At 37.4% G+C, this 230686-nt stretch carries 187 protein-coding genes, 1 tRNA gene, 1 other RNA gene and 1 CRISPR repeat array (1 of these 190 only partly in view); of the genes, 99 read left to right on the top strand and 90 right to left on the bottom strand.

What is annotated here, in order from left to right:
- Positions 1 to 88 precede the first annotated feature (88 nt).
- Entirely contained in the window at positions 89 to 535 is a 447-nt protein-coding gene (locus DU508_RS16010; protein WP_115403809.1) for a pyridoxamine 5'-phosphate oxidase family protein, read from the bottom strand.
- A 242-nt stretch (positions 536 to 777) separates the two neighbouring features.
- On the bottom strand, positions 778 to 1860 hold the full coding sequence (locus tag DU508_RS16005; RefSeq protein WP_115403808.1) for a fatty acid desaturase family protein: 1083 nt from the start codon (positions 1858 to 1860) through the stop codon (positions 778 to 780).
- Positions 1861 to 2344: 484 nt separating this feature from the next.
- Here DU508_RS16005 and DU508_RS16000 point away from each other — a divergent pair, with 484 nt between their 5' ends.
- Positions 2345 to 3613: an Hsp70 family protein gene (locus DU508_RS16000; RefSeq protein ID WP_115403807.1), complete on the top strand. Its 1269-nt coding sequence runs from the start codon at positions 2345 to 2347 to the stop codon at positions 3611 to 3613.
- Positions 3614 to 3896: 283 nt separating this feature from the next.
- On the opposite strand, the gene DU508_RS15995 is transcribed toward DU508_RS16000, so the two are convergent.
- From DU508_RS15995 to DU508_RS15980, 4 genes are all read right to left on the bottom strand, one after another.
- On the bottom strand, positions 3897 to 4673 hold the full coding sequence (locus tag DU508_RS15995; protein ID WP_115403806.1) for an AraC family transcriptional regulator: 777 nt from the start codon (positions 4671 to 4673) through the stop codon (positions 3897 to 3899).
- Between the two features lie 492 nt (positions 4674 to 5165).
- Positions 5166 to 5363 carry a cold-shock protein gene (locus DU508_RS15990; RefSeq protein ID WP_115403805.1) on the bottom strand — a complete coding sequence of 66 codons (198 nt, stop codon included), beginning with the start codon at positions 5361 to 5363 and terminating at the stop codon, positions 5166 to 5168.
- 9 nt (positions 5364 to 5372) lie between these two features.
- Entirely contained in the window at positions 5373 to 5558 is a 186-nt protein-coding gene (locus DU508_RS15985) for a cold-shock protein (RefSeq protein WP_115403804.1), read from the bottom strand.
- 648 nt (positions 5559 to 6206) lie between these two features.
- Positions 6207 to 6446, bottom strand: coding sequence for a cold shock domain-containing protein (locus DU508_RS15980; RefSeq protein WP_115403803.1), 240 nt, complete (start codon positions 6444 to 6446; stop codon positions 6207 to 6209).
- Positions 6447 to 6679: 233 nt separating this feature from the next.
- On the opposite strand from DU508_RS15980, the gene DU508_RS15975 reads away from it, so the two are divergent.
- Positions 6680 to 7315 carry an HAD family hydrolase gene (locus DU508_RS15975; RefSeq protein ID WP_115403802.1) on the top strand — a complete coding sequence of 212 codons (636 nt, stop codon included), beginning with the start codon at positions 6680 to 6682 and terminating at the stop codon, positions 7313 to 7315.
- Positions 7316 to 7323: 8 nt separating this feature from the next.
- On the top strand, positions 7324 to 7644 hold the full coding sequence (locus DU508_RS15970; RefSeq protein WP_115403801.1) for a DUF962 domain-containing protein: 321 nt from the start codon (positions 7324 to 7326) through the stop codon (positions 7642 to 7644).
- 263 nt (positions 7645 to 7907) lie between these two features.
- On the opposite strand, the gene DU508_RS15965 is transcribed toward DU508_RS15970, so the two are convergent.
- Positions 7908 to 9092, bottom strand: a complete 1185-nt coding sequence (locus tag DU508_RS15965) for a proline dehydrogenase family protein (RefSeq protein WP_115403800.1) — start codon at positions 9090 to 9092, stop codon at positions 7908 to 7910.
- 95 nt (positions 9093 to 9187) lie between these two features.
- Between DU508_RS15965 and DU508_RS15960 the strand changes: the two genes are divergently transcribed.
- The 10 genes from DU508_RS15960 to DU508_RS15915 all read left to right on the top strand — a co-directional run bounded on the left by DU508_RS15960 (position 9188) and on the right by DU508_RS15915 (position 18867).
- Entirely contained in the window at positions 9188 to 9394 is a 207-nt protein-coding gene (locus DU508_RS15960) for an RNA-binding S4 domain-containing protein (protein WP_115403799.1), read from the top strand.
- Positions 9394 to 10452: a 3-dehydroquinate synthase gene (gene aroB, locus DU508_RS15955; RefSeq protein ID WP_115403798.1), complete on the top strand. Its 1059-nt coding sequence runs from the start codon at positions 9394 to 9396 to the stop codon at positions 10450 to 10452. The genes DU508_RS15960 and aroB overlap by 1 nt, the downstream gene beginning before the upstream one ends.
- Position 10453: 1 nt before the next feature.
- Complete coding sequence (locus DU508_RS15950) at positions 10454 to 11425, top strand: sterol desaturase family protein (RefSeq protein WP_115403797.1); 972 nt, start codon at positions 10454 to 10456, stop codon at positions 11423 to 11425.
- 193 nt (positions 11426 to 11618) lie between these two features.
- Positions 11619 to 12020: an endonuclease domain-containing protein gene (locus DU508_RS15945; protein ID WP_115403796.1), complete on the top strand. Its 402-nt coding sequence runs from the start codon at positions 11619 to 11621 to the stop codon at positions 12018 to 12020.
- 411 nt (positions 12021 to 12431) lie between these two features.
- On the top strand, positions 12432 to 13265 hold the full coding sequence (locus DU508_RS15940) for a prephenate dehydratase (RefSeq protein WP_115403795.1): 834 nt from the start codon (positions 12432 to 12434) through the stop codon (positions 13263 to 13265).
- A 165-nt stretch (positions 13266 to 13430) separates the two neighbouring features.
- Complete coding sequence (locus DU508_RS15935; protein ID WP_115403794.1) at positions 13431 to 14570, top strand: chorismate mutase; 1140 nt, start codon at positions 13431 to 13433, stop codon at positions 14568 to 14570.
- 269 nt (positions 14571 to 14839) lie between these two features.
- A complete protein-coding gene (aroA, locus tag DU508_RS15930) occupies positions 14840 to 16129 on the top strand; it encodes a 3-phosphoshikimate 1-carboxyvinyltransferase (protein WP_115403924.1) in 1290 nt (429 codons plus the stop codon).
- A 115-nt stretch (positions 16130 to 16244) separates the two neighbouring features.
- On the top strand, positions 16245 to 17342 hold the full coding sequence (aroC, locus tag DU508_RS15925) for a chorismate synthase (RefSeq protein ID WP_115403793.1): 1098 nt from the start codon (positions 16245 to 16247) through the stop codon (positions 17340 to 17342).
- 52 nt (positions 17343 to 17394) lie between these two features.
- Entirely contained in the window at positions 17395 to 18006 is a 612-nt protein-coding gene (locus DU508_RS15920; RefSeq protein ID WP_115403792.1) for a DUF1684 domain-containing protein, read from the top strand.
- 108 nt (positions 18007 to 18114) lie between these two features.
- Entirely contained in the window at positions 18115 to 18867 is a 753-nt protein-coding gene (locus tag DU508_RS15915) for a LytR/AlgR family response regulator transcription factor (RefSeq protein WP_115403791.1), read from the top strand.
- Positions 18868 to 19183: 316 nt separating this feature from the next.
- On the opposite strand, the gene DU508_RS15910 is transcribed toward DU508_RS15915, so the two are convergent.
- Complete coding sequence (locus tag DU508_RS15910; protein ID WP_147273643.1) at positions 19184 to 21463, bottom strand: tetratricopeptide repeat-containing sensor histidine kinase; 2280 nt, start codon at positions 21461 to 21463, stop codon at positions 19184 to 19186.
- Positions 21464 to 21685: 222 nt separating this feature from the next.
- Complete coding sequence (locus tag DU508_RS15905; RefSeq protein ID WP_115403789.1) at positions 21686 to 24109, bottom strand: alpha-ketoacid dehydrogenase subunit alpha/beta; 2424 nt, start codon at positions 24107 to 24109, stop codon at positions 21686 to 21688.
- 169 nt (positions 24110 to 24278) lie between these two features.
- Here DU508_RS15905 and DU508_RS15900 point away from each other — a divergent pair, with 169 nt between their 5' ends.
- The 3 genes from DU508_RS15900 (at position 24279) to ssrA (ending at position 26423) form a co-directional block, all read left to right on the top strand.
- Positions 24279 to 24677, top strand: coding sequence for a DUF1573 domain-containing protein (locus DU508_RS15900; RefSeq protein ID WP_115403788.1), 399 nt, complete (start codon positions 24279 to 24281; stop codon positions 24675 to 24677).
- A gap of 60 nt (positions 24678 to 24737) precedes the next feature.
- Positions 24738 to 25934, top strand: coding sequence for a pyridoxal phosphate-dependent aminotransferase (locus DU508_RS15895; RefSeq protein ID WP_115403787.1), 1197 nt, complete (start codon positions 24738 to 24740; stop codon positions 25932 to 25934).
- A 123-nt stretch (positions 25935 to 26057) separates the two neighbouring features.
- Positions 26058 to 26423, top strand: a transfer-messenger RNA (tmRNA) gene (ssrA, locus tag DU508_RS15890).
- Positions 26424 to 26492: 69 nt separating this feature from the next.
- Here ssrA and DU508_RS15885 read toward each other — a convergent pair.
- Positions 26493 to 27389 (bottom strand): helix-turn-helix domain-containing protein, encoded by an 897-nt coding sequence (locus DU508_RS15885; RefSeq protein ID WP_115403786.1) that lies wholly within the window; start codon positions 27387 to 27389, stop codon positions 26493 to 26495.
- Between the two features lie 175 nt (positions 27390 to 27564).
- Between DU508_RS15885 and DU508_RS15880 the strand changes: the two genes are divergently transcribed.
- The 4 genes from DU508_RS15880 to DU508_RS15865 all read left to right on the top strand — a co-directional run bounded on the left by DU508_RS15880 (position 27565) and on the right by DU508_RS15865 (position 30540).
- Positions 27565 to 28548, top strand: coding sequence for an aldo/keto reductase (locus tag DU508_RS15880; RefSeq protein WP_115403785.1), 984 nt, complete (start codon positions 27565 to 27567; stop codon positions 28546 to 28548).
- A 123-nt stretch (positions 28549 to 28671) separates the two neighbouring features.
- Positions 28672 to 29472, top strand: a complete 801-nt coding sequence (locus tag DU508_RS15875) for an aldo/keto reductase (protein WP_199562726.1) — start codon at positions 28672 to 28674, stop codon at positions 29470 to 29472.
- 263 nt (positions 29473 to 29735) lie between these two features.
- Positions 29736 to 30071, top strand: a complete 336-nt coding sequence (locus tag DU508_RS15870; protein WP_115403783.1) for an ArsR/SmtB family transcription factor — start codon at positions 29736 to 29738, stop codon at positions 30069 to 30071.
- Complete coding sequence (locus DU508_RS15865; RefSeq protein WP_115403782.1) at positions 30058 to 30540, top strand: SRPBCC family protein; 483 nt, start codon at positions 30058 to 30060, stop codon at positions 30538 to 30540. The genes DU508_RS15870 and DU508_RS15865 overlap by 14 nt, the downstream gene beginning before the upstream one ends.
- Positions 30541 to 30845: 305 nt before the next feature.
- Here DU508_RS15865 and DU508_RS15860 read toward each other — a convergent pair whose 3' ends face one another.
- Positions 30846 to 31151: a hypothetical protein gene (locus tag DU508_RS15860; RefSeq protein WP_115403781.1), complete on the bottom strand. Its 306-nt coding sequence runs from the start codon at positions 31149 to 31151 to the stop codon at positions 30846 to 30848.
- Between the two features lie 316 nt (positions 31152 to 31467).
- On the opposite strand from DU508_RS15860, the gene DU508_RS15855 reads away from it, so the two are divergent.
- Together DU508_RS15855 and DU508_RS15850 are read left to right on the top strand one after the other, a co-directional pair.
- On the top strand, positions 31468 to 33015 hold the full coding sequence (locus tag DU508_RS15855) for a L,D-transpeptidase family protein (RefSeq protein WP_233509652.1): 1548 nt from the start codon (positions 31468 to 31470) through the stop codon (positions 33013 to 33015).
- Between the two features lie 132 nt (positions 33016 to 33147).
- Positions 33148 to 33945: an inorganic diphosphatase gene (locus tag DU508_RS15850; RefSeq protein WP_115403779.1), complete on the top strand. Its 798-nt coding sequence runs from the start codon at positions 33148 to 33150 to the stop codon at positions 33943 to 33945.
- Positions 33946 to 34068: 123 nt separating this feature from the next.
- Here DU508_RS15850 and DU508_RS15845 read toward each other — a convergent pair whose 3' ends face one another.
- Positions 34069 to 34710, bottom strand: a complete 642-nt coding sequence (locus DU508_RS15845) for a hypothetical protein (RefSeq protein ID WP_147273642.1) — start codon at positions 34708 to 34710, stop codon at positions 34069 to 34071.
- Positions 34711 to 35043: 333 nt separating this feature from the next.
- On the opposite strand from DU508_RS15845, the gene DU508_RS15840 reads away from it, so the two are divergent.
- Positions 35044 to 35391, top strand: coding sequence for a hypothetical protein (locus DU508_RS15840; RefSeq protein ID WP_115403777.1), 348 nt, complete (start codon positions 35044 to 35046; stop codon positions 35389 to 35391).
- A 232-nt stretch (positions 35392 to 35623) separates the two neighbouring features.
- On the opposite strand, the gene DU508_RS15835 is transcribed toward DU508_RS15840, so the two are convergent.
- The 5 genes from DU508_RS15835 to DU508_RS15815 all read right to left on the bottom strand — a co-directional run bounded on the left by DU508_RS15835 (position 35624) and on the right by DU508_RS15815 (position 42012).
- Entirely contained in the window at positions 35624 to 36040 is a 417-nt protein-coding gene (locus tag DU508_RS15835) for a luciferase domain-containing protein (RefSeq protein WP_233509651.1), read from the bottom strand.
- The gene (locus DU508_RS15830) at positions 36040 to 36945 is read right to left on the bottom strand and encodes an SRPBCC family protein (RefSeq protein WP_115403775.1); all 906 of its coding nucleotides are present in this window, start codon (positions 36943 to 36945) and stop codon (positions 36040 to 36042) included. Before DU508_RS15830 ends, DU508_RS15835 begins: the two co-directional genes overlap by 1 nt.
- A 146-nt stretch (positions 36946 to 37091) precedes the next feature.
- Positions 37092 to 37979: an SMP-30/gluconolactonase/LRE family protein gene (locus tag DU508_RS15825; RefSeq protein WP_115403774.1), complete on the bottom strand. Its 888-nt coding sequence runs from the start codon at positions 37977 to 37979 to the stop codon at positions 37092 to 37094.
- 552 nt (positions 37980 to 38531) lie between these two features.
- Positions 38532 to 40292: an ABC transporter ATP-binding protein gene (locus tag DU508_RS15820; RefSeq protein ID WP_115403773.1), complete on the bottom strand. Its 1761-nt coding sequence runs from the start codon at positions 40290 to 40292 to the stop codon at positions 38532 to 38534.
- Positions 40276 to 42012 (bottom strand): ABC transporter ATP-binding protein, encoded by a 1737-nt coding sequence (locus DU508_RS15815; protein ID WP_115403772.1) that lies wholly within the window; start codon positions 42010 to 42012, stop codon positions 40276 to 40278. Before DU508_RS15815 ends, DU508_RS15820 begins: the two co-directional genes overlap by 17 nt.
- Before the next feature lie 458 nt (positions 42013 to 42470).
- On the opposite strand from DU508_RS15815, the gene DU508_RS15810 reads away from it, so the two are divergent.
- A complete protein-coding gene (locus tag DU508_RS15810; RefSeq protein WP_115403771.1) occupies positions 42471 to 43313 on the top strand; it encodes a CvfB family protein in 843 nt (280 codons plus the stop codon).
- A 103-nt stretch (positions 43314 to 43416) separates the two neighbouring features.
- On the opposite strand, the gene DU508_RS15805 is transcribed toward DU508_RS15810, so the two are convergent.
- From DU508_RS15805 to DU508_RS15790, 4 genes are all read right to left on the bottom strand, one after another.
- Entirely contained in the window at positions 43417 to 44967 is a 1551-nt protein-coding gene (locus DU508_RS15805; RefSeq protein WP_115403770.1) for a carbohydrate-binding domain-containing protein, read from the bottom strand.
- A gap of 115 nt (positions 44968 to 45082) precedes the next feature.
- Complete coding sequence (locus tag DU508_RS15800) at positions 45083 to 45754, bottom strand: MCP four helix bundle domain-containing protein (RefSeq protein ID WP_115403769.1); 672 nt, start codon at positions 45752 to 45754, stop codon at positions 45083 to 45085.
- 206 nt (positions 45755 to 45960) lie between these two features.
- On the bottom strand, positions 45961 to 47394 hold the full coding sequence (locus DU508_RS15795; protein WP_115403768.1) for an ATP-dependent DNA helicase: 1434 nt from the start codon (positions 47392 to 47394) through the stop codon (positions 45961 to 45963).
- A 342-nt stretch (positions 47395 to 47736) separates the two neighbouring features.
- Positions 47737 to 48876, bottom strand: coding sequence for a putative sensor domain DACNV-containing protein (locus DU508_RS15790; RefSeq protein ID WP_115403767.1), 1140 nt, complete (start codon positions 48874 to 48876; stop codon positions 47737 to 47739).
- A gap of 568 nt (positions 48877 to 49444) precedes the next feature.
- On the opposite strand from DU508_RS15790, the gene DU508_RS15785 reads away from it, so the two are divergent.
- The 5 genes from DU508_RS15785 to DU508_RS15765 all read left to right on the top strand — a co-directional run bounded on the left by DU508_RS15785 (position 49445) and on the right by DU508_RS15765 (position 52767).
- The gene (locus DU508_RS15785) at positions 49445 to 50251 is read left to right on the top strand and encodes a DUF3822 family protein (RefSeq protein ID WP_115403766.1); all 807 of its coding nucleotides are present in this window, start codon (positions 49445 to 49447) and stop codon (positions 50249 to 50251) included.
- A complete protein-coding gene (gene rsmD, locus DU508_RS15780) occupies positions 50242 to 50778 on the top strand; it encodes a 16S rRNA (guanine(966)-N(2))-methyltransferase RsmD (RefSeq protein WP_115403765.1) in 537 nt (178 codons plus the stop codon). Before DU508_RS15785 ends, rsmD begins: the two co-directional genes overlap by 10 nt.
- A 216-nt stretch (positions 50779 to 50994) precedes the next feature.
- Positions 50995 to 51456, top strand: coding sequence for a pantetheine-phosphate adenylyltransferase (coaD, locus tag DU508_RS15775; RefSeq protein ID WP_115403764.1), 462 nt, complete (start codon positions 50995 to 50997; stop codon positions 51454 to 51456).
- A gap of 209 nt (positions 51457 to 51665) precedes the next feature.
- Entirely contained in the window at positions 51666 to 52169 is a 504-nt protein-coding gene (locus tag DU508_RS15770; RefSeq protein WP_115403763.1) for an RNA polymerase sigma factor, read from the top strand.
- Positions 52159 to 52767, top strand: coding sequence for a hypothetical protein (locus DU508_RS15765; protein WP_115403762.1), 609 nt, complete (start codon positions 52159 to 52161; stop codon positions 52765 to 52767). Before DU508_RS15770 ends, DU508_RS15765 begins: the two co-directional genes overlap by 11 nt.
- Before the next feature lie 504 nt (positions 52768 to 53271).
- Here the strand turns inward: DU508_RS15765 and DU508_RS15755 are convergent.
- Positions 53272 to 53883, bottom strand: coding sequence for an NUDIX hydrolase (locus DU508_RS15755; RefSeq protein ID WP_115403760.1), 612 nt, complete (start codon positions 53881 to 53883; stop codon positions 53272 to 53274).
- On the opposite strand from DU508_RS15755, the gene pyrE reads away from it, so the two are divergent.
- From pyrE to DU508_RS15730, 5 genes are all read left to right on the top strand, one after another.
- Positions 53882 to 54547 carry an orotate phosphoribosyltransferase gene (pyrE, locus tag DU508_RS15750; protein ID WP_115403759.1) on the top strand — a complete coding sequence of 222 codons (666 nt, stop codon included), beginning with the start codon at positions 53882 to 53884 and terminating at the stop codon, positions 54545 to 54547. The genes DU508_RS15755 and pyrE overlap by 2 nt on opposite strands.
- 33 nt (positions 54548 to 54580) lie before the next feature.
- Positions 54581 to 54979: an SRPBCC family protein gene (locus DU508_RS15745; protein ID WP_115403758.1), complete on the top strand. Its 399-nt coding sequence runs from the start codon at positions 54581 to 54583 to the stop codon at positions 54977 to 54979.
- A 136-nt stretch (positions 54980 to 55115) separates the two neighbouring features.
- Positions 55116 to 57785 (top strand): alpha-L-rhamnosidase, encoded by a 2670-nt coding sequence (locus tag DU508_RS15740; protein WP_115403757.1) that lies wholly within the window; start codon positions 55116 to 55118, stop codon positions 57783 to 57785.
- A gap of 756 nt (positions 57786 to 58541) precedes the next feature.
- The gene (clpB, locus tag DU508_RS15735) at positions 58542 to 61142 is read left to right on the top strand and encodes an ATP-dependent chaperone ClpB (protein ID WP_115403756.1); all 2601 of its coding nucleotides are present in this window, start codon (positions 58542 to 58544) and stop codon (positions 61140 to 61142) included.
- 150 nt (positions 61143 to 61292) lie between these two features.
- Entirely contained in the window at positions 61293 to 61946 is a 654-nt protein-coding gene (locus DU508_RS15730) for an outer membrane beta-barrel protein (RefSeq protein ID WP_158542189.1), read from the top strand.
- Between the two features lie 56 nt (positions 61947 to 62002).
- Here DU508_RS15730 and DU508_RS15725 read toward each other — a convergent pair whose 3' ends face one another.
- Positions 62003 to 63202 carry an MFS transporter gene (locus DU508_RS15725; RefSeq protein WP_115403754.1) on the bottom strand — a complete coding sequence of 400 codons (1200 nt, stop codon included), beginning with the start codon at positions 63200 to 63202 and terminating at the stop codon, positions 62003 to 62005.
- Between the two features lie 93 nt (positions 63203 to 63295).
- On the opposite strand from DU508_RS15725, the gene DU508_RS15720 reads away from it, so the two are divergent.
- Both DU508_RS15720 and DU508_RS15715 read left to right on the top strand, forming a co-directional pair.
- Positions 63296 to 63853 carry an NADPH-dependent FMN reductase gene (locus DU508_RS15720; RefSeq protein ID WP_115403753.1) on the top strand — a complete coding sequence of 186 codons (558 nt, stop codon included), beginning with the start codon at positions 63296 to 63298 and terminating at the stop codon, positions 63851 to 63853.
- A 668-nt stretch (positions 63854 to 64521) separates the two neighbouring features.
- A complete protein-coding gene (locus DU508_RS15715) occupies positions 64522 to 65124 on the top strand; it encodes an outer membrane beta-barrel protein (protein WP_115403752.1) in 603 nt (200 codons plus the stop codon).
- 100 nt (positions 65125 to 65224) lie between these two features.
- Here DU508_RS15715 and DU508_RS15710 read toward each other — a convergent pair whose 3' ends face one another.
- On the bottom strand, positions 65225 to 66874 hold the full coding sequence (locus DU508_RS15710) for a M28 family metallopeptidase (protein WP_115403751.1): 1650 nt from the start codon (positions 66872 to 66874) through the stop codon (positions 65225 to 65227).
- 237 nt (positions 66875 to 67111) lie between these two features.
- Between DU508_RS15710 and DU508_RS15705 the strand changes: the two genes are divergently transcribed.
- The 6 genes from DU508_RS15705 to DU508_RS15680 all read left to right on the top strand — a co-directional run bounded on the left by DU508_RS15705 (position 67112) and on the right by DU508_RS15680 (position 70486).
- The gene (locus tag DU508_RS15705) at positions 67112 to 67570 is read left to right on the top strand and encodes a MarR family winged helix-turn-helix transcriptional regulator (protein WP_115403750.1); all 459 of its coding nucleotides are present in this window, start codon (positions 67112 to 67114) and stop codon (positions 67568 to 67570) included.
- A gap of 13 nt (positions 67571 to 67583) precedes the next feature.
- Positions 67584 to 68027, top strand: a complete 444-nt coding sequence (arr, locus tag DU508_RS15700; RefSeq protein ID WP_115403749.1) for an NAD(+)--rifampin ADP-ribosyltransferase — start codon at positions 67584 to 67586, stop codon at positions 68025 to 68027.
- A gap of 286 nt (positions 68028 to 68313) precedes the next feature.
- The gene (locus DU508_RS15695; RefSeq protein ID WP_115403748.1) at positions 68314 to 68865 is read left to right on the top strand and encodes a DUF4287 domain-containing protein; all 552 of its coding nucleotides are present in this window, start codon (positions 68314 to 68316) and stop codon (positions 68863 to 68865) included.
- Between the two features lie 52 nt (positions 68866 to 68917).
- Positions 68918 to 69277 (top strand): DUF2200 domain-containing protein, encoded by a 360-nt coding sequence (locus tag DU508_RS15690; RefSeq protein WP_115403747.1) that lies wholly within the window; start codon positions 68918 to 68920, stop codon positions 69275 to 69277.
- A gap of 14 nt (positions 69278 to 69291) precedes the next feature.
- Positions 69292 to 69729: a DUF1801 domain-containing protein gene (locus DU508_RS15685; protein ID WP_115403746.1), complete on the top strand. Its 438-nt coding sequence runs from the start codon at positions 69292 to 69294 to the stop codon at positions 69727 to 69729.
- A 157-nt stretch (positions 69730 to 69886) separates the two neighbouring features.
- The gene (locus DU508_RS15680) at positions 69887 to 70486 is read left to right on the top strand and encodes a DUF6624 domain-containing protein (protein WP_115403745.1); all 600 of its coding nucleotides are present in this window, start codon (positions 69887 to 69889) and stop codon (positions 70484 to 70486) included.
- A 1598-nt stretch (positions 70487 to 72084) separates the two neighbouring features.
- Here the strand turns inward: DU508_RS15680 and DU508_RS15660 are convergent.
- Positions 72085 to 74592, bottom strand: a complete 2508-nt coding sequence (locus tag DU508_RS15660; protein ID WP_115403742.1) for a S9 family peptidase — start codon at positions 74590 to 74592, stop codon at positions 72085 to 72087.
- Between the two features lie 175 nt (positions 74593 to 74767).
- Here DU508_RS15660 and DU508_RS15655 point away from each other — a divergent pair, with 175 nt between their 5' ends.
- The 3 genes from DU508_RS15655 to DU508_RS15645 all read left to right on the top strand — a co-directional run bounded on the left by DU508_RS15655 (position 74768) and on the right by DU508_RS15645 (position 77872).
- Complete coding sequence (locus DU508_RS15655; RefSeq protein ID WP_115403741.1) at positions 74768 to 75643, top strand: polysaccharide deacetylase family protein; 876 nt, start codon at positions 74768 to 74770, stop codon at positions 75641 to 75643.
- Positions 75644 to 75796: 153 nt separating this feature from the next.
- A complete protein-coding gene (locus DU508_RS15650) occupies positions 75797 to 76678 on the top strand; it encodes a polysaccharide deacetylase family protein (protein ID WP_115403740.1) in 882 nt (293 codons plus the stop codon).
- 39 nt (positions 76679 to 76717) lie between these two features.
- The gene (locus tag DU508_RS15645; RefSeq protein WP_115403739.1) at positions 76718 to 77872 is read left to right on the top strand and encodes a DUF3298 and DUF4163 domain-containing protein; all 1155 of its coding nucleotides are present in this window, start codon (positions 76718 to 76720) and stop codon (positions 77870 to 77872) included.
- Positions 77873 to 79029: 1157 nt separating this feature from the next.
- Here the strand turns inward: DU508_RS15645 and DU508_RS15640 are convergent.
- The 3 genes from DU508_RS15640 to DU508_RS15630 all read right to left on the bottom strand — a co-directional run bounded on the left by DU508_RS15640 (position 79030) and on the right by DU508_RS15630 (position 80778).
- Positions 79030 to 79482 (bottom strand): 3-oxoacyl-ACP synthase, encoded by a 453-nt coding sequence (locus DU508_RS15640; protein WP_115403738.1) that lies wholly within the window; start codon positions 79480 to 79482, stop codon positions 79030 to 79032.
- 69 nt (positions 79483 to 79551) lie between these two features.
- Positions 79552 to 80127 (bottom strand): nitroreductase family protein, encoded by a 576-nt coding sequence (locus tag DU508_RS15635; RefSeq protein ID WP_115403737.1) that lies wholly within the window; start codon positions 80125 to 80127, stop codon positions 79552 to 79554.
- 78 nt (positions 80128 to 80205) lie between these two features.
- Positions 80206 to 80778, bottom strand: a complete 573-nt coding sequence (locus DU508_RS15630) for a hypothetical protein (RefSeq protein WP_115403736.1) — start codon at positions 80776 to 80778, stop codon at positions 80206 to 80208.
- 329 nt (positions 80779 to 81107) lie between these two features.
- Here DU508_RS15630 and DU508_RS15625 point away from each other — a divergent pair, with 329 nt between their 5' ends.
- The 6 genes from DU508_RS15625 to DU508_RS15605 all read left to right on the top strand — a co-directional run bounded on the left by DU508_RS15625 (position 81108) and on the right by DU508_RS15605 (position 86490).
- A complete protein-coding gene (locus DU508_RS15625) occupies positions 81108 to 82730 on the top strand; it encodes an ABC-F family ATP-binding cassette domain-containing protein (protein WP_115403735.1) in 1623 nt (540 codons plus the stop codon).
- A gap of 206 nt (positions 82731 to 82936) precedes the next feature.
- A complete protein-coding gene (locus DU508_RS23875) occupies positions 82937 to 83089 on the top strand; it encodes a hypothetical protein (RefSeq protein ID WP_158542188.1) in 153 nt (50 codons plus the stop codon).
- 274 nt (positions 83090 to 83363) lie between these two features.
- On the top strand, positions 83364 to 84065 hold the full coding sequence (locus tag DU508_RS15620; protein ID WP_115403734.1) for a DUF4397 domain-containing protein: 702 nt from the start codon (positions 83364 to 83366) through the stop codon (positions 84063 to 84065).
- A 122-nt stretch (positions 84066 to 84187) separates the two neighbouring features.
- A complete protein-coding gene (locus DU508_RS15615) occupies positions 84188 to 84772 on the top strand; it encodes an RNA polymerase sigma factor (protein WP_115403733.1) in 585 nt (194 codons plus the stop codon).
- Positions 84765 to 85973 carry an outer membrane beta-barrel protein gene (locus tag DU508_RS15610; protein WP_115403732.1) on the top strand — a complete coding sequence of 403 codons (1209 nt, stop codon included), beginning with the start codon at positions 84765 to 84767 and terminating at the stop codon, positions 85971 to 85973. Before DU508_RS15615 ends, DU508_RS15610 begins: the two co-directional genes overlap by 8 nt.
- A gap of 79 nt (positions 85974 to 86052) precedes the next feature.
- Positions 86053 to 86490 (top strand): hypothetical protein, encoded by a 438-nt coding sequence (locus DU508_RS15605; RefSeq protein WP_115403731.1) that lies wholly within the window; start codon positions 86053 to 86055, stop codon positions 86488 to 86490.
- A gap of 315 nt (positions 86491 to 86805) precedes the next feature.
- On the opposite strand, the gene DU508_RS15600 is transcribed toward DU508_RS15605, so the two are convergent.
- Together DU508_RS15600 and DU508_RS15595 are read right to left on the bottom strand one after the other, a co-directional pair.
- On the bottom strand, positions 86806 to 87312 hold the full coding sequence (locus tag DU508_RS15600; protein WP_115403730.1) for an FKBP-type peptidyl-prolyl cis-trans isomerase: 507 nt from the start codon (positions 87310 to 87312) through the stop codon (positions 86806 to 86808).
- Positions 87313 to 87322: 10 nt separating this feature from the next.
- Complete coding sequence (locus DU508_RS15595; protein WP_115403729.1) at positions 87323 to 89344, bottom strand: thioredoxin domain-containing protein; 2022 nt, start codon at positions 89342 to 89344, stop codon at positions 87323 to 87325.
- 271 nt (positions 89345 to 89615) lie between these two features.
- Here DU508_RS15595 and DU508_RS15590 point away from each other — a divergent pair, with 271 nt between their 5' ends.
- On the top strand, positions 89616 to 90713 hold the full coding sequence (locus DU508_RS15590) for a mandelate racemase/muconate lactonizing enzyme family protein (RefSeq protein WP_115403728.1): 1098 nt from the start codon (positions 89616 to 89618) through the stop codon (positions 90711 to 90713).
- A 158-nt stretch (positions 90714 to 90871) separates the two neighbouring features.
- Here the strand turns inward: DU508_RS15590 and DU508_RS15585 are convergent, their stop codons facing one another.
- A complete protein-coding gene (locus DU508_RS15585) occupies positions 90872 to 91720 on the bottom strand; it encodes a glycoside hydrolase family 25 protein (protein WP_115403727.1) in 849 nt (282 codons plus the stop codon).
- A 285-nt stretch (positions 91721 to 92005) separates the two neighbouring features.
- On the opposite strand from DU508_RS15585, the gene cas9 reads away from it, so the two are divergent.
- From cas9 to cas2, 4 genes are read left to right on the top strand one after another with little or no spacing between them, the layout of a single operon-like run.
- Entirely contained in the window at positions 92006 to 95926 is a 3921-nt protein-coding gene (gene cas9 / locus DU508_RS15580) for a type II CRISPR RNA-guided endonuclease Cas9 (protein WP_115403726.1), read from the top strand.
- A 13-nt stretch (positions 95927 to 95939) separates the two neighbouring features.
- The gene (locus DU508_RS15575) at positions 95940 to 96239 is read left to right on the top strand and encodes a hypothetical protein (RefSeq protein ID WP_115403725.1); all 300 of its coding nucleotides are present in this window, start codon (positions 95940 to 95942) and stop codon (positions 96237 to 96239) included.
- Positions 96236 to 97261 carry a type II CRISPR-associated endonuclease Cas1 gene (gene cas1, locus DU508_RS15570; RefSeq protein WP_115403724.1) on the top strand — a complete coding sequence of 342 codons (1026 nt, stop codon included), beginning with the start codon at positions 96236 to 96238 and terminating at the stop codon, positions 97259 to 97261. Before DU508_RS15575 ends, cas1 begins: the two co-directional genes overlap by 4 nt.
- Positions 97262 to 97264: 3 nt before the next feature.
- On the top strand, positions 97265 to 97594 hold the full coding sequence (gene cas2, locus DU508_RS15565) for a CRISPR-associated endonuclease Cas2 (RefSeq protein ID WP_199562725.1): 330 nt from the start codon (positions 97265 to 97267) through the stop codon (positions 97592 to 97594).
- A gap of 123 nt (positions 97595 to 97717) precedes the next feature.
- Positions 97718 to 102316: a CRISPR direct-repeat array (repeat unit 46 nt; unit sequence GTTGTTGTAAATATCAGTAGTTCAAAGAATGAAAGCAAATCACAAC).
- Positions 102317 to 102616: 300 nt separating this feature from the next.
- Here cas2 and DU508_RS15560 read toward each other — a convergent pair.
- From DU508_RS15560 to DU508_RS15545, 4 genes are all read right to left on the bottom strand, one after another.
- Positions 102617 to 103351, bottom strand: a complete 735-nt coding sequence (locus tag DU508_RS15560; protein WP_115403722.1) for a LytR/AlgR family response regulator transcription factor — start codon at positions 103349 to 103351, stop codon at positions 102617 to 102619.
- Entirely contained in the window at positions 103329 to 104231 is a 903-nt protein-coding gene (locus DU508_RS15555; RefSeq protein ID WP_233509650.1) for a sensor histidine kinase, read from the bottom strand. Before DU508_RS15555 ends, DU508_RS15560 begins: the two co-directional genes overlap by 23 nt.
- 148 nt (positions 104232 to 104379) lie before the next feature.
- Positions 104380 to 104727: a DUF4288 domain-containing protein gene (locus tag DU508_RS15550; RefSeq protein ID WP_115403721.1), complete on the bottom strand. Its 348-nt coding sequence runs from the start codon at positions 104725 to 104727 to the stop codon at positions 104380 to 104382.
- A gap of 10 nt (positions 104728 to 104737) precedes the next feature.
- Complete coding sequence (locus tag DU508_RS15545; protein WP_115403720.1) at positions 104738 to 105508, bottom strand: LiaF transmembrane domain-containing protein; 771 nt, start codon at positions 105506 to 105508, stop codon at positions 104738 to 104740.
- A 131-nt stretch (positions 105509 to 105639) separates the two neighbouring features.
- On the opposite strand from DU508_RS15545, the gene DU508_RS15540 reads away from it, so the two are divergent.
- Complete coding sequence (locus DU508_RS15540; protein WP_115403719.1) at positions 105640 to 106512, top strand: ChaN family lipoprotein; 873 nt, start codon at positions 105640 to 105642, stop codon at positions 106510 to 106512.
- Positions 106513 to 106662: 150 nt separating this feature from the next.
- Here DU508_RS15540 and mscL read toward each other — a convergent pair whose 3' ends face one another.
- Positions 106663 to 107052, bottom strand: a complete 390-nt coding sequence (gene mscL / locus DU508_RS15535) for a large-conductance mechanosensitive channel protein MscL (RefSeq protein ID WP_115403718.1) — start codon at positions 107050 to 107052, stop codon at positions 106663 to 106665.
- A gap of 292 nt (positions 107053 to 107344) precedes the next feature.
- On the opposite strand from mscL, the gene rpoN reads away from it, so the two are divergent.
- Positions 107345 to 108817 carry an RNA polymerase factor sigma-54 gene (gene rpoN / locus DU508_RS15530; RefSeq protein WP_115403717.1) on the top strand — a complete coding sequence of 491 codons (1473 nt, stop codon included), beginning with the start codon at positions 107345 to 107347 and terminating at the stop codon, positions 108815 to 108817.
- Positions 108818 to 108860: 43 nt separating this feature from the next.
- Here the strand turns inward: rpoN and DU508_RS15525 are convergent, their stop codons facing one another.
- The 5 genes from DU508_RS15525 to DU508_RS15505 all read right to left on the bottom strand — a co-directional run bounded on the left by DU508_RS15525 (position 108861) and on the right by DU508_RS15505 (position 116528).
- Positions 108861 to 109871 carry a PorP/SprF family type IX secretion system membrane protein gene (locus DU508_RS15525; protein ID WP_115403716.1) on the bottom strand — a complete coding sequence of 337 codons (1011 nt, stop codon included), beginning with the start codon at positions 109869 to 109871 and terminating at the stop codon, positions 108861 to 108863.
- A 2-nt stretch (positions 109872 to 109873) separates the two neighbouring features.
- The gene (locus tag DU508_RS15520; protein ID WP_115403715.1) at positions 109874 to 113365 is read right to left on the bottom strand and encodes a PKD domain-containing protein; all 3492 of its coding nucleotides are present in this window, start codon (positions 113363 to 113365) and stop codon (positions 109874 to 109876) included.
- 320 nt (positions 113366 to 113685) lie between these two features.
- Entirely contained in the window at positions 113686 to 113898 is a 213-nt protein-coding gene (locus tag DU508_RS15515) for a hypothetical protein (RefSeq protein ID WP_115403714.1), read from the bottom strand.
- Positions 113899 to 114691: 793 nt separating this feature from the next.
- On the bottom strand, positions 114692 to 115546 hold the full coding sequence (locus DU508_RS15510) for an HD domain-containing protein (protein ID WP_115403713.1): 855 nt from the start codon (positions 115544 to 115546) through the stop codon (positions 114692 to 114694).
- 625 nt (positions 115547 to 116171) lie between these two features.
- Positions 116172 to 116528 carry a response regulator gene (locus DU508_RS15505; protein WP_115403712.1) on the bottom strand — a complete coding sequence of 119 codons (357 nt, stop codon included), beginning with the start codon at positions 116526 to 116528 and terminating at the stop codon, positions 116172 to 116174.
- 268 nt (positions 116529 to 116796) lie between these two features.
- Here DU508_RS15505 and DU508_RS15500 point away from each other — a divergent pair, with 268 nt between their 5' ends.
- Positions 116797 to 117399 (top strand): GIN domain-containing protein, encoded by a 603-nt coding sequence (locus tag DU508_RS15500; protein ID WP_115403711.1) that lies wholly within the window; start codon positions 116797 to 116799, stop codon positions 117397 to 117399.
- 143 nt (positions 117400 to 117542) lie between these two features.
- On the opposite strand, the gene DU508_RS15495 is transcribed toward DU508_RS15500, so the two are convergent.
- From DU508_RS15495 to DU508_RS15475, 5 genes are all read right to left on the bottom strand, one after another.
- A complete protein-coding gene (locus DU508_RS15495; RefSeq protein WP_147273641.1) occupies positions 117543 to 119957 on the bottom strand; it encodes a GAF domain-containing protein in 2415 nt (804 codons plus the stop codon).
- A 133-nt stretch (positions 119958 to 120090) separates the two neighbouring features.
- Positions 120091 to 123696 (bottom strand): BamA/TamA family outer membrane protein, encoded by a 3606-nt coding sequence (locus DU508_RS15490; protein WP_115403709.1) that lies wholly within the window; start codon positions 123694 to 123696, stop codon positions 120091 to 120093.
- A 39-nt stretch (positions 123697 to 123735) separates the two neighbouring features.
- Positions 123736 to 124638, bottom strand: a complete 903-nt coding sequence (locus DU508_RS15485; protein ID WP_233509649.1) for an SdiA-regulated domain-containing protein — start codon at positions 124636 to 124638, stop codon at positions 123736 to 123738.
- The gene (gene ppk1 / locus DU508_RS15480; RefSeq protein ID WP_115403921.1) at positions 124628 to 126682 is read right to left on the bottom strand and encodes a polyphosphate kinase 1; all 2055 of its coding nucleotides are present in this window, start codon (positions 126680 to 126682) and stop codon (positions 124628 to 124630) included. Before ppk1 ends, DU508_RS15485 begins: the two co-directional genes overlap by 11 nt.
- Positions 126683 to 126690: 8 nt before the next feature.
- Entirely contained in the window at positions 126691 to 127893 is a 1203-nt protein-coding gene (locus tag DU508_RS15475) for a Pycsar system effector family protein (protein WP_115403708.1), read from the bottom strand.
- 371 nt (positions 127894 to 128264) lie between these two features.
- Here DU508_RS15475 and DU508_RS15470 point away from each other — a divergent pair.
- A tRNA-Ile gene (locus tag DU508_RS15470) sits at positions 128265 to 128338 on the top strand.
- A gap of 666 nt (positions 128339 to 129004) precedes the next feature.
- Here DU508_RS15470 and DU508_RS15465 read toward each other — a convergent pair.
- The 5 genes from DU508_RS15465 to DU508_RS15450 all read right to left on the bottom strand — a co-directional run bounded on the left by DU508_RS15465 (position 129005) and on the right by DU508_RS15450 (position 131921).
- On the bottom strand, positions 129005 to 129913 hold the full coding sequence (locus tag DU508_RS15465; RefSeq protein ID WP_115403707.1) for a helix-turn-helix domain-containing protein: 909 nt from the start codon (positions 129911 to 129913) through the stop codon (positions 129005 to 129007).
- A 14-nt stretch (positions 129914 to 129927) separates the two neighbouring features.
- Entirely contained in the window at positions 129928 to 130281 is a 354-nt protein-coding gene (locus DU508_RS15460) for a hypothetical protein (RefSeq protein ID WP_115403706.1), read from the bottom strand.
- On the bottom strand, positions 130278 to 130481 hold the full coding sequence (locus DU508_RS23735; RefSeq protein WP_147273640.1) for a hypothetical protein: 204 nt from the start codon (positions 130479 to 130481) through the stop codon (positions 130278 to 130280). Before DU508_RS23735 ends, DU508_RS15460 begins: the two co-directional genes overlap by 4 nt.
- 6 nt (positions 130482 to 130487) lie before the next feature.
- Positions 130488 to 130922 (bottom strand): DUF2147 domain-containing protein, encoded by a 435-nt coding sequence (locus tag DU508_RS15455; protein ID WP_115403705.1) that lies wholly within the window; start codon positions 130920 to 130922, stop codon positions 130488 to 130490.
- Between the two features lie 84 nt (positions 130923 to 131006).
- A complete protein-coding gene (locus DU508_RS15450) occupies positions 131007 to 131921 on the bottom strand; it encodes an SDR family oxidoreductase (RefSeq protein ID WP_115403704.1) in 915 nt (304 codons plus the stop codon).
- 395 nt (positions 131922 to 132316) lie between these two features.
- Between DU508_RS15450 and DU508_RS15445 the strand changes: the two genes are divergently transcribed.
- The gene (locus tag DU508_RS15445) at positions 132317 to 132526 is read left to right on the top strand and encodes a hypothetical protein (protein WP_115403703.1); all 210 of its coding nucleotides are present in this window, start codon (positions 132317 to 132319) and stop codon (positions 132524 to 132526) included.
- A 297-nt stretch (positions 132527 to 132823) separates the two neighbouring features.
- On the opposite strand, the gene DU508_RS15440 is transcribed toward DU508_RS15445, so the two are convergent.
- Positions 132824 to 133531 (bottom strand): LytR/AlgR family response regulator transcription factor, encoded by a 708-nt coding sequence (locus tag DU508_RS15440; protein ID WP_115403702.1) that lies wholly within the window; start codon positions 133529 to 133531, stop codon positions 132824 to 132826.
- A 19-nt stretch (positions 133532 to 133550) separates the two neighbouring features.
- Entirely contained in the window at positions 133551 to 134612 is a 1062-nt protein-coding gene (locus DU508_RS15435) for a sensor histidine kinase (protein WP_115403701.1), read from the bottom strand.
- A gap of 220 nt (positions 134613 to 134832) precedes the next feature.
- Here DU508_RS15435 and DU508_RS15430 point away from each other — a divergent pair, with 220 nt between their 5' ends.
- The gene (locus DU508_RS15430) at positions 134833 to 135288 is read left to right on the top strand and encodes a hypothetical protein (RefSeq protein ID WP_115403700.1); all 456 of its coding nucleotides are present in this window, start codon (positions 134833 to 134835) and stop codon (positions 135286 to 135288) included.
- A gap of 805 nt (positions 135289 to 136093) precedes the next feature.
- On the opposite strand, the gene DU508_RS15420 is transcribed toward DU508_RS15430, so the two are convergent.
- On the bottom strand, positions 136094 to 138439 hold the full coding sequence (locus tag DU508_RS15420) for a PDZ domain-containing protein (protein WP_115403698.1): 2346 nt from the start codon (positions 138437 to 138439) through the stop codon (positions 136094 to 136096).
- 717 nt (positions 138440 to 139156) lie between these two features.
- Between DU508_RS15420 and DU508_RS15415 the strand changes: the two genes are divergently transcribed.
- On the top strand, positions 139157 to 139444 hold the full coding sequence (locus DU508_RS15415; RefSeq protein WP_115403697.1) for a DUF6922 domain-containing protein: 288 nt from the start codon (positions 139157 to 139159) through the stop codon (positions 139442 to 139444).
- A 445-nt stretch (positions 139445 to 139889) separates the two neighbouring features.
- Positions 139890 to 140126 carry a hypothetical protein gene (locus DU508_RS15410; protein WP_115403696.1) on the top strand — a complete coding sequence of 79 codons (237 nt, stop codon included), beginning with the start codon at positions 139890 to 139892 and terminating at the stop codon, positions 140124 to 140126.
- Between the two features lie 679 nt (positions 140127 to 140805).
- Here DU508_RS15410 and DU508_RS15405 read toward each other — a convergent pair.
- A complete protein-coding gene (locus DU508_RS15405; protein ID WP_233509647.1) occupies positions 140806 to 141507 on the bottom strand; it encodes a LytR/AlgR family response regulator transcription factor in 702 nt (233 codons plus the stop codon).
- The gene (locus DU508_RS15400; protein ID WP_158542187.1) at positions 141504 to 142319 is read right to left on the bottom strand and encodes a sensor histidine kinase; all 816 of its coding nucleotides are present in this window, start codon (positions 142317 to 142319) and stop codon (positions 141504 to 141506) included. Before DU508_RS15400 ends, DU508_RS15405 begins: the two co-directional genes overlap by 4 nt.
- Before the next feature lie 518 nt (positions 142320 to 142837).
- Between DU508_RS15400 and DU508_RS15395 the strand changes: the two genes are divergently transcribed.
- Positions 142838 to 143620 (top strand): CPBP family intramembrane glutamic endopeptidase, encoded by a 783-nt coding sequence (locus DU508_RS15395; protein ID WP_158542186.1) that lies wholly within the window; start codon positions 142838 to 142840, stop codon positions 143618 to 143620.
- Between the two features lie 509 nt (positions 143621 to 144129).
- On the opposite strand, the gene DU508_RS24335 is transcribed toward DU508_RS15395, so the two are convergent.
- The 3 genes from DU508_RS24335 to DU508_RS15380 all read right to left on the bottom strand — a co-directional run bounded on the left by DU508_RS24335 (position 144130) and on the right by DU508_RS15380 (position 147763).
- Positions 144130 to 144432, bottom strand: a complete 303-nt coding sequence (locus DU508_RS24335; protein WP_115403693.1) for a response regulator — start codon at positions 144430 to 144432, stop codon at positions 144130 to 144132.
- Positions 144433 to 144503: 71 nt separating this feature from the next.
- On the bottom strand, positions 144504 to 145274 hold the full coding sequence (locus DU508_RS15385; protein WP_115403692.1) for a phosphatase PAP2 family protein: 771 nt from the start codon (positions 145272 to 145274) through the stop codon (positions 144504 to 144506).
- A 71-nt stretch (positions 145275 to 145345) separates the two neighbouring features.
- Positions 145346 to 147763: an outer membrane beta-barrel family protein gene (locus DU508_RS15380; RefSeq protein WP_115403691.1), complete on the bottom strand. Its 2418-nt coding sequence runs from the start codon at positions 147761 to 147763 to the stop codon at positions 145346 to 145348.
- Between the two features lie 89 nt (positions 147764 to 147852).
- Between DU508_RS15380 and DU508_RS15375 the strand changes: the two genes are divergently transcribed.
- From DU508_RS15375 to DU508_RS24255, 4 genes are all read left to right on the top strand, one after another.
- On the top strand, positions 147853 to 148263 hold the full coding sequence (locus DU508_RS15375) for an EamA family transporter (protein ID WP_262511027.1): 411 nt from the start codon (positions 147853 to 147855) through the stop codon (positions 148261 to 148263).
- A 43-nt stretch (positions 148264 to 148306) separates the two neighbouring features.
- The gene (locus tag DU508_RS15370) at positions 148307 to 148984 is read left to right on the top strand and encodes a response regulator transcription factor (protein ID WP_115403690.1); all 678 of its coding nucleotides are present in this window, start codon (positions 148307 to 148309) and stop codon (positions 148982 to 148984) included.
- Positions 148981 to 150231 (top strand): sensor histidine kinase, encoded by a 1251-nt coding sequence (locus tag DU508_RS15365; protein ID WP_115403689.1) that lies wholly within the window; start codon positions 148981 to 148983, stop codon positions 150229 to 150231. The genes DU508_RS15370 and DU508_RS15365 overlap by 4 nt, the downstream gene beginning before the upstream one ends.
- A 77-nt stretch (positions 150232 to 150308) precedes the next feature.
- Positions 150309 to 150779 carry a phosphatase PAP2 family protein gene (locus DU508_RS24255; protein WP_317047850.1) on the top strand — a complete coding sequence of 157 codons (471 nt, stop codon included), beginning with the start codon at positions 150309 to 150311 and terminating at the stop codon, positions 150777 to 150779.
- Here the strand turns inward: DU508_RS24255 and DU508_RS15355 are convergent.
- The gene (locus tag DU508_RS15355) at positions 150767 to 151378 is read right to left on the bottom strand and encodes an HD domain-containing protein (protein ID WP_158542185.1); all 612 of its coding nucleotides are present in this window, start codon (positions 151376 to 151378) and stop codon (positions 150767 to 150769) included. The genes DU508_RS24255 and DU508_RS15355 overlap by 13 nt on opposite strands.
- A 121-nt stretch (positions 151379 to 151499) precedes the next feature.
- Between DU508_RS15355 and DU508_RS15350 the strand changes: the two genes are divergently transcribed.
- Positions 151500 to 153428, top strand: a complete 1929-nt coding sequence (locus DU508_RS15350; protein ID WP_115403687.1) for an LTA synthase family protein — start codon at positions 151500 to 151502, stop codon at positions 153426 to 153428.
- Between the two features lie 169 nt (positions 153429 to 153597).
- Positions 153598 to 153885 carry a hypothetical protein gene (locus DU508_RS15345; RefSeq protein WP_147273639.1) on the top strand — a complete coding sequence of 96 codons (288 nt, stop codon included), beginning with the start codon at positions 153598 to 153600 and terminating at the stop codon, positions 153883 to 153885.
- Between the two features lie 50 nt (positions 153886 to 153935).
- Here the strand turns inward: DU508_RS15345 and DU508_RS15340 are convergent, their stop codons facing one another.
- A complete protein-coding gene (locus tag DU508_RS15340) occupies positions 153936 to 154958 on the bottom strand; it encodes an LLM class flavin-dependent oxidoreductase (RefSeq protein ID WP_115403685.1) in 1023 nt (340 codons plus the stop codon).
- A 741-nt stretch (positions 154959 to 155699) separates the two neighbouring features.
- On the opposite strand from DU508_RS15340, the gene uvrA reads away from it, so the two are divergent.
- Complete coding sequence (uvrA, locus tag DU508_RS15335) at positions 155700 to 158252, top strand: excinuclease ABC subunit UvrA (RefSeq protein WP_233509646.1); 2553 nt, start codon at positions 155700 to 155702, stop codon at positions 158250 to 158252.
- 34 nt (positions 158253 to 158286) lie between these two features.
- Here uvrA and DU508_RS15330 read toward each other — a convergent pair whose 3' ends face one another.
- Entirely contained in the window at positions 158287 to 158829 is a 543-nt protein-coding gene (locus DU508_RS15330) for an exodeoxyribonuclease III (protein WP_233509645.1), read from the bottom strand.
- On the opposite strand from DU508_RS15330, the gene DU508_RS24415 reads away from it, so the two are divergent.
- Both DU508_RS24415 and DU508_RS23730 read left to right on the top strand, forming a co-directional pair.
- The gene (locus tag DU508_RS24415; RefSeq protein WP_449415924.1) at positions 158767 to 159162 is read left to right on the top strand and encodes a hypothetical protein; all 396 of its coding nucleotides are present in this window, start codon (positions 158767 to 158769) and stop codon (positions 159160 to 159162) included. The two genes, DU508_RS15330 and DU508_RS24415, sit on opposite strands and share 63 nt — an antisense overlap.
- A 25-nt stretch (positions 159163 to 159187) precedes the next feature.
- Positions 159188 to 159541: a hypothetical protein gene (locus DU508_RS23730; RefSeq protein ID WP_147273638.1), complete on the top strand. Its 354-nt coding sequence runs from the start codon at positions 159188 to 159190 to the stop codon at positions 159539 to 159541.
- 320 nt (positions 159542 to 159861) lie between these two features.
- Here DU508_RS23730 and DU508_RS15320 read toward each other — a convergent pair whose 3' ends face one another.
- A complete protein-coding gene (locus tag DU508_RS15320) occupies positions 159862 to 160125 on the bottom strand; it encodes a hypothetical protein (protein WP_115403682.1) in 264 nt (87 codons plus the stop codon).
- A gap of 162 nt (positions 160126 to 160287) precedes the next feature.
- Between DU508_RS15320 and DU508_RS15315 the strand changes: the two genes are divergently transcribed.
- Positions 160288 to 160608, top strand: a complete 321-nt coding sequence (locus DU508_RS15315; protein ID WP_115403681.1) for a cupin domain-containing protein — start codon at positions 160288 to 160290, stop codon at positions 160606 to 160608.
- Positions 160609 to 160672: 64 nt separating this feature from the next.
- Positions 160673 to 160822, top strand: a complete 150-nt coding sequence (locus DU508_RS24330) for a hypothetical protein (protein WP_115403680.1) — start codon at positions 160673 to 160675, stop codon at positions 160820 to 160822.
- Positions 160823 to 161499: 677 nt separating this feature from the next.
- Here DU508_RS24330 and mnmE read toward each other — a convergent pair.
- The 3 genes from mnmE to DU508_RS15295 form a co-directional block, all read right to left on the bottom strand.
- A complete protein-coding gene (gene mnmE / locus DU508_RS15305; RefSeq protein WP_115403679.1) occupies positions 161500 to 162858 on the bottom strand; it encodes a tRNA uridine-5-carboxymethylaminomethyl(34) synthesis GTPase MnmE in 1359 nt (452 codons plus the stop codon).
- Positions 162859 to 163332: 474 nt separating this feature from the next.
- Positions 163333 to 164490 carry a hypothetical protein gene (locus tag DU508_RS15300; RefSeq protein ID WP_199562724.1) on the bottom strand — a complete coding sequence of 386 codons (1158 nt, stop codon included), beginning with the start codon at positions 164488 to 164490 and terminating at the stop codon, positions 163333 to 163335.
- Between the two features lie 243 nt (positions 164491 to 164733).
- Positions 164734 to 165486: a sigma factor-like helix-turn-helix DNA-binding protein gene (locus DU508_RS15295; protein WP_115403678.1), complete on the bottom strand. Its 753-nt coding sequence runs from the start codon at positions 165484 to 165486 to the stop codon at positions 164734 to 164736.
- 648 nt (positions 165487 to 166134) lie between these two features.
- On the opposite strand from DU508_RS15295, the gene DU508_RS15290 reads away from it, so the two are divergent.
- A complete protein-coding gene (locus DU508_RS15290; protein WP_233509643.1) occupies positions 166135 to 166389 on the top strand; it encodes a helix-turn-helix domain-containing protein in 255 nt (84 codons plus the stop codon).
- A gap of 866 nt (positions 166390 to 167255) precedes the next feature.
- Here the strand turns inward: DU508_RS15290 and DU508_RS15285 are convergent.
- The 3 genes from DU508_RS15285 to DU508_RS15275 are packed head-to-tail and all read right to left on the bottom strand — an operon-like array spanning position 167256 to position 172955.
- Entirely contained in the window at positions 167256 to 168689 is a 1434-nt protein-coding gene (locus tag DU508_RS15285) for a TolC family protein (protein ID WP_115403676.1), read from the bottom strand.
- A complete protein-coding gene (locus DU508_RS15280) occupies positions 168682 to 171852 on the bottom strand; it encodes an efflux RND transporter permease subunit (RefSeq protein ID WP_115403675.1) in 3171 nt (1056 codons plus the stop codon). Before DU508_RS15280 ends, DU508_RS15285 begins: the two co-directional genes overlap by 8 nt.
- Positions 171853 to 171872: 20 nt before the next feature.
- Positions 171873 to 172955, bottom strand: coding sequence for an efflux RND transporter periplasmic adaptor subunit (locus DU508_RS15275; protein WP_115403674.1), 1083 nt, complete (start codon positions 172953 to 172955; stop codon positions 171873 to 171875).
- 275 nt (positions 172956 to 173230) lie between these two features.
- Here DU508_RS15275 and DU508_RS15270 point away from each other — a divergent pair, with 275 nt between their 5' ends.
- Positions 173231 to 174355 (top strand): AI-2E family transporter, encoded by a 1125-nt coding sequence (locus tag DU508_RS15270; RefSeq protein WP_115403673.1) that lies wholly within the window; start codon positions 173231 to 173233, stop codon positions 174353 to 174355.
- A gap of 1202 nt (positions 174356 to 175557) precedes the next feature.
- Entirely contained in the window at positions 175558 to 175758 is a 201-nt protein-coding gene (locus tag DU508_RS15260; protein WP_115403671.1) for a YtxH domain-containing protein, read from the top strand.
- Between the two features lie 117 nt (positions 175759 to 175875).
- Here the strand turns inward: DU508_RS15260 and argS are convergent, their stop codons facing one another.
- Positions 175876 to 177648, bottom strand: a complete 1773-nt coding sequence (argS, locus tag DU508_RS15255; protein ID WP_115403670.1) for an arginine--tRNA ligase — start codon at positions 177646 to 177648, stop codon at positions 175876 to 175878.
- Positions 177649 to 177840: 192 nt separating this feature from the next.
- Between argS and DU508_RS15250 the strand changes: the two genes are divergently transcribed.
- The 3 genes from DU508_RS15250 to DU508_RS24120 all read left to right on the top strand — a co-directional run bounded on the left by DU508_RS15250 (position 177841) and on the right by DU508_RS24120 (position 181057).
- On the top strand, positions 177841 to 179292 hold the full coding sequence (locus DU508_RS15250; RefSeq protein ID WP_115403669.1) for an arginine deiminase family protein: 1452 nt from the start codon (positions 177841 to 177843) through the stop codon (positions 179290 to 179292).
- A 117-nt stretch (positions 179293 to 179409) separates the two neighbouring features.
- Positions 179410 to 180324, top strand: a complete 915-nt coding sequence (gene ctlX, locus DU508_RS15245) for a citrulline utilization hydrolase CtlX (protein WP_115403668.1) — start codon at positions 179410 to 179412, stop codon at positions 180322 to 180324.
- Between the two features lie 358 nt (positions 180325 to 180682).
- Entirely contained in the window at positions 180683 to 181057 is a 375-nt protein-coding gene (locus DU508_RS24120) for an alkylphosphonate utilization protein (protein ID WP_233509642.1), read from the top strand.
- Positions 181058 to 181142: 85 nt separating this feature from the next.
- Here DU508_RS24120 and DU508_RS15235 read toward each other — a convergent pair whose 3' ends face one another.
- A complete protein-coding gene (locus DU508_RS15235) occupies positions 181143 to 181376 on the bottom strand; it encodes a hypothetical protein (RefSeq protein ID WP_115403667.1) in 234 nt (77 codons plus the stop codon).
- Positions 181377 to 181579: 203 nt separating this feature from the next.
- On the opposite strand from DU508_RS15235, the gene DU508_RS15230 reads away from it, so the two are divergent.
- The 3 genes from DU508_RS15230 to DU508_RS15220 all read left to right on the top strand — a co-directional run bounded on the left by DU508_RS15230 (position 181580) and on the right by DU508_RS15220 (position 185267).
- The gene (locus DU508_RS15230) at positions 181580 to 181939 is read left to right on the top strand and encodes a hypothetical protein (protein ID WP_115403666.1); all 360 of its coding nucleotides are present in this window, start codon (positions 181580 to 181582) and stop codon (positions 181937 to 181939) included.
- 830 nt (positions 181940 to 182769) lie between these two features.
- Positions 182770 to 184158, top strand: coding sequence for an arginine decarboxylase (locus tag DU508_RS15225; RefSeq protein WP_115403665.1), 1389 nt, complete (start codon positions 182770 to 182772; stop codon positions 184156 to 184158).
- Between the two features lie 209 nt (positions 184159 to 184367).
- Complete coding sequence (locus DU508_RS15220; RefSeq protein WP_115403664.1) at positions 184368 to 185267, top strand: DUF72 domain-containing protein; 900 nt, start codon at positions 184368 to 184370, stop codon at positions 185265 to 185267.
- 56 nt (positions 185268 to 185323) lie between these two features.
- Here the strand turns inward: DU508_RS15220 and DU508_RS15215 are convergent, their stop codons facing one another.
- Complete coding sequence (locus DU508_RS15215; RefSeq protein ID WP_115403663.1) at positions 185324 to 185821, bottom strand: DUF1579 domain-containing protein; 498 nt, start codon at positions 185819 to 185821, stop codon at positions 185324 to 185326.
- Between the two features lie 85 nt (positions 185822 to 185906).
- On the opposite strand from DU508_RS15215, the gene DU508_RS15210 reads away from it, so the two are divergent.
- The 4 genes from DU508_RS15210 to DU508_RS15195 all read left to right on the top strand — a co-directional run bounded on the left by DU508_RS15210 (position 185907) and on the right by DU508_RS15195 (position 191701).
- The gene (locus DU508_RS15210; protein ID WP_233509624.1) at positions 185907 to 186611 is read left to right on the top strand and encodes a 3'-5' exonuclease; all 705 of its coding nucleotides are present in this window, start codon (positions 185907 to 185909) and stop codon (positions 186609 to 186611) included.
- Complete coding sequence (locus tag DU508_RS15205) at positions 186611 to 188314, top strand: ABC transporter ATP-binding protein (RefSeq protein WP_115403661.1); 1704 nt, start codon at positions 186611 to 186613, stop codon at positions 188312 to 188314. The genes DU508_RS15210 and DU508_RS15205 overlap by 1 nt, the downstream gene beginning before the upstream one ends.
- A gap of 235 nt (positions 188315 to 188549) precedes the next feature.
- The gene (gene rnr, locus DU508_RS15200; protein WP_115403660.1) at positions 188550 to 190682 is read left to right on the top strand and encodes a ribonuclease R; all 2133 of its coding nucleotides are present in this window, start codon (positions 188550 to 188552) and stop codon (positions 190680 to 190682) included.
- A gap of 44 nt (positions 190683 to 190726) precedes the next feature.
- A complete protein-coding gene (locus DU508_RS15195; RefSeq protein ID WP_199562723.1) occupies positions 190727 to 191701 on the top strand; it encodes a polyprenyl synthetase family protein in 975 nt (324 codons plus the stop codon).
- Positions 191702 to 191868: 167 nt separating this feature from the next.
- Here DU508_RS15195 and rpmA read toward each other — a convergent pair whose 3' ends face one another.
- Both rpmA and rplU read right to left on the bottom strand, forming a co-directional pair.
- A complete protein-coding gene (gene rpmA, locus DU508_RS15190; RefSeq protein ID WP_115403658.1) occupies positions 191869 to 192279 on the bottom strand; it encodes a 50S ribosomal protein L27 in 411 nt (136 codons plus the stop codon).
- A 51-nt stretch (positions 192280 to 192330) separates the two neighbouring features.
- On the bottom strand, positions 192331 to 192642 hold the full coding sequence (rplU, locus tag DU508_RS15185; RefSeq protein WP_039476071.1) for a 50S ribosomal protein L21: 312 nt from the start codon (positions 192640 to 192642) through the stop codon (positions 192331 to 192333).
- Between the two features lie 426 nt (positions 192643 to 193068).
- Here rplU and DU508_RS15180 point away from each other — a divergent pair, with 426 nt between their 5' ends.
- Positions 193069 to 194028, top strand: a complete 960-nt coding sequence (locus DU508_RS15180; RefSeq protein WP_158542184.1) for a GLPGLI family protein — start codon at positions 193069 to 193071, stop codon at positions 194026 to 194028.
- Positions 194025 to 196688, top strand: coding sequence for a TonB-dependent receptor (locus tag DU508_RS15175; protein WP_115403656.1), 2664 nt, complete (start codon positions 194025 to 194027; stop codon positions 196686 to 196688). Before DU508_RS15180 ends, DU508_RS15175 begins: the two co-directional genes overlap by 4 nt.
- Before the next feature lie 198 nt (positions 196689 to 196886).
- Here DU508_RS15175 and DU508_RS15170 read toward each other — a convergent pair whose 3' ends face one another.
- The 4 genes from DU508_RS15170 to DU508_RS15155 form a co-directional block, all read right to left on the bottom strand.
- The gene (locus tag DU508_RS15170; protein ID WP_115403655.1) at positions 196887 to 198389 is read right to left on the bottom strand and encodes a M56 family metallopeptidase; all 1503 of its coding nucleotides are present in this window, start codon (positions 198387 to 198389) and stop codon (positions 196887 to 196889) included.
- Positions 198390 to 198393: 4 nt separating this feature from the next.
- On the bottom strand, positions 198394 to 198756 hold the full coding sequence (locus DU508_RS15165) for a BlaI/MecI/CopY family transcriptional regulator (protein WP_115403654.1): 363 nt from the start codon (positions 198754 to 198756) through the stop codon (positions 198394 to 198396).
- Positions 198757 to 199330: 574 nt separating this feature from the next.
- The gene (locus DU508_RS15160) at positions 199331 to 199831 is read right to left on the bottom strand and encodes a hypothetical protein (protein WP_115403653.1); all 501 of its coding nucleotides are present in this window, start codon (positions 199829 to 199831) and stop codon (positions 199331 to 199333) included.
- The gene (locus DU508_RS15155; RefSeq protein ID WP_233509618.1) at positions 199828 to 201411 is read right to left on the bottom strand and encodes a dicarboxylate/amino acid:cation symporter; all 1584 of its coding nucleotides are present in this window, start codon (positions 201409 to 201411) and stop codon (positions 199828 to 199830) included. The genes DU508_RS15160 and DU508_RS15155 overlap by 4 nt, the downstream gene beginning before the upstream one ends.
- Positions 201412 to 201534: 123 nt before the next feature.
- Here DU508_RS15155 and DU508_RS15150 point away from each other — a divergent pair, with 123 nt between their 5' ends.
- From DU508_RS15150 to DU508_RS15140, 3 genes are all read left to right on the top strand, one after another.
- Positions 201535 to 202032 (top strand): RNA polymerase sigma factor, encoded by a 498-nt coding sequence (locus DU508_RS15150; protein ID WP_090883846.1) that lies wholly within the window; start codon positions 201535 to 201537, stop codon positions 202030 to 202032.
- Entirely contained in the window at positions 202019 to 202618 is a 600-nt protein-coding gene (locus DU508_RS15145; protein ID WP_115403652.1) for a hypothetical protein, read from the top strand. Before DU508_RS15150 ends, DU508_RS15145 begins: the two co-directional genes overlap by 14 nt.
- A 106-nt stretch (positions 202619 to 202724) precedes the next feature.
- On the top strand, positions 202725 to 203291 hold the full coding sequence (locus DU508_RS15140) for a DUF922 domain-containing protein (protein WP_115403651.1): 567 nt from the start codon (positions 202725 to 202727) through the stop codon (positions 203289 to 203291).
- On the opposite strand, the gene DU508_RS15135 is transcribed toward DU508_RS15140, so the two are convergent.
- The 6 genes from DU508_RS15135 to DU508_RS15110 form a co-directional block, all read right to left on the bottom strand.
- On the bottom strand, positions 203283 to 203654 hold the full coding sequence (locus tag DU508_RS15135; protein WP_115403650.1) for a diacylglycerol kinase family protein: 372 nt from the start codon (positions 203652 to 203654) through the stop codon (positions 203283 to 203285). The genes DU508_RS15140 and DU508_RS15135 overlap by 9 nt on opposite strands.
- Before the next feature lie 389 nt (positions 203655 to 204043).
- Positions 204044 to 204646, bottom strand: coding sequence for a hypothetical protein (locus tag DU508_RS15130; protein WP_115403649.1), 603 nt, complete (start codon positions 204644 to 204646; stop codon positions 204044 to 204046).
- Between the two features lie 61 nt (positions 204647 to 204707).
- A complete protein-coding gene (locus tag DU508_RS15125) occupies positions 204708 to 206618 on the bottom strand; it encodes a beta-N-acetylhexosaminidase (RefSeq protein ID WP_115403648.1) in 1911 nt (636 codons plus the stop codon).
- Between the two features lie 348 nt (positions 206619 to 206966).
- A complete protein-coding gene (gene trxB, locus DU508_RS15120) occupies positions 206967 to 207923 on the bottom strand; it encodes a thioredoxin-disulfide reductase (RefSeq protein ID WP_115403647.1) in 957 nt (318 codons plus the stop codon).
- 146 nt (positions 207924 to 208069) lie between these two features.
- Positions 208070 to 209233 (bottom strand): dipeptidase, encoded by a 1164-nt coding sequence (locus DU508_RS15115; RefSeq protein ID WP_115403646.1) that lies wholly within the window; start codon positions 209231 to 209233, stop codon positions 208070 to 208072.
- 87 nt (positions 209234 to 209320) lie between these two features.
- Complete coding sequence (locus tag DU508_RS15110; RefSeq protein WP_115403645.1) at positions 209321 to 210949, bottom strand: acyl-CoA carboxylase subunit beta; 1629 nt, start codon at positions 210947 to 210949, stop codon at positions 209321 to 209323.
- A 509-nt stretch (positions 210950 to 211458) separates the two neighbouring features.
- Between DU508_RS15110 and DU508_RS15105 the strand changes: the two genes are divergently transcribed.
- A complete protein-coding gene (locus tag DU508_RS15105) occupies positions 211459 to 211902 on the top strand; it encodes a DUF2721 domain-containing protein (protein ID WP_115403644.1) in 444 nt (147 codons plus the stop codon).
- Positions 211903 to 211925: 23 nt separating this feature from the next.
- Here DU508_RS15105 and DU508_RS15100 read toward each other — a convergent pair whose 3' ends face one another.
- The 6 genes from DU508_RS15100 to DU508_RS15075 form a co-directional block, all read right to left on the bottom strand.
- Positions 211926 to 212390 (bottom strand): MaoC family dehydratase, encoded by a 465-nt coding sequence (locus DU508_RS15100; RefSeq protein ID WP_115403643.1) that lies wholly within the window; start codon positions 212388 to 212390, stop codon positions 211926 to 211928.
- 69 nt (positions 212391 to 212459) lie between these two features.
- Positions 212460 to 213053, bottom strand: coding sequence for an LOG family protein (locus tag DU508_RS15095; RefSeq protein WP_115403642.1), 594 nt, complete (start codon positions 213051 to 213053; stop codon positions 212460 to 212462).
- 289 nt (positions 213054 to 213342) lie between these two features.
- Positions 213343 to 215922 (bottom strand): TonB-dependent receptor, encoded by a 2580-nt coding sequence (locus DU508_RS15090; protein ID WP_115403641.1) that lies wholly within the window; start codon positions 215920 to 215922, stop codon positions 213343 to 213345.
- Between the two features lie 621 nt (positions 215923 to 216543).
- Positions 216544 to 218013: an IMP dehydrogenase gene (gene guaB / locus DU508_RS15085; protein ID WP_115403640.1), complete on the bottom strand. Its 1470-nt coding sequence runs from the start codon at positions 218011 to 218013 to the stop codon at positions 216544 to 216546.
- A gap of 348 nt (positions 218014 to 218361) precedes the next feature.
- The gene (locus DU508_RS15080; RefSeq protein ID WP_115403639.1) at positions 218362 to 219633 is read right to left on the bottom strand and encodes a M16 family metallopeptidase; all 1272 of its coding nucleotides are present in this window, start codon (positions 219631 to 219633) and stop codon (positions 218362 to 218364) included.
- Complete coding sequence (locus tag DU508_RS15075) at positions 219626 to 220870, bottom strand: M16 family metallopeptidase (protein WP_115403638.1); 1245 nt, start codon at positions 220868 to 220870, stop codon at positions 219626 to 219628. The genes DU508_RS15080 and DU508_RS15075 overlap by 8 nt, the downstream gene beginning before the upstream one ends.
- Positions 220871 to 221022: 152 nt before the next feature.
- On the opposite strand from DU508_RS15075, the gene DU508_RS15070 reads away from it, so the two are divergent.
- The 4 genes from DU508_RS15070 to DU508_RS15050 all read left to right on the top strand — a co-directional run.
- Positions 221023 to 222147, top strand: coding sequence for a CofH family radical SAM protein (locus DU508_RS15070; RefSeq protein WP_115403637.1), 1125 nt, complete (start codon positions 221023 to 221025; stop codon positions 222145 to 222147).
- A 361-nt stretch (positions 222148 to 222508) separates the two neighbouring features.
- Positions 222509 to 224809: an ATP-dependent helicase gene (locus DU508_RS15065; RefSeq protein ID WP_115403917.1), complete on the top strand. Its 2301-nt coding sequence runs from the start codon at positions 222509 to 222511 to the stop codon at positions 224807 to 224809.
- Positions 224810 to 225999: 1190 nt separating this feature from the next.
- Entirely contained in the window at positions 226000 to 229539 is a 3540-nt protein-coding gene (gene smc / locus DU508_RS15055; RefSeq protein ID WP_115403635.1) for a chromosome segregation protein SMC, read from the top strand.
- 397 nt (positions 229540 to 229936) lie between these two features.
- On the top strand, positions 229937 to 230686 hold the 5' portion of the coding sequence (locus tag DU508_RS15050; protein WP_115403634.1) for a M28 family peptidase. 225 nt of this gene lie beyond the right edge of the window; the window shows 750 of its 975 coding nt (coding positions 1-750); the start codon lies at positions 229937 to 229939; its stop codon lies beyond the right edge, outside the window.

The following is a 230686-nucleotide window of genomic DNA, read 5'->3' as shown; positions in this document are numbered from 1 at the left end:
AGCTTAATCACGAATCTTCACGGGGTTTATTCAAGAAGATTTTACTAACCTTTATCATTTGACATAAATCAGGAACCGAAAATTATGGTTACTGCTCAGATTCATGAGATTCAAAACGGCCACTTCCCTCACTAATCCTGATTCTGTATACGATAAGGTTATCCAGTTTATTTTGATCTATTGCATGAGAAGGAGCTTCTGAAGGCTTGTTGGTTAAAGGCATAATGCGATGGATGAGGCTCTGCATAACCTGTTGACGCTCAGTACCGGAAAGTTCCTCAAATACTCCCCAAACCAATGCACTTTTCCAGTTGAAAGTATCGATAATATCATCGACCTGAAAGCATACTTTTGGGTTTTGCCGCATCATTGTAAGTTTTTTACCCTCGCCAGAATGTGCATATATCGCATTATCTCTATATACATAATTGATTGGAACGATATAGGTTTCATCTTCTGCATGACAACCTAAGCGTCCTATAACCTGTTGTTCCATCAGGTCAATAATCTGTTTTTTGCTTAACTCTCCAATCATGGTTCAATTAATTTAAAGTTCATACAAGGCTATCATTAATAGCCTCTTTCTGATTATTTATACAAAAATCATACAATTCCTTACTCAAAAAGTGACATTGATCACAATCCACAATGAACTTTCACATATTCAATTCCTGGATTAGAGGGAAAATAGTTGAACAGGAGCATTGGCTAACCTACAGATATCAAATACAGTCGTCATTTTCACACTGGTGCGATCCAAATCTTACCTGCTTTATTTTAAAGAACCGGATTGCCCATTTTTTTGAGCATACGGCAATGGGAACGAAGCGCAGTTAAAAAAGTTCGGTTCTCATGATAAGGAATACCAAACTCTAAGGCAGTATTTTTTACAATTACGGATATCCAACCATAATGAACATGGCATATTTTTGGAAATAAATGATGTTCTATTTGCCTGTTCAACCCGCCGAGAAAAAATGCGGCAACAGGACAGTTTGTTGCAAAATTTGCAGTTGTATGCATCTGATGCTCAGCCCAGGCTTCCTCCATATTCCCCGCCTCATTTGGAACAGGAAAAGTTGTTCCTTCTACTACATGAGCCAGTTGAAAAACCAAACCCATAGTTATGCCCTGTGCCAAGTGAAGCAAAACAAATCCTAAAATCACTTGCCACCAAGCCAGATCCATAACAAGGATAGGAAGACCAATAAACAGGAAATAGTACAGAAATTTATAGAAAAACAGATTGAAATATTCAATTTTAGGATGAACATTCTCCCTCGCCCCAATCTGTTGTTGAAAGAATTTCTTAAAGTCTTTCCTGAGCACCCATGATAATGAGGCCAGTCCATATAATGGAAAAGCATACCAGTGTTGAAAACGTTGATGAGGTTTAAGCGTATCTTCGTGGCTAATACGGATCAAACCCGGTGCAATTTCAATATCTTCATCATGACCAGGAATGTTGGTGTAAGTATGATGTACTACATTGTGGGTAATGTTCCACACATAAGGACTTGCTCCTAATAAGTGAAAAATCATTCCCAAAAGCTTGTTAGTGCGCTTGCTCGATGAAAATGATCCATGAATGGCATCGTGACAAACATTAAAACCAATAAAAGCACAAACAATGCCCAAAATCAAAGTCAGTGGTATTAAATAGATTGCGTTTAGGCCTGACAATAAAATAGTAAAATAAAGAATTACAAACAGACAGAGAAATACAGCTGTCTTCAACCACATGAAGGAATTGGCATTGACTTTTAATCCACGAGCCCTCAAATCATCGTTAACTCTTCTACGCAATTCTGCATAAAAATTTATCTCACCTGGAGCTGGAAATTTTGTTTTTACTTTCATATACCCATCCTATCTACCCTATGTACAAGGGCGATACTCCGAGTTCATCAAGTTGTGCCACCATTAATGGGCGGCCTGTAAATATATGAACGTAATATGAGATAGTTTGGATTTAACTATAATTTAATTCTTTAATGTTGCAGAAGCATCAATCAACAGGGCAATTGTTCGTATTGATTAATCAGCATACCATTATCACATTAAACTGATCAGTCAATTCAAATTGAAATTTATCATCTATCGCAATATCAATCATAAAATTTTTCTCCATAATCATATTCGAAATAGAAAAATTTTGCAACCTTTGCGGTTTGGAACATAATCAGCTAAAAGATTCATAAATCTCTGGTTAACGTTCGAGCCAGCTAGGCTAAAGATAAAAACCGATTAACGATCAGTTTTTGATCACGTCGATTCAGAATATAAATGAATCATACCAATCCTGCTTAAAATAAGGATTCCTAAATATTTAAATTCGTTTACTATGAGTAAGTTTCTGTATGGTATCGATTTTGGGACAACCAATTCGGCACTTTCCATTTATGATGAAGAAAAAAAAGAGATTGTGGATACTATATCCATTCCATCTTTAATTTATTTTACTGAAGCCAAAAGCCTCATCGATGGCGAGAGTCATATTGTTGGCGAAAAAGCAATCGATGCTTATTTAAATGATGGGATGAAAGGACGTTTCATTAAATCCATTAAACAGATTTTATCAAGAACCACCTTTACCGAAACCAGAATTCATAATAAAAGATACACTGCTTCTGATCTGGTAACCTTGATTCTTAAAGATTTAAAGACAAAAGCAGATCGTATTATTGGAGAAGATTGTAGTAAAGCGATAATAGGTCGCCCGGTTTTCTTTGACGATGACAATACCCAAAAAGATACATTGGCGCAAACGAGATTAAAAAAAGCAGCTGAAAATGCAGGTTTTACAGATGTTCGTTTTCAATTTGAACCTATTGGAGCCGCTTTTGCATACGAGAAGACCATTACCAGAAAAGAACGTGTTTTAGTGGCCGACTTAGGCGGAGGAACCACTGATTTTACCTATCTGATTCTTGATCCGGAAAAAGTTGGAAGTAAGGACCGTAAGAATGATATGATTGCATCAGGTGGCATTTACATTGGTGGCGATAGTTTGGATTCTGCGTTTATGTGGGATAAGGGCACGCCGTATTTTGGAAAAAACACCACTTATGAAGCCACACCAGGAAAAGTTTTAAATGTTCCGAAATCTCTTTTTGCCAATATTTGCACCTGGGATAAGATGAATTTTTTCAATGGCTTAAAAATTCAAAAAGAGATCGCGAATTATTATTACTATTCAGGAAACGATCCTAAATTTAAAAACCTTATTACCCTGGTTGAGCATAATTTGGGTTATTCTTTATTCAGATCAATTGAAAAAACCAAGATTGAACTTTCTGATCAGACAGTTTCAAATTTCGCTTACTCAAACATGGGAATCGAAATAAATGAAGACATTTCCTTAAATCAATATAATTCTATTATTGAGAAGGATGTGGATAAAATTGAAGCCTATCTTAATCAATTCATGAAAACTTATGAAATTAGACCTGAAGAAATTGATTGTTTGTTTTTAACGGGAGGAACATCGATGGTTTCGGCAATACAAAGTTTGTTTAAGCGTAAATTTCCGCACATTCCATTAAATTCAGGCGATAACTTTAAGAGTGTAGCCAAAGGTTTGGCGTACAGCGGCTATTTGTTTGAAAATTAACTGTATTGTAATTTTAAAGAAAGAGCTGTTGTCTTAAAAGTTATTAACAATTGTGTAGTTATACCCATTCCTAACCCATAGGGGAATATTTTTTTTGTTTTATTACAGATTTTATAATTTAGCGACGCAAAATTAATGCGGCTGATAAAAGTAGGAGCAGTTAACAACACTTTACGCGTATAGCGCTAAGGCAAAATATGTTGTGAGGTGCATAAAACCTGTTTACTAGAAGAAATAAAGTCAAACTGACCAGTATTTCTTTAACAGCTGCATTAATTTTCAATCATCCTAAGTGACTAAACTGAGTTGCAGACATTCCTTTATATCTTCTAAAAGAGGAATTAAAATTAGAAGTTTGTTCGAAACCTAAAATTTTTGCAATCTCATCAACTGAATGATCTGTATGCAGCAATAATTCTTCTGCCTCTCTCATAATCCTATCCTTAATAAGCACTGAAAGGCTTTTTCCTAATACTTTATCTAAAAATATATTGAGCTTTCGCGGACTTATCCCCATCCCGTCTGCGTAGAATTGTATGGCACGTTCTTTTTTATAAAATTGCTCCAATATCGCTCTGAAACGTAAAACCTGTTGTAATTCATCAAGTGATAATGCAGTAAGATAACCATCCAAATTTGCGGTATAACCTAAAAAGAGTGATAAATATTGTGAAAGAAATGGTACATCTCTTTTAGTTTCTATTTCTCTTCGCAATTGTTCAATCAGGCTATATGTTTTTTTCGAGCCATTTTCATCCAAATCTTTGTAAGAAAGCGCTAAAAACAGATTTTTGGCTAACGGATCGAGATGCTGGAGCAGAAATTCAGCATAGAGCACACTACTGAAAGTTAACCAATAGGCAAATTCCACTTCTCCTTCCAACCTGACCAAACCTTCTTCAGGGATGAAAAATATACGTCCATCCAGCAATTCATAATCACCAGAATTCATATGAAGAAAACCCTGTGCCTTCTTAATCACTAAGATTCGCAGAGGATATGTGGCTTGCAGCGCTCTTTCTTTTTTGTAAAATCCCTTTATAACCTCAAGTTGTATCATATAGAATTAGGTTATTGTATATTTTCCGTTCGCATAATTAAAAGTTAATCCTATTATCAAGGTTATTAATTTTGTAAGAATCTGTTATATAAATATGAGTTCCTTATCAAAAAAGAAATTACGTAAAACTTACAAGCTCTAATTTTCCAACTTAACATTTATAGTAACTCCAATACTTACACTGCTCAAAGGTAACTTTACTGCCGCTTTACAGGCAGATTTATTTATAATTTCATCTTTATGCGCTAATATGTTTATGCCAGTTGCTGTTTAAATATATCAAAATTCTTCATTTTCACGCTAATGCTGCACAATTCCGCCTTTATTTGCTCTGCTAATCCACGCTAATTTTATAAGGTATAACATAAATAATTATGTCAATCTTTAATCAGATAATGGTTAAAGCGTCAGTTTTAACCCACGAAGTTAATCACAAAAAAAATGCAAACTAAATAACAGTTTGCATTTTTAATATCTTAATGGGAATACTAATCAGGATTTCAGTACTGTAACTTTTACAGCTTCAACACTGCTATTCGAAACATTGATATCGAAAAGAACAATATTTTTTGTTTCAATTTTATCTATTAATCCCTGAGCTGAAAAAAATAAATCATTCCCACCATTTGATGGCGTTATAAAACCAAATCCTTTTTCGCTGTTGTAATATTTTACAGTCCCTAGTCGCATTTCAAAAACCTATATCAATTTAACATTTACGGCATTTAAACCTTTTTTACCTTGAGCCACCTCAAACTCAACCTGATCCTCCTGATTGATTTTATCAATCAAGCCTGTAACATGCACAAAGATTTCTTCTCCATTTTCAGATTTGATAAACCCAAAGCCTTTAGATTCATTATAAAATTTTACTGTTCCTTGCATTAATTAGATAGTTTATATTTTATAAACATAGCAAAAGAAAAAAAGTTTAACGAACCAAATAGATTTTGATGGGAATTTAATAGATGAATAAATATTTACGGGCGTTTAAATAATTGATTTAAAATTTACCTTTAAATCAATATTTACTTTTAACTGAAATGATCATCTACTCGAACGGCAAATGAGAAAGAGATGGATTTTATATTTTCTTGCTTGAAAAAATTACCCAAAAAACGGTAAAGCCACTAAGTATAAAAATAATCCCCAAAATTAAATTCATTTTATCGTCCATTTTGGTAAGCTACAAAAAAAATAATGACATAGAGATGATTTAACACAAATACAACCGCAGTGTTTAAATTTATTTAACTTTAAAAAATTATTTTATGATTTTTAATCCTTATTTCAGCTAGCCTGACTGGGTTGAGGTTAGTACAATATACACTGGTTTTATTGATAGATTCTCAATATTAACCTCTAAAACCTCGTTTTCTCCTATGATGATCTTTTACAAATGCAATTTTATCTGGAATGAGGTATTGCCTGTTACCATAGAAAGTACATATCAGGGCTTATTAAACGATCAAATTGATCACATGTTAATTTCTAACAGCAATTAGTGTTATCATCGTTAAGAGAATTATCTGTTTATAGCAGATAAATGGATGGTTGGTTTTTTGTTTGGATTCTGGCTTTTGCCACACCCATAATATTTTTTGCCACACGTCCCTTTTTTGTTATAGCAATATCAAACTCAACTGAGCTACCAACATATAAACCTTTAGTTTTACAATCCGATATATCAAAATAAATACTTTGTATTACCAATTCCTGAGAGATTAATCCGAAACCTCTTTGTTTGTTATAAGCTGTAATTACACCAGTCATAATGTTTTTTTAGAGTGTTAATTAAAATAAAACTAGTCAACAGAAATTAAAGTGCTTCATACAGTAGATATGTAGCTGAAATAAATAGATAACGCTCCTTTAATTGTTGATTATTCAAATAGGAAAATACATTGCTTTGTAAAAGGACTCTATAAAATCGAACTTGTGCTTAATCTCACTTATTATTTGTATTCATAAATATTTAAAGATATTTGCATAAAATTTAAAGATTCATGCACAAGATTAAAAACATCATTTTTGATTACGGAAACGTAATTTTCGATATTGATTTCAAAATTGCACAAGCTTCATTCCAAAAGTTAGGTATTACTGATATAGAAAATTTCTTTGCGCACAAAAGTCATAATCAATTATTTGATGATTTTGAAACTGGTGCTATTTCTCCTGCAGAATTTAGAGCAGGAATTAGGAAAGCAGCAAAAAAAACTGAACTCACTGATGCTCAAATTGATGAGGCCTGGAATAGTTTATTAATTGGAACGATACAAGAAAACCATGATTTGCTTTTAAGGGTTAAAGAAAAATACCGGACTTTTTTGTTGAGCAACAATAATGAAATCCATTATGATTGGATAATCAATTACCTTAAAACTACTTTTCAACTTAATAATTACGATGAATATTTTGAGAAAGCCTATTTTTCTCAACACATGAAATTGCGTAAACCAAACATTAATATTTTTGAACAGGTATTAAAGGACAACAATTTAAATCCAGCCGAAACATTGTTTATTGATGACAGTCCGCAGCATATTGAAGGCGCTAAAAAAGTAGGCTTAAATACCTTGCTCATGACAGAGAAGCCAGCACAACTTGAATCATTTTTGAAAGCAAATGGAATTTTGTAATTTTAGTTATGTCAGAGAAAAAGTTTAAATCGCTTAAAGAGTTCTACCCTTTTTACTTATCAGAACACATCAACACCACTTCACGTATTTTACATTTCATTGGCACAGGTTTAGTTTTATTAGCTTTCTTTACAGGTTTTTTATTTCACGATTGGCGGTTTTTTCTTGCCATGCCTCTTTTAGGTTATGGCTTCGCCTGGGTTGGTCACTTTTTTTTCGAAAAGAACAAACCCGCTACTTTTCAATATCCAGGTTATTGTCTGGCCAGTGATTTTATTCTTTTTTATGATTTACTGACTGGTAAACAAAGTTTTGTGGTGAAAAAATAATCTTAAATTTGAACGCTTAATTAAGCACTGATTATAAACAATCATTGCCCTGAATTCATTTCAGGGCCTTAATGGCAAAAAGATGCTGACCATGAAGTAGCTGCAATACTGACTCTCCTTTTAAAATAAATTTACTCCGTACCTTTCCGCTTCGCTACAAATCACATGAGGTCTCGCTAAAAAAACGGCTGGAAATTTTCAACCTTGAACGTCTTAATCCAAAGCTGAAAACCCCAACTGTTAACTGAAAACTGTTAATTGAATTACAGTTTTCTTCTCTTTAATTCTCTTTCAATTAAACCCAACTCCCGCCCTGTTTGTCCGGCAACTGAGGTATTTTCCTGGGCTCTTCTAAATAGATAAGGCATTACTGCTTTAATTGGCCCGTAAGGAACATATTTGGTTACATTGTAATTTGAATCTGCCAGATTGAAACTTAAGTTATCACTCATTCCTAAAAGCTGAGCAAAATAAACATGAGGATGATTATGAGGCACTTTTTTCTCCTCTAAAAGATAAGTTAAAAGGCGACTGCTATCTTCATTGTGCGTTCCACAAACAATGGCAATTTCGTCAATATGATCAACGCAATAACGTAGCGATTCGTTATAGTCTCTATCTGAAGATTCTTTATCTGGCTGAATTGGAGAAGGGTATCCCATCTCAACAGCACGTTTACGTTCTTTCTCCATATAAGCGCCGCGAACCATTTTCACTCCTAAAATAAATCCATCTGCTTTAGCAATTAAGTGATCTGCTTTCATATCAGCCAGTTTATCATGGCGATACATTTGATAAGTATTGTAAACAATAATACGTTCGCGATTGAATTTACGCATCATATCCAAAGCCAGCTCATCAATAGTATCCTGAATCCAGGTTTCTTCGGCATCAATCATAATTGGCACGCCCTTATCAAAAGCGGTTCTGCAAATCATTTCACAGCGCAATTTCACTTTATTAAATTCAGCTTGTTCATCTGTGGTTAATGCTTTTTTTGCATCTAATTTCTCTAACAATGCAAAACGACCAATACCCGTGATTTTGAAAACCGTGATCGGAATATTTGGATCACCATCAGCACGAAGAATGGTACGAATAATTTCCTGACAAGTTTCGTCGAAAACTTTTTCTTCTTCCTCACCTTCAACAGAATAATCTAAAATGGTCCCAACGCCTCCTTTTGCCAGTTGAGCAATGGCTTTATCGCATTCGGCAATGGTTTCACCACCACAAAATTGCTGAAAAATGGTTGCTTTTATAGCGCCTTGAATGGGCAACCCGATGTTTAAAAAAAAATTAGTTATGGGCGGGCCAACCTTTGTAAGGAAGTTACTGCCAATCATTTTAAAAAGCCAATAAGCTTTTTTCAATTCTGCATTGGTTTTTTGACGAAAGGCTACTTCTGTATTATCGAAATTCGGTTGTTTGTTGGGGGATAAATCCATTATTTGATATTTAATAAGTCAGATGGATGCAAAATTATAAAAAGCATTGATTGTAGAAATTAAAAACAACTAAATAATCGTATTTTTGCAGCAAAATGATACAATTCAAATTAGAAGGCGAGTTTATTCCATTAATCCAACTTTTAAAAGCCATTGGCTTGGTTGGTACAGGTGGCGATGCCCAGGCTGCTGTAGTGGATGGCTTAGTAAAATGCAACGGAGAGGTAGAATTTCGAAAACGTTATAAAGTTAGAGTTGGCGATATCATCACTTTTGAACAAGATAAAATCGAAGTAATTTAATGGAAACTTTAACCAGCGCAGGTCATTCGCTTTATTTCGAAAGCAATTTAGAAGCCTTAAAAACACTTTTAGAGAGCAATAAATACAGCAAGGTATTTGTACTTGCTGATGAAAATACCAGTGAAATCTGTTTACCTGTTTTTCAATCGTTAATGGACGATTTTGCTGATTTTGATTTGATTGAAACCGCTGCAGGTGAAGAAAACAAAAACATCGATTTCTGTATCGGCATCTGGAAAACACTTTTGGATTTTGAGGCGGACCGCAAAAGTTTAATGATCAATTTAGGTGGTGGGGTAATTACTGATATGGGTGGTTTTATTGCATCTACATATAAACGGGGAATAGATTTCATAAATGTTCCAACTACCCTGCTTTCACAGGTCGATGCCTCAGTTGGCGGTAAAACTGGCATAGATATCGATAACGTGAAAAACATGGTGGGCACTTTTACCTTGCCTCAAATGGTTTTTATTGAAACTGAATTTTTAAAAACCCTACCTCAACGAGAGCTTTTATCTGGCTTTGCCGAAATGATCAAACATGGATTGATTTACGATAAAGCTTATTACGAAAAATTAAAAACGACTGACTATTTAATGCCATCGGCTGAAGATATTTACCGTTCAGTAGAAATTAAAAATGAGGTAGTAACGATTGACCCTCATGAAAAAAATCTGCGTAAGATTTTAAATTTTGGTCATACTATTGGTCACGCAGTAGAAGGTTATTCACTCGCAAATGATGAAAACCCACTTACTCATGGTGAAGCTATTGCTATTGGTTTTGTATGTGAAGCTGCTCTTTCTATCAAGAACAGCGCTCTTACCAGGGAGGAATTAAAAGATATCAGCGATTATATTTTAGCGTTATATCCTAAATATCACATTAAAAAAGAAAGTTTCGATACGCTTTTGGAATTGATGCAAAGTGATAAAAAGAATGAGGATGGCAACATTTTATTCTCTTTATTAGAAACAACAGGCAAATGCACGTTTAACTGCCGTGTAAGTACTGCCGATATTTTAAGCAGTTTGGAGTATTATAATAGTTTATAAGATGAATTTTTCAAGCGGCGATATTTCTGTTGGTGCGCTATTCGGTTTTGTAATCGTACTAACCATCGTGGAGATGTATTTCAGCTATCAACACGATAAAAAATTATATACAAAAAGAGATACCTGGACAAATATCTATTTAATGACTGCAGCTGTAGTGATTAATTTAGGCATGAAAACGGCTACTTTCTTTTTACTGGATTATTGTTACCAGTTCCGTTTATTCCAAATTCAAAACGTTTGGATTTATTGGATTGTGTTGATTTTAGTTCAGGATTTCCTGTATTGGTTTTTGCATACCGTTGGTCATTATGTGCGCTTTTTCTGGGCAATGCACGTCACTCACCACTCATCAGAGCATTTCAATTTAACCACTGGTTTCCGTTCTACTGTTTTTGAACCACTTTACCGTGTGTTCTTCTATTTGCCACTGGCATTTATGGGTTTCACAGCAATGGACATTCTTTTTGCTTACCTGGTAACGCAGATTTATGGAAACCTGGTTCACACCCAATACAAAATCAAGTTCCCAAAATGGTATGAATATGTTTTCGTGACACCATCACACCACCGTGTTCATCATGCCAGTAACGTACGTTATCTGGATAAAAATATGGGGATGGTATTAATCCTTTGGGATAGATGGTTCGGTACTTTTCAGGAAGAACTACCTGAAGATGAAATCAAATACGGCTTAACCACTCAACCAAAAGATACCGGTCCTGTAAATATCATTTTCCATGAGTTTATCGCTTTAACTGCTGATGTTAAAAAAGCACCAACTTTTATGGATAAAGTAAAATATATCTTTAACCCGCCGGGATGGAGCCACGATGGCAGCACTAAAATTGCTAAAATAATGCAACAAGAATTGCGTGAGGCAGAAGCGTTGGAAAATCAGCGTAAAGATAAAGATAACAACAACGTTAAAGACTTCAACGAGCAACAAAGAGAATTAAGCTCAACGGGATAGGCACATTACCCATGTCCCACGATTTAAATCGTGGGACATGGGGGCAAGTGGCAAAATCATAAATTTCGGTCTGTACTTACAGGCCGTTTTTTATTTATAAAGAAAATTTGAGGGATTTTTTTTGCACTGTGTTATCCCCCTCTTCGAGGGGGCAAGGGGGAGGATTATTGTAAATATTTTTTATTTTAGAATCATGGAAAAAGCTAAGAAAGAAAACCTTTGGCACTATAATAGCAATTTAACAGCATTTGCAAATACAAACAGAAAGAACATGACCAAAGCCGAGGCCTGTATCTGGAAATTTCTTTTAAGCAGCAAACAAATGATGGGTTATTCATTTCGAAGACAAAGACCTATACTAAATTTTATTGCCGATTTCATGTGTAAAGACCTAATGTTAATTATTGAAATTGACGGTTTAACACATCAATGGGAAACAGTAGCTGAAAAAGATATTTTAAGAGAAAAAATACTTTCTGAAATTGGTTTTACTATAATTCGTTTTAGTGATGAGGAAGTTCTGACAGATTTGGAAAATGTAAATCGTTCCATTTGTTTTTATATTGAAGAATTTGAAAAGAGCCACCCCCTTTAATCCCCCGCCAGCGGGGGAAACTGGGTGCATACCGGCAAAATGCAAAAAGAGTTGGATAATATCTTAACGCTGTCAAAGTGCACCACCATCTAATTTTACCAGCTGCAAGACAAACTAGACACACGCCTTTAAAACTATCAAAACCCCTGTTTCATACCTATCTTCAAAACGGTCTAAATCAAGGAAAATTAAATTTTATTAAAATTATTTTCAATTTCTTATTGACAAATTAAATTTTGTTATTACATTTGGCTCATTCAAAAACGAAAATGAAATTATTCAACACATATTACTTTGGTTACTTTTACTTTTTTAGTAAGAGCCGGGGCTAATATGCAAAAAAATATATAACAATATTAAATGTATAAAAAGTCCCGGCAAACAGCCGGGACTTTTTTGTTTTACACAAAAATGGAAACGACAAAACGAGTAGCAATTCAAGGTATCAAAGCATCCTTTCATGAAGAAGCGGCCTACAAATTCTTTGGTAAAAACATCGAAACTGTAGAATGTAATTCATTTAAAGAAACCTGCGATAAACTGGAGAAAAATGAGGCTGATTTTGTGGTAATGGCTATCGAAAACTCAATCGCCGGTAGCTTATTGCCAAACTATACTTTAATTCGCGATTATGGTTTCTCGGTAGTTGGAGAAGTTTACTTACCTATTCAGCTACATTTAATGGCCCTACCGGGTGTAAAATTTGAGGATATCAAAATCGTAACCTCCCACCCCATTGCGATCCGTCAATGTATCGATTTCTTTTATGATTATCCGCACATTAAAATCGTGGAAAGCAATGATACTGCTGCTTGTGCCAAGCGTATTCAGGAAGAAAAGCTAACAGATACTATGGCCATTGCAAACAACTTAGCTGCAGATCTTTATGGTTTAAACATTTTAGAGCGCCGCGTAGAATCCAACAAAAAAAACTATACCCGTTTTCTTATTCTTAAAAAAGACAAAACAGATGAAGGTAAGAAAATCAATAAAGCCTCGATCTGTTTTCAGGTTGGTCACAAAGCAGGCTCGTTGGCAACGGTATTAAACATCTTTGCCGAGCAGGAAGTAAGCTTAACAAAAATACAATCAATGCCGGTGTTAGGGAAAAGAAACGAATATTATTTTTATGTCGATTTAGAATGGCCCAGCACAGAAAAGTATGATAAAGCCGTAAGAAAAGCATTAAAATACACTTCAAATTTTAACATCTTAGGCGAGTATCAAAAGAATGATAAAGTGTAATGTCAGAGGTCCGAAGTCAGATGACGGAAGATGAATAAGCAAAAACAAGGTTGACAACCCAAGTATTAACGTTACAGCATAAACAATAACTTATAACAATTTAATTTATCAAAATATATCTTCTGACTTCCGACTGCGGACGCCAGACTTTTAAACCCCATAATCATGAAACTTAATTTAAACATTCAACCTTTAAACACCTGGTTAAACACAAACAACGAACCATTGTTAATTTCCGGCCCCTGCAGTGCAGAAACCGAAGAACAATTATTAACCACAGCACATTTACTAGCTGCAACTGGTAAGATATCAGTTTTAAGAGCTGGTATCTGGAAGCCACGTACCCGCCCGGGAGAATTTGAGGGTATCGGAAGCATTGGTTTAGAGTGGTTAAAACGTGCTAAAGCAGAAACTGGTTTACCAATAGCTGTTGAGGTTGCAAATGCGAAACATGTTGAAGAGGCTTTGGCCGCAGGTGTTGATATCCTTTGGATTGGCGCACGTTCTACTGTAAACCCATTCACGGTACAGGAAATTGCTGATGCTTTGAAAGGACATGATGTTCCTGTTTTAATTAAAAACCCTGTAAATCCTGATTTACAATTATGGATTGGTGCAATCGAGCGGATCAACGGTGCAGGAATTACTAAGATTGGTGCTATCCACCGTGGTTTTTCTTCTTTTGAGAAAAGCTCTTTCCGCAACGAACCGATGTGGGAACTTGCTATCCAACTAAAAACTTTATGCCCTGAATTGCCAATCATTAACGATCCAAGTCACATTTGTGGTAACCGCGAGTTAATTCCTTATATCTCTCAAAAAGCTTTGGATTTAGATATGCAGGGTTTAATGATCGAATCTCATGTTGATCCTTCTGTTGCATGGACAGATGCTAAACAACAAGTTACACCAGCTGCTTTGGCAGAATTGGTTGACCGCTTAACGGTTCGTGAGCCTGAAGCACCAAACGAAGCTTTTGCAGATAAACTAGCCGATTTACGTAAATCAATTGATAAAATTGATGATATCTTATTGCAAAAATTAGGCGAGCGTATGGCTATCGTTGAAAAAATCGGCGAGTTCAAACGTGATAATCAGGTAACTATTTTACAGGTTAACCGCTGGGATGCCATTATTAAAAAAGGTCATGCATTTGCAAAAGCTCTAAAGTTAGACTTGAACTTTACGGAGAAATTCTTAGAATTAATGCACGGCGAATCTATCCGTAAACAAACTGAAATTATGAATGCTGGTAAGGCTGAGAAAGGAATTGCCGCCGAACAACATAACGAAGTTAAAGCGTAGTTGAGCGAAAAGCTTAAAGCACAAAGACTAAAGCGAAAAGCAAGGCCTAAACGCCACATCATTGCGAGGAACAAAGCAATCTTAATGTGTTAAACATGAAAATTCTTTATGCCTCGCAATAATGATTTATAGAAGAAATGGTGTTGTATTTTACATGCTGTCATTCTGAGCTCAGTCTGCACTGAACCCAAAATGTGGAAGAATCTAGTTTCGACGGACTCAACATGACAGCTTTTAAACAACTCATTAAGCATAAAAAACAGAATAAAATGTCAAAAAATGCCTTAGTTTCTTTTAAAGGAACCAGGAATATTAATACGGAAATTCAATTAACAGGCTCAAAAAGCGAATGCAACAGGGCATTAATTATCAGCGCTTTAAGCAATAAACTGGTTAAAGTAGAAAACTTATCAAATGCCGCCGATACTGTTACACTTGATGGGATCCTTAACAAGTTGGGAGTTGAGAGCAATGAGTTGGGAGAAAACTCAAAACTCAAAACTCAAAACTCAAAACTTGTTGATGTTGGTCCTGCGGGAACGGCCATGCGTTTTCTTTCTGCCTATCTTTCTGCTAAAAACGGAAACTTTCTATTAACCGGAACCGAACGTATGAAACAACGCCCGATTGGGATTTTGGCTGAGGCTTTAAAAACCATTGGTGCAGATATCACTTATACAGAAACAAATGGTTTCCCGCCATTAAATATTATCGGCCCGTTGAATCAAAAAGCTGCTCAGGTTAAAATCAAAGGCGATGTGAGTAGTCAATACATTTCAGCATTACTGATGATTGCACCTATCCTGCCACAAGGCTTAACTTTGGAAATTGAAGGCGAGCTAACTTCTAAGCCGTATGTAGATATGACTTTGGATATGCTGGCAGAAGTTGGCATTGAACATTCCTGGAATGGAAATTCAATTTCGATTAAGCCACAAGCATTTAAGGCAGGAACATTAGTTGTCGAGCCGGATTGGAGCGCAGCATCTTATTGGTATAGCATTGCAGCTTTAGCAGGTGAGGCCGAAATCAGCTTACCGGCCCTGAAAGAAAAAAGCCTGCAAGGAGATAGTCAAATCCAGAAAATCATGAAGATTTTCGGAATTGCAACCAGCAAAAGTGAAACAGGAATTTCAATCAGCAATTTAGGCTTATTATTAGAAACCAACCGGGTTTTAGATTTAAAAACCTGCCCTGATTTGGCACAAACCATTGTGGTTATTGCAGCTGTATTAGGTAAAAACATGTCGTTCACGGGTTTGGAAACTTTAAAAATAAAAGAAACTGACCGAATCAAGGCTTTACAAAATGAGCTCGCAAAAATCGGTGTTACTTTAACTGAAGATAATTTGATTTATACTTTAAATACCGATAAACTTCATTTCCCTGAAAAAATCACCATTGCCACTTACGAGGATCATCGTATGGCCATGGCTTTTGCCCCACTTGCATTATTAATCAATGAAGTAGAAATTGAAGAAATGCAGGTAGTTGAAAAATCTTATCCTTATTTTTGGGAAGATTTGAAAAAAGCAGGATTTGAAGTAAAGGAGATATGAGAATTGAAGCACTAAACGTGAAACTCAAAAAACAAAATGTAAAATCTAATTAGATTTAGATACCGGTTGAGTGAAATCTCAAATCTAATATCTCAAATCTAACATCTAAAATAATATGGCAGGCAACTCATTCGGACAACTATTTCGCATTACCACTTTTGGCGAATCTCACGGCGTAGCTATTGGTGTAATTATTGATGGCTGTCCGGCACAGCTGGATATCGACATGGATTTTATTCAATCAGAATTGGATAAGCGTAAGCCAGGTCAATCGAAAATTACCACACAAAGAAAAGAAAGCGATACGGTTCAAATCTTATCTGGTGTTTTTGAGGGAAAAAGTACAGGAACACCAATTGCTTTATTGATTCCAAACGAAGATCAGCGTTCGAAAGACTATGGCCATAATGTTGATGTTTACCGTCCGAGTCATGCCGATTACGTTTACGATGCAAAATACGGCATTCGCGATCATCGTGGCGGTGGTCGCTCATCAGCTCGTGAAACTGCTGCCCGTGTAGCCGCAGGCGCCATTGCTAAATTATTCTTAAAGCAACAGGGCATTGAAATTTTCGCTCATGTTACCTCAGTTGGTACCATCGAAGCACCTAATTTGGAAAGCAATGATTTGTCTGCTTTACTGAATATCAGAGAAGAAAATATCGTCCGCTGCGCCGATCCTGCTACCGCACATGAAATGATTGAATTTATAGATTCAGTCAGAAAAGACGGCGATACCGTTGGCGGAAAAATTGGTTGTGTGATAAAAGGTTGTCCGGCAGGTTTAGGCGAGCCTGTTTTTGATAAATTACATGCCGATTTAGGTAAAGCAATGTTAAGTATTAATGCTGTGCATGGTTTTGAATACGGATCAGGCTTTGCCGGAAGTGAATGGAGAGGTTCGCAACATAACGATATTCCGCAGCCAAAAGCTGCCGATTCAAAAGTTTTCAAAACAACTACAAACTATGCCGGTGGAATTTTAGGTGGAATTTCCAATGGAATGGATATTACCTTTAAAGTTGCATTCAAGCCGGTGGCAACCATTATGCATAATCAGCAAACAATAAATGCTGCCGGAGAAGCTGCTGAAATTAAAGGCAAAGGTCGCCATGATCCTTGTGTGGTACCCAGAGCAGTTGTAATTGTTGAAGCAATGGCGGCATTGGTATTAGCTGATCAGTTTCTAAGAAATAAAGTGAGTGTTGTATAGCAAAAATCGTCATTACAACAACTCTTAATTATAGTGCAATTAGATAAAAATCATGAAACTTCTTTCTGTATTCTTCCTCTTCATCAGTCTAAATTCTTTTGCTCAAACATACTCCGGGCAAATCGCAAAACATCGTGAAAACTATAAGCAGGATTTCATAAAAGACAGTTATGCTCCTTTAAAGGAAAATGATTTACAAAACCTTCATTTTTATGATGCAGATAGTACTTATAAAGTTTTAGCTGATATTGAAATTTTAAAAAATGAGAAGATTTTCAAAATGCCAACTTACGATGGCACAAGCAAAGAGTTTTACCGTTATGCAAAAATCAAATTCACTTTAAATGGCAAACCTATAACAATGACTTTGTATAAAAGCATTGCGCTGGCCAGTAATCCTGCATATAAGGATTTACTTTTTTTGCCATTTACTGATGAGACCAATAATAAAGAAACCTATGGAGGTGGCCGTTATATTGATTTAAGCTCAAAGGCAATCCTTAACCATAAAATTGAAGTTGATTTTAATAAAGCCTACAATCCCTATTGTGCATACAGTGATGGCTATCGTTGCCCGGTTCCGCCAGAAGAAAATGATTTGCAATTAGAAATAATGGCGGGAGAAAAGCTTTATACAGGAGATAAAAAGCATAAAAATGATTAAAGTAGGTTTGTATTATAATATATACAATTATTGTGGTTTTAATACCTGAATAGATTAAATTTGAAACAAAGCAATTTTAATCCTGTATAATAAGAAATAATTATCCCTATGAAATATACATGCATAATTGTTGATGATAATGAGATTGAGAGAGATGCTCTTGAAATGCACCTTAAAAAAATCCCATCGTTAGATATAATTAAAGTTTGCAAAAGCGGCATTGAAGCCGCCAGTGTGCTCTCTCACACTGATGTTGATCTTGTTTTCTCTGATATTGATATGCCCGAATTATCTGGCATGGCATTATTAAAAAGCACAAAAAACAAACCTTTATTTATCTTTATAACCTCACATAGTGAATATGCTGTAGAAAGTTTTGATTTGGATGCGATCGATTTTATTGTAAAACCAGCTACATTTGAAAGGATTTTAAAATCTGTAAATAAGGCAATAGAGTATCTCGAATTAAAAAAACAAATCAGTAACGAGCCAATCGAAGATGCTGATTTTAAAAAAAACCATGATGATTATTTCTATTTCAGAGAAACCAAAGGAATATCCAAACTGAAATATAATGATGTAATTTACATTGAAAGTATGGGTGATTTTTCTAAGCTATTCACCCGTAACGATAAGCATGTTATTCTGGTTAGCTTAAAAAATCTCGAAAAACAATTACCAGGCGAAATTTTTACCCGTGTTCATAAACAATATATGATCAACATTAATCATATTACCACACTAACCAATCACGAGGTTCATTTAGATTTCAATTTTGTTGTTCCAATCAGTGTAGCCAACAGGCAAGAACTCCTGGAAAACACAATTGATAAGAAAATTTTATCCAGATTTACTAAATAGCTATTAAGGTTTCTTTGCAACCTGTTTTTGTTCATTCTCTAGTATAAAAATACCATAAAACTTAAGAATAAGTTGCGAATAAAAATATTTTTGTGCTAAGCCATTATATTTTCTGGAGAGATGACCGATCATGATTAATTTTAGCTCCAAAACAACGATTAACCGTCAATAAGTTTAGAATTGATTCTGTAAACAATATGTAGATTAAGTGATTTTTAATAGCGGGTGGCAAAAAGGAAAATAATCTACTTAGGCAACATAATGATAAAAATGCTTCCTTTAGCTGCATTTGGTTGAACCTTAATTTTACCATCCATTAAACCAATAAAAGTTCTGCAAGCATTAAGCCTAAGCCGGTTCCCTTTTCTTTATCCGTTCCTAAAGTGCTTACTCCTGCTCCTAAAAAACCAGGTTTATTAAAATGGTTAATTTGTTCGGCAGTTAGTCCAATACCAGTATCTATAATTTTTATAGCAAGGTAACCAGGCATTTCCGATGATTCAATTGAGATCTGGCCACCTTTAGGTGTAAATTTAATTGAGTTGCTGATGAGGTTTCGCATTATAAGCGATAGCATATTTGCATCTGCCTTACAAATTGTATCGGCTGCAATGCTACTTTCCAGTGTAATATTTTTTTGCTCAGCCTGGTCTTTTAATGATTTTACAACCTCTAAAACAACATTATGAATATCAAGAGATTCTAAATATGGATTAAAACCCTGCATCTGGCTTGCTGCCCAATTCAGAAGGTTTTCCATCATTGTAGAGGTATAAGTTAAATTATTTCGTAACGAAGCTGCATACCTGGTTAACTTCTCCTGCTCAATGGCTCCACCTTCCAGAAGTTGAATAAAAGAGATCAATGAGTTCACTGGTGTTCTCATATCATGACTAACGACACTAAAAATGCGGTCTTTAACCCTGCTCAGGTGTTCAAGTTTCCTTTTTTGTGTGCTGATTATTTTGTTTAAACGAGTAGTTTTTCTTTGGTTAAAAAAGATAATTATTGCTGTTAATAAAACAAGTGTTATTGCAACCGAAAGAAATATTTTGACTCTCCAGTCAAACTTAATTTGCTGTTCCTGTTTATTAATTTGTCTATCTCTTAAAGATGTTTCATATTTAGCCCGCAACTTTGCCCTTTCAAACTTACCATTTTGTACTTCCCGCTCTATTTCCAAATCAACTTGTTTTTTCAGGAAGGCAAGCCTTTGCAAGGCTTTTTCATTATCGCTTAATGCCAGTTGTTGTTGTTTTAAAAAAAGTGCCTGTTGTTGTTGCTTTGCTAATAAAACTTGTTTTTGAAGCTCTATATTTGTTATTTTTTGTTTAAACTGATAATCTTTCTCTTTAAATCCGAAATCAATCTGCATTTGCCTGCGGGTAATTTCTTTTTCTTTGTCGGCATTAAAAATCTGGTCTTTAATTAAAATATACTCCTTGTAAAATGCAAGTGCTTTATCATAGTTCTTTAATTCTTCATAAACATCGCTCAATCCTAAAACTGATTTTTTCTTGATTTCCAATAGATTGGCCCTTTTTGCCATATCAAAACAGTTTGCATAGAGTACCAAAGCATTTTCATAATCTTTTTGTTTTTCGTAGAAATTACCTAAAGCATAAAGGCATTCCGCATAAATACTTTTATCATCGCTTGTTTTACTAATTTGAATGGCCTTTTGGTAAGATTTCAGGGCTAAATCATTTTCACCCAATTCATTGTAAACATTCCCTATGCTTTTTTTATTTGTTGAGATCAATTCATTATCCTTCAACATTTCTGCAGTCTTTAGAGATCTTTCAAAATTCTCCAGCGCAAGTTTTAATCTTTGCTGAACGTTTGTGCCCATTTTTATCAGTTCATCACTAGAAGCATTTAAATAAGCAGAACCCATTAAATTATAAACCACGCCAACTCCCCTGCTGTTTTCACCCTCTTTAAGAAAAACTTTAAGAGCCATTTTAAGATAAATCAAAGATTGACTAATCTTTCCAAGATCCTGGTATATACTCGAAATATTAGTATAACAACTGGCCATATCTTGCTCATTTCCCATTTTCTCATAAATAGCGATGGCCTTTTGATTTACTTCTAAAGCTTTTGCATAATCAGGAATGATGGAATATAAAGCACCTAAATTAAGATAGGTACCGGCTACCATGTCTAAATTACGTATCTGATTATATTCTGCCACAGCCTTTAGATAATTTTCTTCTGCTCTTACGTAATCTGTTCTGCCGTGATAAAACAGTCCTCTTCTATAGTAAGCCAGGGCAGAAAACTTTTTTAATTTGAGCTTTTGGGCAAGTTGAATGGTTCGGTCTACATAATCCTCTGTTCTTTCAACATCCTTCATCCTCATGTATTGCCTGTAGATTTCGGTAAGGATTTTGACTTTTATAGAATCGGGCTGATTATATGTTTGATTTTGAAGCAACAAACTATCTAATCTTTCCTGTTGATTTACAGATTGCGCAAAAGAAGGAAAACGGAGTAAAAAAACACCAAAAAAAAGCAAATAGCATAACCATTTCTTTCCGTGATTTTTCTCGGGCAGAAACTGATCTGAACAATATTTAACTCTCCTTCTCAATGATAAGATCTTAAGAAAGTTTAATATTGCAAATAATTAAAGTTGGAATGGAATATCTGAATTGAATTGGGAGCATAAAAAATAGGATTGATTAAACGTTTATTTAGTTGTAATATATTCTTTTTATAACAAAGCTAAACGAATAATCAAATCTTTTATTTAAATGTAGTACAAAAAATACAAAGATATCCCTATTAGATATTGATTTATATCAACATTGAACTAAAATATTTTTGGATATTTTGATGGATTGGCATCGTGCATCATGCCGTATATGGTTTCGATGATATCATCAACTGATGGTTTACTGAAATAATCACCATCAGAACCAAACGGAGGACGATGTGCCTGAGCAGATAGTGTTCTTGGCTGACCATCTAAACTAAAATATCCTTTTTGTTCTTCTAAAACTTTTTGCAGAATATAAGCCGATGCCCCACCTGGAACATCTTCATCAACTACTAAAAGTTTGTTTGTTTTTGCTAATGATGTTGCGCAAACATTTGTAACATCAAAAGGCAAAAGGGTTTGAGGATCAATTACTTCAACAGAAATATCCATTCCTGCCAATTCTTCAGCTGCTTCTTGTACCAATCTTAATGTTGAACCGTAAGAAATGACCGTGATATCAGACCCTACTTCCAAAACCTCAGCTTTACCTAACGGAACAGTAAAATCGCCAACATTATTTGGAAGCTTTTCTTTTAACCGGTAGCCATTCAGGCATTCAATCACAACAGCGGGTTCATCGGCTCTAAAAAGTGTGTTGTACATCCCGGCGGCTTGAGTCATATTTCTCGGCACGCAGAGGTGCATCCCTCTCAAAGAACCTAACAACATACTTATTGGCGATCCTGAATGCCATATTCCTTCTAAACGGTGTCCTCTTGTACGAACAATAACCGGTGCCTTTTGAATTCCTTTGGTTCTGTAAGATAAGGATGCCAGATCATCGCTCAGAACATTTAATGCAAATATCAAATAATCAAGATACTGTATTTCTGCGATTGGCTTTAAACCTCTCATGGCTAATCCGATTCCTTGCCCCATAATGGTCATTTCACGAATTCCGGTGTCGGTAATCCGTAGTTCACCGAATTTTGCCTGTAAACCTGCAAAACCCTGATTTACATCTCCTATATTACCTAAATCTTCACCGAAAGCGACCAATCGCTGATCACGAGCAAAATTTTCATTGAAACAGGCATTCAATACTTCCCTGCCATCAACCATTTTTGACAGATCATCGTATACAGCATCTGTTATTTCAATCATATCCGGGCTTTCCTTACCCTCGGTATGAAGTTTTGAATTATATCTATCGTAATTTAAAGCATTTTGATCCTTATACCATTTTAGCATTTCAGCTCTTTCAGGCGAATCAATTTTGGCTGATAAACGAATGGCCTTACGTGCTGCAGAAAAAACTTCCCTACGCTGAGCATCGGCCGTTGCCGCCAATTGAGCCGAAATTTTAGCCAGTTCTGGCTGGTGCTTTGCTAAACCACTTATTAGGTCTACTACTTGTTTTTGTTCAGGCTTTATGCTATCTAAAAATTCGTTCCATGCTTCTTTTTGCATATCCCTAACGAATGTTTTCGCATTTTTTTCAATTTCAGCAATCTCATCTTCAGTTGCAACTGCAGAGTCAAGCATCCATTCCCGCATCTTTAAAATGCAGTCATAATCATTTTCCCAGGCCAAACGGTCTTTGGATTTGTACCGTTCATGAGAACCGGAAGTAGAATGTCCCTGAGGTTGAGTGAGCTCGGTAACATGAATCAAAACAGGAACATGTTCTTCTCTGCAAATATGTATGGCCTTTTCGTAAACCTCACATAAAGCAGGATAGTCCCAGCCTTTTACTTTATAAATTTCGTAACCTGGATTTTCTGCATCTCTCTGAAAACCTTTTAAAACCTCTGAAATGTCTTCTTTTGTTGTTTGATATTTGGCTGGAACAGAAATGCCATAGGCATCATCCCAAATAGAAATCGCCATAGGTACTTGCAAAACCCCGGCAGCATTGATGGCTTCAAAAAACACGCCTTCTGATGTAGAAGCATTACCAATTGTACCAAATGCTACTTCATTACCATAAACAGAAAAGTGTTTTAGATAATCTAATTCTCTATTGTTTCTGAAAAGTTTTGAAGCATAAGCCAGACCAACCAATCTGGCCATTTGGCCTCCGGTTGGAGAAATATCTGATGAACAATTTTTAATTTGAGTTAAATCATTCCAGCTGCCATCCTCATTAACGGATTTTGTGGCAAAATGACAATTCATTTGCCGGCCACCAGAAAACGGATCTGCCCCATTGGTTGGATTTGCATATAACTGCGCAAAAAATTCTTTAATTGTCGAAATTCCTGTAGCAAATGCAAAAGTTTGATCGCGGTAATAGCCAGAACGCCAATCACCATTTTTGAAAGCTTTGGCCATGGCAATTTGAGGAACTTCTTTACCATCACCGAAAATGCCAAATTTAGCCTTCCCTGTTAACACTTCTCTTCGCCCTAAAACACTTGCTTGTCTGCTTTCGTAGGCTATTTTATAATCATTGATAACGATGGTTTTAAAATCGTCAAAACTTAATTCGGAACTGTCAATAGAGTTGGTTATAAATTTTTCATTCTGCATCATAATCAAATATTGGTTGCGGCAAATATATACAAAATTAAAAGTTTGCCTTTATCTTGAATTGTAAAATTATATATGGATAAGCAAAAATATAATTGGAATAGTTTTTGTTTTAAGCTGAAAAGATTAAATTTGTTTTAATAAATTTCAAAAAATAATTATCAAACATAACATGAAAAAGATCTTAGTATTATTTGCTTTTATTTTGGGTTTTGGTGTTGTTGCAAACGCACAAACGGCTGCAAAACCAGCTGAATTTAAATTCGAAGCAGAAACTCACGATTTCGGCAAAATTGAAATGGGAAAGCCTGTTTCTTTCGATTTTAAATACACTAACGTTGGAGAAGAGCCATTAATTATCACTAAAGCAGAAGCGAGTTGCGGATGTACCGTTCCAAAGTATATCAGCACACCAATCAAAAAAGGCGAAACTGGTGTAATTTCTGTAACTTTTAACGCGGCAGCCGGCCCGTCACCTTTCTCAAAAGCCGTAACCATTACTTCAAATGCAAAAACTCCGGTAAAAGTTCTTTACATTAAAGGAGAAACTGTTGCAGCAAGCTCAAAGTAATATTTCAATTAATAATATTTAAAGTCCCGATTTTCATCGGGACTTTTTTATTTTTGTGCCATGCCAAAAATTTCACAAAAGGGCTTGCAGATGCCTGCATCGCCAATCAGAAAATTAACGCCATTCGCTGATCAAGCAAAGCAAGATGGTAAGAAAGTTTACCATTTAAATATCGGCCAGCCAGATATTGAAACACCTGAAGGAATGTTAAACGCCATAAAAAACATTGATTTTAATGTTTGGGCATACACCCCATCTGAAGGTACACTTGCTTATCGCTTGAAACTAACAGAATATTACAACAAGTTAGGTTACAACATCAAACCAGAAAATATATTGGTAACTGTTGGTGGTTCTGAAGCCATTACCATCGCTATGCAAACTTGTGTAAACGAAGGTGATGAAATTATTATACCAGAGCCTTTTTATGCCAATTACAATGGCTTTGCCTGTATGAGCAATGTTGTTGTAAAACCTATCCTATCCTATATTGAAAATGGTTTTGCTTTACCTCCAATTGCAGAATTTGAGAAACTGATTACTGATAAAACCAAAGCGATTATCATTTGCAACCCTAATAATCCTACCGGATACCTGTATTCTAAAGAAGAGCTGGAAGCATTGAAAACATTATGTATTAAATACGATTTGTTCCTGTTTTCGGATGAGGCCTATCGTGAATTTTGTTATGATGGCAGGGAGTTTATTTCTCCAATGCACCTGGATGGCCTGGATGAAAATGTAGTGATCATGGATACGGTTTCAAAGCGTTACAGTGCCTGCGGTGCCCGTTTAGGTTGTTTAATTACCAAAAATAAAGAAGTTATTGCATCGGGTTTAAAGTTTGCTCAGGCAAGGCTAAGCCCGGGAATGGTTGAACAAATTGCCGGTGCAGCTGCTGTTGATACCCCTGATCTTTACTTTGAAAAAGTAAATACTGAATACACCTTACGTAGAGATACGCTGGTAGGTCGTTTAAATAGTATTGATGGAGTTTTTTGTCCGAATCCTGGAGGTGCATTTTATGTGGTGGCAAAATTCCCGATTGATGATGCCGATAAATTTTGTCAGTGGATGTTGGAAGAATTTAGTCATCACAACCAAACCGTGATGATGGCTCCTGCTACAGGTTTTTACTCTACTCCAGGGTCGGGTAAAAATGAAGTGAGGATGGCTTATGTTTTAAATACGGATGATTTAAATGCATCAATGGACTGTCTGGAAATTGCACTTCAACAATATCCGGGAAGAGTTTAACAGGCATTGCTTGCCCAGATTACAATTGTCAGTTACAAACTGACAATTGTAATCTGGCTTAATATTTGTATATTTGTGCCCTCAATCTGATGGCTTATCACCTTTAGATTGAAAATTAAAACCGGGGCCGTTCTTGGATTTGACGGGGTGGCGAAGGTTATGCTAGCATGCAGTGCGTTGTACGGAGAGCACTTAAAGTGAACGTTCACATTTTAGTTGGCGAAAATACTTACGCCTTAGCTGCTTAGTTTAGAACTAACTAGCTTTTGTCCCTCTAACTGCTGCCTTGTTGGGTTAGAATATGGGGCATCGAAACAACAAAGCTGGCTTCAAGGAGGTACGACTTGAAGTGAGATCAAGTACCTAAGGATTTAAATAAGGTCGGTTTTCAGCCCGTTTATTTCCCTAAAATCAATTGAAAAATAAGCATGTAGAAGGTATAATTTATCTCACAACTGGACAAGGGTTCGACTCCCTTCGGCTCCACTTAAAGGGATTGGTAGAACACCAATCCCTTTATCTTTTCAAAATACATGATAATCAATGAAATGAGTTCATTTAATTCATCATCCGGTAATCATTCGGTGTAACGCCTGCTTTTTGTTTGAATAAACGGGTAAAATGCTGCGGGTATTTAAAGCCCAATTCGTAGGCAATTTCACTTACAGACTTATTCATGTCAAACAGTCTCTCTTTCGCCACATCTATCACTTGTGATTGAATGTATTCCTGAGCAGATTGGCCGGTTTCTTTCTTTACCAGGTCACCAAAATAGTTGGGTGATAAATGTAGTGCTTCGGCGCAATAAGCTACGGAAGGTAAGCCTTCGCTCTGCGGTTTATCGGATGAAAAATAACCTTTTAATAAGTATTCAAACCGTTCCAGGACTCCTTTGTTTGCATTGTCGCGCGTAATGAACTGGCGGTCGTAAAAACGGATGCAATAATTGAGCAGCAACTCGATGTTGGATGCAATCAGTCCTTTGCTGTGCTTGTCTATATTTTGATCCAGTTCGTACTCAATTTTTGAGAAGCAATCAATCACAATACTTCTCTCTTTATCCGACAGGTGAAGCGCTTCATTTACATCATACGAAAAGAAAGAATACTCCTGAATATGTTTGCCTAACGGAGTGCCATTTAACAAGTCGGGATGAAAGAGCAATACCCAGCCTTTCGGAGCAAATAATTCAACATTGGGTTGCACACCTATTACCTGTCCGGGCGCTACAAATATCAGACTTCCTTCCTGGTAGTCATAGTGCCTTCTTCCATAACGCAATTGGCCACTGTTCAGTTCTTTCAGACCCACCGCATACAAACCAAAGTTAAATGACCTGGCGGGCATAGATTGCGCTTTCGAGAGATCAATCACAGCAACCAGAGGATGTTTGGTCGTTACGCCCCGCATGGTATTGTATTGCGCTATACTGCCAATTTTTATAATCTCTTCCATACCTTGTTCTTCTATCGCTACGAATTTACAATTCTTTTATCGCTACAAACTTACAGGTTCTGGCGTGCTCTTTTGCTACTGGCCTTTCCAATCAGTAATATTGGTAAGAGAACCCGTAATCTGTATACAAAACGGCTCGCCTTTTCTTCACAACTTTGCAGTATAAATTTACAAAATGAAAACACGACAATTAGGAAACTCAGGATTAGAAGTGTCTGAACTTGGTTTCGGCTGCATGGGATTAAGCCATGGTTATGGTCCGGCAACAAATGAAAAAGATGCCATTGCACTCATTCAAAAAGCTTACGAATCGGGCATTACTTTCTTTGATACAGCAGAAGCCTATGGACAAGGTGCCAACGAACAGTTGGTAGGAAAAGGATTGCACAGTGTACGTGGTAAAGTAATCATCGCTACTAAGTTTGGTTTTACAAACGGCAAGAATACAGATGGTTTGGATAGCCGTCCGGAACGCATCAGACAGGTAGCAGAAAACTCGCTCCGGCATCTGCAAACCGATTATATCGACTTGTTTTATCAACACCGCGTGGACCCGAATGTGCCTGTTGAAGACGTTGCCGGAACCGTAAAAGATTTGATTGCCGAAGGCAAAGTAAAGCACTTTGGTATGAGTGAAGCCGGCGTGCAAAGTATACGCAGAGCGCATGCCGTACAACCTGTGGCAGCCCTGCAAAGCGAGTACTCCATGTTCTGGCGCGAACCCGAAAAAGAAATCATTCCGTTGCTTGAAGAATTGGGCATTGGCTTCGTTCCGTTTAGCCCGCTGGGCAAAGGATTTTTAACGGGTAAGATGAATGCGGACACCGAATTTGACAAGACCGATTTCAGAAATGTCATTCCCCGTTTTAGCAAAGAAAACCGCGAAGCGAATCAAACAGTTGTAGACCTTGTAACAAAGATTGCAGAAGAACATAACGCAACGCCAGCGCAGATTGCATTGGCATGGCTGCTGGCGCAAAAGCCATGGATTGCACCGATTCCGGGAACCACAAAAATAACTCGCTTGGAAGAAAATATAGGTGGTGCAAACATCACTTTAAGTGATCATGACTTAGCCAATATCATGAAAGCTTTAGACAACATCAGCCTTCAGGGAGAACGCTATCCCGCAAGCATGACAGGTCTGCAAGGCAGGTAAACATTGCCCTGAGATAAAAGGTTAATTTTTACAGAGTTAAGGCTAAAAAAATGTGTCATGACGCTCAATCAAGCTCCAACCCAATCAAGTTATCGTAAAACAGCATACAGATAGATATAATTGATGAACATAACATTAAATAACGGCGTAGAAATGCCGCTGCTTGGTTTTGGCACTTATTTGCTTCGAGATGGTTTAGAGTGTGAGCAGTCTGTACTAAATGCTTTAAATATTGGCTACAGACTGATAGACACAGCTGCGGCATACTATAATGAGGAATCGGTGGGCAGAGCGATTAAAAAAAGTAATGTCAAACGAGAAGAAATCTTTGTGACCACAAAACTTTCGCCAGTGGATCTCGGATATGAAAAAGCAAAGTGCGCTTTTGAAACATCACTAAAGAAATTGGGTCTTGACTATATTGATCTGTACTTGATTCATCTCCCGCAGGGAGACGTAAACTCCTCCTGGACAGCAATGGAAGAATTATATAAAGAAGGTATAGTAAGGGCTATAGGTGTAAGTAATTTCAATATGAATCAGATTCAGAATTTACTTAAGCAGCATAGTGTGATACCAGCAGTCAATCAAGTGGAGACACATCCATTTTCCCAAAAAACAGAAATGCAGAAAGCTTTGAAATCTCAAGGCATCCAGTTGGAATCATGGGCCCCATTTGCTCAGGGGAAAAACAATCTTTTTAATAATGAACTTTTAAAAGCGCTTTCAAACAAATATAATAAGAGCATTGCCCAAGTGGTTTTACGATGGTTAATTCAAAAAGAAGTTGTGGTTATTCCGAAATCAGCAAATATGAAAAGGATAAATGAAAATTTCAATGTATTTGACTTTGAGCTGTCATCCGATGATATGACAACTATCAAATCGCTAGATAAAGGTAGTGGACTAATTTATCATGTTTAAAAAACGTTTGAAAATAGCAGGCAAGGAATAAAACTTCGCAAACTTCATTGTAATTTTCTATCGTGGAAGTTTATTTCTAAACCCAAATTATTGAATTCATTACAAAAAAGTTTAGTTCGAAGCAACAAATATCTTAATAATGGTCAATACCGTCAATAACTAAAGAAAACCGCGAAGCGAATCAAACCATTTTCAAAAAAATCACCTTTTTTCTTGCGCAAGCAAATACTTGCGCTTATATTTGCAATCACTTACTTGCACATATGAAAGCCAGAAGAGATGTATATCAGGCAATAGCCGATCCAACCAGAAGAGCAATTATAAATTTAATTGCTGGTCAACCACAAAATGTAAATTCGATAGCAGAAAAATTTGACACGAGCAGACAAGCCATTTCTTTGCACATTGGGATATTGGTAGAGTGCGGACTGATCACGGTAAAACAATATGGAAGGGATCGCTTTTGTGAAGCAAAGTTAGATCAACTTGATGAAGTAGTGACATGGGTAGAACAATCAAGGAAACATTGGGTTCGAAGTTTTGAAAAATTAGATCAATATTTAACCGAAATAAAAACCAAAGAAGATGGAAAAAAATAAAAAAGACCTGTTAATCACACATTTGTTTGATGCACCACGTGAAATCGTTTTTAGCGCGTGGACAGATCCCGAAAAATTAAAACATTGGTATGCACCAGATGGATGCAGTATCGAATTTAAGTCCATAGAAGTAAAAAAAGGAAGCCAATTTCATTCCGTTATAAACGATCCTGTTCATGGAGATTGCTGGATTAAAGGTATTTATCAGGAAATTATAATTCCCAAAAAATTAGTTTTTTCTATGATTCTATCCAATGAGCATGGAGATATCGTTAGCGCTAATGCTGCCGGAAAATCAGATGAATGGCCGGAAACCATCCTAACTACAGTTACTTTCACTGCCATTGGCAAACAAACTAAGGTTACGCTACACCAAACCGTTGATGAATCAGAAGCTAAAAAAACAGGCGCATATCAAAGCTGGTTCAGTATGTTTGATCGCCTTCAAACAATATTAACGAATAATTAAAGAATGAAAAAATTTAAATTTGCGTGTGTATTATTTATCACTCTATCCACAATCTGCTGCATGAGTTGTGTAAAAAGACAACAAGATAAAAACTCCGGTAAAAATAAAATTACTGTTAAGAAATACAGGGAAGGCTTCTATGCGACTACTATAAGAAATTCAGACGACACTTGGTTTGCAGCGCACCTATTCATGAGATCACACCCAGCGAGATTGTGGTAACCCGAATAATCAAAGTAAGATATACTAATTAACGAATGCCGTTGCCAGCTCTATAAGCCTGCATTGTAGTATGGGATTCAAACTTAATGATGAAACAGCTGCCCCTTTTTTTCATTCAAACAGGCACTTGCATATTTGTTGGCATGAAAAAGATTCCTTTCGGCAAGGACTGAGAATTTTCTGCGTCTCTCAAACTGCTTTCCAGAAATTTCCCACCTGATTACGATTTCCCATTGTCCTTCATCGAGCGATTCAAGGGGAACCTTCAAAATGCCATTTTGCTGAACTTCGAAATCAGCCTGATAAGATTCATCACTAGTTTCTGAATAAGAAGTTATGGTATAAGTACCCTTTGTAGGAGATTGAAAATTAAAGTGAAGATGTTTCATAAAAATCCGATTTGCTGAAATAAAATTAGGTAATCAACTGCAGTTAAAAATGATACGGGTCATGATCAATCTTGATTCTCTGCACAATATGCTTAACAGTAATAATTATTTAAACTAATCCATCTCCAGTATTCAATACTATTTATAATCGATACTCCTTTCGGTTCAACCCATCACATAAGATTCTTTTCTGATTGCCATTTAATGTTTATCTTGTACTGGCCAAAGGCATTTACAACTCTACAATATGTCGCAAAAGTCCCGATCACTGTTATTTTTAATCATTATTACGCTTTGTTGTTGGTTAACAGGCTGTGTGCAGAAAGGTAAAAAAGCACAAAAGAAAAAGCTTTATAACAATGCATCCATAGCTGGTCATTTCAGTTCGCAACTCAGTTCTACTTTTGACAGCACAGCTATTGATTCCTTTTTAAAGAAATTCCCTCTATTTGATCCCTATGAGGCAGAAATTGTAAAATTTTATGATCGGAGAAAATATGCCTATGCATGGTTTGAGCATGATACACTTATTGAACATGCAGGGAACCTTGCCAATCGCATTGCCGGAATGGAAGAAGATGGAATCCATGGGAAGCCGCCATATCTCAGGGAGATGGACTCACTTCTGCACACGCCTCTATCAAAAAACACTCAGGAAATGACGGAGTTGATGTTAACTGCGCAGTATTTTGTGTTTGCCAGGATGGCCTGGGAAGGCATGACAGATGAAGAGAGCCGGGCCAATAGTTGGTTTCTGCCACGCAAACGACTATCCTATAATGGCTACCTGGATAGCATACTGAAATTACCGTTAAAAAACGCTTTATCTACTGAACCTGTTTATCGACAATATGAACTGCTTAAATCCTTTCTCACAAAATACCGCACACTTGAAAAAACAGAATCCTGGTTGCCAGTTAAGTTAAATCGATTTCCACGCTTAGGAGATTCTTCAGAAGCCATCCAGCTCATCCGTCAGCGCCTCATTCTTTTAGGAGATCTCCCTGCAAAAACAGAATCGGCAATATTCGATGAACCATTGGCTGAAGGGTTCAGGAATTTTCAAATCAGGCATGGACTGAAACCAAGCGGCACAATGGATGCACTTACCCTTAACGCACTGAACATACCGTTAAAAGAACGTATTACCCAAATCCTGATCAATATGGAACGGAGCCGTTGGCTTCCTGTTACGCAAGAAGGTGAATACCTTGCAGTAAATATTCCAGAGTTCAAACTTCATGTTTATGATACTGACAGTTTGCTGTGGAGTTGTAATGTGGTAGTCGGAAAAACCATGAATAGAACAACTGTTTTTTATGGAGAACTTGAATCCATTGTGTTCAGCCCTTACTGGAACGTTCCACCTAGTATCGTTAAAAAAGAAATACTCCCGGGAATGAGAAGCCGTTCAAATTTTCTGGAGTCACATCAAATGGAAATTGTAGGGTCAAGCGATGGCCTGCCCATTATCAGGCAGCGACCTGGGAAAAACAATTCTTTGGGGCAGGTAAAGTTCCTTTTCCCCAATTCTCACAATATCTATCTGCATGATACCCCCTCGCGATCCCTTTTCCTTGAACCGGCCAGGGCTTTTAGCCATGGTTGTATCCGGGTAGCGGAGCCCAGGAAGCTGGCAGAATTCTTACTTAAAGACTCTCCACAATGGCCATCAGACAAAATAATCAGCGCAATGCAGGCTGGGAAGGAAATCTATGTTCCACTGAAAAAGAAAACCCCGGTTTACATTGCTTACTTTACTGCTTTTGTAGACCGAAAACATCAATTGAATTTCAGACAGGATATTTATCATCTTGATGATAGACTGGCGGCCATGCTTCTATCAGGAAAGGGAAACTATTGATAAATGGTTCTTGAATCCCGGTATTGAATACTAAAGATGATTTTACATTTAATCAATTACCATAATAACTCTGATTTCTCTTTTGTAAAACTTAGTGCTGTTTTTTTGTGTATTTAGAAAATAATTCCTGCTATGAAAACATGTATACAAGTCGTGATCGAAACGCCAGGAGGCAGTCAGGAGAAATTTGACTATGACCCCGCACAACGTTTATTTATACTGACCAAGATCTTGCCGTCAGGGATGGTTTTCCCTTTTGATTTTGGATTTCTACCCGGAACTGTTGGAGGCGATGGAGATCCACTGGATGTCCTGGTCATCTCCGAATTGCAAACTTTTACCGGCTGCATGGTTGAATGTAGAATAATTGGTGTTATAACAGCAATTCAGACAGAACGAAATGGAGAGAAAATGCGTAATGATCGCTTCCTGGCAATTCCTCAAATCAGCCTGGTTTATTCCAGCGTTAACGAGATCAGGGATTTGCCAAAGGCATTGCTTGAACAGATTGAACAATTTTTTATTAATTATAATGAGCAAGCCGAAAAATCTTTTAAAATACTCGAATATGCAACTGCAAAAACAGCTGCAATACTTATTGAAAAAGGTAGAGAGGAAAATACCATCAAAACACAACTGATACAGCTTTTTTTGCCCTTTCCAAAATCTTCAGCAGCCGAGAAAAAACTTAGTCAATTAGAAACTGTGCTTACTAAAAAGTTTGGAGGAATCAGCATATTTAATCAAACGCCGGTAAGTGGCAAATGGCGCAAGAACGGGAAAACGGAACAGGATGAACTTATCGTATTCGAAGTTATGGCCGCCACATTTGAACTGAACTATTGGAAAACACTTAAAACAAAGCTCGAAAAAGATTTTCATCAGCAGGAAATTCTGCTCCGCTCGCTAGCTATTGGGATGACTGATTAAAAAATAAAAAGGTTGAAACGACTCAAATCAACTGGCTTAATCTTTTTTCACACAAAAAAACTCACATACTTATCATATGCGAGTTTTAAAATCAAATGGATTTTAACCTTTAAAAAGAACAAATTATCTTGCTAATTGTACCAGCGATTGAAAACTTTGTTTTTCAACAGACTTATCGATATTTGGCTGACGCATTTTTGAAATATTCATTTCAACTGTTAATGATGGATTTTGCTTTTTTGTAAAAGCAGAAATATCTCTCACGGTAGCGTTTAATATTTTCAATGCTGAAAAAAACTGCTTATCTAAATATTTAACATCCTGAATATCCATGTTTGGATTTAAATAAGTCAAATTTGATTTCTCAGAATAATAATATTGTACTCTATCCAGAAAAACCAACTTTTTAGTAATTTGGGCTAACACTTCATTCGAAAGGCTTAAGCCTTTGATTCCGATAACCTGGTTATCTCTTACAACGAAATCCAAACCATTGAAAGTAATGATTGCTTCATGATCTCGATTGAAAATATATTCTGCCTTAGGAAGATTGGCCTTAGCACTGGAATTTTTGTTTAAATTCTTAGTGAACTCATATCTGTCGAATAATAATTTCCCCACCAAATCATCTCCATTAATCTGATCAGAAATTTGAGAAGATGTTGTATAATTTGCTGTATGCACGTTCTGCGCAAAAGTAGCGGATATAGATGTAAATGAGAGAGTTACCAAGAACAATAGAGCGATTGACAATGTGGTTTTCATTTCAATTATTTTTTGCCAAAGATAAGAATAGAAATACTAAACAGAAATATTTTGTATGTTTAATATTACAGTTTTCAAGGCTTTTTGGAATATTTGTGTTGATAATAATCAAACTTTGACTTCATCCTTTTCAAATATGAGGTGGTGTATGTTAAGTTTGATAAAAATCCATTCAGATTTTAACTCATTAAATCAAAAAATGACTGCTTTAGCGAATCAGATTCTGGCTAAAGGCATAAATCATCCTTTGAAAAAACACGCTAAATGCTCTGTTAAAAAAATGTTGAAAATATCATCCACTAACTTACTGCGGTTGTATTACTTTTGCGGGCAATGCTGGCTAATTATAAAATACTTTATCGTTTCGAAAATGCTGAAACCCTGATCATGGAAGTTCAGCGCCTCGATCTTCCTGATGACGCTGATATTGCACAAATTTATCACTGGCTTTACTTTGATAAACTTTCTTTATCAATGGTTAAACTATGGTTCCGTTCAATGGATTCTTCAGCAGAAATTGAAGAAAGATATTTTGAACAGGGTTATTTGAAATTTAGTGAAACAGAAGCTACGTTTATTGAAAAATATAACTCTTCTCAACATAAACTTGCGAATGATAGTAAACTGCCTGTAAATGAGGAAATCAATAGGCTTATACAAGATTATTTTAAGCAACCGTAGCTAGTCACGCCAAGGTGTCTTATTCATAACGGGTTTTTACATCGCTATTCAGGGCTGAAAGTTTTCTGAAATTAAAAAGCCCTTCAATCCTGAAAGGGCCTTTTTTAGTTGTCTATCCCTATATAATTAGGAATAACAAAATTATACAATGACTTTAATATTTTTGACGGTTGAATAAACTGAACAAGAAATATATAATTAACCATTCGTGAATAAAATAAGGATTACAATATTATTTCTTATAGCTTTTATAAGCTATAAAAAGTAACGCTATCGCATTTTTCACATCGGCCCGATCTTTAATATATAAACTAATCCACCCAGATTTTTTAAATACATGATGCTCCTTTGCTCTACCATCATCAATTAATTTCTGCTTGATTTTTTTATTGAATAATACATCCAGAATACCATTGCTATGCAAATGACCTAATTCTTTTTGATGGTAGTTAAACTGTGTTCCTCCGAATTTATGCAGGCTAATGCTGGTTCCATTCCATTTAAGCACTTCCTCTTCTATTTCATCGTACCAGGCTAATTTTAAAGGATCAGAAATTAGTGTGTTAAGTTTTAAGATGCTATCATATATCAATGCAAACAAAGGGATTGATTTTAAGAAACTGAGATATTTAACTACTAAATCAAACATTATTTTTCGCTTAATGTCTTAATATGATTCATTACCCTTAAATGAACATTTCTGGTAATGCTTTCTGCCCAGATATCATAATACCAGATCGGGAAAACATGTAATTTATACCAGCTATTGCCTATAAGCGTTGTTGTACCATTTCCATTATCTTTTAACAAAAACTGACCTCTATCAATATCGATATGTCCCATAATCTCCGGATCTTTCGGTTGGTTAACTATATCAAAAGTTAAATTTTTATTGATTTCAAATTGTACAATCTTTTCATCGAAAATATATCCATTACTAAAAATACATTTCCTTCCGGCTCCATTTTTATAATCAGTAACAGTAGTTTGAATTGGGCTTGGCATTCCTATTTGAAACAACCAATAATGATTCGGTTGTTCGATTTTTTCAAAAGCCACAACATTTTTCCAAATTTTTTCCGGAGATGCTTTGATAATAACTTCATCAGATACCATATTCTCATAATGATGCTCTGAAACAGAATCGACAATAAATATTGCCATTAACAAAGAAACAAAACTGACATTGAGCCTTTGATTTCCTCTTTTAAACATCATTTTACCGATAAAAGCTCCTGTGATTACAAAAACGAATATTAGCGGAGAAACAATGATCAAACAAATTGCCCCCTCTCCCAAGAAAAGAAAACTAAGCAGAATTGCGATAAATCCGTTAATGATAGAATTCCAAATTAACGTTTTGCCTGATAGTTTATCATTCTTCCAAAACCAGGCACTCATTATCCCAATTAAAATTGGCAGAATTACAAATTCAGAGAAAACCAATATTCCGCCACTGGAAGCATTGAATAATTTATTTATCCCAATAATAGGAAGTATAACTATGTTTGGAATGATGAACCCTAAAGTTTTTCTGTTTATTAGTGCATTCATAATACGTTGATTTATTTAGCAATAATAAATAAACATATTGAACTTTCAAAATTTACTGAAAATAAAATACAATAATTTCGACCAAATGAAAAGTAAAAATTTTTGATTTTTAAAATTATTATCCTCTTAAACCTGAAACGGACAATTTACTCTACTCCTTTTGCCGTTGTAGGCAATGCATAAAGTGATTTAGATGCTGTGATAAACAGAATATTTTTATTTTTCCCTCCAAAGCAGATATTGCCACACCAATTCTCTGGAACATCTATATGCCCGATTTGCTCTCCATTTGGTTTATAGATATTCACACCCTTACCAGTTACATAAATATTACCGTTGCTATCCAAAGTCATTCCATCAGAGTTTTGATTTAATATAACCTGTCTGTTTGTTAAAGAGGCGTCGGCATTGATTTCATACCGGTAAGTTTTATTGGCATTCATATCGGCTACATACAGAAATTTGCCATCGGGCGTGCCTACAATGCCATTTGGCTTTAATAAATCATCAGCTACAATTACAGCTTTCTTTTTTCCTTTTGGGATATAGTAAACTCTTTGTTGATCAATTTCAGGTGATTTTCTAGCCCAATAATCACGTTGATAATAAGGATCAGTAAAATAAATGCCTCCTTTTGTATCTAACCAAATATCATTGGGGCCATTGACCTTTTTTCCCTCAAAATCTGAAAACAGGATGGTTATTTTTTTATTTTTATCTATAGACCAGATTTGATTATTTTCATCAGCACACACAATAAGATTTCCTTTTTTATCAACGTAAGTACCGTTTGCCCGCCCCGATTGATCCATATATAAACTCAATTTCCCACTGGTATCGTACTTCCAGATTTTATCATTTGGTTGATCGGTAAAAAAAACATTTCCCTGCTGATCAACAGATGCGCCTTCGGTAAATTTAAATTGTGAAGAAATCAGTTTTAAACTATCCTGAACAAAAATGGGAGCGTTACTCTGGGCAAATACAAATAAGGAAAACAGGTTCAAAGCTAAAAACAGAAAATATTTTTTCATGAGACTGATTTTTGGACAGGCAAAGTGGGGATTAATTTTTTGCCATACAAGTAAAAATATTGTGCGGTTATTAAGCTTTAGTGTTTCCCCGCAGATGCAGCTGATTTCGCAGATCAAAAATAAAGTCTGCGTAATTTTCTTAGATCTGTTGGATATTCTTTCTTTAATAACTTAAATTAACGTGAGTTTTGGGCCTTAATCCGTCATTGCGAGGAACGAAGCAATCTTAAAGCGGCAGTTATATAACTATCGATAGTTGTAGGATTTTTCATTGTTAGTTTAAGGCATTCAAACTTGCTTTGCAGGTACTTCGTGCCTCGCAATTGTAAAGGTTTAGTAATTCGGTAACAGAATTAGTTTCGTATGAGCTAATGATAAAATTATGCATATAACATAATGATCTCATCTTAAGTAGAATTATCTGAACAATACCGTTTTTTTGCCACGGAAACACAGATTATCACGGAAATTTAGTGAATGATCTTTCGTGACTTCAGTGCTTCCGTGGCAATTTCCCTGCTTCGACGCCGCAATAACGAGTTCATTAAAGGCTTAACTGGCCCTCTTTCCCTTCAGCAACATATCCAGGGCGTCATTTAGCGTTCCCGCTTTTTGAACCTGGCCTTCATTTACAAAATAGATCTCATCTGCGTTTTCGATGGTATTTAAACGATGGGCAATAATAACCAAAGTGGTTTCTTTTGACAGCTTGTTTAAAATATTGCCCAATAATTGTTCTGTAATGGTATCAATATTTGCAGTAGCCTCATCCAGAATCAACAATTCTGGATTTCGCAAAACGGCTCTCATGAATGCAATTAACTGTTTTTGTCCTAAGCTGATACTGTCAGAACCCGAGGTTACCTGTGTATTTAATCCCTCATCGAAAATGGCCAGAAGCGCATTTAAATTAGCATCTTCAATTATTTTCTTCAGCTCCTGGTCGCTAACATCCTTATACTGACTGTTTCCATAAAGAATATTATCCTTTACCGTTCCGGTAAATAAAAATGGCTCTTGCAAAATGAAACCAATTTTTTGTGTGCGCTCTTCGGCACTAAACGAGCGGATATCCTTGCCATTTAAAAGAACTGTTCCTTTTGTAGCATCGTACAAGCGGGAAATTAAGGATGCAGTGGTGGTTTTTCCGCCCCCGGTAGGGCCAATCAATGCATAAGTTTTCCCTTTATCAAACCGAAGATTAATATTGTGCAGAATTTCTTTTGAATCATCATAAGAAAAATGAACATTTTTAAACTCCAGTAAAGCATCAGATGTTATGGATTGATCTCCCGCAGTTTGCTTTAAATCGCTTTCCAGTAAAAGAATTTGAGATATCCTGTCCCAACTTGCCATTGCCACCTGAAAGCTGGTCCACAAGGCGGCCAGTTGCCTTAAGGGGTTATAAAAATTGGTGGTATAAGAAATATAACTTACTAATAAACCTAAAGAAAAGTTACCGATGGAAATAAGATAAATTCCGAAAAGCAAAACGATTAGTTGCGCTACACTCGAAAGCAAACCATAAACAGGAACAAAAATATTGTTAGCTACACCTGCTCCAATCGCTGTTTTGTAATTCTCTTTATTGGCCTCATCAAAACGTTTCCTAAAATAATCGCGCCGGTTAAAAGCAATAATCACTTTAAAGTTGTTCAGACTTTCCTGAATTTCGGCACTCAATCCGCCTACACTTTTCAGGTTCCTGGCATTCTTTCTTTTTACCCATGGCGATAAGAGCATGGTAAAAAGAACAATAAGCACAGCGGGCGAAAGTGCCGCAGAACCAAGTTCCAAATTAATAGATAACAGGAAAACTCCTGCGCCAATCATCGTTACAATGCTGCCAATAAATTGCATTAATGATTGAGAGAAAAACTGGTTCAGTTTATCGGTATCATTATTTACCCTGGAAATTAAATCTCCTGCTTTATTCTGATTAAAGAACGAAACAGGTAATTCCTGCAACTTATTAAAGATGGCATTTCGTAAAGTATATAACATTCTCTGGCCAACACCGCCCATCAATTTGGTTTGTGTATAACCTGTAAACATGGCCATTAAATACATAACCAAAAGAATTCCAGCAAAAAGCAAAACGCCATGAAATTGCTTTGTTCTGATGTACGTATCGATGGTATATCCAATTAAAAGCGGAGCAAGTAAAAGCAAACCCGAATTGACTAAAATAGTAACCAGAGCCAGCCAAAGATTTTTTCGTTCTGCTGATATCAGCCGAATCAACCTTTTAAGCGCTTTGTAGGTAGATTGCTTTTCCTGCAGTGAGGTTAACTCGTTAAGATTGTAATTCATAATTGCTGGTGCTCTGTTGAGAATTATAAATTTGAACATATTCAGGACTGCTCTTTAACAGTTCCTGATGAGTGCCTTCTGCAATGATTTCACCTTGCATGAGCAAGATTACCTTATCATATTGTTCAACAGATGCTATTTTTTGGGTAACGGATAATAATGTTAAACCTGGATAATTCTTTTGGATATTTTCCAGAATTCGTTTTTCGGTATTGGTATCCACACGGGCCGTAAAATCATCAAGCAATAAAATTTTCGGATTTACCGCTAAAGCCCTGGCCAGCATAATCCGCTGTTTCTGTCCTCCCGAAAGGCTACTGCCACGCTCAGAAACGATGGTGTTCAACTTCTCTGGCAAGGCATCGATAAAATCTTTCAGCTCTGCTGTTTGAATGGCTTTCGCCAAAGATTCATATGTAACAACATCACTGAAAGCAATATTTTCGCGAATACTCATATTGAACATGATACTGTCCTGAAAAACAAACCCAACCTGTTTATAAAAATTATCCTGACTGTAGTTTTCAATTTCTTTTCCATCGAAAAGTACTTTCCCTGTATTTGACTCAATTAATCCCGTTAAAATGTAAAGCAATTGAGTTTTACCCGCAGCTGTTGGACCAATAATCGCTGTTTTTGATCCCGCCTTTGCCGAAAAAGCGATGTTTTTCAAAATGGGTTTTTGACCGATCATTAAAGACACATTTTCTACCTCAACATTGCCGGTAAGCTCATTGGTCAATGTTCCCGGATGTTTAATTTCTGCTGCATTTAACACACTTTCAATCCGTTGATAAGAAGCTGTAGCTTGTGCAATCACATTACTCATAAAGCCAATTACCAGAATAGGAAAAATGATCAATGCCAAATAGCTGCTAAATGCAGTAAACTCTCCCAAAGTCATAGTTTCGGTAATTACAAAGTGACCACCAAGCACTAAAATGGCCAGCCCCGCAAGATTCGCTACAAAAACAATAATTGGGATTAAACCTGCAAACATCCGAAGAATGGATAAGCCTAAATCTCTCGCTTTTGCATTGGCATCAATAAACTTATGATACTCAAGTTGCTGTGAGTTAATTACCCGAATTAAAGCTGAACCCAAAATACTCTCGCTGATTACTTTGTTCAGCCAATCAATAACTTCTCTGCTCTTTTTAAATAATACCCTTACCTTACTTAACACATAGAAAAAGGCACCTCCAATAATTGGAACAATAGCGATCACACAAAGGGCTAGTTTCCAGTTGATCATCAACAACAAAATGCTTGCGCCAACAATTAAAAAGATAGATGATGCAATGGAAACAATGGCCTGAGAAACGAACATTTTTATCGAATCGGCATCAGCTGTAAGGTTGGTTAATAGTTTTGATGGGTTTGCCTGAATCACATAAGCATGACTTTGGCGGGAGATCTGATCAGACAATTTACTCCTTAAATCTTTAGCTACACGTTCTGATGCATAGGTTTGTACAATACTTTGTAAATAAGTAAAAATAAAAACCAATACAATTGCCAGTGCAAATTGAAATAATATAGAATTTAAATTGAAGGTTTTGTTCGTATAAGAATCGATTCCTGATGCAATAATTTTAGGCAGTAATAAATTGATGCCATTGCTCAGTAATGCAAATAAAATCAGCAGAAAAATTAATCCTTTATATGATGCAAGCAAACTAAAAATACTTGGTTTTTTAGCCTCTTTGGGTTTTGCCATGTTGTAAAATGAACTTTTTTGTAAACACCAAATTTACCCATTTATTTGGATAGTTTGCGGTTTAATTTAATTTTTGAAATTGGGAATGATTGACCTGTTTAAGCTAAAGCCTTGAGCGTTTATTGGAAGACAGGCAGTTAAAGCAGTCTGCAATGAATATAGCAAAATGGTTTGTTGTTGCCATTCATTGCCGTTGGTTTCAACCAATATATTTTAGAACATTGCATAAACCCTCGTTCCGAAGCGGGATGGTAGCGATCCTTTTGAGAGTTGACAACTTTTATAGCGTTTTAGAAAGAAAGTTGTCAACTCTTTTTACAAAAAGTTTAGCAAACAGCCTGGCTGAATACACCAATGAAATACTAAAGCACCTTTCCCAATAATTTAAAAATATATTACAAGCAAACATTGCTACCTTTGCAAAACAAAACCATTGAAGAAAATGGTTTACCCATATTATGATTGAAATAGGAAAATACAACGAATTAAGAGTATTAAGTAAAACTGAGGCTGGTTTAAACTTAACTGATGGTGATAAATTAGTTATTTTACCTTACCAGTACGTACCAAAAGGATTAGAGATTGGAGATAATGTAAGCGTATTTGTTTACATACAGAAAGATGGCCGATTAACCGGAACAACACAAAAAGCCTATGCAGAAGTGGGTGATTTTGCTTTTTTAAAAGTGGTTTCTGACGGCGATGACGGTGTTTTTATGGATTTGGGGATAGATAAAGATGTTTATGTACCAACCAGAGAGCAAAAAAGACCTATGCAAAAAGGCTACAAATATGTGGTTTATTTGTATCTGGATGAAAATAACGATCGTTTACTGGCTTCATCAAAATTATATGATTTTGTGGAAGAAGAAGATTTCGATTTTGAAGAGGGCGATGAGGTTAGTTTATTAATTACAGAGGAAACGGATTTAGGTTTTAATGCGATTATAAACAACACTTATATTGGTTTACTATATCACAACGAGGTTTTTGATAATATTCAAATCGGCGACCAACGCAAAGGCTGGATTAAAAAAATCCGTGTGGAAGGTAAAATTGATTTAACTTTACAACCTAGCGGTTATGGGCATATTCTGGATTCGAAGGAGATGATTCTGAAAGAATTGAAAAAGAGTGGCGGTGTGATTGAACTGGGTGACAAAAGCTCTCCCGAAGAGATTTACCATCGCTTTCAGATCAGTAAAAGTGCTTTCAAAAAAACAATTGGCTCGCTTTATAAAGAACGCTTAATTCTACTTTCTGATGATTCAATAAGGCTTCTCGAAAATGACGAAGAATAAAAAGGTTGTTCAAAAAGTCAATCAGTCATTTCTGCGAAAACGCAGGGTCAATTGGAGATGACGACTGAAAAGACTTTTTGAACAGCCTCTCTTCATTTATCTTTTAATTTCTACTGATGCTTCCTCCAGTTTGTGTTAGGATGTTTGTAGTGGTAAATGAAATCCCTTTAGTACCTTTATTATAAGTTCCGGTTAAATATAAACCGTGAAAATCGGTACCATCGGTTATGCTGCCACCAGCGTAAACAGTATAGGTAGTTGATGCTTTAAGCTTAGCACTTGCATAAATTAAAGTTGCATAGTTTTTTGGGGCCAGGAATGTTAATGCTTCAGTTCCATCTGCTGCTTCGATATGGATTATGGTGTTTGCTGTACCACTGCCCATCACTACCGAGCGGATGGTGCTTACACTCGTTGTTGGCCCACTGGTTGCACCTGCAATACCAAGAACAAGTCCGCCAGTAATTTTCAACATTCTGGCATCGCAATCAATACTTGCTTCCGGAGAGTTGGCACCAACAGCCAAGGTCATACCACCTGTAATTGTTAAAGTTCCGTTCGAATCTATTGCATCATTATTGGTGGCATAAGCATAAATTGAGCCTCCGTTAATATAAATAGCAGTTTTAGCATTAATACCATCATCATATGAATTAATAGCTATCGTTCCTTTATTAATGGTCAGCTCACCTTTACTTTCAATACCCTCTCCTTTTGTAGAAGTTACGGTTATTGTTCCACCATTTATGGTAACGTACGGAATAATAGCGGTATCTGTTCCTTCATAAGATGCAGAGATTCCTTTATCAACGGTATCAACAATGATGGTTCCATCATTAATGATAACATAACCCTTATCTGCTTGAATCCCATCACCCGCAGCGGTAATTTTAATGGTCCCTCCATCAATAATAATGGCATCGTTAGTGTGAATTCCATCTGAAATGGCGCCTGTAACTGTAATATTTCCAGAGATTACCCTCACATAATCATCGCTCACGATGGCATGTTTGTAATTTGCTTTTAAATTTAAAGATCCTGTGCCGCTGAAAATCATTTGTCCCTCACTGAATAGAGTTCCTTTCATATCTTCTGTCGAAGTAGCATAATTAGCAGCATCGGTCAAAGTGTTTGTGGTATGATCAGCTAAAACGATAAAAGCTCTTTTTGATGATTGAATATTGATTGCAGGACCATCATTATTAGTAATGGAAGCACCGTTTAAAGTCAGCTTGAATTTCTTATCGCTGTAAACTTTTACTGAACCATTGGTGGTAGTTCCCGATAATTGAAATTCAACTCCTGTAGCTGTTGAAGTAATTACTACATCCCCATTACTTTCCGTTATGGTTACCCCATTGGCAGATAATGGATTTGTTATGGTAATTGTCGTTCCGAAGTTAATGGTTACAATACTCGAAAAAGTTGAGTTTGCCAATAAGTCATCGGCGTCGGCACCAATCTCAGTTGAGCCCTCGGCTGTACCTGTCGTAATACCTGAATTTAAAATAGTAGAAGTTCCACCTGCTGAAGTGGTAGTTCCTGAGGTTGTGGTGTCCTCAGAGGCATCCGTTTTTTTACAGCCACTCCCGAGCATTGCCGCGATGCCAAGTAAAATTATTGCGGTCTGAAGTTTAAATACTTTGTTATACATGGTAATAAGTTTTTCTATCTGATAAGGATATTCAAACTTATTAATGTTGTAATCATATTTTATTAAAGTATCGATATATGGCTATTATCTATCGATAAACAAGCAATTGAAATTTTTAATTCAGGTTAAACTTCTCATTGTGGATTTTTACTGCGTTTGAAGCAGAAATAATAGCAACGATCATGATCCCGATTACAATTGCCAGAATAACCTGTAAAGTAGAATAAACCTTTGTGCCAGAAACAAATATTTTTGAATCTTTAATTAATTCATCTCCTACTTTAGATTGTATTTTTATCAGTGCCGAAAGCTTTTCTAAAGTTTGCGTAGCAGCATTTCGCCCAATGGATTCATAAATTTTTCTTCCTTCCCCTTCAGCCAGGTTAAGCACTTTGTTTTCCACTTCTTCCTGAATGACCAATGCATTTTTAAGATCATTAAGAAAAGTTTTCTCTTGTTTTACCAATAACGTCAATTCATATTTATTAACCACTGAATCGATTTTACGATTATGCCTGTTCAACTGTGAAACAACAATGGGCGCCTGAGCTACATAATTTTTCGCAAAAGTTTCCTGAAGAATGGCATTTTTATGATATAGATTTTCTGCAATGAAATAAAGATCGGTTGCTGGAATTAGCCGATCATTGTACATCGAAATAAATGATTCGTTTATTTTCTGTACACTTTTATCTTCCAAAAAACGAATGAGCAAGGTGCAACACATAATACAGAAAAGTAAGAAAGCTATTTTCAGCTTATTTTTAAGGCTAAATGCGAATTTCATATTATAATTTGGTTAGCGGATTCAAGGTAATAATTTATGATTGTTTGGCCGCAGATTAGCAGATTAATTTTTCTAAGTCTGCATAAAAATTCAGCAACTTAAACCAATCTAAAACATATCAGAAAATATAAACTTAATATTCTTATAATCTAAATGGTAAATTTTAATCTGCCAATCTGCGGCTACTAAATCACTGTAATCAGCCTTTAAAAATAATCAGCCTGTGCGGTTTTTGCGAAAAGCTGTGGGGCAAAATTAACCAGATACAGCTCTTTTTTTGCCCTTGTAACTGCAGTATATAACCAGCGCAGAAAATCCAAATCTATCATTTCCTCTGTTAAATAACCTTGATCTGCAAAAACAGCATCCCATTGTCCGCCTTGTGCTTTATGGCAGGTAACTGCATAAGCAAACTTAATCTGTAATGCATTGTAAAAAGGATCTTGTTTAATGGCAAGCATTCGTTCGCGCTTATTTGTAATGTGTTCATAATCCTCATTTAAACCATCAAAAAGCTTTTTATTTTGTTCATAAGGCAAATTTGCAGATTCCAGGTTTAAGGTATCCAACATTATCTTACAGCTAATTTGCCCTGCCGCAGGAAAATCCATAAACTCTAATGTGGCATCAGCAAAGCGAAAACCATAACGCTCTTCCTCTCCCCTAACCCGAATAACCTTAGCCATATCGCCATTCGCTATAAAAGCAGTTTCTTCATTTTCAGGTAACCAGAAATAATTATTACGTACCACCATAATCTGGTCGCCACCCGTCAATTCCTCTTCCCGATAAAGTAATCTCGCCCTGATTTGCTGATTATAAATGTTTGCAGATTTATTGGAACGACAAACCACTAATGTATTTTCAATACCGAACTTTCGGTAAGCGTATTCCAAACCCTCAACCAAGCGGGCGCCAGCCATATTATAAATATCTTTATAATTTTTGGTCAGAAATTTGGGTAAAGGTTTTTCCGGGTTTTTAGAAATCTGATTCCTGAGCATGGTGGCATTTGCTAAAATCCCCGATTTCTTTTCCTGACGAACAACTTCTTTCAATTCAACAGCAGTAACCGTTAATGCAAATTGATCTTTCAAGTACTGCCCATTCAATGCCGGGCTATCCAAACTCCCAACTGGCGGCAATTGTGCAGTATCGCCAACAAAAAGCAGGAAACAGTTTTTAGTATTATATACAAATTCCAGTAAATCCCTCAAAATGGAAGAGCCCGTTTCATTAAATTCATCAGCAATCATCGACGCCTCATCAATAATAAACAGCGTATTTTCTGATAAATTCGGCGCTATTTGAAACTGCATTTCTGGCGATGCAGCAGAACGTTTCCTGTAAATTCTTTTGTGTATCGTTAACGCTTTTCTATGCGAATATTGACTCATTACTTTTGCTGCCCGGCCAGTTGGCGCCAGCAATTCACTCCTTAAGTTAAACTTTGCCAATACCTTTACCAAAACCGCAACCGAAGTGGTTTTACCCGTTCCAGCATAGCCTTTTAGCACAAAACACCTATATTCATCATCTTGCTGCAAAAACACGGCCATCCGCTCGCAAAAAAGCAACTGCTCTTTAGTCGGTGTATGTTCATAAGCTCGGGCAATAAGCTGGCTTTTATCTGGTATCATTTATTTTGTTTAATTCTGTTTGAGAGACAACTTTCTTTCTAAAGCGCAATTAAAGTTGTCAACTCTGATTTGAAAAGCTTTTACCTCGATTAATTGGAAAGCAACTTCAGTGCTAATCGCTTTCAGCAGTCCGTCTTTCCGCTATATCTTTTAAAAACTCCTGTCATTGCTGAGGCACGAAGCATCTGTTTCATCGGTTGCAGATGCTTTCGTACCTCAGCATGACATTATGAACGAAGTTGCTGCAAATTTAAAAGTATGCCGCTGCAATACGGTTTAGGTGGCAAAGATAGATGCTCTTTTTAAAGCATCCTTCTACCCAAGCAATAAAACAATTTTCAATTACAAAAGTAAGGTTTCAATACGGTGTGCCATAACCATATTTTGCTGTTTGCTCCAGCTAAAAATAGTGAAATGGCCATCTTGCGAAGCAACCAAACCAATAGCCTGCGGTTGATCGTTAACAAATTGTGCTACAGAAAAATGCCTCGTTCCACCTAACTGACCAGGATATAAAATTTTGTCTTCGCCACCAACAATCGGTTCAGAGAAAGCAATTTGTTCTACTGTTGGTTTGCCCTTTGCACGACCAATTTTTGCCCCAAAAGCGATCAAATCAAACTGATCATTAATAATTGTTGCGCCATCAACAGCAGTTAAGCCTGCCAAATGTTCCACTTCACGGCGTAAAGCACCTTGAGAGAAAATCTCTGTTTGATTGCCGCTTTGTTTAGCAAGATTTGATAATCCGCTAAAAGGCGGTTCTATTAAATATTGTATCGGATGGATAATAGATTCTTCCCATTTCTTATCCTCTTTTGGCACAATAAGTAAAGCACCACCTCGCCCATGAGCACGCATGGAAACCGAAAACTGGATTAAAATATTAATGGGATCATTCCAACTGGCCAGCACTGTTAAATCCAGCAATGCTTTTAAAATCGGCGGGCAATCACGGCTTGAACAAGAAGTATCATCAACAATTCTTATCTGTTCACCTTTTAAAACCGCAACGTTAGTGTATTTACCAATGCCATAAATCCGGCGGTGTTTTATCACAATAAGTCCAGGCTCTGAAACATCTACCACAAAACAAAAATTCGGGATATTTAATGTTGTTCCCCAAATATAAAGTTCTCCTTCTTCTTCCCAAACACCCAAATGAATACCTGAACGCTCTATACCCGGCGCAATTTTAGTAAGCATATTAGCATTAAGCACCAGTTTTTTAGCAAACATTAAAGGCTTCGAAGTTTGCGATGGTGGCATAAAAGCAATTGAAATTCGTGGCGAGTGCCCCTCTTCTTTACGTAAGCTGCTCCAAAAAGCTATATCAATTAAGGCCTCAATCGTTTTCCTATCTGGTTGTGTTGCCAAATCAATTTCACCCTGGGCAACGGCATTTTCGTGCAGTTTTATAAAATGTTGCTCAATTTTTGCCGCAACAGTGTTTGCAGCTTTGTAAGTAGGCCTGTAACTCATGTTTCGAATTTAAGCTGAATATTTCAAATTTCAGATAAGCGAAAGGTTTGATTTAGGTAAAAAGATTTAGCTGGCTTTCCCTGCCAGAAATAAAGAGTTATTATCATTAAGAATATACTATAAAATAAATAGGTCACTCGTCATTTCCGTGAAAACGGGAATCGCAACGCGATTATACATGATCTGATCAACCCTTTCATCACAATAAGAGTAATCGATTCATTTTTGAATTAGCGAAAGCTTTAAGATTCCCACCTGCGTGGGAATGACGGCAAATCGAATAAACCTTGCCTAGCCGCAAACTTTTAGCATAGGTTTTTAAATACCCCTAAAACTGTGTTTCCCTCTCTTCAAGGAGAGGGACAGCACAAATTTGCCTACCCACAAACTTTAACAGGGAGAGGTCTGTAAAAATTGCCACAAAATCACTGAGGTCAAAGAAAATTGTTCATTAAACTTCCGTGTCATCCGTGTTTCCGTGGCAAAATTAATCTGTATTTATCCTTTTTATCTTCTTTTGTGAGCTTTGAGTTGCGGTTAATCCTTAAAAAACTCTATTTTTGTTTCAATGAGTAAAAACAGCCTTTTACTAGTCGACCCGAATTTTAAAGCTGATGCATCAGTAAACTGCCATTTATTATTAAAGATAACAAATGATAGTTTTTCTTATGCTGTAGTAGATAAAAATTCTGAGCAGATTAATGTAATTTTTGATAAACAAGGCTGCGAAGATGTAGAATTGGATTTAAAAACGGCTTTCGAAACAGACAGTTATTTATCTCAAAAATATGAAGCTGTAAAAGCTGCTATTCATACCCCAAATTTCATTTTTATTCCTGATGAATGGTTTAATGCCGATGATATCTCTGTTTATTCAAAATATCTGGGCTCAGATGCGAAAATTCATACTAAGCACCATAAAGAATTAGGCTTTAATACTTTATTCTGTTTAGATGAAAAAGTGGAAGAAAAACTGCCGGAAGAAACAATTCTGCATCCACAATCTGCTCCGTTATTAGCTTTATTTACGCATTTAGCAGCCGATGCTTTATTAATTGATTTTACAGCTTCTTCATTTAATGTGATGTTAGTAAAAGATAGAAAAATCAATTTTCAAAATCATTATCAAGCTGAAACCGCTGAAGAATTTAATTACTTTTTGCTATTGATCATTGAGCAGTTAAAATTGAACGATTCCATTCCTGTGTATCTGCAAGGCATTATAAACGAAGATGATGATTACTATAATACGCTACTAAAATACTTCAATAACCTTTATTTTTTTCTACCCGCTGGCAAACAAAACAGTGAATTACTGGCCGATATGCCAAAACATTATTTCAGCGGATTGCTTGCTTTAGATTTATGCGAATAATTGGAGGTAGATTAAAAGGAATCCGTTTGCAACCACCTGCGAATTTACCTGTTCGTCCGACAACGGATATGGCAAAAGAAGCGCTATTTAATATTTTAAACAACAGATTTGACTTCGAAGCTTGTACTGTTTTAGATTTATTTTGTGGAACAGGTAACCTGACTTTCGAATTTGCTTCACGCAATGCAGAATCGATCTTAGCGATTGATATGGATTATGGATGCGTGAATTGGGTTAAAACAACTGCTAAAAAGCACGAATTTAACCAGGTTGAAGTACGCAAAGGCGATGTTTTTAAGTTATTGAAACAGATGACAGGCAGTTACGATCTGATTTTTGCTGATCCGCCGTATAACATGCCTAATATTCCTCAAATTCCTGTTTTGGTTAAGGAACAACAACTCCTTAAACCTGATGGATTATTAGTGGTAGAGCATCAAAGCAATATGAAACTAGATAGTCAGCCAGGTTATTCTGAAACCCGCAAGTACGGGAATTCTTCTTTTAGTTTTTTTGAATACGTTTAAATATTTGCCGCAGATTGGCAGATTATCAAATTATTATTTCAAATAAATTCAATAAAAGAAATCTGCGAATCTGCGGCCACCTTTTTAAGATCCGCCCATATTTGGTTTAATATTTGCCGCAGATTGGCAGATTATCAAATTATTATTTCAAGTAAATTCAATAAAGAAATCTGCGAATCTGCGGCCACCTTTTTGAGATTTGTCTATATTTGAATTATGAAGATAGCGCTATTCCCAGGTTCGTTTGACCCAATCACAATTGCCCACGTAAACATTTTACAACGTGCCACTCCCCTTTTCGATAAAATTGTGATTGGAATTGGATTGAATAGTTCAAAACAAAATTTTCTTACCGCAGAGCAACGTTTACAAATTTTAGAAACTGTTTTTGCAGGTTATCAGAATATAGAAATACAAACCTATGAAGGCTTAACAGTTGATTTCTGCCGAAAAATAAATGCCACTTATATGGTTCGTGGTATCCGCTCTGCTTCTGATTTTGAATACGAAAGAGCAATTGCGCAGATTAACCAAACCATGATGCCTGAAGTAGAAACGATTCTGCTTTTAAGCAAGCCAGAATATTCAGCCATTAGCTCAACAATTGTTCGTGATATATTAAGAAACCATGGCAATGTGAGTCCGTTTGTACCTAAAGAAGCTTTAAGATTTTTGTAGGAGAATCCTAAAACCAAACAATAAGAACGAATCTGTTTTTTTTATTAATCATGTAACGTTTTAAAAAATCGATTACCAATTGAGTAAATAATCAAATTATGAAAACTCAAAAGATAAAAATTTTTAAAATGTCCAGTTATATTTCTCTGATTACTGCTAGCTTTAGTTACAATTAATCCAATTCATTTAGTTTACCTGAAACACCCTAAATGAAAGAAACCGAAGCGATATTTCTCTCCCTGATTAATCAGCATAAAGCGATTATACATAAAGTTTCGAAAATGTATATGGATGATGCCGAAGAACAACGGGACCTCTTTCAGGAAATCGTGATGCAACTCTGGAAAGCCTATCCAACATTTAAAGGAAACAGTAAGTTTTCGACCTGGATGTATCGGGTGGCCTTAAATACAGCTTTAGTTTATTTTAAAAAAGATAGTCGTAAAGTTGATAAAACCCCGCTTAACGAAAACATCGATATCATAGATGTGAACGAAAGTGAATCAAAAGAAGAAAAACTGGCTTACCTGTATAAGGCCGTTCAGGAATTAAATGCAGTAGAAAAAGCACTGATATTTTTATTTCTTGAAAATCAATCTCACAGAGAAATTGCTGAAAATTTAGGAATCAGTGAAGTGAACGTCAGGGTAAAACTCAACAGAACGAAAGAAAAATTACAATTCATTATAAAGAAAAATGGTTATGAATTTTGACAATATAAAAAATGAATGGAATACTACAGATCAGGAAGAAACCAATATTTCTGCAGATATGCTTAGGATCAAACAAGCACATACTCCTATCGATATCATCAGAAAAAAGATGAAGCATGAGTTTTTTTATCAGATTGTAGCACTGATCATCATGGCGCTGTTTCCTTACTTTTTTGGTTTCTCAGCTGAAATGAAATTGGTATATCTGATTTTTTATGCCATAACCTGCGGCTTCACCGCTTATTATTTTTTCAAATTCTACAGGTTTTATAAAAACTCTTACGACATGAGTATAGACACCCGAAAAAGCATTCTTTGGTTTTACTATGAAATGAAATTAAACATAGAGCTTTATAAAGCACTCACTTACATTGTTGCTTTTATCGGCGTAGCCTTCATTGCGGTTTATTTATTTGTAGAAAAAGCTTCGGTTTTCAATAAGATTTTGAGTAAGCTTTCTCCCGTTTATTTATTATTGAATTGTTTTATTTCTATTCTAATTATTGGCGTGATTACCGAATTGTGGGCCTGGTATTATTATGGAAAGTATTTAAAACGAGTTAAAAAAGTAGTTGATGAATTGGATTTTGAAAATTAGATTATGGTCGCCTTTTTGACTGGAACCCAACAGAATGTTTCAATAGTGAAAGCTTTAAGATTATCATCGATAAGCAATCGTGGTTCCCGCCCGATGTCATTTAAGGTAATACGATCGCTGTCAGTCTGAGCCTCTTCATCATCCTCGTTTGAAACGATGACGATGAAGAGGAGTACAATTGAAAATAACGTTATTAACCGAATAATCTCCAGGCGATGGAGCACAACCTTTTAATAATAGCAGTACTCTTTTACAAAAACAATTCAGCAGTAAACCAGGTACAAAGCCTTTAGCTCAGGGATTTACTTCGTAGCTGCTCGCGGTCTTCACTGCGTTCAGAATGACAATTATTTTTTGTTTTTTCCTTACATAATAACATTGGATTCCCGCCTGCGCGGAGAAGACGATAACGCAGACGACCGAGTCCCGATTTACTTCCCTAGTTCTGCGAAAATCTTTTGAATCTGCGGGATAAACTACTTAGTCCTCGCTGAGTCGAGAAGACTACAAAACCCCACCCGCCCTCAACACATCCATAATTGATGGAAAAGTATTTTTCACAACAGGACCAACATGGTTTTTATCCAACCAAACGGCCTCATCAATTCCCTCCTCCTTTTGTGGAACCAACTTCGGTTCGCCTTTAACCCTCATCTTATACCAGTTGGTTTTCTTAATAACCATTTTTGAACCCATGGGGTAAACATGATAGGTTTTGCAAAGCTTTTCCTCTCGTTTGGCGACCTTAATCCCACATTCTTCTTCAACTTCTCTAACGGCAGTTTCTTTCATTTTTTCGCCATCCTCCAGCTTGCCTTTTGGTAAATCCCACTTTTTATTTCTGAAGATGAAGAGATAATTGCCATTAACGCTCTCTACCAGGCCACCAGCTGCCTTTATGATTTCACAGTTCTTTTTAAGCTTTTTAAAAGTTTCCTGAGGATTCTTTGTCAGGAAAATATAGCTTTTTTTAGATCCATTCTTAAGTTTTTTATAAAATGTTTGCAAATCAAAATCCTGAAATTCAAGCTGTTGAATTTTTTCTTTTTGATCTGGCAAAACATCTGATATAAAGAGGGTGTTATCGTTAATATAAATTCTGTAATTTTGGGCCATGTATAATAAAAGTGATATTGAATTAAAGGTAGCGGAATTTTTATTACAAATAAAGGCAATTAAATTACAACCTAATAATCCTTTTACATGGGCATCTGGTTGGAGGTCGCCAATTTATTGCGATAACCGAATTACCCTTTCCCACCCTCAGGTTAGAACTTACATCCGTCAGAAACTTGCACAGGCCATTCAGGAAGAATTTGGTTCAGTTGATGTTATTGCTGGCGTTGCAACGGCCGGAATTCCGCAAGGCGTTTTAGTGGCACAAGAGTTGGGTCTACCTTTTATCTATGTGAGGTCAAAAGCAAAAGAGCACGGTACCGGAAGCCTAATTGAAGGCGAAGTAGTGGAAGGGCAACGTGTTGTCGTGATCGAAGATTTAATCTCTACAGGAAAAAGCAGTTTGCAAGCCGTTGAGGCTTTAAGAGCTGCGGGTTTATCTGTTGCTGGCTTAGCTGCAATATTTACATACGGATTTGAAAAAGCTGATGAAAATTTCTCAGCTGCAAAATGTCGCTATTTAACCTTATCAAATTATGCTTCTTTGATTGATTATGCTGCTGAGCACAGCATTATTGCAAAAAGCGATATGGAGTTACTCAGTAAGTGGCGCTTAAATCCATCTGAATGGGGACAAGGACAAGTCTTGAGTTCAGAATCTTAAGTTCTTAAATACAAAACCTATAAAAAATATATAATGACGATTATTGAAAGCGCAGTAGAAATAAATAAGCCTGTGAATGAGGTTTATGCCTTTCTCTCTAATATGAACAATCATCAACAATTGATGCCAGAAAATATTTACAACTGGGATTCGACAGAAGATGAAGCACGTTTTACGATTCAAAACATGGCAAAATTAGCCATTAAGATTTCCAATCGTATTGAAAATGAAGAATTAACAGCTATCCCTACAGAGAAAGCCCCTTTTGAAGTTGAATTAAAATGGACTGTAACCGATAACGGCAACGGAACTACAACTGCAAAACATATCATTTCAGCCGATTTAAATATGATGATGAAAATGCTGGCATCTGGCCCACTTCAAAAACTGGTTAATCATCAGACAGAAAAACTAAAAGAAATTTTAGGGTAACCACACCAAATTATTTCAACATCCGATTCAATATACAGCGAAGATTTCTCTTCGCTTTTTTTGTGCGTAAAAATTCTGCTGATATTACTCATCTGCATTTTATTTTGATACCTTAGTTTCAATAACCGAAAAAAATATGAGATTCAAGTTTTTAAAAAAATCAGCCTTTCTTTTTTCTCTTTTCCCCATTTCTTTAGCATTTGCTCAACCATCACTCACTGCATTAAAAACCGAATATTTAGTTAATCCAATAGGTTTAGATAGTTCAAAACCACGTTTTACATGGCAAATGAGTGATCCAAGCCAGGGCGCAAAACAAACCGCTTATCGCATTCTGGTTGATACAGATTCCGTCTCTTTAACCAAAGAAAAAGCGAATGCCTGGAATACAGGTTGGCTTAAATCAGATGTGAATTTAGTTACTTATTCGGGCCAATCACTAAAACCTTTTACTAAGTACTATTGGAGACTTGATATTACCAATGATCAGAAAAAAACAGTTAGTAAAATTGCCAGTTTCGAAATGGGCATGATGAATATGGTTAACTGGAAAGGTGCCTGGATTTCGGATAATGAAAACATAAACCTTAAACCTGCACCCTATTTCAGAAATACTTTTACTGCGACAAAAAAAATTAAATCGGCAAGGGCATATATTGCTGCTGCTGGTTTATATGAGTTATCCATTAATGGGAAAAAAGTTGGCAACCACCGCATGGACCCAATGTACACCCGTTTTGATAGAAGAACGCTTTACGTAACTTACGATATAACCAAAGAAATCAACGCTGGTCAGAATGCAATTGGTGTACTTTTGGGCAATGGCTGGTATAATCATCAATCTACAGCGGTTTGGTATTTCGACAGAGCACCTTGGCGCAATCGCCCAACCTTTTGCCTCGATGTAAGAATTACTTATGAGGATGAAACTGTAGAAACCATAAAATCGGGAAAAGATTGGAAAACAGCACTAAGCCCGATTATTTTTAACAGCATTTACACAGCCGAGCATTACGATGCCAGATTGGAAAAACCAGGTTGGAATACCGTAAATTTTGATGATAAAGATTGGAAAGCAGTCATGTTTCGTTCAGCACCATCAAAAAATATCATAGCGCAGGCCTTACATCCCATTCGGAATGTGGAAGAAATATCAACAAAAACGATTAAAAAGATCAATGATACTACCTACCTTTTTGATTTGGGCAGAAACATTTCAGGAGTCAGCAAAATTACTTTAAATGGCCCTTCAGGTACAGTTATTCGCTTAAAACATGGCGAGCGTTTATACGCAAATGGCCGTTTGGATATTTCTAATATTGATGCACATTATCGCCCGACAGACAATACTGATCCTTTTCAAACTGATATTTTGATTTTGAACGGTAAAGGCGAACAAAGTTTTATGCCTCATTTTAACTATAAAGGTTTTCAATATGTGGAAGTAACCACATCTGTTCCTCTTGACTTGAAAAAAGAAAATCTGGTTGGTTATTTTATGCACAGCGATGTTCCTGTGGCTGGCGATGTAAAAACTTCAGAGCCTATTATCAATAAAATTTACTACTCCACTAACAATTCATATTTATCCAATCTTTTTGGTTATCCTACTGATTGTCCGCAAAGAGAGAAAAATGGTTGGACAGGCGATGCACAAATCGCTATTGAAACTGGTTTGTACGGCTTCGATGGGATTACAATTTATGAAAAATGGCTAGCCGATCATCGCGATGAGCAACAACCGAATGGTGTGCTTCCCTCCATTATCCCTACTGATGGTTGGGGCTACGAATGGGGAAATGGCCCCGATTGGACCAGCACAATCGCTATTATTCCCTGGAACATTTATCTGTTTTATGGAGATCAAAAACTCCTGGCTGATTGCTATGACAATATTAAAAAATATGTTAATCATATCGATGAAACTTATCCTACAGGCTTAACCAGCTGGGGCTTGGGCGATTGGATCCCCGTTAAATCTAAATCCCCTGTTGAATTAACCTCTACTTGTTATTATTATGCTGATGTGGTTATTTTAGCTAAAGCAGCCAAAATTTTGGGTAAAGGTGCCGATTTTGAAAAATATACTGCACTGGCGAAAAAGATAAAAGATGCTTTTAACGCCAAGTACTTAGATCGGCAAAAGGGCATTTATGGGTCAGGAATTCAAACCGAGATGAGTGTTCCGCTATACTGGAAAATCGTTCCTGAAGAATCAATTCCACTCGTTGCAGAAAACCTGGCGAAACGCGTTGAGGTCGATAATTTTCATCTGGATGTCGGATTATTAGGTACTAAAGCAATTTTAAATGCTTTAAGTGAAAATGGATATTCAAATATCGCTTACAAGATTGCCACTCAAAAGACTTACCCAAGCTGGGGTTGGTGGATGGAAAATGGAGCGACAACCTTATATGAAAACTGGCCGATAGATGCCAAATCAGATATTTCAATGAACCACATTATGTTTGGCGAAATTGGGGCCTGGTTATATAAATCTCCAGGAGGAATTAAACCCGATGAAAACCAACCTGGATTTAAACATGTGATTTTAGATCCACATATTATGGAGGGTTTAAACGCTTTCGAGGCCAGCCACATTGGACCTTACGGAAAAATTGTGAGTAGTTGGGAACGAACAACCACCGGAATTAAATACACTGTTGTTATTCCACCTAATGCTACGGCCAGTATGAAACTGGCAATTGTACGCGACATGGTTATAAAAGTAAATGGCAAAATAAGCTCAGAGAAAATTGAAATGAGCGCTGGAAAATATGTTATAGAGCATAATTCTATTAAATAGAATTTTGTTGGCGTTAAGCAAAGCTGATTTATTTTGTAATTAATGGCAACGGTTTAATCCAGTTTCCTTTCTAAGAGAATTTACAGTTTGTGGGTAAAAGTACCTGTCGTTCCTGAGGGATAATTGTTTCATAAAAAATCAATATAAATGAAGTTGAGATTCTTCAGGTATTTCCCGCAGATGCCGCTGATTACGCAGATAAATAAAGTCTGCGTAAAAAATAATTGTCATTCTGAGTGCAACGAAAACCGCGAAGCAGCTACAAAGTAAATCCCTGACTTATGGGCATTCTACTTTGGTTTACTGCTAAATTATTATTGTAAAAGAGTAGTGTTATATTAAAAGGTTGTGCTCCATCGCCTGGAGATTCTTCGTTGCACTCAGAATGACAAAACCCAGCGCTATCCTTCTGGGTGCAACGAAGACCGCGAAGCAGCTACGAAGTAAATCTCTAACCTACAGGCATTGTATCTGGTTTACTGCTAACATTTTTTTGTAAAAGAGTAGTGCTGTATTAAAGTTTTGTGTTCCATCGCCTGGAGATTATTCATTAATGATGTTATTTTCAATTGCCCTCATGCTTGCTTCGCAGGTCTTCACTGCGTTCAGAATGACAGCTCCATCAATCAAGACAAATTTTCAGTACAAAACACTAACTATCAGCAATTTAGTCATAAAAAATATTTAATTACCGACAAAATTTCAGATTAAAAAAATCAAATTTGATGTGGCATTTGTTTTGATTAAAAAGAAAATATGAACTTCAACAACTTTACAATAAAAGCCCAGGAAGCAATTCAACAGGCTTCTGAAATAGCCCAAGGTAACCAACAACAGGCTATTGAAACAGCACACCTGCTAAAAGGTTTGCTCACTGTTGATGAAAACGTAGTTTCTTATGTTTTAAAGAAATTAAACGTTAACCTTAATGTATTAAATCAAAATTTGGACACAGAAATTGCAAAGTTCCCTAAAGTGAGCGGAAGCAATGTCTACCTGTCATCGAACGCGAATAGTGTTTTACAAAAAGCACAAACATTTTTAAAAGAATTCAAAGATGAATTTGTTTCTGTAGAGCACCTGTTATTAGGCATCTTAGCGGTTAATGATAGTACCTCGAAATTATTAAAAGAACAAGGCGTTAACGAAAAAGACCTGAAAAAAGCCATTGTGGAGTTACGTGGAGATAGTCGCGTAACTGATCAAAATGCTGAAGCAACTTATCAGGCCTTAAGCAAATATGCCCGTAATTTGAATGAGTATGCAGAAAGTGGAAAGTTAGATCCTGTAATTGGCCGTGATGAAGAAATTCGTCGGGTTATCCAGATTTTATCCCGCAGAACAAAGAACAACCCGATTTTAATCGGAGAACCAGGGGTTGGTAAAACAGCCATTGCAGAAGGAATTGCTTTCAGGATCATTAAAGGTGATGTGCCGGAGAACCTAAAAAGCAAAACAGTTTATTCATTGGATATGGGTGCTTTAATTGCTGGTGCAAAATATAAAGGTGAATTCGAGGAGCGTTTAAAAGCGGTGGTTAAAGAGGTAACACAAAGCGATGGCGATATTATTTTGTTCATCGATGAGATTCATACCCTCGTTGGTGCCGGTGGTGGCGAAGGTGCAATGGATGCAGCAAATATTTTAAAACCTGCTTTAGCCCGTGGAGAGTTAAGAGCTATTGGCGCTACGACTTTAGATGAATATCAAAAATATCTGGAGAAAGATAAAGCGCTCGAACGCCGTTTCCAAAAAGTAATGGTTGAAGAACCTGACACCCAGGACGCCATTTCCATTCTTCGTGGATTGAAAGAACGTTATGAAACACATCACAAAGTAAGGATTAAAGATGAGGCCATTATTGCAGCTGTAGAAATGAGTCAACGCTATATTTCTGATCGTTTCTTGCCAGATAAAGCTATCGATTTAATGGATGAAGCTGCATCTAAACTCCGCATGGAGATGGATAGCGTTCCTGAAAATGTAGATGCACTAGATCGTGAAATCATGCGTTTGGAGATTGAACGTGAAGCAATTAAACGTGAAAAAGATGATAAAAAAGTTCAGGAGCTTACTGAAGAGATTGCTAATCTCTCGGCAGAACGCGATGAATTTAAAGCCAAATGGCAAGGCGAAAAAGATTTGGTTGATGCGGTAAATAATCAGTTAGAGCAAATTGAACATTATAAATTAGAGGCTGAACAGGCCGAACGTGCGGGAGATTATGGCAAGGTGGCCGAAATTCGTTACGGAAAAATCAAAGAAGCTCAGGATAAGGTTGAAAAACTTAAAGCTGATTTAGAAAGCCAGCAAAGTGATAGTCGCATGCTTAAAGAAGAGGTTACCGCTGATGATATTGCAGGTGTAGTTGGCCGTTGGACAGGGATTCCCGTTACAAAACTGATTGCCAGTGAACGTGAGAAATTATTAAATCTCGAAGCTGAATTACATCAACGTGTTGCTGGTCAGGAAGAAGCCATTGAGGCGATTTCAGATGCCATTCGCCGTTCTCGTGCAGGTTTGCAGGATAAACGTAAGCCAATTGGTTCCTTCATTTTCTTAGGTACAACTGGTGTAGGTAAAACAGAATTGGCAAAAGCGTTGGCAGAATTTTTATTTAACGATGAAAATGCTTTAACGCGGATTGATATGAGTGAATATCAGGAACGCCATGCGGTTTCCCGTTTAATTGGAGCGCCTCCCGGATACGTGGGTTATGATGAAGGTGGGCAATTAACTGAAGCAGTACGGCGTAAACCTTATTCAGTTGTATTGCTTGATGAGATTGAAAAAGCACATCCTGATGTATTCAACATTTTATTACAGGTTTTAGATGACGGTCGTTTAACGGATAATAAAGGCAGAACGGTAAATTTCAAAAACACGATCATTATCATGACATCAAATATCGGTGCGCATTTAATTCAGGATAATTTCAAAGATTTAAATGACGAAAACCGTGATGAGGTGATTGCAAAAACCAAAAATGAATTGTTTGAAATATTAAAACAAACCATTCGTCCGGAGTTTTTAAACCGGATAGATGAGCTGATCATGTTCACTCCGTTGAACCGCAGCGAAATCAGAGATATTGTGGCATTGCAATTTAAACATGTGCAGCAAACACTAGCCGAAATGGGAATTGAAATGGAGGCAAGTGACGAAGCGTTGGATTGGCTGGCACAATTAGGTTACGACCCTCAGTTTGGGGCAAGACCTTTAAAAAGGGTAATCCAAAAAAGAATCTTAAATGAGCTGTCGAAAGAGATATTGGCAGGTAAGGTAGATAAAGACAGCAAAATTAAGTTAGATATGTTTGATCATAAATTTGTGTTCTTGAACCAAAAACAGGATTAAACTCATCATTAAAAAATCCCACAGATTAATTTCTGTGGGATTTTTTTTTTGCAAATACTACCCATATAAACGTAACTAACATGATGGTTCATTTTCTTGTTTTTTATTTCGATAATGATTATTATTGATTACACACAAAAACACAATAAAATGAAACCTAAATTAATCGTCATGGCTTTATTATGTGCCATCAGTTGGCGTAGCTATGCACAAACTGAAAAAAGAACCGGCTTTGCGGGCTTAAGCCTAAGCTTTGGCACTTCAAAGCAAAATAATTCAACACCAAGTCTTAATACTTTTACGGCAACGCCTCGCGGTGGTTATTTTTTAGCCAATAATTTGGCTATAGGTTTAGAAATCCCTTTGAATTTATCAAAACTAAGAGGCGAATATTACACTAAGTGGGATGAAAAAGAAGGAAGATATAAAAACGTGAACGGAATAAAAGAATTCAGCTTTGGTTTATCCCCGTTTCTAAGAAAATACATTAATGTTAAAGATCGATTTAAGTTTTTTGCGCAGGCCAATCTACTCCTGCAAATCAACACTTTTAACCGACTGGATGATCAGGGCTACCTCATACGCACCGATGCCAGAGCTAAAGGCTGGGGCGCAAGTTTAACACCTGGTTTCACTTACCTTCTTTCTGATGATTCCAGCATTGATTTTTCATTTCCGATATTGACATTTTTTCATCAGAATTACTATGCTGAAGAGTCTTTGTACAATTTTGACAGAAAGAATAATTTGAGATTGGCCCTCGACAACTTCACTCCTACTTTTACAATTAACTTTCATTTCTAAAAGTTAATTATTCTTAAAGAAGTCAAGTTTTAAAAACTTGACTTCTTTATTTTGCTTTATTTTTTCGTTTCGATATTAGGCAGAAACCCGGTAAGTAAACCAATCAGTGGCAGGAAAGCACAAACATTGAATACATATTCGATGCTGGTTGAATCGGCGAGTTTTCCAAGCAAAGCTGATCCAATCCCTCCCATTCCAAAAGCAAACCCAAAAAATAATCCGGCCACCAATCCTACTTTACCCGGAATCAATTCTTGTGCATACACTAAAATTGCTGAAAAAGCGGATGCCAGAATCATCCCAATAGGTACAATTAAAACACCCACCCAAAACAAATTGGCGTGAGGCAACAATAATGCAAACGGTGCAGTTCCTAAAATAGATGCCCAAATCACATATTTGCGACCAATTTTATCGCCAATTGGTCCGCCAAGTAAAGTTCCGGCAGCAACTGAGAATAAAAAGATGAATAAGTAAATCTGCGAGGTTTGAACGGACACATGGAATTTATTAATCAAATAGAAAGTAAAATAATTGGTTAAACTAGCCATGTAGAAATATTTCGAGAATATTAAAAGCAATAAAATAACCACCGAGAAAACAACTTTATTTCTCGAAAATTGATTGACAACAGTAGCAATAGAAGGCTTTTTACTTCTGGCCAACACAAAGCCTTTGTACCAGTTTCCAACATAAGTTAAAATCATAATGGCCAACAGCGCAATAATAGAAAACCAGATAACGCTGAATTGTCCGTAAGGAACGATAATCCAGGCGGCTAGTAATGGGCCGAGTGAACTTCCTGCATTGCCGCCCAATTGAAAAACAGATTGTGCCAAACCTCGTTTTCCTCCGGATGCTGCGTGTGCCATCCTTGATGCCTCCGGATGGAAGATTGATGAACCGATACCGATCAATGCCACTGAAATCAGCATAGTATAAAAATGTGAAGATTGAGATAAAGTGATTAATCCGGTTAACGTAAAGCCCATTCCAACCGCTAATGAATAGGGTTGTGGTTTTTTATCTGTGTATAACCCCACGAAAGGCTGCAAAAGAGATGCAGCTAATTGAAAAGTCAGCGTGATCAATCCTATTTGTGAAAAGCTTAAACGGTAGTTCGTTTTAATAATCGGATAAATCGCCGGGATTAACGATTGAATGGTATCATTTAATAAATGTGAAAAGCTTAATGCAAATAATATCGGAAATACAGTTTTTTCAATTAATGCTTTAGTGGGGTTCTGCTTGGTCATAAAGATTATAATATGAACAAAAATAGCGATTATAAATTTTTTATTGGCGCTTAAACCAGTCAAACATTTCGACAAGCCCGGGGTTTTATAGTTATGGAAAAGAACAGAAAAATTGTTGGCTTGTGTGGAAGCCTTAGAAAAGGTTCATATAATGCCATGTTACTTAAATTTGCAGGAACTTTAATACCTGAAGATATTGATTTTGAAATTGTTTCTTTTGATGATGTTCCTGTTTATAATGCTGATGATGACACACCTGCTGTTGAAGAAAGGCCAGCAACAGTTGTCAAATTCAGAGATGCTTTAGCAAAAGCAGACGCCTTTGTTATTGCTTCGCCAGAATATAACTATTCCATTCCCGGAGGTTTAAAAAATGCCATTGATTGGGCAAGCAGAGGAAAAGATGCACCTTTAATGCATAAGCCTGTAGCTATGATGGGTGCTACACAAGGTATGTGGGGAACCGTAAGGATGCAAACTGCATTTCTACCCGTTTTTACTTTTTTGAATATGAATCCCGTTTTACAACCTGAGGTTTTAATTGCCCAGGCTCAAAATAAATTTGATGCTGATGGAAAACTGACTGATGAAAAAACAATCAGTTTGATTAAAAGGAAAATAGAGAATCTAATTAATGCATGCAAGGTATAAAATTCTTCGTTGCACTCAGAATGACAAAACCCAATTATCCACTGTCATTATGAACGCAGTGAATAATCCGCAACCGATGAAACACAAACTTTAATGCTTCACTGATTAAATCTGAGCGAAAGGGCAGCCAGTATTTACAGGTCAGAGATTTACTTCGTAGCTGCTTCGCGGTCTTCATTGCACTCAGAATAACAAAACCCAATTATCCACTGTCATTATGAACGCAGTGAATAATCCGAAACCGATGAAACACAAACTTTAATGCTTCACTGATTAAATCTGAGCGAAAGGGCAGCCAGTATTTACAGGTCAGAGATTTACTTCGTAGCTGTTTCGCGGTCTTCGTTGCACTCAGAATAACAAACAAACATTCCTAAAAGATGTCAAACCTACCTGCTAAAACCTGACATTTCTACAAAAAAAGTCAGATTGTCAATTTGTCATCCCTAAAAAATCAATCACTTGATTAATTTTTGGTCACACAAAAATAATATTGATTTAACACCAATTTTATATCTGACTATGAATTAAGTAGTTGATCGAAATCTGATTTTTTGATGACGCTGACAGTGTTTTTTGGCACTGGTATTGACTTTTAGCCAAATATAGTCAGAAATAAAAAAGGTAAAATTGACTATACTTTTTAAAACAAATTAATAATAAAAAAGATGAAAAAACTATTATTATCATTAGTTGCTGTAGCAGGTTTAGTTTATGGTGCACAAGCACAAACTGAAAAAGGAAAATTCATTTTAGGTGGAAATGTGGGCTTCAATTCTACAAAAGTAGAAACTGCAGCAAAATCTGATGTAAGCTTTAGTATTGTTCCAAGTGTAGGTTACTTTGTAGACAACAATTTTGCAATTGGTACTGGTGTTGGTTATACTTACGATAAACAAGTTAGTGAAAACCAATTAAATCAAGCGTTTGTAGTGGCACCTTTCGGTCGTTACTATGTAGGCTTGTCAGATCAGTTCAAATTCTTTGGACAACTATCTGTGCCAATGGCTTTTGGAAACAATAAAGTTGTTGATGCACAGGGTAATGTTGGTGCTAAATTTGCAAGCACAACAAGCATTGGTGTAAACGTTGCTCCAGGATTTGCTTTCTTCCCAACTAAAAGAATTGGTATCGAAGTTTCTGTTAATGGATTAGGTTATAATAACCTTAACGTTAAAAATGAGCTTACTGGTAACGAGGTTTCCGCTAACTCATTCGGCTTAGATGCTAATACTTTCGCTCCAAAATTAGGGGTACAATTTCATTTCTAGAAGTTAGAATAACTTATAAAGCCGCAAATTCGCAGATCTGTCATCCCGACCGTAGTCGGAGGAAAAATCTGCTAATCTGCGGCTTTTTTATAGAATTAACCTATTTCTTTTCTCTAATGGCTTTAAATTCCGAGCCATCTTTCCATTTGGGGTAAATATCCTCATTGCTTAAACGATATCCCATATCAAACAACATCCTAACATCCTCTACAATGCCAGATAAATCCCAGGTTTTAGCGTCAAAATTATCTTGTGGTGAATGATATCTAAACTTAGTAAAGTCTGCCACCTGTTTTAACCCCCACTCCCGTCCGTTTTTCACATTATCAACTCCAGAACCAGTAAATAAAGAAGGTACACCAACCTTAGCTAAATTAAAGTGATCTGAACGGTAGTACAATCCCGAAGATGGAACCGGATCCGGAACAATAATTCTTCCTTGTTTCTTCGCCGATTGCGCAGCGTAATCTTCCAATTCCGACTGGCCAAAACCATAAACTACAATATCCTTAGTTTTCCCCGCAATGCCCATCATATCCATATTGATATTGGCTACTGTTTTATCCAAAGGGAATGTTGGATGTTTAGCGTAATATTCTGACCCCAATAAACCCTGCTCCTCAGCAGTGTATGAAATGAACAGAATCGTTCTTTCCGGTTTTTTTGGTAGTTTTTTAAATGCCGAAGCAATTTCAAATAAAGAAGCGACTCCGGTTGCATTATCAACCGCACCATTGTAAATGGAATCGCCCTGGATTTTTTCTCCGACCCCTAAATGATCCCAATGTGCTGAATAAATAATGGCTTCATCTTTTCGTTTGTTACCCGGAATTTTAGCCAGAACGTTATAGGTAAGTGATTTTTTGATTTTATTTTTTACGATTAATGAAGTTGTCAAATTCAGATCAACCGCTTTAAAATCTTTGCTTCTGGCAGCCGTCATCAAGGCATCACTTTGACCAGCCATTTCAAAAAGTTGCTTTGCTTTATCCAATGATATCCAACCTTCAATTACCGTCCTGTTCATTCCGTTATCTTGCGATTGCAGATTAAGCTTTGATTTCGACCAGCCGCTTCTTACTACACTCCAGGGATAGGCGGCAGGTTCCGTATCATGAATGATTAAAACGCCAGCGGCACCTTGTCTTGATGCTTCCTCAAATTTATACGTCCATCTGCCATAATAAGTCATATTTTTTCCCTTAAATAAGTTAGAATCGGCAAAGCCCGGATCATTGATCATTACCACAACGGTTTTGCCTTTAACATCTAAATCTTTATAATCATTCCAACCATATTCAGGCGCCACAATTCCGTAGCCTGCAAATACCAGCGGCGAATGACTAATACTGACCTGATCTTGTAGCCTTCGCGATCCGGCAACAAAATCTGTTAAATAATCTAAGCTTAAACTCGAAGATTTCCCCTTAATGATCATTTGATCAGCTGGCACCGATTTAACCTCAACCATTGGCACTTCCTGAAAAAAACTTTCTCCGTTACCTGGCTCTAAACCCAACTTTTCAAATTCTGTTTTTAAATAGTTTATGGTTTTGGTTTCACCACTGGTAAACGGTTTTCTTCCTTCCAGGCTATCAGCCGCAATAACCGATAAATAGTTTGTTAAACTCGAGTCGTTTATTGCTTTTATGGCCAAAGAATCAGGACCGGTTGAATCGCTTTCTGATGATTGCCTGCATGAAGAAATGCAGACAGCAAGCACAGCTAAATAGAGTAAGGTTTTATTCATTGGGATAAGTTTTTGGATGGTAATTTAGAAAATTTTACCGATTTAATATTGGATTTGGAGGGCAACTGCACTAAGTAAGCCAAAAAACGCTGATGGTTATCATAAAACACTTCTCCACTCCAAAGCCGGCAGGTAAAAGCAGACCCATAAAATCATCCGATTTTTAATTGACGTTTTTGTAAACTGTCAGGAGAATTATTTTATCTTTGTAACTAAGATATTTAATAAGTAAGACTTATGGATAATAAAGAAGATGTACTTAAACTAAGAAAGTTAAGCCAACAGTATGCCTACACCTCAATTCAATTGCATGAAAGCATTGGTAGAGAAATTGGGATGTCAGGCACTGATCATAAATATCTGGGTTTTTTAATCCAAAAAGGACCAATGACAGCAGGTAAACTTGCTGTGCTCACAGGTTTAACAACAGGCGCAGTTACAGGTTTAATAGACAGATTTGAGGACAAAAACCTTGTTAAAAGACAGCCTGACAAAAATGACAGGAGAAAAATAATCATTGTACCTAACGTTGAGAAAATAATAAAACTGATTACTCCATTTTATAAAGATTTCCAGGAAAATACGGATGAACTTTTTGCATCATTCTCCATCCAGGAATTAAAAATCTTAGAAAGATACTTTCTAAATTCCTTAGAAATAATGAACCGTAAAATTGAAAAAATAAACAAAAAATAATCACAGAAATTCGATGAACACAGTTAATGCAGAAGACAAAACCAAGCCTCATATCCCAACTCCTTTTGTCCAAACATATTTTCACGGAACAAAGGCAGATCTGAAAATTGGCGACTTCGTCCAGATAGGTTTTAAATCCAACTATGAGGACAGAAAACTAAGGCACGTTTATGTAACATCTACGTTAAATGCGGCTGTTTTGGGAGCAGAACTTGCTTCTGGCGTTGGACGGCAAAGAATTTATTTGGTAGAAGCAACCGGCGACATAGAAGATGATCCAAATGTAACGGATAAAAAATTCCCTGGTAATCCAACCATGTCCTACCGTTCAGAACACCCGTTTAAAGTAGTTGGAGAAGTAACCATTTGGCAGGGACGCTCACCCGAACAAATTAAGGCAATAAAAAAAGGACTGGAAAAACTTAAAGAACAAGGCTTGAACGTTATTTTAGATTAAGAAAACAGGTATAAATTTTAAATAAAAAAGAACATTAACGATTTAAATAGCGATAAGTTTGTTCAATTGCCATATCCAATAATCACGTTAATTTTTTAAATTAGTAGAAAAAAGAAGATACGAAGATTATGGTTATAAAATAATGGACGGTTTGCCCCTTATTTAACATAATCAATAAAACCATTCTTAAAAGCTTAAAAACAAAATTCTTTAGCTCTGTTGCAATAACGCTTTATCATGAGTCATCAGAGCAATAAACAAAAATCCGCTAAAATCATATTGAAATATGGACAAAGCAACACAAACAATGATAGACAACCTGCAAAAGAACACAGGTAAAACATTAGAGCAATGGATTGAAATTGTAAAGAAAGAAAATTTTGCAAAGCATGGGGAAATCATGAAATTTCTCAAAGATACGCACGGACTGACACACGGTTTTGCTAACCTGATAGCCCTAAAAGCAAAAGGCTCCGATGCAGATTCAGCAGAAAATCAGGACGACCTGATAACGAAACAATATCAGGGCAAAGAACATTTCAAACCTATTTATGACAAGCTTATTTCCGAGATACAGGATTTCGGAAACGACATTGAAATAGCACCCAAAAACACTTATGTAAGTTTAAGGCGTAAAAAACAGTTTGCAATCTTAAATCCTGCAACAAAAACCCGTTTTGAAATCGGCATTAACCTAAAAGGACAAGAACCTAAAGATAAATTGGAAGCCGAAAAACCAAATGCCATGTGCTCGCACAAAATCAGCCTTGCAGATATAAAAGACATAGACAACGAAATAATTGGATGGATAAAAACGGCTTATGACAATGCAGGGTAATACGACCATAAAAGGACTGCCTTAATTTTAAAAAATTAAAACATAAATTAAGATGAACAATAAAAACCACGAAAGAATTTACAAAATGTCTTTTGCAGGTGTTTATCCGCATTACATTCAAAAAGCGGAGAAAAAAGCTCGCACAAAAGCAGAATTGGATGAAATTATATTTTGGCTGACCGGATATAACAAACAAACACTGCAACAACACATTGACAACAAAACCAATTTTGAAACTTTTTTTGCCCAGGCACCTCAAATCAATCCGAATGTTTCAAAAATTACTGGGGTAATTTGCGGTTATCGTGTAGAAGAAATTGAAGACCCTTTAATACGAAATGTTCGCTATTTAGACAAGTTGGTGGATGAATTGGCAAAAGGCAAAAAAATGGAAAAAATTTTAAGACAGTAATCAAAATTGGAATTATGGCAAAAACCAAGACAACTTACACAGGGGTAGACGTACTGGATTTTATAAATTCATATGTTGACAACGAACAAAAGAAAGCTGACAGTTTTCGCTTGATAGAACTAATGCAGCAATGGTCAGGTTTTGAACCCGAAATGTGGGGACCAACCATTATAGGATTTGGTAACTATCATTACAAATACGCAAGTGGTCATGAAGGCGATGCACCAATTATTGGTTTTTCCCCAAGAAAGGCAGCGTTTTCACTCTACGTTTATTCTGAAACAGAAAGAAGTAAATTATTGATAACCGACCTCGGTAAATTCAAAATGGGCAAAGCCTGCATCTACGTTAAAAAGCTTTCTGACATCAACCTCTCAACCTTACAGGAACTCTGCATAGAATCAATTAAATACATTAGCGAGCATCACGAATGTTCTTGCAGAGTAAAATAACGAACACATTGACAACAGGGAAAGTGTTTTTAAATGACTTTTAGCTTACTCAATTGGCTATAATTTCACACCTTATTTCCAGAAGAATTATTGTCAACAAACAAGGTTATTAGATTCTTTTCGAAACACGATATGCAAGAATAAAAGAACATCAGAAATGGGCTATAAAAGCATTGCAGAAAAAATAATTGCCCTAAAAAGAGCAGACTTAGAATTTAGGGAGAAACTTATCCAAAACGGACAACTTGGCGAAGGGTATAATGAGGAGATGAAGAAGTTGCATAACAGAAATGCCAAGACCTTAAACGACCTGATTGATACAATCGGTTATCCAACAATAGACAAAGTAGGAAAAGAAGCCAGCGAAGCAGCCTGGTTGATAATACAACATTCAATCGAACAACCCCGATTCATGAAAAAGTGTGTTGAATTATTGGAAACTGCTGTTAATGAAAATAAAGCAGACCCAAAAAATTTAGCTTACCTTATTGACAGAATAGCCGTATTTGAAGGGAAACCCCAGCTTTATGGAACTCAATTTGATTGGAACGAAAAAGGAGAGTTGAGTCCAAATCCTTTTGATAACCTAACCAAAGTAAATGAAAGAAGAAAATCCATCAGACTTAACACTCTTGAAGAACAGACAGAAATTATAAGAAGACAGGCCCAAAATGAAAATCAATCACTACCTGTAGATTTTGAAAAAAGAAAACGGGAGATTGAAGAATGGAAAAAAAATGTTGGTTGGACAAAATAAGAACAGCAATAACAACCTTTGGTTGACTGCAAGCCCGATGCCTGGAACCAACGTTAAACTTAATAATAAATCGACTTTTGTACTTCTATTTCCACTAAACTCAGACCGTTCTTGACAAGGTAGAACCAGCAGGCGGAAAAATCATTGCCCCAAAATTTTCAATCCCGGCGGGATTTATTGCGATAATCATTGATACAGAAGGCAACAAAGTCGGGTTACACGCTGAACAATAAAACAAGTATAATACGCACCTTGTGTTAACAAAGTTCCCGTTACGCACTCTCCGGCATAGGAAATAATGAAAGAATAGGAGGCCGTTGAAGCTTATGCAACACCATTCGAATTTGTATGCCATTAAAGTTTTAGATAAACTTTGTTGAGACTACCGTCATTGCGAACTGAGAAAAGATATGTGCGCCGGAGTGAAGCAATCTTTCCAATACTGCAATTGGGATTACAATGGTAAATAGGTTGCTTCGTCGTACCTCCTCGCAATGACGATAATGGGAAAACACAAAACAAAACCACCCCGGCCAACGCACTGCCATCCTTCATACCCCCTCCTTAAAACAAGGAGGGGAAATTTTCCTCGTAGCGCATCAGTACCCCCTATCCGCCTATCGGCACCTTTCCCCTTGAAGGGAAAGGACTCGTAAAAGAACTTATTGATTTTGGTTTTTCGCATGCTGTTCACTGATGAAAAATTGTTGAAACACTCGTCATTGCGAACTGAAGAAAAGGATATGCGAGGTGGCGTGAAGCAATCTTTCTAACTAAGAAATTAAAGGGAATTAACAATTGCAAAATAGATTGCTTCGTCATTTCTTCTCGCAATGACGACTTATAGATGAACCTATAAGAGATGCCTGGTTCTGCGCCCTGTTCTCCGGCATAGGAAATGATGGAAGGATAGGCCGTTGAAACTTGTGCAACTTCGTTCGGATTTGCAGGCACAAAACAGCGGTCAGTCCGATCCTTCATCGGACATCATCCGCTGTTGCCATTAAAGTTTCGGCGAGCATAGCCGACATCAGTTCCAAGCCTTGATTTTTGGCTACCTTTTTATCAAGAAAAAGGTAGGAGCCCTTCCGGCGGCGAGGAAGTTCAAAAAGTCATTTGCAAAATTAGATTGCTTCGTCGTTCCTTCTCGCAATGACGACTTATAGATGAACCTATAAAAGATGCCTGGTTCTGCGCCCTGTTCTCCGGCATAAGAAATGATGGAAGGATAGGCCGTTGAAACTTATGCAAACTCGTTCGAATTTGCAGGCACAAAACAGCGGTCAGTCCGATCCTTCATCGGACATCATCCGCTGTTGCCATTAAAGTTTCGGCGAGCATAGCCGACATCAGTTCCAAGCCTTGATTTTTGGCTACCTTTTTATCAAGAAAAAGGTAGGAGCCCTTCCGGCGGCGAGGAAGCTCCAAAAATCATTGGTAAAATAGGTTCCTCAGCAATGACGGCAAGATGTAAGAACCCTTGAACTCCCTTTACTTGCACCCACTAACACATTCATCATTGACGATCTTATTTAAATAAAATGGCCCGTACAAATACAGGCCATTTATAAAATTCTGGAATAAAGGTAATAGAAAGCCTACTTTCCGGTTTGTTCTATATCTCTGTCCATTTCAATCAAATCCACTTCAGCAGGATCAGAAAAATCGCCTATTAAATATTTATTAAAGTGATCGGCTAATTTCCAGAAAGCATATTCAGTCATATCGCCAAAACCATGGCGCTGGCCAGGAATAATTAAGAAATCGAAACGTTTTCCGGCCTTCATTAAAGCATTTGCTACACGAATGGAATTGGCTGGGTGAACATTGTTATCCACATCGCCATGCATTAACAATAAATGACCTTTTAAGTTCTTTGCCAAATCAGGGTTTTTATCAATGCTATATTTGAATGACGTATCTCCTTTTAATGAAATTACTTCTTTAACTCCATGATGCTTTTCACTCCACCAACGATTGTAAATGCTGTTATCGTGATTACCAGCATTAGACACTGCTGCCTTAAAGAAATTTGGATAAACCAACATGGCAGCAGTTGACATAAAACCACCTCCGGAGTGGCCGGTAATACCCACTTTGTTATCATCAATAAACGAATATTTTGCAGCCAACTGTTCAATAGCTGTTTTCTTATCTGCTAAACCATAATCGCGAAGATTACCGTAACCGTAAGTATGGTACCATTTAGATCGTGATGGGTTCCCACCGCGATTGCCTACTGTAATAACAATATAGCCGAATTGTGCCAAACGTTCCGTACGATCCATACTTTTGCTAAAGGCTTTATTTACTGCCTCTGTTTGCGGACCAGGATAAACATACTCGATGATGGGATATTTTTTATTCGGATCGAAATCAAAGGGCTTGTACATTACACCATATAAATCCGTAATTCCATCATCAGCTTTTACTTTAAACGGCTCTGGAAATTTGTAACCTGCAGCCATTAATAAAGAAAGATCAGTAGATTCCAGCTCCATCACTTTTCTGCCATTTTTATCATACAAAGTAGATTTAGGGGCCGTATTTACCCTCGAATAATTATCAACAAAAAAGGTATTGTTGTCGTTCATGTTCGCAGCATGATCAAAATCTCCGGCATTTAATAATTTCAGGTTTGAACCATCGAAATTAATGCTGTACAAATGCAGATAATATGGATCTTCTTTAGCTTCTCTCCCATTGGCAGTAAAATATAGTACACGGTTTTTCTCATCAATATTAACAATGCTTTCACAGTGGAAAGCACCTTTTGTGATTTGATTTTTAAGCTTCCCGTTTCCATCAAAAAGGTAAAAATGTGCCCAACCATCGCGCTCACTCCAATGAATTAATTCATTTCCATTGTTCACTAAGCCCGGACGATTTACTTCAACATAAGAATTAAATCGTTCATCAATCAATGGTTTAATGGCATTTGTATTAATATCAACGGTACAAATATCTATGCGTTTCAAATCGCGGCTGGTGCGTGAAAAATAGAATTTGGTATCATCCCCAAGCCAGATGGAAGGCCGGAATTCATTATCCCTGTCTTTATTTAAAACAGGTTTACTCCAAACCGAAACACTTTGATCTTTAAAGGCCGAAACATTCAGTTTTTTATAAGATTTTGCCGGAAAATCGAAAAGTAAAACTTCATCCTGAGGTGCTTCTTCCTCCCCTGGCATCTGGTATTTATAAGTTTCCAGCGTTGGGCGACCAGGAGTTACACTGTTGATTACCCACAAATCTTTAACCTTACGGGCATCGGTTCTGTTTAAAACAAAATACCTCGAATTTGGCGACCAAAGCACATAAGCGCCTCTGCGCTTCTTGTTGTTCTTTTCATTTTCAACATTGTTTTCGCCATCTCCATTGCTTCCATAAGAATAGAATTTTACACCATCTTTAGTTAACTGATGCTCTACAATAGTGCTGTCATCTTCATTTTTAACGGCCTTTTTGTAATTTTCTTTATCCATCCAATACAGATTGTAATTACGTGAAAAAACAATTGCAGATGAATCTGGTGCTACCGAACCCCAGCTTGGTTTAGGTTTTGGCTTACTGAAATTAGGAATTTCAGTCAGTTTCGCCGTAGCCAGTTCATATTTAAACGAAAAGATTTTTTTCTGCATTGAATCTGCCGCTTTTTTATCCTTGCGATCTTGCTTCAATTCATCGATGGAACTTTTAATCTCGAAAGAAATACTTTTTTCATCGGCAGCAAATTTTAAATTTTCAATGGGTAAATGCTCTGCATCAAATGGATCTCGAATGGCCAAAGTAATATCTGCAGCCATTTTTGAATTATCAAACATCAATTTCTTGGTTTTAGCAACGGGATCTACCAAATACCAGAATTTGCCTTTCGGATTTTCGAAAGTGTACCAGAAACGATTACTTAATTTTAACCAATGAGGATCTACCGATGTAGAATACACCATTTTCTTCAGTTTATTTGGCGAAAAACGTGCGGCAAGCTGATAATTTGCCTTGGGTTGTGACTGAATGTTTTCGGTTAATGTAAATGTTTTGTTTTGTGCCGCTACAGTTAGGCATAAAAACGGTGCACAAAGAACGAGTTTATAAAGTTTATTCATTAAAATTTGTTTGAGGCGCTAAATTATTTAATTATAGCTGATTATATCTCTTCAAAATTGTAATAAAACGGTTAGTTTGGCTCGTTTTCAAAAAAGCAAATATTTATCAACACAAGTGCATTCGCTATCTGATTAGTTAACAGATTTTATAGTTTTGTAATTAGAATATTATAACATGAAATACAAATTACTTACCATTATAACGGCAGGGATCATACTATTTACCAGCTGTCAATCTAACTCCAAAGCAGAAAGTTCTGTTTCAACAGATTCTACAGAACAAACCAAAGAAAACGAACACACAGGAGATCCTGTTGATGTTTCTAAAATTAAGGTTGCTGATGCAAAAACAATTTTAGCCAGAAAACAAGTGCCTATCCTTTGTTACCATCAGGTACGTAACTGGAAACCCACTGATGGTAAAGTAGGCAAAGATTATATTGTTGAAATTCAGAATTTTAAAGATCAGATGAAAATGTTAGCCGATAGTGGCTATCACACTATTTTACCTGATCAGCTTTATGCTTACTTAAATACCGGTGCAGCATTGCCAAGTAAGCCCATCATGTTAACTTTTGATGATACCGATATGGATCAATTCACCATAGTTCGTCCAACATTGGATAAATTAGGTTTCAAGGCAGTTTATTTCATCATGACGGTTTCTATAGGCAGAAAAGGAAAGTTTGTTGATTATATGACCAAAGAGCAGATTAAACAACTTTCTGATGAAGGAAACATCATCGGTTCGCATACTTACGATCATAAAAACTTTAAAAAATACGCGGGTAAAGATTGGGAAGAGCAATTGGATAAACCAACCAAAAAACTGGAAGAAATTACCGGAAAAAAAATCACAGAATTTGCTTATCCTTTTGGTTTATGGAATGCGGAAGGAATTCCGGAGTTGAAAAAACGTGGTTTCAGAATGGCTTATCAATTATCAACCAAACGCGATGAAAAAGATCCGTTGTTTACCATTCGCAGAATTATTGCAAGTGGTTACTGGAGTCCGAAAACACTAAGCAACAGCATTAAAAACAGCTTTTAAATTACTTAATGGCTGTTTGAGATATAAAATTTTATCGAAATTTATTGTATTGCGTTATTCCCGCAAATGTGGGAATGATGCAATACAATTAAAGATTTGGGCAATAAAACCTTGAAATAAACGCAGTATCTTGATTAAATAATGTTATAAAAATTGAATAAAAATCTCAAACTAACCTTCCATCCCCTCTTATCATTCATAATAATCGGTTTATTTTTACTGGCCTGCGGCAATCAAGAGTCTACACAAAAAGTTGTTGATGAGGTTACACCAGCAGATCTAAAAAAAGATACCATTAAGCAAAAACCCGCCGATGCTAAAACAATTTTAGCCCGTAAGGAAGTACCGGTTTTATGCTATCATCAAATCAGAAATAGTTTGCCAACCGATAGTAAAAGGGCGAATGACGACATTATTTCTCCTGATAAATTCAGAGAACATATTAAAATGCTGGCAGATAGCGGCTATCATACCATTTTGCCCGATCAACTTTACGATTATCTGGTTTATGGTGCAAAACTGCCGGAAAAACCAATTATGATCACATTTGATGATACCGATTTAGATCAGTTTACAGTTGGGGCTTCCACATTGAAAAAGTATGGTTTTAAAGGCGTTTATTTTATCATGACGGTTTCGATTGGCAGAAAGGGACGAATAGGTTATATGACACGTGAAAACATCAAACAACTCTCTGATGAAGGGAATACAATTGCCAGTCACACTTATGACCATAAAAACTTTACGCAGTTTACCGATGAAGATTGGAAGACTCAAATTGATGAACCTACCAAAAAACTGGAAGAAATCACAGGAAAGAAGGTTGAATATTTTGCTTATCCATACGGAGTTTTCAAAGCTTCGAACTTACACAAGTTAAAAGAACATGGTTTTAAGGCCGCTTTTATTCTGTCTACACCCCGAGACGAAAATTATCCGCTTTATACCATTCGCAGAATAATTGACCCGGGAAGATACTCCGCTAAAAACCTTTATTACAGCATAAACAAGAGTTTTAATAAAACAAAACCATAGTTTCATCTGTAAAATACAGTGGGAATTAATTGTGCCGTTATGAAAAATCTTGTCTTCTTACTTTTTGGTTTAGTGATATTATTTGCCTGTAATAATCCCAAAAATAGTGCGAACGATGATACCGGATCAAACTTAAGAACAGAATTACCTGAAAACTTTTATAAAAGACTGGAAGGCACCATTGCCGGAAAACGGGTGGTAATGAACCTGCAAAAAGTTAATGGCGATTATGACGGGAATTATTTTTATGAGGGGTCCTGGCTCAATTTATCAACTGATACCATTATCGGGAAAGACAGCGTAGTGCTATCGGAAAACAGTTTTTACGATTATTATTTTGATAAAGACGCAAAACAAGCTCATTTGCATTTAAAATGGACCGGCAACGGATTTAATGGCAGTTGGGAAAACGGCGATAAAACGAAAAACTTCCCCGTACGGCTGGTGGAGAAATATCCTGCAGGAAGCTATGAATTTTCTGCAGGCTTATATGAAGACTCTACTAAAGCTTTTGCAGATAGAACAAAATCTCCGGTTGCCTCAATTAGTTTTGAATATTTGCAGGCCAGGGCAAGCGATGAAAGTGGCAACTGGTTAAATAATCAGCTAAAACGTATCTCAGGTATCACACCGGGAAACGTAGACCGCGAAATTGGATTTAAGAAGATTGCAGAAGCTTATTTTTCTGACTACAAAAAGGAAATTGCAGAACAGCAAAAATCAGGTCCAGACCGGGGTTTTGAAGAATGGATGAATTATACCAATAATAGTCAGCAATCCATCTCTTACAACGGAAATGGTTTTGTAGTGATCGATTTTTTGGCTGATGCTTATACTGGTGGTGCGCATGGAAATTACAGCAGTACCATGTTTTGTTTGGATGTTCAGCATAAAAAACAGATGATTTTAAGTGATGTGGTAAAAATTGACTCGAACACTTTACAGAAATTGCTGGAAAAGAATCTCAGAAAACAATACAACATTAAGCCTCAGGACGAAATCAACAGCGTTTTATTTGACAATTTCTTAAAACCCAATAAGAATTTTTATTTCAATGATAATGGCCTAGCCTTCATGTATAATCCGTACGAAGTAGCAAGTTATGCCCAAGGCCAAATTGTTGTTTTTATTCCTTTTAATGAGCTGAAAGCTTATTTAGTTCCGGCTTTTGCTGAACGAATTGGAGTGAAATAAGTTCTTGTTCTTTTCCCGCAGATTCTCAGATTGTCGCAGAATTAAGCAATTCGAATAATACACTGGGCACGCTAACTTGTTTCGGCACCCGATCATCAGGTTTCCCGGCTGGTCGGGATTTGTAATCCAGACCCTGGAACCGTGGATTTTAAATCCACAGATATACCACTGTTGCCTTGCTGAACCTGTTTCAGCACTTGATTATCAGGTTCGTGAACCAACAAGACTGACGAAATTATCCCATAACACAGCCTCCCGAAATTTCGTAAGTCGTTTACAAATCCAGTTGGTCGGGATTTGTAATCCAGACCCTGGAACCGTGGATTTTAAATCCACCGATATACACTGTCTAAGCCTTGCTTTAGCACCCTGATTATCAGGCTCGTGAACCAACAAGACTGACGAAATTATCCCATAACACAAGCCTTCAAATTTCGTAAGTCGGTTTACAAAATCCAGTTGGCCGGGATTTGTAATCCAGACCCTGGAACCGTGGATCTTAAATCCACCGATATACACTGTCTAAGCCTTGCTTTAGCACCCTGATTATCAGGTTCGTGAACCAACAAGACTGACGAAATTATCCCATAACACAAGCCTTCAAATTTCGTAAGTCGGTTTACAAAATCCAGTTGGCCGGGATTTGTAATCCAGACCACCGAACCGTGGATTTTAAATCCACAAATATACCACTGTTGCCTTGCTGAACCTGTTTCAGCACCTGATCATCAGGTTCGTGAACCAACGAGACTGACGAAATTATCCCATAACACAAGCCTTCAAATTTCGTAAGTCGGTTTACAAATTCAGCTGGCCGGGATTTGTAATCCAGACCACCGAACCGTGGATTTTAAATCCACAAATATACCACTGTTGCCTTGCTGAACCTGTTTCAGCACCTGATCATCAGGTTCGTGAACCAACGAGACTGACGAAATTATCCCATAACACAAGCCTTCAAATTTCGTAAGTCGGTTTACAAATTCAGCTGGTCGGGATTTGTAATCCCGATTACCGAACCGTGGATTTTAAATCCACAGATATACCACTGTTGCCTTGCTGAACCTGTTTCAGCACTTGATTATCAGGCTCGTGTAAACCATTAAGACTGACGAAATTATCCCATAACACAAGCCTTCAAAATTTCGTAAGTCGGTTTACAAAATCTCCTGCACCAAATATTTATTCCCGTTAAAACTTAACTCATCGCCCACTTTCGCACCCATAAAAAGCTTCCCGATTGGTGCGGCCTGAGAAACAGCAAAAAATTTTTGTCCGTCAACATTCAATTCGCCGGCACTGATGCTGATATAGAAATTACCTTTTGGAGTTAAAACCAGGCTCCCATTTTTAATCGTTTTTGCTACATCAACATTTTCTACCTGTTGTAAGGCAATTTTCTGTTGTCCTGCTTCGTAAAGTAATTTGTTATTCCTGTCCATTTCCTGCTGCATCATTTCGCGGGTGGTTTCATATTTATCGCCGGCACTACTTTTAGTGTCATCGTTTGATGCCTGCCTGGCTTGCTGTAAAGAATATTCAATATTCTCTATTCGGTTTTGAATAAAGTTTAAACAAAGCTGATATAACTGAGATTTTAGGGTAGGCATATTTTGATGGAAAATGAAAGATGAAATTTTTGGTAGCAGACTAAACACTCCAGACTAATGACTCAGAACTCAATCCTCTATCCACTTTACTTTTCCTTCCATTGGAGTGCGGTTTGGTGCCCAGGGTTTTTCATTATGATAGCCCATGTAAAATAAACCGATGCATTTTTCATTTTCAGTTAAGCCCAAAAATTCACCCAAATCATCAATTAACGGTGGCGAACTCCAGTAGGCACCAACTTTTAAACTTTCGGCAGTTAAAGCCATATTTTGAACGGCACAAGATACGGCAGCCAATTCTTCCCATTCCGGTATTTTGCCACTCACAGCCATATTAATAGCAATAATACAATCTGCCTGACTCGTTTTCTCTGCAAAGCTATCATACTTCTTTTGCAAAAATTGTTGTGGAGAAACCTTCTTTTTATATAATTTGCCAAGCTCCTCTCCTAGTTTTGGCAATCCAGCCTTTCTAATCACAGTAAACCGCCAGGGTTGGGTTAGCTTATGCGTTGGGGCGTAATTTGCTGTCTCTAAAATTTGATTGATTACCTCAACAGGAATTTCTTTTTTGATATAACTGGCCGGAAAAATACTACGGCGTTCTTTAATGATTTTAACTATGGTTTCATATGCTGTACTCATTTGGTAAAAGTAGCGAAAAGCCAAAAGACTAAAGCTTAAAGCGAAAAGCAATTTACCAATGCGGAAAAGATTTGACTTTTAGCTAACTGAAAATGATGAACTGCTCACTGATAACTGTTTCCTGATCTGTTTAACTCTTGCAAAAAAAGCAATGCTCTCCTTATCGATAAGAAAATTCATGGTTTGGATCAGTTCATCTTTAATCCATCCATGTTTAGGAATTAAATTGGCCAAAATATTTAAACAATGTGATTTAACAGCAACCGGGATTTTCTCATCAATAAGCCAGGCGAATACAACTTCAACTATTTTATCTGTATCGCAGTCACTGATGATTTCTTTAATTTCAGAAGGAGCATTTTTCCCGGTCATGAAGGCTAGAATTTTAACATAATGCCTTAATGCAGATAAATTGTTTTGTGTGGAAAATCTCTCTAAGAAATAGTGTACATAAGGCAAAAATCTTTCCTGATGATGGGAATATACATTTTCTAAAATCCAGGCTGAACGGAAACCAATCTGCTCATCATGATGAAAACTTAAATCAATTAAATCTTTTACAGAGAATGTTTCATCAGAAGCGATTGCCGCAAGTTTTTCAACTTTGCTTTTGCTAAGGGTTGCTTTTATGGTGTCGAGTAATGGTTGCATAGATAGCCGCAGATTCACAGATTAATAAAGTAAAATTAATGAATAATCTTGTGATGCAGTCTGTCTAATGAGCAATTCAACATAGTCGAAACAGATTGTTTTGTCGGCTGGAGGGTCTCCCCTACAGTGACAACAATTACCCATAAGAGTTGACAACTTTCTTTGCTATTGATTATTGAAGTTGTCAATGCTATAAAAAACAACGGAGACCAGGTCTTTTAGGCCATCAAATTAAACCTGGATTCCAATTATTAATCCTAAACCTTTTAGCTTCTGCCTTTTTACCCTCAACCTTTTTCCGTATCTTTGCGGCTTATTTTATTTACAGTATGATTTCAGTTTCTAATTTATCGTTACGATACGGCAAACGCACATTATTTGAAGATGTTAACCTAAAATTTACCCAGGGCAACTGCTATGGCGTAATCGGGGCTAACGGCGCAGGTAAATCTACTTTCCTGAAAATTTTATCGGGAGAGGTAAATCAAACTTCGGGTAGTGTGGCTTTTACTCCGGGCGAAAGAATGGCGGTTTTAAAGCAAAACCACTATGAATTTGATGAATTTACGGTATTGGAAACAGTAATGATGGGACATAAAGAACTTTATGCCATTATGAAAGAGAAAGATGCCATTTACATGAAAGAAGATTTTTCCGAAAAAGATGGGGAACGTGCCGGAGAGTTGGAAAATCTTTTCGCTGAAATGGATGGCTGGAACATGGAAAGTAATGCTGCCACCTTACTAAGCAATTTAGGTATTACAGAAGATAACCATTATAAATTACTGAAAGAGCTCGATAACACACAAAAAGTACGCGTGTTATTGGCACAGGCATTATTTGGTAATCCTGATATTTTGTTACTGGATGAGCCTACCAATGATTTGGACATCGAAACGATTGCCTGGCTCGAAAACTTCCTGGCTGATTATCAAAACATTGTATTGGTGGTATCTCACGACAGGCACTTTTTAGATGCGGTGTGTACGCACATTGTGGATATCGATTTCGCAAAAATGAGCATCTATACAGGTAACTACTCTTTCTGGTATGAATCTAGTCAGTTAGCGTTAAAGCAACGTAGCGACCAGAACAAGAAAATGGAAGATAAAGTGAAAGAGTTGCAGGAATTTATTCGCAGGTTTAGTGCAAATGCATCGAAATCTAAACAAGCAACTTCACGTAAAAAAGCTTTAGATAAAATTGATATTACCGAGATCAAAGCTTCAAGCCGTAAATATCCTGCAATTATTTTTAATAATACAGGTCGTGAAGCCGGAGACCAGATTTTACAAGTGGAGAATTTAGGTAAAAGCGGAAACGATGGCATTTTATTCGACAAAGTTACTTTTATGGTGAACAAAGGCGATAAAATTGCTGTGCTTTCTCAAAACAGCTTAGCTACTGCCGCATTTTACGATGTGCTAACAGGTCGCGATACTGATCATAAAGGAGAATTTAAATGGGGTGTTACCATCAGTACAGCTGATATTCCTAATGATAATTCTGAATATTTCTCTGGTAAGGATGAAAACCTGGTTGATTGGTTACGTGAATACTCAGGCACAGATGCTGATGAGCAATTTGTACGTAGCTTTTTAGGGCGTATGTTATTCTCGGGAGAAGAAGTTTTGAAAAATGTTAAAGTACTTTCCGGAGGCGAGAAAATGCGTTGCATGTTCTCCAGAATGATGTTGCAACAAGCCAATTTATTAATGTTTGATGAGCCTACCAATCACCTGGATCTGGAATCTATCGAGGCACTAAACAATGGTATGAAAGATTTTAAAGGAACAATTTTATTTACCTCACGAGATCACCAGTTAACAGAAACCGTTGCAAACAGAATTATCGAAATTACACCCAAAGGCACCATTGATAAGTTAATGACTTACGATGAATACATTAACAACCCCGATGTTGCTAAACTTCGTGAGGAAATGTATGCTTAAGATTTAAAGCGCTTCCTTTTTAAAGAGCATTATTGCCTGGCCAATGAAAAATTGGCCAGGCAATGTTATTTTGTATCCGCACTAGGCATAACGGGGATTTGTTTTAGCAAAAGGCATAACACACCAACGTCATTTCCGCGCAGGCGGAAATCTTAAAGCTTTCGCTATAGGGCCTAAAAACAATCATTTTACAACAAGTTTCATACATGAATCGTCATTGCGAGGAGGAACGACGAAGCAATCTACTTACCATTGTAATTCCAATTGCAGCATTGGAAAGATTGCTTCACTCCAGCGCACATACCTTTTCTTCAGTTCGCAATGACGGGAGTCTCAACAAAGTTTATCTTAAACTTTAATGGCATGCAAATCCGAATGGTGTTGCATAAGCTTCAACGGCCTCCTATCCTTCCATCATTTCCTATAACCTAGAATGCGTAACAGGGATTTGTTTTACGCAAGGAGCATAGTACCCTTGTGTCATTTCTATGCAGGTGGAAACCAAGCAAGTGCTTATCGAAGATAAATTAAAAAAATTCCTACCCACTGTAGCGTTTTCATTTCATTAAACGTTTTAGAAGAAAAGTGTTAATGGCCATTAACCAATTTTATTTAAAAAATTGATTTAACTACATGAAAACTAATCTAAAAAACTTTAGTCTGACAACAAAAATTGTACTCTCTCTCCTTACCATAACTACCATATTTTCGGCTTGTAAAAAAGACTGGAATAATGAGCCGATTGAAGCCGCCGGAATTGGATATGTACACGCATCTCCAGGTACTGCCGCTCTTGATTTTGTATTAGACAATCAAAAGATTGGAAGTTTCACGTATACCAATGATCGCGGATATTATGCAGCCTATCCCGGAACAAGATTAGTTGGTGTTGCGAAGAAAGATTCTTTAAAGTATCTTACCAGCGGATCAGCCGTTTTAAAATCAGGATCTTTTTACTCTGTTTTTGTGGTAGATACATTAAAATCCACAAAACTGCTATTGGTTGAAGATGATTTGAAAGCTCCGGATGCAGAAAAAGCAAAAGTTCGTTTCATTAACTTAAGTCCTGGGTCATCCGCTTTGGATTTAGCAGTTGAAGGCAATGCTACAGCCTTATTCACCAGCAAAGCCTTTAAAGAATATACACCATTTACTTCCATTGATCCTGCTGAAAGCTATAATTTTCAGGTTAAGGATGCGGGTTCTGCAACAGTAAAAGCAACGCTTCCCGGAGTTAAAATTGAAAAGGGAAAAATTTATACCATTTGGGCAAAAGGATTAAGCAGTACAACCGACAGCACAAAATTTGGCTTGGCTGTAATGACTAACAAGTAATATCTACCCGTTGAATTTAACACCATTCTGAAATATGGATGGTGTTATTTCTTTAATTTTGCAGAATAAGTTTAATCACTTATCAAAAAACTAATCAAACCTTAAATAGATCCTTTACGGGAGTGATAAAAAAGATACTCAGTTTTGAGGAAATTTTAAAAGGCTGTGTAAAAAATGACAATAGCTGTAAAGAAATGATGTATAAATCATTTTATGGCTATTTAATGGGTATTATTTTAAGGTATACCAAGAACCCCGCTGATAGCGAAGAACTTGTAAATGATAGTTTTATAAAAATATTTAAGCATGTTGGCAATTTTAAACCACCAAAAAATCCGGAAGAATTGCAACGATCATTCAAAGGTTGGATTGCTCAAATTGCATCGCGTACAGCAATAGATAAAATAAGGAGTGCAAAAGCTCAATTCTATGTTGACGACTTAACTGAAGATGAACATCCGGTTACACAAGTATCTATCGCTTCAGAACTTCATGTTAACGATATTTTAAATTTATTAAATCACTTGCCAGATACGCAGAGGTTAGTATTTAACTTATACGAAATTGAGGGTTTCGCTCATGACGAGATTGCTGTAATGTTAAGCATTCCGGAAAGTTCAAGCCGTGTTTACCTGACCAGATCTAAAAACAAGTTACGTACGCTTTATCTAAATACATTGGTTAATTCATATAAAAAAAATGGATAAGGAATTAATTGAGCATATCACATCACAGCTTCAACATCACGAAGAATCTTATTCTGATGGTGCCTGGGAGCGTTTTTCTGCAAAGGAGAATAAACCAAAACGTTTTGTTTACTGGCCTTTGTGGGTTGCGGCTGCTTTAATTTTAGTTTTTGGGGGAGTGTTTTTTTCTTTGAATGAAAAAACCATTAAAAGTGATATGGCTGTAAATAATTCAAAACCAATTACTCAGAAACCCGATGAGGAGAACACTTTATCTTCTACTGAAAACAGCCAACCAAAAGAAAAAAACCAACTAAATTTACCATTGATCAAAGAAAATCAATCCATTCCAGGTATAACTGTTGCCAGCAATCAATCGCAAAAACGTGTTGAACAATACCATTCGTTAGCAGTTCACGAAGTAATTGAAAATGATAACCGCCTTGAAAATTCACTTACCGCTATTAACTTGGCAAGTGCAAACAACAGGAGCTTTGATATTTATAGAGAAAACAAAAAAGAAAAGGTATTTAAAAAACCAACATTTGAAGATATATTGGCTCATGATAGTAAATTCAATGAGTTTAGCAGCGCATCAAAAAGCCAGAAAGATTCTAAATGGGAACCTGGTGTTTATGTGGCACCGGCAATGGGTAATGACAACAAAGTAAATATGAATTATGGTTTCTCATTATCCTATGCCATCGATAAGAAGCTGTCCATTAGTTCAGGGGTTTCGTATGCATCATTAAGTTCCACAGAATCTTTAGATGCCAGCGCCCCACAAACTTTATCAGGCAAGAATTTGGAATCTGTTAATGCTAAAGTTCAGGGAATCAATATCCCATTGGAGCTTAAATACAACATTAGCGATAAACTATATACCGGAGTAGGAATTTCTGCATTGGCTGTACTGAATAATTCTCAGCAAAACACTTATCTGATCAATCAGGTGCAGAGCATGCCTATGGCTTCATCTAGCGGAGCAATGGAACAAAAGAACTTCATCGTGGCAGAAAAAACCAGCGAACCACAGCCAGAATCGGCCATTGATCCTGATAAATACATCGGTTTTTATAATTTCTCCATAGGTTACAAACAAAAAATATCTCCAAAGAAAAATATAGCCATTGAGCCATTTTTAAGATTGCCGATGAAAACCTTCTCTAAAGAAAACTTAAACTTAACCAACGGAGGCTTAAGGTTAAAAATCGATTTTTAGATATTGTTATAAACGAGTTACAATTTCAATTACGCTTGTTTACTATCTTTGCGGGATATATAACCTGAAGGGAACGATAATGAAACAACTGGCATTTTTATTTTTACTTTTTATTGGCTTTGGCGCACAAGCGCAGCATGATCCGAGCGATCAAATGGATTCTCCAAACTGGGATGTAATTGGAAGCATTGGTTTTAAAACGGTTAAGCCAACTGAAAAATATGCAGTTTACAATGCTAACATTAAAAAATTCGAAAATAAGCCTTTTGAATTATCCGGATATATTGTTCCGATAAAAGACGGGATGAAACAAACTAAATTTATGTTATCTACCTTACCCATCAACCAATGTTTTTATTGCGGGAAAAATGGTATCCCAATCATGGTTTTAGTTGAAATGGCCGAGCCGGTTAAATTTACTTACCAACCCATTACGGTAAAAGGTGTTTTAAAACTGAATAATGGGAATACGATGGATAATCCACCAGTACTTTTATCCACATCAAAACTGTTATAAAACAAAGGCTGTCCTAAAAATCCCGTTCAATCCTATTAAGGAAATTCACGTTTTACCTATCGTAAACTCATCTTTAAAACTTTGCATCATACCCAATTTAATAGGGTATCTTAATACGTTTTCAATAGCGAAAGCTTTAAGATCATCTTCGATGGGCACTTATGTGGCAATGACGAAACAAGAATGGTCTGGTCTGAAAAATATTTGTGTCAACACGATAAATTTCACAGGCACGACAGATTGATCTTTTAGGACAGCCTAATTTTGTTTTTATATCAACAGTTTAAAACTGAAAATTTATAACTGTGAACCGACCTAGTGACCTGAATGTCCATCAGCACCATGAGCATGGCCATGAGCCAGTTCATCCTGAGTAGCTTCTCTAACGTTTAAAATTGTTCCGCTAAACAAAAGGTTTTTCCCAGCCATTGGGTGATTTAAATCAACTGATACCGTTTCATCATGAACAGCGGTTACGTTGGCCCTGAACTGGTTACCATTGTTATCCTGTAATGGAATAACATCACTAACATTTGGAACCTCACCACCAGCATCTGTAAACATGCTTTTAGGCAAATCTGCAAAAGCTCCGGGATCAATTTCTCCGTAACCATCAGCAGCCGATAATTCGAAACCATATTCATCGCCGGTTTTTAATCCAGCTAAATGCTCTTCAAATTTAGGCAACATCATGCCAACGCCATATAAAAATACTAAAGGATTTTGCTCGTCTGCTTTCTCAACAAAAACTTGTTGTCCTTCTTCGTTAGTAGTATGCAATTCATAAGTTAATGCAACTACTGAGTTTGGTGAAATATTCATTCAGATTGTTTTAATGTAAATACGCTAATGCTTCCTCAACAGTTTTAACCGGTAACTGGCATACTTTATTTCGGCAAATATAAACTTTTGTTTCATTGCTTTGCTTACCTTTTAACAGTGGCAGGTTACTTTTTGTTCCACCCAATGTAATTTTGTTGGGAATATAATGATTGCTTAACTCCAGTTTAACCACATCAGTTTCTAAACCCACAATGGCTATTTCGTTAATTCCCTGTATCTCATTGAGTAACTGTATGGCCCAGTTGGAATAGGCAGAACCGTATGTTTTTATTTTTGGATAAACCGCAGCAAGCATTGCTGATGCCTTATCGGTGTAATCATCCAAATCAAAAAGCAACCCTAATTTCTTTAAGTTTTGTGCCATGGTTGAATTTGATGCAGGAATAACATTATCCATCACTTCGTGTTTACGGGCAATTAAACTTTCTCCTTCCGCTGAGGTATAGAAAAACATGGGCGAGCCGGCGTCATTGAAATTTGCGATCACCTCATCTGCAAGAGCTTTTGCCTCTGTTAACCATTCTTCATCAAAATCATATTCATATAAAGCAATCAATGCTTCAATTATAAAGGCGTAATCATCTAAAAATGCGGTAATGGATGCCTTTTCATTTTTATAATTACGGTATAATCCGCCACTAGCTGTTTTTAAATTCGTTAAAATAAAACGTGCGGCTGCCGATGCCTTTTCATAGTATTGATGATGATTCAAAACCTGTGCTGTATCGGCTAATGCCTTAATCATCATTCCATTCCAGGCCGTTAAGCATTTATCATCCAAACCTGGTCTGATCCTTTTATTTCTGACCTGAAGCAATTTTACTTTGGCAGCTTTTACAGTTTCATACAAGGTTTCTGCATCAATTCCATACTTTTCTGATAGATCATCATCTGATAAGGTTTTACGTAAAATGTTGGTTTGCTCCTCTTCCCAGTTTCCATCTTCGGTAACCTGATAATATTCGGCCATTAACCGGGCATCATCGCCCAAAATATGGTCAAATTCTTTCTTATCCCAAACATAAAATTTACCTTCTATTCCTTCACTGTCAGCATCTAAAGCAGAATAAAACAAGCCTTCTGCCGAAGTCATTTCGTTAAAAACCCATTCAATGGTCTCCACTGCCGTTTGTTTAAAAGCTTCAAATTTGGTGCATTGATAAGCTTCAATATATAAACTGATCAATTGTGCATTATCATAAAGCATTTTTTCGAAATGGGGCACATGCCATTGATCATCTACAGAATAACGGGCAAAACCACCTCCTATCTGATCGTAAATTCCCCCACGACTCATTTCTTCAAGCGTGTGGCATACTGCAGTAAAAACAGATTCATCATCTCTTAAAAAGCCATAACGCAATAAGAAAACCCAGTTATTGGGCAGTGGAAATTTGGGAGCTCGGTTATATCCACCAAAACCAATGTCGAAATGGCGTTTCCAGGGTTCAATGATTTCTGTTAAATGTTCCTGAGTATAATCTTCTTTTGAAACCGGTGGAATTATTTTTTCACTGTCTTTTATTCCGGCTGTTAATCTTTCGGCATATTGAATGGCTTTACCGGGTTCATTTGCCCACAATCCGGCAACATTTTCCAAAATGTTAATCCAATCGTTTTTTCTGAAGTACGTGCCCCCGTAAATCGGGCGTTGATCGGGCAAACAAATGCAATTCAGAGGCCAGCCTCCGCTGCCGGTCATCAACTGGATAGCATACATATAGATCTGATCAATATCCGGGCGTTCTTCCCGGTCTACTTTTATGCAGATAAAATGCCGGTTCATTACCTCGGCAACCTCGTGGTTTTCAAAACTTTCACGCTCCATCACATGGCACCAATGGCAGGCAGAGTAACCGATACTCACTAAAATGAGTTTATTTTCTGCCTTAGCTTTCTCCAGAGCTTCGGTACCCCATTCGTACCAGTTTACAGGATTGTAAGCATGTTGTAACAGGTATGGCGAAGAGGCGTTAATTAACTTATTGGGTGCTGAATGATGGTTTGACATGAATGCTAAAATATTTCAATTGAACTTGTAAAGCTATTAATTATCTACAAAGCTGTTTCGTTTTAGTTTTTGTTTTTCTACTTTAGTTGAAAATCTACAAGCAATGGAATTGGCCAGAAACATTTATTTAGTGCAATAAAAAAAGATTATCATTAAATCCTGATTGAGCGTATGACAACTGACTGTACTTTTTTTGAAGAACCTCCCGAATTAAACACATCATCCCTAACCCCTCAACCCTAAACCCTCAACCCTAACCGCTAACCCAATCATGAAAATCACTCATACCGAAATATATCGCTTCAGCATTCCGATGGAACCTTTCGTAATCGCTACAGGAACCATGCATTTTGCACAGAATGTGCTGATTAGAATTTATACCGATACCGGAATAAATGGCATTGGCGAATGCTCTGCTTTTCCGATGATTGTTGGCGAAACGCAAGATACCTGCATTGCCATGGCAAAAGATTTTGCAGCTATTTTAAAAGGAAAAAATTCGCTGGAAATTCCGGAACGGATGAACGATTTATTGGGCTACGCAGATCATAACAGCACCATAAAAAGTGCTTTTGATATGGCTTTGTTTGATATTTCAGCAAAACATGCAGGCTTACCGCTGTATAAATTTCTCGGTGGAACCAAAAGAACAATTGAAACTGATATGACCATTGGCATTGATACACCTGGGGGAATGGCGGCTACGGCACTAAAATACAAAGAAAAAGGTTGCAGAATCATTAAAATTAAGCTGGGCAAAAAAGTTCACGATGATATAGAACGGGTAAAACATATTCGTGAAGCTGTAGGAGATGACATGACTTTACGGTTAGATGCCAACCAGGGCTGGAGTTTTGACGATGCATTATTTGCCCTGGGCGAGCTTGAAAAGTATAACATCGAATTTTGTGAGCAACCCATGAGAACCTGGTATGATGATAAACTGCCGGAGCTTAATGTAAATTCTCCTATTAAATTAATGGCTGATGAAAGTTGTTATAACCATCACGACGCCCGGAAACTGATCAACAGTCAATCTACCACCTACCTTAACATCAAATTCTCGAAATCGGGAGGCATTTTAGAAGCACAAAAAATACACGAAGAAGCCTTACAAACCGGTGTAAAATGTATGATTGGGAGTATGCTGGAAAGCAGGATCGCTTTAAGTGCGAACTTACATTTTGCATTGGCCAGTCCAAATGTGGAATTTTTTGATCTGGATACCGCACTATTAGGCCACCTGGTTGATCCGGCCGTTGGCGGTTTAACTTATAATGGATACTTCCTTGATGTGCCCGATGAAATTGGAATCGGTGCTGAAGCAGATGAATTTTTCCTGGAAAAATGTGAAAGCTGGATTATTTAGTTCATTTGTATCATTGGTTCATTAGTAGGCAGGTTTGGGTGCGTAAAGTTCATTGGTGTCATTAGTTCATTAGGTTTATAGCCTTGTACCAATGAACAGATGACCAGTGAACTAATGAACCAATGACTAATGAACCATTGAACTAATGAACATCTGCACTAATGAACAAGCATTCCTGCCAGTGCCGTACTATCGCCGTTAAACGCATTAAAATCTACTACATGGCCAATGCCACTGATTTTCGCTTTATCAGAATGTTGCCAGAATTTCCAGCGGCTTTTATCCATTCTCAATTTGGGTTGATGGTAATGAGCAATCCATAACGGATATTCATCAAAATGATCAGCCAAATAATCTTCATAAAACTTTAATCCCGTGTAAATAATCGGACGAACCTTGGTTTTCATTTCCACAAAATTGAGAAAATCTGCAAGCTCTGCCCGCATTTTTAATGGCGAAACACCGTCCAGGCTCTCAATATCAACAACAGGGGGTAAATCTCCTTTTTCTATGTTTACCACCTGTAAAAAAAACTTAGCTTGTGTTTTCCCCTCTTTTTTTGGCCTGAAAAAGTGGTAAGCGCCGCAAATAATACCAGCTTTTGGTGCTTCTCTCCAATTACGCTGAAAGTAAGGGTCAACCTGTAAAATGCCTTCAGTTGCTTTAATGAAAGCAAAGCGAATATTCACTTCGTCTTCTTTCATTTCTTTCACTTTTTGCCAGTTTATTTTGCCCTGATAATATGAAACATCAATTCCATGTACGGTATATGCCTTCGGAATTTTAATGTTAAAACTTTCGTAAGTGCGATAATTGGGGTCCTGCCCCCAATCTTTTACCCATCGCCAGGTGGCCACGAAATCTTTAAGCACATACCCGTAATATAATGGAGAAAGTAAAATCAATAATAACCCCGCAATAGCAACTTTCCATTGAATCGGTAGCGGTTTAGGTTTCTTTTTACGAACGGTTTTTCGGGTTACCCGTTTTCTTTTGGCTGGCGGCATAAGCTATTTAATGCTGCTAAATTGAGGAAAATATGGAGAAATAAAAAAAGCGAGTTGCCCCGCTTTGAATGTTTTCACAACGGAATAATCCTTATTGTGATTTGCTTTCATGTCAAAGATAGAAATTATTTTAAGATGCAGATTACGGGAAACCGTAATGAATTAAAAATAAATGATTTTAAGTTTGGGTATGGCGTTTAATACTCATGATTAAGAATAATTTTTCTGATTTAACTGAATTAAAAAATTAAATCAGATATTGTTAAAACATTAAAATAATCTCTCATGAAGAAAATATTAGGACTAGATTTGGGAACAAATAGCATTGGTTGGGCATTGATTGAAGTTGATGAAAATAATATACCCATCCGAATTATTGCAATGGGTTCTAGAATAATTCCTTTAGATGCAGATGCTAGAGATCAGTTTCAGAAAGGGCAGGCTATATCTAAAAATAAGGATAGAACTACAGCTAGAACTCAAAGGAAAGGATATGATAGAAAACAATTAAAAAAGTCTGATGATTTTAAATATAGTCTAAAAAAGATTTTAGAAAAACTAAACATCTTCCCTACCGAAGAATTACTGAAATTACCAAGTCTCGATTTATGGAAACTAAGAAGTGATGCTGTTTCTGACATTGAAGATATAACTCCCGAACAATTGGGCAGAATACTCTATATGCTCAATCAGAAAAGAGGGTACAAATCAGCAAGAAGTGAAGCAAATGCAGATAAAAAAGATACAGATTATGTTGCTGAAGTTAAAGGAAGATATACTGAACTTAAAGAACAAAATAAAACTTTAGGACAACACTTTTTTGATGAATTACATCTAGCTCATCAAAACAACACCTATTTTAGAGTAAAAGAAAAAGTCTATCCAAGAGAAGCTTATATTGAAGAATTTGATGCGATTATAAATGCTCAAAAACTTAAACATCCCTTTTTAACTGATGAAATTATCCATACATTAAGGAATGAAATTATTTATTATCAACGTAAGTTAAAATCGCAAAAGGGATTAGTAAGTATCTGTGAATTTGAAGGTTTTGAAACTACTTATTTTGACAAGAAAACCCAACAAGATAAAACCATATTCACAGGACCAAAGGTTGCACCTAGAACGTCTCCGTTATTTCAGCTATGTAAAATTTGGGAAGTAGTAAACAATATCTCCATAAAAACTAAAAATCCTGAAGGCAGTAAATACAAATGGGGCGATAGAATACCTACTATTGAAGAAAAGCAAATAATTGCAAATTATCTTTCGGTAAATGAAAATCTAAGTTTTGCAGAACTACTTAAAATATTAGGACTAAAAAAAGAACAAGTTTATGCTAATAAACAAATCTTAAAAGGCATCCAAGGTAATATTACCTATTCAGCTATTCATAAAATTATAGGAAATAGTGAATATTTAAAATTTGACACTCAAACAATTCCATCAAAACACTCAGCTATTTTAGTTGATAAAAAGACTGGAGAAATTCTAGATGAAAGAGATAGTGTAGAATTATCTTCAGATTTAGAGCAAGAACCATTTTATCAACTTTGGCATACTATCTATTCTATTAAAGAACTAGATGAGTGTAAAAATGCCTTAGTAAAACGCTTTAACTTTGATGAAGAAATTGCAGAAAAACTTTCTAGAATAGATTTTAACAAGCAAGCATTTGGCAACAAATCTAATAAAGCCATGCGAAAAATGTTGCCATATTTGATGTTAGGATACAATCAATCAGATGCTGAAAGTTTTGCTGGTTATAATCGCAGGTTAACCAAAGAAGAAAAATCAAAAAATATTTTAGACGAACGACTGCAACTATTATCAAAAAATAGTTTGCGACAACCAGTTGTAGAGAAAATTCTAAACCAAATGATAAATGTAGTAAATGCAATTATCGAGAAATATGGAAAACCTTACGAAATTAGAGTAGAGCTTGCCAGAGAATTAAAACAAAGCAAAGACGAGCGTGAAGATGCCGATAAGCAGAATGGATTTAATAAAAAACTGAACGAGCTAGTTATGACTAAACTTGCTGAACTAGGTTTACCAACTACCAAACGTTATATCCAAAAGTATAAGTTTATTTTTCCTGCCAAAGATAAAAATTGGAAAGAAGCACAAACTGCTAATCAATGTATTTATTGTGGCGAAACATTTAATCTTGCCGAGGCATTAAGTGGCGATAATTTCGATGTAGACCATATTGTACCCAAAGCATTATTGTTTGACGATTCGCAAACCAACAAAGTGCTGGTACATAGAAACTGTAATTCTACTAAAACTAATCATACAGCTTACGACTATATCTCAAAAAAAGGAAGTGAAGCCTTAAACGATTATGTGACAAGAGTTGATGAATGGTTTAAACGAGGAATAATTTCTTACGGAAAAATGCAACGTTTAAAAGTTTCATTCGAAGAATATCAAGAACGCAAAAAAGTTGGTAAAGAGACCGAAGCTGATAAAAAAATATGGGAAAACTTTATTGATAGACAATTACGTGAAACGGCTTATATTGCTAGAAAAGCAAAAGAAATTTTAGGAAAGATTTGTCATAACGTTACCAGTACAGAAGGAAATGTCACAGCAAAACTTCGGCAACTTTGGGGTTGGGACGATGTATTAATGAATTTACAGTTACCCAAGTATAGAGAAATAGGACAAACACAATTAAAAGAATGGACAAGTGATCGTGGAAATCGTAAACACCAAAAAGAAGAAATTACAAATTGGACTAAACGCGACGATCATCGCCATCATGCAATAGATGCGCTTGTAATTGCCTGTACACAACAAGGATTTATCCAGCGAATAAATACTCTAAGTTCTAGTGAGACAAAGGATGAGATGCAAAAGGAAATTGATAGTGCTAAGAAAAAATATGGCGAAAACTATGATGAAAAGATATTAAGTGAAAAGAATGAAATAATCAAAGGACAAAAAGAAAAAAATAATCAACTTAATATTTATTTGATTTCACAGAGACCAGAAAATTTTACCACAAAATATATTGAACAAGAAGCAGACAAAATACTAGTTTCTTTCAAAGCTGGCAAAAAAGTAGCTACTATAAGCAAGTTTAAAGCTATAGGCAAAAATGAAACCACAGGCGTAATTGTACCAAGAGGTGCTTTACACGAACAGTTTGTTTATGGAAAAATTAAAACTATTGCTAAAGATTTCAAAACAGGTTTATTAATTAAATATCCCATAAAATACTTGTTTGAAAACCCAAGTCTAATTGCCGAACCAACTATTAAAACTAAAGTCGAAGAAAGGCTAAATGATTTCGAGGGAAATATTAAAAAGTCTATTGAGTCTTTAAAAAGGGCTCCTATTTATCTTGATTTAGCTAAAACCATTTTACTTACGTCTTCTCATTGTTATAAAGATGAATTTGTGATTAAATACAAAATTACCGATTTAAAAAAGGACGATGTGAAGTATATTATTGATGAAAAAGTAAAGCACTTAGTACAAGCTAGACTTGATGCTCACAATGGTAAAGAAAAAGAAGCCTTTAAAGATACTCTCTGGTTTAATGAAAATAAAAAAATACCAATTCTTACAGTTAGATGTTTCACTGGACTTTCAGCTGTCGAAGCTATTAAAAAAGACGAAAATGGCAAAGAAATTGGTTTCGCAAAAACAGGGAATAACCATCATATAGCAATTTACAGAAATAGTGAAGGAAAACAGATACAACATTTATGTACTTTTTGGCACGCGGTAGAACGTAAAAAATTTAGAGTTCCTTATATTATAAATAACACTAATAGCCTTTGGAATGATTTACTTGATAAAGATGTACCACAAGCATTTTTAGATAAGCTTCCTGCTGATAATTTGGAGTTGCAATTTAGCATGCAACAAAATGAAATGTTTGTATTAGGGCTATCCAAAGAAGAATTTGATGAAGCCGTACAACAAAATAACAAAGCATTATTGAGTAAAAACCTCTATTTGGTTTGGAGTTTATCTGAAAACAATTATTGGTTTAGACATCATGTAGAAACAAAAAATTCAGATTTAAAAAACATTTCTGGAGTTAAAGAAAGTAAAAGATTGTATAATATAAGAAGTATTGGCGCTTTAAATGAATTGAACCCAATTAAAGTTCGATTAAATCATTTAGGAGAAATTACTAAAATTGGGGAGGGCGGCAAATATAAAGCCTCAGAAGATAATCTATTATGAATAAACACTCGTTATGAATAAACACTCGATTTTCTATCAAACCCAAAATACCATAAAAATTTTTAATTCATTTGAAGAAGCGAAAAAGGATGAGATAGATAATATCATTGATTTTATGACCAAAATAAACCTCGATAAAGCTAATAAAAGAAAAATTATTGCAGAAGTTGATGATTTAAAAATTCCGTTTCTTTATTTGGATGATCTAGCGCTATCTAAATTTAATATTGGACGGATAATAAAGTGTAAAGTGGATATAGAAAGCTTCAGCAAATTCAAAAAAATAGAAAATCTTAAAGTTTCTATAGTATGATCAAAAGAACGCTCCACTTTAGCAATCCAGCTTACCTGAGTTTACAGCAAAACCAGCTCGCTATTGATTTACCACATTTAAAATCATTAGGCGAAAAAGAATCTAAAAAATCGATTCCGATAGAAGATATTGGAATTATTATCTTGGATAACCAACAAATAACCATTACCCATGGTTGCATTGCTGCACTATTAGAAAATAATGCAGCCATTATAACCTGCAATCAGAGTCGCCATCCTACCGGCATGATGCTACCCATTGATGGACATAACACCCAAAGTGAAAGGTTCCGTTATCAAATTGATGCCTCTCAGCCGCTAAAAAAACAACTTTGGCAACAAACCGTTCAGGCTAAAATTTTAAACCAGGCAGCCATTCTTTTTAATCGGGGCATTGCGTGTGAAAACATGGTTCATTGGGCAAAATCTGTACGCTCTGGTGATCCTGATAATTATGAAGGTAGAGCTGCTGCCTATTACTGGAAAAATGTATTCCCTAAAAAATTAGATTTCTTTCGTGGCCGTGACGGTAATCCGCCCAATAATTTACTCAACTATGGTTATGCCATTTTAAGGGCTATCGTTGCCCGAGGCTTAGTTTGCTCTGGCTTACTCCCCACCCTTGGCATTCATCATCGAAATAAATACAATGCCTATTGCCTGGCAGATGATATTATGGAACCTTATCGCCCCTATGTTGATGAAATTGTATTGGGTATTATAGATAGAGGGGAAAACTTTTTAGAATTGGGAACGTCAATTAAAACACAACTTTTAGGTATCGCTACTGTTGATGTTCAATTTGAAAAGAGCAAAAGTCCGTTAATGGTTGGGCTGCAAAGCACAACTTCCTCTTTAGCTAAATGTTATGAAGGAACGATTCGGAGAATTAACTACCCCATCATGAAGAATTTCGAGACGAAAAGGAGCTTTTATAAAAATGATGAGATCATTAATTCTATTACCATAAATGAAATTACTGAGCCTGGCTATAAAAAATCTAATGATGAACTTCCATTCTAATTGATGCGTTTAAATGAATATCGAATTTTGTGGGTATTAGTTTTCTTTGATTTGCCAACTGAAACGAAAAAAGAACGTAGCATAGCTTCTAAATTTCGTAAAGAAATTTTAAAGGATGGCTTTGCGATGTTTCAATTCTCTATTTATTTGAGGCACTGCAGCAGTAGAGAAAATGCCGATGTACATATTAATCGGGTTAAAAGATTATTACCAGAAAAAGGGCATATCGGTATCATGACGGTTACAGATAAGCAATTTGGGATGATGGAATTATTTTACGGAAAGAAAGAAAAAGAATTACCTGATACTCCGCAACAACTCGAATTGTTTTAAAAATAATACCATTACAATAAAAGAAATGATTAGAATAAAAAATCGGATGCAAATACATCCGATTTTTTTTAATTCTAATTTTTGAACTAACCTACTGATGGATAGTTAATTGAACTATGGTATGTTGTTGTAAATATCAGTAGTTCAAAGAATGAAAGCAAATCACAACTAGTCCCATTCATCAAAAACATCTAGTATAGTTGTTGTAAATATCAGTAGTTCAAAGAATGAAAGCAAATCACAACAAATCCCTGTTGCAATTGGCAGCAACCTCAGTTGTTGTAAATATCAGTAGTTCAAAGAATGAAAGCAAATCACAACTCTCCCATGCTCAAACTATCAAGATTGTTTGTTGTTGTAAATATCAGTAGTTCAAAGAATGAAAGCAAATCACAACACACCATTGAAAATACTCGCATGCTGCTTTGTTGTTGTAAATATCAGTAGTTCAAAGAATGAAAGCAAATCACAACAGGAGCTTGGTTATTTCTGAATTCGTTGTAGTTGTTGTAAATATCAGTAGTTCAAAGAATGAAAGCAAATCACAACTACGGTTCTCTTGCCAATCAAAAGGTTTTGGTTGTTGTAAATATCAGTAGTTCAAAGAATGAAAGCAAATCACAACCTAAATAAATAATATTATGGAAAAGCTAAAGTTGTTGTAAATATCAGTAGTTCAAAGAATGAAAGCAAATCACAACACTTTGGCAGGGCATTTAATGGAACCTACAGTTGTTGTAAATATCAGTAGTTCAAAGAATGAAAGCAAATCACAACAAAGTAAACGTTAATGGCGCAAATCTAATTGTTGTTGTAAATATCAGTAGTTCAAAGAATGAAAGCAAATCACAACACTTAGGTACTTTCTCCTCTGGCTTATTTGGTTGTTGTAAATATCAGTAGTTCAAAGAATGAAAGCAAATCACAACGCAAAATTCACAGTAAGGGACGGGGTTCTAGTTGTTGTAAATATCAGTAGTTCAAAGAATGAAAGCAAATCACAACCGGCCGATGATGATCCCATAGTCATTTACGGTTGTTGTAAATATCAGTAGTTCAAAGAATGAAAGCAAATCACAACAAATCTTCAATGTATTCGTCAATATCTTCGTTGTTGTAAATATCAGTAGTTCAAAGAATGAAAGCAAATCACAACTAATTGTTGATGCTAAAGGGGTTTATATTAGTTGTTGTAAATATCAGTAGTTCAAAGAATGAAAGCAAATCACAACTATGCGGCGGTAAGAGGTGGAACGATCAGTGTTGTTGTAAATATCAGTAGTTCAAAGAATGAAAGCAAATCACAACTCAAGAGAAACACCACCACGTTTAGACGTGGTTGTTGTAAATATCAGTAGTTCAAAGAATGAAAGCAAATCACAACTTTATCGAGTTTTTCAATACATTTGTTTAAGTTGTTGTAAATATCAGTAGTTCAAAGAATGAAAGCAAATCACAACAACTTTTAGGGCTGGATGACACAGGTAAAGGTTGTTGTAAATATCAGTAGTTCAAAGAATGAAAGCAAATCACAACCGTTAAAAGGTGTTACTTTTATGTCGTATTGTTGTTGTAAATATCAGTAGTTCAAAGAATGAAAGCAAATCACAGCTTACTATTTATTGGCTAAACGAGTACCTAGGTTGTTGTAAATATCAGTAGTTCAAAGAATGAAAGCAAATCACAACGATGAATGATCAAAGTGCGTCCACATTGATATTGTTGTAAATATCAGTAGTTCAAAGAATGAAAGCAAATCACAACAGTTTGAGGATTGTGTTAATAAAGTGCTGAGTTGTTGTAAATATCAGTAGTTCAAAGAATGAAAGCAAATCACAACTATTGGCTCAACACCGATGCGCGGGTAAAGGTTGTTGTAAATATCAGTAGTTCAAAGAATGAAAGCAAATCACAACAATGAATGGTTTGATTCATTTAGAAACTTGTTGTTGTAAATATCAGTAGTTCAAAGAATGAAAGCAAATCACAACAGCTTTTATCTTCAATCCAGACATCACATCGTTGTTGTAAATATCAGTAGTTCAAAGAATGAAAGCAAATCACAACTTATTTATTACAGAGGTTGATGATGAAGAAGTTGTTGTAAATATCAGTAGTTCAAAGAATGAAAGCAAATCACAACCGAACTTACGATCAGAAATCAGTTTATATGTTGTTGTAAATATCAGTAGTTCAAAGAATGAAAGCAAATCACAACATTATGTGAAGTATTCTGTACTCCTATAGAGTTGTTGTAAATATCAGTAGTTCAAAGAATGAAAGCAAATCACAACTCGGTTTAATTATAGCTGATGAAGCACATTGTTGTTGTAAATATCAGTAGTTCAAAGAATGAAAGCAAATCACAACCTACAGCTATAGAAAATTCATTTTTTTGGTTGTTGTAAATATCAGTAGTTCAAAGAATGAAAGCAAATCACAACCCTGTTACGGCTTTCTCTTCGTACTGCGACGTTGTTGTAAATATCAGTAGTTCAAAGAATGAAAGCAAATCACAACATGGCAACATCATACTTGATATTGATCATGGTTGTTGTAAATATCAGTAGTTCAAAGAATGAAAGCAAATCACAACGGCAGTTCACTACTCATGTGAATGCTTCCTGTTGTTGTAAATATCAGTAGTTCAAAGAATGAAAGCAAATCACAACAGCTTTTATCTTCAATCCAGACATCACATCGTTGTTGTAAATATCAGTAGTTCAAAGAATGAAAGCAAATCACAACACTTTTCTGGTGTAAGTATAGTGTAAACGAGTTGTTGTAAATATCAGTAGTTCAAAGAATGAAAGCAAATCACAACCTTGAGCAGGGGATGGGTAAAGGTTTAAGGGTTGTTGTAAATATCAGTAGTTCAAAGAATGAAAGCAAATCACAACCCCTAACCACTACATCCACATAGCAACCATGTTGTTGTAAATATCAGTAGTTCAAAGAATGAAAGCAAATCACAACTTAGAACTTGCAAACGAATTACTTGCAGAAGTTGTTGTAAATATCAGTAGTTCAAAGAATGAAAGCAAATCACAACTATAAATGATAAAGGCTTTGACAATATTGTGTTGTTGTAAATATCAGTAGTTCAAAGAATGAAAGCAAATCACAACATAATGAATGGGTTATTTCATTAGGAGCTGTTGTTGTAAATATCAGTAGTTCAAAGAATGAAAGCAAATCACAACTTAATCGGCTTCCCGTTGTCATTAGGAATGGTTGTTGTAAATATCAGTAGTTCAAAGAATGAAAGCAAATCACAACCAAACGTCCGTTGTCATTTTTGATTTTCTGTTGTTGTAAATATCAGTAGTTCAAAGAATGAAAGCAAATCACAACGAAAGCATCGCAACCGCATTAGACTTAGAAGTTGTTGTAAATATCAGTAGTTCAAAGAATGAAAGCAAATCACAACCCAACCTGATGTTTTCCGCTGAAAAGGCCAGTTGTTGTAAATATCAGTAGTTCAAAGAATGAAAGCAAATCACAACGATGCATTGATCTACTGTAAAAAAGGCCTGGTTGTTGTAAATATCAGTAGTTCAAAGAATGAAAGCAAATCACAACTCGTCTGAAGGGAAAGGTTCAACGAAAGTTGTTGTTGTAAATATCAGTAGTTCAAAGAATGAAAGCAAATCACAACGGAACTGCCTTAAGGAAATCACGTTTCATTGTTGTTGTAAATATCAGTAGTTCAAAGAATGAAAGCAAATCACAACCTATTCATGCAGATGCCAAATCATCTTTCGGTTGTTGTAAATATCAGTAGTTCAAAGAATGAAAGCAAATCACAACCAAATGACTTACAAGGTTGGTCAATACATTGTTGTTGTAAATATCAGTAGTTCAAAGAATGAAAGCAAATCACAACCAGTGTATGTTTCCAATCACTATTGATAACGTTGTTGTAAATATCAGTAGTTCAAAGAATGAAAGCAAATCACAACACCTTATAGTCATGCTTTCAGAAAAGAGTTGTTGTTGTAAATATCAGTAGTTCAAAGAATGAAAGCAAATCACAACCAGTTTAAATGCCGCAGCGTAATTCATAAGGTTGTTGTAAATATCAGTAGTTCAAAGAATGAAAGCAAATCACAACGCATCGCATGCGAGCTAACAGAAGATCTATGTTGTTGTAAATATCAGTAGTTCAAAGAATGAAAGCAAATCACAACCCTGTTACGGCTTTCTCTTCGTACTGCGACGTTGTTGTAAATATCAGTAGTTCAAAGAATGAAAGCAAATCACAACATGGCAACATCATACTTGATATTGATCATGGTTGTTGTAAATATCAGTAGTTCAAAGAATGAAAGCAAATCACAACGGCAGTTCACTACTCATGTGAATGCTTCCTGTTGTTGTAAATATCAGTAGTTCAAAGAATGAAAGCAAATCACAACAGCTTTTATCTTCAATCCAGACATCACATCGTTGTTGTAAATATCAGTAGTTCAAAGAATGAAAGCAAATCACAACACTTTTCTGGTGTAAGTATAGTGTAAACGAGTTGTTGTAAATATCAGTAGCTCAAAGAATGAAAGCAAATCACAACACTAGGTAATCAACTAAAACAGCGCTGTTGTTGTTGTAAATATCAGTAGTTCAAAGAATGAAAGCAAATCACAACCAGAGCAAAGCGCGGGTGATCGCAGGGTCAAGTTGTTGTAAATATCAGTAGTTCAAAGAATGAAAGCAAATCACAACCACGTAGGTATGTATTCCTAGTGTACTATGCGCCTTGCCTAAAACAAATCCTCGTTACCCATTCGCTGGCATAGGAAATGATACTAAGGAAAGTTAAAATTCAATTAGCATCTTTCAAATACCACAGTTCAAGCAGGGCGAACGGCTCTTAAATTTACCGGAGTTACATAAACCTGGTTGACGTGAAAATTCCTTTTTGCTGAAGAAACATTCATTACCAATTCAACAATCACAAAAAGATTGCAACAAAAAACAGGATGAACAATAATCTCAGCAGTGAATTGCTTTTCAAAAAAAAGATTACAAACCTAAAGCGGCTTTCAGTTTCACATAACCAGTTTTACTTACGGGCAACCAAATATCTGATTTAAGCAACACGACATAACTATCTTTTTCCTTTAACTCGATTTTAGTTACCTGAGCCAGATTAATGATGTAAGAACGGTGAATGCGGATAAACTGGCTTGCATCTAAAGTTTGTTCAAAATAAGCCATGGTTTTGTTTTTATAGAAAGCACCATCAGCAGTGCTTAATTTCACATAATCATCATCAGCTTCCAGGTAATTGATATCGACAGTTGGTATAATCTTAATTACTCCATCTTTTTTAACCACTACTCTATTGTTTTGGGCCGGGCTCAATGCTGCCGCATCCAATACAGCTTCTGTATTTTCGGTTTGATTTAATCTTGTCGGAAGCTTTTTAATGGCGGCATCAAAGCGGCCTTTATCAATAGGTTTAAGTAAATAATCTACTGCATTAACTTCAAATGCTTTAATGGCATACTCATCAAAAGCAGTAGTAAAAATTACAGCAGGTTTATCCTCTACCAGTTCGAGCATTTCAAAACCGCTGATTTTAGGCATTTGAATATCTAAAAAAATGAGATCAGGTTTATGTAAAGTGATGGCTTTTAACCCTTCAAAACCATCACAACATTCAGCAACCACCTCTATTTCAGGATGATTGGAAAGATAAAATTTAACAATATCTCTGGCTAAAGGTTCATCATCAATTAGTATCGTTCTGATCATTTTTTTGTGGAATTTTTAGGGTGGTAATATATAAATTATTTGCCTCAATTTCGGTCTGTAACAAATGCGGGTTGGCAAATAATAAATATAACCTGCGTTTAATGGCACTTAAGCCAAACCCTGTTCCGCCTGCAGCTTTCATTTCCGGATCGAATGGATTTTGAACGCGCAACGCTAAAATATTTCGGTCTACCGTTACATCAATTTTGATGGTAATTGCGGATGAGGTATTGTACAAACCAAACTTAATTGCATTTTCTACAATTGGCTGCAACAAGGTTCCGGGCAAACAAAGGTTTAAGGTATCATCTGCAACATTAACTTCTATGTTTAACCTGTGGCTAAAACGCACTTTTTCTATATCGAGATAGAGTTGAATATACTCCATTTCCTCCTCAACTGAAACCCATAATTCATCATCACGCTTTAACGTTCCCCGAAGAAAAGATGCTAACTTGGTAATCATCACTCCTGCTTCTTTAGGGTTGACCATAGTGAGCGCAAACACCGAATTTAAACTGTTAAACAAGAAATGTGGTTGCAATTGATGACGTAATTTATTCAATTCTGCTTCTTTAGCAAGGTTTTTAGCAGCTGAGAGTCTTTCATGGGTTTCTGATTGTTCTTCCAATCTGTACCATAAAATATTGGCCAATGCACACCATCCTAAACACATGAAAGAAATTAAACCACGAAAGGCAAAAGAAAAATTATAAAAATCTTTGTATTCTTTGTAATCGGCAAATATATAGAGCATTGTGTATTTGGCAGCAAACACAATAACAAATGTTAGCGCCAAAGTAATAATGAGCACATATAAAATACGCTCATTTTTTGGCTGATAATAACCCAGCATATTGCTGATGCCTATACATGCCATAATGAGTAAAAAGTTATTTACAAAGCTATCAGCGAACGAGATTAGCCATGAAAAATTTACAACATAATGTAAACCGACAGCACACAAAAGAAGCCAGGCAATCGCAATTGCGAGTGATGTTTTTTGTATTTGGGGTATGGATAGAGGTCTAGTTGTCAAGGCGTTTTAGATTAGTTAATGATTTATTTCTGTGTTTTAGTTTTGCCAGATAAGTTTTGGATGATTCAGGTTCTATTATTTTAGAATTTACCTCAACTCCATCTGCTGGCTCATCTACCGCCAAAATTCCACCAATAGCAACAAACTTCCATACCACTAAATCGCCTGCACTATTTTTGATTGGTAAATTAAATTTCCCGGCATTTTGTTGTGCTTTTCTAATAGCATTAAAACTATCTGCAGCTTTTATTAAGCGTGTTTGCTCATTAAATTGTGGCGAGTGTTTCCCCTCGCCACTAATCACTTGATAAATAAGATTAATTGCAAACCATTTCATCGCTCAGTTTTTAAAAACTTTTAACCTCAATCCCTCCAAAAAGTACTGTACCATCTAAAACCAATGTTTTCTGCATCTGGTCTATGGGAAGCATATGTCCTCTTTTATCCTCTACACTTCCAAATATTGCAGTAACGTTCGATTTTATTGCCCAGTTTGGTGGAACAATTAATTTAATGCCACCAAAAATAGCAGTCACGTCCAGCGAAACATTTTCTGTAAAATCTGCCTGGGTCATCAGGATATCCGCGCCTCCAAATACAGCGGTAATATCTCCACCTTTAAAATTTTTAGAATAAACGGTTTGATTAGATCCCCCGAATACAGCCGTTACATCAATAACATCGTTATTATTTGCATTTGTATCAGCAGTTTTGAAATTACCGCTGTCCCGCCCCATACCGAACTCGCTTTTCACACTATCTTTAAATGCTTTTTTATCTCTAAAAGATCCTCTTGGCCTTAAAATTAAAAAACCGCCGATGATTACAAGCCCGAAACCAAGTGCATATTTAGATATATCGAAATCAAAACCGATATTATCAATGGTTTGGTAAACGCCTATTAAAATCAGAATCAGCCAACCGACTCCCCTAAAATTACGTCTAAAGCCTATAAATGCACCTAGTGCGATTAAAAATGTCCAGAAACTAAATATCCAGTGTGGGATATCTAAGCCCATATTATCGAGCAAAAATGCCAGTCCGATAATTAATATAATTGAACCGCTCCAAACCCTGCCTGAGTTTTTTACGTGATGATTATCATTGAGATTTTCCATGTGTTGAATGATTTAATAACCAAAAGTATTTATAATACCGGGGTTGACAGATAATAAACCTATAAAAATTAGCCAAAAGGCGGTAAGCGACATCATTTCATCGGTGAAGAATATTTTCTTATTTTGAGCCCATGAAATATTTACTATTTACGATTTGCGCTATCTTCTCAATTAACGCATTGGCTCAGGATGTGAGCCCACATTATAAAATTTACGATGTAAAAAAGCAAAAAAAAATAGTATTGGATGACATCATTTCTGACATGAGAAATGCAGATGTGCTATTTTTTGGAGAAGAACATAATGATTCTATCGGTCATGTTTTAGAAGCCACAATTTTTAAAAAACTTAATGAAAAATTCCCTCAAAAAGCTGCACTAAGTTTGGAAATGTTCCATACCGATACCCAACCCGTTGTTGATGAATATCTGGCAGATTTAATCTCAGAAAAGAACTTCATAAAAGAAGGCAGAGCCTGGTCTAACTATGTTGATTATAAACCGCTGCTTGAATATGCAAAAGCAAATAAACTTAATGTAATTGCCGCAAACGCAGCAACCCGTTATAGCAATGCAGTTACTAAAGGTGGCTTGGAGATCCTGAAAAACTTTCCCAAATCATCATTAAGTATTCTACCCCCACTTCCCATTGATACCGCCACTGGCAGATACGATGAAAAGTTTACTGATTTATTAGGCGGCCACAGTATGGGTGGCATGAAAGTTTATCAAACTCAAAATTTTTGGGATGCAACCATGGCCTGGTCAATTGCGAAGTTTGCAAAAGCCAACAAGGGAATGAAGGTTTTGCAGTTAAACGGTCGTTTCCACAGCGACGAAAAACTGGGCACGCTGGCTAAACTTCAGAAATATGCACCCAATTTGAAGATCTTAAATATATCTGCTTTTAGCAACGAAGATTTTGAAAATCCCGATTGGGAGAAATTCACGAATCTGGGTGATTACGTTATCATTACCGATCCAAAAATTAAAAGAAGTTTTTAAAAAAAGAGATTACCTCACTGATTGAAATCACGTTGTGAAAAAATATTGAGTTCTCTTCAAAAAGATAAAAAAAAGACAATTTTCAATTTGAAAATTGCCTTTTGATTTCACTGGATACAACTTATTACCATAAATATGTATGGTATAATTTTATGCTTTTGCTTTTAATAAATCTCTTATTTCAGTTAAAAGAACTTCTTCTTTTGTAGGTTCAGGTGGAGCAACAACTACTATCACTTCTTTTTTCTTTAAATTGTTAGCAGCTTTGATAATGATAAACAAAACAAATGCAACAATAATAAATGAAATAACCTGAGAAAGAAAGTTACCATACTTGATCGCCGTTCCGGGAATGGTAAGTTTACTTAAATCTTCAAGGCCAGCCGCACTTAATGCCGGGCCAAGTACGGCAGGAGTAATAATATCTTCCACTAAAGAGCTCACAATTTTACCAAAAGCAGCGCCAATGATTACACCGACAGCCAGGTCAAGAACATTGCCCTTAACCGCAAATTCCTTAAATTCTTTTATAAATCCCATAATCTTTAAGTTTTAGTTTGATTTATTTACGAATGTAGCAAACATTAAATTGAATACAAATGTTTAGCAAATAATTTAAAACCGGGCATATAGGCACTGTTTAAATTCACTTAATTTTTATTGATAACTGTCTTATTGACAGCTACTGGAGTACGTGCAGATGTTCCTGATCAGTTTATCCTGACCCATAAAATCTTGATTGAATTTGAACAGTTTCATAAAGCATTTAGATTAATTCAAAAGAATATCTGAAATGAATTGTTTATTTTTGCTCCAATTCTTATAAAAAAATATGCTAAAGCAACACTTACAACAAAAGTTATTACAGAAGTTATCACCACAACAAATACAATTCATAAAATTGTTGCAGGTGCCAACCGTTGCTTTAGATACAAGAATTAAAGAAGAGTTGGAAGATAATCCTGCTTTAGAGGATCCAAGTTTAATGACTCAGGATGAACCTAAAAGCGAATATGACGATTTAAACGATAGTGCTGATGATTTTGAAGGTCCTTCTGAAGATAGCAGCATGGATGAGTTTAATGTAGATGACTATCTGCAGGATGACAACACAAATGATTATAGCACCAATTACAACAATGGCGATGATGATGAAGAGAAAAAAGAAACTCCCATTGCCATAGAAAGTACTTTTTTTGAAAGCTTGCAGGAGCAATTGGATCTCATTCCGCTATCCGATCAGGATTTTATTATTGGAAAGCAAATTATTGGCAGTTTAGATGATGATGGGTATCTACGCCGTCCATTAGGCTCAATGATTGATGATTTGGCCTTCTCTCAAAATGTTATGGTGGAAGAAGAAGATGTTTTGGAAATGCTGAAACTGATTCAAAGCTTTGACCCTCCAGGCATCGGGGCCAGAGACCTTAAAGAGTGCTTGCTCATCCAGCTCAAAAGGAAAGACCCGAATAATCCAATTATAGTAAAAGCAATGAATGTTGTAGAAAACTATTTGGATGAATTTACCAGAAAACATTACGATAAACTGGAAAAAAGCTTAGGCTTAGACAGCGAAGAACTTAAAGAAGTGGTTAATGAAATTTTGCGTTTAAATCCAAAACCGGGTGATGCAAACCAGGTTACCACTAAGCAAATGCAAATTATTCCCGATTTTCATATCAGTAATAATGATGGTGTTTTAATTCTGACACTTAACTCAAAAAACGCACCTGAACTGAAAGTAAGCAGATCTTATCAGGAAATGTTTGAGCATTATGATAAAGCATCATCAAAAGATAAAAAACTTAAGGAAGCTGTTCAATTTGTTAAGCAAAAACTCGACTCTGCAAAATGGTTTATCGATGCGATTAAGCAAAGGCAACAAACCTTGCTTAAAACAATGAATGCCATTATGCATTATCAGTATGAATACTTTTTAACTGCCGATGAGCGCAAAATGCGCCCAATGATTTTAAAGGATATTGCTGATAAAATTGATATGGATATTTCAACCGTATCAAGGGTAGCAAATTCAAAATATGTGCAAACAGAATTTGGCACATTCTTGCTTAAATCTTTCTTCTCTGAGGCTATTCAAACCGAAAATGGAGAGGAAGTATCAAATAAAGAAGTTAAAAAGATTTTAGAAGATTGTATCGGTAAAGAAGATAAACGCAAACCGCTTGCCGATGAAAAGCTAACGGATATCTTAAAAGAAAGAGGTTACAATATTGCCAGAAGAACAGTTGCAAAATACAGAGAGCAAATGAATATTCCTGTAGCCAGATTGAGAAAAGAGCTTTAAACAGTTTTCAGTCAGCAGTTTTCAGTTAACAGTTTTCAGGGCATTACCACATTCTGATATAAGAAGGAACCTTATAAATATTGTTCAATAACAATCCCAATACAATCTCGTGGCTGCCATTACTCACTTGATTGAGATCGGAAGTGGTAAAGTCGTATGAATAAGTCAGGTTAACCATTTTACCGATATTAAAGCCGGCCATTGCTGAAAACGAATCATCTTTACGATAACTTCCACCTAACCACACCTTATCTTTAAACGCTATTTTCATGTTTAAATCTACCGAAACAGGACTTGGTTGAACATATTTAACCATAATGGATGGAATAGCCGCAATTTCATCGTCAAAGAAAAATTTATAACCTGCGGTAGCAAAAACATGTGGAACCTCTTTTCCCTGGTTATAACTATTATCCCCTGAGAAACTTAATTTCTGAGATAAAATCTGCTGAGCAGATATTCCTGCGAACATCCTGGCACCGTATAACCATAAACCTACGCTTAAATCTGGCTTAACCTGATTGGTTAAGGCCCTGCTTAAAGAAGGCTCGTATGGGTTTTCAAAAGTTAGTGCATTAATATCTAACGAAATGCTGGATAAGCCCGCAGCAATTCCAGCAGATAAATTAAAATTATTACTTAACTGCAAATGATAGGCGTAAGTAACATTCGCATCCAATCGCTTAATTGGGCCTGTTTTATCCAAAACTGCAGTTACGCCCATTCCATGATGCGATGGAGATGACATGTAATTCTGCATATAATTCCTGTCCATAGGATTACCTGTTTGCTCAGGAAAAGATGTTAAAGCATTACTCCACAATTGATTATCACCCAATGCCCAGTGTGCCGAAACAAACGATGTTTGAGGGGCATCGGTTATTCCCGACCATTGTTTTCTATAACCGGCTTTGAAATCTATATAATTTTCAATGCCTGAAAGCGCCGGATTTAACAAATATTGGTTAAAAATATATTGTGTATACTGCGGCTTCTGTTGTGAAAAAAGCTTTGTTGAAATAAGAATAGCTAATATAAGGATGTACTTTTTCAATTTTATCTGATTATAGTGAGAGGTCCGGTTACAATTTTTCTTCCATTTCTTGGGTTGATAATATAGTAATAAACGCCCACAGGAAGTGGTTCATTTTGAAAATTACCATCAAATGGAATTTTATATCCATTGCTAAAGAAAACCCGGTTTCCATTTCTGTTGAAAACCTCAACGGTAGCGTTAGGATATGACTCTAAATGCTGTATGATCCAAACATCATTAATATTATCTCCGTTTGGTGTAAAAGCATTTGACGGAATTAAAGCTTGTAAAACTTTTACGGAAACATGTGTTACGGCTTTGCATCCTTCAGGGTTTGTGGTTACAGTTAAAGTGTACTCCATATCTTGATCTGGTGTTGCAATGGGATTTAGAATTTTACTATTGCTCAATCCTGTTGTCGGCGTCCATTCATATGACAATCCATTACCTTCTGCCACCGTGGGAATCTTAATCTCTCCACCAGCCAATATATAAACAACTGGTTCTACATTAACAACCGGCGATTTGTTAACAAATATAGATTTGGTTAAAGAAGTTTTGCACCCGTTGTCAGCTGTAAAAGTATAGGTAATGTTATGCGGCCCTACTCCGGCAATTTTTGGATTAAAGGTCCCGTTAGTCTGCATTCCTTTTCCATCGCTGGTGTAAATACCTCCATCGCCGGCTATTCCCGAAATTTCATGAAACTGTTTAATGATAATACTGCCATCATTTTCACAAACCGGCAAAATTTCATCGGCAGTTAGTATAGCTGATGCTTTTAAGGTAACCGTTTTTGTGATAAAATCAGCACATTTTCCGCCCGAGTAAGCAACAACCTTAATTTGATAATCTCTGGTATATGGTGTTCCAAAGGGGGTATATTCCAAATCTATTTGCTCGGGAATTGGGAAATTAAAGGTTTGAAAACGCTCCGGATGGTTTATGTTATCCTGATAAACCTCAATCTTGGTAATGTTTCCAAAATCTACAGTGGAAGTATTTTTTATAGACACCAATGAATTACTGCAAAAAGAATTATCTGCCAGAATTTCAAAATCTGCTTTTGGAACAGAACCATTCACAGTAAATTGCTGTTTTTTTACATTTACACAGCCATTCGAATTGGTAATGGTTAAGGTAACTTCATAGTGATCGGCCACAGTATAAGTATGTACACCATCCTTTTGATTCGAAATATTTTTAGCCCGTTCTGCAGCTCCTAAGTACTTATCTCCAAAATCCCATTGGTAAGTTAAGCCATCATCAGTACCACTCACGTTAACAGCAGTATTTACAAAAGTGGCAACAGCATCTTTTAAACAAAAATCAGGCATGGTAAAATTTGCTTGTGGTAAATTGGTCACCACAATATCCCATTTTTTTTCAGGACTTACACAATCTTTTTCTGAAGTAGTTACCAGAGTGATGGTATAAGTTCCGGCTTTAGTATAAATATGTTTTGGATTTTGCTCATTTGATACTGCCGTCTGATCGCCAAAATCCCATTTCCATCCTTTTATTGAATGGGCCGAAATCGACTTGCTGATGGTTGATAAATCTTGAATGGCCACTTCAGTATTCACACAGGTTTCTGCAGGTGCTTTGAAGTTCGATTCTGGCAACGGATATATTTCTATTTCCTTTTCAACAGGATCAGAATAGCAGCCTGTACCAGATTTAACTGATAACAGCACCTTATATTTACCTTCTTTTGCAAATTTATGTTTTGGATTCTGATCAGTAGAAGTACTTCCATCTCCAAAATCCCATAGCCAGTTCGTAATAGAAAAATCAGGGGTGTTAGCATTGCTTTTATCGGTAAATATCACTTCCGAATTTGCACAGCTGCTCAATTGAGTTTCAAAATCTGTAGTGGGTAGATTATAAATGTTAAAGACATAATTGGTTGTTATATCCCCTGTGGTACAATTAGACGTGATCGGAACATGCGCCACAACTTCAAGGTGATACTCACCTGTTGTTGTATAAGTTTTGCTTACCGGATAGCGGTAAACATAAATCGTTTGGCCATTCACGTTTTTAATTTCAGGAACCGGATTGTTAACAACTTCCGGATTGCCCCCTTCCAGGGTCCACGTTATTCGGTCAGGCTGGTAAGGCAGATTAACCTTAAAATCCACAGTTTGTCCTATACATCCATTAGGATTCTCTTCATTTCTGATTTCATCAACTACAGTTAAATAATTATTTGATGATAAATTTGTTCCTGCAGAGTAAGAATAGGATTCTGCCTGACCAAAACCATAAGCAATGGCATTAAAACCATCATCGGCAGTTAAAGTTAAACTGGCTGCCGAAACGGGAATCTGAGCATAAGAATAGGAACCATTCCCCACCAGGGTCGACCAGTTTACAGATGGAGCCACCCCATTGATTTTAAAAGTATTAACCTTATTACTTCTGATCAGGATATTGATATATTTATCTACAATAGCTTCCAGATCAGAAGAAAACACAGTGACCGCTTTGATACTAAATTCAACAGGATTTAACATGACCATTTCCGGATCACCTATAATTGCTCCCCCCGTTGCCGATGAACAATTTTGGGTTAAGGAATATTGGGCAACACTAATTAATTTATCGGCTGATACGAATGTTGACTGCGCTAAAAAACCACTTTCATGAAATTGCCCTTTATTTAAAGTAATATAAATACCATTATAATTAACTGTAGTATTATCTTCTTGCGCAAGAATTCTCAAAATATACCTTCTATCCTTAAAAGGAACCACGCCATAATTACGCCCCCAGCTTACCGTTGGATAAAGTTGCTGATATAAAGGATCCTGAGATCCGGTACACCCTCCTATCATTACAACTGATGTTCCTGAAAAAGCAGCAAATCTTTTGCATGATGATTTTGCAGGATCGGTTTCTACATAAACACCGGTTAAGTCGCTGCTGCCAGCCATATACTCATACACATCTCCAGCATTAGCGAGCGTAACAGGAATCACGTTTCCTGCCTTATCATGAATCAAAACACTGGTATTATCTTCTGCCGCAACTATTGCCAGATAATTTTTACCCTCAAAAGATTGGGTATAATTCATTGAATAATAGGTTTGTCCCAGTGTTTCAAAGGGAAGAATTAACGATGCTGCAGACCTTGCCCTGCCATAAATATGAGCATATGCAGAAACCTTTGGTAAACCATCGGTTACTTTGATCCGGATTGCCCGGTTGATAAGATTAGTGTTTGATTCATAATCCTCTATATAAGCAGAAGCTCTGGGAACATCAAATTGAATTGCTGTATTAGCTGGAATTTCTTTTAATTGAGACCATGCTCCACAACTTACCGTTACCTGGGTTTTAAATTTAGATGTAACAAATACTGCAATATTTGCCAAACTGTTCTGAGCAGGAACATGCGTAGGAAAAACAGCCCAAAAATCGGTCCCTTCATTAGAAACATTTTGAGCAAAAGAACGTAATGAAACCGATAAAAATATAATTAAAGCTAATAATCCGGCCCGCTTCATTGCTATTAGCCTAATTGAGAATTGTTGCACATTTTATATCAAAAATAGATATGCAATATACTATTTCTAATATACAAGAAAATATCTTTCACAAAAATTAACAATTAAAAAAGCGCAAAAACTTTATTTCGTGTAATAAAGAAAGAGGTTTGTGTAAAAAAATTTGAATATCTAAAAAGGCAAGTGAATCTATTTATAACTACCATCTATTGGTATTTAACCCATTTAAACGATATAATTGATTTGAACAATCAAATAAAAAGATTCAAAGGCATAAAGCCCGCTTTAATTTAAGATATTATAAATCATTGGTAAAATATTCAGTCATTTATTTCGTCTGACTGATCACCACTTCCAAATTTTTCAGAAAAATCTTTAGCCTTATCATCTGCAAGCGTATCGTTATGATCTTTTGGCTCCAGGTTTTCATCCAAACGATCATTCCAATTGTCAAGCCCTTTGGAGGGATTCATTTTATTCTGCTCAGTGAATGATGCTTTCTGTTTTAGCTGATCTTGTTTTTGATTTTTCATTTTAGATTAATTTAAAATAAAACACCCTCAGTAATGGAAAGTTTTAATCAGTGATTATTAGTCAGCTATATCATAATTTTTTACCTGTTGGTTGGTGTCCCGCCAAACGAAATTAGAGGAGTTTACTGGCTTTTTTAATGTCCGGTGGGACACCAACCGATAGAAGAAAAACAATTGTCCTTTAGATTTGTGCTTCTCTAAAATATATGATTTGAATTTATATTTTAGGATTAAAAGATTACCTAGATCGGTAGCGGCTCATTAAGGATTGTCAAGGTTGAATACCTATAGAATGATATAATCCGCTACCGATTTTTCCCTTAGTGACCAGATAACAATTTTACCTATCGGTTGGTGTCCCACCAACCGAAATCAAAGGAGTTTACTGGTTTTAATTTAAATACCTCCGGTCGGCGGGGCACCATAGAAGAAAACGAATAACTTTAAACCAGCATTGCGCTCAAAGTTCTTGATTTTACTTCAAAGGAGTTTACTGGTTTTAATTTAAATGCCTTCGGTCGGCGGGGCACCATAGAAGAAAAACGAATAACTTTAAACCAGCATTGCGCTCAAAGTTCTTTTACCTATCGGTTGGTGTCCCACCAACCGAAATCAAAGGAGTTTACTGGTTTTAATTTAAATGCCTCCAGTCGGCGGGACACCATAGAAGAAAAACGAATAACTTTAAACCAGCATTGCGCTCAAAGTTCTTGATTTTACTTCAAAGGAGTTTACTGGTTTTAATTTAAATGCCTTCGGTCGGCGGGGCACCATAGAAGAAAAACGAATAACTTTAAACCAGCATTGCGCTCAAAGTTCTTGATTTTACTTTGGGCACGGCTCCATGTCGCATAAATTCTGCGAAACCCCGAAGTTGTTTTATTGATTTTATGGCTTCATAACCAGCATAAGTAGTTCTGATTTTATTCAACAAAAGTGTATCAGTTTTAAACAGATCACTTTCCACAAGCATTCCTTTGTTCAAGAGCTTTTTAATTAGTTCTGCCATTTTTCCATTCGCATATAAATGAAGTGGCAATTTGAACATTTCATTATTCAGTTTTTCAAAAGCATCATTAATCCAGGCAACTTCAATTTCTGCTTTTACGGCAATTTTCCCATCCTTCAAAACTATTGAATTAAGAAATTCCCGGGCACGTTGACGTGAAATAATGCCTCCATAAACTCCATCACGTAAAGTATAGTCAAGTCGATCTGCACAAAGCGAGGGCATAGGTTGCTCTAAAATATCAAATGTTCCATATAAAATCTGGTTTATACTGTAACCATGTTTCAATAAAACATCAGGAATTTCAGATCTACATAAAACTTCAGCAAAAACTTTTTCATGATAATCTTCTTCCAAATAATCAAAAACATAATCGCCTACGTGAGAGAAAGCAGTATGAGAAATATCATGTAATAGACCGGCAATTTGCTCCAACTCCGATCCACCCAATTTCCTGATCAACATCATTACTCCAATGGCATGCTCTAAACGGGAATGGCAAATATCGGGATTGACTAAAAAAATTGCCCCACTTTGATGAATGCCAGCCAACCTTTTTAAAGCATCTGTATTTAAAAGATCAGCAAACAATTGCGAAAACTCCATTTTACCATATAAAAAATCGCTTAACTGGATCATATCTTTGTGTTTTTACTTATTCCATTTACAGAACAATAATACTAATATTTTTAGCATAAAAGAAATTTAAATCTCAACAGATAACTAAATTAATTAGCTGTCAATCGATTAATTTTTTTTTAAAAAACTACTGTATAGTAGGAGGTAAAGAACCAGTTCTTTCAAATGATGCTGATCTTCGCAGAGAGCGATGTTTCATTTAATTCATAGGCATGAAAAAATAACTTAAAGCTAAATGACCTGAGATTTGGCTCTTAAGCCTTTACAGCAACGATTCCGCCAAGCCCCGTCATTGCGAATGAAGAAAAGTGCCTGTGCGGTGGATTGAAGCAATCTGCTGGTATGGGGGGATGTGTTGATGACAGATAGTGCAAATGACAAAACCCCGCACGGACAGATTGCCGCGGTTTTGAAAAAAACCTCGCAGCAATGACGGTAGTTTTACATAATTTGGATGATTAAATAAATGATAACCAGCATGTAACATCCAAAAATCACGCTAAAATATGATTAAGAAATGCCTATCTGGCAATGCATTTAGGATAAGTGGCTGAGTCTATAAAAGGTATATAACCGATAAGACAAGGATAATCATGTACTTTGGTTTCTTGTAAAATTGAAGAAATCAACTGTTTTTCTTGACTACATCAACCATATGATCAATATCAAATGGTTTTTCGATATAATCATCCGCTTTGCAATCTTGTGCTTGTTGAGGCAAATCATTAGATGTAGAGGTTAAAACAGCAGATACATCTTCAGTTTCAGGATCAGATTTCAGTTCTTTAATTACTTCCGATCCTTTCTTTTTTCCTTTAATATGATCATCTACCACAACAACATCTGGTTCGATTTCGTCAATTTTCTCAATCGGTTCTGTGGTTAACGATGCTGTAACCTCAAAACCCTCCTCCTCCAATACTTCGTCCATGATATCTAAGATATCTTTATTATCCTGAACAAGTACAACCTTTTTCTTCATAAAATATATAGGAATATTATTTTCTAAATATAAAAAAAAAGAATAACCTATGCCAAATTCAGATTTTTTTTACAATCAGTAAAAATAAATCAGGTTTTCGTCTTGAATTAATGCCCGTTCGTCGAGTATTACATGTGAGTGGTATAAAAGCGATAAAAGCCTTGCAACGTTTTTCCGGTAGCGGCGTCTTATCTACAAAACAATAACAAAAAAACTTAAACAATTCAATAACAATTAATTAACATTTAATTATTAAATACAAAACATTATGAAAACTTCAATCAAAACCCTAATTGCATCTTCATTAACTGCAATTGTTTTATCTGCAGGCGTATTTTCAACCAGTGTTTCTGCTACAGAAAAAGCACCGGTAAAAGTTTCAACAGTAGGTACTTTTAAAAGAGTTTCTGTAAAAGGAAATGTAGAAGTTACTTTAGTACAAAGGAGTTCAGCAGGCGTTTCTTATGCCGAGGATAATGTTGGAAGTGCTAAAATTATTCAAGATGGTGACAATCTTAAAATTTCATCTTCAGATAAAGGATTAACAAAAGTAGTGGTTTATGTAAAAGACATTTTCAGAATCGAAGCATCAGAAAATGCAATTGTTAAAACCGAAGGTAAACTAACAACTCAATATCTTCAAATCTTTTTAAAAGGAAATGCTCATGCAGATATCAATACCAGCACCGAAGGCTTATATACTGTAATTAAAGATAATGCCGATTTGAAATTAAGCGGATCTACTGATAGCCACACTTTGGTTATGGGCAAAACTCAAAAATTAACTATCGATAAATTTGCAGCTTTGAAAACAAACATCAGTTCAGTTGAAACTGTAGCAGTTGAAAAAGAAATTGCATCGAATAACTAATAGTATAAAAACACACAAATGAAAAAGCTTTCTGATTTAATTCAGAAAGCTTTTTGTTTTTAACATTAACATAACCCAATCAAGTTGGGAATCACGGCCTAAAGAGTCGTTTTGGACAACCTCATACGATCAATGATATTGTTTTAATGTTGGAGCATTTTGGCGATCTCTTTTTCAATTGATTTCAATTCCTTAGGCTTTAACTTTTTTGGAGCATCTTTCTGGTTATCCAGATACTTAACACCAACCCTTAAAGCTTTCAAACCAGAAACACCTTGTAATTCATCCAGTTCAAGCTGCTCTAAATCGTCATTTAAATAACCTTGAACCTGCATGTACTTAATGTATTCCATATATTCTTTGGCTTCATCCGGATTGAAATAAACCATTGAAATTTTATGTGGTTGCGTTAAGCGCTCATCGGTTCCTTTGATCAACACCTTATCAATCCGTTTTTTAACCACTTCATAGCGGATATTGTAAGCACCCTCCACATCAAAACGACGCTCATCATTTCTAAAGCTGATATCAATAGCATTTGAATGAATGAAAATCAACTGAGTGGTTTCCAACGGACGAGGCATTTCATTGATCAGTCCTTTTGATAAACGGGCAATATCAACCATTGAAGTTAATTGCCACAAACGAATATTCTTCAAATACAGCAAATCAAAAGGTCTCTCTGGCGCAATTTCCTGCCCGATATAAATATCATATTCTACCCCATCGGTTCTGAACTTGGCAAAATAACAAGGATACGAAGCCTGGAGATTCGCCTGTGATTTTTCCAAATGCTGACTAACCTCTGTATTGATTAATTGCATGGAAACTTCAAGCTGCCGGCGATTGGCATAAGCAGCACCCGTTTCAGGAACGATCACCTCAAAATATTTGTCAACAATTTCTGCTGTTTCAGGATAGTTTCCTTTAATGATCGAAAGAAATGGATAAACTTCGATCTCTAAAAATTCATTAAGCTGATTTTCTTCATTTGAAGAAGCAAAACTACCAATGCGTTTAATCCAATCCTTACAATTGAAGAGCAATTTATCGGTAAGTTCTAAGGTAACCGTTTTACGAATGGCTTTTAATGCATCAATCAGACTATTCAACAACACCTGCAAATCATCTTTTAATGCCTTATTTCGCTCTGTTGTAGAGTTGCGAATATCTATTGCACCAAATAACGGATACATATGTTTAAAGGTAACCGTTTCAATTTCCTTTACTTTATTGTTGCTGTTTTGGCTTTGAAGAAAATGCCATACAGCTTCATTAAATTTCCATTGAACAGATGGCTGCAAAGCTGTAAACTTATCCATCAAAACCTCATCCATTTTAGCATCAAACTCTTCAATACTATACTGAAAAAGCTGACCAATCAATGGCATGGCTGGGCGTAATCTTGACAATAACTTATCATCAACCAACACTTCCTGGCTTGAATATACTTCCAATACACCTGCTAACTGCATATTGTAATAAACAGGCAGCACGGAATAAGAACAAACACCAGCTTCTTTTAAAACCCTTAAAAACGGATCTTTAGAAATTTGATCATCATTAATAGCACTTACAAAAATTGCCCTGGGATTTTCTTTATATTTATCAACCAATGAATAAAAAACTTCTTCTTCCAGGTTTGATGCTTTTGCCGAATTGATCAGCATGCTTTGTGAAAATTCCTTATTATCAAAAACCAGCTTATTATTTACCGTTAAGAATGGCATTAAACCAAACTCTAAATTTCCATCGCCACTTAAGCTTTTTAACGCCTGAATCACATGAGCATATGCCTCTGTTTGGTAATTATGATTAACCAAAGCATCGCGAATACCATCAATGGAATGTTGAAGAGTAACATCAGTTATAGAAATGATGCTGAAACCTTCAAAATGAAAATCTTTCAAAGGAAGATTGTTCATCAGGTATTCCAGCTCATTATTGTCCTGAAAGCATTGTCCCAGTTCTTCAAAATTAAGTTCAGGTAGTTTACCTTTATGTTTAATATCCACAAACTTGGTGTCAGTTTGGATATTATAGTATTGCGTAAGCTTGGTTTCCTGATTAAGGTGACCATAAATGATCTCGTTTTTGATTACCGAGGTAAAATTGTAAAAGCGATTTAAAATAGTGTTATAGATAAATTTGAGCTGTTTTTTCTCTACAGGCTCGCTATCTTTATTAACCTTGTTTTTAGGATCGTGATCTTTAAAAAATTTATAAAAAGCATTGGTACTAAAAAAAATCTGATCAGGAATTGGTGTGCTCAACGCCCAAAACAAATCATCCTCATCCCCCATTAAAGGTGTAAGAATGGTAAAAATTAATTCTAATGTATCTTTATATTTCGATAATTCTTCTGCGCTTACGCTATTCAGAAGCATATCATCTTTTTCAATTTTTTGAAGTAAAAACCTATAAAATTCAGATTTTACTGATTTTTCTGTTTTCAATCTACCTTTTAAATACTCCACAAGGGGGCGAAAAGATAGTGTAGATTCTACCTGGCAATGTATACACTCGTTTTTATGTATCTGTATTACATTGGTATTCATTGTATATGTTTTGCTATAGTGTAAATTTTTGGGTTATCTGATTAATTACTAATTCATTGCAAAGATATGTAATCGGTAAAGGAACAATCGTCTGTAAAACGTAATACTTCAATTACCTGTAACTTACACAAATTTAGTACCTAAAATTTAACGAGACATATGGATACCACCCATCTGTAGAATGTCCCACTACCAATCGTACAACTGTGAGTGATGCCGGTGCGAAATAAACGCCACCACCCACACCATGATGCCATGTTGTGGAAGCTTCATTTCTTTTCCAAACTCTACCAACATCATAAAAACCTAGTAAGCCAATCTGGCCAGGCAGAACATAGCTTACCAGATCACCAAGCTTAGCCCTCAATTCCAGGTTGTTGTAAAAAATATGCTCTCCTGCAAACCTGAATTGGCGATAACCCAATAGATTTCCCTGACCACCGATATATAATGCCTGATAAAATGCAGGCTTACCGACCGTAACCCCACCTCCAAAACGATCAGCCAGAATGAATTTCTTTCTGCCATCGAGGTTTTTATATAAAGCAATACTCGCGGTAAATTGTCCGAAAGAATTAGAATATTTATTTACACCTTTATAACCAAGCAATTTAAAATCCACAAAACTTCCTAAAGTAGGCAACAAATCATTATCGCGGGTGTTATTGGTAAAATTAACAATTGCACCGGCAAACATTTTTTCATTACGAACTGTCAAACTGTCAGCAGAATGAAGCTGACCTGGGTTTAAGATAAAACGACCTTCATTATCTTCTCCGTTAAATTTGTAATACTGATAAGACGGGCCAACTGAAAAAGTTGATTTTGGTCTGCGCCACCTAATAGCTGCATCAACCTGATAAAGATTAAAACGAGCACGATAATAACGGATGTCATCTCCATGCTCGTCAAAATGAGTATCGTTACCCAAGCCAAAGAAATTTTGGGTATTATTTGGTGCATACGCATCGCCTTTAACTACCAAATCGCCTTTTCCTAATGCTTTTAACCACTCTCCCTTGTAACTAAAACGAAATGCTCTGGTAGAAAACGAATGTAAAAAGGACAGCGTTTGCGCATTTCCCCATGGTTGTTTTCTGAAACCGGGATTGGTTTGTTTGTAAATTAATCCCAATAAAATTCCGTCATCATTATTGTAACCTGCATTTAACAGGTAAGAATTTCGCCGGTATAAATCTTTTGGAATGTAGCTGAAGTTTGAAGTATCGTTAGAGATGATTTTTCTGATTTTATCCTGATCATTGCCTCCATAAGTGGCATTATCGGTTCTGCCATATAATCTAACTAAGCCATTACTATTGGCAAAATCATAATATTTACTGCCTTTGCCACCAATAATGCGAATTTTGATCTTCGAGTTTTTGTTGTTTAAAATTAAACTGTCGTTTCCATTGTGCAGGTAAATACGAAGTTCTTTGGTTGTTTTAGGATCAAAGGTTCTATCGAACAATTTATCTTTAACATTGCCTTCTTTTGAAATTTTATTGATTTTTACATGCAAACCATCATTTTCTGCATCGGTTATTTGGATGTATTCATTCTTGTTTGTCATTTCAATATCCACAATGCGGTTAAAAAAATGATAGTAATCACTCATCAGCTTTGGCAACCTGGCAATCCTGTCACGCAGTTGAGCTAAAAATTCGTCATGATGCAGTGAATAACCTGGTTCTGGAAGTTTACTTAGAGCCTTTTCAAAAACCTCATCGTTATAATTGGCACAGAAATCTTTTACGATTTTGTTAAATTCTTCTTCATCAATATTGGCTGTCCAGCGGCTACTGATTTCCCTTCCCTCCCATAAAAACCAATTAATGTTCTGGATTTCACGCTCATACCCCTGCATCATGGGCAGCAATGATGAAGATTGGCTGTAACGTTGTAAAAAACCATCCGACCTGAAAAAAACCTGGTCACGATCTCTCGGTACCGGAGTATAAATTGAACCCTCTTTGGTTTTGGTTTCTTTCCAACGCCATTGATCTTCATGCCTGTCCCAATCGCCAAGCAATACATCAAGCGACCTTGCTCTTACCCAGGCAGGCCCGTCTAACTTATTATCGTTATCATCGGTTAATTTCTTATCCATTTTAGGAGAACTGTCTGATTCGCCAACAGGCTCTCTTTCTTCAAACAAGCACAAGGTATTGGCAAAGGCAGATTCAAATTCGCCCAGATTATCATCCGGAGAAACCCAGCCAATAATCGGATTGGTATGTGGAATTTTAGCTGCTTTAGCCAATTCAGGCACAACCAAGGCCGAAAATGGATGCTGTGCAGACATATTATCTTTAATAATGTCTTTTGCAAAAGTTGTTCTTAATCCTTCAGGCAACAAAACTTCCGGATATTTTTCTACACTTCTCAATACATATTCTTTGCCATTTTTATCCTCTAACCGTAATGAACGGGATTGATTTCCGCCACCACGCTGCGTCGCTTTTAACCCCCCCATCATCTGAGAAACCCGAAGAACAGGGACTTTAGTTCGCTGTGCATATTCTTTACGGTAATTTTCACCAAAAACAAATCTGTGAAAGCGGCCAACACTATCGTATTCCGGTTTTATACGCACAAAAATACTATCAGCCGTAATCGGTTTATCCCTGTTTCTAACCTTAACGGGAATAGTTTCAAACTTTTTGATATAACTGTAAACTCTTTTAACGCTTGTATCAGAATAGATATAATATTCATAGCGCATATCGTTGTTCATTAACTGATCGGCAATTACATAACCTTGTTGCATTTCATGAAACAATGAAGTTTTTCCTTCTTTATTGGGAGATACTTTTGAGCCCGAGCCACTAACAATTTGAAGTTGCTTTCCTTTGATCAGTTGTAAACCATGTTCATGACCAGCAACATAAGTAACATTCGGATAATCGCCAAAAACGCCCGTTACAGATCTGATGAGATCTTTATAGGCCGGATGGTTTAAATCTTCAGGGCTTAACAAAGTAGATCGCAACAACGGATAAACGGAACCCAACACAGGCATTGGGATATAAAGATTTTTATTTAAGGAGGTTAATGGAAAAATATGGTTTCTTAAATTGAAATACCCGCCATGTGGCCCGTAACTTTGAAACGGATGATGAGAAGCCAGTAAAATCACTTTATCCTTATTTTCTTCCAGCAACTGTTCCATGCGAACCAGAATCTCATCTTTTGTTCTGCAATCGCACTCTCCTGCCCGATTAAATTTATTATAAGGAAAAAGCCACCATTCACTATCATAGGCAATGATGCTCAGTTTATCTGTTAGTTTAATTGCTACAGGATCAGGACAGCCGTTTTCAGGCACAAGCTTCAAAAGCGGATCATTCTGCGCTTTCAAAAAAGCATCCTGTGCTTTAATTTTTGCCAAACCTTTCGGACCCGATTTATCCCAATCGTGATTACCAGGAACAAAATATACTGCGGCGCCCATTTTACGCATGGGCTCAAACTGCGATTGTAATATTTTTTTGGTGTTCTCCTCTTCAAGGCTCCCCGGCAGCCCCATTCCTGTTGGATAAATATTATCGCCTAAATAAACAACGGTGGTCTTTTTAGGGATAACCTGTTTCGCAGCATTTTTCAAATCCTGCATCTGGGCAGGATTCATTTCTCCTGCATCTCCAAAAAGAATAACACGATATTTTACATCATCTTGCGCAAAGGCAATAAGATTAATAAAAAATAAGATTGCTATTAGGGTAAATCTTTTAATCATAGCCGGGCGTTTGTATAAAGATAGATAATTTTCAACTGATTATTTTTTCAGTTTGAACATTAAAATATTACCCGCAGATAGCACACCCCCTTCATTTGAAATATAAAGATTATGATCCCGGTCAAAGGCAATCCCCTCTGGCTGGTTGAAAAAACTTCCTTTTAAGGGATAAGTTGCTTTTATTTTGAAATCAGCATCAGTGATGACCAATAATTTATTCACCGATGAAAGCACATACCATTCACCTGTTGATGGATTTTTAGCTAAAGCAGATGGACGGAATTTCATTTTAGATTCGCCGGTCAGATCAGCAATTTCTTTGTAAGGCAAGCTGAAAGTACCATTTGGTGTAAATTTCCCATTGTCAAATTTAAAGGCAAAAATATCAGTTTGATCTTTCTTATCTTTTTTTACTTCTTTTGTTAAAATGTAAATCATGCCAGTTTTTTCATCGGCAGCCAGGCCTTCATACTCAGCTTTCGGAACCAAATCTTTAGTTCGAATCACATTTTTCACTACTGGAGTATTGATTTCAGAAATCGGAAAAGTGTGCAGTTCTCCATTACTTTTCAAAACAATGATTTGATCATTTATAATCGTTACATCTTCATAATCCCCCTTGCCACCAAATTTGGTAAATTTTGATTTTTTATCGCTTAAACCTAAATGAAATAAATCTCCATCTTCATCCTGAATAGCAAAAACCTCTTTTGGATCGCCATTGTGAAAAACAATTCCAGAAATTTCAAACAGGTTTTGTGGCATATTATATTTAACCGGATTAGCTAAATCATAAGGTAAACCGGCTTTTGTGTCTGTTGTTTGAGCTGTTTTTTCAGCAGGAGATGACTTGTCATCATGCTTTTCATTTACACAGGAAACGCCGATAAAGGCAATAGCAAATAATGCCACTACTGACACTAGTTTTGTTTTATTCTTCATGGGATGAAATTTCATTTTTGTTTTTTAAATATTGGTAGATATCATGTTGAGATGAAACCCGAACCGCTTCTTGTTGAACGGGAACATTGTTCATGTGCTCGTCAATAATAACAGCTTGTACGTTATCCTGTTTTTGAATATTGATGATATCTAAAATTTCTTGTTTTATTTTTTTATCGTAAACAGGAAAGCAAACCTCTATTCTGCGATAAATATTGCGGTTCATCCAATCGGCTGAACCTAAATATACATCTTCCTTTCCAAGATTGTGAAACACAAAAACCCGACCATGCTCCAGGTACCGATCTACAATTCTGGTGACTGTAATATGCTCGCTCATGCCTTTTACTCCTGGAATCAAGCGGCAAATGCTTCGAACAATCATCTCGATTTTAACACCAGCTTCCGATGCCTCATAGAGCTTGTTAATTAAAACCTTCTCCTCAAGATTATTCATTTTTATAGTGATAGAAGCAACTTTACCCTCCTTTGCATGTGCAATTTCCCTATCAATTAATGAAAGAAAAGTTTGCTGAAGATTGAACTGTGCAACCAATAACTGATTAAATTCAATAAAATTGTCGGCTGTTGGCTTCGTTCGCTTTGCAAGAAAAATAAAAAGCAGTTCCACTTCCCTGAGCATTTCTTTATTGGCCGTCATTAAAATATGATCAGTATAAAATGCAGCTGTACTTTCATTGAAATTACCTGTAGCAAATAAGCCTGCATAACGCATTCTGTGCCCCGTTTTTCTTTTTACCAAAGCAACTTTTGCATGAACTTTTAACGCAGTAACACTATAAATGATGTCAACGCCGGCAGCCTTCATTTTTTTAGCCCATTTGATATTATTGGCTTCATCAAAACGGGCTTTAAGCTCTACTAAAACCGTTACTTTTTTGCCGTTTTTTGCAGCGCTGATTAATGCATTAACAATTTTTGAATCGCTGGCTACCCGGTAAAGGGTAACATAAATTTCCTGAACGGTTTCATCAATTGCAGCCTCGTTAAAAAAACGCAAAACACTGTCATAGCTTTGGTAAGGCGTATGTATAATAATGTCGTTTTTATAAATTGCTTCCGTTAAGGTGCCGTTAATAATGCTTGTATTGCATATTTTAGGCCATGTATTATTGGATAGCTGATCAGATTTTACCGGAAAACCGATCAGATCTTTGAGGTTATGGTATTGTCCGCCTTCAATACTATTTGCTTTCTTTAAATTGAAAATTTTCTTTATCAGCTCCAGAACATCGACAGGAATTCCGGGTTGATGCAGAAATCGGGTAGCTAAACCCAAGTCGCGTTTTAAAAGTTGCTTTTCCAGTTGTTCAGATAAATTTCCCGGATACTCATCTTTTAAATCTATTTCGGCATCTCTCGTTATTTTAAAACTAAAGCAACCTGAAACTTCATCGTTGGGAAAAATACGATCCAAATGAAAACGGACTATATCATCTAAGAAAACAACAAAAGTTTCATCAGGAGTTTCTACCTTATAAAATCGTGGCAATTCATTGGATGGAATATTCAGGATGACAGCTTTGGATCCCTCAGGGGCTTTAAGTATAATCAAAAAATACAACTCATTATTGCTGGGAAAGAAATGAGTGTTTTCATTAATATAAATGGGTTGCAAAAATGCTAAAACCTGACTTAAAAAATATTGGCTTATCGGCTTTTGAACTTCAGCCGGGTAATGATGCCCGTAAACCAGATTAATTTTGTTCGCCTTAAGTAACGGAATAATGCTCAATTTCAAAACCTGTCCAAAGCGTTGCTGCTGATCATAAATCAACTCATTTGCTGTTTTTAACAGATCTTCTTCAATCTGAATATCATTGTCTTCACGGTTGCTCAGTTTTTCTAAAGCTAAAAGAACCGGCATGCGCACGCGGTAAAACTCGTCAAGATTGGATGAAAAAATGGAAAGAAACTTAATCCGTTCCAATAACGGAACTGAATCGCGTTCAGCTTCCATCAATATTCTTTCATTGAATTTCAGCCAACTTAAATCTCTGTTGAAAAAGGATGAAGCAATCATTTCGGCCATTAAAGTTTACCGTAAGCAATTACAAAAGCAAAAACTGCAATGATTAAGCCCCACATAAAAATGTTATAGGCCAAGCGAATCAGTTTGTATTTACGTCCTAAAACCACGCCTTGAGAATATACATCGGTAATTAACGTGCCGTAAAGAAAATCCTTGTCGTTCATAACCTTAATCATTCCATCGGTATAACTGGGCAGGCTCATTTTGTAAAAGTTACCAAAAAACAGCAGATTGACTTTCTTGTTATCCATGTCTTCTTTTGTGAATTCTCCCTTGGGTATGGATGGACGGGTGGATAAAATAGAAACCACCACACAGGTTAAACTCACAATAAGCAAAATAAATGTTGGAATAATCAAATTCCCATGATCTTCAAGCCTGCGTAACAGTAAACTCACGATTAAGGAAAGCATAATGGAGTTTACGGTGATTAAAATATGGGCTTTATTATCAGCCATATCGCTCAATCGTTGATTGTTCGCCGATGTGATTCTAAACATGGTTTCAATTCCTTTGTCCGGACGATCGTCTTTGTCTTTTTTCTTTCCTAAATCAATTACGGGCGCAAAATTACGGGGTTCATCAAGTTCTGTATTAATTTCTTCCTGAGCGGTCAGCTTACTTTTTAGCTTACTGATATTTTTTTGCTTCTGATCATTAAGCAGGAGAACGGCATAATCAGTATGGTAGCGGTGTGATTCCATAAACTGGATATCCTTTTTACGCCATTCCAATTTAGTGATGTCTTTTTTATAAATCAGTTCTACCTCCTTATACATGAGCTTTCCTTTTTTACGAAAATCTGGTAAGCCTAAGTGAAATAAATCTGCATCACAAATGATTTTGTCGATTTGATTTTTAGGGTTTTGCGGCATTTTGGTAGCTAAAATGGCGCTTTTAACCTGCTCACGAATTTCTGTTCCAACATTATGCTGTCTTAAAAATTCATCAGCCAATTCAGCACCTTTGGCTTCATGGTCTAAAGCATCTTCAAAATAGCCTGTATCATGAAAATATGCGGCAACGGTTACAGCAAAAAAATCCTGCTCATTTAATTGATAATGATTGGCAATTTGCTGTGTGGCGTTAACAACTTCTTTGGTATGTTCAAAATTATGATAAACCAATCGCGGATCATTATGGGTATGGAAGTAATCGCTTACGTGCTTTTCTACATCTTCCTGCAATTGTTTATAGTCCATGAATGTATTTCTGTTTGAGATAATTTATTATTTTGAGGAAATGCATTTTCTTAAAATACTTTTAAGCCTAAATTGTTTTGGTTTTTTATTGATTATAAAATTACGCTAATTTTTACAAAAACTACGTCGATCTGAATTAACAACAATAATGCCTCGTTTATTTTACAAAACAGTTATGCATTAAAGCGAATAATGAATTGATTTAATACTCACTTTATAAAACATACCGTTTATTAATTGGGTTATTCAAATTGAATAATGAGCTGAAAATGAGCTGATGTTAATTTTTTTTAACTTTTAAAGAAAAAACTTTTTCCAAAATTGAATGCAATTTTGTAACATTGCACTCGCAAAAAACAAATGTTTTTTCGGGGCCTATAGCTCAGTTGGTTAGAGTAGAAGACTCATAATCTTTTGGTCGCTGGTTCGAGCCCAGCTGGGCCCACTAATAAAAATAGCCTTTTTCAATAGAAAAAGGCTATTTTTGTATCAGAAACTCGGTTTTTTCAATCGCAAAGCTTGACACGGCAATCGCTGTTTTAGTCAGGTCTTACATTTATCTTTAAGTCCATTCGGCAAGACAGGAACGCGATCAGCAGGCTAAAGGATATGACCGGAAGCCTTCTATGAAAACTGCGCCCGTTTTCAGCTTACCGCCAGGGAGACCGGGGTCATCAAATTATTGCACAAAGACTGCCACACCAGCGAGATCGCGGCCCGCCTATACATACAGTGACCACCCATATCCAGAACATGACGGTAAAAACAAAAACACAGGGCCGTATGGAACTGCTGCGAAAACTGGAAGCTGGTATTTTTGATGTATAGTAACCCATTTAGATAAAAGTGGCCAAATGAAACCAAAGGCGCACCTTACCGGACTGGCTGAACGAAAACTGTAACCTGAATAATTATAATTATAAAGGCTCATAACTGCCGCTGCTGAAACTCGTCGAGCAACCCCTGCTCTTTGAGCAGGGCCAGCGGGTCGGCGTACCAGGTATAGGTAAAATCTTTCTTTTTGCTTAACGGTTTGCGGCTGTGGCTTTCCTCAGCCGTAGTCTGCTCGTGTGTCTGCTGAAAAAATAAAAAAGAGGGGAAGGGGAAAATTTTAATTAAACGATTGTCTGAACTCTAAAGGGGAAACGTTGGTCTTTGTCTTGAAAAGTTTGCTAAACGATTGTAAATGTTCAAAACCCAATTCATAAGCAATTTCGCTTACGGACAAATCGGTAGTTGATAGTTTTTCTTTGGCTTTTTCAATCAACTTGTCGTGTATGTGTTGCTGTGTGCTTTGTCCTGTCAATGTTTTGAGCAAACTACGCAAATAGGTTGGCGAAACGTTCAAATTGTCTGAAATGTATTGAACTGTCGGCAAACCTTTTGTTACTAAATCATCACTGTTAAAGTAGTCCGAAAGTAGTTTTTCCAATCGGTCAAGGATTTGATGATTAGTGATTTTTCGGGTTATGAATTGACGTTGGTAAAAGCGTTCTGCATAATTCAAAAGCGTTTCAAGATGTGAAATGATAATGTCTTGACTGAATTTATCAATGTTTGCGTGATATTCGTTTTTGATGTTTTCTACAATGCTGTTAATGAGCGTTTCTTCTTTGTCAGAAAGAAACAGGGCTTCGTTTACAGAATAGTCAAAATATTCATACTTCTTCATTTTGTTTGCTAATGATGTTCCCCATAAAAAGTCGGGGTGAATGAACAACATCCAACCTTCCAATTTAGGTGGCACTCCGTTTTGTTCGCCCCGCAAAATCTGCCCAGGCGACAAAAAGGCCATTAAGCCTTCGTCAAAATCGTATTTCTGTTGTCCGTAAAAAAGTTTGTCGCAACCTCGTTTTAATGATATGACATACAAATCAAATAACACGGTATTTATATCTGAATTGTTTTTCAGTCCCGACAAATCAATGATGCCGATAAGTGGATGTTGGGGCTTTGGAAGTCCCATTAAACGATGTATTTCCGTTATGGATTGTAGTCTATATGGTTTTGAATTTGCCATTGCACAAAGTTACTTTAATTTTTAAACGGATATTTAAGCCAAATCATAATCAAAGGCAATGCTAAAAACGGAATTTCTATCAAAGCCATTTTGTAGTTTCCTGCCCGTAATGCCAGAGCCATAATCAAAATGATTGACATTGCGTTCAGTAAGTTGCCCAAGAAAAATGTTTTGGGTATAAGCAATAAAACTCCAACTGTAATGGTCAAAACACCAAAGAACGGAATAAACAATTCGCTTATACCCAACTCACTCAACATTTTTAATGTTTCTGGATTTTTCTTGTAGTTAAAAGTGTCCCAACCGTGTTTGAAACTTAATGCTACCGAAACAATCAGCAACACTAATGAAATTATGTTCTTTATCATTTTACGATATAATTATTAAAAACGTAACCCAATATTATTGCAATCGGAAGACCAATTAAAGCATTTCTTAATGCCTTTTTTGCTTTGTTTGGAAATGGTTTTCTGTGTTTATAATACAGGAAAAATCCGATTGGTGGTAACATTTGTGAAAGCATAGACCAAAGTCTTGACAGTTCGTCTTTGTTGTTGTCGTTTTTCATATTATTTTATTTTACACGAGTCCATTTGTATGTTTTTCCAAGCATTGGAATACCTTTATAACCCCTTGTTTCAAGATTATTTGCATCTTTCAGTACGCCTTTCAGGCTGTAAGTATTTCCGTCATCTACGCTGTATAATTTAGCGTCAATGTATTCGCCATTTTTGTAGGTCAGCCCTGTGATGTGTGTAATGCCTTCTATAGAACGGTTTTTTAATTTCTCGTCAGGATTTTTACTGTCTTTTTTAGGTGTTTTCCCGTCAGTTTCAAACATACTCTTTGACCACAACAATTTAGCCGAATAGGTATTGCCCGATTTATAAAACTCTATTTTATAATCTTCACATTGCCATACACCTACTATTTGGTCTGGCGATAATTTTTGTGCAAAAGTTGCAACCGATACAAGTAGCATTGTAGCTACAAAAAGTAATTTTTTCATTTTTATTTGTTTTTTTAATTCGATATTGAAATTGAGCGCTTTAAATGCTTTATGCTTCCGATAGTAGCTTGAAAAATAGGAGTACTAAAATTCAACTTTAGCCAACTCTTGCGATATCTCCCATAGTCTTAATGAGACATTTACATCCTCAGCTTGTGCAGGTATTTTTGCGACAGATGGAAATCCTCGAGTCTCAATCATTTTGTTTGGTCCATAATACATACCTCCTTTGGCCTCTGGAGATGTGGCTGCATATAATGTTGGCAAGGCTCCTTGTGCAGATGGCTGGAACAAAAACGGAAGAAAAGTTCTCGCCATTCCTGCGGTGCTCCATCGCCCTGCACCAGTAATAAGTAGATTTGTTCGGGAAACACCTGGATGGGCAGCCATACTCACGATACCCCAACCGTGCTTTTCACTTTGTCGCTGAAGTTCTAAAGCAAACATCAGGTTCGCAAGTTTTGCCTGACTGTATGCTTTCCCTGGAGCATACGAAGATTTTGACTGAAGGTCATTAAAATTGATTATTCCTTCACGATTTGCTATACTTGAAACGGTAACAACACGAGCATCTGGTGATTTACGCAATAATGGAAGAAGTCGTGCTGTCAGTGCAAAGTGACCGATATGGTTTGTGCCGAACTGTAACTCAAAGCCATCGGCAGTTTCGAGTCGTTTTGGTGGCGTCATAACGCCAGCGTTATTGATGAGAAGATCGATAGCTTGTCCTTTTGAAATCATTTTCGAAGCGAAGGCTTTGATAGAAGATAGATCAGCAAGGTCTATTTTTTCAAAACTCACTTTTGCCTTCGGGTTAATCTGATGAATCTTAGCAATTGATTCTGCCCCTTTTTGAGGGCTACGCCCCATCATTATCACATTCCATCCTGCTGATGATAATGCTAATGCATCTTCAAATCCAATACCTTCTGTACTGCCAGTTATTACTGCTAAACCCTCGTTTCTTTGAGGGATATTTGATGTTGTCCATTTTTCCATTTCTCTGTCTTTTATTGATGCAAAGTTGCAACGACTTCAAAAAACAGATTTAGCCAAAACGACTTTTGTGTTAGTCAAAAGTGATTTGTCAACGAAAACAGTCAAATTGTTTGAAGTGGTGGGTGGGCTTTGGTTAAATTTTTCCTGCGTGGTCGGCTTTTTTTATTTTTTTTTGTGTCATCTGGTCGGGTGTCTGCCTGTCGGTTGCGGTCGTCCTGCCATTGCCACTAACATCTCTATTTTGGAATGCAGGGCAGGCAATTACGGAGATCGGTAGGAAAACGAAACCATAGCCCTTTCGCCATCACTTTAAAAAATCTCCTGTAATTGAACGTAGTTGCCCACATTTCGAATGTTTCGGCAAGTTTTGTAAATTTGAAAAAAGCATAGGTATTATGATAGTGGAAGATATATTACCCACCGGGAAGTTTACCCAGCCACAATTGGAATTACCTAGGATGTTTTCTAAGCAGTATCCGGAAAAAGTGTGGGTTGAGGTCAAGGATTTACTTTCTAAATATTTTATGGAAAAAGCATCCGGAGAAATGGATAATCTTTTTGATGAAAAAGGATGGGGAGATAATAATCCATGTCTGTCACAATAACCAAAGAAGTTTATTGACTCTAATCTCGATGTAATCAAGAAACGATTAACGGCAAAACATAGAAAAGTAATTGAAAAGCTATCTATACAGATTGGGAAACAATAATTATTGAGCAGTTTTAACAATCAGCAATTAATTCATTATAAACCCATACCCCTCACTTGCCGTTAGAGTAACATTTTCGCATCGTACCCTAAACACGCAATTCAGCGTAGAGTGATTTATTAATCCAACCATATCATTTTGATTTCGGGAGATTTGTCATCTTTCAATGGTTCTTTGCCCCTCTTTCCCCCATCAATGCATCTTCAATACTTTTTCAACATCCTCACGATAACTCCTTCCTATAGGGATCTGATGGTCTTCTATAACTATTCTATTGCGTTCAAGCCTTTTAATAACGGCATTGGCAACCAAAAAAGATTTGTGAACCCTAACAAAAAGGGCTTGTGGAAACATATCCTGCACCATTTTTATCGAGCCTTTGATCACAATTTTTTCCTCCTTTGTATGAATGATGGCATAATCTTTTAACCCCTGTATATGTGTGATCTGTTCAAAATAAAGTTTAATCCTTTTTACACCGCTTTTAACAAAAATAAATCCCGGGGCAGATTCACCAGATTCAAGGCGTGTATCCTGTGTCTTAAGCGTAATAAAATCTCTGACCTTATCCATTGCAGCAGAAAATCTCACAAAGGAAATCGGCTTTAATAAAAAATCAATCACACCGAGCTCAAATCCCTCAAAAGCATAGTTGCGGTATGCAGTTGTAAAAATAGTAAGCGGTGGATCTGGCAATTGTTTCAGAAATTCAATACCTGTAATTTTGGGCATTTCAATATCTAGTAATAATAGATCAACCTTTTGATTTTTAACATGGTGCAGCGCATCTGATGCATTTCTAAACAGTGCTACAGAATGAATATCATCCATTCTTTTTAAGTGCCCCTCAATCACTTCAAGTGCAAGCGGCTCATCATCTATAGCGACAATTTTTAGCATATTCTCAATTTGTTTTGATTTACAGTTTAAGCATCAGTCTGGCCGAAAAGCTATTGTGGTTGTTTTCAAGCACAAGGTTGTGTTTATCGGGATATAGCAGTTCCAGACGTTTTCGTAAATTTTCAAGGCCTATCCCCCCCTTATTTGTGCCAGTAACTGAAGACGGCTTGGCATTCTTTACCATAACTGTCAATGTTGACCCTTCCAGCACAATATCGACAGTTAACCAGCTATTTTCAGTTTGCTTGCTCATCCCATGTTTAAAAGCATTCTCTACCAGAGGCAGCAAAAGTAGTGGGGCAATTTCATGCCCGCTCAACACTCCATTTATATTCAGTTCAATAGCAGCTTTATCACTAAAGCGAAGCCGTTCCAATGAAATATAGTTATTAAGGTATGTAACTTCTTTTTCTAACAAAACTTTTTCATCAACACTATCATACAACATATATTCCATCATTTCTGATAGCTTGAGCACCACATCTGGTGCAAGTTCAGATTTTTTAAGCGTCAGGGCATACAGGTTATTTAATATGTTGAACAAGAAGTGTGGGTTTACTTGGGCACGAAGAAACTCAACCTCTGCGTTCAGTTTTTCTACCATGATCTTTTGGAGGGTAAGCTGCTGCCCATACCAGTCCAGGCTCAATTTAAGCGACAGCATCAACCCCAGATACCATAAGGTGCTAAAAAAATTATAGGATAAAGCCTCCATTAAATGACTGGTGCGCATAGGGCCTACTACGTACCCGTACAGGTAAAAATCAAATAGACTTTGGGCCGCTAAATACACAATCACAGAAATGATAACGGCAATAAAATAGGCCAGGTATCTTTTTTTTAGAAGGTATCTTGGCAGGAAATATTGGAGATTAAGGTATGCGATGATGATGAGGAGCACTATTCGCATTGTTACACATGCTACGAAATAAGGCATGCTGGCTTTATATATGAGGTATTTTTTTTCGAAAATAAAGAATCCTGTGATCAACAGCCAATAAATGCCATGAATTAATACATATTTAATTGAGGCGCTGCGATTTGAAAACGGCAGTTTAATCGGCCTGTTTATGATATCCATTTTCTATCGGTTTAGTGCTAATGGTATATTTCCGCTCAAAAGAAACGAAAAGCATTCAAGTGTCAAAATTATATCGACAAACAGCTTAAAAAATAGATGAATATAAACGGCGAAAAACTGACGTCTATTATTCTGGTTGTTGGTCTACTATTTTTTCACTTTGGTGCATTTAAAGTTACTATTGTGCAGTAACTCTATTATTTCATTTAAAACTTATACTATGCAACAAATTAAATCCAGTCATGCGTTTATTAAGATGTTTACGCTGATTACCTTATGCTTTACCGTATTTGGTTTCACACCAAAATTCGGATTAGACAGTTACGAGATTTCTCTGAACAATAAGCTCGTTTTAAAAGTGGCGGTAAACCAGCCTTTGAGTTCGAGAATACTGCAACTTGCCGGGGCGAAGCAAAGCGACCAATTGCGCATCAATTACACACATTGTACAACAAAGACAGGCGGTACTTCCCGGAGCATTGAATTGAGGGGGAACAAAGGTAATGTGTTAAAGAAGTGGGCATTTGCCGATGGCACTCATTCGAACGAAACCATGACCATCGCCATAAAAGAGCTATTACTACTGCGCAAGGGAAACGCCCATCATGATCTTAGCCTTCATTATGCATCACATGAACTTCCCAAAGGCGAGACACTTGCGTTTCTTAAATATTGAGGTAAGCTTGCCAAAGCTCATGGAGAACTCTGTTAACTAAAGGCCCGAATAATTTTGAACAAAAAGACACATGCCTAAAATTAGCTGTTTTTTTATCTTGTTACTATATTTCTGCCCTGGGGCAAAAGGTAGATAAGATCTGATTCTCTTAAAGCAGACTCTTTAACTAAAAGATTACCTATAAACCTAAATACCATCGTTATCCGAGGTCAAAGGCCAGTCATCGAGCGGCGCATAGACGGGATCGTTTTCAATGTAGAAAGCTTGCCTGCAAATGCCTGGTCCGGATGCCTCGGATATCCTAAGAAAAGTTCCGATGATTAATGTTGACGGAAATGGGGCGATTTCTGTCCTTGGCAGTGCTAACATAAAGGTGCTTATCGATGGCAAACCATTTAAAATGTATGCCTTCTCTATCGCAGATGCTTTAAGGGCAATTAGGCGAGAATATGGTCAAGATAGAGTTATCACAAGCCCTTCGTCCAGATATGATGCACAAGGGACGCATGCTGTGGTGAACAACATTACCAGGAAGATAAGGTTTATCTCATCAATTCGCAATTCATAAAACTGAACCCACATGCTTTTAATCAAAACAGGAAGGGCATCATTTCCTGGTATAGTGCGGTGCTTTTCCCTATCATACCAATTAAAACAATTGTTGCGTTGAGAATGAAAACAACCCATAATTGAAAGCAGCAATTAGCAATCAAGCTTCTTTTCCATGCGAACCAAACTGTGAATGGAGAGAGGGTTACTGGAGTAAGCTTCGCAGCCTGTTATTGGTAGGTCAGAAAACATTGGTTCAATCTTTCAGGGATATATCCAACTGCATTGCATTTTGATTTCTCATGATGTCCACTTTTATCTTTCCCTCCAGACTTATCTCCTGATATATTTTTTGGAGATCGTTAACATTTTTGACTACATTATTATTCAGTCCGATCACCACATCCCCTTTTTTAAATCCATTTTTTTCAGCGATTGATCCGGGTAAGAGTTTGATCAATAATACACCATTGTCATTATGAAGGCCGGCGGCAGAACGTTCTCCCAGGTTTTCAATATTCTTGCAGGTAGCCCCGAGCCATTCGGTCTGATCGGATATAACGTGCTGTTTTTTAACAGCCAATGCATCTATCTGTGGTTTGCTGGCAATTTTTTTCAACCTGGCCGAGGTAACACCAAAATCTGTATCAAAGTTTTTGAATCCTACAGAAAACGCATCAGAATTGATTTTAAGCCTGTAATTTCCATTCTGTTCATCAACAAAACCGGCATCTCCATAATTGCTGTTAACATCATTATTTGCAATGCGGCTATTTTTCAAGGCTTCCTCGCTGAGGAAATAGTTACTGTCAATTTTTGCTCCCCAATTATCCATCAGTATTGGTGCATAAGCAGTTGTAACAATGTTCCTGCTAAACTCATCTCTGCTGTTTTTGAGCCATACATGAGGATGAAAGGTGTTGTTGATGATTATGTTGTTTGTTACAATACGGTTATAACCTTCTCTAAGTTTTAATCCGCCACGCAAACATATATTGTTGTATATCCGGTAATTGCTGCTGCCATCATCCAGGTCAATATCCCAGCCATGGTCACAACGAAATCTGTTGTTTCGGATAATGATGGGATCAATAATATCCAGCAGTTCAATTCCGGGCCTCGCTGCAACAATACTGTCTACAATCTGGCGTTCAGGCCTCCAGTACCTGTCTCGCCCCCAGGAATTAAAAGCACCATGATCTCCTGTTTCAAGCACGGTGTCAAAAACTTCGTTAAATTCTATGATATGCCCTCCCCAGGTACCTTCGCTCACGTTTATGCCCGCACGTGGAACCTGGTATATGGTATTGTGACGCACAAGAATTTTGGACGCCATAGAAATCTGCACACCGGCAGACTGCTTTTCGATGGTTCCGGTATTATGTATAAGGTTCCCGGAAGCGTAACAATCTTGCGGAAAGTTTTTGCCGATCGGCCCGGGCGCCATGTCCATTTTTTCATAAGGAACAAACTCTTCATATCTGAATGCAGGCGAACGTACCGCGGCAGGATCACCCACGAATGCAACTCCGTTGGCGCCGATATCGTGAATATGATTGTCCACTATGTTGACGTTCTTATTGTAGCGGCTCAGAAATACTGCGCTGCCACCAAGTTGATAAAAATTGCAGTCGGTAACGCTAACATCCTCCGTGCCTTCCAGAAATAATGCTCCGCTACGCAGAATGGCCCAGTCACTACGAAGTAGCGGCTCACGAACCTGCATGAAGCTTCTGGAAGTCTCGGTAAAGTCAATTCCCTGAATTTTAATGTGCCGAACTGGTTTTTCCAGGCTTCCACGGATTGAAATAAGTTCAGTGTGTCTGGTTATATAAAATGTGCCCCTCTTCACATCCTGATTTGAGGGAGGGATGAGATAAAGCGTTTTTGTTTTTTTATTATAAAACCACTCTCCGGGCGAATCGAGCTCCTCAAAGATATGCTCTACATACCGGTGCTCTGCATGCATTTTAGCAGGCCGGTTGTTTTGCCAGCCACCTTCATACACCAACAGGCCTGCGGCATCTTTTTTCTTAATCAAATAGTGAAAATCGCCCCATTCTCCCTCATGCAATGCATGGATATATCCTCCCGAAGGATCTGCCCAGGTTTTGATGCGATCTTCAGCCAATGCATCGCCTGCCGTTCCGTTAAACACCCTCGCGGTACTGTCAAAATTTGGATATCGGGCCATGTGCAGTTTTTTGCCGTCTAAATAGAGATCGTCAAAATTTTCTCCCAAATCTATTTTACTGAACAGAATCTTTCCCCTGAACGTTTTCCAGGTTGGGTTTATTTTTTCTGATCCTTTAAGCACGACATGTTCATTTTCACGGGATCTGATGAGAAGGGATGATGCTTTATAATCATCTGAGTGTATACTGATGGTTTTTTCAAGTGGATAAGTTCCTCCGGCAATTTCTATCGTCACCGCCTTGCCCTGTTGCGAAATTGAAACAGCGATCGCTTTTGATAAACTTTTAAAGGGTTGGGTACTTGATCCGGCATTGCGGTCGCTTCCAGAAGCGGAGACATGATAAATTTGTCCGGAAGCATTCTGGAATAATAACGATACGAGGGCAACCAATATCAATTTTTTCATAAAATCAAACCTATTCGAAAATCAATTTAAAAATAACACATCTGTGTTTATAATCCACAAGAAGTTAACATCATCAGATCCGGTTTAAGGTGTTGCTACGGTTGTCTAAACATTAGCCATTCAGAATACCAAATCAATATTCTTATATGTTACTTTTAATACGAAGCAAGTAAATCATTAACATTGGAAAAGAATTGAATGGAATAAGCAAGATATTCAATGATTTTGGCTTATAGCCGCTCTCTGCCAACAAATTAACTCCATTCAGGTTTCACATCAATTTACAGATGCCATAAACATAAATGGTAACATTAAGAAATAGCAAATAGATAAATAACTTATGTCTTTACCTATTTCCGTTGGTATAACTTGATCTTTGCCTTTCTTTTACCAAAACGAAGCCTTAAAGAGGAATACTAAATAGTAACTTGGCATTTTTCTATTTCAATTACAGGAAGTCGTCCTGTCTCTGTCATAGTTGCCAGTCTTCATCAAATCCTGAAATTTCTTATAATCTTTAGTACAGCTTTCGGAATTGGTACCAACTCCACTATACTTGTCAGTAAAGCTATTTGTTTATGACATAAGTCTAAATCTCCAATTAGATTACAAGCAAAATTATAATGATCATTAATGAATTTGTCATTTATTATCTTCATTTGGTATAGATGTTGTAGTTACAAATGCATATTAAATATTATCTTTATATTTGTCATAGTGAAAAGAAGCATTAACATATCGAATATCTTCCCTAACTACCTATTCTGGGATATGGATATGAATAAACTTGACTTTAAAAAAGACAAGGATATTATTATTCCGAGGGCACTTTTTGCAACAAATTCTGATACGTTTGACGAGGATATTTTAAGACTTGAAAAAATTTATGATAAATTAGATATTATTAAAGAATTGAAGTCTACTAAAGAAAAAATTAGCAATCAAGTATGTTCAATGATTGCTGAAAGATATCATATCCCTTCTTTTTCAAGATACAGTTTATGAAACCAGTATCAGAAGTCCTTTTAGAAACTATAAAGGAACTTCAATCATTACCTTCACTACATCTTTCCACTTTGGGTGGAGGAACAAACCTAGCAATTCGTTATTGACATAGAGTTTCTGATGATATTGATTATTTTTCCCTGAAATAATTGGCAAACTAGGATATCAAAAAATTCTTGAAGAAGTCAAGGAATTTTATGGATCAAAAATACTTGGGGATATATGACTGATTACCAGTAGCAAACATGGCAAGCTGACCTATGTTTTCGACCGCAGATGCCAATACTCCGGATGCGGAAAAGAGCTCTTTGGACGCTCTGACAAAAAATACTGTAACGACGAATGCCGCAACCGGGCCAATAGCGTTAAAAGGCGGAGCGATGCCTGGGGAGAAGACAAATGCATCTATGAGATTACCCGAGACCTGAGAAGAAACCGTTCGATCATGAAATCAACAGGTGCTTTTCTGAACGACACCAAGATCGTCACCAGGGGCTGGATGCTGGACAGGGGCTACAATTTTGAATACTACACCAATATTCTGCACACTAAAAAGGGCGATTATTTTTTCTGTTATGAATTTGGGCACATGATCTTAGAGGAAGGAAAAGTGCTGATCGTAATGACGGACCGTTATATTGAATTCAAGACAAGGATACACAGTCATCCTGATGATATGTAAAAGCTAAATTGTGCGGAATATTCCCGTCTTTCAAATTGCCTCGAGAGTTCCCGATTCCTGAACAAAATGTTATTATTTTAGTTTCTCATCATGATGAATCAACCGAATATCCAGATGGAGGGTATCGGAGTAGATATTTCATCAATTACGCACTCTAAACGCTGTTTTTGATGCTCTAAAAGCGGTTTTTTATCTGTCATTTTGATAATTTGACTGAGTTTTGGCTGAGTTTTCAATGTTCAAAATCATCAAAGATCCGCATTAAAAGCTCTTTAAGCTTAATTTTTATTAATTTTCGTATTACCTAATTTACCAAATTTGGCTGAATTTTCTAAAAAACTTTAAAATTATTAGTGGATAATTTTGCATTCTACACCTCTTATATTTCCAAAAATTCTAAAAAATTTCTACTACATCTCTAAAATTTTATGGCTGGGTTTTAGCCGTATTTTTTAGCTTTTTACAAATAAAACATATCGGAGACAAAAAATAACAAAACCACTTCAAAAACCGCCAATGATCTGTTAACTAGATGTTGCGTTTGTGGAGAATAAAACATTTATCATCCACCCCCCTTTAAAGTTGGTTTGGCTGAGTTGTAAATTTAAACTCACATACCACATTGATTTTAATACAATATCTTTTTTTTGAGTAAAATACATTATTGTCAACCAATAAATTACAGTCCTAATTTTTCCATTAAGAGCTGACGATAGTTTGCTCCTATTGGAATTTCTTCCGATCGCAAGGCCAAAGTATTTCCTTTTAACGCCTTTATCTTGGAGAGATTGACCAAATAGGAACGATGAATACGTTGAAATTTATTGGCAGGCAGCATTTCTTCCAACATCTTGAGGTGCATGGATACAAAGTATTTAACTTCGCCACCACAGAAGATCCAACAGAAATCCTTTTCTGCTCGGAGAAAATCAATATCAGCATGGTCGATGCGCACCAACTTCGAATCCTGTTTAATAAAAATGTAATCAGGAGTTTCTGGCATCGGTTGGGGATGAAGTGGTGTTTTTCGATCTATAGCTTTCTGTACGGCCTGATAAAATCGTTCAAATGTGATTGGCTTCAATAGGTAATCTACAGAGTTTAGTTCAAAGCCCTCTACTGCAAAATTGGCAAAGGCTGTGGTAAAAACAACTAGGGGCGGCCTGCGCAATGACCTCAAAAATTCTGTTCCCGTAATGGTTGGCATCTGGATATCCAAGAAAATGAGATCGATGGAAGTTTCGTGCAAAGCTTCATAGGCTTCGGTCGCATTCTTGCATTTCTTAACGAGCAATACTTCTGGGATTCTCCCTATGTACCCTTCGAGCAGGTTTCTTGCAATGGGTTCATCATCAACAATAAGACAATTCAGTTTAATCATAGTTGGATAGTTAAATCTACAGAATAAACACCATCTAACACTGAAGTTTCATACCAATGATTGTCCTTATAATAAAGTTCCAATCTTTTTTTCAGGTTATTGATACCTATACCCCCAACTACATACCCTTTTTGTTCTTCAACTATACCATTCTCAATTGTAAACCTGAATTTTCCCTGCAACACGTCCAAAAAGATATCAATATATGAACCCTCTTCATCACTATTATATTTAAAAGCATTATCGATTAACGGCATTAACAATAAAGGGGCGATGTGATAGTCGTTGTTGTCTAATTGCCATTTAAAATTCACTTTGGTATCGTTCAGCCTCACTTTCTCCAGTTCGATATAATCGTTCATCAGCTTCAGCTCTCTTTCAATTGGCATCAGATCTTCATTAGAATCGTACAGGGTATAACGCAACAATTCAGAAAGTCTTGATACCAATCCTGCCGATTTCTCCTTATCGCCACTGAGAATAAGCCCATATATATTGTTCATGGCATTGAACAGAAAATGTGGATTTAGCTGTGCCTTTAAGAAGCTGAACTCAAGTTGTAGATTGTCCTTGGCCAGTTCCAAGGCTCGGATGTTGCTCCTAAAGGCTTGGATGGCCATTTTAATGCTGAATGGAATACACAGCGCAAACAACAGTAGAATGGGTGTACCCAATCCCAACAGTCTGGTCAGTACTACATTTATGAGTCCGCGGTTTAAATAAGATGCATAGGCCGCATTCTCATGCCTCAATATTCCTTTGCATGCTTCACACATGCCTATAATGAATACTTCCAGATAAGAATCTAGCACGGTATAGCACGCCAATGCTATAAGTAAATAAGTAATCCCGACCGTGTAACGCCTTTTTTGTAATATAGGCAAGATTCCATATACCGCTATATAATAGAATGTGGCTAGAACAATTGTGCCAACCAACGTTAAAAATAGATATACTGTTGTCGGGAAGGATCTATACACATTAAATGAAACATTTGTAAGATAGAGTTTTACCCCGAACAGTACAGTCCAAAAAAGAAGGTGCAGGCTTATCCTGATTGTTGGCTTAGCGTAGATTTTTTTTATGATTTTGGAGGTCTGCATAGATTAAATATCTGCTTTTCCTTACGTTACTACAAATATTAACGACCAACACGCTAAATTTACCAATGAAATCTAGTTACTGGCCAATGAGCGATTTTTCTTTAGGTAACCCTCTTCTTGTTACCTAAAAACATGTGTTTATGTAGATTTTTTCCTATTCTGTCGATTAAAGTTGCTAGCAAATTTATACTTAAGCTATTTGCAGAAAATTCGCAGTTATGAAAAACATGATTATCAACGCCCCAGCATGGATTAAGGTACTTTGCTACTTCCTAATCTTATGGGTGGCTACCCTTATTGCTGGAACAGTTCCTATGCTCAACGATTTTATTTTCTTTTTTACAATTGCCCTACTGATGAGCTGGGCATTTCTCAGATTAGAAAATCGATCTCTTGTTTCGATAGGATTCTGGCCAAAAGACAAAAATACCATTGCAGATTTTTTTGGTGGTCTTGGTATCGGGATAATGATGCTGATTTTTACTTTTATTTTGACCATTTTACTTACCAAGGACAACTGGAAACTGAACACCCATATTAATTTAATTTTTGTCATTATAACTTTTCTGATGTGCCTCTGGTCGGCATTTGTTCAGGAATTTGTTTTTAGGGGGTATCCTTTCCAAGAGCTGCTAAAAAATTATCGTTCATGGGTTGCACAGTTACTGATCGCTATTCCATTTGGATTGATGCACATTAATAAGGGGATGGAGACAAATGATATTATTCTAGTTATGTTGTCCACCGGTGCTGGCTCAGTGCTCTTTGGCCTGGCCTATATTAAAACTAAAAACTTAATGTTTCCGATCGGGATCCATTTGGGATGGAACTATGCACAGGAACTTATTCCACGAACTACAGGTGGCAAAAATTCCGCTTTGGTAATCATCATCGACAGCCATACGACCTATAATATGTTCAATGTATCTTTCCCCTATTTCTTGATCATACTTATAGCCATAATCGCCATCTGGAAAATCAAAAAGCCAACAGGAAAAAATAGCGTTTAATTACGATTCCACTTAAATAAATCAAAATCACATTATTACGTTAACCATATTAGTTCTAATGCAATATTCTCCACTAACTACAAAATAGCGGCCAGTAAGCCTTATTTAAGTAATAGCGATAGCTTTCAAAGTCCAAACTCAGACAAATTTTAAAATAAAAAGCCCATAAATATTTGAAAATCAAATATTTGTCATTTTGGGCAATTGAGCTGAGTTTTGGCAGAGTTTTTTAGTCAATTATTTATAATAAATAAAAAACATCATTTAAACCATTTCAAAGGCGTATTTTTTATCTATAATGTGTAGATTACATTATTGTCCACAAATATATTTTCTGCTAAAACATCAATTTAACTTTAAGATTGGTGGTTTTTTCATCTCTTTCTTAAAAAATCTTCAGATCAATTTTTTCAATAATTTTTAAAAAAAGTTGGCTGAGTTTTTTCTGTACGAAATCAGATGTGTTAATTGATTTGGAAGAATATTTTCTTGGATTAGTATATTAATACCTACTTACCAATTAGTTGTTTCGCCATCGCAGCTATCTCATTAATATCAAACGGCTTCGATATATAATAATCTGCCAGGTAAGTTTCCCTTTCAACTTTCGAAAATGCATTAGATGCGGTCATCATGACTATTTTAATATGCTTAGTGAAGGAGCTTTCTTTAATTGCTTGACAGATATCAAGGCCGTTATCTCCATTTAGGATTACATCCATGAAGATCAACTCTGGCTGGAAGCTTTCAATTACTGAAGCAATATCCCTGGCGATTCCAGCGACTTTACAAGATAGCCTTCGTCTGCAAATAAAAAAGAAAGTACTTCTAAGTTGCCTTGATCATCGTCGACCAGCAGAATTTTTTTCATCTCATTTTGTGCCTATTGTTTGAATGTATATTTAATCGAAAAGCCCAGATGTCCATCGTATGGGGTTGGCAATACTACAAAGCTATCATTTTTCTTAGGCAAAAAAACATTCCTTAAGTACGGATAGACTAAGTAAGCTAATCTGGTCGCTAAGATACCGTAACCAGCACCCATGACTACATCACTGAACCAATGTATATGGTGGTACATGCGCAATACATCGGTAAAGGTGGCAGCACTATATCCAACAATATTAAACCAGACCGACCTTTTACCATATTCCTGACGCATAAATTCGGCAGCCATAAAAGCCATAGCCGTGTGCGACGAGGGAAAAGAACTTGTCCCAGATCTATCTGGGCGCATCCTATAAATGTTGTTTTTCGTAAACGTCACCGCAGAACTGGTTATTGCCATCGAAATGAGTAACATTGCCGAACGGTCGATAAAATGATGCTTTGCCTTTACCCCTATGATATCAAGTCCATAAACTGCGGCAATTGGGCCATATCTTAGGTAATCATCAACTGAACCAGAATAGCCATGCTGACCAATAGTTGAATTATTGATATACCTATCAAGCTGCCTTAAACTACCGCTTCCCAACGAGAGCGTTCCATAACCGAGCAATGCTGCCGGCACAACAAGCTGTCTTAGGAACTTAGGTTTGGCAACCGTCACTTTATTGCTATCAAGGACAGAGGTATCGAGCTGTGCACTAGCCGTGAATATATTTCCAACAATTAAAATAGCGAGCAATAATTTCCTTCTACAAATCCGCATTCCTTATTCGTGATCCTTTAACTGTCACGAAACTAGAAGGGAAATCTGTAGTAAATCTGTCGGAGGAAACGCTAAAACTTATAGCTATAGCCTAACCTGAAAACCTGTGTTTCAAGGTAATCTGTGCTGTTGTAGATAAAACCGTTGCCGATGATACTTCTCTTGGTCTTTAAGGTGCCCAAAATATCTGTCCCATTCAGGAACAGTTCACCTTTTCCTTTCTGTATCTGTTTTTTAACACCCAGATCAACAGAAAACCTGGAGCCTATAGTTCCCTGTGGGATGATATCTTTTGCTAAGTAAACACCTGAAAGTTGGATCTGTGTCTGTCCTTTCAGCTTGAACATGTTGTTGAGCTTAAAATTTCCCGAGGTAATGCTTTCTTCGGCCATATGATAGACCGTTGGAACCGGATATCGATTGGTTATCGTAAATGCATTGATCTTGTTCCTGTAGATGGCCGCACTGGTATTGAAAGAATACCAAGGTGCGAGTTCTTGTTGCAGCACAATCTCGCCTCCAGTCTGATAGCTTCTTCCAGCATTCTGGAAAATATTATAAAGGATGGCATTGCCAGGAACCTGCGTAGCAATCCTTGTAATGGTCGCATCGATCATCTTGTGGTAAAGTGAAGAATAGATATTCCCTTTTGTCCAGTTCAGGCGATAGCCAAGCTCGATGGTATTGGTAAACTGTGGACGCAAGGTAGGATTACCGACCTTTAACAGTTCAGGTTCATCATACTTTGGAAAGATGCGAATATCGACCTCGTTCGGCCGATCTACCCTTCGGTTAAAGAATATCGAAAGTTTGTTGTGCTCATCAATCTTATAGGCGAGCCTAAGATTTGGGAATGGACGGGCATAGTCATAGCCATCGCTCTGATAGGTATTGTGGTTGGGATTTACATCGTACTGCACCTTTACATATTCAAACCTCAAGCCCGCTTCCATTTCAAAATGATTGGTCTCCAGCACGTAATTGGCGTAGGCAGCGGGAATGGTTTCCTTATAATCAGCCCATCCACCAGCATTTACATCAATGGGAGAATTGAGCCCTGGGAAAAACTGCATGTCGGTCGGGATCGTTCTTCTTCTAAATTTCAAGCCCATTTCAATTCTTCCCTGTTTCAACGGTTTGATATAATCCAAATTAAAATCAGCAACATGCTCATCTGATAATAGGGCAAAAGAATCCTCTCCCGTAAAAGTGGGCATGATGTTGGTAAAGAAATATTTTTCGTCTTCCCTATGCCAAGTGTAGCTGAAGCCAAGGTTAAGCGAGTGGCCCGGCTGGGAAAACCTGTGCTGATAGCTGGCAGATCCAGTCACCGTGTATTTAACTTCGTCTTCTAAAAACTGCCACAATCTTAATCGCTGCATACCGCCATTAAAGTAGGGAATATCTCCTTTATCGATAATTTTTTCACGATTAAAATAGCCCGAAACGGTAAGGGAATTCTGTTCATCAGGATTCCAATCTATTCCAGTTTTTACCGTAGTATAATCGGTTGTTCTGTTTCTTTTTACCTGTTGGTTGATAATTGTTCCATCACTATAGCTTCTTGTTGCAAACTCGTTACGATTTAAAGTCTGCGTGTACAGATAATCGCCCTGCAGAAAAGTGTTCAGCTTGTTTTTTCTGTAATTGAGGGATAACGAGGGATTGATCTTCGGTGTGGCCTGAAACTGCGGACGGATGGTTGGCAGGTTTTCCCTCCTTTCCCACAGCGAGCCAAGCCCTGAAGTTAACCCAATCTTTCCGTTAAATCCTTCCTGCTTGTTCTTTTTATAGATGATATTGATGATTCCTGCATTGCCGTTCGCGTCGTATTTTGATGAAGGATTATTAATGATCTCAATCCTTTCGATCGCGGAAGCAGGAATATTGTCCAATCCCGTCTGCGTACCAAAGCCGGTCATCGCATTCTGCTTTCCATCAACCAATACGGCAACCCTATCATTTCCGCGGAGCTGGATCTTGCCATCCTGCAAGGTTACACCCGGGAGGTTCTGCATAGCCTGTAGAACCGAACCGCCAGATTGTGCTACATTGTTGCCCAAGGTAAATGTCTTTTTGTCCATCTTATCCGAAAGCCCATCTGCGTTTGATTGAGCAACAACGTTAACGGTATTCAAGGTCTGTGCATCTTCTGTTAGGATAATTTCTCCCAGATCTAAAAAGGCATTGAGCGAGCCCACTATAATATCCTGGCTTTTCTTCTGATAACCGACAATGGTAAACTCTAGCGAATAGTTGCCAGCTGAAAGGTCGGCAAGCTTAAAACGCCCCAGTGAATCGGTGATCGTTCCCGTAACAAATTTTTGGTCCGCTTTCTGCTTGACCACGATATTTACATATTCGATCGTTGCTTTGTTCTTTGCATCCCTGATAAGTCCGGATACGGTAACTTTTACACTTTGTGCATTTGAAAAGTATGCCGTAAAGATCAATAACAAGAGCAACAAAAATTTCTTCTTAAAAATCATAACGTAAATTTATGGTGTATTATCGAATGTGATAATTTTAATGCATAGTTAACTGTCAATTCTGTTGGAAATTAGAAGTTGAAATCAACATGTGGAAATTTTATGCAATACTTTCGGCCTTTTTGCTGCAGCTATGGCAATCTTGGCCAAAGTCGGCATCAAGGGATCTGTGGAAACCTTGCAACTGCAATAAGGACCATTGTAATTCTTTTATAGCTTGGGGCATCGTGCTGGCAACCGGGGATATCAGGGAGCTGAAGACACTGACCAGAAATAACCTTTTGTTCCCCGGACTCTCTGGAATTGCAACCGGGCTTTCTTGGATCTTCTATTTCAAGGCATTGGAAACGGGCGATTTAGCCCAGGTCGCCCCAATCGATAAGTTAAGCGCTGCCATTGCGCTGGGACTGGCATTCCTGATCCTAAAGGAGCCTATAGAAGCAAAGACCTTGATAGGTGCCCCATTGATCGTTTCGGGCGCCATCGTCATTATCCTTTGACAGTTCTGATTTCCTACAGAATTTAAATGTTACTTTGCAGCTCATGAAGATATTAGTCATAGAAGACGAGGAAGCCTTAAGGGAGAGTATTTTTTCCTATCTGACTGGGGAGGGGAACCTTTGCGAGGTAGCAATGGATTATTGGTCCGGAATCGAAAAAATAAACCTGTATAGTTATGACTGTATCCTGCTTGACCTTACCCTTCCGGGCGGAGATGGGCTTAAGATCCTGGCAGAAATCAAAAAGATGAATAAACAGGAAGGTGTACTGATCATATCTGCTCGCCATTCCCTTGATGATAAGCTCAGCGGCCTCGAAATGGGGGCAGACGATTATCTGGTCAAGCCGTTCCATCTTTCGGAACTTAAGGCGCGGATCATGGCGATCGTAAGGAGGAAGAATTTCAGTGGGAGCAATCTCCTCTCCTTCAATGAAATCAATATCGATATGCTGGCAATGGAAGTCAGGATCGGCGATAAGCTCATCAACTTTACCAAGAAGGAATATGACCTATTGATCTATTTTATCTCCAACCAGGGAAAGGTTATCAGCAAAAATGCCATTGCCGAACATCTGTGGGGCGATGAGATCGATATGTCCGACGATTTTGATTTTATCTATACCCACATCAAAAACCTGAGAAAAAAATTGGTCGAAGCTGGGGCGAAAGATTATATTAGGTCAATGTATGGCGTAGGATATAAACTGGAGAATATATGAAACTGGCACAGCAATATAATAGGGCAAACCTGATCACTTCGTTCATTATTTTGACGATTACCGGGGTCATCTATTATGTCGCCATCCATTTTATACTGACCGGAGACCTTGACAAGGATCTGGTAATCGAAGAAAAGGAGATCGAAGCCTATGTAAAGAATTACGGAAAACTTCCCTCTCCAGGAGATTTTCTGCACCAAAAAGTAACCTATAATAAACTTAATGCTGGAAAGACGATTGAACGCAGTTTTTTCTATGACGATTTTTACAACGAGGCCGGAAAGGAGATCGAACCCGGAAGAAGCCTGGTTACAAGTGTCGCAGTCGATGGCGAAAGCTATCAGGTGACCATCAGTAAATCAAGGGTAGAGTCAGAAGACCTTGTACAGCTTATATTTATGATCACCCTTGCGGTGACCATATTGCTGCTTGTTTCATTGCTGTTGATCAACAGATTTGTCCTACAGCGGATATGGAGCCCATTCTATGCAACGCTCAACATGATGAAGGCCTTCAATCTGACACAAAAAGAGGAGATCAATGCGCAGCCAACCAATATCGATGAGTTTAATGAACTTAACGAATCTGCTGGCGCTATGGCTTCCAGGGTACGTCAGGATTACGGAGAACTCAAAAGTTTTACGGATAATGCATCGCATGAAATGATGACCCCACTTGCCATCATGAACTCAAAGCTGGATTCGCTACTGCAGACCGGGACCTTTTCAGACTCACAGGGAGAAATCCTAAAGGATATCTATCATGCCAACAGGAGGCTGATCAAGCTTAACCAGTCATTATTGCTGCTGGCAAAGATCGAGAACAACCTGATACCAGATATCCAGGACATTGATATGGCAAGGCTCGTAGACGATAAGATTGCCCAGTTCAGTGAACTATTGGATATGGAAGGAATGGCATTATCCTCGGATCTAAAACCATCCGTTGTTCGGATGAGCGGCTATCTGGCAGATATCCTTTTGAACAACCTGTTGGCAAATGCCATCCGTCACAATAATTCCGAGGGGAAGATAGATGTAATACTTGACAACGATCGTCTTCAGATCACCAACACCGGAAAAAGCGGGCAATTGGAACAGCGGCTGTTCGAAAGGTTCTCCAAGTCCGCGTCCTCGGAGGGAACGGGGCTTGGTCTTGCCATCAGCAAACAGATCTGTACCTTGTACGGCTTTTCGATCCACTATGACTATCTTGATGGTAGGCACCGTTTTTCGGTTAATTTCTGAAAAAACCCTATTTCTGATCTCCACTACAGAATTGCTACATAATCTGCAATTAGTTTTATAGCAAAACTTGTAGTACCATGAAAAAAATATTCCATTCGATCGCATTGCCGATGTTTGTTGCCACAACCATCCACGCCCAGAAATTAAATACCAACAAGGTGCGGTCATGGGACTTTCAACTCATTTTGTTAAACGGGGAGTTGGAAGGCTGCGGCCCGATACTTCTGGATCCAATTCCTTTCCCTCTGGCCATACCGCATCGGCTTTTGCAACTGCCGAAATTCCTTTACCAGGAGTTCAGGTACAAATCTCCATGGATCGGATATGCGGGATACTTTGTTGCGGCTGCAACTGGAACGCTAAGGTTATACAACAACAAACATTGGTTTAGTGATGTCGTGGCGGGTGCCGGATCTGGGATTGCCTCGACAAAGCTCGGTTACCTGGCCTATCCCCATCTTAAAAGATTAATCAGCGGAGCTGGCCACCCCCGGCACCTTAGTTTTAGCCCAGATTATCAAAACCATCATTTTGGCTATAGGCTTTGAGCGTTTCCTGCGACCACCATTTTTAGCTGATCGATGTTCCGCTGTTTTCTTTCCTGTAGAACGGTTTTGCCATAAACGGTAAAGTACTGGTGATTGGTAAGCATTTCAAGGTTGAGCGCATTCCATTGTTCATCGGTATAGTGAAGGTTTAAGCAGGTTTCCCATTCCTTGCGTAGCGAAACTTCAAATCCTGGATAATCGTCCCTAGAAAAATGGTAAAAATCGGCATCGCAGAGAACCATTTCCAGTTTATTTTTTGGACGTTGGGGAAATACCGTGGCCAGGATACATGAGGTAATCTTTTCTATCCGCTGTGCATCCAGGCCATTGTCAGCCAGAAAGTCCCGTGCAATGATCACGCTCAGTTGCTCATGTCCCGAATAGCCCCTGGTGTAGCCTGTATCATGGAACCATGCGGCAATTGCAACGAGATCAAGTTCTTCAGTAGACAGGCCAGCATTTAGCCCAATTTCCTCCGCGGCAATCACCACATTTCCAGTATGATATGCGCTATGGAAACTCAGCTGTACACTAAGCTCTTCTGCAAAAAGATCGGTAACGAAACGGCTGGAAAGCTCAACGATATGATTTAAGTCCATAAAATCCATGATGTATACAAGAGTACACCTAGAATCTGTAGCAATATTGAAGTGCCAAAGTTCAGATTCTCTTCAGAATTCAAACCTAGCTTTGGCCGCTGGCCAAAAAAGGTAGACAGTAATGAACAGATTAAAAAAAATAAAGACTCTTTTTCAATACAGGTTTGGTCCGGTATTCTTGGCGGCAATTCTACTTTGTAGTATTTCATTGCTCACCCGGATCTTCCTGCTGGCCTATTCTGCAGCTACTTTCGAATGGTCGAACCTGAATCTTTTTAAGGTATTTCTGATCGGGCTGCTCTACGACCTATCCGCCGCTTCGTACGCCTGCATACCACTTGTCATCTACCTTTGGGTTTTTCCCTCCAGATGGTATACCAGGGGACTGAACAAGGCCCTGCTCTTGACCTATTTTTTTATAGTCGTCCTAACCCTTTTTTTTAATGCGGTATCCGAATTTATATTCTGGGATGAATTTTCCGTCCGCTATAATTTTATTGCCGTAGATTACCTGATCTATACCACCGAGGTCATCGGAAATATTCGCCAATCATATCCCGTTGGAACTGCATTGACCACATTGCTTGTCATCTCTACTGCTACAACCTACTTTTTGCGAAAAACGATTTGGCGTTCAGCCACAATCGCCATGAAGCTTGGTCAAAGAACGAAGCTGGCATTGCTCCTGCTTTTGGCTCCGGTAGCGACCTACTTTCTTGTAGACCATAGATGGAAAAGCTTAAGCGGCAACCAGTTTGTCAACGAGCTTTCCGGTAACGGGATGTATGACTTTGGCTTTGCCTTTTGGCACAACCAATTGGACTATGATACCTTTTACCAGACTATACCGATCGATAAAGCTGTCCAGATCATGAGGAAGGACCTAGGATTTGTTCCCGTAAATGCAAAGGATCGGAACACTACCAGAAAAATCCAATCATCCCTGCCAGAAAACAGGATGAACGTGGTCATGATCAGTGTGGAAAGCTTAAGTGCAGAATTTCTGGGCAGCTATGGGAGTAAGCAGGGGATTACGCCCAACTTGGATACTTTGGCAACACAGGGACTGTTGTTTACCAACCTGTATGCATCCGGAACCCGCACAGTCCGGGGCCTTGAAGCCTTGTCGCTTTGCATTCCGCCAACGCCGGGACAGTCGATCGTAAAAAGGCAGGATAATCGAAACCTGTTCACCTTGGGCAGCGTGTTTAGGGCGAAAGGCTACAACAGCAGGTTCATTTATGGCGGATATGGTTATTTCGATAACATGAACGAGTTTTTTTCACAGAATGGTTATGAGGTTACCGATCGCAATGCGCTTACCGCTAAAGAAATCCATTATGAAAATACTTGGGGGGTGGCAGACGAAGATCTGTTTACCTTATCGTTAAGGGAACTTGACAGGGACTACAAAAACGGCAAACCCCTCTTTGCACAGATCATGACCGTTTCAAACCATAGGCCGTATACCTATCCAGAGGGGCGTATCGACATTCCTTCCCATACGGGAAGGGAGGGGGCAGTGAAATATACAGATTATGCCATTGGCAAATTTATCAGGGAAGCGAAACTGAAACCTTGGTTCAAAAATACCCTGTTTGTTATCGTAGCTGATCATTGTGCATCGAGCGCAGGAAAGGTGGAACTTCCTGTAGACAAATATCATATCCCGATGATCTTCTATTCTCCAGGCCATATAACGTCTGGAAAATTCGAAAAACTTGTTGCACAGATAGACATCGGACCCTCTATATTAGGCTATCTGAACTTCAGCTATGAAAGCAAATTTTTTGGCCATGACGTATTTAAGATGGGCGATGACCAACAAAGATTGTTCATTAGTACTTATCAAAGTTTGGGATACATCAAAAACAACAAGCTTGTTATCCTTGATCCTAACAAAAAGTTAGGCACCTTTGCACCCAACTTTAAAACAGGAAGTTCTAAACCCATTGGATCTGAAAAATGGTTGACGGAAGAAGCAATTGCAAACTACCAACTGGCCTCTTATTTATATTCTGATGGGGGCTATCAGTATATTTCAAAATAAGGATTCACGAAACTGTACATTTCGGCTATATTTCTGTTTGGCTGAGTTAGTCTTATTAATTGACAACTAAATTTCTAACACCTTACTTATTAGGCATTTGATTGCTAGATGTACCTAATGCAATATTCTCTACAACAGCTTAATCAATATATTCCACCGGTAATCCGTTATGAAGGTGCCATTTTTCACTGGCGGCATTATCATGAAGAAAGATACGTCAAAAAAATCTGTCAATGAGAGAATCCTAAGCGACCTGCCCAGTACAATAAGTTCGTTGACCCAGGAAGTCAGCAAAATCAATATACAGTTAGCCCACCTTTTCCAACAATCAAAAAAAATCGACGAAATTTATAGCCTGCATTTTCCAAATGGCGAACTTGAGAAAAACGCCAAGCTCCGTGACAGGTTCCTTGCAGAAATCATCTTGGGAATCCCCAGGAAACGAAAAAAAGGTTAGGCTGCCCTACACCACCACACCGGCCCGAAGATCGATCACAGATATTCGACCTACCTCCACCCCAGCCCTGGCGCAACGTGCTCCAAAATCGCTGAAAGCACATGAACATTATAATCAACCCCCAGGGTATTTGGAATGGTCAAAAGCACGGTATCCGCTTCCTGTATCGCCTCGTCCGCTGCAAGTTCCCTGATTAGCTGATCAGGCTCTGCCGCATAGCCCCTGCCAAACACCGCCCTTTGGGTAGGCTCGATGTAGCCGAAACTGTCCGATCCTTTCCCCTGCTGGCCGAAATACATCCTGTCCCTATCGTTCATCAGTGCAAAGATCGATCGGCTAACCGAAACCCTTGGCTCGCGATCATGCCCGGCTTTTTTCCATGCTTCCTTATACAACCTGATCTGCTCGGCCTGCTGGATATGGAAGGGTTTTCCGTTTTCGTCAAACTTCAGCGTCGAACTCTGCAAATTCATCCCGTTCTCAGCCGCCCATACAGCGGTCGCATTGGAAGCGGCTCCCCACCAGATCCGCTCGCGCAGCCCTTCCGAATGCGGTTCCAATCGAAGCAGCCCCGGCGGATTGGGAAACATCGGATTGGGATTGGGCTGGGCAAAGCCCTCTCCCTTTAACCTTTCCAAAAACTCCATCGCTTTCTCCCTTCCCATATCGGCATCATTCCGTCCTTCCTCAGGCGCATAACCGAAGTGTCTCCAGCCCTCGATCACCTGCTCGGGCGAACCTCGGCTGATCCCCAGCTGCAACCTCCCGCCAGAGATTAGGTCGGCAGCCCCGGCATCCTCTACCATATACAACGGGTTTTCATAGCGCATGTCAATGACACCAGTCCCGATCTCGATCCTGCTGGTCCTTGCCCCAATAGCAGAAAGCAGCGGAAAAGGTGAGGCCAACTGTTTCGCAAAATGGTGCACCCGGAAATAAGCGCCGTCCACTCCGATCTCTTCAGCCGCAACGGCAAGATCGATGGACTGCAACAACGTATCACTTGCAGTCCTTGCCTGATATGAGGGATGGTCGGCCCAGTGGCCGAACGATAAAAATCCTATTTTTTTCATTACCTGATGATGTGATGCGAAGTTAACGATACACACGGCGACTTCAGGTCACCGCCCCGTCAAAACGGACAAAATCTAAAAAAAAAGCGGGAAAAACCCAAAGGCTCTTCCCGCTAATCTAAATTAACGCTCTCGTAACATCAAACGCATGTTGGGCAACATGTTTTACCCAATGAATAAATGTATTGTACTAACCCGCCTGTTCGGTCAGAAATTCAACCAGGTGCTTCCCCAGCGATTCGGCGTTATCGGTACCTCAGCGGTATGGTCGGTAGGCTCCAGGCCATTCTCCCCTACGGTTGACGAATAGGCATTCCCATCGCTCACCTCGGGAAAACTGATATTTACGATATCAAAGACATGGATGACTTCGACCGCAAGGTTGCCCCCAAGCTTTTCGTTGACAAACGCCGGAAAATCTTTTTTAGGATATCGGTCAGCTGCGCTACATCCAGTGGCCGTACATTATTGATAGCTATCATAGTTTTTCCCCTTAACTTCCAATGATGGTTTCCCCAGTTAATCACCCCTTTAAGTATGCCCAAAGCAATTTAGTTTCATTTCACTGTCTTAGTGTCCTGTTTAGACTAAAAAACCTCTCAGAACATATTCCCAAAAAAGACTATTGCCTATTTGTGCCCATCCATAGAAGACCCTTATACTACTTCGGTTAGCGCTTACAACCCTTGGTGGAATCTGGCAAAACCAGGGACCCATTCAGATTGTTCGAAAGATATGCCAATGCAAAAAAAATCATCCAACATTATCATCAAGGGCGCAAGGGAACACAACCTGAAAAACATAGATCTTGAAATCCCAAGGGATAAATTAGTGGTCTTTACCGGGGTATCGGGATCGGGAAAATCTTCGCTCGCCTTTGGCACGCTCTACGCCGAGGCCCAGCGCAGGTACCTGGAATCGGTGTCACTTTATGCAAGGCGGCTTTTCAACCAGATGTCCATTCCCGAGGTGGACAGCATTTCGGGCCTCCCCCCTGCAGTGGCCCTGCAGCAGCGGCGCGGCGGTGCATCTGCGCGCTCGAGCGTGGGCAGCGTAACCACCCTTTCCAACCTGCTCCGGATGCTCTATTCCAGGGCAGGCGATTATCCAAAGGGACAGGGCATCATCTATGCCGAAGGCTTTTCACCAAATACACCGGAAGGTGCCTGTGAAAACTGCCATGGCCTTGGAAAAATATACGAGGTGACCGAAAAGAGCATGGTGCCCGACGACTCGAAGACCATCCGAGAACGCGCGATCGCTTCCTGGCCTACCGCCTGGCAGGGCCAGAACCAGCGGGATATCTTGACGACCATGGGCATCGATGTGGACATCCCATGGAAGGAGCTTCCCAAAAAGGAACGCGACTGGATCCTGTATACCGAAGAGTCGCCCTCGGTCCCCGTCTATCCTGGCTACACCAAAGAGGAGGTGCAGCGGGCCATTAAAGCGAAAAAACAGTTCGACTACATGGGCACCTTTATCGGTGCCAAAAGATATGTACTGCAGACCTTTGCCACCAGCCAGAGCCAGCTGATGAAAAAGCGGGCACTCTCTTTCATGACCGGAAGCGAATGTCCGGTGTGCGGGGGCAAACGGCTGAAGAAGCAGGCCCTATCGGTAAAATTTGAGGGAATGGACATCGCCGAGATCAATAGAAAACCGCTCAAAGAACTTCAGCAGCTCTTTGGCCCTTATGCAAGACCAGTTTCCAAAAAAGATAATCCGAATACCGATCACCTGGAAAAGAAACTGGTTACCCAGCGGATCGCGGCGGACCTTGATGCACGGATCGAGGTGATGCTCGAACTTGGGCTGGGCTATCTCACCCTGGAACGGAGCACCCCAACGCTTTCTCCCGGAGAACTGCAGCGGCTCAGGCTGGCTACCCAGGTCCACTCCAATCTCTTCGGCGTCGTCTATGTGCTGGACGAACCATCGGCAGGCCTTCATCCAGCAGACACCAAAGCGCTGCTCAACATTCTGGACCGGTTAAAACAGGACGGCAACTCGATTTTTGTGGTCGAGCACGAGATCGAAGTGATCCGCCATGCCGACTGGATCGTGGACATCGGCCTAGGCGCGGGCGAAAATGGTGGAAAGGTGATCTACAATGGCCCAGCGGCAAAGATCAGGGACTGCCGAGAGTCCGTCACCGCGGGCTATCTCTATCCCGAAACACAATCTGCCAAAGCAAAAGACAAACCCGAAAGAAAGCCGGAACAATGGCTTGAACTGGAAGGCGTTCACAAGAATAACCTGAAGGACCTTAGCGTAGCCATCCCGATCGGGGCAATGACCAGCGTAACGGGCATTTCCGGATCCGGAAAGAGCAGCCTTGTCTCCCAGGTACTGGTCGAACTGGTCAGCGCCGCCCTTGGACAAAAGCTGGAAGTGACAGCGCCCGAAAGCGGAACGGACCTGCTCGAGCAGCAGGCCCCAGCTAATGCCCGTGGCCAGCTCATCGGAGGGCTCAAGGGCATAAAACGCCTGGTATTGGTCGACCAGAAACCGATCGGCCGGACCCTAAGAAGCAACCTTGCCACCTATACCGATCTTTTTGACCCGGTAAGAAAACTTTTCGCCGGCACGCCAGCCGCCAAGAAAAAACGCTACGATGCCGGGCGCTTTTCCTTCAACGTTGCCAAGGGAAGGTGCGCCAATTGCCAGGGCGAGGGCCAGGTCATGGTAGAGCTCCTGTTCCTGCCCAGCGTGTACACGCCCTGTCCGGTCTGCTCTGGAACGCGCTACAATGCCGACACCCTTCAGGTTACCTACAAGGACAAAAATATTGCCGATGTGCTCGGGCTTACGGTGGACGAGGCCTGTGATTTTTTTGACAAGGAGCTCACCATTTCCAGGGCCCTGGAAACAGTAAAAGAAGTTGGGCTCGGCTATCTCCGGCTGGGCCAATCGGCCACCGAACTCTCTGGCGGGGAGGCGCAGCGGATCAAACTGGCCACCGAGCTCCAGCGCACCCAGAACGGGAGCACCTTGTATATCCTTGACGAACCGACTACCGGGCTTCATCCAAGTGATGTGGAGCGGCTCATGGCCCAGCTCAACCGACTTGTAGATGCAGGCAACACGGTGGTCATGGTTGAACACGACATGCACGTGGTGGCAGGAAGCGATTTCATCATCGATATCGGACCAGGCGCCGGATCAGCGGGAGGAAAAGTGGTGGCCAGGGGAACCCCTGCTGAAATCAGCAACAACAAGAACAGTAGGACCGCCCCCTACCTGAAAGCCTACCTTTCCAGTAAAAGATGGGGCACGGATCCCATTATTTAGAAATTGTTATTAGTTACCGGCCATAGCTGCTTAATTATTCGGTAAGTTCGATCCAGACCGGACAGTGGTCGCTGGATTTTTCCCATCCCCGAACATGTTTGTCAACCCCTCCCAACTCCAGCCTTGCAGCAACAACATCGTTCAAGAGAAAATGGTCCAACCTGAGCCCCGCGTCGCGCCCATATGCATTTCGCAGGTAATCATAAAAGGTATAGACCCGCTCATTTGGATAAAGGGTGCGGAGCGCATCGGTCCACCCTTGCTTCAGCAGCTTGTTATAGGCCGAGCGAGATTCCGGAAAAAAGAGCGCATTGGTTACATATTTCTCGGGCCTATAGGCATCAAGTTCTGTAGGAGTTACATTATAATCTCCAATCAAAAGGACCGGTAGACCAAAAGAGAGCAGTTTCTTGGCATGTGCCGAAAACCGGTTGAACCAGGCCAGCTTGTAATCAAACTTTGGTCCCGGCGCCGGATTGCCATTGGGCAGGTACAGACAGCCGATCACCATCCCATGGACAAAACCTTCGATGTACCTGGAGTGCGTATCATCCGGATCCCCGTCAAGGCCGCGCATGGTCTCCCTTATTTCTTCTTTCGCCAGGATAGCAACGCCGTTTCAGCTTTTCTGTCCATGGAAGATCGAATGGTAACCAGCCTTCAGAAGTTCCCCGGCAGGAAAATCCCTGTCCTGGCACTTGAGCTCTTGCAGGCATACCACGTCCGGGGCAGCCTCTTTGAGCCACTTCAGAAGTACATGCAGCCTGCCATTGATCCCGTTGATATTATAGGAAGCGATCTTCATCCTTACCTAAACCAAAAAAGCCGCACAAAGTTCCAGGACGGCAATTTCCACAATGCGCTGTGGATAGCTCGGGTACCAAAACAAAAGACCTATGCATTATCTTAGCGTTCCAAACCAAAAAAATGCTCCCATGCCCACTTTTGAGTGCCTTTACTTCCTGGACAACTTCTACCTTGCCATCGTCGAGGTCAAGCGCAACGGGCTTGCAGAAAGCGCCACAGCTGCTGAAAAGTTCCACTGGATCAGGTACGACAGGGAAACACGAACGATCGTACCGCTCGCCTTCCGCTCGATGGATTCGGCCGGGGAAGTGGAAGAGCGCTACTTTGAGCAAGGCTATTTAAAGTTCAATGCCGCGATCGGCACCTTTATCGAAAAGTACAATTCCGCCCAACATCCCCTGAACAGGATCAGTTGCAGTGAACTGCCCGAAGAGATTTCGTCGGCCATAACCGATTATCTCTCCCGTTCCGAACCTGCATAAAAAAAACTGTCCCAATCGGGAACGGCGCATATTCAGATCGCGTATCAATCAAATAAGCGCTTATTTGTTGCTCTTGCCGTTATCACTGGGGTATTTTTCGATCACTGTCCGGTCGTACGGTCCCATTGCACGCTTCGCCCAAAAGTTCAGGACCGAATTCTTGTCCTGTTACAGCGACCAGCTGCCCAGAGGCAAAAAAAGAAAGCGGCAAACCATGACATTGCCCGGTTTACCGCTGATCTAAATTAACGCTCTCGCAGGCAAAGTAGCACACCAATCCCAATCCAGCGTCATTGCCCTGTCAAACATCCGTGTCAAACTCAATCCAGCCCGAAAAGATCCGCGTTCCCGTTTACCAAAGATTCCCTGAACTTGATCTTTAGCAGCTCAAATTCGCCAAGCATAGAAAACACCCCAGGTTCTGGCAGGAGGCCTTTCTCCTTACAGATCTTAACGTACCTGTGCAAGATCCATATCCGCCTGCCGATCCGGTACATGCATGCAAATCCCGTCCTTCCGGCAGCAATTTCGGCCTGTCTTTCCAGCAGTTCTACAGCCACCCTCGTTACGATCGTTTCTTTCATCTCCCAAAGCTAAGTGGGCAGCGCAGCAGAAAAAATTAGCTTTTCTTAAGAAACCGAACGAAAAAATCTAACAAAACAAAACCATGAACAGCCCAATAATTTTACAATGGCACGCCGCATCTAAACCTGAATCGTTAATTTTGTCCCATCAATAAAACAGACATGATCGAAATCGAAACATTGCCCGTGAAGGATGTAATACCAGGCTTTCACGGAAGGTTTGTCCATACCCAGCATTCTACTTTGGGATTTTGGGAAGTCGACAAAGGTTCGGCCCTTCCCGTACACAGCCACCTGCACGAACAGATCACCGAAGTGCGAGAAGGAGAATTCGAGCTGACCTTTAACGGGGAATCCAGAATTTATACGCCCGGAATGATCGCTGTCATCCCACCTCACGTGGAACACAGCGGCACCGCACTGACCGATTGCAAACTGCTGGACATCTTCCTGCCTGTAAGGGAAGACTATAGGGGACTATAAAAGACAGGAACATGAAAATAGACCTTACCCATAAAAACGCCCTGGTCGGCGCAGTTCACAGGGCATCGGCCTTGCCATAGCCACCGAGCTGGCCAAGTGTGGAGCAAATGTCACTCTGATGGCCAGGGACGAAGTCCGGCTCAGACAGATCATCGGGGAACTCCCGACCACGCATCCCGGTCAGCACCACCACTACTGGGGATTTCAGGGATAGTAGACACCGGATTTCAATCCAAAGTGTGCACCCGACTTTATTCCCTGGATGCAGGGAAATCTGAATCAATCTGTCCCAAAGATAAATGTTCATCCGAAATTCCAGCTTTAAGTTTTTAAATGCGGATATCTGCTCTGCGAGGTTTCCGGAACAGAATTTTGTTCCCTGATTCTCTGCGAGGCCCATCAGGTATCATACAAAGGCGTCCAGGCTCAAAAACAGCCCAACTAAACCAGATCATACAGAACAATCTACACTTTCTTTTTAAGCGGATTTTAAGGCATCTGCAGCGCATTTTGTTATGGAGTTGACAGAAGTCCGGAAGCCTGAAAACGAAGTTTAAAAACGCTAAAAATCAGCCAACTGCACACTTTAAACGGTAATCAGTGCACATTTTGGAGCGAAACGAGTGGCCATTTTGATCAGGAATAATTCGCCAGTAATTCCGCCCGGTTTTGGATGATTATGTATGAAAGTGTACGTTTTTGTCGAGTTAAGTCGCCCCCTATTTCGGCAATGGGGGACAAACCGTGCCTCGGGGGACAACCATGGGACAAATTTACTCAAAATAACGTGATGAATCCAAATTTTTCACAAAGAAAAAAACCACTTAAATTACTGATTTTAAGTGGTTTATTATGTTTTCTTGTGTGAGTTTTATGCGGCGTTTTGCGTGCCTATTTCCCGATACAAAACTTAGTAAATATATTCTCCAATAAATCATCAGTGGTTACTGTCCCGGTAATTTCACCCAGATAGTGCAATGCCTGTTTAATATCCATCGCTAAGAAATCAGAAGTAACGGGATTATCCACATTATCCAGCACACGTTGCAAAGCATTTTCGGTTTGTTTTAATGCCTCTACATGGCGGATATTCGTGACTAAAGTTTCGTTCGTATTGATATGATGGAGATTAACCTGCTCCAATAATGTTGTTTTGAGCTCGTCGATACCCTGCTTTTCTTTTGCAGCAATGAACACCACATTGAGTTTTTCAAAAGCCTTTCGTTGTTCTGTGGAAATTAAGTCAGCTTTGTTTATGATCACCAGATATGGAATTTCCAATTGCTTCAATCCCCTTACCTGTTCTTCTATTTCTTCAACACTCTGGACTGCATCCGCCATATAAATAATCAACCTGGCTTGTTTCATTTTCTCAAGCGTTCTTTCCACACCCAATGCTTCGATAATGTCAGCCGTATCGCGGATTCCTGCGGTATCGATAAAACGGAAAACTATTCCACCTATGGTCAATTCATCCTCAATGGTGTCGCGGGTCGTTCCGGCGATATCTGAAACAATGGCTCTTTCTTCATTCAAGAGCGCATTTAACAGCGTTGATTTCCCAACATTGGGCTTTCCGGCAATCACGATTGGAACACCATTTTTAATAACATTACCCAGTTCAAAAGAAGAAATTAACCGGCGTAAAATAGGATTGATTTTATTGACCAGGTTTTTAAGCTGATCCCGGTTGGCAAATTCAACATCTTCTTCAGCAAAATCAAGTTCAAGTTCAATCATCGAAGCAAAATGAATCAATTGCTCTCTTAAAGCTTTCAGTTCATTGGCGAAACCACCACGCATTTGTTGCATGGCCACATCATGCGAAGCTTTAGAATTTGATGCGATTAAATCAGCAACGGCTTCCGCCTGACTTAAATCAAAAGCACCGTTTAAAAATGCCCGCAATGTAAATTCGCCCGGCTTTGCAGCTCTTGCACCTTTACTGATCAGCAGATTGATGATTTGCTGAATAATATAATTTGAACCGTGACAAGAAATTTCCACCACGTTTTCTTTGGTATATGATTTTGGCGCCACAAATAATCCCGCCACCACCTCATCAACCAGTTGATCTCCATCTTTGATCAAACCAAAGTGCAACGTATGCGATGCCTGTTGCTCCAGATCCTTTCCGGCAAAAACCGAATTGGTTAAGGTAATAGCCTCAGGACCTGATAAGCGAATCACACCGATCGCACCTGAACCTGATGGAGTTGATAAAGCAATAATGGTATCTTGATTGTTCATGTTCTTTTTTCGAACCGCAAAAATAAGGGTTATTTAAATGGTATATCGTGAGGGAAAGGTAATTTTTTTTACCCAAGAACGTCAAGTCTTTTTAAATTATACTAGCGTAACACTTTTTCTTTCCGCACATCTATCATCCTAAGCCTCTCGGCAGACATCATTTCAAAGAAGGTTTTTTTCCACTGTGGCAATCTGCTTTTTTTAGGCAATAAATACATTCCATAATGGCTTGAGTGTAATCGAAGCAATCTACCTTTTATGCGAGAGCCTTAACGCCAAATCGATTTCAACATATTATACCGGCTTGGGTTGTCGTAAAGCTTTGGTCATTGAATAATTCCCTCTCTTAAAAGGAACTTTTACCTGAAAACACTGCTGGTTCAGATTTGCGATCTCCCCTAATTGATTATAATCCACAGAAGAGTCACAATGCGAGGATTACCAATATTAATACTTGATGCTCACCTCAAAATGTTATTCCACAACAACTGTTATCCCTATTAACCTCGCCTTATACGTGATCTTTTCTTTCAGACTAAAATAACTCCAGTTTTGCAGCAGAAACTCATCTTGCTTTGCTATTTCCTCTTTTTCTTGTTGATTGATCAGAATTAAGGTAGCAGCTCTTTTATTCATACACAAATCAATCAGGCGCTTGCTGTAAAGATGCAATTTGTGGTCAATATACCGTTCTTCCAAACCATTGTAACAATCAGCAGCTTTAATTTTACGCCTGTAACCATGACCACCCCGATTAAAGGTTGAACCTTTTAAAGTCCTCAATCTTGCTGCCTGAATAGCTAAACGCCTATGTAAAAATTCTTCTTTATTTCCAATGATGTATTGTTCATCATCAATTTTGAGGGTAATAGGATAATTAACAGATAACGATGCTTCGGCGATAATCATATCATCCAGTGGCAAATTTTGTTTAGCTACTTCAAAAGTAGCCATCATAAAAATTTTGCCTTTATCCATTGAAATATGGCTGGTGCAAAGTTTAGTCTTCCCTTGTAATACTTCTGCTAATAATTTCCTTTTCTCTTTATCTTTGCCAAGATAGGTACGAAATGGGATTTTAAATAGTGTAAAAGTAAATTCACGATCTTCTGGTTTAAGTACTTTAATGCTACGCCCCTTAAATGGCATTGGTTGCTTGCGTTGGTAATTCCGTAATGATCTTTCACCATTCCTGTATGCTTTAAGCTCTTTATTAAATAACGAACATAACTCATGATTTAAACAACATAAAATATCATTAGGGATTTCACCTTTAAATAACTTCGAGAGTAATCTCATAGACGTATTTAATTTCGATGTATTTAATACACCCCCATCTCCTTTTATTTCATCTTTTAGTTTTAAATGAAAATCCTGTGTGAAATAAAAAAAATCTTTAAGTTGTTCCTGTACAAATAAATGACTGGTTACCATATTTAGTGCCCTAAAGGTAATATAACGCCATCTATATAGCTTTTTTCTGTGAATTTCAATCTCCTCTGCCCGATTACAATTAATAAACAACTGTATTTTACGTGTTAATAACATCGTGTTTTTAGTTTCTGCCATAACAGTGATAAATAATGATGAATGGATTGGAGAATATTGGTTTGTATTAAATATCCCAATCATAATTAACACACGATAAAACCAGATTTAAAATAAACTGGTTAATGATGTATAACTTATACTTCCAGTAAATTTTGTCCCTGTAAAAACTACTACTAAACAGGATTTTTGTTGTATGATTTATACCCCACTAATCTACTCCTCAACATCAAATCTTAGTGCGTACAACATATGGTCGCACCCTACGGCTTTACAAACAGCCTCTAAGCTAAACTATCATCTTTACCAACAGGCAATGACATATTTTTATATACACATCCTGCAGGCTCGTGCATAGGCAAGCTTTACCTGTGGCTCCGCGATATCTAATTTTTTGGCAATCTCCTCAAAGCTATATTGTAATTCATAACGCATTTGCATTACATTTTTTTGTAGTTCATCCAAAGACCCATCAAAAGTGAAACTGTTTTTTCGGCCAGCCTCTTGCAGTTTGTAATCTTCAGTTAAAATGCTTTTGAGCTTCTTCAATAGCACCTCTACCTGTTTAGCCACCACATAATCAGATATTCCCCCTAAATAATACGCCATCCGATCATAACTAAAGTTATATCTGATACAAAGCTGAATTAGCTGTTGCTGAGTTTCAGATAGATTTGGAATGAGTTGTTGTAATTGCGCCCATTGATTCTGATATTCAATATCCTCCTGCCAAATCGGCCCTAAAGGGTCGTCCATTTCTTCATCAGGATTAACCTGTAAGAGGAAATCGGGGTTTTCCAATTCATCGAAACGAAACAAATTGGCATTGAATCTATTTTTCGCAGTGTCGTAATAGGCAAAAATCGCTTGTTTTAATTGTCGCTTCAGAAAAATATAAATATCGTCTTCCATCAATTGATCACGAAGAAGCCATACTCTTAAAAAGGCATCCTGTACCATGCCACTGCCCACTACATCATCCTTCACTGCCCGCTGGCATCGCCAGGCAAACAAATTATAATACCGCTTATAGTATTTGTTAAAAATACAAAGCTGAGCGTTTGAGTGCGTTGTTTCCATTTGAAAAATCGTTTTTTTAGATCATAATATTAATTCACTGCCGGGCTGGGTGTAGTCCTGACCATAGTCGAATGATCGCCACCGCATTAACCCGTGCTTTCCTTCACGTCATTAAGAAGGAGTTTTTCTCCGGCTGTGGCAATCTATCTTTTACACGAGGAACCGCATAGGATTCTTTAACCAGATCGGCATATAGACACCTCGGGTCAAATACCCAGACTGTCCTTGCGGGGAAGCCTTTCACCACCGTGGCAATCTACCACTTACGCGATAATTTCACTTTAACCTTTACCTCCGCTGTCAACCTGAGCCTGTTGAAGGAAAAAACCCTGTCCGCTCCCCAATCATGATCAATTAACCTTAATATTTGATGAAAAACAGGAACGGAACAGAATTCGGCCGCTCTCAAACAGGACTTTTAGGCTTTAATGCATACAAATAATCAAAAGGGCAATCAATGGGATGGGTAACATATTCGGGATGTTTTAAGGATGTGTTGAACGCAAAAGCAAGCACCGCCCTGGGATGAGGCAATAGAATCGTTTGTACCTGTTTTACCTTTTGGTTCATATTCAAATATATAACAATAATTTAAATACCCAGTTATATCAGGGCAAAATATGTTTATAATATTTTTTATTTAGGATTGTGGCTGAGATATCTAAAATAGAGCAATACGTAATTGACAAAGTTCGGGAGTTAAGACTTGAAAAGAAATTTAGTCAAACCAAGTTATCTGTGCATATGGGACTGAGTGAAAAGTTTGTAGGAAACGTAGAAAGCCTCAAAACGCCAGATAAATATAACCTTAACCATCTTAATAAGATAGCAGAGATTCTCGGTTGTTCGATGAAATATTTTTTCCCTGAATCACCATTTAAGATTGAAGAAAATTCAAAATAGAAAGGAAAACAAAGTACAAATCCAACAGCTTATAATTTAGTGCTTAGCCAAAGTATTGAACGTAATGATAAAGAAGTTAAAGAAAATCCCAATCATCTCTGATTAGGATTTATTAATAGACTAAAAATAATTTACTGCCCATTTTTTTATCTTCTATATAAATATTGATTTAGTCTATCAGCTGGTGTCATCACCTGCCGAAAACTCGCTGGTCGAGATTTGTTGTCCCCTGAAAGCAAATTGCCGGATTGGCAAGCATTTTTGCATAATTTGATGCCTCAAAAGTTTGATGCCCTGCGGCATAGAGCAGAAGAATAAATTTTTGTCTATCGGCTGGTGTCATCACCTGCCGAAAACTCGCTGGTCGAGATTTGTTGTCCCCTGAAAGCACATTGCCGGATTGACAAGCATTTTTGCATAATTTGATGCCTCAAAAGTTTGATGCCCTGCGGCATAGAGCAGAAGAATAAATTTTGTCTATCGGCTGGTGTCATCACCTGCCGAAAACTCACTGGTCGAGATTTGTTGTCTCCTGAAAGCAAATTGCCGGATTGACAAGCATTTTTGCATAATTTGATGCCTCAAAAGTTTGATGCCCTGCGGCATAGAGCAGAAGAATAAATTTTGTCTATCGGCTGGTGTCATCACCTGCCGAAAACTCGCTGGTCGAGATTTGTTGTCTCCTGAAAACAAATTGTCGGATTGACAAGCATTTTTACATAATTTGATGCCTCAAAAGTTTGATGCCCTGCGGCATAGAGCAGAAGAACAAATTTCAAAAAATGAAGATGCCCCGAAGTTTCGGTCGGTATGACACCAACCTATAGGAATTGATCGGGGCTTTCTCCATCGCTAAAAACCATTACTTAATTCCAACCACCACCAAGCGCATGATAAATATTGACTACAGCATTTAACTGCTGTTTTTTCGTTTCAATCAGTTCAAGTTTCGATTGCAAAGCATCACGCTGGGTCATTAATACTTCGAAATAATCGGCTCTGGCCGATTTAAACAGATCATTGGAAATATCGATTGATTGCGTTAAAGCAGCAACCTGTTTAACTTTAAGATCATAACTTTTCTGCAAATTACTGATATTGGATAACTGATTGGCCACCTCGATATAACCATTCAGAATACTCCGCTCATAATTATAAACGGCTTGTAATTGTTTGGCATTAGCGGTCAGATATTCTGCTTTTATCGCATTGCGATTAATCAGCGGCCCTGCTAAATCACCTGCCAAAGAATAAATTAACGACGCTGGTGTTCTCAACAAATATGCTGGATTAAAAGCCTGATAACCCAGACTGGCAGAAATACCCAATGATGGATAGAACTGTGCCTTTGCTACCTTAACATCTAATTTTGAGGCGGCCAAATCATATTCTGCTTGCTTAATATCCGGCCGGTTAGCCAACAATTGTGCAGGAATTCCAGCCTGTACAGTTGGCGGAACCAAATTGATAAATGCATTTTTATCTCTGGGAATGGCCTGCGGAAAACGTCCCAATAAAAAGTTGATCTTATTCTCTGTCTCGGTAATGTTCTGCTGAATATCAAATTCCAGACTTTTAGAACTCAAAACCTCTGCTTCAAATTTTCTAACCGCCAATTCGGTAGTTCTTGCCGCTTGTTTCTGAATTTTCATCAATTCAAGTGCATTACTTTGCAGTGCAATGTTCTTTTTAACAATATCAAGCTGATTATCCTGTGCCAGTAGCTCATAGTAGGAATTGGCAATTTCTGCAATCAGATTGGTGATGACAAAATTCCTGCCTTCAACGGTAGAAAGATAACGCGTTACCGCAGCCTTTTTCGCATTGCGAAGTTTATGCCAGATATCGGCTTCCCAGTTGGCTTTTAATCCAAAACTATAATCCGGCAACACTTCAGGAACGCCTCTGCCGGGAGTGATTTCCGTTGAAGCATCGCCAGCACCCGCACTTGTATAGCGGCCAACCTTTTCTATTCCAAGCCCAACACCATATCCAATTGCAGGTAAAAGCTCTCCCTTTTTTGCCCTGATTTCGTTTTTGGCAATTTCAATTTCCTGTAGCGTAATGTTCAGTTCCTGATTGTTTTTTAAAGCAGTATCAATCAGATTAACCAAATTCGGATCAGTAAAAAAATTGCGCCACTGTATCAATCCGGCACTTGCGGTATCCACTGAACTGTTAAAGCTTGTGGGCACACTTTTATTTTCTGCCCGTTGAGCAAAATCCGGCACTTTACAGGCACTATAAATGGTACAAGCAAACGCTAAAACAACGATTTTATATTGATGATTCCTAAACATTATCTTCTATCTCTTCAGTTAACGGATGTTCTTCTTCTATTTTGATCAATTTATGTTTTGCCGCGATCGAACCAAAAATGTAATATAAACCAGGGATGATCACTACCCCGAAAATGGTTCCAAAAAGCATCCCTCCTGCCGCAGCCGATCCAATGGTCCGATTACCAATTTTCCCTGGTCCGGTAGCAATCATTAATGGAATTAAACCTGCGATGAATGCGAACGAAGTCATTAAAATCGGACGGAAACGAACACTTGCCCCTTCCATTGCTGATTTAAGCACTGAAACGCCCTGGCTATGGCGCTGAACCGCAAATTCAACAATCAGCACAGCATTTTTTCCAAGTAAACCGATCAACATGACCATCGCCACCTGGGCGTAAATATTATTTTCCAATCCTAATATTTTCAGGAAGAAAAACGCTCCGAAAATCCCTGCCGGTAAGGATAGAATAACAGAAAGCGGAAGAATAAAACTTTCATACTGGGCCGCCAGAACCAGGTAAACAAATCCTAAACAAATCAGGAAGATGTAAACGGCCTCGTTCCCTCTTGATACCTCATCTTTGGAAATACCTGCCCAATCAATGCCGAAACCCCTTGGCAGTGTTTTCTTTGCCACTTCGGCTATGGCTTTTAGTGCCTCGCCAGAGCTGTAACCAGGTGCGGCTTGTCCGCTGATTTCAGATGCATTATACATGTTATGTCTGGTAATTTCTGATAAGCCATATACTTTTTCCATGCGCATGAACGCAGAGAATGGCACCATTTCATCGCGGTCATTTTTAACAGATAGTTTTAATATATCGCCCGGTAAAGCCCTGTATTGTGGCAATGCTTGTACCATAACCTTGTATTGACGGTCATATTTAATAAAGCTTGTTTCATAATTACTTCCAACAAAAGTAGAAAGTGTGTTCATGGCATTATCAATGGTCACACCTTTTTGCTGTGCAATATCATTATCAATACGCAGCATATATTGTGGAAAGCTGGCACTATAAAAAGTAAATACTGAGGATAGTTCTTTACGTTTGTTTAATTCACGAACAAAGTCTTTACTTACCGTTTCCATCATTTTATAATCGCCGCTGCCTGCTTTATCGAGCAAACGTAGCTCAAAACCTCCCGCGGCGCCATAACCAGGCACTGCCGGTGGCTGGAAAAACTCAATGGTTGCGCCTGGAATCGATTTTGATTTTTGTTCCAGTTCATCAATGATGTCCAGAGCAGAGTTTTTACGATCATGCCAGTCTTTAAGGTTAATTAAACAGGTTCCTGAGTTTGCGCCCGTACCTTCTGTTAAAATTTCATAACCGGCAAGAGAAGAAACCGATTGTACACCCTCAATGGTTTCAGAGATTTTTTGAAGTTTTTCCGAAATATCATTGGTACGCTCCAGCGTAGAACCCGGAGGCGTTTGAATGATCGCATAAACCATCCCCTGATCTTCGTTGGGAATAAAACCAGTGGGTACGCTGCCATTTAAAATCCAGATTCCTCCGCAAAATGCCAATAGCACACCAAAAGTGAGCAACCGGCGGCTAACCACTTTACTTAATACAAGCTCATATCTTCCGGATAGTTTTCCAAATCCACGGTTAAAAGCATCGATAAACCGATCTACAGCGGTTTTCTTTTGATGCTTTCCATGCTGGTTTTTCAGCATGATGGCACATAAGGCCGGCGTGAGCGTGAGCGCAACAATACCAGATAAAATAATGGCTGTTGCCATGGTAATGGAAAATTGTCTGTAGAAAATTCCTACCGGTCCTGACATGAACGTTACCGGGATAAACACCGATGCCATTAAAAAGGTAATGGCAATGATCGCTCCGCTAATCTCTTTCATGGCTTGCTGCGTTGCTTTTAAGGCAGATAAACGCCGGTCATGTTCCATTTTAGCATGTACAGCTTCAATAACCACAATGGCATCATCTACCACTACCCCAATGGCCAGCACCAGCGCAAATAAGGTGATCAGGTTCAGGGTAATTCCAAAGAACGACATAAACACAAATGTTCCGATGAGCGAAACAGGCACCGCAATAGCAGGTATAACCGTCGAACGCCAATCGCCAAGAAAAAGAAACACCACCAATCCCACTAAAATAAAAGCTTCAACCAGGGTGTGAATCACTTTTTCGATGGATGCATCCAAAAATTTCGAGACATCATAACTGATTTCATAATCCATCCCTTTTGGAAAAGAAGTGGCTTTGATCTCGGCCATTTTCGCTTTAACATCTTTAATAACCTGACTGGCATTACTGCCATAAGATTGCTTTAATACAATAGCTGCCGAACCTCTGTTATTAAGGTTTGAATATAAATCGTACATCGAACTTCCAAATTCCACATCAGCCACATCTTTTAAGCGAAGCAATTCTCCATTTGAACTTGCACGCAGTACAATGTTCTCATAACCTTCTTTTGTGCTGAAGCGACCAGGATATTTCAGCACATATTCAAACGCCTGCGATCGTTTACCAGAACTTTCTCCGGTTTTGCCGGGCGAAGCTTCTAAACTTTGCTCATCTAGTGATTTCATCACCTCATCAGCAGAAATTTTATAAGCCTGCATCCGGTCAGGTTTAAGCCAGATCCGCATGGCATATTCACGGTTGCCCAAAATATCTGCAAAGCCGACACCGTCAATCCTTTTTAATTCTGAAAGCAGATTAATATCAGCAAAATTGTAAAGGAAATTTTCTTCCATTTTAGGGTCTTTGCTGTACAGGTTGATATACATGAGCATATTGGATTCCTCACGACTGATTTTTACATCCTCACGAACAACCAGTGGTGGAAGTTTATTGGTGACAGCTGCTACACGATTCTGAACATTTAAAGATGCCTGATTGGGATCTGTGCCCAGGTTGAAAACAACCTGAATGCTTGCTTCACCGTCATTACCTGCATCAGAAGCAATATATTTCATTCCGGGAACACCATTAAGCGCCCGCTCAAGTGGAATAACCACCGATTTGATCAGTAATTCGTTATTTGCCCCGGGATATTCTGCGGTGATATTTACCTTAGGAGGCGAAATGGAAGGGAATTGTGTTACTGGTAAATAAGATACAGCCAACGCACCCAGAAACACAATGATAAGCGATACGACTATAGAAAGGACCGGCCTTTGTATGAACTTGCCAAACATAAAAAATTATAGGAGTTAAATTATTCGGTTTTCAATCTTAATTGTTTGATTACTTCCTGCGGTTGCTGGAACTTATAAGTAATCTTATCATCGTCTTTTACTTTTTGTACACCTTCAAGTAAAATTTTATCACCTGCTGATAATCCACTTCCGATCACATATAAATCCGGCAACTCTCCGGCTACGGTAATGGCTCGTGAATGAACTAAATTGCGTTGATCCACCACGAAAACATAAGTTTTATCCTGAATATCGTAAGTTGCTTTTTGTGGAATAACCAACGCATTTTTTAGTGGTACAACCATCTGAATTTTTCCCGTTTCGCCGTTACGAAGCAGGTTATCTGTATTGGCAAATCTGGCCCTGAAAGCAATGTTTCCAGTTTCGCTGTTAAATTCACTTTCAATCACTTCTACTTTACCTTTTGATTTCAACAGCTCATTATTGGCTAACAGAAGACCAACTTCCTGTTGATTTTTTGACTTTGTTGCAGATTGATAATTCAGGTATTCTGGTTCAGAAACATTGAAATAAGCGAAAACCTGACTATTATCAGATAAGCTGGTTAGCAATGCGCCTTCATCAACAAGGCTACCCAGCTTTAGTGGAATCCGATCTATTGTACCATCAAATGGCGCTCTGATTTCTGTATTCGCCAAATGAAATTTGGCTAGTGAGGTTTCTGCATTTGCCTGTTGCAGTTTAGCCTTGGCCATGGCCAGTTCATTTTTTGAAACCACATTTTTATCAGAAAGCAGTTTTGTATTTTCAAGTTCAATTTCAGCAGCTTTGGTTTCTGCCTGCGCTTTCAGCAATTCAGCTTGTGCCATTTTAGGCATGATCTTGAATAAAACCTGACCAGTATGAACTTGCTGGCCTTCATCAACGTAAATATTTTGTAAATAGCCTTTTTCTTGTGCCCTTACTTCGATATTTCTTACCGACCGGATTTGTGCTACATATTCCTTTGTAAAGGATGTATCAATTACCAATGGAGCGGTTACCGCATAAGTAACCGATTCTTCTTTTTCTTCTTTTTTCTGGGCGCAACCTGTTGCATAGAGCAAAGCAAACAGGCTAAAATACATGACACTTCTGTTCATCGTTTTACTGACTGGTTTATCTGATTTATTTTCTGTTAGTAAGTTTTAGTGGAAAATTCATATATTCAGTAATCAATGATTCGCTATATGAAATAAATTATACCACTTATCTTATTTTTAGTGCGAAATAAGTGGAGAATTATGAAGTTATAATGAAGTTGATTTCATTAAGATGATGCAGGTAACCTTAAATCAGAACATATAACTTAAGTTGGTAATTCAAAACATTTTCTAACCCGCACTGTTTAAATCAAAAACCAGAATAACCATTTATGATGAGCAATATTCCACTAACTGTTAAGCGATCTATAGAACTCCTTGGCCTGATGGCCATTGTAACGATTGTAGTAATAGGTCGTGATATTATTATGCCAATGCTGATGGCATTTTTTATCAGTATTATGTTGCTGCCAGTTTATCGCTTTTTAAGAAAAAAGAAAGTTCCGGAGACCTTAGCTATTATTTTACCGATTTTACTGGTGGCTATTTTTGTTTCCTTAATTGTTTGGTTCTTTTCTAACCAAATAGGCATACTGGTAAAGGATTTTCCACAAATCAAAGCGAACGTTACGCAGCATATCAACTCATTAAGTGACTGGATCAGCCGGATTACACATTATAACGGCGCAGAGCAAAAGGCTTTCATTCAAGGTAAAAGTGACGATTTAATGAATATGGGAACTTCCCTTGCAGGTGGTGCTGCTGTTACTTTAAGCGGCGTATTTGTTTTTATAGGTCTATTACCGATTTATATTTACTTAATGCTGTTCTATAAAGATATTCTTCTGCGATTCATTTTCATGTGGTTTAAAACCGATCATCACCCAAAAGTGAAAGAAGCGATTTATGAAACAGAATCCATTATTAAAAGTTATTTGATCGGTTTGCTCATCCAGATTACTTACATGACGATTTTATTGGGTGGAATATTAATGTTGGTAGGAATTAAACATGCTTTGCTGATTGGCGTTATTTTCGCGATTTTAAACCTCATTCCTTATGTAGGCGCACTGATTGGAAACGTAATTGGTGTTTTATTAACATTAACTTCTTCTCAGGAATTATGGCCTGTTTTAACGGTGTTGGGTGTGATTGCTTTTGTACAATTCTTAGATAATAATATCCTGATGCCGAGAATTGTCGGTTCGAAAGTCAAGATTAATGCTTTGTTTGCCATATTGGGCGTATTTATTGGCGGAAGCATTGCTGGTGTATCCGGTATGTTTCTCGCTTTACCTGTAGTTGCAGTATTAAAAATTATTTTCGACCGTACCGATATGTTTAAACAATGGGGAGTTTTATTGGGCGATGAACGCCCGGCCAGAAGCCCGATGACTTTTCCAATTTTCAGGAAAAAGAAATCCGTACCATTAAAAAGCGGCACGGAAAAGGAAGAGTAAACCGATTTTACTTAATGTGTGTTTTCGATGTTCTATATTGATGATCAATTATTTAATTGCTAAATCATATAAAACTCCCGTCATTGCGAGGCACGAAGCAATCTTAAAGCGGTTAAAGAAATGTCCCGCAGATTTAAGAAGATTCCGCAGATTTTATCTTTATCTGCGCAATCAGCGGCATCTGCGGGAAAATACCTGAATAATCAACACAAAACAAATAAACAACACTGCTTTCCCGTCATTGCGAGGCACGAAGCAATCTTAAAGCGGTGAAAGAAATGTCCCGCAGATTTAAGAAGATTCCGCAGACTTTATCTTTATCTGCGTGATCAGCGGCATCTGCGGCATCTGCGGCATCTGCGGGAAAATACCTGAATAATCAACACAAAACAAATAAACAACACTGCTCTCCCGTCATTGCGAGGCACGAAGCAATCTTAAAGCGGTGAAAGAAATGTCCCGCAGATTTAAGAAGATTCCGCAGATTTTATTTTTATCTGCGTGATCAGCGGCATCTGCGGGAAATACCTGAATAATCCCCAGGCGATGGAACACAAAACTAATAAACAACACTGCTCTCTCGTCATTGCGAGGCACGAAGCAATCTTAAAGCGGTTAAAGAAATAATATCCCGCAGATTTAAGAAAATTACGCAGATTTTATTTTTATCTGCGTGATCAGCGGCATCTGCGGGAAAATACCTGAATAATCCCCAGGCGATGGAACACAAAACTAATAAACAACACTGCTTTCCCGTCATTGCGAGGCACGAAGCAATCTTAAAGCGGTTAAAGAAATGTCCCGCAGATTTAAGAAGATTCCGCAGATTTTATTTTTATCTGCGTGATCAGCGGCATCTGCGGGAAATACCTGAATAATCCCCGGGCGATGGAACACAAAACTAATAAACAACACTGCTTTCCCGTCATTGCGAGGCACGAAGCAATCTTAAAGCGGTTAAAGATATAATTGTCCCGCAGATTTAAGAAAATTACGCAGACTTTATCTTTATCTGCGTGATCAGCGGCATCTGCGGGAAAATACCTGAAAATTATTTTTTGTTTTCTCCTTAACTTAATGACATTGGGCGAGAACCACGCAAGTGCTCATCGAAGACAATCCTAATGCGAAAGCCAAACAACTAATCCAATATTTTAAAACTTTTAATTCTTTTTCATTGTTATTAAAATAAAAAAGAAAAGATGGGACTATTAAAAACAGCAATATTGGGCGCTGCAGTTTATGCAGGCTTCAAATATATCACCAAGAAAGATCCAACTACAGGAAAGTCGATCGTTGATGACCTTAAAGAAAAAGCCCCTGAATGGGTAGACAAAGCAAAGGATTATAAGCGTGAGTTTACACAAAGGGCTGAATACGCAAAAGATGATCTGGGAATTTAGTTATTAGTCATTAGGACGGAATGCAAAAAGCATCGTTGGTTGAATCCAAACGATGCTTTTTTATTAGTTTACCCCTTTATGTTTACACTCAAAACAAACTAAAACAATATCGCAAACCTACATTCTCTCAGGAGAAATAATTCCTAAAATCAACATTCCGGCATTGATTATATCAGCAGTTTTCTTGCAAAGGTTCAAGCGGAATTGCTTGGTTTCTCCCTCTTCCGTTTTAACAATTGGCGGCACTTCATGGTAAAATTTATTGAACAATTTCGCCAGTTCATATAAATAGTTAGCCAAACTTGCCGGACTGTAAGCCTTTGCTGCAATCGCTATCTCGGTTGGGTATTTCGCCAATAGAAGAATCATATCCAATTCTACCGGTAATAATTCTCCTGACTTCGGACTTCCGATTTCAAACTTATATTCAGCTTTACTTAACAACGATTTAATTCTGGCGTGTGTATATTGTATAAACGGCCCCGTGTTTCCTTGAAAATCAATGCTTTCTGCCGGATTAAATAATAAACGTTTCTTAGGTTCAACCTTTAAAAGGAAATATTTCAAAGCACCTAAGCCAATGTTTTTATATAATTCTTCTTTATCTTCTTCAGCAAAATCATTGGTTTTACCCAATTCTTCAGTTTTTTCACGGGCAGTAGAAACCATGCTTTCTATTAATTCGTCAGCATCAACAACAGTTCCCTCTCTACTTTTCATTTTACCGTTTGGCAAATCAACCATACCGTATGATAAATGGTATAAACCTTTTGCCCAGCTTTTGCCCAGCTTTTCCAGGATTAAAAACAATACCTTAAAATGATAGTCCTGCTCATTCCCCACCACATAAATTGATTCATCCATCTGGAAATCATCGTGTTTCATTTCAGCAGTCCCCAAATCCTGCGTAATATAAACTGAAGTGCCATCTGCACGTAAAACCAGTTTTTGATCTAAACCATCAGCAGTTAAATCGATCCAGACTGAACCATCTTCTTTCTTAAAGAAAACGCCTTTGGCCAAACCTTCATCAACTGTATCTTTTCCAAGCAAATAGGTATTACTTTCGTAGTAGAATTTATCAAAATCAACACCTAGGTTTTTATAGGTTACGTTAAAACCTGCATAAACCCATTCATTCATCGTTTTCCAAAGTGAAACCACTTCTTCATCACCAGCTTCCCATTGTTGCAACATGGTTTGAGCCGCTTTGATCAATGGTGCATTTTTCTTCGCTTCTTCTTCAGTTTGCCCCTCCGATTTTAGCGCATCAATTTCCTTTTTGTATTCCTTATCGAAAATCACATAGTATTTTCCAACCAAATGATCACCCTTTAAACCCGAACTTTCAGGGGTTTCTCCATTTCCCCACTTTTGCCAGGCCAGCATCGACTTGCAAATATGAATGCCACGATCATTAACCAAATTTACCTTAATCACATCGTAACCATAAGCTTTAAGCAATTCGGAAACTGAATAACCCAATAAATTATTACGAACATGCCCCAGGTGAAGTGGCTTATTGGTATTTGGCGAAGAATATTCTACCATAACCTTTTTGCCGTTTGATGGATAAATGCCAAAGTCAGGTGCTAAAATTTCATTATTAAATTGATTCAGAAAATAACTTTCAGCAATACTTAAATTCAAAAAGCCTTTAACAACATTAAATCTGGTTACATTTTCAACATGTGCCACCAAATATTCGCCAATCTCACTGGCAGTTTGTTCCGGTGATTTTTTAGAAATCTTGGTAATCGGGAAAACAACAATCGTTACTTGACCTTCAAATTCTTTACGGGTTTCTTGTATATTGATCACACTTTCAGCCACTTCTTCCTTATAAAGTTCAAGAATGGCCTTCTGCGTTTCGGAAATAATAAAATTCATGGCGTAAAAATAATGAAAAAGTCCGAAAGTCGGAGGTCCGAAAGTTGGAGGTTTAATGCCAGATTCAAATGTAAAGTTTATTTGTAGTCAGTTATTTTAATTGCACTTTATATCTTCAGACCGCTGACTTCGGACATCGGACTTTTTCGGACTTCCGAAAAATCTAATAGATTTGCAATAACTAAGTTATTTATGAGCGAGCAAAATCCAAATTTCAAAGTGAGCGTAAATACCGAAATTGGTAGATTACGTAAATTATTAATTCATAGCCCCGATAGCGGATTAGGAAAAGTTGTACCCTCAAAAGCGCAAGACTGGCTTTTCGAAGACATTGTACACTTAGATACCATCCGTAAAGGTGAATATGATTACTACGTTAAACTTTTAATGTATTTCTTAGATCCTGAGAAAATCAAAGGAAAACTCGCCCAAATAGATTCAGAAGAAGGAAATAGAAACTTCTACAAACCAAACCATCCAGATTTCCATAATTCAACTGCTGTAATAGAAATTCAAAATCTATTGAGCGAAATGCTTGAAAATGAATCGATCAGGAAAAAATTAGTGGCTGCTGTTTGTGCGATTGAAGGTTGTACGTATAAGGTACAACTGGAATTGATCAATACAGATCCGAAAGAACTGGCCGAGATTTTTATTTCGGGAACCTTGGCCAACGATATCATGATTTTTGCACCGATCCCGAATTTAATTTTTACCAGAGATGTGGGCATAACCATCAATAACCACATTTTATTGAATAAACCAGCAAAAAAAGCCCGTGTTCGCGAAACGCTTTTAATGCGTTATATTTTCTTTAATCATCCTTTATTTGCCAATTATAGAGATAATGTACTGGAAATTCCTGATGTGACGATGCATTTTTTACGCCCTGGCGATGAACCTGCATTTAGCACTACTTTAGAGGGCGGCGATGTCATGATGGTAAGTCCGAACCATGTGTTAATCGGTTGTAGCGAACGTACATCAGAACATGGTGCAAACGAAGCTATAAAATTGCTGTTTGACAACAATGTGGTAGAAAAGGTAACAGTGGTAAAAATTCCAAGCAAACGCGATTATATGCACTTAGACACGGTTTTTACGCAAGTTAAACGCAATACCTGGGTAATTTTGAATTCCATCGCCCATACGCCGAAATACAATCCTTACGAACCGATTAACTTTTTAAAGGAACCGGAAAAGCTGGAAGCAACAACAGCTATTCAGTTTACAAAAGCGAACCCGAGCGAACCAAAACATTTCGAACACGTTGAGGCTTTATTAAATGATATTAGCCAGAATGATTTGAAAAGCGACGAACCGACAAAAATCATTTATAGCGGAAACAATACTTTTCCTTATGATTCAAGGGAGCAATGGACAGATTCCTGCAATTTGCTGGCAATAAAAGAAGGTGTTGTTTTAGGTTATGACAGAAACGATAAAACTGTTGAGGCTTTTAAAAATGCAGGTTTTAATGTAGTGGATGTTAAAGACCTGATTCAGGATTTAGAAAGTGGAAAAGCTAACGCCGACACCATAACTGACACTTTAATTTTAATGCCGTCAGCAGAATTATCTCGTGCCCGTGGAGGTTTCCATTGCATGAGTTTACCTATTTTAAGAGACGATTTGGTTCATTAGCCATTGTTTATTTGTTCATTGGTTATGTCGCTTAACCTTTGAGCTATTAAGTGAGCAAACGAATGACCCAATTAGTGATGAACTGTTTTACCAATGAACTACTGAACTATTGAACCAATGAACCAAACAACCAATCACATCTTAATGATTCGCCCTGTTGATTTTAAGTTTAACGAGCAAACGGCAGGAAACAATAAATTTCAAGTGGCATCAACTGAAAGTGATGTACAAACCCAGGCTTTAAAAGAGTTTGATGGTTTTGTAGCACTTTTGAGGCAAAATGATGTGGACGTTACTGTTGTTGATGATACTTTACAACCTGAAACACCTGATTCTATTTTCCCAAATAACTGGGTTTCTTTTCATGAAGATGGCTCAGTTTACCTTTACCCCATGTTTTCTGAAAACCGCAGGTTAGAGCGCAGAAAAGAAATATTAGATGGATTGAAAAGTAAATTTGAAATCAATCACGTTAGCGATATAAGCTTTTACGAAATGCAACATGCCTTTTTAGAAGGAACTGGCAGCATGGTTTTAGATCGAACCAATAAGATAGCTTATGCCTGTTTAAGCGTTCGCACTGATGAAGAAGTGTTGAATAATTTCTGTATGCTCACGGGTTATAAGGCAGTTGCTTTCCAGGCAGCAGATCATTCAAATTTTCCAATCTATCACACCAACGTGATGATGTGCATTGGAGATCGCTTTGCCGTGATTTGTTTGGATTCTATTCGCGATCAGCAAGAAAGATTAGCAGTAACCATCAGTTTGAGCAGTACAGGAAAAGAAATCATCGAAATTACTTTAGATCAGATGAATCACTTTGCGGGCAATATGCTTCAGGTTTCAAATAAAAGTGATGAGCGTTTACTGATCATGTCTGAACAGGCCTATTTATCATTAAGGCAGGATCAAATCACTACATTAGAACAATATTGCAGAATTGTTTATGCCCCGCTCTACACCATAGAAAAGAACGGTGGCGGCAGTGCAAGGTGCATGCTTGCGGAAATCCATCTGCCAGAAAAGTAATCAAAAAAAGCCCCATTGTATTCCCTTCCCTGGTTTGTGGCTTACCAACCGTAACAACCTTTTTCTATGGTTGATAAGCTGCCCATCACGGTTATTGTAACTACCTCCCCCAATCCAAATTAATTTAGTAGTTTCGCGAAAAATTTAGAATCAATATGTCTCTAGTACAACAACTACAAACGCGTTCAGGTAATAAATGCGAACTATGTAAAGCAGAAAGCGCTTTAAGCATATATGAAGTCCCGCCAACCAGTAATGCGAGTAGTGATAATAGTATTTAGTTTGCAAAACTTGTTTAGATCAGATTGAAAAAACTGAACAACTTGATACCAACCACTGGAAAATATTGACTGAAACCATGTGGTCTGAATTTCCTGCAGTACAAGTTGTTGCCTGGAGAATGTTGAGTAGATTAAGAAACGAAGGCTGGGCATCAGATAGTTTGGATATCCTCTATCTTGAAGATAAAACTTTAGAGTGGGCTAAAAAAACCGGCGATCATGAGCAAGATGGAACAGTGGAATTCCACCAGGATGTTAATGGCACACGTTTATACGAAGGTGATACCGTTGTTTTAGTTAAAACGCTGGATGTTAAAGGCTCAACACTAAGTGCAAAACTGGGTACTGTAGTGAAAAACATCCGATTAGTACATGATAATACCGGGCAGATTGAAGGTAAAGTTGAAGGACAAACCGTTGTAATTTTAACCAAATACCTGAGGAAGGGGTAATAAATACTGTCATTGCTGAGGCACGAAGCCACCTAAATAGTTAATTATAAGATGGCTTCGTGCCTCAGCAATAACTAAAAATGTGCTACCACACCGGCGGTGCATAAAAATTCTGTAGATTTTCACAATCAAATCCGAATTTAGTAAGCAAAGAAACCGCATCTCCAATTTTATCAACGCTGGAATCTATTCGCAAAATCTTATCACAGTCTGATAAATCTACGCTCCAGCTGGCGCCTGAAAGCAAGTTATTTAAATGGCTTGCAATTCGGTTTAATTCTACTCCCGATTGAATATTGGTTTTGAAGATTGAAATCATAATAAATACTATTTATTGCTATGCAATTTTTAATAAATTTTGTGAAGGTTTCTTATGAAGACGAATGAGCTTCAGAATTACTTTAAAAAAAATAAAAATAATACGCTCGCATATTAAAAATTCAGCTTAGCCTATATAATTTACAGTTCATTGTAGCGTTACAGCAAAAATCTACGTTTCTTAAAAGAACCAATCATCAAAACATGAAATCGAAATTCATCTCAGTTAAAACATTTATTCTCCCAGTTTTTATTATTGCCTTAACTATTTTTTTAAACGCTTGTAAAAAAGACCAGTTAAAAGTTGATCAGGAAAAGGTTTTTCTGGAGGCAGATTTCAAATTCGACTCCTCATTTCCATATAACGGTGGCTGGCAGGTTACCCTAAAACCTAATGGCAAGGCTGACATTCTCCCGGGAGGAGACATTGTTTGGGGTGGAACTTATAAAATAAGTGGTAAAAACTTAACCATAAAATCAGATAACAAAACCTTTAAATTTGAAATTCTATCTGAAACTGAAATTAAGGAAAAAGAATATGGCGTTCTGCTCCGATTAAAATAGATTTTTAAATGTGCATCAGTTAGTTTGTTTCAATCCCATCGGTTAGTGTGTTTCATCTACCGAAATTAAATATTGCGGATTGTTACAATAAGAAAAAATTTGTTCCCGCAGATTAAGAAGATTCACGCAAAAGATATACCTCTAAATCTGCGAGATTAAGCGAAATCTGCGGGAAAATAATCAGATGAAAAGTTTTTACTCTTATCGGTTGGTGTCCCACCCACCGAAATATTGACATTTATTCTATCGGTTGGTGTCCCACCCACCGAAATGTTAGCATTACATCAATAATAACTTTAAATTTAATAACCCCAAATACTGTTCGTTGGTGCGAACACCAACTAATAAGAAAAATTTGTCCCGCAGATTAAGAAGATTCACGCAGAAGATATACCTCCAAATCTGCGAGATTGAGCGAAATCTGCGGGAAAATAATCAGATGAAAAGTTTTTACTCTTATCGGTTGGTGTCCCACCCACCGAAATATTGACATTACTTCAATAATAACTTTATAATTTAATAACCCCCAAATTCTGTTGTTTGGGTGCGGACACTAACCAATAAAAAAATTTGTCCCGCAGATTAAGAAGATTCATGCAGAAGATATACCTCCAAATCTGCGAGATTAAGCGAAATCTGCGGGAAAATAATCAGCTGAAAATTCCTTAAAAAAAAGATAAATTAAACACATTCACTTAATTGGTGTTAAGAAATGTAACGCGGAAATAATCTGTGTAAAACTAAAGCGTTTCCCTACAGTAAAAATATTTTCAATACCGATTAATTCTCGATTTAAAATTACATTTTTGCAAAAATTATTTAATAAGTAAATGCAGAGTTACTCAGAATTTCTCGATCTAAGCGTTGGCTTTCCACAAGAAGGCTTTGATGTATTGGATGATGAATTATATTTTCAGGATTTAAACCTGATGGAAATGATCGAAACTTACGGTACTCCCCTACGTTTCACTTACTTGCCTATGGTAAGTAAGAAAATTCAACAAGCGAAGATTCTTTTCCAGACTGCCATTTTGAAGAACAATTATCGTGGCGATTACAAATATTGCTACTGTACAAAAAGTTCACATTTCCGCCACATTGTAGAAGAGGCATTGAAGAACAATATCCACTTGGAAACTTCTTCGGCTTTTGACATGCCAATGGTTGATGCTTTGGAGAAAAAAGGTCATTTAACCAAGGATACAACTATTATTTGTAACGGCTTTAAAACTTACCAATACAAGCAATATATCATTGATATGTTGCATGATGGCTATAAAAACATCATTCCTGTACTGGATAACAAAGAGGAATTTAACCTTTTTGATGATGAAGTTGATATTGATACACCTTGTAATTTAGGTATCCGCATTGCAGCAGAGGAACAGCCAGATTCGCAGTTCTATACCTCGCGTTTGGGTGTTCGCATGGAAGATGTAATTGATTTTTACAACAATAAAATCGTTCATAATCCAAATTTCCGCGTAAAATTATTGCATTTTTTCATTAACTCTGGTATTACCGATTCTCCATACTACTGGAATGAACTGGAGAAATATGTAACGTTATACTGCAAATTCAAAAAGATCAATCCTGATTTAGATACTTTGGATATTGGTGGTGGCATGCCGTTTAAAGATTCACTGGTTTTTGATTTCGATTACGAATATATGGTAAACGAAATTGTAAAACGGATTAAAGAAATTTGTGCTATTCATGATGTAATGGAACCGGATATCATTACCGAATTTGGAAAATATACGGTTGCTGAAGCATCTGGAATTCTGTATAAAGTTTTAGGCCGGAAACAACAAAACGACCGTGAGCGCTGGTTAATGTTAGATGGTTCTTTCATTACTAATTTACCTGATGTTTGGGCTTTAAACCAAAAATACATCTTATTGCCCATTAACAATTGGGATGCCGAATACGAGCGTGTAAATTTGGGCGGCATAACCTGCGACGGCCAGGATTATTATAACCAGGAAGCGCACATGAACAGTGTTTTCATGCCTAAAACGCGTAAAGTACAATATTTAGGTTTTTTCCATACGGGAGCTTACCAGGAAGTGTTAAGTGGTTATGGTGGCATCCACCATTGTTTATTGCCGAGTCCGAAACATGTTTTAATTCGTAGAAACCGTGATGAAAGTTTCAATTTCGAGGTTTTTGGAGAAGAACAGAATAGTAAGCAGGTATTAAAAATTCTGGGTTATTAGGTTTAACCGCAAAGAACACAAAGTTTTTCGCAAAGAGCGCAGAGTATTACTTGGCTTTTTTTACGCTCGTCATTGCGAGGCACGAAGCAATCTCTGATATAAAAAGATTGCTTCGTGCCTCGCAATGACGTGATGGTGCAAAATATTTTCTTTGTGTTTCTTTGCTAACTTTGCGGTTAATAATTACTTTTCAAAAAATAAAACATCTTATGAAATTCGGCCAAGTAGAAGACCCATCCATTATAAATTTCACACTTCCTACTGATGCTCCGGAAACGGCAGCAATTTTAAAAGCAAATAAACCAAAACAAGCTTTTAAGGCTTACGTAGGTTGTGCCAAGTGGAACAAGGCGGATTTGAAAGGTTTTTATCCGAAAGGAACCAAAGATGAATTAAGTTATTATTCAACACAATTTAATTCCATTGAGCTTAATGCCACTTTTTACGGCATGCCATCAAGCGAGCAAGTCATTACCTGGACGCAAAAAACACCCGCCGATTTTAAGTTCTTCCCTAAACTGACCAATACGATCAGTCACTTTAAAAGATTGATCAATGTAAAAGAACCCGTAGAGCAATATTGCGATGCCATTAGCCATTTTGAAGATAAATTAGGTATGGCTTTTCTGCAATTACATGATAATTTTAAACCTAAGGATTTTGAGCGGCTTAAAATCATGATCAAAGATTTTCCAAAGGTAATTCCGCTGGGTGTTGAGGTAAGAAACGAAGAATGGTTTTCAAACCCGGCAATCGCGAATGAATTCGCAAAATTGTTTGAAGAAAATGGCATTTCAAATATTATTGTTGATACTGCCGGAAGAAGGGATATGCTGCATATGCGATTGACCACACCTACCGCATTTGTAAGATTTGTTGGTGCCAATGAGGATGAAATAGATAAAAAGCGCTTAGATGAGTGGATTGAAAGAATCATAGTGTGGAAAAACCTCGGACTTGAAAACCTATATTTCTTCGTACATCAAAACGTTGAGCTTTCCTCTCCATTGTTCTCAGCTTATTTTATTGAAAAACTAAATAAAGCTGTTGGAACAAATTTAAAAATTCCTGTTATGGGAAATGGCAACACTTTGCCAACGCTGTTTTAACCAGGCTCGTCTGGATTTTGCAATCCAGACGAGCATACATTATCGAGCATACATTATTAAACTCGTTTGTAAATCGTTTCTGTTGCTTTAGCTTCCGCTCCATCAGGCGAAATATTATAAGCCGAAAATACGATTTCTTCATTACTGATAATTTCAAGTTCAGTTCTCCAACCCCAGGGCTGATCTCCATATTCAGGACTACCATATGAACCAGTGATTGCAAAACCATTCGCTGTAGATTCTCCACTTGAAAGCATAATCTGCGTACCCATGTGAAAACTATCAATCCAGCTTGCAGTAAATTTTTGATAAGGAATATCAAAACCAATAATGATTTTGCCTTCAAAAGGCTTACCATCCAAACTCCCCTGATAATCGTAAGAGATAAAACGACCGTCCAGAATAGAAGAAATTACTGCCTCAGATGGAGATTCATCAGCCAGGACATCCTTCTCAAACCAGGTTTTCGTGGTTCCTTTCCAACTCCCTGTTAGATTTTTAATCCTCTGATGAGCACCATCTTCCAGCGATTGCTCAAAATTACTTTTTGCCATAAATCAAACTTATAAAATATAATCTGGTTTAAAAACTGAAGATTGCTAACTGGAAATTAATTTGCTATCTTGTTTGATGCTAAAAATGCTAGATCTAAGTCAGGTAATCGTACTGGATATCGAAACCGTCCCCCAATACCCTTCATTTGATGATGTTCCACCCCACCTGCAACATCTTTGGGAACAAAAAACGCATTTCCAGCGCAAACCAGATCAAAGCGCAGAAGAATTTTATGAAAAAGCCGGAATACTGGCTGAGTTTGGCAAAATCATCTGTATTAGCCTTGGTATTTTCAGTTATCAAAATAAAACTTATTCCCTACGCCTTAAATCATTTGCAGGCCACGATGAGAAGGAAATTCTACAACAATTTTCAGATTTAATAAAAAAACAAAGTCCAACGCTCATGTTTTGTGCACATAATGGCAAAGAGTTCGATTTTCCTTATTTGTGCAGAAGATTGTTGGTTAACGGCCTGGAAATCCCTTCGCAACTTGATTTATCCGGTAAAAAACCGTGGGAAGTCAATCATATAGATACCATGGAAATGTGGAAATTTGGGGATTACAAACATTATACATCTTTAAATTTACTTGCATCAATCCTTAATATTCCTACACCAAAAGATGATATTGACGGCAGTCAGGTCAGGCAGGTTTACTATGAAGAACAAAATCTGGAAAGAATCATTACTTATTGTCAAAAAGATGTGATAACCACTGCTCAGGTATTATTAAAATTTAAAGGAATGAATATAATTTCAGCAGAAAACATTACCATTGTATCCTGATGCTTAACGTTGAAAATTTAAATATCGATTTCTACAATCAGGAGGAAAAAACCTGGTTTAAAGCTGTAAAAAAAATCAGTTTTAATGTAAAAAAAGGAACTGTTTTAGGAATAGTCGGTGAATCAGGTTCCGGTAAATCTGTAACCTCATTTTCCATTATGCGTTTGCACGATGAACGATCTGCAAAAATTACCGGTAATATCGATTTTGAAGATATCAGTCTGTTAAATTTAAGCTCAGGCGAAATTAGAAATTTCAGAGGAAACCAAATCTCCATGATTTTTCAGGAACCGATGACATCCTTAAACCCCGTTTTTACCTGTGGCGAACAGGTTGCCGAAGCTATAATCCTCCATCAAAAAGTGAGCAAAGCAGAGGCAAAAAGGCAAACCATCAACTTGTTCAACGAAGTACAGCTTCCACGACCTGAAAAAATATTTGACAGTTATCCACATCAAATTTCTGGCGGACAAAAACAAAGAGTAATGATTGCAATGGCTTTGAGCTGTAATCCAAAGCTTTTAATCGCCGACGAACCCACAACAGCGTTAGATGTAACGGTTCAAAAAACCATTTTGCAACTCCTTTTAAAACTAAAAGAAGAACGCAACATGGCAATGATTTTCATTTCTCATGATTTAGGCGTGGTCAATGAAATTGCTGATGAGGTTGCGGTAATGTACAAAGGCGAAATTGTAGAGCAGGGAGCTGCAAAATCAATCTTTGAAAATCCTCAGCATCCATACACTAAAGGATTATTGGCTTGTCGCCCATCGCCAAGCCTGCAACTTAAAAAATTACCGGTTGTTGCCGATTTTCTCACAGGAAAAATTGATGATGCAAGCGCACATTTACAAGCATCAAATCAATTAACCGAAACAGAAATCACATCGCGTAGAGAAATGCTTTATGCTCAAAAACCGTTACTGCAAATCAATGATCTTTGCACCTGGTATCCCATTAACAATGGTTTATTTGGCAAAACAACTGACTATGTAAAAGCGGTCGACCAAATTAATTTCAAGGTATTTCCAGGAGAAACTTTAGGTTTGGTAGGCGAATCTGGTTGTGGTAAAACCACTTTGGGCCGAACCATTTTAAGGTTAATTCAACCTACATCAGGCAACATTATTTTTAATGGAAAAGACATTACACACATCAACAGAAATGAGTTAAGAAAGCTACGAAAAGATATCCAAATCATTTTTCAAGATCCTTACGCCTCATTAAATCCGAAGTTAAGCATCGGTCAATCTGTTTTAGAACCTTTGCAAGTTCATGGTCTTTTTAAAAATGATACTGAAAGAAAGCAAAAAGTTTTAGAATTATTAAACAAGGTTGGCTTAAAAAAGGAACATTTTAATCGCTATCCACACGAATTTAGTGGCGGCCAAAGGCAGCGTGTTGTTATTGCCAGGGCTTTAGCACTGGAGCCCAAATTCATTATTTGTGATGAATCTGTTTCTGCCCTGGATGTTTCCGTTCAGGCACAGGTTTTAAATTTAATTAAAGACCTTCAGCGCGAGTTCGGGTTGACTTATATCTTTATTTCCCATGATTTAGCAGTGGTAAAACACATTTCTGATCGGATTTTAGTGATGAATAAAGGAAAAATTGAAGAAGAAGGATTTCCAGAGCAAATTTTTTATTCTCCGAAAGCAGCCTACACTAAAAAGTTAATCGATGCTATTCCAGGAAGTTAACAACCTGAGTTCGATAATTATTTATTGCCTTTAATGCCCCGGTCTGCAACCAACGGGCGGGGTGTCTTAACAATACCATCATCCCGGATAAATATAGCTTGTCGAACTCAGGTTAATAGGCTTCTCAGTACTGCCACGCTCCGATCAACCTCGTGTCAGACATGACACTTTTTACACATTAAAAACAAGCTGTTTTCCATCTTTTCTGTATCTTCGGTAAATTCAGTTTTAGCGTATGGCAAAGAAGAAATCGGCAAATATAAAATTGGTTCTGAATCAATTGGTTAGTGATGTTTTTGAAAAAAACAACAATCAACTTTTAAATTACAAGCAAGTTTCAGCTAAGTTAAATCTGAATGATCAGGAATCAAGAGAAACCATTCTTGAGATATTGAAAGAAGGAAAAGGCACCGGGATTTTTCTGGAACCCGAAAAAGGCAAATTCAAACTCAAAGAACTTCAAAACTTTATTATCGGTACGGTAGATATGACTGCTGATGGTTCAGCTTATATTGTTCCGGAAGATGAATTTGAAAAAGACATATTTGTTGCCCCACGAAAACTGAGAAATGCCTTACATGGCGACACCGTAAAAGCTTATGTTTTTGCAAAGAAAAGTGGCCGGAAAAATGAAGGAGAGGTTGTCGAAATTATCAAAAGAGCTAAATCAGATTTTACAGGAGTAATCAAAATATCTGATCGTTTTGCATTTGTTATTGCCGATGACAAGAAAATGATGCATGATATTTTCGTTCCACTCACTGATATCCATGGCGCAAAAAATGGTCAACGTGTATTAGTCACTTTGTCTGACTGGCCAGAAAGTGCAAAAAACCCAATCGGTATTGTAAAACACGTACTTGGAAATCAAGGCGAGAACAATACTGAAATGAATGCAATTTTAGCGCAATATGGTTTCCCTCTTGAATTTCCTGCACAGGTTGAAAAAGAGGCAAATGCCATTCCTGAAGAAATTCCCACCGAAGAAATTGCTAAACGCAGAGATTTTAGAAACGTACTTACTTTTACCATTGATCCGGCTGATGCCAAGGATTTTGATGATGCCATTTCTTATCAAAAATTACCCAACGGAAACCATGAAATTGGTGTCCACATAGCTGATGTATCACATTATGTAATCCAGGGAACTGAATTAGATAAGGAAGCTTACAGTCGTGCCACTTCAGTTTATTTGGTGGATCGGGTAATTCCGATGTTACCAGAGCGATTAAGTAATGGTGTTTGTTCTCTTCGTCCGCACGAAGATAAATTGTGTTTTGCTGCAGTTTTTGAGCTGGATGAACAGGCAAATATTCAAAATGAGTGGTACGGAAGAACTGTTATTCATTCTGACAGAAGATTTAGCTACGAAGAAGCGCAGGAAGTGATAGAGAACAAAGCTGGAGATCACGCTTCCGAAATCTTAAAATTAAACGAACTTGCTTATATTCTACGCGATCGCAAGTTTAAAAATGGTGCTATCAGTTTCGAAAGCACAGAGGTTAAATTTAAACTGGATGAATCTGGCAAACCAATTGGCGTTTACGTAAAGGAACGTAAAGATGCGCACAAGCTCATTGAAGATTATATGCTCTTGGCTAACCGTAAAGTAGCTGAATTCATCGCAAAGAAAACAAAAGGAAAAGATAAATTAACTTTTGTTTATCGTGTTCACGATTCTCCAAACATGGAGACTTTAAACACTTTTGCCACATTTGCTTCGCGTTTTGGTTATAAAATCAATACTAAATCTGATAAGGAGATTGCAAAATCTTTAAATCATTTAATGGCAGATGTTGAAGGCAAAAAAGAACAGAATATTTTAACTTCATTGGCTATTCGCTCTATGGCCAAGGCAATTTATTCAACCAAGAAAACGAGCCACTATGGTTTGGCTTTCGAGTACTACACGCATTTTACCTCGCCCATTCGCCGTTATCCTGATGTAATGGCACATCGGTTGTTACAAACCTATTTAACGGGCGGTAAATCGGCTGATATGGAATTTTATGAAGTGGCTTGTGTACATTCATCGGCAATGGAAAAACGTGCTGCCGATGCTGAAAGAGCGTCAATTAAATATAAACAAGCTGAGTATTTGGAAGATAATATTGGCACCGAATATAAAGGCATTATTTCTGGCGTTACCGAATGGGGAATGTATGTGGAAATTGAAGAAAACAAATGTGAAGGAATGATTCGTTTGCGTGATATTTCTGATGATTTTTATGTGCTGGATGAAAAAAATTACTGCATTGTAGGCCAAAGAAAAAAGAAAAAATATCAACTCGGTGATGAAGTGATGATCCGTGTAAAAAAAGTCGATCTTTCTAAACGTCAGATTGATTTTACACTTATTCCTGATTAAAAATTAAGACATTTGTGCCCTGAACACAATTGTTTAAGCAAAACATGCATACAACTGAACAACTACAACAAATTCTAGATACAGCAATACAAAATTTAAGGTTCCCGGATCAGCCTAAACAGCTTTATGACCCTATAACTTATATTATTAATCTCGGCGGCAAACGTGTTCGCCCCCTGTTGGTTTTAATGGCGACTGAATTATTCGGTAAAGATGCGCACGACTCCATACACGCTGCAATGGCCATTGAGGTTTTCCACAATTTTACGCTTGTACATGATGATATTATGGATAATGCCCCTTTACGCCGGGGGAAAGCCACTGTTCATGAAAAATGGAGTACCAACACCGCCATTTTAAGTGGTGATGTAATGATGGTTGAAGCGAATAAAAACCTGGCTAAAGTAAATCCGGTTTTCCTGAAAGAAGTGTTGGACACATTCAACGCAACCGCTCAGGGCGTTTGCGAAGGCCAACAGCTGGATATGGAATTCGAAAACCGTGATGATGTAAGCATTGAAGAATACATCAACATGATCAGGCTGAAAACAGCAGTGCTGCTGGGAGGAGCTTTAAAACTGGGTGCTATCATTGCAGGAGCATCAGAAAAAGATGCCGATCTCATCTATCAGTTTGGAGAAAATATTGGCATTGCTTTTCAGTTGCAGGATGACATCCTGGATGTTTACGCAGATCCGGAAAAATTCGGCAAACAAGTTGGTGGCGATATCATTGCCAATAAAAAAACATTCCTGTTGTTAAAAGCATTTGAACTGGCCGAAGGCGATACCCGGGAATCATTGGATACATGGACGAGCTATAAAGACTTTGATACCAAAGAAAAAGTAAAAACAGTAAGATCGGTTTATGATACTTTAGATGTTCAGAATATCGCTAAAGAGAGCATGAATCACTACTTGAACAAAGCATTGAACGTATTCGGACAAATCAATGTGAGCGACGAAAGAAAATCCAATCTGTTAACATTAACCAATCAGTTAATGGCCAGGGAATATTAATTTATAAGTTTTATAACCAACTCATCTTGCGAGGCACGAAGCAATCTTTATTACCGTGAGGCAAATAGAGTAAATTACTTCGTGCCTCACAATGACAAAAGATAAAAAAACAGGCCAAAAAAAAATCCCGATTTTCATCGGGATTTCTAAATATCAGTTGATACTAATTATTCTGCAGTTGCAGCTTCTTCAGTAGCTTCGTCTTTTTTAGCTGCTTTTTTAGCAGGTGCTTTTTTAGCTGGTGCTTCTGCAACAACTTCTTTAGCTTCAACTTCTTTTTTCACCGCTGGTTTTTTAGCAATTGCTGCTTCAATTTCAGCATCAGAAATAGGAAGAACAGATACATAAGATTTGTTATCTTGTTTTTTTCTGAAAACTACAGTACCATCAACCAAAGCGAATAAGGTATGGTCTTTACCAATACCAACGCCTTTATCAGGGTGGTGTTTTGTACCACGTTGACGTACTAAAATATTTCCAGCGATAGCTAACTGACCACCGAAAATTTTAATACCTAAACGCTTACTATGCGATTCACGTCCGTTTTTCGAACTACCGGCTCCTTTTTTGTGTGCCATGATTTTATATTTTGTAACTCGCTAAAGGCGAATTATTGGGTTAACAATTAATTATAACGTGATGTCAGAGATCTGAATCTTAGTGAAAAACTGGCGGTGACCATTTTTCTTTTTGTAACCTTTTCTACGTTTTTTGTGGAAAACGATTACTTTATCACCTTTTAAATGAGATACGATCTTAGCTGAAACTTTAGCACCTTTAACCGCAGGAGCACCTACAGTGATTGCACCACCATTATCAACCAACAATACATTATCAAATTCAATACTAGCGCCTTCATCTCCTTGTAATCTGTGTACAAAAAGGTGCTGGTCTTTAGCAACTTTAAATTGCTGCCCTGCTATATTTACTATTGCGTACATTGTTTAAATATTAGTTTTTTAATTTTTATTTAACGAGGTGCAAATATAGAACAAATTCAATTAACACACAAACACATACCGAAAATATTTTTAGTATAAATTTTACCGTTCTTAAATTCCCGGGCATGCGCTTATAATTTATTTTGAAAAGCAATGGCATCACATTTTGGCAACTCCTGCCCTGCTGTTCATTTCAAGTCCTCGCTTCGCTGCGGGCTTTCCATTTCCATCAGGTTTAATTTACGCGGTTTAAGTATTTCAAACAACGGTGCTCTCCCCTCCAAACCACTAATTCTGCTACATTAAAGAAATCTGCAAATCAGCGAAAGACAATTCCAAAGTTAAAAAATGTTAAAGCCCTTTTCTTATTACGAATATTTCGTAGATTTACGAAAATTAAATAGAATACTTTTAAAACCCAACATTATGAAATTAATTTTAACTACCTGCTTAGCAATGGGTATAACACTTTCATTGAAGGCACAAAGTCCTGATAAGGCATTGGCACGCGTACGGTATACCTTTACACATATTCAGGATACCACGCAAAAAGACAAACCACATACAGAGAACATGTTGCTGGTAACAGGCAAAAATGCATCGGTTTATACCAGTTACGATAAAATAAATGAGGCATTAAATGCACAAAAGCAAATTGAAGAGCAAATCAAAAACCAAACAGGCAATTCAAACGTGAAAATTGAGCTTAAAAGACAAACAAAAGGTTCTGTTACCCAGGCTGATTATTTCTTTTTCGCCAACGAAAGGAAGCTGATCACAAAAGAAAAGCTATTTAACAATTATCTTGTTGAAGAAGCTGCTCCAAAAATAGACTGGAAGATTTTAAAAGACACGATGAGTTTTTCAGGTATCCCTTGTCAAAAAGCTACTGCAAATTTCAAAGGAAGAAACTGGATTGCATGGTTTGCAACCGAATTGCCTTTTCAAAGCGGACCATGGAAACTTAATGGTTTACCTGGATTAATTGTTGAAGCTTATGATGAGAAAAAAGAAGTAAAGTTTGAATTTGCCGGTTTGGAAAACGTAACAGCAAGCGATGAAAAAAACACATCTGCCGATGAGCCAAAGGTAACAATGGCAAATGGTGCAGTTGCCGGGATTAAAATTGTGGGTATGGATGTAGGCACATCCTATCTAGGTTCGGAAATTAAACTTCCTGCTGATGCCATTAAAACAACACGAAAAGAATTGGATAAATTAAAAGAAGCCAGAGATAAAGATCCGCAGGGTTTTATGCAGGCACAAATGGCAGCCAGCGGTATGCAGGGATCATTCAAAATGAATGCAGCTCCACGCCCTGCCGGAAGTACCGCAGCCGTAAAATCTGAAATCAATAATCCACTCGAAATTTCCAGTCAAAAATGAAACACATCCTTTTAATAAAACTATTGTGTTTTATTGGTATCGTGTCGGTTTCTGCTCAGAAACCGATTAAAGGAACAGTTAAAGATAGCAATGGAAAAGGAATAGAATCGGTTAATGTAAATTTAAAGGACGCTGAGGGCAATATCATTAATTTTACCAGAACCAATAAAAATGGCGAGTTTAATCTTTCGGTAAAAAATGATCAGATTGTTGGCTACAAAATTGAAGCTTCGAGCATTGGATACAAAAAGCAATCCATTTCCATTACAGATCTTACCCAAAGTCAGGACTTAATCTTACAGGCGAGCGAAACCAATTTAGAAACCGTAACGGTTAAAAATCGTCCTTCACTAATGGCTAAAGGCGATACATTAAATTACAGAACCTCCGATTTTGCAGATAAGCAAGATCGGAGCATTGGCGATGTGCTTAAAAAAATGCCGGGAATTGAAGTGGCTGAAAACGGAAAAATCAGCTATAACGGCAAATCGATTTCTAATTTATATGTAGATGGAGATAATTTGCTCGATGATAAATATAACATTGGCACAAAAAGCATTCCGCAAGGTGCAGTTGATAAAGTTCAGGTTATTCAAAACGATCAGCCGATTAAAATGATGCGCAAAAATAACATGAGCGACGATGTGGCCTTGAACCTGGTCATTAAAGATGATGCAAAACTCAAGGTAATGGGCGATGCAACCATAGGTGCCGGAACGCCAGATCGTTTTGATGAAAACCTGACAGCGATGTTGTTCAATAAAAAGTTAAAGTTCATCAACAACATCAAAGGAAATAATATTGGCAATGATCCGGGTATTGATTTAACCTCACATAATTTATCAGATTACTTAAAGCGTTTAGACAATAGTAAACCAAGCGGTTTGTTATCAACCGGGGCAGCTGGTGTACCATCACTTCCACAAAGCAGGTACTTATTTAACAAAGCAGGGGTTTTAAATTTGAATAATCTTTACAAATTCAATCAGGATTTACAGTTAAGGGCCAATATTTCTTATTTGTATGATGAGCGCAAACAGCAGTATAATAAATTTTCGCAAACCTATTTATCTGATCAAACCATCAGCTATTCCGAGTTTCAGAACAATGAGATCAACCCTCAAAAACTCAGAGCTCAATTCAATTTAAATGGCAATGCCGAAAAACATTATTTGAACAATAATTTCGTTTTGGACTATGCTCCCTTTAAAACCACATCGGCTTTTTCCATCAATAATGTAGCGGCCAATCAGATATTAAAACAAGAAACCTTCGATATTTCAAATGAATTCAATTATCGAAAGAAACTAAAATCTGATGATGTAATCAACCTGTATTCTTATTTCAACAGCACTTCACAACCTGAAATTTTAAATATTTTACCTGGTTTAAATGCTGATGTTCTCAATAATGGAAATAGTTACCTCGGCTTGAATCAGTATATCAAACTTCCAACCTGGTACACTAACAATTACATATCATTTGCATTTGTAAAGGGCGGCTTCGCACAAACTTATAAAGCTGGATTTAATCTTCAGCAACAAAACTTAAACTCCGAGCTTTATCGCATACAAAACGACCAGACCTCAGAATTGGTTTCACAAAACACAGTAAACGACTTAAAATGGTTTAAAAACCGGGTTTACGCTGATGCCACTTATGAATATACAAACGATAAAATAAAGGCGGGTTTAAGTTTGCCATTAAGCTATAACAGAATTAGCTATAATGATCCGCTTAATGCGCTGGATAAAAGTTTGCAGAAGTTGTTTTTAAACCCATCAATGAATATTAAGTATCAAACAGGAATAGAAAATTTTGTGACCGCTAATTATTCATTCAAAAATGATTTGGGCGGAATTGATGATGTTTATCGTGGAACGATTTTGAAAAATTATCGTTCGCTGTTTGCCAACGATGCGCCTGTTTCAGAAACCAAGGCGCATAACATTGGTGCTGGTTTTAATTTCAGAAAAGCCATGCAAATGTTTTTCCTCAATGTTGGTGCTAATTATAGTGACATCGAACTTAATACCATATCATCTTATAGTTTAAGCAATAATATCCAGCAACGAATAGTTTTGCCTTTAGAAAATCATTTCAAAACGCTGTCACTAAATGCGAATACAAGCAAATATATTTTCGCCTGGAAAAGTACGCTAAATGCCGGGGTCATTTTTTCTCAAAGCAAGTATAATCAATTACAAAATGGCGAGCTTTTGCCTTTTAACACCAAAACTATTACCTATAGGGCTGGCATTGAAGCAAAGTTGACGAATTTTGTGAACTGGTCGTACAATGCAAGTTATGCGGTTACCGATAACCGTGCTGAAATTGCAGATGCCATTAAAACCAATTTTCAGCAATTGAGGCAACAATCTGCGCTGGCTATTACAACTGTTAGAAACGTTTATCTTAACTTATCTGCAGAGCATTTGTTCACACACCAATCCAGTCAGCCAAATCTAAAATATCTTTTTGCTGATATGAATGTGAAATATAAGATACTGAAGATGAAAACAGATCTTGAATTTGGCATCACGAACCTGACGAACATTAAACAGTTCGATGCCATTTATCTTTCGGCAAATTCACTTACCACCGGAACTTATCTCATCCCCGGTAGAGTGGCCATGCTCAAAGCAACATTTAACTTTTAATCTGAGCCTGAGGATTAAATTTCTAAAGAATGTATAATTATGTTTTGGGTTAGAGCAGTCGTTACCCTGAAATATTTCAGGGCCTTTCTTGTTATTAGGAAAGGTCCTGAAATAAATTTAGCTTGAAGTTAAGCCACACATGGTGCTTATAAAGCTTGAATTTAAAAGTAACAATCGAACTAAGTTTTAACGGTAACCTTAAGGTTTCGTGGTAATGCGAAATGCCATAGGGCCACTTTTATCAACATTGATAGTTGAGATCTGGTTCAGATTGAGCTTATCAAACTCCTCTTTAGAGATCTTATTTCCATTTAGAAAAAAATCAGTTCCGGTAGTGGTTATTTTACCATTGCCGACCAACTTTTTTAGATTATCATTGTCCGTATCAACTGTTTTAAAGGTCGATTTTATGACAATAACTTTTTGGATTTTATCTTTCGCGGGTGGTAATGATTTCAGGAAATCAGTACTTTGATTCCCTGAAATCATTACATTGGTCAGTTCAGATTCTAACTTTAGCGTATCCTTAAAAGTAAAATTTTGCATGATCATTTTTCCATTAGCATCATCTTTCATTTTAATGCTAATCATTTTAACCTTTCCATGTTGATTATTCAACATATTGGCAATTGATTGATGGCTGGTATCCGCACTTTCCAGATCAGTATTAAACACAAACATTACATTTCTGGCTGAATCCGGAAGTTTAACATCAGCATCTTTAACCTTCTGCTTTGCCTTAATTTTTGCTAAAAACGGCTTGCTTACAACAACTTCAGGTTTATTTTCCGGCAAAACCTTTATGACCATATTTTTCAGAGGAATTAAGCTTTTCCGAACTTCCTTTTTATCAATGGTAAAAGCTAGTGTAACGCAAAGTAAAACAGGTAGGGCTAGTAAGTATCTGGTTAAATTTACTTTTGATGAACGCTTTGTATTCATCATTTTAATACGTTTTTTTAGATCGGACAAATTGAAATTATTAACGATGGCCACAGAAGCCTGCAAAGTTCCAACATCCAATAAACTGTACTGATAAGCCTTTTTATCAATACCTTTTTTCAATATTCTGGCATCGGTAATGAACTCAATATTCTCTCTAACCGCTTTCTTCATTAACCAAACACCAGGATTGAACCAGTAGAAAACCACACAAATTTCGGCAAGAATAATATCAAGAGTATGCCATTCTTCTACGTGAACTTTTTCATGTTCAAGAATATTTCCCAAATCTTGTGGCTTATGCATTCCAGGATTAATGTAAATAGTTTGCCAGAAGCTGAACGGACTTACTTCTTCATTTAAAATTCTTACATTAAAATCTTTCAGTTTACCCGGTTCAGATTTTTTGTGCATCCGGCGAAGGGAAATAAACTGAACCATTAATCTCATTGCCATCAGAAAAACACCAGCATAAAACAGCACGGTTAAAATCTGCCAAAACATCGAAACCGAATCCTGTTGCACAAATTGTTTAACATTCTGATTAAACCGAGGAATAAAAGCAGGAACAGCTTTTTGTCCTGAAAAGAAATCGGTTAAATCAATAAATGGATAAGCTGAAGAAAAAACGATCCCAAATACTAAAAATGCCCGGTTAAGTGAATAAAATGTTAACCGGCGTAAAATAAGATAATAGGTTACAGAAAATAGAATCAGCACCAGGTTTATCTTCAATAAAATGAGAAAAAAATGTGGCATGGCATTACTTTTCAGGGTTTTCGATCAGGTTGATTATTTCCTTTAATTCTTCGGCACTAATCTTCTTATCCTTTGCAAAAAACGCAACTAATTCCTTATACGAACTTTGGAAATAATTATTTACAAAACCGCTCATGAAACGTTTCTTGTAATCAATCTCTTTTACTTTAGCACTATAACGATTAGCATTTGCAAAACGTTCACTTACTAGGTAACCTTTACGTTCCAGGTTTTTCACTGTCGATGCCAAAGTGGTATAAGGAGGTTTTGGCTCAGGCATGGCATCCATGAAATCTTTAATAAACCCCTTACCTACCTGCCATATAGCAAGCATTGCTTCTTCTTCCTGCAAAGTTAATTTCTCCATCTAATTACGAATTTATCGTAAATATACGAAAACATCCTAAAAATAAAAGACTTAATTAAATCACTAATATTTAGCAGTTTAATTAAGCCTTTTTATAGCTTTCATACTTAATTTATATGCAGCGCTATCCTGTAAACACAAACATTTTCGAAGCCAACTTAAGTTTAAAGAAAGAATATCCAACAGATTTAAGAAGATTACGCAAATTTTATTTTGTTCTGCGTATTAGCGGAATCTGCTAATTAATGTCATTCTGAGTGCAACGAAGACCTGCGAAGCAAGTATGAGTACATTGAGAATAACATTATTAATGAATAATCCCTAAGTGATGAAATGCCATCTGAGCAAAACAGCAGCCAGAGATTACAGGCAATAGATCTTAATCATGATTTTTAACTTAGGCTTTAAAGAAGGAATCCCTCAGATTTAAGAAGATTACGCAAATTTTATTTTGTTCTGCGTGATCAGCGGCATCTGCGGGAAATAGCTAAAGGATCTCAATGTCATTTATATTCATTTTTATGACCACGAAGTAGCTGCGAAGCAAAATAAATTATCCTTCAAACTCAATATTTTATTTACCCGATCTCACTTCTGCCTGGTTTAAAGTTTCCTGAATCACTTTACGCATTTGAACTGCTGCATCCAGCAACTTCGGATTACCATCAAAATCGCCATAAATGACCACATGCTTCGACTTCTCTTTGTAGTTAAAGGTAATGTCATAGCGGGGTACCGCTCTCGATTTAGCACTTTTTTGACCAATCGTATCTGGAAAATTCCACAGACCTATTTCATTGGCTTTTCTATGCATGTACAAAATATCATCACTTTTTAAGAAAACCTTTTTTGTAATTACGGAATCTCTGTTATTTACATATTGATACTCGCCTGTTTTAGAATCATAATGGTTTTCCAAAGTATCCTTTAAACCGTAGCTAAACTGCATGGATACAAAATCTGCTTTTCTGAAAGGTGCATTTTGTATGATTGGTTTATAATAAATATAACAATAAATAATCATCGGAACGATGATGGTAATGGCTAAGAATATCTTTTTGCCTCTTGAACTCATATTTCTATTTCTTTTGCTTCAACACTATTTGGATCAAACTCACCTTCCCATTTTGCAATTACCACCGAAGCTAAACAGTTTCCAATTACATTTACCGAGGTACGGGCCATATCCATCAATTCATCTATTCCTAAAATTATAAATATCGGCCAGGTTGGCAGACCAAATGAGGCGGCTGTGCCCAGCAGGATAACTAACGATGCTCTTGGAACTCCTGCTACGCCCTTGCTTGTTAACATTAAAGTAAATACAATAACGAGTTGATGACCAAAACTTAAATGAATATTGGCTGCCTGAGCAACAAAAACAGATGCCAGCGCTAAATAAAGCGTTGTTCCATCTAAATTAAAACTATAGCCGGTTGGCATTACAAAAGCTACTATTTTACGAGGTACACCTATACTTACCATCGCTTCCATGGCCCTTGGCAAAGCAGCCTCAGAACTTGTTGTAGCAAAAGCTATAGATACAGGTTCGGCAATGGCCTGTATAAATTTTTTAATCGGCAACTTAATGATTAATGCTATCGGCAGCAAAACAATCAGCATAAAAACAATCAGCGCAATGTATAAGGTTATCAATAAATGAAATAAGTTAACTAAAACGCCAAGCCCCATGTGCCCAACAGTGTAGGCCATGGCCGCACCCACCCCAATTGGGGCAAAGTACATGACCAGATTCGTAAATTTAAACATTGTTTCTGAAAGGCTTTCAGTAAGGTTAATTAAAGGCTTCCGTTGTGCCATTGGCACCATAATTAAAGCTATTCCAAAAAACACACTAAAAATCACAATTTGTAGTACATCTCCACCTGCCATTGATTTTACAATACTATCAGGAAAAATGTGTAGAATAACTTCCTTAGCCGTTTGAGGTTCAACTTTGGGTATATCATGTGAAACAGCATCGGCCTGTTCAATGCCTACACCAGCCCTGCTGATATTTATTGCTGCAAGCCCAATGAAAAGTGCAAATGTGGTTACAATCTCAAAATACAATAAAGATTTCCACCCCATTCTTCCAACCTGTTTAATATCCGAATGCCCGGCAATACCGTAAACCAAAGTTGCAAAAAGTAAAGGCGCAATGATTACCTTAATCATTTTAAGGAAAATTTGGCTGAAGATTTGGAGGCTTTGCCCAAAAAATGGAAAATCATGCCCTATTGATATGCCTAGAAAAAGTGCGGCCAAAATCCAAAAAGTAAGTGTTCTTTTGATAAAACCGTAGCATACAATAAAACCCAGCATTACCCAGCGCAACGTATAAAAGAGGAGATCAATTTCCGGAGAAAGGCCTATATTCCAGTTAAATTGAACATTTAAAAACAAGTACGCACTAAAAGATAAAAAACTGATGAGCAGAATGCCAAAAATAATGGCACTTAACTTTTTAGGCAATAAATAAAGAAAAAAACCACCAATTGCCAAAGCATATAAAGGAATGTAATCTTTTAAGCTTAAAAGTTCATTACTTTCTTTTCCAGCAGCAACAACTTCAAAAAAACCGAGAACATTTAGTAAAATAGCTAATAGAAATATACAGATTACTGCAATTAACATTGGTTTGTTTCTTTTCATACTAAAGTTAGGTTTAGGCACAAAAGTAATTATTTGTACCAAGTAAGCAAACAATTATTATTTTTGGCTTCCCTGTAACAAAGAAAGCATCTCTTCATCTAAAAAACATCTATAAACCCGTAAATGGAACAAAAAGACAAGTTATTTAAGCAGATCTTCGATTCAAATTCCAAAAAGATATTCCATTTATGCTATGGTTATACAGGCGATACAGATGCTGCAAATGATCTTTTACAAGAAACGTTTTTAAAAGTTTGGCAAAACCTGGATAAATTCAGAAACAAATCATTAATCTCAACCTGGATATACAGAATTGCCGTTAACACCTGTTTAACTTATTTAAGATCAGAAAAAAGGCAGGCAAAAGATGAACTTACAGATAATATCATAGAGAATAAAATAGAGGAATTTTCGGAAAAAAATGAGCAGGTTGCTTTACTCTATAAATGTATCTCTAAACTTGAAGAAAACGATCGCTTAATTATTACAATGGTGCTTGATGAACTTCCATACCATGAAATTGCCGACATCTCCGGAATAAGTGAAGGCAATTTGAGGGTAAAAATTCATCGTATTAAACAAAAATTAACAGAACTATATAACCAGTATGCAAGCGTTTGATCAAATACAGGAGTTGTGGCAAAAGCACGAGGTAGAAGTTAAAGTTTCTGCTGATGAAATGCTACAACAGGCTAAAAGAGAAGTGAATGGTTTGAGGCTGAAATCAGCTTTGAATATTTTAGGCATGCTTGCATCGTTTCTGGTTATAGCATCGGTTTGGATATTTTACCATTTCGAATCGTGGACAACACACTTAGGAATTAGCATTACTATGATTGCGATTGGTGTTTATACTTTAATCTTATACCGTGATCATAGATTAATTTCGAAGAGCGACTACACGTTACATCCAAGTGAATATTTAAGCAATTTGAAAACTTATCAGTTGAACCGTTACAGGCTTTATAATTCTTTATATTGGTTTTACACTGTTGCTTTATCATTGGGGATCATTTTTTACTTCGTCGAAATCCTTTCTTATTTCAGCACCCTTCAAAAAGTGGTTGCGGTTTCCTTAACAGCGTTATGGATTATTTTCTGCTCAACCATCCTGAGAAAAGCAGTTATTAAACGCGAAAAAGAAAGAATAGCATTACTAATAGAAAAATTTGAACGCATAAGCGGGCAAATATCTACCCCGGAATAATTTTAGGCACGGTTTTTTAGTGGTTAAAATGTGCATGGAACCATCATGATTTAACAGGCATGAATAATCATAATGGCTTCATTACATTGAAACTAGATTTACATAAGTGAAAAAACTGATTATACCCATATTATTTTTGCTGATACTACCTTGCTCATTTGGCTTTAAACAAGATTTTACCAAACCCGTTCAGCTGGATTGGGAAACTCATTTTAAGGGCCAGGCCGATGCACGCTCTCCTTTTTATGCACTAACGGCCATGACCTGGAAATACAGCTACGAATCAACTGTTTATCGGAACCGTGTTGCTATAAAACTTAAAAATGAAGTTACCATTGATAAAAACCGATCATGGGTTAAGTGGGACAAAATTAAAGATCCAAATGTGAGGGCAAGTTTACTTCATCACGAACAAGGACATGTAAATATTCAATACATTTTATTATCAGAAGCTGAACGTGTTTTAAAGAACAGAAATTATTCGGTAAAAAACTACAAAGCTCAAATTTCTCAATTGGCCAATGAAATAAGTAATTATTTTGATACCATGCAGCGCAATTACGATGATGAAACCGAGCACGGAAGCAATCATAAAATGCAGGCACGCTGGGATGAAATTATCCGGGATAAAATGGAAGAATCAAGAGCCGCTACTCTTGCTAACTCAAAATAATTTTGGAAGAAATATAATTGCACCTGCCATTAGTGCTAAAAAAGCGGCCACCAAAACCGCGGCAGCGGCTAAATCTTTCACGATCTTAATTTTGGGATGGTAGTTTGGCGAAACCACATCTGCTAATTTTTCGATAGCAGAATTCAGAATCTCGGCAACAAATACAGCTGAAATTACCGAAAGTATGGTAATCCACTCTAAGCTGGAAAGATTTAAATAAAACGACAAAGCAATAGCTGCAATGGCTGCAAAGAAATGAACTCTCCCATTATGATCGTTTATAAAAAATAATTTCAATCCATTAAAAGCATATTTGAAACTTTTAATCCGGTCTACAATTGAGAATTTATGCTTTTCTTCCATGGTTTGTTTATCAAAGAGGTCCTGAAATAAATTTACTTCGTAGCTTTACGCTTCGCTACAGGTCAGGATGACCGTTCATAGATCTTGCTTCAGCGTTATGCCTAACCATCTCGTCATGCTGAACTTGTTTCAGCATCTTTCCTGCTATTCAGGATGACGACCGTTCATATATCGTGTTTCAGCGTTATGCTTAACCACCTCGTCATGCTGAACTTGTTTCAGCATCTTTCCTGCTATTCAGGATGACGGCAGTTCATGTATCGCGTTTCAGCGTTATGCTTAACCATCTCATCATGCTGAACTTGTTTCAACGTCCTTCCTGCTATTCAGGTCCTGAAATAAATTCAGCGTAACGACCGTTTATATCGAGCATGATTAGCACAAAATCATCACTCTGTTTTCACTTCAATGGTAGAAAAACTATTTCCACTTAATTTGTACTGATAAGTTTTTGTAACATTTTTGGTCGAATCAGCTTCATCTTTAACCGGGAACGACCTGAGTAAATCACCGTTTTTGATAAAAAACTTATCATTGCCTGAATAGCCCTTCTTCTGTGTTGAGTTTAATGAAGGGAAACCAATTTTATTAAAGCTGCCACCTGCATATTCAAAAACATTTAAATCTGAAACATTCTTTTTGCTTAACAACTGAATGTACAATTCCGGATTTCCATCATTATCCAAATCCATATTCCAGGCATCTGTTATTACCCCTTTACGTTCGGCAGCCTCAGATTTATAATTATTTTTAACAGAATCAGACATTAAAATCTGATAACCTCCTACAGAATCCGGTCCTTTTCCCCAGCTGATGATTTCAAAATTCAGTCCGGGTTTAACCTCTACATCCTTATAAAAGTGAAAAGGATTTTTCTCTACTTTTGGCGCCTCGATTTTAACTTCTGCCGGTTTTTCTTCAGTACAGGCAAAACAAAACAGCATCCCTGTAAGTAACAAAAGATGCTGTAATGTGTATTGATGTAATTTCATTTTGTTTGAAACATTTTAGTTGCCCCAAATTAATGATTTTCGCTTTTGAAAGCAAGGTGTTTTATTTCTTGGCCTCGGTTTTTTCTTCCGGAGCCCCATTGTTTAAAAGTGTTTCAGTGGTTACACTTCTCTTTCCGCTAGGTGCAATTACAATTGTTCTGAGTAATCTTTTCTCTCCTTGTGGCACTGTTACCTTAATTGGGGCAGTGTATAAAAATGCGTTTTCTGATGGCCTTGATCCATCTAATGAATAATAGATCTTCCCACCCGAAACAGGTACTTTTAAATCGATAGTGAAATCACCACCTGTTAGCGGCTTATCGCTTTGGCCAATTGGTGTCGGAACCCAAAAATTTACATTCATTTTATCTAAACGAGCCAGGTGACGAGGCAAACGATCTTCTGAAAAATTCTTCAGGTCTTTGCGTTCAACAGGGCTCCATGCAATTTCTGATAAAGCTAATAATCGTGGAAAAGCATGATTTTCAGCTTTTTCAGGGGTTTTAACATATTCTGTCCATAAATTTGCCTGAACACCTATTACATATTTGCGTTGATCTGCAGTAAGTACTTTCGGAATTGGATCGTAAGCATAAATTTTTTGATAAGGTGCAAAACCACCAATGGTTACAGGTTCATCAGGAGAATTGGATTGTTTATGATCGATATATAAACCCATTGATCCTGGTGTCATAATCACATCGTGATTTTGTTGTGCAGCAGCAATTCCACCAGCTTCACCCCGCCAGCTCATCACTGTAGCATTTGGCGCTAAGCCACCCTCTAAAATTTCATCCCAACCTATAATTGATCTACCTTTCCCATTCAGGTATTTTTCAATTCTCTGAATAAAATAACTTTGCAATTCGTGTTCATCTTTTAAACCTTTCTCTTTCATTAAAGCCTGGCAAAAAGGCGATTCTTTCCAATAAGTTTTTGGCGCTTCATCACCACCAATATGAATATATTTTGAAGGGAAAATGGCGATTACCTCATTCAATACATTTTCCAAAAAAGTAAAGGTATTTTCTGACGGAACAAAAATATCATCAAAAACGCCCCAGGTTTGCTGAACCAGCTTTTCTTTTTTATTGCCGGCCCAAGGTGTTTTATCGCTAATAAACGTATCGCGGTCAGGGAAACAACTCAATTCCGGATAAGCAGCAATTGCAGCTGAGGCATGACCCGGTAATTCGATTTCCGGAATTACAGTAATGTATTTTTCAGCGGCATATTTTACGATTTCTTTTGCCTCATCTTGTGTGTAATAACCTTTTACTTCGGTTAAATAATTGCCTTTACCAGGATAATTACCAATAATTGTTCCAGGCCTTGTAGAACCAACCTGTGTTAATTTTGGATATTTTTTAATTTCTAATCTCCAGCCCTGATCTTCTGTTAAATGCCAGTGAAAAGTGTTGATTTTGTAGTAAGCCAGCTGATCTATATATTTTTTCACAAATGAAATCGGGAAGAAGTGGCGACTCACATCAAGCATTGTTCCCCGATAGTTGAAACGGGGATAGTCATTAATATCAACAGCAGGAATGGTAATTTTATCTGCAATTTTATCTGGCATCATCTGCATAGCCGATTGAACTGCATAGAAAAGACCCGCTCCTTTTCCGGTTAAAATAATTTGATTTGGTGTTACCCTGATCGTGTAGCCCTCAGCTGGCAATTTATCTGCTCCAACAGATGTTAAAATAATCGCCTTTTGTTTAGCTGGTACATCTTTCACTTCCCGTAACGCAAAGCCTGCTTTGGTTACAATAAACGCATTTAATAAATCGCTCATTTTTGCACCTTCAGTTCCGGTTGATGATAATACAACGGTTCTATCCAGCACAAAATTCCCGTTATTTTTCTTTATAGAAACCGGTGTGGGAATAATGCCTAGATTTACATCGCTCTGCGCATAAGCTGATGTACTGATTAGGGCACAAATAAAAATCGAAAGAATTTTGTTCATGTTTGAGTTTTTTAGGGTAATTATTTGGTTATTTTGCTACAAGATAGAGATTCCATTTTCATCCTTAACTTCACTTTTTCGTTACAATTCAAGTCAAACGTTTGATTTCTGCATTAGTTTTTAATTTTTTTTCATTTCATCATGAATTTGATTAGCCCATGCGGGAAACATTCCTGACAGGTCATTTTCCCGAAGGCCATTCATAAATCCAAAGCTAAATCATAAATAATTATAAAGTGTATTCAATAACACTTAAGCCTACATAAACAGGTAAGTCAAAATATTTACACATAAAAAAAGAGAAACCATGTGTTGATTTCTCTTTCTTAAATGATGTTAAAATGATCGCTATGCTTCTACAGCATGTTCTTTAGCGGCTAAATACCTTTCGGCATCCAATGCTGCCATACAGCCTGAACCCGCAGCGGTTACAGCCTGGCGATAATACATATCCTGAACGTCGCCACAAGCGAAAACACCTTCAATATTAGTTAATGTGGAGCCGGGTTTAGTTAATAAATAACCCGTTTCATCCATATCCAGTTGACCTTTAAAAATATCAGTATTAGGTTTATGTCCAATGGCCACGAAGAATCCTTCAACTGCGATGTCAATTTCCTCGCTGGTTTTATTATTGATAACCTTAACTGCTGTTACATTTTTACCGTTACCTAAAATTTCCCGGGTTTCAGTATTATAGTGAACCACGATGTTGGGCGTAGCTAAAACGCGGCTAACCATTGCTTTTGATGCACGGAATTCGTCTCTTCGAACTAATAAATGAACTGTTTTACAAAGTTTTGCCAAATAGGTGGCTTCTTCGGCAGCAGTATCACCGGCACCAACAATTGCCACATCCTGTCCTTTGAAAAAGAAACCATCGCAAACTGCACAAGCTGAAACACCAAACCCATTGTATTGTTGCTCACTAGGTAAACCTAACCATTTTGCAGTGGCACCTGTCGCAATAATTACAGTATCGGCTGTAATGGTTTTAATTTCATCAACCACTACTTTATGGGGTGCTGATGAAAAATCAACCGAACTTACATAACCAAAACGGATATCAGTACCAAAACGCTCTGCCTGTTTACGAAAATCCTCCATCATTTCTGGCCCCATGATTCCTTGCGGATAACCCGGGAAATTTTCAACATCGGTGGTTTGAGTAAGTTGACCACCAGCCTGCATTCCGGTATACATAATTGGTTTTAAATCAGCTCTGGCAGCATAAATTGCCGCTGTATAACCTGCGGGACCAGAACCTATAATTAAACACTGAACGTGTTCGTTTTCTTGTGACATTATATTGTGCGTTTGAAATTCATTAATTGAAGCACAAATTTAATGCTTTAAATAATTGTTGGCAAGTATGCATTGTCAACATAGTTTACTTATTAACATGTTGTATCCTCGTTTTGAAAAAAGAAGCAATAACTAAAAGAATTGATTTATTCCCCTTTATTCTCTCTAATCAGTCTAATCACATTACCACCAAGGATTTTTTTAATATCCGTTTCCGAATAGCCGTTTTTTATCAATTCCGATGTAATTTTAGGATAATCAGCAACACTATTCATCCCCAGCGGAAAAGATTCCGCCCCATCGAAATCGGCACCTAAACCTACATGATCAACCCCAATTAATCCAACAACATGATTGATATGTTTAATCAATAGTGAAATTGGTGGCCTGGTGGCATCAGCATCTGCCTGATGATTAGCGATTAAAGTATCAATGGCATTGCTCCTGCCATATTTTTCTGAAAGCATTTTTAATTCTGAATCATGTTTAGCGAAGAAACTCTTAACCTTAGTATCGTAGGTAGAATCCAAAAAGCCACTATAAAAATTGATGCAAATTACACCGCCATTTTTGCCCACGGCTTTTATTTGTTCATCTTTCAAATTTCGGGGAACAGGATTTAGGCGGTAAGCGCAACTATGAGAAACAATTACAGGCTTTGAACTTGTAGCAATGGCGTCATAAAAAGTCTTTTCGCCAACGTGAGATAAATCAACCAAAACTCCAAGTTTATTGAGTTGCTGAACCACTTGTTTTCCAAAATTGTTTAAACCAGCATTTTCAGATTTTATTTTTCCAGAAGTTTCCTCTGCTGCTGAACTGGACCAGGCGGTACTGTTGTTCCAGGTTAATGTTAAATAAGCCATTCCCCGTTTCGCCAAACTATCAATATAATCCAAACGGTTTTCAATCATATGACCACCTTCTACACCAATCATTGCGGCCAGTTTCTTCTCCTTAACAGTTTTCTCCAGTTCACTTGCAGTTTTAACCAGTTGTATCCTGTTCGGATATCTTTTGATTAAGCTATACAGCGAATCTATTTGTCTGTTGGCAAGTGCATATCCACCTTTTTCATCGCACCAAATGGAAAAAAACTGAACATCCAAACCACCTTGTTTTGCCCGGATCAAATCGAAATTTCCTTTGGATTGAAGTTTGCCAATATCTATTCCGGATTTAATCTGATTGAACATGATATCACCATGCGTATCAATAACAATGGCCTTCTGATGTATTTTTTTTGAATTTTGAGCAAATGAATTGATTTGAAAAAATGCAAGTATGAATAGTAGCGGAAAGATTTTCATGCCTTAAATATAATTGTTTTTTGCCACCTAAAATACCTGAATTCATTTAAGACCTTACTTGTTCTAAGCTGTTTTAGGTAGTAAATTTTATGTTTGTAAAACTCCAACATTAAATTTCTTCGTGATAGGTGATTGATTAGCAGCTTCGATTCCCATAGAAATCACTTTTCTGGTTTCTAAAGGATCAATAATTCCATCTATCCAAAGCCTCGATGCCGCATAATATGGTGTAGTCTGACGATCATACTTATCCGTAATTTCTTTCAAAAGTTCGGCTTCTTTTTCTGGTGTGATCACTTCTCCCTTAGCTTTTAATGATGCCTCCTGAATTTGAAGTAAAGTTTTCGCGGCTTGAGCGCCTCCCATTACCGCAATTTTAGCTGTTGGCCAGGCGTAAATTAAACGTGGATCGTAAGCTTTGCCGCACATGGCATAATTACCTGCACCGTATGAATTCCCGATAACAATGGTAAACTTAGGAACTACTGAATTGGCTACCGCATTAACCATTTTAGCGCCATCTTTAATGATGCCGCCGTGTTCTGAACGACTCCCTACCATAAAACCTGTTACATCCTGCAGAAAAACCAATGGAATTTTTTTCTGATTACAATTCATGATAAAACGTGTTGCTTTATCAGCACTGTCTGAATAAATCACACCACCGAACTGCATTTCTCCTTTTTTCGATTTTACTATTTTACGTTGATTAGCCACAATGCCAACAGCCCAACCGTCAATTCGACCTAAACCGCAAACAATGCTTTGTCCGTAACCTTTTTTATACTCTTCAAATTCAGAATGGTCAACCAATCGATTGATGATATCCATTATTTCGTATGGCTTATCACGATTCTCGGGCAACAATCCATACAATTCTTCTTCATTTTCTTTTGGCATTGCCGGTTTAATTCTATCAAATCCGGCATTTTGAGGAGCACCTAACATGCTCATGATCTTACGAATACTATCCAAACAGGCCTCATCATTTGGATGTTTGTAATCAGTTACACCCGAAATTTCGCAGTGTGTTGTCGCACCGCCTAAAGTTTCATTATCTACTTCTTCACCAATGGCCGATTTAACTAAATAAGATCCCGCTAAAAACACCGAACCCGTTTTATCAACAATCATTGCTTCATCACTCATAATGGGCAAATAAGCACCTCCTGCCACACATGCCCCCATAATAGCCGAAATCTGTACAATTCCTTCGGAGGACATGATTGCATTGTTACGGAACATTCTGCCAAAATGTTCTTTATCAGGAAAAATCTCATCCTGCATCGGCAAATAAACACCTGCGCTATCCACCAGATAAATAACCGGCAAACGATTTTCCATGGCAATTTCCTGCGCCCGTAAATTTTTCTTTGCCGTCATGGGGAACCATGCACCAGCTTTTACCGTAGCATCGTTAGCTACAATCATGCATTGCCTGCCGCTTACATAACCTATGCCACAAACTACTCCTGCGGAAGGGCAACCGCCCTGTTCTGCATACATCCCATCAGCAGTAAAAGCACCGACTTCTAAAAAATTTGACCCTTTATCAATGAGGTATTTAATACGTTCACGAGCCAGTAACTTACCTTTTTCTTTCTGTTTGGCCGCATTTTTTTCACCACCACCCTGATAGATTTTTTTCAATCTGGTTTTTAGTTCGTAAACCAATTGTTTATTCACATCCTCGTTTTTATTGAATTCAATATTCATGATGGCAATTTAAATTTTATTTTACAAAAAATATTGCGACCAATTCGGTTTCTGGTATAGCAAGTTTTTTAACCGCAAAGAATGCAAAGGAAAAATCGCAAAGAAAAGAAGTTTATTAAACAGCAACGTACACAATGAAACTCAGATAAAAACATAGCTAAAAATCTCAACTCGGTTTTTCTCTGTGTAAAAACTCAGCGTGCGTTGTGATAAAAAACTGCCTTTAAAACAAATTTGCGAATCTGCGGCTAAAAACTAAACGCCCAAACTCTGTGTAAAACTCAGCGTGCATTGTGGTAAAAAACTGCCTTTAAAACAAATCTGCGAATCTGTGGCTAAAAACTAAGCGCCAAACTCTGTGTAAAACTCAGCGTGCATTGTTGTAAAAAACTGCCTTTAAAACAAATCTGCGAATCTGCGGCTAAAAACTAAGCGCCCAACTTATTGCCCTTTGCGAAAAATCTTGCGCACGCTGCGGTTAATGATTAGTTTTGGATAAATCTCAGCAAATGGAGTTAACCGTAAATATCCCCGCATTATTATTCCCTGCCATCAGCTTAATCATGCTGGCTTATACCAATCGTTTTTTAGCACTCGCAGCCTTAGTGAGGAGTTTAAAAGCAAAGTACGAAGAGGGAGAGAAAAATATTGGTCTGCAAAACCAGATTCAGAATTTAAGGTACCGGTTAAAATTAATCAAAAACATGCAGGCGTTTGGAGTTTTAAGCTTTGCCAGCTGTTTATTTTGCATGTTTTTCATTTATTTAGAATGGAATACGGTTGCAGAGATCCTCTTCGCTCTGAGTTTAATATTCTTTATGATTTCATTAATTATTTCGTTAATAGAAATTCAAATCAGCACTAAAGCGCTTGAGCTGGAGTTAAGCACTTTAGAAGATTTGGATGATGCATCGCTAACCGGATTTATCAAAAAGAAATTCAAAAAGGATTAAATTTATAAGCTGGGGCAGAAATATTAAGCTGTTATAAAGTGATATAAGAAAACTACTTCTCCATTAAAAGCCGGTTTCTTTTGATCTTCAATTTCCATTTCAATACTCATGTGTACTTTGGTAACTCCACGAAGATTTACAATTGATGATAACTTTGCTCTTAATCTGATTTTGCTGTTTACGGTAACTGCCTGTGCAAATCTTAAATTTTCGATACCATAATTAATTTCCATTTTCAGGTTTTGGATATCAACGATCTCTTTCCATAAATAAGGAATTAAAGATAGTGTTAAATATCCATGGGCAATTGTTGCTTTAAAAGGTCCTTCATTTTGCGCTCTTTCTTCATCTACATGAATCCATTGATGATCTAAAGTAGCATCGGCAAATTTATTTATTTGTTCCTGAGTGATGGTATGCCAGGAAGAAACACCTAATTCTTTGCCCAGATATTGTTCAAATTCTGCGTGTGAAGTAATGATTTGCATTGGAAATTTTTAATTTATTATATTGTAATATTGTTAAATTGCTGGTTCGTAAATTGGCAAAATGGCCAACTAAGTTAAATTTCGTTCTCTGAACCAAACTTCATCTGGCACTGCTGAAAATTCATCCATTTTATTGATTAAAACTTCAGCATCAGATTCGTTGAAAACTAAATCGCGATTAGCTGGTTTTAGAAATTTACTTTGTACCATCATTTCCATTTGAGCAAATAACGGATCGTAAAAACCATTAACATTTAGTACGCCGATTGGTTTATTGTGTAGGCCAAGTTGCAACCAGGTAAGCACCTCAAAAAATTCTTCAAGAGTGCCAAAACCTCCGGGTAAAATGATGAAACCATCGCTAAGATCTGCCATTTTTTGTTTCCGCTGATGCATGTTTTCAGTAATGATCATTTCAGTAACACCTTTATGCCCGACTTCCTTATCCATCAAAAACTGAGGAATAACTCCTGTTACCAAACCGCCTGATTGCAAAACATCGTCAGCTATAACACCCATTACACCAACACTCCCACCGCCATAAACCAATCTGATATGCTGCTTTACAAGGGTTTCTGCCAATTGTTTGATTGCACTGCGTAACTGCACATCGCCATTAAAGTTTGATCCGCAATAAACACAAACGGAATTAAGCTTATTCATTTAGATTAAAATTTACCGAAGTTAAGATTTTATCGTCTTTCTATAAATTTTAATTCTGCACAAAGCTGTTACAGGTTTATTTTTATGATTTAGAAAGCAATTACGGAACTTAATTTAATGTCCCTTTTTATAATCAAGCGAAACGTAGTAAAAACACCCGTCCTGCAGCACACCTCTAAAAGCGGGGAATTGCATATCGCAGGCGAATCCCTTTACAGCAGACTACAAAACAAAAAAAAGGAGTAGCATTACACTACCCCTTCTAACCAAATATAAGAGAGAAAAAATATTAGAAATTAAAACGGAAAGTGGCTCCGTAAGTTCTTGGATCACCAAGTACACCAGCATATAATCCTGAATTACCAGCAGCAGCCTGCAATTGCTCATAGTAATTTTTGTTTGCAATATTTCTGCTCCAAACAAAAACTGAGAATTTTTCTGATTTAAATCCTAACCTCGCATTCAATAATGAATAACCCTGAACGTTTAAAACACTCGAAGGTGTTGCATTTGAAGAATATTCTGAACGATAACTCACATCGCCAGCAACGAAGTACCGGCCAGGTTTGGTAGCTAAACTTCCTGATGTACTCAATTCTGTGCCTCCGGAAATATTCCACTTTGATATTCCTGGTAATCTGCCACCTGAAGCATCTTTAAATGCAATCTGTGTAGCTGTGCCATTAATAATTTCTGTATGTCCTGTTTCTTCAAGTGGCAAAGGAGCATTCGTAAAAGTTACATATTTACCATCAAGATAAGCTACCGCAGCGTTTAAAGATAAAAATCTTTCCAGTTGATATGTCGCATCAACCTCTAATCCCTTTACATTAACTTTTTCTGCATTGGCAAGATACCCTCTGTTTACACCCAATTGCGGAGACTGAACATTGGTTTGGTAATCTTTAATATCTGTATTAAAAACTGATAAATTTAATATCGCACCTTTAATCGGCTTTGTTTTAACACCTAATTCATAATGTTCTACATATTCGGGTTTTACTACCGCTAAAGACAAATCGGCTTCTCCTGTAGATGTTGTTGGTAAACCACCAACATTAACACCTACTGGTTTATAAGCAGTTGAGAAAGTTCCGTAGACATTTAATTTAGGATTGGGACGGTATGACAAAGTAACGTTACCTGATAAATTATTGTTTTCTGTACTGGTATTGAATCGCTGATTACTATAAACAGCTGCTTTAAGACTTAATAAAGTTGCATCTGTAGTTTGCAAACCTCCATAGGTTGCTCTGTCGTAATCAACATCTTTTTTATCATAAGTAAATCTCAAACCAGGTAAAATATGAAGGTGTTCTAAAAATTCCCAGTCAACCTGTGCAAAAATTGCCGTACTTAATGATTTAATTGTTGAATTGGTTTTGATGCCGAAGCCATCTAACAAACCAGGTGTTGAGTATAAAGCCTGGCTACCTGTATTACCAGTCTGCACAAATCTCCATTGGTCTTTGCCTACTTCTTCAGTTTGACCTAATCCTTTTAAATCCTGGCTAAGGGCAAAAACACCTATTACACCACTTAATTTATCTGTTATATTTCCGGCATATCTAATTTCCTGTGAATATTGATCATGATGTGTGTTACCCTGAGATTTTGTAAGGGCAGATATTTCAGAGAAATCCCTGTCATTTGTAGGATCCCAATTCCAGAATCTCCAGGCAGTGGTAGAAGTAAGCGTTCCACCGCCAATTTTATAATCCACGTTTAAGGAAATACCGCCAATAGATTGGTTGTGTCTCCAGGGTGTATTGCTGTTTATTTCTCTGGAAAAAGGATCTATTTTTGGCTGCGGATAACCCAAATCCGAAACGATTCTTGCATATTGCCGATAAGCACTTCTTTCTGTTGGGGTTACACCCGCAATTACCAATGGATAGCCTGCAGGATGCTGGATACTCACATCGCCACTTAGCAACACCTGTAATCTATCTGATGGTGTATAATATAACTGGCCTTTAAAACCAAGGTTATTTTGCCCGCTGTATCTGCGTTCTTCTTTGGTATTCCAAATTGTACCATCTCTTTGAGTACCGGAGATTGATATTTTAGCCGCAAGATTTTTTGCCACACTTCCAGAAACTGATGTTTTTGCCTGGATGAAATTATAATTCCCAACACTCAATTCCACTTTCGCTGTGGGGTTTAGAGTGGGTTTGGTTGTGGTAATGTTAAATGCACCTGCTGTAGTGTTTTTACCAAACAAGGTGCCTTGAGGACCACGAATAACTTCTATTTGTTCAATATCAAGAAAATCTGTAGATGTTGCAGCAGGACGGGCATGGTAAACTCCATCCACATAAAAGCCCACTCCAGGATCGATTCCATCGTTAGTTAAACCGAATGTTGAACCCAACCCCCTAATGTTAAGCGTAGTATTTCTGGCATTTGATGCATATAACTGTACCGATGGGACCAATTCTTTTAAACGATTAACATTAAATGCTCCTGCATTTTCTGCTGTTTGCCCACCGATAACCGTAATCGGAATAGGTACATCCTGTAACACTTCCGAGCGTCTTCTCGAGGTCACCACGATTTCATCAAGTTGTGTATCCTCAACCAAAATCAATTCGATAGGTGTATCCTGAAGTTTTAAAATCTGGAAATCCTGAGGTTTATACCCAACATAACTGATTCGGATATAAAATGGTGGTTGTTGTTTTGCATTAATGGTAAAAGCGCCGTTAGCATCAGTAACTACTGCTGTATTAGTTCCTCTTACTGTTACGGTTGCGCCAGGTATAGTAGCATTATTGGCACCTTTCACTACACCAGTTACCGTATTTTGAGCGAATACGAAACTGGCTGAAAATATTAAAGAGAATAAGATTAGTAAACTTTGTTTCATGATTATAAATATGTTTGGTTTAGATTTTGTTAATTATTGCTCCGTTCGGAATCGTTTGGTTTGAGCGTATAAACGGCAACAACAGCATTTTTTTAAGTTTTGATTAGTTCGTTTCATGGTTAATTATATTAAATCTATAGATTTAGTCGACAAATATATTAAAAAAAAGCAATCGCCAAATTTTATTTTGTTAAATTTATTTTATTGGCGATTGACTTGCTAATTATTTGGCAAATAAATTTAACCTTACTCGTTATTTTAACCCTACTCGTCTTTCCGCGCAGCGGGAATCCAATGTCATTAAGTTAAGCCAATAGCAATCATTCTGAACGCAGTGAAGAATCCGCAGCCGATGCAACACAAAAATTAATAAACAGCACTACTCCCTTACAAAAACAATTCAGCAGTAAACCAGGTACAATGCCCATGGGTTAGGGATTTACTTCGTAGCTGCTTCGCGGTGTTCACTGCGTTCAGAATGACAATTATTATTTGTTTTTTTCTTAACCTAATGACATTCGGCGGGAATCTGCACAAAAAAACGAGGCTATCGTTACCGATGCCCCGCTGTATTTATCTCCAAATTAGAGTTATAAATCTTCCGATTTTTCGAACTTCAGACTATCTTGTATAATTTGGCGCTTCTTTAGTGATCGTAATATCATGTGGATGACTTTCACGCATACCAGCAGCTGTGATTTGCACAAATTGAGCTTCCTGTAAAGCTTCAATGCTTCCTGCACCACAATAACCCATGCTGGCACGCAAACCACCTATATATTGATACATTACTTCTGCCAATGTGCCTTTGAAAGGCACGCGACCAACAATTCCTTCAGGAACTAGTTTTTTAATATCATCCTCTACATCCTGGAAATAACGATCTTTAGACCCTTGTTCCATTGCTTCAATAGATCCCATTCCACGGTAAGATTTGAATTTACGACCTTCATAAATGATGGTTTCACCTGGTGATTCTTCTACACCTGCAAACAACGAACCTGCCATTACCGTGCTTGCACCTGATGCAATTGCTTTTGCGATATCACCAGTATGTTTAATACCACCATCGGCAATAACCGGAACGCCTGTACCTTTCAGGGCTTTGGCACACTCATAAACAGCATACAATTGAGGAACACCGACACCAGCGATAATTCTGGTTGTACAAATTGAACCTGGACCAATCCCTACTTTAACCGCATCGGCACCGGCATCTGCCAAGAATTTAGCCGCAGCTCCAGTTGCAATGTTACCAACAATAACTTGTAGGTCAGGATATTTAGCTTTAACCTCTTTCAATTTATCAACTACTCCTTTTGAATGCCCGTGGGCAGTATCAATTGTAATCACATCAACTCCGGCTTTAACCAGGGCATCAACACGTTGAATGGTATCTGCAGTTACACCTACTGCAGCACCTACGCGTAAACGGCCACGTTCATCTTTACAGGCTGCCGGGTAATTTTTAACTTTAGAAATATCTTTAAATGTAATTAAACCACTTAAATATCCATCTTTACTTACTACTGGCAATTTCTCGATTTTATGGTTTTGAAGAATTTCTTCTGCCTGAACCAAAGTTGTACCTTCAGGAGCAATAATTAAATTATCCTTAGTCATTACTTCAGCAATGGGGCGTTGCATATTTTTCTGGAAACGCAAGTCACGATTGGTAATGATGCCCACTAATTTATTATCACTGGTCACCACCGGAATACCACCAATTTTATGTTCCTTCATAATTTTGAAAGCATCGGCAACAACAGCGGTTTCTAAAAGTGTAACCGGATCCTGAATCATTCCGCTTTCCGAACGTTTAACTTTACGAACCTCTTCGGCTTGTCTGTCAATCGTCATGTTTTTATGTAACATACCAATGCCTCCATTTTGTGCAATGGCAATGGCAAGCTCGGCCTCTGTTACTGTATCCATTGCTGCAGAAATCAATGGAACATTAAGCTTAATTTTTTTAGTTAAAAAAGTGGTTGTATTTACTTCACGAGGTAAAATTTCAGAATATGCCGGTACTAAAAGTACGTCATCGTAAGTTAAACCTGTGGCAATAAATTTTGTGGAATCGAGTTGCATAGCAAATAAATTAGGATTTATTATTTGCCAGGCAAAGATACGAATAAACCATGAAAATAAAAGCAAAAAGCGCAAAATGGATAAATATTAAGCTGTTTTGACAAATCAGATTTTTTATATTATCCATATAAATGCTCCCTTACTATTGTATCGCTACAACTCAATAGAATGCCTATTTTAATATTTTATCTTTAGACAAGTATAGTACAGCAAATTCGTCTTTCAATATCAAGCCAATAGTTTAAACGTATTTTTGTCAATATCGTTAACTCAAAAGGCGCAAAAATTAAATTTATGCGCCTTTTGTAAACCAATCTGATCACTGAGAATTGCAAACTGTTAACTAATCTACCTCTTCCCTACCACTACCTCAGTAAAATCTTCGATAATTAAATACTTATTGGCAAGTTCTTTTATTTCTTCAGCAGTAATACTTTTAACTTTCTGAATATAGTTATCGTAATAACTGTAATCAAGGCCAAAAAAGTGAATGTTCTTAAACTTATCTGCATGAGAAAAAACGTTTTCCAAACTTCCCAGCATTGAACCAAGCATGTAGTTTTTAACCAGCGTTAACTCTTCATCACCTATCAGCGTTGTTTTTAGTAAATCAATTTCTTTATAAATTTCAACTATAGCATCAGCACAAACCTCCGCACCTACTTCTGTGGCTATAAAAAGATAGCCCGCATCTTGCAAGGAGGAAATTCCTGAACCAATGCCATAAGTGTATCCTTTATCTTCTCTGATGTTATTCATTAAACGTGAGCCAAAATAACCACCCAATACCGTGTTTAAAATCTGGAAGCCAGGAAAATCTTCATGTTTACGGTTTACGGCTATTTTGCCAATCCTAATGGCAGATTGTATGGCTTCTGGTCTTTCTTTATAAATAGATTGTTTTTTAGCTTTACTAAAGCTAAACTCATTAGGTACCGCATTACTTTTTTCCCAGTTGCTGCCAAATTGATTATTAAGTAGCTCGAAACTATTTTCATCAAATTTGCCGGAAACAACTATTGTACAATTATTTGAGGCGTATGCCGCTTTAAAGTAATCAACAAGATCTTCCCTACGCAACTCGTCGTAATGTCTCGATTGAATATCCACGCCATAGGCGGTATCTTCAAATAAAGCATGAGCAAACTCTTTACGGGAAAGAATATCGTTCTTTTGCAAATTGACCTGCAATTTTTGCTTTTGATTTTGAACATAAATATCCAGTTCATGCTGAGGAAACTGACTATCGCTTAAAACATTTTTTACTATTGGCAATACCGATGCTAAATGTTTATTCAAGGTATAAAGCGTAACTGATGATTGATCCTGAGCATATTCCGTTTGAAAAAATGCCCCATAAAAATCAATCTGTTCAGCAATTTCCTTTGACGAAAATTTACTTGTACCATTATTAAGCATTGCATTTACAGCAATAGCCTGTAACGGTTTTTCAACATTCCAATTTACGTTGTTAAACAAAAACTCAATCCTGACTAAATCCTGCTCTCCTGAATAAATGATATATACAGGAACATCGTTACTTAAATTCTTTTGCTGTGGATGTATAAAGTTTATTGTTGATACCTGCTTAAAATCAGGCGCTTGTTGTCTGTTAAGCATGTTCTTCTGTTAAATAATATAATGTTGATGATGATTTCCGGTTAAATGTTTCATTGGATATTCTTTTAATATCTGCTGCTGTTACTTTTAAGAATTCTTGTGCTTCCTGATTTAAAAGTGTGGCATCGCAAAGTAACTCATAATAAGCCAGGTTCATCGCTTTATCAAGTAAACTCATTTCTGAAAATACCAGAACAGATTCTACTTTGTTTTTAACTTTGGTCAGCTCATTTTCGGACACTAATTCTGCTTTAAGTTTATTTAACTCCTCCCAAATGGCTTTTTCTGCTTCTTCAATGGCAACGCCTTCTACCAATTTCCCTTCTACGATAAATAAGCCCGGATCAAGACTGCTGGAAATGTAAGCATTAATATCGCTGAATAATTTTTGCTCTTTTAATAAGCTGTTATATAATCGCGAAGATTGTCCGCGGGATAAGATATCTGAAAGTAAATCAAAAGCGTAATAATCAGGATCTAATCGACCTGGCATTTTAAAAGCAATGTAAATGGCGTTCAGCGGAACGTTCGCAGTAACTGTTTCTTTTCTTTCGCCGGTTTGAGGATCCTCCTGAATTAAATTTCTTTCATATTTTTCGCCAGCAGGGATGGGTTCAAACCATTTCTCTGCAAGCTTTTTTACCTCTTCTGTTTTTACATTTCCACCTACAACCAAAATCGCATTTTGTGGTGTATAGTGTTTTTTAAAAAATGCTTTCACATCTTCCATGGTGGCATTTTCGATATGTGAAAGTTCTTTCCCAATGGTTGCCCAACGATAGGAATGCTTTTTATAAGCTAACGGTCTTAGTTTTAACCAAACATCACCATAAGGTTGATTTAAGTAGCGCTGTTTAAATTCTTCGCAAACTACATTTCGTTGCGTATCCAGACTTTTTTCGGAAAAAGCCAGGCTTAACATCCTGTCACTCTCTAACCAGAATGCCGTTTCGATATTTTCTGCCGGCAAGGTGATGTAATAATTAGTAATGTCATTACTGGTAAAGGCATTATTTTCGCCACCAACACGTTGCAACGGTTCATCGTAACTTGGAATATTGACCGAGCCACCGAACATTAAATGTTCAAATAAGTGTGCAAAACCAGTTTTGTCTGGATTCTCATCACGAGCGCCCACATCATATAAAATATTTAAAACTGCCATTGGAGTTGTTGGATCTTCGTGTACCAACACCTTTAATCCGTTAGCAAGCGTAAAACGATTAAAATCTACCATATTATTTTTTAGAACCGTAAAGATATTAAAAATGATTTCACAGATGAGGATGATTTCAATGATTCTAAACTTTTAATATTTTGAAGCATTTTTTTGACAAACCTTAAACCTTATCCCTCTAACCTTCCCACCCTTTTAACTATCTTTGTACTATGAATACAGCCGATTTATTGCAACGGGCATTGCATTTTGATTTTTTAAGCCTTGAAGAAGGTGTGCATTTGTATCACCATGCTGATACCGCATCGTTGATGTTTGTGGCAAATGAGTTAAGAAAAATTCAGGTTCCGAGTGGTAAAGTTACCTGGCAAATAGATCGTAATGTAAACACTACAAATGTTTGCATTGCAAACTGTAAATTCTGCAATTTCTTTCGCAGGCCTGGCCATGATGAAAGCTATATTACTGATATTGAAACTTATAAAGTTAAAATTGAAGAAACTTTCCGTTTAGGAGGCGACCAATTACTATTACAGGGAGGTCATCATCCGGATTTAGGTTTAGCTTTTTACGCTGATCTTTTCAAAAAATTAAAAGAACTGTACCCTGATTTAAAACTTCATGCTTTAGGCCCTCCGGAAATTGCCCATGTTGCCAAATTGGAAGGCATTACCCATACAGAAGTTTTAAAAACATTAAAAGAAGCTGGTATGGACTCACTTCCTGGTGCAGGTGCTGAGATTTTAAATGATCGTGTTCGCCGTTTAATATCGAAAGGCAAATGTGGCGGTCAGGAATGGCTTGATGTGATGAGAGCTTGCCATCAATTGGATATCACTACCTCGGCAACGATGATGTTTGGTCATGTTGAAACCATTGAAGAACGTTTTGAACATTTGGTTTGGATTCGCCAGGTGCAAAGCGAAAAACCTGCTGATGCAAATGGATTCCTGGCATTTATTCCCTGGCCTTTTCAGGATGACGGAACATTATTAAAGAGGTTGCGTGGCATTAGCAATAACGTAACTGCCGATGAATACATCAGAATGATTGCTTTAAGCCGAATCATGTTGCCAAATATTAAAAATATACAGGCAAGTTGGTTAACCGTTGGTAAAACTACAGCTCAATTGTGCTTACATGCAGGTGCCAACGATTTCGGATCAATCATGATAGAAGAAAACGTGGTTTCAGCAGCAGGAGCTCCGCATCGTTTTACTGCTAAGGGAATTCAGCAATCCATTAAAGATGCTGGTTTTGAACCTCAATTACGCGGACAGAAGTATAACTACCGGGAATTACCAGAGCATTTAGAAGAACAGGTTATTACTTACTAGGTTCAACAAGATATAGAAAACCTCGCATTTAATGTTGAGTTTTTTTAGAGCTAAGCATGACAGTCATCAACCCTGAACTTGTTTCAGGATCTAAATGCATGGAAGAGACTGAAATAAATTTACCTTGTGGCTTTGGGTTTTAAACCTTCAATAGCAGCAAATGCTTAACTTATCTAAACCTTGGCGAAGCGGATACCGGTCCCGAGAAGAATGCCTGCAGGCGTATGAGCAAAGAAAAGGACTAACGCTGCTATGCTATGCAGGTTTGGCTTTTCAAAAGATTTTGCTTTCTATTTCTCCACAAATTCAATAAAAAACTTTTGAATTGTTATTTTTGAACCTCAAAAAAACAGGAGCCGATTTGGACTATTTAGAAGGATTAAACCCACAACAGAGAGCAGCAGTAGAGAATACAAAAGGACCGGTAATGATTGTTGCGGGTGCTGGTTCGGGCAAAACACGTGTAATTACTTATCGTGTGGCGCACCTGATTCAAACTGGCACAGATCCTTTTAACATTTTGGTTTTAACCTTTACCAATAAGGCCAGTAAGGATATGCGTGAGCGTATTAGCAAAGTGGTTGGTGCCGAGGCAAAAAACATTTGGATGGGTACTTTCCACTCTGTTTTTGCGAAAATATTACGGGTTGAAGCGGAGAAAATTGGTTATCCGAATAATTTTACCATTTACGATACGGATGACAGTAAAAGTGTGATCAGAGCCATTTTGAAAGAGATGCAGCTGGATGACAAATTGTACGCTCCCAACTTCGTTTACAACAGGATTTCTTCTGCAAAAAACAACCTGATTTCCTGGGGCGAATACCAGGCAAACGATCAGATTCAGGCTGAGGACATTCAAAATAAACGCCCTTTGCTTGGCCAGATTTACGAAACTTATGCTAAACGCTGTTTCAGAGCTGGCGCCATGGATTTTGACGATTTGCTTTTCAAAACAAATATTTTACTGAAAGAGCATCCTGATGTTTTAAACAAATACCAGCAAAAATTCAGGTATTTAATGGTAGATGAGTATCAGGATACCAACTTTTCGCAATATACCATTGTAAAAAAACTGGCCGCTGCTTATCAGAATATCTGTGTGGTGGGTGATGATGCACAAAGTATCTATGCTTTCCGTGGAGCAAATATTCAGAACATTCTGAATTTCGAACGCGATTACCCTGACCTGAAAGTGTATAAGTTAGAACAAAATTATCGCTCTACCCAAAATATTGTTGATGCGGCGAGCAGCATTATCGCAAACAACAAAAATCAACTGGAAAAGAATGTATTTTCGGAGAATGTTGAAGGTGACAGAATTAAAGTTTCCCGTGCCTTTACGGATAATGAAGAGGGAAAACTGGTTGCTGAATCGATTATTCAGGAAAGAAGTTTGAAAGGTTACCAGTACCATGATTTTGCAATTTTATATCGTACCAATGCCCAGAGCAGGGCTATGGAGGAAGGATTACGAAAGCTGAATATTCCTTATAAAATCTACGGCGGAACATCTTTTTATCAACGGAAGGAGATTAAGGATTTAATTGCTTATTTCAGGTTGACTTTTAACCCAAAAGATGAAGAGGCAATAAAACGTGTAATCAACTATCCTAAGCGTGGTATTGGCGATACTTCTGTAGATAAAATTATCGTGGCAGCTGATCAGCATAATGTAACGATGTGGGATGTGATTTCCAATGCGCACATGTATGTTGATGGGCGTTTAGCGAACCAATTGAATGATTTTGCTACAATGGTTCAAAGTTTTCAGGCTGAGGCTAAAAAACTTGATGCTTATGATTCTGCTTTGTTTATTGCACAACACGCAGGTATTTTAAAAGAACTTTATACCGATGATAGTGTTGAAGGACGAAGTCGTTATGAGAACATACAAGAGTTATTAAATGGTATAAAAGAGTTTGCCGAGCGGGAAGATATTGAAGAAAAAGGTTTGGATATTTTTATGCAGGATGTTGCGCTTTTAACCAATGATGATAAAGATGGCGACAAAAACAAGGATACAGTTTCGTTAATGACGATTCACTCTGCTAAAGGCCTGGAATTTAAAAATGTATTTATTGTTGGTTTGGAAGAGAATCTTTTCCCATCGCAAATGTCGCTCACTAACAGAACCGACTTAGAAGAAGAACGCCGCTTGTTTTATGTAGCCATTACAAGGGCTGAAATCAAACTGACGCTAACTTATGCTACATCGCGTTACCGCTGGGGAACGTTAACCAATTGCGAACCAAGCCGTTTCATTAACGAAATTAACCCCAGGTATTTAGAACTGGATGTAAAGCCTGCTAAAAGCAATGTTTTTGAAGGCAATTTTGACGATGAACGTAAAACATGGACTTCGCAACCCCGCGATTTCTTTAGCAAACCAAAACCTGCAAGCACTGCTTCTGCCCCATCGGCCCGACCAAAAACAACTTCATTACTGGCAAAAGCTCACGTTCCAACACCAGGATTTACTCCATCTCAACCTCATGAATTTCAAAACGGTATGGAAGTAGAACATGAAAAATTTGGCTTCGGAAAGATTATCAGTTTGGAGGGAAGTTTGCCAGATGTTAAAGCAACTGTGTTTTTCCAGGGATTGGGGAACAAGCAACTGCTGTTAAAATTTGCGAAATTGATGATTGTAAGGAAGTAATAATAAAGATTTTAAATATTTAAAGAAGTCAAGTTTTTAAAAACTTGACTTCTTTTTTTGCGCCAAAACTTTAAGGTTTCCTGGTTTGCACCTCGGTTCGTGTCCTCACGAAACTAAACAAATGGTTTATGTGGGCATGAATCACTGCTTCAAAAACAAAGTTTGTGGTTTGAACCTTTGGTAAGTAAAGACGCAGATATTATTTGCCACGGAAACACGGAACGCACGGAAAATATTGAACTTTATTCCGTGTTAATCTGTGTTTCCGTGGCAATCTTGTTAAAAAAACCTCTCCCTGTCAAAGTTCATGGTTTAGGTTCTTTTGTGCTGTCCCTCTCCTTGAAGAGAGGGAAACAAAGGTTTGTGGTTTGAACCTTTGATAAGGTAGAGCGTAAATATTATTTGCCACGGAAACACGGAACGCAAGGAAAATATTGAACTTGATTCCGTGCTGATCTGTGTTTCCGCGGCAATCTTGTTAAAAACCTCTCCCTATCAAAGTTCATGGTTTAGGTTCTTTTGTGCTGTCCCTCTCCTTGAAGAGAGGGAAACAAAGTTTGTGGCTTGAACCATTGGTAGGTAAAGACGCAGATATTATTTGCCGCAGAAATACGGAACGCACTGAAACAATAATGAACCCGACTCCGTGTTGATCTGTGTTTCCGTGGCAATCTTGTTAAAAACCTCTCCCTGTCAAAGTTCATGGTTTAGGCTCTTTTGTGCTTGAACCATTGGTAGGTAAAGACGCAGATATTATTTGCCGCGGAAACACGGAATGCACTGAAACAATAATGAACTCGATTCCGTGTTAATCTGTGCTTCCGTGGCAATCTTGTTAAAAAACCTTTACCTATCCCTATTAAAGTTCATGGTTTAGGCTCTTTTGTGCTGTCCCTCTCCTTGAAGAGAGGGAAACAAAGGTTTGTGGTTTGAACCGTTGGGTTTTAACTACTGCTCTCAAATCCCTCTCTTCAAGGAGAGGGACGCCACCAATGCGCCCCGCCTCTACCTTTCATAGGGAGAGGTTTAAACCTTCATGACTTCTGTGAAAACCTCTGTATGCGCTGTGGTAAAAAATCTTTCCTTTCTTTGCGAAAAACTTTGCGTTCTTTGCGGTTAAACCTAAAATCCAAGTTTGAAAAACCCCAAAATTATCCCTATTATTGGGCTCGGTTCTCCGAATACAAACCATGCAACTTACTCGATTAGAAATTAAAGGATTTAAGAGTTTTGGCGATAAAGTAACCATCAACTTTAATGAAGGTGTTACGGCTATCGTTGGACCAAATGGTTGCGGAAAATCGAATGTAATTGATGCCATGCGTTGGGTTCTGGGCGAACAAAGCACCAAGGCTTTACGCTCTGAAAAGATGGAGAACATTATTTTTAATGGCACAAAAAACCGCAAGCAAGCACAATTAGCCGAGGTTTCTTTAAGCTTTGACAATACTAAAAATATTCTTCCAACAGCTTATTCGCAAGTTACTGTTACCAGAAAATTATACCGAAATGGCGATAGCGAATACCGCTTAAATGATGTACAATGCCGCTTAAAAGATATTACCGACTTATTTCTGGATACTGGAATTGGCTCAGACAGTTACTCCATTATTGAACTGAAAATGGTCGATGAAATCATTACCAATAAAGAGCATAGTCGCCGTTCCTTGTTTGAAGAAGCATCGGGAATTTCTAAATACAAGTTGCGCAAGAAACAAACTTTTAATAAGTTAAAAGATACTGAAGCCGATTTAGAGCGTGTTGAAGATTTACTTTTCGAGATTGAGAAGAATTTAAAAACGCTGGAAAGTCAGGCTAGAAAAGCTGAACGCTATTATAAATTAAAAGAGCAATACCGTGAGTTAAGTGTTCAGCTCGCTACTCATCGAATCGCTTTTTTCCGCACCGATTTAAACGCACTTGAAACCCAGGAACAAAGTCAGCAGGTTTTAAGGACCGAATTGAGCACGAAGATTGATACCCAGGAAGCTGATTTGCAAAAGCTTAAACTGGAAAGTATCCATCAGGAAAAAAACTTATCTGTTCAACAAAAAGCAACCAATGAACTGGTTTCGAAAATTCGCGCTTACGAAAGTGAAAAGAAAGTAAAAAACGAGCAAATGCGTTTCTTACAGGAAAAAGAAACCCGTTTATCTGGCGAATTGGAAAAAGATAAAAATCAGGTTAACCATATCAAATACAACATCAAGCGTTTAAACGAAGAAGTTTTAACCGAAACAGCGGTTTTCAACCGTTTGGAATCTGATTTAAAACTGCTCAAATCCACCCTTGATACACTTCGCGAACAACAGCAGACCGAGAAAAACAGAATTGACAACCTGGTTAAATCAGTTAACGACTTGCAAAATCAGGTTTATCAATCGCAAAAAGAAATTGATATTCTGAATATTCAAAAAGATGCTTTAGTGCAGGAAACCAACAGAAATGTTGATGATACTGAAACCAAAACATTAGAATTAAAGGCCTTTGACCATGCTTTGGCTGAACTTGATATTCAGGTTTCTGAAAAACAAAGCCATATAAAACAACTCAAAGAAGCTGAAGAAGTTTTAAAAGAAAAACTTGCTGAATCAGAAGTTAATTTAAATTCAAATAAAGAAAAACTAACGGCCGAGAACCGCAAAAAAGACGCTAAACAAAACGAGTATAACCTTACAAAATCGTTGGTTGATAGCCTGGAAGGTTTTCCAGAATCCATTCGTTTCCTTAAAAAGAATAATGCTTTTGCCAAAAGTGCCTTACTCCTATCCGATATTTTATTTTGTAATGAAGATTATCGGATTGCGATAGAAAACTATCTTGAACCTGTAATGAACCATTATGTGGTTGATCAATACCGTGACGCGGTACAAGCAATTAATCTTTTAACTGACGCTAGCCGTGGACGGGCTAATTTTTTTATCCTGGAGAATATTCCAGATAAAAATCCTGTCCTCCGAAATCATGAAGGTTTAATTTCTGCCTTGTCTGTTATTGAGGTTGATAAAAAGTACCAGCACCTTTGCAATTTACTTTTACAAAGTGTATATATCGCAGTTGCCGAGCAGGAAAATATTTTCAAAGAATCATCAACTGAAAGCTTAACCATTCTGGCTAAAAATGGCAAGTACGCACAAACCAAGTTTACTTTGGCAGGCGGATCTGTTGGTTTGTTTGAGGGAAAAAGAATCGGACGTGCAAAGAATTTGGAGAATTTGGCGAAAGAAATCAAAACCTCTGAATCGCTGATTAATCAATACAATACAGCAATTGCTACAGAAACCGACAATATCTTCAACCTTAAGGAGGCATCAAAAATCAATCAGATTAATGCTTTACAACAAGAACTTAACCGGCTAAACAACGAACATATTTCAGTTCAAACACGTCGCGATCAATATCAGGAATTTATTACCACGAGTGAAAACCGCAAAACAGATATCGCTCAAAAAATTGTTTCGATAGAGCAATCTCTTTCTGAAAAGCTACCAGCCCTGGTTGAACTGCAAAAGAAACAACAGCAAGATCATTTAAACCTGCAGGAACAACAACTTAATTATCAGGAAGTTGCCGATCAGGTAAATGAATCTGCGGGGAAATATAACCAGGATAATATCCGCTTCCATCAGCAACAAAATAAGTTGTCTGGATTGGAAAAGGATTTAGATTATCGTTTCGTACAGGAAGAAGCGTTGAATAAGCGAATTGCTCAAAATGATAAAGAACTGCAGGAAACTTTAACCCAAATAACGGCTACTTTACAACATACCGATTTAAGTGACGATACGCTTTTAGACATGTATCAACAACGGGAGGAAATGGAAAAGGGCCTCGCAGAAGCCGAAAAAGAATATTTTGAGAGTAAAGGCAATATCAATGAGATTGAAAACAACCTGACCAATATTCGCAAAAACCGGGAAGAAACAGATTTTCTATTAACCGAAATTAAAGATAAAAAGAATGCTTTAAAGATTGATTTAAATGCTTTAAAAGAACGCCTGTCTGTAGAATTTAATATAGATATTAACGATCTTTTAGAAACGGAAACCGAAATCGAGGCTTTAGAAAGTGAATTCGAAATCAGGCAGAAAGTTGAAAAAATGAAACGTCAACTGGATGAATTCGGCGCCATTAACTCTATGGCCATGGAAGCTTTTAAAGAAATGGAAGAGCGGTATATATTCATCCAAAATCAGAAAAAAGACTTAAATGCTGCCAAAGCTGACCTTTTGCAAACCATCAAAGAAATTGACGATACTGCAAAAGATAAATTCATGCAAGCGTTTACCCAGGCACGAGAACACTTTATTGTTGTTTTTCGCTCCCTTTTCAACGAAGAAGATAGCTGCGACTTGATTCTCTCTGATATTAATAATCCATTGGAAGCTGACATTGACATTGTTGCCCGTCCGAAGGGAAAAAGACCGCTTTCCATCAATCAGTTATCTGGTGGGGAAAAAACCTTAACAGCTACTGCCTTATTATTTTCATTATACCTCTTAAAACCCGCACCATTTTGTATTTTTGATGAGGTTGATGCACCGTTGGATGATACCAACATCGATAAATTCAATAATATTATCCGCAAATTTTCCGATCAATCGCAGTTTATCATCGTTTCACATAATAAACGAACCATTGCCAGCACCGATATTATTTATGGAGTAACCATGGTAGAGCAAGGTGTTTCAAGAGTGGTTGCCGTCGACTTAAGAGAAGTTGCAGCTTAAGGGGAGAAAGGTTGAGGGTAAAAATCTACTAATCGTCATTGTGAGAAGGCTTTTTCAGCCGATGAAGCAATCTGTTTAGAGATTTCTATTTGAAAATGAAAGCCACAACCCTTGGCAGGCTTTAGCCCTGCTGTACACTACAATCTTTTTATAACTTCTGTCAGTGCCGAGGCAAGAAACGTCGGTTCCATCGGTTGGAGATGCTTCGTGCCTCAGCATTGATAGCATATTCAAAATTGCTGCAAATAAAAAGTATTTCCGCTCCCATCAGGTTTAAGAACGCAATACAGCATTATAAACAGCGTTTTTCATTCAATATCCCAATAATTAATATCTTTATAAAAATTTAAACACCACGTCATTGCGAGGCACAAAGCAATGACGAAAAGAAAAATAAATGAAAATCCTATATATTATTCCCTTAGCGATAATGCTAAGCTGCTGTTCATCAGTAAAAAATCAAACTACAGCAGGCTCTGGCAAGTTGGATACCCAGTTACTCAGAGATGTGGAAATTCTTTCCTCTGATGCCTATCAGGGTAGAAAAACGGGTACAAAAGGTGCCGAAATGGCAAGAGCCTATATTATTGACCGTTTCCAAAAGCTGGGAATTAAATCTTATCCTCAAAATGTAAACTATGCACAGGAATTTACTTTTAATTCAAGAGGTGGAGCAAAAATAAACGGCACCAACATTATTGGTTATATTCCAGGAAAGGGAACAAACGTAATCGTCGTATCAGCACACTATGATCATTTGGGTGTAGTTAAAAATGAAGTATTCAATGGTGCTGATGATAATGCATCAGGAACAGCGGGTTTATTAAAAATTGCAGCATATTTTGCTAAAAACAAACCGAACAACACCATCATTTTTGCGGCCTTTGATGCAGAAGAAATGGGTTTACAGGGCGCAAAAGCATTTGTAGCTAATCCTCCTGTTAATATCAATACCATTGCAATCAATTTAAATATGGATATGATTAGCCACAGCGATAAAGGAGAGCTTTATATTTGTGGAACATTCAAATACCCCGAATTAAAAAAATATGTAGATACTACCAGAAAAGATATTAAGGTTATTTTAGGCCATGACGATCCTAAACTTGGCCACGATGATTGGACAAACCAAAGCGATCAAGGAGCT

Source organism: Pedobacter chinensis, from assembly GCF_003339865.1.
Taxonomy (GTDB): Bacteria; Bacteroidota; Bacteroidia; order Sphingobacteriales; family Sphingobacteriaceae; genus Pedobacter; species Pedobacter chinensis.
This window is presented reverse-complemented; position numbering and strand designations above follow the sequence as displayed.

Excerpts from the sequence above, each read along its gene's own strand:
- DU508_RS15900 (WP_115403788.1), top strand. The coding sequence starts at position 24,279 with ATGAAAAAGATCTTAGTATTATTTGCTTTTATTTTGGGTTTTGGTGTT.
- DU508_RS15330 (WP_233509645.1), bottom strand. The coding sequence starts at position 158,829 with ATGCGCGGCCTTGACGGGGATCCGGATGATACGCACTCCAGGTACATC.
- DU508_RS15915 (WP_115403791.1), top strand. The coding sequence starts at position 18,115 with ATGAAATATACATGCATAATTGTTGATGATAATGAGATTGAGAGAGAT.
- DU508_RS15100 (WP_115403643.1), bottom strand. The coding sequence starts at position 212,390 with ATGCAAATCATTACTTCACACGCAGAATTTGAACAATATCTGGGCAAA.
- DU508_RS15355 (WP_158542185.1), bottom strand. The coding sequence starts at position 151,378 with ATGGACTTAAATCATATCGTTGAGCTTTCCAGCCGTTTCGTTACCGAT.
- DU508_RS15950 (WP_115403797.1), top strand. The coding sequence starts at position 10,454 with ATGAATTTTTCAAGCGGCGATATTTCTGTTGGTGCGCTATTCGGTTTT.
- rnr (WP_115403660.1), top strand. The coding sequence starts at position 188,550 with ATGGCAAAGAAGAAATCGGCAAATATAAAATTGGTTCTGAATCAATTG.
- DU508_RS15280 (WP_115403675.1), bottom strand. The coding sequence starts at position 171,852 with ATGTTTGGCAAGTTCATACAAAGGCCGGTCCTTTCTATAGTCGTATCG.
- DU508_RS15380 (WP_115403691.1), bottom strand. The coding sequence starts at position 147,763 with ATGATTTTTAAGAAGAAATTTTTGTTGCTCTTGTTATTGATCTTTACG.
- DU508_RS15495 (WP_147273641.1), bottom strand. The coding sequence starts at position 119,957 with ATGAATACCAATGTAATACAGATACATAAAAACGAGTGTATACATTGC.
- DU508_RS15835 (WP_233509651.1), bottom strand. The coding sequence starts at position 36,040 with ATGTTTGATTTAGTAGTTAAATATCTCAGTTTCTTAAAATCAATCCCT.
- DU508_RS15405 (WP_233509647.1), bottom strand. The coding sequence starts at position 141,507 with ATGATTAAACTGAATTGTCTTATTGTTGATGATGAACCCATTGCAAGA.
- DU508_RS15720 (WP_115403753.1), top strand. The coding sequence starts at position 63,296 with ATGGAAAAGAACAGAAAAATTGTTGGCTTGTGTGGAAGCCTTAGAAAA.
- DU508_RS15945 (WP_115403796.1), top strand. The coding sequence starts at position 11,619 with ATGGAAAAAGCTAAGAAAGAAAACCTTTGGCACTATAATAGCAATTTA.
- DU508_RS15685 (WP_115403746.1), top strand. The coding sequence starts at position 69,292 with ATGGCAAAAACCAAGACAACTTACACAGGGGTAGACGTACTGGATTTT.
- DU508_RS15820 (WP_115403773.1), bottom strand. The coding sequence starts at position 40,292 with ATGAATTACAATCTTAACGAGTTAACCTCACTGCAGGAAAAGCAATCT.
- DU508_RS15115 (WP_115403646.1), bottom strand. The coding sequence starts at position 209,233 with ATGAAAATCTTTCCGCTACTATTCATACTTGCATTTTTTCAAATCAAT.
- rsmD (WP_115403765.1), top strand. The coding sequence starts at position 50,242 with ATGCGAATAATTGGAGGTAGATTAAAAGGAATCCGTTTGCAACCACCT.
- DU508_RS15505 (WP_115403712.1), bottom strand. The coding sequence starts at position 116,528 with ATGAAGAAAAAGGTTGTACTTGTTCAGGATAATAAAGATATCTTAGAT.
- DU508_RS15710 (WP_115403751.1), bottom strand. The coding sequence starts at position 66,874 with ATGAATAAAACCTTACTCTATTTAGCTGTGCTTGCTGTCTGCATTTCT.
- DU508_RS15895 (WP_115403787.1), top strand. The coding sequence starts at position 24,738 with ATGCCAAAAATTTCACAAAAGGGCTTGCAGATGCCTGCATCGCCAATC.
- DU508_RS15490 (WP_115403709.1), bottom strand. The coding sequence starts at position 123,696 with ATGATTAAAAGATTTACCCTAATAGCAATCTTATTTTTTATTAATCTT.
- DU508_RS15275 (WP_115403674.1), bottom strand. The coding sequence starts at position 172,955 with ATGAACAGAAGTGTCATGTATTTTAGCCTGTTTGCTTTGCTCTATGCA.
- DU508_RS16000 (WP_115403807.1), top strand. The coding sequence starts at position 2,345 with ATGAGTAAGTTTCTGTATGGTATCGATTTTGGGACAACCAATTCGGCA.
- DU508_RS15765 (WP_115403762.1), top strand. The coding sequence starts at position 52,159 with ATGAATTTTGACAATATAAAAAATGAATGGAATACTACAGATCAGGAA.
- DU508_RS15465 (WP_115403707.1), bottom strand. The coding sequence starts at position 129,913 with ATGGCAAATTCAAAACCATATAGACTACAATCCATAACGGAAATACAT.
- DU508_RS15725 (WP_115403754.1), bottom strand. The coding sequence starts at position 63,202 with ATGACCAAGCAGAACCCCACTAAAGCATTAATTGAAAAAACTGTATTT.
- DU508_RS15205 (WP_115403661.1), top strand. The coding sequence starts at position 186,611 with ATGCTTAACGTTGAAAATTTAAATATCGATTTCTACAATCAGGAGGAA.
- DU508_RS15095 (WP_115403642.1), bottom strand. The coding sequence starts at position 213,053 with ATGAATAAGCTTAATTCCGTTTGTGTTTATTGCGGATCAAACTTTAAT.
- DU508_RS15935 (WP_115403794.1), top strand. The coding sequence starts at position 13,431 with ATGAAACTTAATTTAAACATTCAACCTTTAAACACCTGGTTAAACACA.
- rpoN (WP_115403717.1), top strand. The coding sequence starts at position 107,345 with ATGCTAAAGCAACACTTACAACAAAAGTTATTACAGAAGTTATCACCA.
- DU508_RS15715 (WP_115403752.1), top strand. The coding sequence starts at position 64,522 with ATGAAAAAACTATTATTATCATTAGTTGCTGTAGCAGGTTTAGTTTAT.
- DU508_RS15745 (WP_115403758.1), top strand. The coding sequence starts at position 54,581 with ATGACGATTATTGAAAGCGCAGTAGAAATAAATAAGCCTGTGAATGAG.
- DU508_RS15600 (WP_115403730.1), bottom strand. The coding sequence starts at position 87,312 with ATGAATATTTCACCAAACTCAGTAGTTGCATTAACTTATGAATTGCAT.
- DU508_RS15455 (WP_115403705.1), bottom strand. The coding sequence starts at position 130,922 with ATGAAAAAATTACTTTTTGTAGCTACAATGCTACTTGTATCGGTTGCA.
- DU508_RS15660 (WP_115403742.1), bottom strand. The coding sequence starts at position 74,592 with ATGAATAAACTTTATAAACTCGTTCTTTGTGCACCGTTTTTATGCCTA.
- guaB (WP_115403640.1), bottom strand. The coding sequence starts at position 218,013 with ATGCAACTCGATTCCACAAAATTTATTGCCACAGGTTTAACTTACGAT.
- ctlX (WP_115403668.1), top strand. The coding sequence starts at position 179,410 with ATGAACCAAACAACCAATCACATCTTAATGATTCGCCCTGTTGATTTT.
- DU508_RS15560 (WP_115403722.1), bottom strand. The coding sequence starts at position 103,351 with ATGATCAGAACGATACTAATTGATGATGAACCTTTAGCCAGAGATATT.
- DU508_RS15475 (WP_115403708.1), bottom strand. The coding sequence starts at position 127,893 with ATGGACTATAAACAATTGCAGGAAGATGTAGAAAAGCACGTAAGCGAT.
- pyrE (WP_115403759.1), top strand. The coding sequence starts at position 53,882 with ATGTATAATAAAAGTGATATTGAATTAAAGGTAGCGGAATTTTTATTA.
- DU508_RS15160 (WP_115403653.1), bottom strand. The coding sequence starts at position 199,831 with ATGAGTTCAAGAGGCAAAAAGATATTCTTAGCCATTACCATCATCGTT.
- DU508_RS15300 (WP_199562724.1), bottom strand. The coding sequence starts at position 164,490 with ATGATTGGGATATTTAATACAAACCAATATTCTCCAATCCATTCATCA.
- trxB (WP_115403647.1), bottom strand. The coding sequence starts at position 207,923 with ATGTCACAAGAAAACGAACACGTTCAGTGTTTAATTATAGGTTCTGGT.
- DU508_RS15230 (WP_115403666.1), top strand. The coding sequence starts at position 181,580 with ATGAAATCGAAATTCATCTCAGTTAAAACATTTATTCTCCCAGTTTTT.
- DU508_RS15770 (WP_115403763.1), top strand. The coding sequence starts at position 51,666 with ATGAAAGAAACCGAAGCGATATTTCTCTCCCTGATTAATCAGCATAAA.
- DU508_RS15830 (WP_115403775.1), bottom strand. The coding sequence starts at position 36,945 with ATGAATGCACTAATAAACAGAAAAACTTTAGGGTTCATCATTCCAAAC.
- DU508_RS15270 (WP_115403673.1), top strand. The coding sequence starts at position 173,231 with ATGAGCAATATTCCACTAACTGTTAAGCGATCTATAGAACTCCTTGGC.
- DU508_RS15940 (WP_115403795.1), top strand. The coding sequence starts at position 12,432 with ATGGAAACGACAAAACGAGTAGCAATTCAAGGTATCAAAGCATCCTTT.
- DU508_RS15870 (WP_115403783.1), top strand. The coding sequence starts at position 29,736 with ATGAAAGCCAGAAGAGATGTATATCAGGCAATAGCCGATCCAACCAGA.
- DU508_RS15350 (WP_115403687.1), top strand. The coding sequence starts at position 151,500 with ATGAACAGATTAAAAAAAATAAAGACTCTTTTTCAATACAGGTTTGGT.
- DU508_RS24120 (WP_233509642.1), top strand. The coding sequence starts at position 180,683 with ATGTGGTCTGAATTTCCTGCAGTACAAGTTGTTGCCTGGAGAATGTTG.
- DU508_RS15905 (WP_115403789.1), bottom strand. The coding sequence starts at position 24,109 with ATGATGCAGAATGAAAAATTTATAACCAACTCTATTGACAGTTCCGAA.
- DU508_RS15385 (WP_115403692.1), bottom strand. The coding sequence starts at position 145,274 with ATGCGGATTTGTAGAAGGAAATTATTGCTCGCTATTTTAATTGTTGGA.
- DU508_RS15920 (WP_115403792.1), top strand. The coding sequence starts at position 17,395 with ATGAAACTTCTTTCTGTATTCTTCCTCTTCATCAGTCTAAATTCTTTT.
- DU508_RS15975 (WP_115403802.1), top strand. The coding sequence starts at position 6,680 with ATGCACAAGATTAAAAACATCATTTTTGATTACGGAAACGTAATTTTC.
- DU508_RS15655 (WP_115403741.1), top strand. The coding sequence starts at position 74,768 with ATGAAATACAAATTACTTACCATTATAACGGCAGGGATCATACTATTT.
- mnmE (WP_115403679.1), bottom strand. The coding sequence starts at position 162,858 with ATGAACAATCAAGATACCATTATTGCTTTATCAACTCCATCAGGTTCA.
- DU508_RS15215 (WP_115403663.1), bottom strand. The coding sequence starts at position 185,821 with ATGGCAAAAAGTAATTTTGAGCAATCGCTGGAAGATGGTGCTCATCAG.
- DU508_RS15175 (WP_115403656.1), top strand. The coding sequence starts at position 194,025 with ATGAAACACATCCTTTTAATAAAACTATTGTGTTTTATTGGTATCGTG.
- DU508_RS15365 (WP_115403689.1), top strand. The coding sequence starts at position 148,981 with ATGAAACTGGCACAGCAATATAATAGGGCAAACCTGATCACTTCGTTC.
- coaD (WP_115403764.1), top strand. The coding sequence starts at position 50,995 with ATGAAGATAGCGCTATTCCCAGGTTCGTTTGACCCAATCACAATTGCC.
- DU508_RS15865 (WP_115403782.1), top strand. The coding sequence starts at position 30,058 with ATGGAAAAAAATAAAAAAGACCTGTTAATCACACATTTGTTTGATGCA.
- DU508_RS15395 (WP_158542186.1), top strand. The coding sequence starts at position 142,838 with ATGATTATCAACGCCCCAGCATGGATTAAGGTACTTTGCTACTTCCTA.
- DU508_RS15450 (WP_115403704.1), bottom strand. The coding sequence starts at position 131,921 with ATGGAAAAATGGACAACATCAAATATCCCTCAAAGAAACGAGGGTTTA.
- DU508_RS15795 (WP_115403768.1), bottom strand. The coding sequence starts at position 47,394 with ATGATACCAGATAAAAGCCAGCTTATTGCCCGAGCTTATGAACATACA.
- DU508_RS15460 (WP_115403706.1), bottom strand. The coding sequence starts at position 130,281 with ATGATAAAGAACATAATTTCATTAGTGTTGCTGATTGTTTCGGTAGCA.
- DU508_RS15845 (WP_147273642.1), bottom strand. The coding sequence starts at position 34,710 with ATGAAAACCACATTGTCAATCGCTCTATTGTTCTTGGTAACTCTCTCA.
- DU508_RS15445 (WP_115403703.1), top strand. The coding sequence starts at position 132,317 with ATGATAGTGGAAGATATATTACCCACCGGGAAGTTTACCCAGCCACAA.
- DU508_RS15875 (WP_199562726.1), top strand. The coding sequence starts at position 28,672 with ATGAACATAACATTAAATAACGGCGTAGAAATGCCGCTGCTTGGTTTT.
- DU508_RS15790 (WP_115403767.1), bottom strand. The coding sequence starts at position 48,876 with ATGAGTTACAGGCCTACTTACAAAGCTGCAAACACTGTTGCGGCAAAA.
- DU508_RS15985 (WP_115403804.1), bottom strand. The coding sequence starts at position 5,558 with ATGCAAGGAACAGTAAAATTTTATAATGAATCTAAAGGCTTTGGGTTT.
- DU508_RS15630 (WP_115403736.1), bottom strand. The coding sequence starts at position 80,778 with ATGCAACCATTACTCGACACCATAAAAGCAACCCTTAGCAAAAGCAAA.
- DU508_RS15755 (WP_115403760.1), bottom strand. The coding sequence starts at position 53,883 with ATGGCCCAAAATTACAGAATTTATATTAACGATAACACCCTCTTTATA.
- DU508_RS15500 (WP_115403711.1), top strand. The coding sequence starts at position 116,797 with ATGAAAACTTCAATCAAAACCCTAATTGCATCTTCATTAACTGCAATT.
- DU508_RS15315 (WP_115403681.1), top strand. The coding sequence starts at position 160,288 with ATGATCGAAATCGAAACATTGCCCGTGAAGGATGTAATACCAGGCTTT.
- cas9 (WP_115403726.1), top strand. The coding sequence starts at position 92,006 with ATGAAGAAAATATTAGGACTAGATTTGGGAACAAATAGCATTGGTTGG.
- aroC (WP_115403793.1), top strand. The coding sequence starts at position 16,245 with ATGGCAGGCAACTCATTCGGACAACTATTTCGCATTACCACTTTTGGC.
- rplU (WP_039476071.1), bottom strand. The coding sequence starts at position 192,642 with ATGTACGCAATAGTAAATATAGCAGGGCAGCAATTTAAAGTTGCTAAA.
- cas2 (WP_199562725.1), top strand. The coding sequence starts at position 97,265 with ATGCGTTTAAATGAATATCGAATTTTGTGGGTATTAGTTTTCTTTGAT.
- DU508_RS15995 (WP_115403806.1), bottom strand. The coding sequence starts at position 4,673 with ATGATACAACTTGAGGTTATAAAGGGATTTTACAAAAAAGAAAGAGCG.
- DU508_RS15295 (WP_115403678.1), bottom strand. The coding sequence starts at position 165,486 with ATGGAAACAACGCACTCAAACGCTCAGCTTTGTATTTTTAACAAATAC.
- DU508_RS15105 (WP_115403644.1), top strand. The coding sequence starts at position 211,459 with ATGGAGTTAACCGTAAATATCCCCGCATTATTATTCCCTGCCATCAGC.
- DU508_RS15550 (WP_115403721.1), bottom strand. The coding sequence starts at position 104,727 with ATGAAATGGTTTGCAATTAATCTTATTTATCAAGTGATTAGTGGCGAG.
- DU508_RS15170 (WP_115403655.1), bottom strand. The coding sequence starts at position 198,389 with ATGCCACATTTTTTTCTCATTTTATTGAAGATAAACCTGGTGCTGATT.
- DU508_RS15155 (WP_233509618.1), bottom strand. The coding sequence starts at position 201,411 with ATGAAAAGAAACAAACCAATGTTAATTGCAGTAATCTGTATATTTCTA.
- DU508_RS15125 (WP_115403648.1), bottom strand. The coding sequence starts at position 206,618 with ATGAACAAAATTCTTTCGATTTTTATTTGTGCCCTAATCAGTACATCA.
- DU508_RS15585 (WP_115403727.1), bottom strand. The coding sequence starts at position 91,720 with ATGCCGCCAGCCAAAAGAAAACGGGTAACCCGAAAAACCGTTCGTAAA.
- DU508_RS15860 (WP_115403781.1), bottom strand. The coding sequence starts at position 31,151 with ATGAAACATCTTCACTTTAATTTTCAATCTCCTACAAAGGGTACTTAT.
- DU508_RS15285 (WP_115403676.1), bottom strand. The coding sequence starts at position 168,689 with ATGTTTAGGAATCATCAATATAAAATCGTTGTTTTAGCGTTTGCTTGT.
- aroA (WP_115403924.1), top strand. The coding sequence starts at position 14,840 with ATGTCAAAAAATGCCTTAGTTTCTTTTAAAGGAACCAGGAATATTAAT.
- DU508_RS15595 (WP_115403729.1), bottom strand. The coding sequence starts at position 89,344 with ATGTCAAACCATCATTCAGCACCCAATAAGTTAATTAACGCCTCTTCG.
- DU508_RS15825 (WP_115403774.1), bottom strand. The coding sequence starts at position 37,979 with ATGAAAAAATATTTTCTGTTTTTAGCTTTGAACCTGTTTTCCTTATTT.
- DU508_RS15070 (WP_115403637.1), top strand. The coding sequence starts at position 221,023 with ATGAATACAGCCGATTTATTGCAACGGGCATTGCATTTTGATTTTTTA.
- DU508_RS15880 (WP_115403785.1), top strand. The coding sequence starts at position 27,565 with ATGAAAACACGACAATTAGGAAACTCAGGATTAGAAGTGTCTGAACTT.
- DU508_RS15785 (WP_115403766.1), top strand. The coding sequence starts at position 49,445 with ATGAGTAAAAACAGCCTTTTACTAGTCGACCCGAATTTTAAAGCTGAT.
- DU508_RS15320 (WP_115403682.1), bottom strand. The coding sequence starts at position 160,125 with ATGAAAGAAACGATCGTAACGAGGGTGGCTGTAGAACTGCTGGAAAGA.
- DU508_RS15370 (WP_115403690.1), top strand. The coding sequence starts at position 148,307 with ATGAAGATATTAGTCATAGAAGACGAGGAAGCCTTAAGGGAGAGTATT.
- DU508_RS23730 (WP_147273638.1), top strand. The coding sequence starts at position 159,188 with ATGCCCACTTTTGAGTGCCTTTACTTCCTGGACAACTTCTACCTTGCC.
- DU508_RS15135 (WP_115403650.1), bottom strand. The coding sequence starts at position 203,654 with ATGGAAGAAAAGCATAAATTCTCAATTGTAGACCGGATTAAAAGTTTC.
- DU508_RS15520 (WP_115403715.1), bottom strand. The coding sequence starts at position 113,365 with ATGAAGCGGGCCGGATTATTAGCTTTAATTATATTTTTATCGGTTTCA.
- DU508_RS15510 (WP_115403713.1), bottom strand. The coding sequence starts at position 115,546 with ATGATCCAGTTAAGCGATTTTTTATATGGTAAAATGGAGTTTTCGCAA.
- rpmA (WP_115403658.1), bottom strand. The coding sequence starts at position 192,279 with ATGGCACACAAAAAAGGAGCCGGTAGTTCGAAAAACGGACGTGAATCG.
- smc (WP_115403635.1), top strand. The coding sequence starts at position 226,000 with ATGCAACTTACTCGATTAGAAATTAAAGGATTTAAGAGTTTTGGCGAT.
- DU508_RS15080 (WP_115403639.1), bottom strand. The coding sequence starts at position 219,633 with ATGCTTAACAGACAACAAGCGCCTGATTTTAAGCAGGTATCAACAATA.
- uvrA (WP_233509646.1), top strand. The coding sequence starts at position 155,700 with ATGCAAAAAAAATCATCCAACATTATCATCAAGGGCGCAAGGGAACAC.
- DU508_RS15695 (WP_115403748.1), top strand. The coding sequence starts at position 68,314 with ATGGACAAAGCAACACAAACAATGATAGACAACCTGCAAAAGAACACA.
- DU508_RS15225 (WP_115403665.1), top strand. The coding sequence starts at position 182,770 with ATGCAGAGTTACTCAGAATTTCTCGATCTAAGCGTTGGCTTTCCACAA.
- argS (WP_115403670.1), bottom strand. The coding sequence starts at position 177,648 with ATGAATTTTATTATTTCCGAAACGCAGAAGGCCATTCTTGAACTTTAT.
- DU508_RS15805 (WP_115403770.1), bottom strand. The coding sequence starts at position 44,967 with ATGTATAACAAAGTATTTAAACTTCAGACCGCAATAATTTTACTTGGC.
- DU508_RS16010 (WP_115403809.1), bottom strand. The coding sequence starts at position 535 with ATGATTGGAGAGTTAAGCAAAAAACAGATTATTGACCTGATGGAACAA.
- DU508_RS15605 (WP_115403731.1), top strand. The coding sequence starts at position 86,053 with ATGAAACAACTGGCATTTTTATTTTTACTTTTTATTGGCTTTGGCGCA.
- DU508_RS15840 (WP_115403777.1), top strand. The coding sequence starts at position 35,044 with ATGCTGGCTAATTATAAAATACTTTATCGTTTCGAAAATGCTGAAACC.
- DU508_RS15420 (WP_115403698.1), bottom strand. The coding sequence starts at position 138,439 with ATGAAAAAATTGATATTGGTTGCCCTCGTATCGTTATTATTCCAGAAT.
- DU508_RS24255 (WP_317047850.1), top strand. The coding sequence starts at position 150,309 with ATGAAAAAAATATTCCATTCGATCGCATTGCCGATGTTTGTTGCCACA.
- DU508_RS23875 (WP_158542188.1), top strand. The coding sequence starts at position 82,937 with ATGAATCGTCATTGCGAGGAGGAACGACGAAGCAATCTACTTACCATT.
- DU508_RS15210 (WP_233509624.1), top strand. The coding sequence starts at position 185,907 with ATGCTAGATCTAAGTCAGGTAATCGTACTGGATATCGAAACCGTCCCC.
- DU508_RS16005 (WP_115403808.1), bottom strand. The coding sequence starts at position 1,860 with ATGAAAGTAAAAACAAAATTTCCAGCTCCAGGTGAGATAAATTTTTAT.
- mscL (WP_115403718.1), bottom strand. The coding sequence starts at position 107,052 with ATGGGATTTATAAAAGAATTTAAGGAATTTGCGGTTAAGGGCAATGTT.
- DU508_RS15610 (WP_115403732.1), top strand. The coding sequence starts at position 84,765 with ATGGATAAGGAATTAATTGAGCATATCACATCACAGCTTCAACATCAC.
- DU508_RS15340 (WP_115403685.1), bottom strand. The coding sequence starts at position 154,958 with ATGAAAAAAATAGGATTTTTATCGTTCGGCCACTGGGCCGACCATCCC.
- DU508_RS15740 (WP_115403757.1), top strand. The coding sequence starts at position 55,116 with ATGAGATTCAAGTTTTTAAAAAAATCAGCCTTTCTTTTTTCTCTTTTC.
- arr (WP_115403749.1), top strand. The coding sequence starts at position 67,584 with ATGAACACAGTTAATGCAGAAGACAAAACCAAGCCTCATATCCCAACT.
- DU508_RS15990 (WP_115403805.1), bottom strand. The coding sequence starts at position 5,363 with ATGCGACTAGGGACTGTAAAATATTACAACAGCGAAAAAGGATTTGGT.
- DU508_RS15815 (WP_115403772.1), bottom strand. The coding sequence starts at position 42,012 with ATGGCAAAACCCAAAGAGGCTAAAAAACCAAGTATTTTTAGTTTGCTT.
- cas1 (WP_115403724.1), top strand. The coding sequence starts at position 96,236 with ATGATCAAAAGAACGCTCCACTTTAGCAATCCAGCTTACCTGAGTTTA.
- DU508_RS15730 (WP_158542189.1), top strand. The coding sequence starts at position 61,293 with ATGAAACCTAAATTAATCGTCATGGCTTTATTATGTGCCATCAGTTGG.
- DU508_RS15640 (WP_115403738.1), bottom strand. The coding sequence starts at position 79,482 with ATGCCTACCCTAAAATCTCAGTTATATCAGCTTTGTTTAAACTTTATT.
- DU508_RS15960 (WP_115403799.1), top strand. The coding sequence starts at position 9,188 with ATGATACAATTCAAATTAGAAGGCGAGTTTATTCCATTAATCCAACTT.
- DU508_RS15410 (WP_115403696.1), top strand. The coding sequence starts at position 139,890 with ATGAAATCAACAGGTGCTTTTCTGAACGACACCAAGATCGTCACCAGG.
- DU508_RS15590 (WP_115403728.1), top strand. The coding sequence starts at position 89,616 with ATGAAAATCACTCATACCGAAATATATCGCTTCAGCATTCCGATGGAA.
- DU508_RS15645 (WP_115403739.1), top strand. The coding sequence starts at position 76,718 with ATGAAAAATCTTGTCTTCTTACTTTTTGGTTTAGTGATATTATTTGCC.
- aroB (WP_115403798.1), top strand. The coding sequence starts at position 9,394 with ATGGAAACTTTAACCAGCGCAGGTCATTCGCTTTATTTCGAAAGCAAT.
- DU508_RS15345 (WP_147273639.1), top strand. The coding sequence starts at position 153,598 with ATGAAGGTGCCATTTTTCACTGGCGGCATTATCATGAAGAAAGATACG.
- DU508_RS15145 (WP_115403652.1), top strand. The coding sequence starts at position 202,019 with ATGCAAGCGTTTGATCAAATACAGGAGTTGTGGCAAAAGCACGAGGTA.
- DU508_RS15635 (WP_115403737.1), bottom strand. The coding sequence starts at position 80,127 with ATGAGTACAGCATATGAAACCATAGTTAAAATCATTAAAGAACGCCGT.
- DU508_RS15980 (WP_115403803.1), bottom strand. The coding sequence starts at position 6,446 with ATGACTGGTGTAATTACAGCTTATAACAAACAAAGAGGTTTCGGATTA.
- DU508_RS24415 (WP_449415924.1), top strand. The coding sequence starts at position 158,767 with ATGGACAAAACCTTCGATGTACCTGGAGTGCGTATCATCCGGATCCCC.
- DU508_RS15885 (WP_115403786.1), bottom strand. The coding sequence starts at position 27,389 with ATGGAAGAGATTATAAAAATTGGCAGTATAGCGCAATACAATACCATG.
- DU508_RS15165 (WP_115403654.1), bottom strand. The coding sequence starts at position 198,756 with ATGGAGAAATTAACTTTGCAGGAAGAAGAAGCAATGCTTGCTATATGG.
- DU508_RS15430 (WP_115403700.1), top strand. The coding sequence starts at position 134,833 with ATGCAACAAATTAAATCCAGTCATGCGTTTATTAAGATGTTTACGCTG.
- DU508_RS15075 (WP_115403638.1), bottom strand. The coding sequence starts at position 220,870 with ATGGTAGATTTTAATCGTTTTACGCTTGCTAACGGATTAAAGGTGTTG.
- DU508_RS15090 (WP_115403641.1), bottom strand. The coding sequence starts at position 215,922 with ATGAAACAAAGTTTACTAATCTTATTCTCTTTAATATTTTCAGCCAGT.
- DU508_RS15485 (WP_233509649.1), bottom strand. The coding sequence starts at position 124,638 with ATGAAGAATAAAACAAAACTAGTGTCAGTAGTGGCATTATTTGCTATT.
- ppk1 (WP_115403921.1), bottom strand. The coding sequence starts at position 126,682 with ATGATTGCTTCATCCTTTTTCAACAGAGATTTAAGTTGGCTGAAATTC.
- DU508_RS15545 (WP_115403720.1), bottom strand. The coding sequence starts at position 105,508 with ATGGAAAATCTCAATGATAATCATCACGTAAAAAACTCAGGCAGGGTT.
- DU508_RS15440 (WP_115403702.1), bottom strand. The coding sequence starts at position 133,531 with ATGCTAAAAATTGTCGCTATAGATGATGAGCCGCTTGCACTTGAAGTG.
- clpB (WP_115403756.1), top strand. The coding sequence starts at position 58,542 with ATGAACTTCAACAACTTTACAATAAAAGCCCAGGAAGCAATTCAACAG.
- DU508_RS15260 (WP_115403671.1), top strand. The coding sequence starts at position 175,558 with ATGGGACTATTAAAAACAGCAATATTGGGCGCTGCAGTTTATGCAGGC.
- DU508_RS15680 (WP_115403745.1), top strand. The coding sequence starts at position 69,887 with ATGGGCTATAAAAGCATTGCAGAAAAAATAATTGCCCTAAAAAGAGCA.
- DU508_RS15375 (WP_262511027.1), top strand. The coding sequence starts at position 147,853 with ATGTGGAAATTTTATGCAATACTTTCGGCCTTTTTGCTGCAGCTATGG.
- DU508_RS15250 (WP_115403669.1), top strand. The coding sequence starts at position 177,841 with ATGAGCGAGCAAAATCCAAATTTCAAAGTGAGCGTAAATACCGAAATT.
- DU508_RS15110 (WP_115403645.1), bottom strand. The coding sequence starts at position 210,949 with ATGAATATTGAATTCAATAAAAACGAGGATGTGAATAAACAATTGGTT.
- DU508_RS15970 (WP_115403801.1), top strand. The coding sequence starts at position 7,324 with ATGTCAGAGAAAAAGTTTAAATCGCTTAAAGAGTTCTACCCTTTTTAC.
- DU508_RS15625 (WP_115403735.1), top strand. The coding sequence starts at position 81,108 with ATGATTTCAGTTTCTAATTTATCGTTACGATACGGCAAACGCACATTA.
- DU508_RS15575 (WP_115403725.1), top strand. The coding sequence starts at position 95,940 with ATGAATAAACACTCGATTTTCTATCAAACCCAAAATACCATAAAAATT.
- DU508_RS15705 (WP_115403750.1), top strand. The coding sequence starts at position 67,112 with ATGGATAATAAAGAAGATGTACTTAAACTAAGAAAGTTAAGCCAACAG.
- DU508_RS15555 (WP_233509650.1), bottom strand. The coding sequence starts at position 104,231 with ATGGCATGTATAGGCATCAGCAATATGCTGGGTTATTATCAGCCAAAA.
- DU508_RS15540 (WP_115403719.1), top strand. The coding sequence starts at position 105,640 with ATGAAATATTTACTATTTACGATTTGCGCTATCTTCTCAATTAACGCA.
- DU508_RS15810 (WP_115403771.1), top strand. The coding sequence starts at position 42,471 with ATGATTGAAATAGGAAAATACAACGAATTAAGAGTATTAAGTAAAACT.
- DU508_RS15620 (WP_115403734.1), top strand. The coding sequence starts at position 83,364 with ATGAAAACTAATCTAAAAAACTTTAGTCTGACAACAAAAATTGTACTC.
- DU508_RS15180 (WP_158542184.1), top strand. The coding sequence starts at position 193,069 with ATGAAATTAATTTTAACTACCTGCTTAGCAATGGGTATAACACTTTCA.
- DU508_RS15690 (WP_115403747.1), top strand. The coding sequence starts at position 68,918 with ATGAACAATAAAAACCACGAAAGAATTTACAAAATGTCTTTTGCAGGT.
- DU508_RS15800 (WP_115403769.1), bottom strand. The coding sequence starts at position 45,754 with ATGAAATTCGCATTTAGCCTTAAAAATAAGCTGAAAATAGCTTTCTTA.
- DU508_RS15515 (WP_115403714.1), bottom strand. The coding sequence starts at position 113,898 with ATGAAAAATCAAAAACAAGATCAGCTAAAACAGAAAGCATCATTCACT.
- DU508_RS15965 (WP_115403800.1), bottom strand. The coding sequence starts at position 9,092 with ATGGATTTATCCCCCAACAAACAACCGAATTTCGATAATACAGAAGTA.
- DU508_RS15195 (WP_199562723.1), top strand. The coding sequence starts at position 190,727 with ATGCATACAACTGAACAACTACAACAAATTCTAGATACAGCAATACAA.
- DU508_RS23735 (WP_147273640.1), bottom strand. The coding sequence starts at position 130,481 with ATGAAAAACGACAACAACAAAGACGAACTGTCAAGACTTTGGTCTATG.
- DU508_RS15435 (WP_115403701.1), bottom strand. The coding sequence starts at position 134,612 with ATGGATATCATAAACAGGCCGATTAAACTGCCGTTTTCAAATCGCAGC.
- DU508_RS15220 (WP_115403664.1), top strand. The coding sequence starts at position 184,368 with ATGAAATTCGGCCAAGTAGAAGACCCATCCATTATAAATTTCACACTT.
- DU508_RS15850 (WP_115403779.1), top strand. The coding sequence starts at position 33,148 with ATGAAAACATGTATACAAGTCGTGATCGAAACGCCAGGAGGCAGTCAG.
- DU508_RS15150 (WP_090883846.1), top strand. The coding sequence starts at position 201,535 with ATGGAACAAAAAGACAAGTTATTTAAGCAGATCTTCGATTCAAATTCC.
- DU508_RS15130 (WP_115403649.1), bottom strand. The coding sequence starts at position 204,646 with ATGAAATTACATCAATACACATTACAGCATCTTTTGTTACTTACAGGG.
- DU508_RS15235 (WP_115403667.1), bottom strand. The coding sequence starts at position 181,376 with ATGATTTCAATCTTCAAAACCAATATTCAATCGGGAGTAGAATTAAAC.